Genomic DNA, 223,705 nt, shown 5'->3' with positions numbered 1-223,705 from the left:
ACCGCACGACCGAGAATCGGCAAGTCACGAACGGTACGCTCGCAATACTCATGAGTGCTTGAACAGGTTTTCTGGCACCCGCCGCAGGATGGGAATCGGGTGGGATGGGGAATCAGGTCGATCTGAAGCGCGTCGCCATCAGGCTTGATCGTAACGACAGAAAAGCCCTCCCAAAAAGGAAGGAAAGTATTAATATCGCGCATAAGAACGCCGGTTTGTTAGATGTGTTTGCTCGCACGAACATCATCAATCAAATCGGCGTTCTTGTTTCTGTGTTTCCCGGGATTCCGTGAAGAACCTTTTTTATTTCAGGACTGAATACCAGATCCCGTGGCTTCTCCTGGTTCCATCATCACTTCAGGTGCTGCTTGAGCTCTTCGGACACCTGCAACATCGCTGAACGCACCGCTGGCACCTGGCTGACCACGTTGAGCAAGCCATAGTCGTGGATCATGCCGTTGTAGCGCACGGCCGTGACGGGCACACCGGCCGCGTCCAGTTTGCGGGCATAGGCTTCGCCTTCATCGCGCAAGACATCGGCCTCGGCGGTCTGCACCAGCGCTGGCGGCAGGCCCTTGAGTTGCGCGGTGCTGGCCCGTAGCGGCGAGGCATAGATCTCGCCGCGTTGCCCGGCATCGGTGGTGTAGTTGTCCCAGAACCACTTCATCATGTTTTTACTGAGGAAGTGCCCTTCGGCGAACTGGTTGTAGGACGCCGTCTCGAAGCTGGCATCGGTCACCGGCCACAGCAATGCCTGGAAACGGATCGCCGGCGTGCCTTTGTCCTTCGCCATCAAGGCCACGACCGCCGCCATGTTGCCGCCGACGCTGTTGCCCACCACGGCCAGGCGCTTGCCATCGACGTTGATTTGCTTGCCGTGCTCGGCCACCCATTTCGTCGCGGCGTAAGCCTGGTTGATCGCCACCGGGTAATGCGCCTCGGGTGAAGGCGTGTAGTTGACGAACACCGCGACGGCACCGGACCCCGCCACCAGATCCCGGACCAGTCGCTCGTGGGTCGGGAAGTCGCCCAGTACCCAGCCACCGCCATGGAAGAACATGAACACCGGCAACTCACCCTTGACCCCGGCGGGGCGAACGATGGTCAGGCTGATCGGCTGGCCATCGACCTGGATGGTTTTCTCGCTGACGTCGGCCTTGGGCAAGGTCAACTTTACCCCCGCCTGGGCACCCACCAGGACGGCGCGGGCGTCCTTGGGCGACAGCTGCTCCAGTGGCTTGCCGGTGCCGGCATTGAGCACGTCGAGAAACGCTTGGGTGTTGTGTTCGACGATGCCGTCGGCGAAGGCACTGCTGACGCTGAGGGCGAGAAGGGTGCCGGTCAGGGCTTTGCTGAATGTGTTCATGTGCATCTCCTTGAGTTCGGGTCCAGGGTTGGTGGTCAGACGGTCACGTGCAGGCGCACATCCACGTTGCCGCGGGTGGCGTTGGAGTACGGGCAGACGTGGTGAGCCGCGTCCACCAGGCTTTGCGCGTCGGCCTGGTCCAGCCCTGGCAGGCTGATGTGCAGGTCGATGTCGAGGCCGAAACCGCCGGGGATCTGGCCGATGCCGACGTGGGCGGTAATCGAGGCGTCGTCCGGGATCTTGCGTTTGTTCTGGCTGGCCACGAATTTCAGGGCGCCGATGAAGCAGGCCGAGTAGCCGGCGGCGAACAATTGCTCAGGGTTGGTCGCCGCACCGCCCGCACCGCCGAGTTCCTTGGGCGTAGCGAGTTTGACGTCGAGGACGTTGTCACTGGAAATCGCACGACCGTCACGGCCGCCAGTGGAAGTTGCGATTGCGGTGTAGAGCGTTTGCATGATGGGAGCCTCGTTTCTGGGTTGCCTTGTCTGCGCTAAATGTTTGCGCGCTAAGTAGGTGTGAAGAGAATGTATAGCGCTAATATTTTGTGCGCAATATAAATTTTTGAGAAGGGTATGAAAATTCAAGCTGAAATGGCTTGTAACCCTTGAGTTAGAGGGGTTTGTTGGTGTTAAAAATTTTTTAGCTGGTAGGCAGGGAGGCCGCTATCGCGAGCAAGCTCGCTCCCACAGAGGGGAGCGCCGCAACTTCAATGTGGGAGCGAGCTTGCTCGCGAAAGCGGTGGTTCAGTTGGCGGGGGGATCGGATGTACCGGCGTCTTCGCGAGCAAGCCCGCTCCCACAGGGGGAGTCAGAGGCTGTCTTGCAAATGCCCGCGTAGCGCTTGCAGGTCATGTTGCAGCTTCTTCAACTGTTCCAGGGTCTGGCCGCTGGCGGCGAGGATGCATTGGGGGATGTCGAGGGCTTTTTCCCGCAGGGCACGGCCCTGTTCGGTGAGTTCGACAATGACCACCCGTTCGTCCTCCCGGCTGCGGGTGCGGCTCAACAGGCCTTCGGCCTCCAGGCGCTTGAGCAAGGGGGTCAGCGAGCCGGGGTCGGTAAGCAGGCGTGTGCTGATTTCACCGACGGTCAGTCCGTCCTGTTCCCACAGCACCATCATCGCCAGGTATTGCGGATAGGTCAGGCCCAGGGCCTGTAGCAGCGGCTTATAGACCTTGGTCATCAGCAGCGATGTGGAGTGCAGGGCGAAACAGACCTGGTTGTCGAGCAACAGGGCTTCGCAGGCTTCGGGGGTGTCGCGCAGGGTATTCATGGCAAAACCTTCAATCAATGATGCTTACGAATCTAGCGGGCGAATCTTTAATGCGCCAGATAATTCTGACATTTCGGATGGATGTTACGTTTCCCCGCTGGCGCCGACTGCGTAGGATATGCGCCTGAGGAAAAGGGGAGTCTTCTGTGTTCGAATTTGCACTGTTCTTGGTGTTTGGTGCCGTGTTGGGCACCTTGGGGGGATTGTTCGGGATCGGTGGCGGCCTGATTGCCATTCCGGTGCTGGGCGTCTGGTTCGGCCTCGACCAGCAACTGGCCCAAGGGACGGCGCTGGTCATGGTGGTGCCCAATGTCATGCTTGCGCTGTGGCGTTACCACCAGCGCAATCGCATCGAATTGCGTCATGTCCTGCCGTTGGCTTCCATGGGGTTCTGCTTTGCCTGGCTTGGCTCGATCTGGGCCGTGGGGATCGATGCCGATAGCATGCGGATCGGCTTCGTGGCGTTCCTGATCGCGCTGACGCTCTACAACCTGGTCCGCATGTTTGTCACTACCGCACCTGCTTCGGCGCAAATGCGTTATGGCTGGCCATGGCTCGGCGTGCTGGGCGCTGCATCCGGCACCATGGGCGGTCTGTTCGGTGTCGGCGGGGCCGTTGTCGCCACCCCGATCCTGACCAGCATTTTTGGCACCAGCCAGGTGGTTGCCCAAGGCTTGTCCCTGGCGCTGGCCTTGCCCAGCACCGGCGTGACCCTCGCCACGTATGCGTTCCACCACGAAGTGGACTGGAGCATCGGCCTGCCGCTGGCCGTCGGTGGCTTGCTGAGCATCAGTTGGGGAGTGAAAGTCGCCCACGCCTTGCCGGAGCGGCTGTTGCGCGGGCTGTTCTGCGGTTTCCTGGTGCTGTGCGCGGTGTTGCTCGCCTTTAAAGTTTGAAACCTTCGACGATGTGTTCGGCCAGGCACTCGGTGATCGGCGACGGGTTATGCAGGTTGCGGATCAGCATGATGCTGGCCTCGGGCAGTTCCGGCAGGTCTTCGGCCTCGCCCAGTACGCGCATGTCCGGGGTCAGCAGGCTTTCCAGTTGCGCCGTGATTGCCAGGCCGGCGCCCACCACCGCCATGAGCGCCGACAGGCTCGAGCTGTTGTACGCCACGCGATAATCACGGCCCATGGCATCCAGCGCATTGCAGGCCCATTGCCGGCAGAAACAATCGCTGTTGAACATTGCCAGCGGCAGCGGTGTTTGTTCATGGACGTTGAAGCAGGCGGCTTCGGCCCAGACAAAACGCTCCTTGCGCAGCAACTGGCCGATTTCGTCCCCCGGTTTACGGGTGACGATGGACAGGTCCAGGTCCTGGCGCAGCAGCAACTGCTTGGACGACTCGCAGTGCACTTCGATTTCGATCAGGGGATAGAACTGGGCGAAGCGTTGCAGGATGCCCGGCAGGAAGCGCATCACGTAATCGTCCGGCGTGCCGATGCGCACCGTGCCGACCATGTGCGGTTCGCGCAGGGTGTTGAACACCTCGCTGTGCAGCTTGAGGATCCGCCGGGCGTAACCCAGCAGCACCTGGCCTTCGGCGGTGAGCTTGACCTGACGCCCGTCGCGCTCGAACAGCCGTCGCTGCAAGACGTCTTCTTCCAGCCGTTTCATCTGCATGCTGACGGCAGACTGGGTGCGATTGACCAATTCCCCGGCGCGAGTGAAACCGCCCTGGTCGGCGATGGCGACAAAGGTACGCAGCACTTCCGTATCGATGCTCGGGTAACTCGACAATTGATCAATCTCCGAGATGTATTGCATAAGAAACATTCGTTGGATTGATCTTAGCGTTAGCGCGAGACTTGAGCCATCCCCAACGGAGGACATCACGATGAAAGGTCAAAAAGGTTATCTACTGATAGACAAACTCTCCCACGGCTTTTCCATCAGCGCCTTGCTGCACAAGTTTAGCCGCTGGTACGAATTGCACCACGAACGCGAACTGCTGGCCGGAATGAGCGACGAGGCGCTCAAGGACATCGGCGTGAGTCGTGCCGATGTGGAGCAGGAAGTGGTTCGGCCATTCTGGGATGACCCAATGCACAAATGAGCCATCCTTTCCTACACAAACCCCTTATTGGTGAGGTAGGTTGCGAGCAGACAAGGAGATCTCCATGCCCGCGACTGTGTCCTTTACCCTCAAACAGGCCCGGCGTCTGGCGTTGGCCGCCCAAGGATTCGATGGGCGGTCGTCGCCAGCTCCGGTGCAACCCTCGCGCCTCAACCGTCTGATCGAACGCCTCGGCGTCCTGCAGATCGACTCCGTCAATGCGCTGGTGCGCTCGCATTATCTCCCGTTGTTCTCCCGCCTCGGTCACTACCCTCGCGATTTGCTCGATCAAGCCGCCTGGAGCCAGGGCCGACGTCGTACGCTGTTCGAATATTGGGGCCATGAAGCGTCGCTGCTACCGATGTCCATGTATCCACTGATGCGCTGGCGCATGGATCGGGCGTCCCGTGGCGAGGGCATCTACCAGCAATTGGCGCGTTTCGGTCATGAACGCCAGGATGTCATCCGTCGCGTCCTGGCGTCGGTCCAGGAGCAGGGCGCCCTGGGCGCCGGCAGCTTATCCACGCGCCAGGACAAGGCCGGGCCGTGGTGGGACTGGAGCGCAGAGAAACATGCACTGGAATGGCTATTCGCGGCGGGCGAAGTCACCGTGGCGGGGCGGCGTGGGTTCGAGCGGCTCTACGACTTGCCGGAGCGGGTGTTCCCGGCCTCGGTCCTGCAACAGCCCCAGCCGGACGAGGCCCAGGCCCAGCGCGCCTTGTTGCTGCATACCGCCGAGGCCTTGGGCGTCGCTACCGAGAAGGACCTGCGCGACTACTTTCGTCTGGGGCCGGCCGACAGCCGCGGGCGACTGGCCGAGTTGGAAGAGGCCGGCGAACTGTTGCGCTGTGAGGTGCAAGGCTGGAAGCAACCAGCCTGGTGCCGACCCGCGGCGAAAATCCCTCGCAAAGTCGCGGCCAGTGCCTTGTTGTCGCCGTTCGATTCGCTGGTCTGGGAGCGTGGCCGTACCGAGCGACTGTTCGATTTCCGCTATCGGCTGGAGATCTACACCCCTGTCCACAAGCGGATGTACGGCTATTACGTGTTGCCGTTCTTGCACAATGAACGTATCGCGGCTCGGGTGGACCTGCGGGCGGAGCGAGCCCTGGGCCGGTTGGCGGTGCATGCGGTGCACGAGGAAGAGCCGGGGCTGGACGAGGAGGGCGTGCAGGCCTTGGCGGTTAACCTGCGGCGCATGGCCGATTGGCTGGGGTTGGAGCAGGTCCAGCTTAACTGCCAGCGGGTGGGTGGGGTGCGGTTGGCGGTGGCGTTGGCTCAGTTCGGTGGTGACTGAGCAGGCCCTATCGCGAGCAAGCTCGCTCCCACATTGGATCTGTTGTGAACACCAAACCTGTGGTCACCCGGGACCCCTTGTGGGAGCGAGCTTGCTCGCGATAGCCGTCTAACCGGCGAAGAAGAACCTACCGCCGAACCTGCTTCAACGTCTCCGCAATCAGGAACGCCAGCTCCAGCGACTGATCGGCGTTCATACGCGGGTCGCAATGGGTGTGGTAGCGGTCTGACAGCCCGTCCTCGGTAATCGGTCGTGCGCCGCCGATGCATTCGGTGACGTTTTGCCCGGTCATTTCGATGTGAATCCCGCCGGCATAGGTGCCTTCGGCTTCGTGGGCCTGGAAGAACTGCTTCACTTCACCGAGGATCTGCGCGAAGTCCCGGGTCTTGTAGCCGCTGCTGGCCTTGATGGTGTTGCCGTGCATCGGGTCGGAGCTCCACAGCACCTGCTTGCCTTCACGTTGCACGGCGCGCAACAGCGGCGGCAAGTGTTCGCCGACCTTGTTGGCGCCCATCCGGGCGATCAGGTTCAGCCGGCCAGGGTCGTTGTCCGGGTTGAGCACGTCGATCAGGCGGATCAGGTCGTCCGGGTCCATGGTCGGGCCGACCTTGACCCCGATCGGGTTGTTCACACCGCGCAGGAATTCGACATGGGCACCGTCCAGTTGACGGGTGCGGTCGCCGATCCAGAGCATGTGGGCCGAGCAGTCGTAATAGTCGTTGGTCAGGCTGTCGCGGCGCACGAAGGCCTCTTCGTAATTGAGCAGCAGCGCTTCGTGGGCGGTGAAGAAACTGGTTTCGCGCAACTGCGGCGAGCTGTCCATGCCGCAGGCACGCATGAACGCCAGGGTTTCGTCGATGCGGTCGGCCAGGTGGCTGTATTTTTCCGCCAGGGCCGAATTGGCGATGAAATCCAGGTTCCACTTGTGCACCTGGTGCAGGTCGGCGAATCCGCCCTGGGCGAAGGCCCGCAGCAGGTTCAAGGTGGCGGTGGACTGGTGGTAGGACTGCAACAGCCGCTCCGGGTCCGGGACGCGGCTTTTTTCGTCGAAGCCGATGCCGTTGACGATGTCGCCCCGGTAGGCCGGCAGGGTCACGCCATCGATGGTTTCATCATTGGCCGAACGCGGCTTGGCGAACTGCCCGGCCATGCGCCCGACCTTGACCACCGGACAGCCGGCGGCAAAAGTCATGACGATCGCCATTTGCAGCAACACCTTGAAGGTATCGCGAATCTTTGCCGCGGAGAACTCGGCAAAACTCTCGGCGCAGTCGCCGCCTTGCAGCAGGAACGCCCGGCCCTGGGTCACTTCGGCGAACTGACGGCGCAACTCCCGGGCTTCACCGGCAAACACCAAGGGCGGATAACTGGCCAGGGTCTGCTCCACCTGCGACAGGTGCGCGGCGTCGGGGTAACGGGGTTGTTGCTGGATCGGCAGGGCGCGCCAGCTGTCAGGGCTCCAGGGTTGGCTCATCATGATCTCTAGGTGATTTACGCTCGGACGGCCATGTTATCAGCAAATTAGCACGTGACCTGTTCCGCTTGCTTCGCGGACAATCGCGCCCTTGTCCCGTATCCGCAGGCTCATGCCGGCACGGTAACCATCAGGAGATGAAATGACAGAGGAGCGCGTCGAGCATTTGCTCGCCGAGGTGCACGACGAGTTCGGCATGATTCGCGTATTCGAAGTGGCCGATTACCGGTTTCTGGAGTTTGGCGATGCCATCGAGCAAAGCTGCGTGTTCACAGCCGATCCGAGCTGGCTCGAATATGACTACACCCGCGCCATGCTCATCGGTGCGTTGTGTCACGAGCAGCCGGAAAGCGCGCTGTTCCTGGGGCTGGGTGCCGGTACGCTGACCCAGGCCTGCCTCAAGTTCCTGCCACTGGAAGACGTCGAGGCCATCGAGCTGCGTCCCGACGTGCCGCGCCTGGCCATCGAATACCTGGGGCTGGACGACGATCCGCGACTGTACATCCGCGTTGGCGATGCCTTGCAACTGCTTGAAACGGCGGAGCCGGCAGACCTGATTTTCGTCGACCTCTATACCGATGTCGGCCCAGGCGTCGGGCACCTGGCCTGGGGGTTCCTGGAAAACTGCCAGAAACGCCTCAACCCGGGCGGTTGGCTGGTGATCAACCAATGGGCCACCGACGACGGCAAGCCATTGGGCGCGGCGCTCTTGCGCGGTTTGTACCACCGGCATTATTGGGAGCTGCCGGTGAAGGAGGGCAATGTGATCCTGATTGTGCCGGCGGACCTCGATCAGGAGCTGGACATGCAAGGACTGGTCGCCAGGGCCGAAGGGCTGGCGCCGCGGCTGGGCTATTCGTTGCAGTCGTTGATCAAGGCCATTCGCCCGGCGACATGACACAAACCCAGGGCACGACGAAGATCCTGTGGCGAGGGGATTTATCCCCGTCGGGCTGCGAAGCGGCCCCCCGACTTATCTGAGGCATTTGCGAATGACTGAACCTCGATAGGGCCGCTGCGCAGCCCAGCGGGGATAAATCCCCTCGCCACAATGAAGTTTGTGTCGTCGGGAGGTGAACCGTTTTAGCTGGCGGCCCCAAGGCCTTCTGGCGGCGAGCCCCATAACGGGGTTTGGCAATAAAAAAAGCTCCCTTTTCGGGCAAATTCCGGTATAGTGCGCGCCGGCCTTTAGCCGGGCCGCGTCAAGGTAGCGCAATTCTCCGAAGTCAGCTTCGGTTGCATGTCCGCACAACGGATGCTTCCACGACGTTCTTTTTCCATTCATTCGTTTTCGCAAATCCCCGCCGACAAAGCAGCCAGGGCGACTCTTGAGTCTCAACACGGCATGCGCAGCTTTGGAGCATGGGTCTTTGCGGATGCACTTAGAGGCAGACCCATGACCCAGGAAACCGGCGGCTTCGCCGCTTTTAATCTCAACCCGAACATTCTTGCTGCCGTCACCGCGACCGGCTACGAAGAACCTTCGGCGATTCAGCAGCAATCGATCCCGATCATCATGGCCGGCCACGACATGATTGGCCAGGCGCAAACCGGTACGGGTAAAACCGCTGCGTTCGCCCTGCCGATCCTGCATCGCATCGATCCTGCCAAGCGCGAACCGCAAGCCCTGATCCTGGCGCCAACTCGTGAGTTGGCGCTGCAAGTAGCCACCGCTTTCGAAACCTACTCCAAGCAAATGCCTGGCGTTACCGTTGTGGCCGTTTACGGCGGCGCCCCGATGGGCCCACAACTGAAAGCTATCCGTAATGGCGCGCAGATCGTTGTCGCCACTCCGGGTCGTCTGTGCGACCACCTGCGTCGTGACGAAAAAGTCCTGGCTACCGTGAACCACCTGGTTCTCGACGAAGCCGACGAGATGCTCAAGCTGGGCTTCATGGATGACCTGGAAGTCATCTTCAAGGCTCTGCCGGCGACCCGCCAGACTGTATTGTTCTCGGCCACCCTGCCGCAATCGATCCGTGCCATTGCCGAGCGCCACCTGCGCGATCCGCAACACGTGAAGATCCAGACCAAGACTCAGACCGTCACCGCGATCGAACAAGCTCACCTGCTGGTTCACGCCGACCAGAAGACTTCCGCCGTTCTCAGCTTGCTGGAAGTGGAAGACTTCGACGCCCTGATCATGTTCGTGCGCACCAAGCAAGCGACCCTGGACCTGGCCAGCGCCCTGGAAGCCAAAGGCTACAAAGCCGCCGCGCTGAACGGTGACATCGCCCAGAACCAGCGTGAGCGCGTGATCGACTCCCTCAAGGATGGCCGCCTGGACATCGTTGTGGCGACTGACGTCGCTGCCCGTGGCCTGGATGTTCCGCGCATCACCCACGTGTTCAACGTGGACATGCCGTACGATCCGGAATCCTACGTTCACCGTATCGGCCGTACCGGCCGTGCCGGTCGCGAAGGCCGCGCGCTGCTGCTGGTCACTCCCCGTGAGCGCCGCATGCTGCAAGTGATCGAGCGTGTGACTGGCCAGAAGGTGGCTGAAGTTCGCCTGCCGGACGCCCAGGCCGTTCTCGATGCCCGCATCAAGAAACTGACCAACAGCCTGTCGCCCCTCGTGGCTGACGCCGAATCGACCCACGGTGATCTGCTTGATCGCCTGACCGCCGACATCGGTTGCACCCCGCGTGCCCTGGCCGCTGCTCTGCTGCGCAAGGCCACCAATGGCCAGGCGCTGACCCTGGCTGCAATCGAGAAGGAACGTCCTCTGGTGCCGAACAGCGCACCGCGTGGCGATCGTCCCGAGCGTACCGGTGATCGTCCGGACCGTGGTGATCGCGAGCGTCGTGCACCGATTCCGCTGGCCGAAGGTCGTGCGCGCTGCCGTACTGCGCTGGGTGCCCGTGACGGCATCGCCGCCAAGAACCTGCTGGGTGCCATCCTCAACGAAGGCGGTCTGGCCCGCGAAGCGATCGGCCGCATCCAGGTGCGTGACAGCTTCAGCCTGGTCGAGCTGCCGGAAGATGGTTTGGAGAAGTTGCTGACCAAGCTGAAAGATACCCGCGTCGCTGGCAAGCAGCTCAAGCTGCGTCGCTACCGCGAGGATTGATCGGCTCTTGGGCTGATTGATCGAACATAAAAAATCCCCGACTGGTTCGGGGATTTTTTTTGCCTGTTGGTGGGGGGCATCAGGTTGGCCGGGGTTGTCCCATTCGCGAGCAAGCCCGCTCCCACATTGGACTTACGGTGCTCACAAACCCTGTGGGAGCGGGCTTGCTCGCGATCGAAGCGACGCGGTCCATCGGTCAATCGAACCGATAAATGTCCATCCCCAGCGCTCCCATCGTGAACCCCGCATGGGCAACGCTGAATGTCCCACCGGCACCCCGGGCAAAATACAGCGGCAGCAAGTGTTCATCGCTGGGGTGGCTGCGCACCGCGTTGGGTGCTTGGCGGCGGTAATCGTGCAGCGCGGGCTCGTCGTCGGCCGCCAGTTGCTCGACCATCCAATCGCGAAAGGCCTTGGCCCAGGGTTCGATGCTGTCAGGGCCGGCGTTCCAGTCCAGATCGCGCAGGTTATGGGTGATGCTGCCGGAGCCGATCAGCAAGACGCCCTCTTGGCGCAGGCTCGCCAGGGCCTGGCCGACCTGTGTCTGCAACATCGGTCCCTGATGGCTGGGCAGGGAAACCTGCACCACCGGAATGTCGGCCTCAGGGTACATCAACGACAATGGCACCCAGACGCCATGGTCGGACGGCCGTTGAGGGTCGAGGCGAGCTGGCAAGTGTGCGGCGTTGAGCATGTTCGCGACCTGCGTCGCCAGTCGCGGATCGCCAGGCGCGGGGTACTGTACTTCATACAGTGCCGGTGGAAAGCCGCCGAAGTCGTGCCAGGTGCGCGGCTGCGGATTGGCGCTGACCAGCAGTTCATTGCTTTCCCAATGGGCGGACACGATGACAATGGCCTTGGGCTTGGGCAACTGACCGGCCAGGCGAGCCAGTGCCGGGCCGCTGGCGCCGGGTTCCAGGGCGAGCATCGGTGAGCCATGGGAGATAAACAGGCTGGGCAGCATGAACGGACTCCTGAGCGTTAAGATGGGCTCATCTTCCGTCAGGTCTATGATCTAAATCTAATATAAGTTTTAGCGCGTTTTGATCGAATTTTTGGAGCGAATCATGGAGCCCGAGTTTTGGCACAAGCGCTGGTCATCGAACCAGATCGGTTTTCATTTGCCGGAGGTGAACCCCTACCTGCAACATTTCTGGCCGCAGCTGGGGTTGGCGCGGGGCAGTCGAGTGCTGGTGCCGTTGTGTGGCAAAAGCCTGGATCTGCTGTGGCTTGCCCATCAGGGGTATTCGGTGTTGGGCGTGGAATTGTCGGAAAAAGCCGCAACCGATTTTTTCCTTGAGCATCAGCTTGAGCCTCGCGTGAGCGAGGAGGGCGTATTCAAGGTCTTTCGTGCGGCTGATATCGAGATTCGCTGCGGTGACTTCTTTGCCCTGGACCGGGAGGATGTGGCCGATTGCACGGCGTTGTACGACCGCGCGGCGTTGATCGCCTTGCCGGCGCCGATGCGGGAACGGTACGCGGCTCATCTGCAAAGGATCTTGTCCAACGGCGTCGGGTTGTTGATTACCCTGGATTACAACCAGGATGAAATGCCTGGCCCGCCTTTCTCCGTGGGAAATGATGAGGTGCAGCGGCTGCTGGGGGATGTCTGGCGGCTGGAGGTCTTGCAGGAGCAGGACGTGTTGGGTGAAAGCTGGAAGTTCTTGCAGGCTGGGGTGACGCGGCTGGATGAGCGGGTGTATCGGATTTCCAGTCGTTGATGCTGTGCGTCTATGCCGGCGCCATCGCGAGCAAGCTCGCTCCCACAGTTGATCGGCAGTGAATAAAGAGTCTGCGTCCACCGAAGATTCCTGTGGGAGCGAGCTTGCTCGCGATGACGCCAGACCTGACAGCGCATAAACCTGCAGATAAAAAAAGCCCGCATCTCTGCGGGCTTTTCTTGACGCTCGAACCTGTCAGCCGCGACGACGCAGTGCGTCGATACGCTCTTCCAGCGGCGGGTGGCTCATGAACATGCGTGCCAGGCCCTGCTTGATGCCACCGTTGATACCAAAGGCATTCAGGGTATCGGGCATGTGCACCGGCAGGCCTTGCTCGGCGCGCAGGCGTTGCAGGGCGCCGATCATGGCGCTGGTGCCGGCCAGGCGTGCACCGGCGTCGTCGGCGCGGAACTCGCGTTTGCGCGAGAACCACATGACGATGGCGCTGGCGAGGATGCCCAGTACCAGCTCGGCGAAGATCGTCGCCACGTAGTAGGCGATACCCTGGCCTTCTTCGTTCTTGAAGATCACCTTGTCGACGAAATTACCGATGATCCGGGCGAAGAACATCACGAAGGTGTTCACCACGCCCTGGATCAACGCCAGGGTCACCATGTCGCCGTTGGCGACGTGGCCGATCTCGTGGGCCAGTACGGCCTTGACCTCATCGGGCGAGAACCGCTCGAGCAGACCCTGGCTGACGGCGACCAGGGCGTCGTTCTTGTTCCAGCCGGTGGCGAAGGCGTTGGCCTCGTAGGCCGGAAAGATACCGACTTCAGGCATCTTGATACCGGCTTCGCGGGACAACTGCTCGACGGTCTGCAGCAGCCATTGTTCGTGACGCGTGCGCGGCTGGCTGATGATCTGGGTGCCGGTGCTCATCTTCGCCATCCACTTGGAGATGAACAGCGAGAACAGGGAACCGGCGAAACCGAACACCGCACAGAAGATCAGCAGCTGATTGAGGTTGAGGTCAACCCCATTGGCCGCCATGAACCCGTTGAAGCCAAAGAGGCTCAGGGTGATGCTGGCAATCAGCACGACCGCCAGGTTAGTGGCCAAGAACAGCAGGATGCGCATCATGGTTGTGAAAATCTCCTCATGCTAAAGATGTAGCGTTATGCGGGGTATATAAGGTGCTGCCGCAGGCTATTCAACTCGCCGACTATTTCAAACTGTGTCCTACAGGCGTCCTAAATGTTTGAAAGACTTTTCTGAAAGTGACCAGGGAAAAGAAATGCGCTGCCTGCCCCCCGTGAACGTTGAGCCCAGATGCATGTTGACCATTCAATCCCCAGTGTAGAAGGCCCGACGGAGTCGGCGGAACGGATATGTTGCTGAATCAAACAGCGTGCGAGGTGAGGATGCCTCGCACGCTGCCCGGCTTATTGACGGTAGGACTTGAGGAAGTTGCCGATCCGGCCAATGGCCTGGTCGAGGTCATCGACCCGCGGCAGGGTCACGACGCGGAAATGGTCCGGCCATGGCCAGTTGAACGCCGTCCCCTGGACCACCAGCAGCTTCTCGGACAGCAGCAGGTCGAGGACGAACTTTTCATCGTTGTGGATCGGGCAGACCTTCGGGTCGATCCGTGGGAAGGCATACAGCGCGCCCATCGGCTTGACACAACTGACGCCGGGAATGTCGTTGAGCAATTCCCAAGTGCGATTGCGCTGTTCCAGCAGCCGGCCCTGGGGCAGGACCAGGTCGTTGATGCTTTGGTAGCCGCCCAGCGCCGTCTGGATCGCATGCTGGCTCGGCACGTTGGCACACAGGCGCATGTTGGCCAGCATATCGATGCCTTCGATGTAGCTCTGGGCATGGTGCTTGGGCCCGGAGATGGCGATCCAGCCGGAGCGGAAACCGGCGACCCGATAGGACTTGGACAGGCCGTTGAAGGTCAGGCACAGCAGGTCCGGCGCCAGGGAAGCGGTGCACACGTGCACGGCGTCGTCGTAGAGGATCTTGTCGTAGATCTCGTCGGAGAACACCACCAGGTTGTGCTGGCGGGCCAGCTCCAGCATGCCCAGCAGTACTTCCCGGGAATACACGGCGCCGGTCGGGTTGTTCGGGTTGATGATCACCAGTGCCTTGGTATTGGGCGTGATCTTGGCCTTGATGTCCGCCAGGTCGGGAAACCAGTTGGCCTGTTCGTCGCACAGGTAATGCACCGGGTTGCCGCCGGACAGGCTCACCGCGGCGGTCCACAACGGATAGTCCGGTGCCGGCACCAGCACTTCGTCACCGTTGTTGAGCAGGGCCTGCATCGACATCACGATCAACTCGGACACGCCATTGCCCAGGTAGATGTCCTCGATGCCGATCCCTTCGACCTGCTTCTGCTGGTAATACTGCATCACGGCCTTGCGCGCACTGAACAGGCCCTTGGAGTCACTGTAGCCCTGGGCGGTCGGCAGGTTGCGGATGACGTCCTGGAGGATTTCATCGGGCGCTTCGAAACCAAAGGGGGCCGGGTTGCCGATGTTCAGCTTGAGGATGCGATGACCTTCCTCTTCCAGGCGCTTGGCGTGCTTGAGCACCGGGCCGCGAATGTCGTAGCAGACGTTGGCGAGCTTGTTCGATTTGCTGACCTGCATGGCGATGTGTTCCCGAAAATGAACGATCCAGGCGGCGTATGAACTACCGTAACTGGGAATCCTGCGTCTGTGCCCAGGCCTGACGCGGTATAGGCGCCACAATCCGTTTGAATGCGCATGACGTGACTGCCAGACTGGCGTCTGACGAGGCGCAATCATACGTGCCGCCCGATCTGCGGAAAAGCGTCGGATCGGGCTTTTTCAATTGCCGAGGTAGGACGATGGAAAAGTTGGAAAAAACCCTTGAGGAATGGCGCGCCATGCTCGATCCGGAGCAGTACAACGTTTGTCGGTTGAAGGGCACCGAGCGGCCCTTCTCCGGCAAATACAACGCCACCAAGACCGACGGTGTGTATCACTGCATCTGCTGCAACGAGCCGTTGTTCGATTCGCAGACCAAATTCGATTCGGGCTGTGGCTGGCCGAGTTTCTACGCGCCGATCGAAGGCAGCGCGGTGGTGGAGGTGCGGGACGTCAGCCACGGCATGATTCGTACCGAGGTGGTCTGCGCCAAATGCGATGCCCACCTGGGCCACGTCTTCCCCGACGGCCCGCCGCCCACGGGGTTGCGGTACTGCATCAACTCGGTGTGTCTGGATCTCGTGCCCCGCGATTAAATTGGCCGCCGCCCTTGTGGCGAGGGGATTTATCCCCGCTGGGCTGCGCAGCAGCCCCAAGAACGGTAACTTCGGTGTCCCAGGTTGATCGCATTCAGCCTTTTGGGGTCGCTGCGCAACCCAGCGGGGATAAATCCCCTCGCCACAGGTCTGTTCGGCTGCAGCATTAGCGATGCCCATACCGATCTCTATAATTAAATTGCACACAATTCAATTGATCGCTATCTTCAGCCTCCAACCTTTAACCGGAGCCTTGCCATGAGCGACAACCTGCTGAGCATCCCGTGCACCACCATCAAGGGGGAGCAAAAGACCCTCGCCGACTTCGCCGGCAAGGCTGTGCTGGTGGTCAACACGGCCAGCCAGTGCGGGTTCACCCCGCAATACAAGGGACTTGAAACGTTGTGGCAGACCTACAAGGACCAGGGCTTGGTGGTTCTGGGCTTTCCCTGCAATCAGTTCGGCAAGCAGGAGCCGGGCAATGAAGGGGCGATCACCGAGTTCTGCGAACTGAACTTCGGCGTGAGCTTTCCGCTGTTCAAGAAAGTCGAAGTCAACGGCGCCAACGCCCATCCGCTGTTCGTCCAGCTCAAACAGCGTGCACCCGGCGTGCTGGGGTCCAAAGGCATCAAGTGGAATTTCACCAAGTTCCTGATCGGCAAGGACGGTCAGGTGGTCAAGCGGTTTGCCCCGACCACCAAGCCCCAGGACCTGACCGGCGAGATCGAAGCACTGCTCAAATGAATGACTTGTCAGCCGATTCGCTGAAGCTCGACAGCCAGTTGTGCTTCAAGCTGTACGCTGCTTCACGTGCGGTGATCCGTGGCTACAAGCCAATGCTCGATCAGCTTGGCCTGACCTATCCGCAATACTTGGCGATGCTGGTGTTGTGGGAATGGCAGGACACGGCACCGCCACAGCCGACGGTCAAGGCCCTGGGTGAACGTTTGCTGTTGGATTCCGGCACACTGACGCCGCTGCTCAAGCGCCTGGAGCAATTGGACCTGGTTCAACGCCAGCGTTCGGCCCGGGACGAGCGGGAGGTACACTTGAGCCTGTCGGCTGCGGGACGGGCTTTGCGCGAACAGGTCGGCCCGCTCAAGGCGCGCCTGTTATGCGACAGCGGGGTCGATCTGGACCGCCTGGGCGCGTTGCGAGAAGGTCTCGATCATCTGCTGGGCCAGATCAAAGCGCTGATGTAGTGCGCACCCACTGGTCCAGTACGGCTGCCAGCTCTTCGCGGCGGAACGGCTTGGACAGGTAATCATTCATGCCAGAGGCCCGGCAGCGCTCGCGTTCTTCGGGCATCGCGTTGGCTGTCAGCGCAACGATCGGCAGGTCCGACCAACGCCCGCTGCGGCGAATCTGCCGGCTGGCTTCGTAACCGTCCATCACTGGCATGTTGCAGTCCATCAACACCAGGTCGAACACCTGCTGTTCCAGTTGATCCAGGGCTTCGACGCCGTGGGCCGCGACGGTGACCTCGCAGCCCAGTTTCACCAGCATGCCCTTGGCCACCAGTTGGTTGACCGGATTGTCCTCCACCAGCAGCACCCGTCCACGCTTGGATGGCGTCGGGGTTTCGATCTGTGCGTCGTTGATGGTGGTCGCCTCGCTTTGCATGGAGCGTCGCACAATCTGGTACAGCGCATGGCGCGCCAGCGGTCGGGCCTGTTGTATCAGCGGGGCGAGGGCGGCGGCCTCTTCGCCGGGCATGAAACTGCCATAGGCGGTCACCAGCAGTATAGGTGCGTCAAAGGTCGGCCGCAGGTTGAACAGGCATTCCGGGCAGTCGGTGATCAGCATGTCAGGCTTGAGTCCCAGCAGCCCGTCATCGATGGAGCGCTGCACATAATCCAGGCCCCACCCCGGCAACAACATGCCCAGCAACTCGGCCAGGCCGCTGCTGCTGGCGGTGATGGCGACGACGTTGCCGCGCAACGGTTCGACCGGAGTTGCAGGCAGATGGCAGGGCAGGGGCAGGTCTGCGCAGAACTGGCTGCCGAAGCCGGCTTCGGAACTGATCGTCAGTCGGCCCTGCATGGCTTCGCAGAGGTTGTAGGTCAGTGCCAGGCCCAACCCGGTGCCGCCAAACTGGCGGGTAATCCCGGCGCCGGCCTGGGTGAACGGCTGCAGGATTCTCGCCTGGGCTTCCTGGGGAATGCCGATACCGGTGTCGCAGACTTCGATTCGCACGCCGCCTTCGTAATGGCTCAACTTCACGTCGACCCGGCCGAAGCGTGTGAACTTCAGCGCGTTGGACAGCAGGTTGCTGACGATCTGGCGTACCCGGGTCGGGTCGCCGAGCACCTGCGCCGGGAACCGGGGATCGATCAGGCAGGCCAGCTCGACACTGGGGGCCGCGTTCTGGGAGAGCAGGTTGGCGGTATCCTCCACCAGGGCGCCGAGGTCGAACGGGATGCGTTCGAGCTCCAGTTGCCCAGCGTCGAATTTCGACAGGTCGAGGATGTCGTTGAGCAACTCGACCAAGACCTTGCCCGAGTCATGGGCGATCGAGAGCTGTTGCTGTTGCTCGGCCGTCAGGGGGCCGTCCAGGGACAGGGCGATCATTCCCAGCAGGCCGTTGAGCGGCGTGCGGATCTCGTGGCTCATGTTGGCGAGGAACACGGAGCGGGCTTCGGCCATATCCAGGGCCGTGCGCCGGGCCACCTCCAGCTCTTCGTTGGACTGGCTGAGGCGGGCGTTGATGGCCTTGAGTTCGGCGGTGCGTGCCGAGACGATGTTTTCCAGTTGCGCCAGGTACTCGGTGAGGCGATTTTCGGCGGTGCGCCGCTGTTGGATTTCCATGGAGATATTTTCGAACTGCTGGTTGGCGACGGACACCAGCACGCCGATTTCATCGGACTGGTGGCCGGAAGGGCATTCCAGGCGGTTCTGTTCGTTGCTGCTCGGGTCTCGGCTGCTCAATTCACGGATGACCCGCACCAGGGGCTTGGTCAGCATCACGTAGAACAGTGCCAGCAGCAGGCCGGTCAGGATCAGGCTGCGGGCGAAGCCGTTGAGCAAAGTGACCTCGGCGCGGCGCAGGAAACGACTGCCGAAGGCATAGGTGTCGACGTCCAGTCGCAGCATGCCCAGGGATTCGCTGGGCAAGTGGTCCAGATAGAGCCGGTCCTCGAACTGGCGCTGGGCACCGAACAGGAAGTCGCTGATGAACCGGTAGCTGCTTTGCAGCTCGGGCCGCTTGACGCTGGCCAGCACGGTATTGTTGTTGTCGATCAGCTCGGCGCCGATGATGGCCGGTGAGCGCAACAGGCCCATGGCCAGTTCCTGGGCGAGTTCGGCGTCGATGTTGTAGGCGATGCGTGAGGCCGGGTTGTGGCTGATTTCCAGCAGCGACAGGATTTCACGGTTGATCGACGCGTCTTCGCTGGCATAATCGATGCCGATCTGCATCAGGCTGAGCAAGGTGCCCAACACGAAGCCTACCAGGACGGTCAGGCGGGCCTGCTTATAGGAAAGCCGTTGGGTGAATCTGATGTCCATTGAGTGATGAACCACTTACGTTTCCCTTCGCCGGTCAAGCATAGCTGATCATCTCTGAACTCCGGTGCGGCCGGTGTGTATTGTGTGAAGTAGACCCGCCATTGGATAAGGCGTTTCGTTGTTGGAGCGCCATCATTACTGTGAACCTGTCCGAGGAAAAGACGTGGACTCGCGATTGAATGCTTTTCTTGAGCGTGCCGATGCCGTGCTGGCCCGGATCGAGCCTTTGTTGCCCGCGCCCCGGCCCGCCATCGATTGGACCCAGACCCTGGCCGCCCGCTGGCAGCGTGACGGGCGCAGTGGCTACCTGTTGCCGCTGCAAGTCAGCCTCGACATGCGCCTGTCGGACCTGATCGGCGTGGATCGCCAGGTCGAACAGCTGGGCCGCAACACCCGGCAGTTCATCGATGGCATGCCCGCCAACCATGCTTTGCTCTGGGGCTCGCGTGGTACCGGCAAGTCGTCCCTGGTGCGTGCCCTGCTGGCCGAGCATGCCCCCCATGGCCTGCGGTTGATCGAGATCGAACGCGATCACCTGGCCGATCTGCCTCGGGTGGTCGAGCAGGTAGCGAAACTGCCGCAGCGCTTCGTGTTGTTCTGCGATGACTTGTCGTTCGAGTCCGGCGAAGGCGATTACCGCGTGCTCAAGAGTGTGTTGGATGGCTCCTTGGAGCAGGCGCCGGACAACGTGCTGCTGTATGCCACCTCCAACCGTCGCCACCTGGTGCCGGAAAAGGAGAGCGACAACGAGAATTGGAAACGGGTCGACGGCGAACTTCACCCCAGCGAAGCGGTGGAGGACAAGATCGCCTTGTCCGACCGCTTTGGCTTGTGGCTGTCGTTCTATCCGTTTACCCAGGAGCATTTCCTCAACGTCGTGGAGCACTGGATCGGCGAACTGGCGGCCAAGGCCGGGCTGGCCTGGCAGCGCGACGAAGCGCTGGATGTGCTGGCGGTGCGCTGGGCCACCGGTCGCGGCAACCGCAACGGACGTTGCGCTTATCAGTTTGCCCGTTATTGGGTAGGCCTGAAATTGTTGGAGCACAAGGCATGATCGATTTGAAGGGCACCGGTGCTGGCCTCGATGGCTACGACTTGTTATCGGCACAGTTGGAATCCTTGCTGGCCGATGAGCGTGACTTCATCGCCAACGCCGCGCAGTTCTCGGCCTTCCTGTCCAGTCAGCTGGACGACCTGAACTGGGCCGGCTTCTACCTCAATCGCAACGAAGAACTGGTCCTGGGACCGTTCCAGGGCCAGATCGCCTGTGTGCGGATTCCCTTTGGCCGTGGCGTGTGTGGCACGGCCGCAGCGACCCGGCAGACCCAGCGCGTCGAAGATGTCCATGCCTTCGCCGGGCACATCGCTTGCGACAGCGCGTCGAACAGTGAACTGGTGGTACCGCTGGTCAAGGGCGGGCGCCTGATCGGCGTGCTTGACCTGGACAGTCCGAAACTGGCGCGTTTTACCGAGCATGATCAAGCTGGCATTGAAGCATTGGCTGCGATATTCCTGCGTCTGACGGATTGCTGACTCGCTTTGCGTAGGAGCTGTCGAGCGAAGCGAGGCTGCGATCTTTCCCCAGACAGTTGAGCCTCGAGTGAATAACCAACAGGTCAAAAGATCGCAGGCTTCGCCAGCTCCTACAGGGATAACATTCATGCCTTCAGCCCGGCCTTGACCAGCAGGCTGTCGGGGGCGACCTCATCGATCTGGTGCGGGTCGAGGAACTGCTCGGCGTAGCTCAGGTAGATCTTTTCTTCGATGAACAGCCAGAACAGCTCGGGATCGATATGGGCGTCACGGCACATGGTGGCCATGATGCCCAAGGCCTCGCTCAGCGTCTTGGCCTTCTTGTAGGGGCGGTCGGCCGCCGTCAGTGCTTCGAAAATGTCGGCGATGGCCATCATCCGTGCCGGTAGGCTCATCTCCTCGCGCTTGAGGCGCTTGGGGTAACCGCTGCCATCCATTTTCTCGTGATGCCCGCCGGCGATCTCCGCCACGTTGTTCAGGTGGCTAGGGAAGGGCAACTGACTGAGCATCAGGATCGTCTGCACCATGTGATGATTGATGACATAGCGTTCCTCGCGCGTCAGCGTGCCTCGCGTGATGCTCAGGTTGTAGAGCTCGCCGCGGTTGTATTTCCAGGCCGGCACATCGAGCTGGAAGCCCCACGGGTTGTCCGCCGGGATCAGCTCGGCCGCGTTGCGCTCGAACAGGTGTTCGGGCTTGTCCGCCAACAGCGGCTCGGTGACCGGTAGTGTCGACTTGGGCGTGCGGGCCTGGCGCCGGTTTTCTTCCCAGGAAACCCCCAGGCGATCATCGAGGGTCCGGGTCCACGGGCGTTGTGCGATATGTCGCAGGCGTTGCAGATCGGCCTCGGCCATGGCTTCGGAGCCCAGGTTGCAGCGGGCGACGAAAGCAAAGTCGTCATCCAGTGCCGTCAATGTCGCATCACGCTGTCGTGCCAGGGATGACGCCTCGCCGCCGTTTGCCACGGCCTGCCAGTAATCGATCCAGGCGTCGCGCTTGAGTACTTCGAAACGGGTGCGTATCTCGTGGATCCGGTCGTTCAGGGTTTCCAGTTTGGTGGCTTTGTCGACGACGTATTCGGGGGTGGTGACCTTGCCGCAATCGTGCAGCCAGGCGGCGATGTGCAGGGCTTCCCATTCATCCTCCGTGGGCCGGTAGGCGATGAACGCCGGGGCTTGGCTGGCGGCAGCGGCCTGGGCGAGCATCAGGGTCAGGACCGGCACCCGCTGGCAATGGCCGCCGGTATAGGGACTCTTGGCATCGATCGCGCCGGCCAGCAGTTGGATGAAGGCGTCCAGCAGTTGCTTTTGCTTGGCTTGCAGGCGCTGGCCCTCGATGCTCACGGTGGCGGCGCCGGACACGGCTTGCAGGAAGGCGATGCGGTCCGGCTGGAGTTTTTCCAGGTCGGCTTCGGTGCCGCTGTCGTTGATCAGCAACACCAATACGCCGACGGTTTCCTGGTGGCGATTGCTCAGGCGGATGCCGATCAGGTGGACCCGAGGCGAGTCCAGTGCCTGCAGGATGCCTTGCAGGTCCGCCGCCTGCTCGAAGCCCAGGGAGGTCACGAGATTGTCCGAGACGGCCAGTTGCTGGAGCCATTGCGGGCTGTCGCCCGCCTGTAGCCCATGACTGCCCAGCTTGAAGGCGTCGAGGTTCCTGGGGGTTCCATCGATCACCAGCCCATAGGGCTTGAGCCGGTTTTCGTCGTTCTCGCGCAGGTAGATCAGGCCGGCCTGGGCCTGGCCGATTTTCACGGTTTCGAACAACACCCGCTCCAGCAACGGGGCGAAGCGGGTTTCGGCCCTCAGGCTGGCGGTGATTTCAAAGAAACTTGCCAGGGTCTCTTTCATGCGTGCCATCGAGACGCTCAATTGATCGACCTCCAGCACCGGGGAGCGGCGGGACACCGGGTAGTTGAAGTCAAAGCTGCGAATGGCGTCGGCTTCTCGCACCAGTTCGCGCAAGGGCTTGACCAGGATCCTGGATGTCAGCCAGCCCAGGGGCAGGCACAGCAACAGGGTGGCGAGGGTGATGAGCGCGCCTTGCCAGCGCATGCGATAAGCGTTGTCCAGCAGTTCGTCCTCAGGCACCAGCAACGCCAGTTCCAGGCCTTGGGGCCCGCCTTCCTGCATGTGGCTGCGCGAAACGATCCACTGGCGTCCGGCCGCTTCCAGACGGGTCGTGTCCGTGTTGTCATCGAGGACGGCGGCGATGGCCGGGTTGAGGTCGCGGGCCTTGATCAGGCGCGCCGACTGGGCGTCGGCGAGCAGCCGGTCGCTGTCGGGATAACCCACGGCGTTGCCCTTGGGATCGAGCAACACGATCTCGGTGCCGGTGGTCACCTTGTGCTTGGCCAGGGTCTGGGACAGGGCCGCCAGGGTCAGGTCGGCGCCGATGACCGCCTGCTCGCCACTGCGCCGGGCGAGGGTGGTGCCGACGTTATGCGTGGAGAAGAAAACGTAGGGCTCGGTGGTGATCTGCTCGGTGCTGCCGGCGGCGCTGCGAAACCAGCCGCGGCTGCGCGGATCGTAGGTTTCGTCGGCGATGTCGCGGTGATCGATGAGCGTCAGGGTTTCGTCGTAGAACAGCGATCGGGAATGGACCGGGCCTTGCTCGTTGGCCCGTTCCACGGTCCAGACTTGATAGGCCGCCTCGGTGGGTGCCTGCAGGGCGGTTTTCAGCGCCGTGGTGCGCAATGGCCGGACCATCAGGAAATTGCCGCGCTGATCGCCCAGGTACAACGACGCCAGGTTCGGGTTGTCCCGCAATGCCTGGCTGAAGGGCACGAGCAGGGCCAGGCGTTGCGCCATCTGGGGCGTGCGTGTCGCCGGGTAGTCGGCCAGCAGGCTCAGCAGGTGGCGGATGGGTTCGTAGGTGTCATACAAGTCCAGGCGCACCTCCTGTTCAATGCGGTTGAACAGTTTTTCACTGCTGGACAGGATGATTTGCGTGGTTTGCCGGTAGTTGAAAATACCCAGCACCACCCCGGTCAACAACAAAAGCAGGGTAAACATCACGCTGATGTGGACATGCAGGGGGAACCGGCGTTTGTCCGGACGCGGTGCGCTGGGCATTGCAGTCACTCCAAGTGTCAGGGGGGTGTTCTCGATGGGTGTTCCCGCGTGCAAGGGAAACCGATCGAGACCCCCCCAGGTACGCACAGCTGAGCGAATAGCATAGTAAACGCTGGATTATTTTGCCTTGGCGATCTCCGTTTGCAGAGCCTGCTCCAGTTCGGTCATGGCGCGGTCGAGGGCGTCGATGCAGGCGCTGATTCGTTCAGGTGCCTGTGCCAGATGGCACGCCTGCTCCAGCGCCTCGCACCGCTGGATCAGGGTGGTCGCCTGGACGATGCGGGCGACGCCTTTTATCTTGTGCGCCGTTTCGGTCAGCGCTTGGCGGTTTGCGCCCTGGGCAACGTCGAGCAACTCCTGGCGGTCCGTGCGGCTGCTGCTGAGTAACTCCGCCAGCAGGCGCCGGTTGGACGAAGGATCGCCGCCGGTCAGCGCCTGGAGACTGTGCACGCTGAAAACCGCTGGGTGAGCGACCGGTTTGACCGTCTTGATCCACTGGCTCAACGCGCTCAGGCTGATCGGTTTGAACAGGCAGTCATCCATGCCTGCGTCCTGGCAGCGTTGTTTTTCCTCCGGTTGAGCATTGGCGGTGAACCCCAGGAGGGTACAGGGCGACCGTCGCTGTTCGGACTCATCGCGACGAATCGAGCGGGCCAGTTCGTAACCGCTCATGATGGGCATGTTGCAATCGGCAATGACCAGGTCGAAATGGCCTTTGCGCCAGACCTCGAGCCCGTGGGCGCCATCGTGGGCGACCCGGTAGTGATGGCCGAGGTATTCCAATTGCTGGGACATCAGCAGGCGGTTGGCGGGATGATCGTCCACGATCAGGATGTTCAAGGCGACCTGGGCCGTTTCGATGACCGGTTCGAGTGGGATGCTCACCGGCGCCGTCGCCAGGACGGTCAGTTGCAGGTGGACCTGGACCTGGGTGCCGACGCCGGGTTGGCTACTCATATGCAGGTCGCCGCCCATCATCCGGCACAGGTTGCGACTGATCACCAGCCCCAATCCCGCGCCTTTGCGGGCCATTCGGCTGGTGTTATCGACCTGGGCAAACGGCGCGAACAAGCGTTGCAAGTCTGCCGGGCCGATGCCGATACCGCTGTCGTTGACCTCCAGATGCATGTGCAGGACGTCGTCCCGCTCGGTGGGCGATAGCCGGACCTTGACCACGACCTGGCCCTGCTCGGTAAATTTGAGGGCATTGCTGATCAGGTTCGACAGTACCTGCTTGAATCGCAAGGGGTCTATCAACACGTCAGGGTTGCCCTCGGTGGCATCGAACTGCAGCGACAACGCCAGGTTCTTCTGCCGGGCCACACCCTCGAAGACCCGTATGACCGATTGCAGCAGGGTCCTGAGATTGACGCGTTCGGGAGCCAGGGTCAGATGGCCGGACTCGATACGGGCGATGTCCAGGATATCGCCGATCAGTTCGAGCATGCCGGAGGCCGATTCGTAGGCGACTTCGATGGTCGAGCGGTCCACGTGGCCTTTGTCGGCGTGTTTCAGGGCCAGCTCGAGCATGCCGATCACCGCATTCATCGGGGTGCGTATTTCATGGCTCATGGTGGCCAGGAACGTGCTTTTGGCGCGGTTCGCATCATCGGCTCGTTGTTTGGAGGCGCGCAGTTCCTCGAACAGCTGCCGTCGTTCACTGATGTCGATCCAGCCGCCGATGATGCCTTGCACTTGCGCGGCGGAGTTTCGGTAGGGAAGGATCCAGTGATAGATCGTCAGCTTCCGGTCGCCGATGTGCAGGGGACGGTCCACGATCAGGGCATTACCTTCGGCCATGACGCGCTGGTAGTCCGCCTGGTACTCCTGCGCTTCGAAGGCGTTGCTCATGGAACCTGGCATCAAGTCCTTGCCGATGACGTCTTCGCGCCTGGCGTTGAACGCTTCCAGGTAACTGTCGTTGCAGCTCTGCAGGATACCGTTGCGATCCCTCACGTAGATGGGGTGGGGGGTGCCATTGAGCAGCGAATGCATGAATTCGAGTTGATCGTTGAGGGCCAGTTCCGCCCGTTGACGTTGCCTGATCTGGCGCTGCATGTAGGCGTTCCACGCCAGGGAAAGCAGCAGCAACAGGCCAACGCCCGCGACGACCTGGAAGAACAGGCGGTTATACGTGCGCCAGGTGTGTTCCGAGGGCGAGACGTAGCCGCGCCAGCGGTTGTTGATGATGCCCAGTTCGTCGGGGTCGATGCTGGTCAGGGCCTTGTCGAGGATGGCGTTCAACTCGCTGGCGTGTTTGGCCGTGGCCAGCGCGAACAGCGCCTGTTGGGTACCCACCGTGCTGCTGATCTGCAACCGGTCCCGCCACGCATGGGAGGAGATGAAGTAGTTGGCCATCACCTGCGAGTTCACGCTGCCGTCGACCTGGCCATGGGCGAGCATTTCCACGGCGCGCAAGGGGCCGTCCGTTTCGATGATCCGGATGCTCGGGTACTGGCTGCGTAGCCATTCAGTGAGCGGATTGCCCGTGGCGATCGCCAGGCTGGCGTGGCCGAACTGATCGAGGGTGGTGGGCGTGTCGGACGACTTGCGGGTCAGCAGGACGAACGAGCTGTCGACGTAGGGGCGGCTGAATTTCAACTGGCGTTGCCGTTCACTGCTGGGCAACAGCGCGGCGATCATGTCGGCTTGATCGTTGAGGACCGCGGCAATCATTTCACTGTCGTTCTGGCGGCGCTGGATGTCCAGGCGCAGGCCGGTGCGCAGCCGGATCAGCTCCAGCAGGTCGGCGCTGATGCCGCGAAAATCGCCGTCCGGATCGAAGAAGGTGAAGGGGGCGGAGGTTTCGTTCACCACCACCCTGACCACCGGGTGCCTGGCCAGCCAGCGTCGCTCGCGGTCGGTCAGTTGTACCCGGTGGTCCGTGAGGTACAGGTCGCTGCCCGCACTCCAGCGCTTGGCAATGGCCGTCTGTTCGGCGACGGGGACCTGGTTCAGCGTCGCGTTGATGATCTCCAGCAAGCGGGTATCGCCACGGCGTACGGCGAAACCGAATCCATAGGATTCATGTTTGCCGAAGCTGGCCATGCGGATATTGCTCAAGTAACCCTTGCTGATCATGTAGTGGGTGGACAGGGTATCGCCGAGAAATACATCGGCCTGGCCAAAGGCGACGGCATTGATGGCGTTCTGGTAGGACGGGTAGGTGGTGATGATTGCCTTGGGGTAGAGTTTTTCGATTTCCCGCAGCGGCAGGTAGTGATAGACCATGCTCAGCCGCAAACCCTTGAGGTCTTCATTCAGGGATCGGCTTTCATTCGTTCGGGTGACGAGAACGGGTTGGTCCACTGCATACGGCGTCGACAGCGCAATGTCGGGGTCGCGGGCCTCGAAACCGTTGGCGGTGCCAAGCATGTCGATTTGCCCGTCCTTGAGCGCCGCCACGGCTGCCTCACGGGAGGCGAAACGCAGCACTTTCATGGGCAAGCCAGTGGACTTGGCGAGGATGTCGGCATAGTCGGCGGTCAGGCCTTCGTAGTCGCGTCCGCTGGCGGAGAGATCGAAGGGCGGGTAATCCGGTGCGGAAGTGCCCAGGACCAGCTCCTGTCGGCTTTTTAGCCAGGCGCGGTGAACATCATCGAGCTTGATCTCGGCCTGGGCCATGGATGAGCGCCCCAGCAGCGTGTATTGCCCGGGCGCATCCGGTGTCGCCGCGAGCACTCCTGTATATAACACTGCGCTGATCAGCAGGAGACATTCGGTTATGCGTCTGAGCATCCTGTTTTCTCACACCAGCGCGTTGCGCTTCGCCATTTCAATCAGCTCGACCAAGGACTTGACCTTGAGTTTCTGCATCAGGCGTTTTTTATAAGTACTGACGGTTTTGTTACTGAGAAACATCCCCTTGGCTATTTCCTTGTTGGTTCGGCCTTGGGCAAAAAGTTGCAGTACCATCAGTTCCCGATCATTGACGCTTTTGAAAAGATCCAGCTCTATACTGCGTGGATCATCCGGGCGTACCGGGTTCAGCGCCTGGCTGGGGAAATAGTTATAGCCGGACAGTACCGCTTTGATCGCGCTGACAAGTTCGCTGAGGTCTTCCTGTTTGCAAACGTAACCGGAGGCACCGGATTGCATGCATCGGATACCGAAAAGCGTCGGCGACTGTGCCGTGAGCACCAGTGTCTTGAGCGGCGTGGTCATGGCGTTGAAGCGTGACAGAATTTCCAGCCCGTCAAGTTTGGGGATGCTGATGTCCAGGATAACCAGGTCCGGCATGCATTCGCGCACCATTTGCATCGCGTCGACGCCGTTGTCAGTTTCTCCTACGACCTTATAGCCCTCATGTTCCAGGAGCATGCGAACGGCGAGGCGGATGACCGGATGATCGTCGACAATGAAAACGGAGTTCATGAATAAATTACCCTGCGAACTTGAATAAAGCGCGCACCTTAGCCCACTTACAGCCAGGGTCGTACGAAGAGACGGGCATGCAACTTCAATTTCAGAAGTTTCCTACAAAAAAAGAGGCAAGATATTACGATGTAATCGGTTTTTTAGTAGGTGGATGACAATAAGAGGGGAAGATGTTGGCAGTGTGTGAAGGGATATTTCTCTGATTGTGTTGTTTATGCAAACAAAGGGAACGTTTTAATCAAGGTTTGTGTAAAGCCATACATTATTTATCTACTTCAAACGCCTTGTGGGATGGCGCTAAAAAACCACATGCACCGCCAATCCCCCTGCGGGAGCGAGCTTGCTCGCGATGGCGATGGATCTGTGCACATCGATGCTGGATGTACCTCCGTCATCGCGAGCAAGCTCGCTCCCACATTTTTTCGAGGTGCTGCAAAGGGGGCCTTTTATTGGCGCGTGCGGCCTGTCATTTCCTGGGCCATTTCGCTGGCGTAGCTGTCGGTCATGCCGGCGATGAAGTCGATCATCCGCAGGAACGCGCCATGCAAAGGGCCATTGGGATCCGGCGCATTGTTCCCCAGCAGGTCGAGAATGCGGCGATTCTTGAACGAAGGCGTACGGCCGCCGTGCTGTTCGAGGGCTGCGCCGCAAAAGCCGTTTAGCAGGATTTCCAACGTGGTGTAGGCGCCGATTTCATGCAGGGTCTTGCGCTTGTCCTGGAAGATTTTCCGGCGCGCCATGTCCTTGGCATTCAACACGCAGCGTTTGGCCGGGCCGTGCATGTGTTCCACCAGGTCCCCTGGCAGCGTGCCGGCAAGCAACGCTTCCTGCTGCTCGACAAACGCCCGGGCGGCGGCGTTGGTCAGGTGTTCGATGGCCTTGCCTCGCAGGATCGCCAGTTTGCGTCGCCGCGAGTCCAGCGGCCCCAGTTGCCGATAGGTGTCCGGAAGATCGTCGCCCACCAGGTCCAGGAGCAGCGACTCCACCTGTGGGTATTCCAGCAGATCCATCTCCACGCCGTCTTCCAGGTCGATCAGCGCGTAGCAGATGTCATCGGCGGCCTCCATCAGGTACACCAGTGGATGCCGTGCCCAACGTTGATCCTCGATCTGGGGCAGACCGAGCTTGTGGGCAATCTGCTCCAGCAGTGGCAGTTCGCTCTGGTAGCAACCGAACTTGTGCTTCTTGTAGCCCAGGGAGTCGGCGTGGCGGGCGGTCCAGGGGTATTTCAGATACGTACCGAGGGTGGCATAGGTCAGCCGGGTTCCGCCGTCGAACTGATGGTATTCAAGCTGGGTGAGGACGCGGAAGCCCTGGGCGTTGCCTTCGAAATTGAGGAAGTCGTTGCGCTCGGCTTCGCTCATCGCATCAAGCCACCCCCGCCCGGCGGCCTGCTGGAACCAATAGCGAATGGCGTCCTCGCCGGAATGGCCGAACGGCGGGTTGCCTATGTCGTGGGCCAGGCAAGCCGATTGCACCACCATGCCCAGGTCGCTGGGCTCGCACCAGTCGGGCAGGGCATTGCGGATGGTTTCTCCCACGCGCATGCCCAGGGAGCGCCCGACGCAACTGACTTCCAGGGAATGGGTCAGGCGCGTGTGGATGTGGTCGTTGCTGGAAACCGGATGCACTTGCGTCTTGCGCCCCAGGCGGCGGAAGGCCCCGGAAAAGATGATGCGGTCGTGGTCCTTGTGGAAGGGACTACGACCCAGCTCTTGCGGGCTGTGCAGCGGTTTTCCGAGACGTTCGCGAGTCAGCAGGGTATGCCAATCCAAGGCCGGTTGCTCCGTTCGATGATGTCGATGCCCTAGCTTCCCGGTTCGTGGGTCGCCCTGCAAGGCCTATGGGCCTGCACAAACCGGATACCTAACCCTGTGGCCCTCGCCACAGGGTATCGGTCGTCAGGGTTTGCGCAGGTCCTTGGCCAGCTTGACCAACGGCAGCAATGTCGTTGCCAGGCGGATCAGGCCTGTCAAGCCACCGCCACCGCCATGGCGGGTCCGTTTGCCGGTGAGGAAGCCGAGCAGGGACACTGCCGCCACGCCCCACAGTGGCGCGTGCTTGATGCCGAAACCTTCGTGCCAGCTTTGCGTCAAGCCGCGCACCCGATGCAGGGGTTGCAGCAATTGGCGTGTCTCCTGACGGATTTCCTGGCGATGCATTTCCATGCGCAGGCGCACCAGTGCCTTGCGCATTTCCTGTCGTGTCCGGGCTTGGGGAATATCAGGCAGGCTCATGGCAGCAGGCGCTCCCGGTCATTGGCCAGTTCTTCGAGGGTGGCGTTGAAAGGAGAGGACTCATCGTAGATCGCTGCCTTGAGTCGAAGACCGCAGAACAGGGCCGCCAGCAGGTAGAACAGGCACAGGCCGATAATGCCCGACAGGCGATAGGTGTCCCATACCAGGATCAGCACCAGCGCCGAAAGCCCGACCAACAGCAGCAGGCCGAACACCAGCGCAAGGCCGGCGAACAGCAGGAGGCTTACGGTGCGTGCCTTCTGTTCCTGCAACTCCATGCCGAACAATTCGACGTGGCTGTGCAGCAAGCCAAGAAATGCCGCGCCCAGGCGGCGCGCTGTCGGTTGTGTGCCCGCTTCGGACGAGCCGGATTCGTCGATACCCATGATCAGCGCCGTGTCGCCAGCAGACCGATCAGAAAACCAACGCCCGCGGCAATGCCTACCGATTGCCAAGGGTTGGCCTGTACGTATTCCTCGGTGGCGACTACAGCAGCCTGGCCGCGTTCGCGCATGGAGTCTTCGGTCAGCTTGAGCGTTTCCCGGGCGCGCAGGAGGGTTTCGTGGATCTGGCTGCGCAGCGCATCGGCCTGATCGCCTGCCAGCGTCGCGGTGTGATCGAGCAAGCGCTCCGTGTCGCTGACCAGCGTCTGAAAATCTTCCATCAGGATTTCTTGAGCAGTCTTTGCCTGGGTTCTGGCCATGGGTGAATCTCCGTAAGTGACGTCTGAAGCGTTCGAGTATGAGCCTTGCCGGAAGGTTCAGTGCAAGTGACTGGTACAACTTTTGCTCAGGCTTCTGCCATGTACTGGTGCGTCAGTCTGCGCCAGTGCGCTGAAGCTGGGCGAAAGCCCGTAAAACCTTAACCCAATAATCAAAACCCGCGAAGCACGTCGAAGCGGCACTTCGTTTTGCCTGATCTGACGCACCAAAGCAGTTCATCGGCCTGTTTGTGGCCAATGAGTCGTTTCAACTTGGTGCGCTCATGGGGTGAGTGAACCGGTTTGGTGCTTTTTTAAACTTTTTCAGGTCTGCCAACACCATGGAAAATATGCAAAGTGCCGTGGACAGTCTGGTCCACAGCTCCAACACGCTGTTCATCCTGCTCGGCGCGGTCATGGTCCTGGCCATGCATGCCGGCTTCGCGTTCCTTGAAGTGGGAACGGTCCGGCAGAAGAACCAGGTCAATGCGCTGTCGAAAATCCTCAGCGATTTCGCGGTCTCGACCCTGGCCTATTTCTTTGTCGGTTATTGGATTTCCTATGGTGTGACCTTCCTGCAGCCGGCGACGGTACTCAGCACCGATCATGGCTACAGCCTGGTGAAGTTCTTCTTCCTGCTGACCTTTGCCGCTGCGATCCCGGCCATCATTTCCGGCGGTATTGCCGAGCGTGCGCGGTTCGCGCCGCAATTGTGCGCCACGGTGTTGATCGTGGCGTTTGTCTACCCGTTTTTCGAAGGCTTGGTCTGGAACGGCAATTTTGGCGTGCAGGCTTGGTTGCAAGCTCGGTTCGGCGCCAGCTTCCATGACTTCGCCGGTTCCGTGGTGGTGCATGCCATGGGCGGCTGGCTGGCGTTGGCCGCGGTGCTTTTGCTCGGCCCGCGTAATGGCCGCTACCGGGACGGTCGCCTGGTGGCGTTCGCGCCTTCGAGCATTCCATTCCTGGCATTGGGCTCGTGGATCCTGATTGTCGGCTGGTTCGGTTTCAACGTGATGAGTGCCCAGACCCTGCCTGGGGTGAGCGGGCTGGTGGCGGTCAATTCGTTGATGGCCATGGTGGGCGGTACCGTGGCGGCATTGATTGTCGGGCGCAATGACCCAGGCTTCCTGCACAACGGCCCGCTGGCCGGGTTGGTGGCGGTCTGTGCCGGTTCCGACCTGATGCACCCGGTGGGTGCGTTGGCCACCGGTGCCATTGCCGGTGCCTTGTTTGTCTGGTGCTTCACGGCGGCCCAAGGCAAGTGGAAGATCGACGACGTGCTCGGCGTCTGGCCGCTGCACGGGTTGTGCGGAGTCTGGGGTGGCATTGCCTGTGGCGTCTTTGGCCAGGTTGCCTTGGGCGGCCTGGGTGGGGTCAGCCTGATCAGCCAGTTGATCGGCACGGCGCTGGGTGTCGTCGTCGCCCTGGCCGGTGGGTTCGCGGTCTATGGCGCAATCAAGGCCGTGCTGGGGCTGCGCTTGACCCAGGAAGAAGAGTATTACGGCGCAGACCTGTCGATTCACAAGATCGGCGCGGTCAGCCAGGACTGATCGTTGCACAGGACACTAGGGCTCCTTGTCCTGGTTGCCAGGGTAAAAACCGTGGAGCAGGCGATAACGGTCATGACGGACCTGATCCACATGATGCCGGACTTGTTGTTCCGGCAGGCCAAGCATGATCAGGGCGTGGGACGCCAGCATCAGGCTCGATTCCAACAGTTCCGGGACCACTTCGCTGGCCCCGGCTGCCTGCAACTCGGCCAATTGGCTGTCGTCGCGGGTGCGCACCAGGATCGGCACCTGTTGGTTGACCCGCCGGGCCGCCTTGAGCACGGTGATGGCGATGTCGGTCTTATCCACCGCGATCACCAATAGCCTGGCGCGGCTCAAGCCAACGGCGGCGAGCAGGTCACCCCGTCGCGAATCGCCGTAATGCACGCAGTTTTCCCCGACGGTGGCTTCCTGGATGATCACCGGGTCGTCATCCAGGGCGACGAACGCCTGGCCTTCGCGGCGCAGGAAGCGCCCGATGGACTGGCCGACGCGCCCGTAGCCGCAAATCACCACGTGATCCGACAAGCCGGCATTGAGTGCGCTGATCTGGTCCAGTTGCGCCTCTTCGTTGGGTTTGCGATGCAGGCGCGCGGCGATGCGCGGCGCCGCACGCAGCAACAGCGGCGTCAGCAGCATCGAGCAGAATGTCGCGGCCAGCAGCAGGCCGCTGATGTCGGCGGGCATGAGACTGTTCTGTTGCATCAGCGCCATCAAGGCAAAACAGAATTCGCCGCCCTGGGCCAGGGCCAGGCCACTGCGCCAGGCGGTTTCCCCATCACTGCCGCGCCATTTCACCAGGGCGGCGACCACGCAGCCCTTGAGGAGCATCAGGCCGAGGGTCAATCCCAGAATCAAAAGGCCATCATCGAGGAATAGTTGCAGATCGATCAGCATGCCGATGCTAACGAAAAACAGCCCCAGCAGGATGTCGCGGAACGGACGTATGTCGGCTTCGATCTGATGCCGGTAGTGGCTTTCCCCCAGCAACATACCCGCCAGGAAAGCCCCCAGGGCCGGCGACAAGCCGAGCAAGTGGGTCAGCCATGCCGTCAGCAGCACGATCACCAGGGCCAGCAGCACGAACAGTTCTGCGGACCGGGACGCCGCCACCTCATGAAACAGCCGGGGCAACAGCAGCCGGCTGGTCAGCAGCAGGCCACCAAACAACACCAGAGTCTTGCCCAGGGTCAGCGGTAGCGCCCAGTACCACGGGTGCTCGCTGCTGCCGGCGAAGACCGGCACCAGGGTCAACAGCAGCACCGCGACGACGTCCTGGAACAACAGGACGCCAATGGCGTTCTGGCCGTGGCTGCTGAAGATCTCGCCCAGGCTGGTCAACTCCTTGCTGACAATGGCGGTGGAGGACAAGGCCAGCCCCGCGCCGAGCAGCAGCGCGGCGATCACCGGCGCGCCGCACACGGCCAGCAATCCCGCCAGCAGCGCCCCCGAACACAGCACCTGCAGGCTGCCGAGGCCGAACACGACCCGACGCAGTTCGAGCATTTTCGACAGGGAAAACTCCAGCCCCAACGAGAACAACAGGAACACCACCCCGAGCTCGGCCAGATCCGGCAGTTCCTCGCTGTCGTTGACCCAGTCCAGCGCGGTAGGCCCGACCGCCAGCCCGACACAGAGATAACCCAGCACGGGCGGCAGGCGCAGCCGCCTGAAGAGGGCGATGACCACCAGGGACGAGGCAAGGATGATCAGCAGGTTGGCAAACAAGGGGAACTCCGTTTCAAGGCTACAAGGCAAAGCGTAGAGGGGAAAATGCGACCAGCGTCGCTGGAAAAGCATTCATGTTCAGTGATTTGCATCAGCGTTTTACCGAAACACCCGGAAGCGAGCCAGCGACTCGACGGTTTTCCGAGGCGGGCCTAGAATGATCGTCTATCTTTTTTGGGTCTACCCGCCATGCTTCCTGAATGCCAGTTGTTCGGCACCCTGGGGTGTCATCTTTGTGAAGTTGCCGAAGGGGTGCTGATGCCTTTCGTCGAACATGGATTGTTGGTGGAACTGGTGGATATCGCCGAGGACGAGACTTTTTTCGAAGCCTATGAGCTACGTATCCCGGTCCTGCGCAGAATCGATACTGGTGCGGAGCTGGACTGGCCTTTCGATGACTCCGACCGGGTTGCCGCCTTTCTGCGTTGACCCATTTCCCGGCGTGCCTTCATACGAGGCCATTGGCGAAAATCGCGTTCTTCGGTTACTGTATGTTCATACAGTTATCTGGAGTGCATACCCTTGGTCAATGTCGAACAACTGAAAAGCAGCGTAAACAGGATGTCCGCGGACGTTGTGCGTGAGGCGGTCCTGGAGCTACGCCTGGATGGCTTGGTGACCGAAGGCAAGACGCCCTTCAATAAACTGCATTTCAACACCTGTTTCGCCGAGATCGAAGCGTTGTTCCAGCGTGCCGGCTATCACAAACAGTTGGATGTGGTGGGTTACCAGGGTTTGCTGTACGCGCTGTACGATCCCGGTCGCTGGGAGGCGGTGGAAGTGCTGCGCTGGTTGAAGGAGTTCACCGAAGCGGCGGCCAAATCGACGTCAGTCACGGCGTAAAGCAATCATCGCTGGGCTGCGCGGTGCGACTGTCGGATAATGCCGCCCTGCAAAAACGCCTGAGAGTTTTCAATGCCCGGTTCATCGTTTTCCGCCGCTCATCATCAGGCCAGTACGCTGTATCTGCCGCCCGGTTCCTGGCCGACGGTGCTGGAGTGCCTGTGCGAGCATTTCAGTGCCATCAGTCGCGAGCAGTGGCTGGACCGGATCGCCCGGGGCCGGGTATTGGACGGGGAGGGCAAGGCCATCCATGTCGACTTGCCCTACCGCGAAGGCCTGCGCATCCACTACTTCCGTGAAGTACCCGACGAGAAGCCGATCCCGGTGGTGGAGTCGATCCTGTATGCCGACGAGCATCTGGTGGTGGCAGACAAACCGCATTTTCTGCCTGTCACTCCGGCGGGCGAATACGTTGAGCAAACCTTGTTACGACGGCTGATCCGGCGGCTGGACAACCCGCATCTGGTGCCCTTGCACCGCATTGACCGGCACACGGCCGGGCTGGTGTTGTTTTCAGCCAACCCGCACACCCGTTCGGCCTATCAGTCGTTGTTCCCGACGCGGCAGATCGAGAAACGCTACCAGGCCATTGCCCGCGCGTTGCCTGGGTTGACCTTTCCCCGGGTGCATAGAAGCCGGATGATCGACGGTGAGCCGTTCTTTCGGATGCAGGAAGGGCCGGGCGAGCCCAATACCGAAACGGCCATCGAAGTGCTGGAAAGACACGGTGACCTGTGGCGCTACGGGTTGTCTCCGGTCACGGGCAAGAAACACCAGTTGCGGGTGCATATGAATGCCCTGGGAGCGGGTATCTGCAACGATCCGTTTTACCCTGACGTGCTTCGGGACGCCGAGGATGACTACGCCAACCCGCTCAAGCTACTGGCACAAGGGCTGCGTTTCATCGATCCGGTCACCGGCCAGGAGCGTGTATTCCAGAGTGAGATTACATTGCAGTGGTAGTGCCCATGGTTTTCGACCAGGCATAAAAAGCCCGCAAATGTTGCGGGCTTTTCGTATCTGGCGGTAGCGCTGAAGATTACAGGTCTTTAACGGTACGAACCTGATCCTTGTTCACGCGAGTCTGCTTGCCATCCAGCTGCTCGAATTCGTAGAAGCCGCTTTCTTCATCGTAATGAGGGGTATCGACGGCCTGGATTTCGCGACCGTCATTCAAGGTGATCACTGTTGGCGAAGCGCACCCGGCAAGGGTGGCGAGGCCCAGAGCGAGCATGAACGTGGCGAGGGTCCGTTGTGTCATGGTGTTTCTCCGAAATGGATTCTTCAAGTTACTGACCTTCAGACGTATACATTGCGCGCAAGTTCCTGGCTAGTGTCAATCTGACACGCCTTTATGTCGGACCAGTAACTCCGGGGTGTTCAGATTGGCCAGCCGCGGATCGTCGGCAGGGCATTGCAAGGCAACGGCGTGCAACGCGCGCATAACCCGACCGGGGCTTCGTTCGCCTTCGCTCCAGGCTTTTTCGAAGCTCGCTGCCAGGGCCAGCGGGATGACACACAGCAGCGGTTCCCAATGCTCGCCGTGCCGCACCATCAATGGCTGATCGGGGTGCTGGCTGGCCGTCCTGCGCATGTTGTCGAGCAGGCTGGCGTCGACCTGCGGCACGTCGCACGGCAGCACCAGCAAATACGGGTGCCTCGCAGCCTTGAGACCTGCCCGGATGCCCGCCAGTGGCCCGGGAAAGTCACCTTCCTCGTCATGCACCAACTGATCGGCATACGGTGCGTAACGTTGTGCATTACGGTTGCAGGAAATGATCAGGTCATCGCTCAGGGCGCGGGTCTGGCGATGGATATGGGCAATCAGCGGTTCGCCTTGCCACTGCACCAGGCCTTTGTCCTGACCGCCCATGCGTTGCCCGCGACCACCCGCCAAGAGCAGAATGGAGCAGGGTGGCAGCGGCGTAATCGAGGTCATGGCGTGTCTCCGCACGGGCGAAAAAATGAAGCGCTGTGATATAACACCGGGCTGTTTCCTCCACAACTGGACGAGCCTATGAAAGCCAAGGCTGATGTACCTTTCGTGCCGCTCAATATCGCGGTGCTGACAGTCAGTGACACCCGTACCCTGGAAACCGATACGTCCGGGCAGGTCTTCGTCGATCGGCTCAAGGCGGCCGGCCACAACCTGGCGGCGCGGGTCCTGCTCAAAGATGATTTGTACAAGATCCGGGCGCAAGTCGCGACCTGGATTGCCGAAGACGTGGTGCAAGTGGTGCTGATCACCGGCGGCACCGGCTTCACGGGGCGTGACAGCACGCCGGAAGCCGTCACGTGTCTGCTGGACAAGCAGGTCGACGGGTTTGGCGAGTTGTTCCGGCAAATATCAGTGGCCGACATTGGCACTTCCACTGTGCAGTCCCGCGCGCTGGCGGGCCTGGCCAATGGCACGCTGGTATGTTGCCTGCCGGGGTCGACCAACGCGGTACGTACCGGATGGGATGGGATCCTGGCCGAACAATTGGATGTGCGGCATCGTCCGTGCAACTTCGTTGCCCATTTGAAACAGGCCGCGCCTTGTGAATCCCGTGGGTAAACCGGGCAAGGCCGGCGCCTTGATGGCCGTCGAAGTGGCGTTGGAGCGGCTGCTCGAGATGGCGGCGGCCACGCCGATCGTTCAGCGCGAACATTTGCCTTTGGCCGCGGCGTCAGGGCGAGTGCTCGCCGAGGATCTGGTCTCGACCCTTGATTTGCCGCCATGGCCCAACAGTGCCATGGATGGCTATGCCCTGCGGTTGGCGGACTGGAACGGCGAGCCGTTGGTGGTCAGCCAGCGGATTTTCGCCGGCCAGGCTCCGGAGCCGTTGGCCGTTGGTACCTGCGCGCGGATCTTCACGGGGGCGCCAGTCCCTGCCGGCGCCGATTGCGTCGAGATGCAGGAAAACGCCGTGGTTGAAAGCGACCAGCGGGTGCGGTTTACCGAGCCGATGGTCAGTGGGCAGAACATTCGTCCCCAGGGACAGGAGACCACTGTTGGCGAGCAAGTCCTTTCTGCCGGGACTCGCCTGGGGCCGATCGAGCTGGGCTTGGCGGCATCCTTGGGCTGTGCGTCGCTGGACGTGGTGCGCAAGGCCCGCGTCGCCGTCCTGTCCACGGGCGATGAACTGGTCGAGCCCGGTCAGGTGTTGGGTCCTGGCCAGATCTATAACAGCAACCGCGTGCTGCTGTGTGGCTGGCTGCAACGCATGGGCTGCGAGGTGGTTGACGCGGGTATCCTGCCCGACGATTTGTCGGCCACCCGTGAGCGCCTGGCACAGTTGTCGGATGTCGATCTGATCCTGTCCACCGGCGGGGTATCGGTGGGGGAGGCGGACTTCCTGGGTATCGCCTTGCGCGAGGATGGCGAGCTGGCGCTGTGGAAACTCGCCATCAAACCGGGTAAGCCGTTGACGTGCGGGCATTACCGTGGCGTGCCGGTCATAGGCCTGCCTGGAAACCCCGCTTCGACCCTCGTGACGTTCGCCTTGCTGGCAAGGCCTTACCTATTGAGACGCCAAGGCGTTCAGTCGGTGGCGCCGCTCAAGTTCAAGGTGCCGGCCGGTTTCGCCTGGCCAAAGGCGGGCAGTCGCCGAGAATACCTGCGAGGCCGTATGGAGAATGGTCGAGCGATCATCTACCGAAACCAGAGCTCGGGTGTCCTGCGCAGCGCGGCCTGGGCCGACGGGTTGGTCGAGGTGCTCGAAGGGCAGACGCTGGTGGAGGGCAACGAAGTGGGCTTCATTCCCTTGAGCGAAATCCTGGGCTAGCACATGGCAGGTGTTCTCCGGCCCGAGTTGGACGCTCGGGCCTTTTGTGCGCCTCACCTTTATCGCGTGAGCAGCATCACCAACTGATCGAATCGATTGTTGGCAATCCAGCCCAGCAGACCGAGTACCACCGCCGCGGCGCCAGCCGAATAGGCCAGCCTGTGGCGGATCACCTTGACGTCGGTGCGTATTTCATCCATGTCTTTGCGGATGTATTTGAGGTGGGTTTCCAGTTCAACGACGCGCGGTTCCAAATCAATTCCTCCAACGGGATTACTGCAACTTTTGCATTCGTTTCGAGTATCGGCGCGCCCGCTTCCAAAGGACGCGAGCTGCCGGGGCGACAGCTTGTATTCACGGTTATGCATGGGACGGTCCATCCCCTTGGCCATAACTGTTCGAGCGACTGATCCGGCCCCTGCGGGCCGTGACGTATCCATCCATGGGAGAATGCTTCCTTGTGTGATGAGGGTTTAAGCGATCCAGCAAAACATGAAGCCAAGGTGTCTCAATACCGCTAGAGGGTCAATTGAGCTGATTCGCCAGATCTTGTAAGAAAACTCTTCGAATCAGTGCGTGTCGATCGGACCAGTCGTCCTGTTCGTTGAATAAATTGAGACGCGCCGGGCTTTTTCGCGCCAATGAGCGGTCCCATGCCTGAACCTTCCAATGACGGAGACCACGATGAGCAAAGGCAAGGCGCTGTTGATTCTGCATGGCAAGCAAGCGCTCAACGAAGAGGTTCGCTCGGCAGTGATGCTCAAGCGCGAACAGGGCTGGGAGCTGGCGGTACGGTTGACCTGGGAAGCCGGTGATGCCCAGCGATGCGTCGATGAAGCCCTGGATGCCGGTTATACGCGACTGATCGCTGGCGGCGGTGATGGAACCTTGCGTGATATCGCCGAGGCGATCGTCCACAAGTCCAGCGATGCCAGCCTGGTATTGCTGCCGCTGGGCACGGCCAATGATTTCGCCCGGGCGGCGGGTGTTCCGTTGGAACCCGCGCAGGCCCTGGATCTATTGGACGTTGCGCCCCAGGCCGTTGATGTGGGGGAAGTCGGTGGGCGGATTTTCCTGAACATGGCCACCGGCGGTTTTGGCAGCCAGGTGACGGCGAACACCTCCGAGGATCTCAAGAAGGTCTTGGGCGGCGCCGCCTACCTGTTCACGGGCCTGTCTCGATTCAGTGAACTGAGTACCGCCTATGGTGAGTTGCAGGGTCCCGATTTTTACTGGCAGGGCGATTTGCTCGCGCTGGGCATCGGTAATGGCCGGCAGGCGGGGGGAGGCCATGTGCTGTGCCCGCAAGCGTTGGCTGATGATGGGTTGCTGGACATCAGCATCCTGCCGGCGCCCCAGGAAGTGGTCAGTACGTTGAAGGATTTGCTCGCAGGCGGCCTGGGCATCGACAACATGTTTGTCCGTGCGCGCTTGCCATGGGTGGAAATCAAGGTCGCGCAAGGCCTGGACATCAATCTCGATGGCGAACCGTTGCAGGTCGACACCCTGCGCTTCACTGTCCGTCCGAAGACGCTGCGGCTGCACCTGCCGTCCGATTCGTCGCTGTTGGGCGGTGCGACGGCGCTCAGTCATCCAGGCTGATGATTTGCTCACGCACCGCGAACAGCACAAGACCGGCCACGTCATGGATCTGCAAGCGCTTCATGACTTGCGCCCGGTGGGTTTCCACGGTCTTGACGCTCAGGTTCAGCCCATTGGCAATTTCCCGAGTGGATTTGCCGCGCACGATCAGTCGCAGAATTTCCAGCTGGCGTGCCGTCAGGTTATGGGCCTGGGCAGGGTCCGGCTGATGTTTCTGGACACGGGTCAGCGCCTGGTTGATCACCGTGTGGGCGATGGCCGGGCTCAGGTAGCGTTCGTCATTGCGCAGCGCTTCCAGGGCGTGTCTCAGCTCGGTGGCGGTGGTGTCCTTGAGCAGGTAGCCATGGGCGCCTGATTCCAGCGCCTGCATGATCAACGCAGGATCCGTATGCATCGACAGGATCAGCACCTTGCTGTGGGGGCGCACCCGCTTGAGTTGTTGCAAGGCATCCAGGCCGCTGGTGTCCTTCATGGAAATGTCCAGTAGCACGATGTCGGGGTTCAGTCGTTCTACCAGCTCCACCAATTGTGTGCCGTCATTGGCTTCGCCGATCACGGCATAGTCCGGGATATCCATGACCAGAGCTCGTACGCCGGCCCTGATCAGGGAATGGTCGTCTACCAGGAGCAAATTACAAATCAAAGGAAAACCTTATTCTTACTGGCTCGTTCCAGGGCACGCGGTGCCCAGGGAAAGCGTGCTTCGATGTGCGTGCCTTTGCCGGCCTCGCTCACGACCTTGAGGGTGCCGCCCAATTGTTCGACCCGCTCCGACATGCCGGCCATGCCCCGTTGGCCTTCGCGAGCGGGGTGGCTGGCCGGGACAAATCCCAGGCCGTCGTCGCTGATCAGCAGGGTCAGGCCGTCGGGCAGGCGTTGCAGGCGTACCAGCAGATTCGTCGCCCGGGCATGGCGCAAGATATTGGTGACTGCTTCCTGGGTGATCCGGAACACCGCGACCGACATCTCCTCCGGGATACCCGTCATGCGCTGCTGGCAATCGAGGCTCCACTTCACCGGGGCGTTGGCCAGCGTCTTGAGCAGGTGCGCCCGCAGGCTGGCCTCAAGCCCGAGGCTGGTCAGCTCCCTGGGGTTGAGGATCGCCGATACGTCGCGGACCTTGTTGAGGGTTTCGTCCAGGGTTTCGCACAGGAGCGCGCACTGACCTTGCAATTCTTCCGGCATCCGACGCTTGAGCCATTCGCCTTGCAGTTTCGCCGCGGTCAGCAATTGGCCAATGTCGTCATGCAATTCGCGGCTGAGCCGATGGCGCTCATTCTCCTGGACCTCGAGCAACCGGTCGGCCAGCTCCTGGGGCTGGAACTTGATGGACTTGCGCGACAATCGATGGTGGATCCAGACACAGCTCAAGGCCGCGACATTCAGGGCCAGCAGGCCCAGCGGCACCGTGTGGGCGTACAGGTAGGTCAGCAGGCAGCCGAGGGTCGAGCACACGCACAATAATAATGTGAAGCGACGGGCGTTTTCTCGGGAGGGAGGCCAGGTGATGAATGACTTGAGGCTGGCGTGCATAGCGGATGGAGCCAATGAATGTTCGCTGCGGGCAGGCCGGTCAGCTCATCTGACAGGCCGGGTCGGGTAAACGTTTCAGGTCGAAGGCTGCTTCGGTTGGCGGCTATTACGGCGCTGCCTGGAAGTGGCTGACGCGGGAGATAGTACCACTTCGCCTATCGTTGGTCGCGCTCGGCATGGTGCCGTGAAAGCACTGGGGAGCAGGCGCATTGCCATCGTGTCAGGCTTGTTTCTGGGGATAAGACACCAACGCCAGCGGACGTGACGCGGCCAATGCCTGGTCGGGACTCTGGCCGACCTGGAAAGCGAATGCCTCGATCAAGGACGTTTGTTCGCTGTTGTCCAGGCTCAACTGGCCGGTGGTGTGATCGACCAGTTCCAATTGCCAAGCCATCAGGGTGAAGCAATCCTTCAAGGCATCCAGGGCCTGGTCATGCAATTCCATGTGGTTTTGCGCATGGCTGAGCAAGCCATGGATATGCAGGGAAAACTCCGAAACGGCTTCCAGCGCCAGGGCATTGGTCTTGTTTGCCAGTTTCAGCAAGGTGCTGAGCATGCAATCGATGGCGTCCTTGTCATTGTTGATCAATTGCAGATGGCTCAGGCATTCCTCCGACTTGGCCAGCAGTGTCTCGGCCTCGATCAGAAGTTCGGGAAGACGTTGACTCCAGTTCCTACGATCGTTCGGCATGCTTATCTCCACAACATCATGTCAGGCGAAAGGAAACCGCGTATGGCGAACGGCTGGATCTCAAGGTCGACCGTGGACGGACGCGCGAATACACGCCCGTGCCGTTCAGCGAAGGTGAATTCGTAAACGATTACACGGGTGGGATCGGCCGAAAGGCTGCAGGTCCGATGTCCTGTGGTCGCGCACAAAAGCCTGACTCCGTTCAGCAATGAGAATGGCGTCACATTAATGGCTATTGGATAACGGGAATATCAGGTTGGACCTGATTGTGCCTAGGGGAATCCCTTAGACAGGGGAACTTAGTGCGCAAACCGGAGTCGCGCAGCGGGATTAAATGGCAGATGAAATCGTGAAGCCAGTAAAGCATGATGTTAATGTGATATCAATTCCCCGCGTGTATTTTAATCCGGGGTCAAGAATCGGTTCGTGCGGCCGATATCGGTTTTATTGGATTCATCCGAACAAGCCCAGGAGTCATCGATGGCCGGCATTCTCGACACAGTAGATCAACGAACCCAACTGGTGGGTGAGAATCGCCTGGAAATTCTCATGTTTCGCCTGGCGGGTCGGCAGTTGTTTGCCATTAACGTGTTCAAGGTCCAGGAAGTCCTGCAACTGCCGAAGTTGACCCTGATGCCGCAACGCCACCCGTTCGTGTGCGGCGTGGTCAATCTGCGAGGCCAGACGCTGCCGGTGATCGACCTGTCCCAGGCCATTGGCATGCGTCCACTGGTGCCGGGCGCCAACAGCACCATTATCGTGACCGAATACAACCGTTCGGTTCAGGCGTTCCTGGTGGGCGGTGTCGACCGCATCGTCAACATGAACTGGGAAGCCATCCTGCCGCCGCCGACCAGCGCCGGCCGCGAGCACTACCTGACCGCCATCAGCAAGGTGGACGATCAGTTGGTGGAAATCATCGACGTGGAAAAAGTCCTGGCCGAAATCGTGCCGTACAACGCCAAGGTCTCCCGGGACAAACTCGAAGACCCGGTGCTGGAGCGTGCCCGTGGCCGCGAAGTGCTGCTGGTGGACGACTCCAACGTCGCGCTCTCGCAATTGCGTGACACCCTGGGCCAACTGGGCGTGAAAATGCACATCGCCAGCGACGGCCTGAAGGCCCTGAACATGCTCAAGGCCTGGGCCGATACCGGCGAGGTCATGACCGACAAATTGCTGATGATCTTCACCGACGCGGAAATGCCGGAAATGGACGGCTACCGCTTGACCACCGAAATCCGTAACGACCCGCGTTTGCGTGGGCTCTATGTCGTACTGCACACCTCGCTGTCCGGCAGCTTCAACGATTCGATGGTCAAGAAGGTCGGTTGCGACAACTTCCTCTCCAAATTCCAGCCGGACAAGCTGGTCGACGTGGTGCGCCAGCGGCTGATGCTCGACTGAAACCGATGGTGGTTTGCTTCAATGGCCGGCTCGTATAAGGTGGCATTTTTTTGCCACCAGGGAAGTTGACCATGTTGCGGCTGAGCGCGCTGTATCGGTATCCGTTGAAGTCCGGCAAGGGTCAGCCCCTGCAGCAAATCGGCCTGGACAAGCTAGGGCTGGACGGTGATCGGCGCTGGATGCTGGTGGATGAGGGCACGGGGCGGTTCCTGACCCAGCGCGCCGTGGCGAAGATGAGCCAGCTTTCTGCCTTGTGGAACGAGGCGGGTGGCCTGACGCTCAGCGCGCCGGGCCATGGCGCCATCGACGTGCCGCTGCCACCCACCCAGCAAGAACGACGGCGCGGCGTGATCATCTGGCGTGACACCTTGCGTGTGCCGGATGCCGGTGATGAGGCTGCGGCCTGGGTCAGCGAATTCATCGGCAACCCCACGCGGCTGGTGCACGTGCCGGTGGAACTGGCGCGCACCACCGCCGCCGGTTATGGCAAGGATGACGACAAGGTCGCCTTTGCCGATGGTTTCCCCCTGCTGCTGATTGGCCAGGCCTCATTGCAGGACCTGTCGAGCCGTGTCGGCCGCTCGCTGGAGATGTTGCGCTTTCGTCCCAACCTGGTGGTGGAGGGCAGCGAGGCGTTTGCCGAGGACGGTTGGAAGCGTATTCGTATCGGCGAGGTGGAGTTCCGGCTGGTCAAGCCCTGCTCGCGTTGCATCATGACCACGGTCGATCCGCACACCGGCGAACGCGATCCTGGTCGCGAACCCTTCGCCACGTTGCAGCAATACCGTTCGACGCCGGACGGTGCGATGTTCGGCCAGAACCTGGTCAACGACAGCAACGGTCGGCTTGAAGTCGGCATGCCGGTTGAAGTGCTCGAATAAACAGAACCGTGAACAAAAATCTGTGGCGAGGGGATTTATCCTCGCCACAGATGAGCGGCGTATCTATGCCACAGAATCAGCCGCGGTATTCACACAGGTAAGCGGTGTCGACGGCCACTTTGAGCTGGAACTTGCTGTTGGCCGGTACATTGAACTGGCTGCCAGCCGCGAAGGTTTCCCAATCGGTGCTGTCGGGCAGCTTCACGGTCAGGGCGCCGGAGACGACGTGCATGATTTCCCGTTGGGCCGTGCCGAACTCATATTCGCCCGGTGCCATGACGCCGATGGTCGCGGGGCCTTCGGCAGTGCCAAAAGCGATCGACTTGACGGTGCCGTCGAAGTACTCGTTGACTTTAAACATGGGCGATTCCTCGAAAAAGGGGCTGAAAAAGGCCGGCCAGTATGCACAAGGCTGCAACATTCGTCATCTGCCGCGCCGGGAGGTAGATGCCGCTCAACCCGGAAGCACCAGAGGCAACAACCGCGCGGTATTGCGGGCATCTTCCAGGGCGCGGTGCTGCTGCCCGCAAAATTGCAGGCCGGCCAGTTGCAGCGCGCCATTGAGCCCCAGCGGTCGTTCCAGCCGACGGGCCTTGGCGAAGCGTTGCTTGAGGTTCATGTGCGGCACCTGGGCGAGGACGCTGTGTAACTGCTGGCGCTGCCATTCCTGAAGCAGTTGCTTGCGGTCGTAGTCGCCCCAACTGACCCAGCTTTCCAGCTTCGGATGATACGGCGCCAGCCAGCGCTCGAACGCCGGCCAGACCTCGGTCAAGGGCGCGGCGCCGTCGATACTGGCCTGGGTGATGTGGGTCAGTTCGCGACAGAAAGGCGTGAGCAGCGGTCGTCTCAGGGGCCGCACGAAGCGCTGGAAATGATCCACTTCGCGGCCGTCACGACTCACCAGCGTGGCGCCGATCTCGATAATTTCCATTTCGGTTACCGGCCAGCCACCTTCATCGGTGGTGGCCTCCAGATCAATCACCAGCCAGTGAGGCATTGCAGTGTTCCCGGTATCGGCGTGCTGATGGGTTTGAGCGTAGTCAAACCCCAGGCATCCGACTAGTGGGCTGTTTCAACGCGCAACAAAACCTGGCGTTTTCTCACCTGATCACCCGGCGTGACCTGCAATTGCCTGACCACCCCGTCGATGCCTGCCTTGAGTGGGTGTTCCATTTTCATCGCTTCCAGCACCATCAGCAGTTGGCCTTGGCGCACCGGACTGCCTTCGCTGACCAGTACCTCGACAATGGCACCGTCCATGGGCGCCAGGAGCGTACTGGCACCGGCACTGGCCTTGCTGGCGACAGGGGCCAGGGTCCGGTCTTGCAAGTGCAGGCCGCCGGGGCGGGTGGACAGCCAGAGATCGTGGCCTTCGAGGCGCCAGGCGTGGCGCTGGCGAATCCCGTCGATGACCAGCGTTGCGCCCTGCGCATCAACGTCGAGCAGCCTCAGTTCGACCAGGCGCCCGTCACTGCGGATGTTCAGTGTCCCGTCGGTTTCGGTTTCAAGGCTCAGCACCCAGTCACGTTCCCCGACGCCGATCCGATAAGTCAGCGCCGTGCCGATGCTGCTGCGCCATCCGCCCAGGCCGGGTGCATGCCGTGCCTGCGATGCCTGATAAAACGCCGCGGTGGCGATGGCCAGTTGTTCGGCCGAGGGCTCAAGGGGCAGAAGCGCCGCATGATTGGCAAAATGCTGGCCGATGAAGCCGGTGTTGAAGTCACCGTCGATGAACCTTGGATGCGCCAGCAAGCTGGCGAGCAAGCGCTGGTTGCTCTGGACCCCAAGCAGCACGCATTCCTCCACCGCTCGCAACAGTTTGCGGCGTGCTTCGTCACGGGTGGCGCCGTGGACGATGAGTTTGCCCAGCATCGAATCGTAGAACGGCGTGATGGCCTGGCCCTGCAGCAGGCCATGGTCGACTCGCACACCGTCGCGGATGGGGGGCTCCCAGCCAACCAAGCGCCCGGTCTGGGGCAGGAAATCCGCCGCTGGATCCTCGGCGTACAACCGCACTTGCAGGGCATGGCCGCTGAGCGTCACCTGCTCCTGGCGCAGGGGCAGCGGCCTGCCGGCGGCGACGTCCAATTGCCAGGCCACCAGGTCCAGGCCGGTGATCAACTCGGTGACCGGGTGTTCGACCTGCAGGCGCGTGTTCATCTCCAGGAAGTAAAACCGACCGTCCGCCGCGAGCAGGAATTCCACGGTCCCGGCACCGACGTAATTCACTGCGCGTCCCGCCTTGAGTGCCGCCTCGCCCATGGCCCGGCGCAGGTCGGCGGTCATGACCGGGCAGGGCGCTTCCTCGATGATTTTCTGGTGACGCCGCTGGATCGAGCAATCCCGTTCGCCCAGGTGGATCAACTGGCCGTGGTGGTCGCCGAAGATCTGCACTTCCACATGCCGCGGATCGATCAAGGCTTGTTCGAGGATCAACTCGTCGCTGCCGAAGCCGTGCAGGGCTTCCGAGCGTGCGCTGCGCAACTGCTCCAGCAGCCCCTCGGCGCGCTGGACCAGGCGCATGCCGCGGCCGCCGCCACCGGCACTGGCCTTGATCATCAGCGGGTAGCCGATGTGCCCGGCTTCGCGTTGCAGCGTGTCGTCGTCCTGGGCGGCGCCCTGGTAACCGGCAATGCAGGGAACACCGGCTTGGATCATGGCGATTTTTGCGCGACGCTTGCTGCCCATCAGCTCGATGGCCTCGGGGCTGGGGCCGATGAAAACCAGGCCGGCCTGCGCGCAGGCGTGGGCGAACCCTGCATTTTCCGAAAGGAAGCCGTAGCCAGGGTGGATCGCATCGGCGCCGCTGCGCCGGGCCGCCTCGAGAATGGCCAAGGGGTCGAGGTAGGACTGCTGCACCGGGGCCGGGCCGATCAGTACGGCTTCATCGGCCATGCGCACATGCAGCGCATCGGCGTCGGCCTCGCTGAACACCGCGACCGTGCGATAACCCAGGGCCTGGGCGGTGCGCTGGATGCGACAGGCGATTTCGCCGCGGTTGGCGATGAGGATTTTGCTGAAGGCGGGCATGGGGGCATTCCTGGGGTGTGGTGTTTGTTCGGGCCTCATCGCGAGCGAGCTCGCTCCCACAGTGAGTGGTGAAAATGTGGGAGCGAGCTTGCTCGCGATAGCAGCCTGTCAGGCAAACCGCTCACTTGTTCTTCCCCGGCAAAATGCCCATGAGCTTGCAGATGATGCCCAGCATGATTTCGTCCGCGCCGGCACCGATGGACACCAGCCGTACGTCGCGATAGGCGCGGGCGACCGGGTTGTCCCACATGAAGCCCATGCCGCCCCAGTATTGCAGGCAACTGTCGGTGGTTTCCCGGGCCAGGCGTCCGGCCTTGAGCTTGGCCATCGAGGCCAGTCGCGTGACATCCTGGCCATGGATGTACTGCTCGGTGGCCTGGTAGACCAGCGCCCGCAGGCATTCGATTTCGCTGGCCAGTTCCGCCAGGCGGAAGTGGATCACCTGGTTGTCGATCAGGGCCGTGCCGAAGGTCTTGCGCTCCTTGCAGTACTCGATGGTGCTGTCGATGCAATGCTCCAGGCCCTTGAGCATGTTGGCTGCGCCGAATAGGCGTTCTTCCTGGAATTGCAGCATCTGCATCATGAACCCGGCACCTTCCTGGCCGATGCGATTGCGTTGTGGCACCCGCACGTCGTCGAAAAACACCTGGGCGGTTTCCGAGCTGCGCATGCCGAGTTTGTCCAGGTGCTGGCCGAGGCTGATGCCGGCGCTGCGCATCGGCACCATGATCAGCGATTTGTTGACGTGGGGCTTGTCGTCCGAGGTATTCGCCAACAGGCAGATGAAGTCAGCGCTCGGCGCATTGGTGATCCACATCTTGCTGCCATTGATGACGTAGTCGTCGCCGTCCTTGCGCGCCGTGGTCTTGAGGCCGGCGACATCGGAGCCGGCACCGACTTCCGAGACGCCGATGCAGCCCACTTGTTCGCCGCGAATGGCCGGGCGCAGGAACGCTTCACGCAACTCGTCGGAGCCGAAACGGGCCAGGGCCGGGGTGCACATGTCGGTTTGCACGCCGATGGACATCGGCACGCCGCCGCAATGAATAGTGCCGAATTCCTCGGCCGCGACGATCGAATAGCTGTAGTCCAGGCCCATGCCGCCGAAGGCCTGCGGCTTGGAAATACCCAGCAGGCCCAGCTCGCCGGCCTTGCGGAAAATCTCGTGGATGGGGAAACGCCCGGCCCGTTCCCATTCGTCGACGTAGGGATTGATGTCGTGGTCGACAAACTGGCGGACGGTGCGCCGCAGTGCTTCGTGTTCCTGGGTGAAGATCATTTTTATTGTTCTCCTGGAGGTTGCGCTCAGAAGCGGGCCACGCCGAAGCTGTTGGCTTGCAAGGGGCGCTGCTCGGCCTCGTGACAGATGTCCAGCAGCACGCCCAGCAAAGTGCGAGTGTCGCGCGGGTCGATGAGCCCGTCGTCCCACAGGCTGGCGCTGCCGTAGAGGGCGGTGGATTGGCTGTCGAGTTGCTGCGCGGTGGTTTGCTCGAGCAGGTCCAGCATCTTCGGGTCGGGGCTCAGGCCGTTCTTGAGTTGCGTGGCCTCGGTGACCATCCGCAGGACCTTGCCGGCCTGGGCGCCGCCCATCACGGCGGTGTGGCTGTTGGGCCAGGCGAAGATGAAGCGCGGGTCAAGCCCGCGGCCGCACATGGCGTAGTTGCCGGCACCATAGGAGCCGCCCACCACGACGGTCAGCTTGGGCACCCGGGCATTGGCCACGGCCTGGATCATCTTGGCGCCATGCTTGATCACCCCTTGTCGCTCTGACTCGGTGCCGACCATGAACCCGGTGGTGTTGTGCAAGAACAGCAGCGGCGTGCGGCTCTGATCACACAACTGGATGAATTGCGCGGCCTTGGCCGCGCCCTGTGGCGTGATGGGGCCGTTGTTGCCGATCAGGCCGCAGGCATGGCCGCGGATGTGCAGGTGGCCGCAAATCGTCTGGGTGTCGAATTCGCTTTTGAAGGCCAGGAAATACGAGCCGTCGGCGATGCGGGCGATGATTTCCACCACGTCATAGGGCTTCTTCGGGTCGTCGGGCACCAGTCCCAATAATTCCTCGGTGGGGTAGAGCGGCTCCGTCCAGGTCCGTTCGGGCTGTGGCGGCAATTGTGCATTCCAGGGCAGCAAATCGAGGATTTCCCGGGCCAGGCGTATGCCATCGGCGTCGTTCTCCGCCAGGTATTCGGCAGTGCCGGCCACCTGCACGTGCATCAGCGCACCACCCAGTTCCTCTTCGCTGGCCACTTCGCCGGTCGCGGCCTTGAGCAACGGCGGCCCGGCCAGGAACAGCCGCGCCTTGTCGCGCACCACCACCACGTAATCCGACAAACCCGGCTGATAAGCGCCACCGGCCGTGGCCGAGCCATGCACGACGGTGATCTGCGGCAGGCCCATGGCCGACATGCGTGCCTGATTGGCGAAGCAGCGCGCGCCTTCGACGAAAATCTGCGCCGCGTAATTGAGATTGGCGCCGCCACTTTCGGCGAGGGTGATGACCGGCAGTTTGTTTTCCATGGCGATCTGTTGCAGGCGCAGGGTCTTGTGCAAACCGCTGGGGGAAATGGTGCCGCCCTTGATCGCGCTGTTGTTGGCCACCACCAGTGCCCGCACCCCGGACACATAGCCGATCCCGGCGATCAGGCCGCCGCCGGCCTGGCTGCCGTCCTTGTCGTCATGGAGTTTGTAGCCGGCCAGGCTCGCCAGCTCGAGGAACGGCGCGCCGGGGTCCAGCAGCAGGTTCAGGCGCTGGCGTGGCAACAGTTGGCCGCGCTGGTCGAACTTGTCCTGGGCCTGGGCGGCTTTCGCCAGCACGGCCCGTTCGAGTTGGCGCAGTTGTTCGACACCGGCCAGCATCGCCGCGTGGTTGCGTGCGAAGTCAGCGCTGTGGGGATCCAGGTACGATTCGATGACCGGCATGCAGACTCCTCGTGTTGGAACGGATTGGCGTAGAACCCTGTGGCGAGGGGATTTATCCCCGTTGGGCTGCGAAGCGGCCCCAAAATACGTGCGACCTGGTGTGTCAGGCAAAAATGAGTTGACTGTTTTGGGGCTGCTGCGCAGCCCAGCGGGGATAAATCCCCTCGCCACAGGTTCAATTCAACAGGTTGGTCATTTGTTCGACTGACTAGCATGGCGACCGCCCTTAGTTGACCTCATCGGCAATGTGTTGCGGCACCGGTATCTGAATCTCCAGCAACTGCTGGGCGAACGCCTTGCCCTGGGGATCGATGCGCAGGCTGGCGACACCGCCGCCACCGAGGGCGTTTTCCAACAGGAAATTCAAACTGTGGGTGCCCGGCAGGTACCAGCGTTCGACCCGGCCCAGCAGCGGGTCGAACACGTGGCTCATCCAGTCGACCATCACCTCCGGGGTCAGCGCCTCGGCGATCCAGGGCAGGTATTCGGGTTCCCGGGCGATCACACCAATGTTGCTGTGGTTGCCCTTGTCGCCGGAGCGCGCCACCGCCAGTTTGATCAGCGGCACGCTGGCGTCGGCCCGGCCCTGGGGTTTGGGCGGGGCCGGGGCGACCGGCAGATCGGTGGTGTGCAGCGGTTCGAAAGCGGGCAGGGAGCAAGGGTGGTGCTGGCCGTCGAGTTCGATGGCGAGCCGGCAGGTGGTTTTGTCGATCAGGAACGAGAACAGGCGAATCAACGGCGACACCGTCGGCCGGCCACCGACCAGGCCGGTCAGCCCCGGCGCCATGCCAGTGGCGGCCTGGGCGATTTCCCTGGAAAACAGCACCAGCGGCTGTTTATCCGGGTGCCGTACCGCCAGCTTGATCACCACCTCACGGCTGTCCCGGCGTCGGCCGTGCTGGCCATAGGTGGCTTCGCTGCCCAGCAGTTCGACGTTCACTTCGCTGTAGGGCGCCCAGCCACGCTGTTGCAACAGCTGCGAGGTCTTGGCGACGATCGACTGGCTGACCCGTTCAGCCTTGGCCACCGCATCGATGCCGGCGATCAGGCAGGTGGCGGTGCAGCGCCAGCCGTCCAGCCAGGTGGCGCAGACCTTGTACCGGTCGCCGGGCGGCAGGCCCCTGGCCCCGTAGACGCGCACGGCGTGCTTGCCCTGCTGGATCAACCTGACCTGGCTGAAATCGCAGATCACGTCGGGCAGCAGGTAGCCTTGCGGGTCGCCGATTTCGTAGAGCAACTGCTCGCCGACGGTCAGCGGCGTAACCAGCCCGCCGCTGCCTTCGGTCTTGGTGACAATGAACTGGCCATCGGCGCTGACTTCGACGATGGGAAAGCCGATGTGCTCGTAATCCGGCACTGCCTGCCAGTCGGTAAAATTACCGCCCGTGCACTGGGCGCCACACTCGATGAGATGGCCCGCGAGCGCGGCCTGGGCCAACCTGTCGTAGTCGTCCCAGGCCCAGCCGAACTCATGCACCAGGGCGGCGCTGACCACGGCACTGTCCACCACGCGGCCGGTGATCACCACATCGGCGCCCAGGCGCAGCGCCTCGACGATGCCGGGCGCGCCGAGGTAGGCGTTGATGGACACACACGCGGGAGGCAGGGGCTCGCCGCTGAACATCTCGCCGATGCCCTGGGCGGCGAGCCGTTCGTGTTGCGGTTGCAGGTCATCCCCCAGCAGCACGGCAATCTTCAACGCTACGCCGGCCTGGTCGCAGGCTGCTTGCAAAGCCCTTGCACAGGCCTGGGGATTGACCCCGCCGGCGTTGCTGATGACGCGGATCCCATCATCGTGCAAACGCTGAAGCAGCGGGGTGAGGACCTCGATGAAGTCCGTGGCATAGCCGCTCGAAGCGTCTTTCAGGCGCGCCCCGGCCATGATCGACATCGTGACTTCGGCCAGATAGTCGAACACCAGGTAATCCAGCGCACCGCCCTCGACCAGTTGCGCCGCCGCAGTGCAGGTATCGCCCCAAAAGGCGCTGGCGCAACCGATTCGGATCGTTTTGGGCATGGCGTTCCCTCCGGCAAAGGTGGCTCGAGACTACCAAGCAAGCGCTTGGTTTGTAAACGGCTGCCGGTTCTTCTGGCCGAGCGCTTGCTTGGTTGCTTCGCTCGGCTTAAATTGCCCGCGCCACCGATGGTTTGCTGTGCTGTGGCGGCGCGTTGGTTGATCGACTGTAGGAGAGAATGGGTGGACGAGCAAAAAGCCCTGGGCGTGATGCGTGAGCTGGTCGACAACGGGCAACTGACCGACCCGGACAGTGCGCGCGGCAAACTGCTCCAGACCGCCGCCCATCTGTTTCGCAACAAGGGCTTCGAGCGCACCACGGTGCGCGACCTGGCCAGTGCCGTGGGCATTCAGTCGGGCAGCATCTTTCACCATTTCAAGAGCAAGGACGACATCCTGCGGGCAGTGATGGAAGAAACCATCCGCTACAACACCGCCTTGATGCGTGCGGCCCTGGCCGAGGCCGACAGCGTGCGCGAGCAGGTGCTGGCGCTGATTCGCTGCGAATTGCAGTCGATCATGGGCGGCACTGGCGAGGCCATGGCGGTGCTGGTCTATGAATGGCGTTCGCTCTCGCCGGACGGACAGCGGCATGTGCTGGCCCTGCGTGATACTTATGAAGACTTGTGGCTCAAGGTCCTGGGCCGGGCCAAGGAGGCCGGGTATATTCGCGGGGACGTGTCCATTACCCGGCGGTTCCTCACAGGGGCGTTATCCTGGACCACCACCTGGTTTCGCGCCGAAGGCAGCCTGAGCCTCGATGAGCTGGCCGAGCAGGCCCTGGTCCTGGTGCTTGAAGAAAAACAATAATCGAGCGGCGCTTTAAATGGCCGCATGGCTGGCTAAGCGGCTGAAACCGCCTAGCTTGATTGTAGTGATGGGGACTTTTGGGGAGTGGGTTATCTTGACGTTTTCGCCGATGGGGATGACCTCCCGTGTGCTGCTGGCCACTCTGGCCGTTTTCCTGGCGTTACCGATCGAGGCAGCGCAACTGGTGCGAATTGGTGCGGCACATTTTCCACCCTATACCGTTCGTCCCGAGAACGGTGCCGACACCGGCCTGTTGCCGCAGATGGTGGAGGCCTTGAACCAGTCGCAAAGCGACTATCAGTTCGTCCTGGTGCCCACGTCGATCCCGCGCCGGTTCAATGATTTCAAGCAGGGCCGGGTCGACATGGCGATTTTCGAGAACCCCGAATGGGGTTGGCAGGATGTGCCGCACACGTCCGTGGACATGGGCCTGGAAGATGCGGAAGTCTTCGTCGCCCAGCGCCAGCCGGAGCGCCAGCAAGGTTATTTCGCCGACCTCAGGGGCAAGCGCCTGGCGCTGTTCAGCGGTTATCACTACGCCTTTGCCGAATTCAACGCCGACCCCAAGTTTCTCGCCGGTCAATACAACGCCACGCTGACGTATTCCCACGACAGCAATCTGCTGATGGTGCTGCGCGGGCGGGCGGACATCGCCCTGGTGACCCGTTCGTACCTCAACGACTACGTGTTGCGCAATCCCGAAGTCGGCCCGCAACTGCTGGTGTCTGACCGCATCGATCAGCTTTACCACCATTACGCGCTGATCCGGCCACAGGCGCCCATTTCCAGTGAAGCGTTTGCACAGTTGCTGCAAACCCTGCGGGATAACGGTCAGATGCTGAAGATTTTCCAGCCCTACCAGATCCAACTGGTCTCCACGCATGCCCATTGAAGGCGACCCTAAATTTCCCGCCCCGGCTCACGTCACACGTTGACTACCGACGAATACGCGAGCCGCTCCCATGTCCAACCTCAACCACCCGACGACGCTGCCCTTGCCCGGTGGCCGTCGTCTCGGCGCCGATGAAACCGAACGCCACCTGAGCCTGATGCTCGAAGGCGCGCCGCTGATCCGGCTGCGCCTTGTGCGCGGTCCCGAGTTGCATGTGCATTTGCAGGAAATCAACGACCGCCCGGTGGGACCGGCGCTGTGGGCGGCCTGCTATTGGCTGTTTGCCCGCGATCCCGAGTGTCAGCACCTGACCTGGCACCTTGACGAGCGTCCCGGCGAAGCCTTGCTCAGCGGATTATTGACGGTCACGGAGCGTGCCGGTGAATACCGTTGCGAGCGCACGATGTTCTGGCAATTGCCGCAGCCCTGGCTGGGGGAGTCGTTCAGCGGCAGTTACCCGCAACAGATGGTCATCACCGATGGTCGCCGCCATCCACGCCGGCCCATGAAACCGCGTGGCGAAGTGTATCGGCGTTTCGATGCGCGACTGGGGGCCTGGGTGTCCTTGCGCACCCTGGAAATCGAGCAGGACCTGGAGCGTTTCAACCGCTGGCAGAACAGCCCGCGAGTGGCGAGCTTCTGGCAGGAGGAGGGCAGCCTGGAACAGCATCGCGAGTACCTGGGCAAGCTGCAGGCCGATCCCCGGGTCTTGACCCTGATCGGTTGCTTCGATGACCAGCCGTTCGCTTACTTCGAAGCCTATTGGGCCAAGGAGGATCGGATCGCGCCGTTCTATGAAGCCGACCACTATGATCGCGGTATCCACATGCTGGTGGGCGAAGAGCAGCACCGCGGGCCGCACAAGGTGGCGAGCTGGTTGTCGGCGCTGGTGCATTACCTGTTCCTGGACGATCCGCGCACCCAGCGCGTGGTCGCCGAACCCCGGGCCGACAATGCGCGGATGATCGGGCACTTGCACAACCAGTGCTTCCATTGTGAAAAGGAATTCGATTTCCCCCACAAGCGCGCGGCGCTGATGATCCTGGGGCGTGAGCGGTTTTTTGATCGGTGTGGGTTGATGTAAGGCCTTATGGCCTCATCGCGAGCAAGCTCGCTCCCACATTTTGGGGTCACTGAAGATCCACTGTGGGAGCGAGCTTGCTCGCGATAAGGCCGGCAAAACCACCACAAGTCAGCGCCGGGCGAAAGTATCCCCCCGAACCCCCGACACCTTGCGGCAATGCACCAGTGCGTCGCGGATCATGAAGTTCACCAGGGTCGGCGAGACCCCCAGTTCCTTGGCGATGTCCTTTTGTGGCACGCCGTGCAGGCGGTACATTTCGAAGGCATAGCGGGTGCGGCTGGGCAGTTCGGTCAGTGCGTCGGCGATGTGCTCCAGCGTGGAGAAGTTGATATGGGAGGTTTCTGGCGAAGCACCCTGGATCACCACGTTCAACCCTTCCTCCTCCGGCCCCGAGTATTTCTGTTCCAGCGCCTGCTTGCGGTAGTGGTCGATCGCCAGGTTGCGCACGATCTGGAACAGATAACTGAGCTGCGCCTTGAACGAGGAGGTGATCTGTGGTGCCGATTGCAGCCGGAAAAAGGCGTCCTGCACCACATCTTCCGCGCGGGACCGGCAACCGGTAATGCGCGCCGCGATCTTGACCAGGATCAGTCGGTTATCGACGAACGCCTGGAGTAACGGTGAGTCGCACCTGCTTGTGGATACTTGTTCCGTCATGGAATTCACCTTGCTGCAAAAAGTTAGCGGGACGTCCGGATGCCGGACCCGTCCTACACATCGAGCGCCAAATTAGGCTTAATGATAATGATTGTCAATTGAGAAGAAGAATTATTGATGTAATAAAGTCCAGCCTCGGCGCCGCGACCCATTGCCGCGGTGCCTGGCCGCCGGCTCCTTCGCTGCATGCCTCGGTGAGTCGGCTGCCCGACTAATTATTTGCCGCGGCTATCCGTTCCATGGGGGACAACTTGCAAGCCGAATTCAGGCAGGAAACCCCCATGACCGACGCGTTCGAACTCCCCAGCACCCTGGCTCATGCCCTCCAGCGCCGCGCCGCGTTGACGCCGGACCGGGTGGCCCTGCGCTTCCTTGCCGACACCCCTGGGCAGGGTGTGGTGTTGAGTTATCGCGACCTGGACCTGCGCGCCCGGACCATCGCCGGCGCCTTGCAGGCCGAAGCGGTGCTGGGTGATCGCGCCGTGCTGTTGTTCCCCAGTGGTCCGGATTACGTCGCGGCGTTTTTTGGCTGCCTCTACGCCGGGGTGATTGCGGTGCCGGCCTATCCGCCGGAGTCCGCCCGTCGCCACCATCAGGAGCGCCTGCTGTCGATCATCGCCGACGCCGAACCGCGCCTGCTGCTCACCAGCAGCGATCTGCGCGAACCGTTGCAAGCCATCGAGTCGGCGCCGCCGGTGTTGTGCGTCGATACCCTCGACCCGGCCCACGCCGGGCAATGGCGGATGCCGACGCTGCAGGACGATGACATTGCCTTCCTGCAATACACCTCCGGTTCCACCGCGCTGCCCAAGGGTGTGCAGGTCAGCCACGGCAACCTGGTGGCCAACGAACTGCTGATCCGCCATGGCTTCGGCATCGACCTGAACCCCGACGACGTCATCGTCAGCTGGCTGCCGCTGTACCACGACATGGGTCTGATCGGCGGTCTGTTGCAGCCGGTGTTCAGCGGCGTTCCCTGCGTATTGATGTCCCCGGCTTATTTCCTGGCCCGACCCCTGCGTTGGCTCGAAGCGATCAGCGAGTACGGCGGCACCATCAGCGGCGGTCCGGATTTCGCCTATCGGTTGTGCAGCGAGCGGGTCAGTGATTCGGCCCTTGAACGTCTCGACCTGAGCGGCTGGCGCGTGGCCTATTCCGGCTCCGAGCCGATCCGCCTCGACACCCTGGAGCGTTTTGCCGAGAAGTTCGCCCCGTGCGGCTTCACGCCGGACAATTTCATGGCCTCCTATGGCCTGGCCGAAGCGACCTTGTTCGTCGCCGGCACGCCGCGCCGCCACGGCATTCCTTCGTTGCGAGTGGATGACGCGGCGTTGGCGCAAAACCGGGCCGAGCCGGGGCAGGGCAGCGCGGTGATGAGTTGCGGTGTCAGCCAGCCCGGGCACGCGGTGCTGATCGTCGAGCCCACCACGTTGCAGCCGTTGGCCGACAATCAGGTCGGTGAAGTCTGGGCCGCCGGACCGAGCATCGCCCTGGGTTACTGGCGCAACCCTGAAGCCAGCGCCAAAACCTTTGTCCAGCACGACGGCCAGACCTGGCTGCGCACCGGCGACCTGGGTTTCCGGCGCGGCGGCGAACTGTTCATCACCGGTCGCCTCAAAGACCTGTTGATCGTGCGCGGGCACAATCTCTATCCCCAGGACATCGAGCAAACCATCGAGCGCGAAGTGGAGGTGGTGCGCAAGGGCCGGGTGGCGGCGTTCGCGGTCAACGACAACAGCGAGGAGGGCATCGGCATCGCCGCGGAAATCAGCCGCAGCGTGCAGAAAATCCTGCCACCGGAAGCCTTGATCAACGCCATTCGCCAGGCCGTGGCCGAGGCCTGCCAGCAAGCCCCGAGCGTGGTGGTGCTGCTCAATCCCGGCGCGCTGCCCAAGACCTCCAGCGGCAAATTGCAACGCTCGGCCTGCCGCATCCGGTTGGCCGACGGCAGTTTGGACAGTTACGCACAGTTCCCGTCAACGGCAGCAGACGTGGCTGATGAACCCGCCCCGTCCTCCGAGTTGCAAGCCCTCATCGGTCAGGTCTGGCGGGAGCAACTGCAGGTCGAGCAGGTCCGGGCCGACGATCATTTCTTCCTGCTGGGCGGCAACTCCATCGCCGCCACCCAGGTGATCGCACGCCTGAGCGAAACCCTCGGGCTGGCGCTCAACCTGCGCCTGCTGTTCGAAGCGCCGACCCTGGCTGCGTTCGCGGCCGCAGTGGCGAACCTGCAGCAGGACGGCGGCCAGGCCCAGGGCGCTATCAGCTCATTGCCGCGCCATGCACCACTGCCGCAATCCCTGGCGCAGAACCGTTTGTGGATCACCTGGCAGCTCGACCCGGCGAGCCGTGCCTACAACATTCCCGGCGCCTTGCACCTGCGTGGCGAGCTGGACGAAGACGCGCTGCGTGCCAGTTTCCAGCAACTGATCGAGCGTCACGAGTCCTTGCGCACGCGGTTCCTGGAGCGGGATGGGGTGGCCTTGCAGCAGGTCGATCCGGCCGGCGAATTCAAGCTGCAGGTGATCGATCTCAGTGACGAACCTGCCAACCGGCGCGAAGCCCGGGCGCGGCAGGTTCGAGAAGACGAAGCGGCCACGCTGTTCGATCTGGAGAAGGGGCCGCTGCTGCGGGTCACCCTGTTGCGCCTCGACGAGGATCACCATCAACTGCTGGTGACGCTGCACCACATCATCGCCGACGGCTGGTCGATGAATGTATTGATCGAAGAGTTCTCCCGGGTGTACGCCGCCGCGTCCCAAGGCCAGGTTGCTGAACTGGCGCCATTGCCTTTGCAATACGCCGACTACGGCAGTTGGCAACGCCAGTGGCTCGCCCAGGGCGAGGCCGAGCGCCAACTGAGCTACTGGAAGCAACAACTGGGCGCTGAACAATCGGCCCTGGTGCTGGGCACGGATCATCCACGCAGCGCTCAACGCCAGCGTAGCGCCGCGCGGCACAGCCTGCGTCTGGACAAGGACCTCGGCGAGGCCCTGCGCCACATGGCCCAGGCCCATGACGCGACGCCGTTCATGCTGTTGCTGGCAGCCTTCCAGGCGCTGTTGCAGCGTTACACCGGGCAATCCGACATCCGCGTCGGTGTGCCCAACGCCAATCGTCCGCGCCTGGACACCCAGGGGTTGATCGGCTTCTTCATCAACACCCAGGTGCTGCGCGGGCAGGTCGATTCCCGTCAACCGTTCGCCGCGTTGCTGGCCCAGGCCCGGGAAGCCACGCTCGGGGCCCAGGCCCACCAGGACCTGCCATTCGAGCAACTGCTCGAAGCGTTTCCCGAGGCGCGCGAGCAAGGTCTGTTCCAGGTGATGTTCAACCACCAGCAGCGTGACCTGAGTGCCTTGCGCCGTCTGCCGGGGCTGCTGGCCGAGGAGTTGCCGTGGCACAGCCGCGAAGCCAAGTTCGACCTGCAATTGCACAGCGAAGAAGATCGCAACGGTCGGTTGACCCTGTCGTTCGACTACGCCGACGAACTGTTCGAGGCGGCGACCATCGAGCGGTTGGCAACGCATTACTGCAATCTGTTACGGGCGGTCTGTGCCGATCCGCAGCTAGCCATCGGCGATGTACCGTTATTGACCGCCGATGAACACAGCCAACAGCAGCAGTGGAGCGCGGCCCCGTGTGCGTCGGCCAGCCAATGGCTGCCGGAGCTGTTGAACGAGCAGGCCCGCCGCACGCCGCAACGGATCGCCCTGCGCTGGGACGGTGGTCAACTCGATTATGCCGAGCTGCACGCCCAGGCCAACCGCCTGGCCCATTACCTGCGGGACAAGGGCGTGGGCCCGGACGTGTGCGTGGCGATTGCCGCCGAGCGTTCGCCACAGTTGCTCATCGGTGTGCTGGCCATCATCAAGGCCGGCGGTGCCTATGTGCCGCTGGATGCGGACTACCCGGCCGAACGCCTGGCCTACATGCTCGACGACAGCGGCGTCGACCTGCTGCTGACCCAGACCGCGTTGCTGGAGCGTTTGCCAGCCTGCGACGGCGTCAGTGTCATCGCCATGGACGCCTTGCACCTGGAGCAATGGCCGAGCAACCCGCCGGGCCTGCACCTGCACGGCGATCACCTGGCCTACGTGATCTACACATCCGGCTCCACCGGCCAGCCCAAAGGCGTCGGCAACACCCACGCGGCCCTGGCCGAGCGCCTGCAATGGATGCAAGCGACCTATGGGCTGGATGCCACCGATGTGCTGATGCAAAAGGCCCCCATCAGTTTCGACGTGTCGGTCTGGGAGTGCTTCTGGCCGCTGATCACCGGCAGTCAACTGGTCCTGGCCGGGCCCGGCGAGCACCGTGACCCGCACCGCATCGCCCAGTTGGTGCAGCAGTTTGGCGTCACCACGCTGCACTTCGTGCCGCCGCTGCTCAGCCTGTTTGTCGAAGAGCCGCTGAGCGCCCACTGCACCAGCCTGCGCCGGCTGTTCTGCGGCGGCGAAGCCTTGCCGGCCGAGTTGCGCAACCGGGTGTTGGCGCAACTGCCGTCGGCGCAATTGCACAACCGCTACGGCCCGACCGAAACCGCGATCAACGTCACCCATTGGCATTGCACCGAAGCTGATGGCGAGCGCTCGCCCATCGGCCGTCCCCTGGGCAACGTGCTGTGCCGGGTGCTCGACAGCGACCTCAATCCTGTGCCGGCTGGTGTGCCGGGCGAGCTGTGCATTGGCGGTCTGGGCCTGGCCCGGGGTTACCTCGGGCGTCCGGGCCTGAGCGCTGAGCGTTTCGTCGCCGACCCGATGGGGCCGGCCGGTGCGCGGTTGTACCGCACCGGCGACCGGGCGCGTTGGGGCGCCGACGGCGTGATCGAATACCTCGGTCGCCTCGACCAGCAGGTCAAGCTGCGCGGCTTCCGGGTCGAACCGCAGGAAATCGAAGCGCGCCTGCTGGCCCAGGACGGCGTCGCCCAAGTGGCGGTGCTGGTGCGCGACACCTCGGCCGGCCCGCAGTTGATCGGTTATTACACCGCGCCGGAGCTCGCCCACGGCCAGGACGAATTGAACACCCGGCTCAAGGCCGCCCTGGCCGCCGAACTGCCGGACTACATGGTGCCAGCCCAACTGCTGCGCCTGGACGCCATGCCCTTGAGCCCGAGCGGCAAGCTCGATCGCCGCGCCTTGCCTGAACCGCAATGGCAGGTGCGTGAGCATGTCGAGCCGGTCAGCGCCCTCCAACAGCAAATCGCCGGCATCTGGCGCGACGTGCTGGGACTGGCGCGCATCGGCCTGCGGGACGATTTTTTTGCCCTCGGCGGTCATTCGCTGCTGGCGACCCAGATCATTTCCCGCACTCGCCAGGCCTGTGACGTGGAACTGCCATTACGGGCGCTGTTCGAGGCGAGCGAACTGGGGGCTTTCACCGAACAAGTACGCTTGATCCAGGCCAGCGGCCAGACCAACCGCCAGCCGCCCATCGAGAAGGTCGACCGCAGCCAACCGGTGCCGCTGTCGTATTCCCAGCAGCGCATGTGGTTCCTCTGGCAGATGGAGCCGGACAGCCCGGCCTACAACGTCGGCGGCATGGCGCGGTTGTGCGGGGTGCTGGATGTCGGGCGCTTCGAGGCGGCCTTGCAGGCGTTGATCCTGCGCCACGAAACCCTGCGCACCACGTTCCCGAGCGTCGACGGCGTGGCCTGCCAACAGGTGCACAGCGAGACGGGCCTGCGCATGGATTGGAAGGACTTCTCGATGCTGGCCGCTGACATTCGTCGGCAGCGGGTGCAGCAACTGGCCGACAGCGAGGCGCACCAGCCCTTCGACCTGGAAACCGGGCCGTTGCTGCGGGCCTGCCTGGTCAAGACCGCCGAGCATGAGCATTACTTTGTGCTGACGCTGCACCACATCGTCACCGAAGGCTGGGCGATGGACATTTTCGCCCGTGAACTGAGCGCACTGTACGAAGCCTTTGTCGACGACCGTGAATCCCCGCTGGAGCCGTTGCCGGTGCAGTACCTGGACTACAGCGTCTGGCAGCGCCAGTGGCTGGAGTCCGGCGAACGCCAACGGCAGCTGGACTACTGGACCGCGCAACTGGGCCGCGAGCATCCGCTGCTGGAGCTGCCCGGCGACCGTCCGCGTCCGTCGGTGCAGAGCCATCGCGGTGAACTGTTCCGTTTCGATCTCAGTGATGAGCTGGCGGCGCGGGTTCGCGCCTTCAATGCGCAACAGGGCCTGACCTTGTTCATGACCATGACCGCCGCCCTGGCCGTGCTGCTCTACCGTTACAGCGGCCAGACCGACCTGCGCATCGGCGCGCCGGTGGCCAACCGCATCCGCCCGGAAAGCGAAGGGCTGATCGGGGCGTTCCTCAACACCCAAGTGCTGCGTTGCCAGCTCGACGGACAGATGTCGGTGGGCGAACTGTTCGAACAGGTGCGTCACACTGTGATCGAAGGGCAGTCCCATCAGGACTTGCCGTTCGATCATCTGGTGGAAGCCCTGCAACCACCGCGCAGCGCGGCCTACAACCCGTTGTTCCAGGTGATGTGCAACGTGCAGCGCTGGGAGTTCCAGCAGAGCCGCACACTGGCCGGCATGACCGTCGAATACCTGGTCAACGACGCCCGGGCCACCAAGTTCGACCTCAACCTGGAAGTCACCGACCTGGATCAGCGCCTGGGTTGCTGTCTGACCTACAGCACCGACCTGTTCGACGAACCGCGCATCGCGCGTATGGCCGGGCATTGGCGCAATCTGTTGCAAGCGCTGCTGGACGATCCGGGCCGACGGCTGAGCGAGTTGCCGTTGCTCGATGCGGGTGAGCAGCAACACCTGCTCGACAGCCTGGGCGTCGAGCCCGGTGAGCATCGCCTGGACCAATGCATTCACCCACTGTTCGCCGAACAGGCCCGGGCGCGTCCCGACGCGCCGGCGCTGACGTTCGCCGGGCAGACCCTGACGTATGCGCAACTGGATTGCCGCGCCAATCGCCTGGCCTGGCGCCTGCGCGAGGCAGGCGTCGGGCCGCAGGTGCGGGTGGGCCTGGCCCTGGAGCGCTCGCTGGAAATGGTCATTGGCCTGCTGGCGATTCTCAAGGCCGGCGGTGCCTACGTGCCGCTGGATCCGGAATACCCGCTGGATCGCCTGCACTACATGATCGAAGACAGTGGCATCAGCCTGCTGCTCAGCGACCGGGCGATGCTCCAGGCTCTCAGTGCATTGCCCGACGGCGTGGGCTGCTGGTGCCTGGAAGATGATTCGCCGGCCTTGGCGCAGTACCCGGGTCACGCGCTGCCGCTGATCAACCTGCCGCAACACCAGGCCTACCTGATCTACACATCCGGTTCCACCGGCAAGCCCAAGGGCGTTGTGGTGTCCCACGGTGAAATCGCCATGCATTGCCAGGCAGTGATCCAGCGCTTTGGCATGCGCCCGGACGACTGCGAGCTGCATTTCTATTCCATCAACTTCGACGCGGCCACCGAACGCCTGTTGGTGCCGTTGCTCAGTGGTGCCCACGTGGTGTTGCGGGCCCAGGGCCAGTGGGACGCCGAGGAAATCTGCGGGCTGATTCGCCAGCACCGCATCAACATCCTGGGGTTCACCCCCAGCTACGGCAGCCAGTTGGCGCAGTGGTTGGCGACCCAGGGCCAGACCTTGCCGGTGCGCATGTGCATCACCGGCGGCGAAGCCCTGACGGGCGAGCATTTGCAGCGCATTCGCGCGGCATTCAGCCCGAGCCTGTTTTTCAATGCCTATGGCCCGACTGAAACCGTGGTCATGCCCCTGGCGAGCCTGGCCCCCGAGCAATTGGAGGAGGGCGCGGCCAGTGTGCCGATTGGCAGCGTGATCGGTGCCCGGGTGGCCTACATCCTCGACGCCGACCTGGCGTTGGTGCCGCCGGGTGCCACGGGCGAGTTGTATGTGGGCGGCGCCGGTCTGGCCCAGGGGTATCACCAGCGTCCGGGGATGACCGCCGAGCGTTTTGTCGCCGACCCGTTCGCCACCGAGGGCGGACGCCTCTATCGCACCGGCGACCTGGTGCGCCAGCGCGCCGACGGGCTGGTGGAGTACCTGGGACGGATCGACCATCAGGTGAAGATCCGTGGTTTCCGCATCGAACTGGGGGAAATCGAAACCCGCCTGCTGGAACATGAGGCGGTGCGCGAGGCCGTGGTCCTGGCCCTCGACACGCCTGGCGGCAAGCAGCTGGCCGGCTACCTGGTGAGCGACATCGCCAGCCAGGACGACGAGCGACAAGCGGCCCTGCGCGACGCCTTGAAAAACCACCTCAAGGCCCAGTTGCCGGACTACATGGTGCCCACGCACCTGATCCTGCTGGCGAGCATGCCGCTGACCGCCAACGGCAAGCTCGACCGCCGCGCCTTGCCGCTGCCCGATCCTGAACTCAATCGCCAACATTACGTGGCGCCGAGCAATGCCCTGGAACAGACCTTGGCGGCGATCTGGTGCGACGTGCTGAACGTGGCGCAGGTGGGCCTCAACGATAATTTCTTCGAGCTGGGCGGTGATTCGATCCTGTCCATCCAGGTGGTCAGCCGTGCCCGGCAACAGGGCATTCATTTCACGCCCCGGGACTTGTTCCAGCACCAGACCGTACAGACCCTGGCCGCCGTTGCCACGCGCAGCCAGCAAGTGCATGCCGAGCAGGGCCTGTTGCAGGGCGAGTCCGAGTTGACGCCGATCCAGCACTGGTTTTTCGATCGCCCGATCCCCAACCGCCATCACTGGAACCAGGCGTTGCTGCTGGAGCCGACCACGACCCTGGACCCGCAACGGCTGGAGCAGGCGCTGCGTAGCGTCTTCCAGCACCACGATGCCTTGCGCCTGGGCTTCGACGAAAGCGCCGGACATTGGCGCGCCGAGCACCAGTCGCCGGCTGACGCTGTGCTGCTGCAGCAGGTCTGCGTGGACACTGCCCAGGCGTGCGAAGCGTTGTTTGCCGAGGCGCAGAGCCGTTTCAATCTAGCCACCGGGCCGTTGCTGCGTGCCGTACTGGCGCAGTTGCCAGATGGCCGGCAACGGTTGTTGATCGTCATTCATCACCTGGTGGTGGACGGTGTGTCGTGGCGGGTGCTGATGGACGATTTGCAAACCGTCTACCGCCAGCTCGTCGCCGGGCAGGCGGCGCAACTGCCGGCCAAGACCAGCCCGTTGCGCGATTGGGCCGGGCGTTTGCAGGCCTACGCCGGCAGCGAATCCCTGCGCGAGGAACTGGGTTGGTGGCAAGCGCAACTGAGCGGTGCGCCAGTGCAACTGCCGTGCGCGAATCCTGACGGCGGGCTGCAGGAGCGTCACGGGCAAACCGTCAGCGTGCGCCTGGACGCCGAGCGTACCCGGCAACTGCTGCAACAGGCGCCAAGCGCCTACCGCACCCAGGTCAATGACCTGCTGCTCACGGCGTTGGCCCGGGTGCTGTGCCGTTGGAGCGGCCATGATTCGGCCTTGGTCCAGCTCGAAGGCCACGGCCGCGAAGCGCTGTTCGACGACCTCGACCTGACCCGCACCGTCGGCTGGTTCACCAGCGTCTATCCCGTGCGCCTGAGTCCAGCGCTTGAAGATTTCAGCGTCTCGATCAAGGCCATCAAGGAGCAATTGCGCGCGGTGCCCCACAAGGGCCTCGGTTATGGTGTGCTGCGTTACCTGGCGGACGCGCCGACACGCGAGGCGATGGCCGGCCTGCCGCACGCGGCGATCACCTTCAACTACCTGGGCCAGCTCGACCAGACCCTGGGCCAGGAGGCGCTGTTCCAGTCGCTGGATGCGCCCCTGGGGGCCATCCACGATCCCGATGCGCCGCTACCCAATGCACTGAGCGTCGACAGCCAGGTCAGCGGTGGTGAGCTGGTGCTGCGCTGGACCTTCAGTGCCCAGCGCCATGAGCGCGAGGCCATCGCCGCCCTGGCCGAGGCTTACCTCGATGAGTTGCAACGCCTCATCGAACACTGCCTGACGGACGAGGCGGGCGGGCTGACGCCATCGGACTTCCCCCTGGCGAAGCTGACCCAGGGCCAGCTCGACAGCCTGCCCGTGCCGGCCACACAGATCGACGACGTCTACCCGTTGACGCCCATGCAGGAAGGCATGCTGTTACATACCCTGCTGGAGCCGGGCACCGGCCTGTACTACATGCAGGATCGCTACCGCATCAACAGCGAACTGGACCCGCAGCGTTTTGCCCAGGCCTGGCAGGCGGTCATCGCCCGTCACGAAGCCTTGCGCGCGTCGTTCTGCTGGAACGTCGGCGAAGACATGCTGCAAATCATCCACAAGCCCGGCCGCACGCCGGTGGATTACCTCGACTGGTCCGAGGTGCCTGAAGACGTCCAGGAAGCCCAGCTCCAGGCCCTGCTCAAGAATGAACGCGAGGCCGGTTTCGATCTATTGAACCAGGCGCCATTCCATCTGCGGCTGATTCGGGTCGGCGCGGCACGCTACTGGTTCATGATGAGCAACCACCACATCCTCATCGATGCCTGGTGCCGTTCGCTGCTGATGGACGACTTCTTCGAGATCTACACCGCCCTGGGCGAGCAGCGCGAGCCGCAGTTGGCTGTGCCGCCGCGCTATCGCGACTACATCGGTTGGCTGCAACACCAGAGCCTGGACGCAGCCCGGCAGTGGTGGAAGCACAACCTGCAAGGCTTCGAGCGGACCACGCCGATCCCTGGCGACCGGCCGTTCCTGCGCGAGCACGCCGGTGACAGCGGCGGCATGATCGTCGGCGACTGCTACACCCGTCTCGATGTCCGGGACGGCGCACGGCTGCGGGAACTGGCCCAGGCCCATCAACTGACGGTCAACACCTTCGCCCAGGCGGCGTGGGCCCTGGTCCTGCGCCGGGTCAGCGGCGACCGCGACGTGCTGTTCGGCGTCACCGTGGCCGGGCGCCCGGTGGAACTGCCGCAGATGCAACGCACCGTCGGGCTGTTCATCAACAGTATCGCTTTGCGCGTGCAGATGCCCGAGGACCATCAGCGCTGTAGCGTACGGCAATGGCTCAGCGATTTGCTGGACAGCAACATGCAACTGCGCGAGTACGAATACCTGCCGCTGGTGAGCATCCAGGAAGTCAGCGAACTGCCCAAGGGCCAACCGCTGTTCGACAGTCTGTTCGTGTTCGAGAACGCGCCGGTGGAAGTCTCGGTGCTGGACCGTGCCCAAAGCCTCAATGCCACCTCCGACTCGGGCCGCACCCACACCAACTTCCCGCTGACGGCGGTCTGCTACCCGGGGGATGACCTGGGGCTGCACCTTTCCTACGACCAGCGTTACTTCGATGAAGCCACCGTCCAGGGTTTGCTGAGTGAGTTCAAGCGGCTGCTGCTGGCGCTGATGGAAGGCTTGCACGGTGACATGAGCGAGTTGCCGCTGATCGGTGCCCAAGAGCAGGACTTCCTGATCGAAGGCTGCAACCAGAGCGAGCATGGCTATCCGCTGGAGCAGAGCTACGTCGAGCTGTTCGAGGCGCGGGTCGCGGTTCATCCGCAACGTCTTGCGGTCAGTTGCCTGGACACGACCTACAGCTACGCCGAGTTGAATGCGCGCAGCAACCGCCTCGGCCACGCGCTGATCGCGGCCGGGGTCGGTCTGGATCAGCCGGTGGCGTTGCTGGCTGAACGGGATGCGCAACTGCTGGGCATGATCATCGGCAGCTTCAAGGCCGGTGCCGGCTACTTGCCGCTGGATCCCGGCCTGCCGAGCCAGCGCCTGAGTCGCATCATCGAATTGAGCCGCACGCCTTTGCTGGTCTGCACCCAGGCCTGCCAGGCCCAGGCCCAGGCGTTGCTGGACGAGTTCGCCTGCTCCGCACGGCCGAAGTTGCTGGTATGGGAAACCGTCCAGGCCGGCGACTTTTCGCCGCAAAACCCGGGCGTCTACAGCGGGCCGGACAACCTCGCCTACGTGATCTACACCTCCGGCTCCACCGGCCTGCCCAAAGGCGTGATGGTGGAACAGCGGGGTATGCTCAACAACCAACTGAGCAAAGTGCCGTACCTGGCGCTGAGCGAGGCGGATGTCATCGCCCAGACGGCCTCCCAAAGCTTCGATATTTCGGTCTGGCAGTTCCTGGCCGCACCGTTGTTCGGCGCCCGGGTCGACATCGTGCCCAACGCCATCGCCCACGACCCGCAAGGGCTGCTGGAGCATGTGCAGCAGCAGGGCATCACCGTGCTGGAAAGTGTGCCGTCGCTGATCCAGGGCATGCTCGCCCAGGAGCGTATCGGTCTGGACGGCCTGCGCTGGATGCTGCCCACTGGCGAGGCGATGCCGCCGGAGCTGGCCCATCAATGGTTGCTGCGCTATCCGGACATTGGCCTGGTGAATGCCTACGGGCCGGCGGAATGCTCCGATGACGTGGCGTTCTTCCGCGTCGACCAGGCGTCGACCCGTGGCACTTACCTGCCGATTGGTACGCCCACCGACAACAACCTTTTGTACCTGCTCGACGGCGCGCTGGACCTGGTGCCGCTGGGGGCGGTGGGTGAGTTGTGCGTGGCGGGCACCGGGGTCGGACGCGGGTATGTCAGCGATCCGTTGCGCACCGCCCCGGTTTTTGTGCCGAACCCGTTCGGGGCACCGGGAGAGCGGCTGTACCGCACCGGCGACCTGGCGCGGCGGCGCAGCGACGGGGTGTTGGAATACGTCGGACGCATCGACCATCAGGTGAAGATTCGTGGCTACCGCATCGAACTGGGGGAAATCGAAGCGCGCTTGCATGAACAGCCGGAAGTGCGCGATGGGGCGGTGGGCGTGCAGGAGGGCGCCAATGGCAAGCATCTGGTGGGCTACCTCGTGGCCACCGACTCGGCACTCAAACCCGCCGAACGCCTGGAGCGCATCAAGCAGCGCCTGCGGGCCGAACTGCCGGAATACATGGTGCCGCTGCACTGGCTGTGGCTCGATCGCCTGCCCCTCAACGCCAATGGCAAGCTCGACCGCAAGGCCTTGCCGGCCTTGGAGATTGGCCAGCTGCAAAGGCAGGACTATCAGGCGCCCGGTAATGAACTGGAGCAGACCCTGGCAGACATCTGGGCCCAGGTGCTGAAAGTCGAGCGGGTGGGGGTACGGGACAACTTCTTCGAACTGGGCGGTCATTCCTTGCTGGCGACGCAAATCGCCTCGCGGGTGCAAAAGGCCCTGCAACGCAACGTGCCGCTGCGGGCGATGTTCGAGTGCAGCACGGTGCTGGAACTGGCCGACTACATCGAGGGGCTGGCGGCCAGTGAAATCACCGAGGAGAAGGTGGATCGGTTGAATGATTTGATGGCGGAGTTGGAAGGGCTGTAGTTTTGCGGCGTCTATGAAGACCTCTTCGCGAGCAAGCTCGCTCCCACAGGGTTTTGTGAACGACGCAAATCCCATGTGGGAGCGAGCTTGCTCGCGATAGCGGCTGCACAAACAGCGCAAAACCCAAGGTTGACGCCTCGCGCTTCGCGGCTCAGTCTTCCCAAGTTTTTTTCCAGACTCAAACAAGGAGGTCACCCATGCCCTTTGCAACGATCGACGGACAACCGCTTCACTACCTGGACCAAGGCCAGGGCCCGGTAGTACTGCTGGGCGGCAGCTACCTGTGGGACCACAGCATGTGGGCGCCGCAGATCGAGGTGTTGTCCAGGCATTACCGGGTGATCGCTCCGGACCTTTGGGGCCATGGCCAGTCGGGGCAGATGCCGGAAGGTATGAGTTCGCTGAACGATCTGGCCCGCCAGATGATGGAGCTGCTGGATTATTTGAGCATCGACTGCTTCCACCTGGTGGGGCTTTCGGTGGGCGGGATGTGGGGGACGCGGCTGGCGCTGGCGGCACCCACGCGGATCCAGTCGCTGGTGCTGATGGACACTTACGTGGGCGTCGAGCCGGAACAGACCCGTCAGTACTACTTCTCACTGTTCGACAAGATCGAAGCCAGCGGCAGCGTCCCCGAGCCGTTGCTGGACATCATCGTGCCGATCTTCTTCCGGCCGGGTATCGACCCGCAATCGGCGCTCTACCAGCAGTTTCGCGCCACATTGGCCGCGCTGCCAAGCGATCGCCTGCGCGCCAGCATCGTGCCGCTGGGGCGGATCATTTTCGGTCGGGACGACATCCTGCCGCGCCTGCATGCGCTGGATGCCAAGGGCACAGTGGTGATGTGCGGCGACCAGGACAAACCGCGTCCGCCGTCCGAGTCGCTGGAAATGGCCGAACTGATCGGTTGCCCCCATGTGTCGATTCCGGAGGCGGGGCATATTTCCAATCTGGAGAATCCGGAATTCGTGACCGGGGCGTTGCTGGAGTTCCTGACGCGCAAGCACTGAAATTGTGGCGAGGGGATTTATCCCCGTTGGGCTGCGAAGCAGCCCTGAAACCTGACACCTCGGTGAACCTGACAAACCAAGTCGACAGCATTGGGGCCGCTTCGCGCCCCAGCGGGGATAAATCCCCTCGCCACAGGTGTTTGTCCAGGGCTTTACTTCGGCCCGAGAATTTTCACCAGCTTGTCCGGCGACGGCGCGCCTTGCTGCTGTTGCAGCTCGCCTTTTTCATCCAGATAGAAAATCGCCGGGGTGGCGGACAGTTCCAGTTCGTCCATCAACTGCTGGTTGGCGTCCAGTTTGGCCTGGATGGCGGGCGGTATATCCTTGAGCGGTTTGAGCGGGCTGCCCTTGCCGGCCTTTTCATGCTCGGCCAGGGCTTTTTCCGGGTCCTTGGCGGCCAGCAAGGCGGCGGATTTACCTGGGCTGTCTTCGCGGATGATGCCCACCATGATGTGGCGCAACTGCACCTTGCCGGCCTTGACCCAAGGCCGGGCCTGTTCCCAGAACATGTTGCAGTACGGGCAGTTCGGGTCGCTGAACAGGTACACCGTGCGCGGTGCGTCCTTGTTGCCGTCGGCGATCCAGTTGCTCGCTTCCATCTTCGCCCAGATGGCCTTGGCCATCGGTGCATAGACCAGTTTTTGCAGCGGCTCGGCGCTAAGGTCCTTGCCCTCGGCGTCGTACAGGTTGCCCAGCAGGACGTGCTGCCCATCCGGGGTCAGGTACAGCGCCATGCCGCGGTTCTGGTATTGCGCCGCGTAACCGCGCAGCCCGTCCGGGGCCTCGAAAGTGCCGATAATTTTCGCGCCCTTGGCTTCGATCTTCTTGATGGCCGCAGGCAATTCTTCGGCCTGCAGCAGCGGAGCCTGCGACAGGGCGGCGGCGACGGCCAGGGTCAGCAGGTGGCGGAGGCGGGGCATGGCGGTTTCCTTGTGGCGGAGTGGGGCGTCGTGGACGAATCCGGCGTTTCGAAGTTTTCCAGGGCGCGGGCCAGGCTCGCCTCTGACAATTCACCCAGGTGGCTGCCCAGCAGGCGACCGTCAGCACTGTAGAACAGGGTGGTCGGCAGGGCCATGGAGCCCACGGCCTGGCCGAGGCGGCCGCTGCCATCGAACAAAACGTTGGTCAGGCTCAGGCCCTGGGTGGCCAGGTAGGTGCTGACGCTTTGCATGCTTTCGGCCTGGTTGACGAACAGGAAGGTCAGGTCCGGACGCTGTTGCTGGGCTTCTTCGAGCACCGGCATTTCACGTCGGCAGGGCGGGCACCAGGTGGCCCAGAGGTTGATCACCAAGGGCCCGCCCTGGTAGTCGGTGAGTTTCACGGTCTGACCGTCGGCGGTGCGCAGGCTGATGTCCGGCAGCCGGGTGCCCTGTTCATAAATCGTCAGCGACAGGCTCGCCACCAGCCAGAACAGCAAGCCGCTGCCGACGCCGAAGCCCAACGGACGGCGCAGGGCGGGGCGGCGCCGGGCCCACAACAAGGCGCCCATCAGCAGCGCCAGGATCCCCGGCCAGGCGAGGAAACCGCCGTCCCGCAGGTCGACGATCTGCCACGGGTCGTCCCGGTAATGTTGCCAGTAGGCGACGACGAAGCCGATCCGTGCGGCCAAAAGCCCCAGTAGAAACAGCACGAACAGCACCGACTCAGGGTTCTCGCCACCGCGCCTGGCCACCCGCCAGCCGACGAAGGTCGCCAGGGCCAGGGCGCTGATCAGCAACAGATGGTTAAGGGCGATGGCGAAGGTGCCCAGGGTGAACGTCAGCATCAGCGCGCGTCCCGGGTGAGGTTCCAGCGCTCCAGGAACGCCTTGGCGTCGACTTCCCCGGTGATCCGCTGGCTGCGGCGCTCTTCACCGTCGGTGCCGATCCACAGCAGGCTCGGCGGCCCCGGTACCTGGTAACGGCTCAGCAACGCGCGGCTGGCGGGGCTGTCGGCGGTGACGTCGAGGCGCAGCAGGCGCACGCCTTGCAGGGCGTCCAGCACCTCGGCGCGGCCGAATACCTGTTTTTCCATGATCTTGCAGGACACGCACCAGTCGGCGTAATAGTCCAGCAGCACCCACTGGCCCTGGGCCTTGGCGGCGTCCAGTTCCCGTTGCAGGGCGGCGGGCTCGCTGACGGTGACGAATGTGTCGTGGGCTTTGACAGTCACGCTGCCCTCGCTGCCGGCGTAGACCTTCAGGGGTTGGAAGAGATCATCGCCACCGCCCGCTGCGCCAATCACCAGCAGGCTGCCCCACAGGCCGAACAGCACCGAAGCGCTGCCGCAGAGGTAGGCCATGCGGCCGAAGCCTTCGGTCTGGCGCCAGGCGCTGTAGGCGGCGATCAACAGCAGCACGCCCCACAGTCCGATCCACAGCGAGCTGTCGATGATCGGGCGAATCATCAGCAGCGCGGTGCCCAGGAACAGGAAGCCGAACACGCCCTTGAGCAGGTTCATCCAGGCCCCGGGCTTGGGCAGGAAGCGGTTGCCCACGGTCACCAGGAGCAGCAGTGGCAGGCCCATGCCGATGCCCATGGTGAACAGGATCAACCCGCCGTGCAGCGCATTGCCGCTCTGGGCGATATACAGCAGGGCGCCGGCCAGCGGGGCGGTCATGCACGGGCCTACCAACAGGCCGGACAGGGCGCCGAGCACGCCGGCGCCCACCAGGCTGCCACCGCGTCGCTGGCGTCCGGCGTTTTCCAGGCGGTCACGCAGCGCCGCCGGCAATTGCAATTCGAAGAAGCCGAACATCGGCAGCGCCAGCAACACGAATACGGCCGCGAAGCTGCCCAGCAGCCAGGGTTGTTGCAGCAGTGCCTGGAGGTTGGCCCCCAGCAGCGCGGCGAGCACGCCCATGGCGGCGTACACCAGGGCCATGCTGATCACGTAGCTGCCGGCCAAGGCCAGGCCGCGTCTCGGCCCGGCGCCGCTGCCCACCACCAGCCCGGCCAGGATCGGCAGCATCGGCAGCGAACAAGGGGTGAACGCCAGCAGCAGGCCCAGGCCGAAGAACACCAACAGGCTCCAGCCCAAGGCCCGTTGCTGCAGGCCGCTGGCCAGGGTCTGGTCCGGCGCCTCGCCGGTAACCGCTGCCGGTGCGCTGCCGCCCAGGTCAATCACCTGGGTCTGGGGTGGATAGCACAGGCCGGCGTCGGCACAGCCCTGGAAACCCACCTTGATCTTGCCCGTGGCACCGGCGGGGATCTTCAGTTCCAACGCCTGGCGATAGACTTGCTGGTCGCCGAAAAACTCGTCGCTGTGGGCCTCGCCCTCCGGCAACTTGGGTTTCTGCGCCTCGGCCAGGCCATCGAACTTGAGCCGCTGCTTATACAGGTAGTACCCATCGGCGATCTGCCAGAACAGCTGCGTTTCACCGGAGTCCAGGCGTTCGGAGGTCAACACGAACGCCTTTTCCACCGGCAGGAAATCGGGTTTGGTTTCGAAGGGATTGGCGGCCTGGGCCAGGCCCGAGATCAGAAACAGCCACAGCAAAAACAATCGACGCATGGATAAAGCCTTAGAACGAAGCGAGTGGAAAACACAATGGCGACTGGCGATTAACCGTCGATTAACCCGGCGGCGACCGGCAGGCCGTAATGATCGCCCATGTTTGCCGTACTCGTCGCATAATATCGGCTTAATCGGCCGGCGGCCTAATGTACCTTTTTCCACGGGGCTTACCATGCGCGTACTGGTCTGCGAAGACGATGAGTTGATTGCCAGCGGGATCGTTGCCGGCCTCACGGCGCAGGGCCTGACGGTCGAGCACGTGGCCACCGCATCGGCAGCGCGGGCGATGGTCGGCGTGGCGGAGTTCGATGTCATGGTGCTGGACCTGGGATTGCCCGATGAGGACGGTCTCAAGCTGCTGCGGCAACTGCGCCAGCAGGGGCTGGAGACGCCGGTTTTGATCCTCACCGCCCGTGACTCGGTGACCGACCGGGTCGATGGCTTGCAGGCCGGGGCTGACGACTATCTGCTCAAACCCTTCGATCTGCGCGAGCTTGCGGCGCGCCTGCACACGTTGCTGCGGCGCGTGGCGGGGCGCAGCGTCAACCTGATCGAGCACGGTCGCCTGACCTACGACCCCAGCAGCCGGGAAACCACCCTGGACGGCCAGCCGGTGGATCTGTCCCGGCGCGAACAATCGCTGTTGCAGGCGCTCTTGCACAGTCGCGGCCGGGTGCTGTCCACCGAGCAACTCAAGGACAGCGTCTACGGGTTCAACGACGAGCTGGAAAGCAATGCCCTCAACGTCCATATCCACCACCTGCGGCGCAAGCTGGGCAATGGCATTGTCGAGACCGTGCGCGGCCTGGGCTATCGCCTGGGGCCGGCCGACGGCGGGGAATCTTCCAAGTGATGAGCCTGCGACTGCGCCTGAGCCTGACCCTTGGCGCGGCCTTCGCCCTGATCTGGGCCCTGGCCGCGGCGTGGATGCTCAGCGACCTGCGCAACCAGATGATGTTCTCCCTCGACCAGCGTCTGGTGGCCTCGGCGCGCATGGTCGCCGGGCTGCTGGAACAGTTGCCAGCACTGCCCAGCAAGGGCGAGGGCACGCATTTCAGCGCTGAGCAATTGAGTATTCCCGGCGGCATGGCCTGTCAGGTCAGCTCCTTGCGCGGCGAGATTCTGGCCCGCAGCCACGGCACCCCGGAACAGGCCCTGGAAGCCGAGAAAATGGGCTTCCATGACCAGATGATCGACGGTGCGCCCTGGCGCAGCTTCACCCTGGCCCGGGGGGATCTGCGCATCACCACCGCCGACCGTCAGATTGAACGTGAAGCCTTGAACATGTCGATCCTGCTGGCCGCCTCGGTGCCGGTGGGCGTGGCGTTGCTCGGCTGCCTGTGCTTGCTTTGGCTGGGCATCGGCCAGGGCCTGGCGCCGCTCAATCGCATGCGCGATGCGCTGATGCGGCGCAATGCCGATTCCCTGGAGCCCTTGCAGATCCATCCACTGCCCAGCGAGTTGCGACCATTGCTGGAGACCCAGAACCAGCTGTTCCTGCGCATCGGCAAGACCATCGAGCGCGAGCGACGGCTGACCGGCGACGCCGCCCACGAGCTGCGCAGCCCGCTGACCGCCATCAAGACGCACCTGCAAGTGGCGCGCATGACCGAGGGCGCCGCCCGCGACCAATCCCTGGCCCGGGCCGAGGAGGGCGCCGACCGCATGCATCGCACACTCGAACAGTTGCTGCTGCTGGCTCGGGTCGAAGGCAGCCTGTCGTTCGACGATGGCGTGCACTGCAACGCCGAGCAGGTTGCGCGACTGGCGATCCAGGACGCGGCCAGCAGTGAGTCCCGGCGAATCAAATTGCACTTGGCCCCAGGGCTGTCCGACGCGCCGGTGCAAATGCCGGCGGTGCTCTCCATCGCCGCCTTGCGCAACTTGCTGGACAACGCCCTGCGCCATACCCCGGACGACACCGACGTGGAATTGAGCCTGGAAATGATCGGCCAGCGCGTGCGCTTCCAGGTCCGCGACCATGGCCCCGGCATCGCCGCCGACGACATCCAGCACTTGACCCAACGCTTCTGGCGCAACGGCCAGAGCACCGGCTGCGGGCTGGGGCTGGCGATCGTCCAGGCCATCGTCCAGCGTTGCGGTTGCGGCCTGCATTTCGACAGCCGCCCGGATGGATTGCGGGTCGAATTGACCATGCCGGTGCAGGTAGTGGTCGGCTAAGTGGATGAACCTGTGGTGAGGGGATTTATCCCCGCTGGACTGCGCAGCAGTCCCAAAAGCTGCGAACCCGTTGTGTCAGGTTGATTGAGTTGTCTTATCGAGGGGCTGCTGCGCAGCCCAGCGGGGATAAATCCCCTCGCCACACAGGTTCAGGCAAGTTCTAAGGACAGCGTTGTGCTCCCATACCAGGGATCTGTGTACATCTGCTGTAACGACCTGCCATTGGCGCCCCGGCCTTATCCGGGTCTATGTTTTTTTCAGCTCGACTCAAGGACTGAGGAAAACCGCGCCATGGACACCTTCATCGAAATTTGCACGGCCACGCCCAGCGATGCCGGCATCATCAGCCGGATCGCCGAACGCTCCATCCGGGTCGGGTGTGCCGCCGAACACCGCAACGACCCCACTGTCGTCGACGCCTGGGTACGCAACAACACCCTCGCGCATATCCGCCCCTGGCTGGTCGACCCTCGCTTGCGCCTGACCCTGGCTCGTTTGCAGGGGCGGCCGGCGGGTGTCGCCATGGCCTCTGCCAGTGGCCGGATCGCCTTCTGCTACGTACAGCCGGAGTCCTTCCGCCGCGGTGTCGGCCAGGCGCTGGTGCGGGACATCGAGGCCTGGCTGCGCGGGCGCGGGGTGGCCCGGGTGCGCCTCACCAGTACCCGTAGCAGCCAGGCGTTCTATCGACACCTGGGGTTCGAGCAAAGTGCTGATGCCTTTGCCATCGGCGAGGTCAAGGCCATAGCGATGCACAAGCCACTGATCGCGCCACAGGAGAAAGTGTTGCCCGCGAGTAAATCCCTCCGTGGCTGATGCGTTTCCACAACAGGAAACCTGCATGTGCGCCCCGACCGGATGCGCACCTGCCCGGTGTGTCGTTTTGGGTCACTACGTACTGCGGGGTCGAGAGATGTCAGTCGCCAACAGCCTTATCGAAGCACAGCCGGCCCGGGTCAGCCCCGTGCCGGCCGAGACGCTCTACCAGTTCAATGAGTCGCCGCTGCTGGCTCGCCAGAGTCGGCAGGAGTCCAATGCCCGCAGCTATCCACGGCGCATCCCCCTGGCGCTCAAGCGCGCCAAGGGGTTGTATGTCGAGGACGTCGAGGGCCGCACCTTCATCGATTGCCTGGCCGGTGCCGGCACGCTGGCGCTGGGGCATAACCACCCGGTGGTGATCGACGCGATCCAGCAGGTGCTGGCCGACGAGCTGCCGTTGCACACCCTGGACCTGACCACGCCGGTCAAGGACCGCTTCGTCCAGGACCTGTTCGGCCTGTTGCCGGTGGAGCTGGCCGCCGAGGCGAAGATCCAGTTCTGCGGCCCCACCGGCACCGACGCGGTGGAAGCCGCCCTCAAGCTGGTGCGTACCGCGACCGGACGCAGCACCGTGCTGTCGTTCCAGGGCGGTTATCACGGCATGAGCCAGGGGGCATTGAGCCTGATGGGCAGCCTGGGGCCGAAGAAACCCTTGGGCGCCTTGCTCAGCAGCGGCGTGCAGTTCATGCCATACCCCTACGATTATCGCTGCCCGTTCGGGCTGGGCGGTGTCGAGGGCGTGAAGGCCAACCTGCATTACCTGGAAAACCTGCTGAACGACCCGGAGGCCGGCGTGCAATTGCCGGCGGCGGTCATCGTCGAAGTGGTGCAGGGCGAGGGCGGAGTCATTCCCGCCGACCTGGACTGGCTGCGCGGCTTGCGGCGGATCACCGAGCAGGCAGGGGTGGCGTTGATCGTCGACGAAATCCAGAGCGGCTTCGGCCGTACCGGCAAAATGTTTGCCTTCGAGCATGCCGGAATCATCCCGGACGTGGTGGTGTTGTCCAAGGCCATTGGCGGCAGCCTGCCGCTGGCGGTGGTGGTTTACCGAGACTGGCTCGACACCTGGTTGCCGGGCGCTCACGCCGGGACCTTCCGTGGCAATCAGATGGCCATGGCCGCCGGCTCCGCGGTCATGCGCTACCTGCGTGAACACGACCTGCCGGCCCACGCCGCCGCCATGGGCGAACGCCTGAGCGAGCACCTGCGCATCCTGCAGCGGGACTACCCGCAACTGGGCGATATCCGCGGTCGCGGGCTGATGCTCGGTGTCGAGTTGGTGGATCCGGCGGGCAAGCCGGACGCCCAAGGCCATCCGCCGGTGCATGCCCAGCTGGCGCCACGGCTGCAACGCGAATGCCTCAAGCGCGGGCTGATCCTGGAACTGGGCGGTCGCCAGGGCGGCGTGGTGCGGTTCCTGCCACCGTTGATCATCACCCGCGCCGAAATCGACCGGGTCGCCGAGATTTTTGGGCGAGCCCTGCATGCGGCGGTCACCGAGAGCTAATTTTCAGCCGGCCCCGTACGTTCCTTTCATATCCTGGCTGCGCATGTGACGCAGCGAACCTCGAGCAAAGATGGAGAGACACCCATGACTTCAGTATTCGACCGCGAGGACATCGTCTTTCAGGTCGTGGTCAACCACGAAGAACAGTATTCGATCTGGCCAGACTACAAGGCCGTCCCCGAGGGCTGGCGTACCGTCGGTAAAAGCGGCTTCAAGAAGGAGTGCCTGGCCTACATCGAAGAAGTCTGGACCGACATGCGCCCGCTGAGCCTGCGCAAGAAAATGGACGAGCAGGCGGCTGCGGCCCACTGAGTGTAGAGCCTGTGGCAGCAAGAAAGCTTTCCACAGGAAGGCTGCGGGAAAATGCAAATCCTGCAGTCACATCAGAACCCCTGTGGGAGCGAGCTTGCTCGCGATAGCGGTGGATCGGCAACATTAATGCCGGCTGACACTCCGCAATCGCGAGCAAGCTCGCTCCCACAGAGGCCGGCCGGCGTTACCAACTATTGCTCGATCAAAAAATCAATCAACGCCCGCGCCGCCGCCGGCAATTGCCGATGGGGCGGGTAGATGATTGAAAAGGGTCGGCTGCGCCCGTCAAAGTCCTCCAGCAAAGCCACCAGTTCCCCACGCTCGATTCGCTCCCGGACAATGAATTCATAGGTCTGGCAGATCCCCATCCCGGCCTGTGCCAGGGACACGATGCCCAATACATCATCGGACACTTGCACATTGCCCACCGGCAGCCATTCCCGGTCTTCATGATTGTCGCGAAACAGCCAGGGTGCGATGCGTCCGCTGCTGGGCATTACGAAGGGCAGGCAGGCGTGGGCAGCCAGTTCATCGACGTGCCGGGGCGTTCCGGCGCGCTTCAGGTAATGCGGCGCGGCCACCAGGCAAAGGCGGGCGTCTTCGAGCTTGCGTCCGACCAGGCCGCTGTCCGGCAGCGGCCCAAGGCGGATCGCCAGGTCATACCCCTCGGCCACCAGATCGACATTGCGGTTGGTGATACTCAGCTCGACCCGAACTTGCGGGTAAGCCTCGGCGAAACGCGACAGCAGCGATGGCAGGCGGTAATGGCCGTAGGTGGTCGGCACGCTCAAGCGCACACGACCGGTCAAGACACCGTCCTGGCCCTGGATTCGCCGCTCGGCGTCGTCAATCAGGGCAAAGGCCGAGCGCGACTGCTCCAGGTACAAGGTGCCGGCGTCGGTCAGGTTCAGCCGCCGGGTCGTGCGTCGCAACAGTTGCACGCCGAGCCGGGCTTCGAGGCGGGAAATGGCGCGGCTCAGGACCGAAGGCGTAGTGCCCAGCGCCACGGCACCGGCGCTGAGCGTGCCTTTTTCCACGACCGTGACGAAGGCTTCCACGTCGGCCAGGTAATCGAATCGACGGGCCATTGTTGCCTCCAGGGGCCAAGTGATGTTCCGGTGCGCCAGTTTATCGCCGGTGAACGCATCAATACAGTGAGCGCATCTTTTATCGAAACAGCCTGGAGTCATCATGAAAAAGCTCACGACCTTGGCAACGTCTGTTGTTCTGGCGGGTATTGGCGTCGCGGCCCATGCCGATAACGTGCTGGTGGTCCTGTCGGATTCCGATCATCTGGATCTGAACAACGGCAAGGTTTTCTCCACCGGGTTTTACCTCAACGAATTGCTGCAACCGGTGAAGCTGTTGCTGGATGCCGGTCACCACGTGACGTTCGCCACCCCGCAGGGCAAGGCGCCGACGCTGGACCGGTCCTCGGTGGACAAGATGTACTTCAATAATGATCCGGCGCAGCTGCAGCGCTACCAGGCGTTGCTGGCGCAACTGAACATCACTTCGGCCACGGACTCACCGGTGATCAGCCTGGCCCGTGTCGAGCAGATCGGTCTGGAGAAGTACGATGCCCTGTACATTCCCGGCGGGCATGCGCCCATGCAGGATTTGCTCACGAGCGCACCGCTGGGGCGGGTGTTGACCCACTTTCATGACAAGGGCAAGACCACCGCGCTGGTTTGCCACGGGCCGATCGCGTTGCTGTCGACATTGCCTGATGCCCAAGGATTCGTTGGCCAGTTGGCTACCAAAGGCCAGGCCTCGGCGCCGTCGAATTGGATCTACGCCGGGTACAAAATGACAGTGATCAGCAATCAGGAAGAAGAACTGGCCAAGGGGCTGTTGGGTGGTGGGAGCATGAAATTCTACCCACAGACCGCGTTGCAGCAGGCTGGTGGGCAGTACAGCAGCAACACCTCGCCGTGGACGTCCCATGTAGTGACGGATCGGGAGCTGATTACCGGCCAGAACCCGGCGTCGGCGCTGGCGGTGGGGCAGGCGTTGGTTGAGCGGTTGAAACCATAGGCCGGAAGACTTCCTATCCCTGTGGGAGCGAGCTTGCTCGCGATTGCGGCGGGTCAGCAAGATCAATGTTGGCTGACACTCCGTCATCGCGAGCAAGCTCGCTCCCACAGGTTTTCCGGCACACCGTCCGGTTATTTGAACCGCCGCTCCACCCCTTTCTCCACCAGGATCTTCGCCGAAATCTCTTCCACGGAAAAATGCGTGGAGTTGATATGGGGAATGTTCTCCCGCCGGAACAGGTTTTCCACCTCGCGCACTTCGAACTCGCACTGGGCGTAGCTTGAGTAACGGCTGTTGGGCTTGCGCTCGTTGCGGATCGCCGTGAGGCGGTCCGGGTCGATGGTCAGGCCGAACAGCTTGTGCTGGTGGGCGCGCAGGGCGCTGGGCAGTTGCAGGCGCTCCATGTCGTCTTCGGTCAGCGGATAGTTGGCCGCGCGGATGCCGAATTGCATCGCCATGTACAGGCACGTCGGTGTCTTACCACAACGCGACACGCCCACTAGGATCAGGTCGGCCTTGTCGTAATAATGCGTGCGGGCGCCGTCATCGTTGTCCAGCGCGAAGTTCACCGCCTCGATCCGCTCCATGTAGTTGGAGTTGTGGCCAATGGAATGGGACTTGCCGACCGAGTAGGAGGAATGCTCGCTCAGTTCCTGTTCCAGGGGCGCCAGGAAGGTGGAAAAAATGTCGATCATGAAACCATTGGACGTTGCGAGAATCTCACGGATGTCCTGATTGACGATGGTATCGAAGATGATCGGGCGAAAACCGTCGGTTTCGGCGGCTTTATTGATTTGCTGTACCATGGCCCGCGCCTTGTCGACGCTGTCTATGTACGGACGTGTCATCTTGGCGAAGGTAATGTTTTCGAACTGTGCCAACAGGCTCTGGCCTAGCGTTTCGGCCGTGATGCCGGTGCCGTCGGAGATAAAGAAAGCAGATCGTTTCATTTGCGCCTTGGGCCTTAAGCTAGTGAGCTAGTGACGATTCTTGGATATGATAGGCGCGATTTGCCGGCCGCCAGTGGCCCGCATTCTCACTTATTTTCCAGGTCCAGGCCATATCGCTGGCAAGCGCTCCCCTGGAGCCGCCGGTGCCTTGAGCTTTTCCAACACAGTTAGTGGAGAGATCACCTTGGTAGAGTACGTAGTTTCCCTCGATAAGCTCGGCGTCCATGATGTGGAGCATGTGGGGGGCAAGAACGCATCCCTGGGCGAGATGATCAGCAACCTCGCCGGTGCCGGCGTATCGGTGCCAGGTGGCTTCGCCACGACCGCCCAGGCTTATCGTGATTTCCTGGAACTGAGCGGCCTGAACAAGCAGATCCACGATGCGCTCGATGCCCTGGACGTCGATGACGTCAACGCCTTGGCCAAGACCGGTGCCCAGATCCGTCAATGGATCATGGAAGCCGAGTTCCCCGAGAAACTGAACGCCGAGATCCGCACCGCTTTCGCCAAGCTGTCCGAAGGCAATCCCGATATCGCCGTCGCCGTGCGTTCCTCGGCCACCGCCGAAGACCTGCCGGATGCCTCCTTCGCGGGCCAGCAGGAAACCTTCCTGAACATCCGTGGCGTGGAAAACGTCATCCGTGCCGCCAAGGAAGTCTTCGCCTCCCTTTTCAACGACCGTGCCATTTCCTACCGCGTGCACCAGGGCTTCGACCACAAGCTGGTCGCCCTGTCCGCCGGTGTGCAGCGCATGGTCCGCTCCGAAACCGGCACCGCCGGCGTGATGTTCACCCTCGACACCGAGTCCGGCTTCCGTGACGTGGTGTTCATCACCGGCGCCTACGGCTTGGGTGAAACCGTCGTGCAGGGCGCGGTGAACCCGGATGAGTTCTACGTTCACAAGGGCACGCTGCAAGCCGGTCGTCCGGCCATCCTGCGCCGCAACCTGGGCAGCAAGGCCATCAAGATGATCTACGGCGACGAAGCCAAGGCCGGTCGCTCGGTGAAGACCGTCGACGTGGACAAGGCCGAGCGCGCGCGTTTCTGCCTGAGCGACGCCGAGGTCAGCGAGCTGGCCAAGCAGGCAATGATCATCGAGCAGCACTACAAGTGCCCGATGGACATCGAGTGGGCCAAGGACGGTGACGACGGCAAGCTGTATATCGTGCAGGCCCGTCCGGAAACCGTGAAAAGCCGCACCCAGGCCAACGTCATGGAGCGCTACCTGCTCAAGGAAACCGGCACCGTGCTGGTGGAAGGCCGGGCCATTGGCCAGCGCATCGGCGCGGGCAAGGTGCGGATCATCAAGGACGTCTCGGAGATGGACAAGGTCCAGGCCGGCGACGTACTGGTCTCCGACATGACCGACCCGGACTGGGAACCGGTGATGAAGCGCGCCAGCGCCATCGTCACCAACCGCGGCGGGCGTACCTGCCACGCGGCGATCATCGCCCGTGAACTGGGGATCCCGGCAGTGGTCGGTTGCGGCAACGCGACCCAACTGCTCAAGGACGGCCAGGGCGTGACCGTTTCCTGCGCCGAAGGCGACACCGGCTATATCTTCGAGGGCGAACTGGGCTTCGACATCAAGAAGAACTCCGTGGACGCCATGCCGGAGCTGCCGTTCAAGATCATGATGAACGTCGGCAACCCGGACCGTGCCTTCGACTTCGCACAGTTGCCGAACGCCGGTGTGGGCCTGGCCCGCCTGGAGTTCATCATCAACCGCATGATCGGCGTGCACCCCAAGGCCCTGCTGAACTACGACGGCCTGCCCCAGGACATCAAGGACAGCGTCGACAAGCGCATTGCCGGCTACAACGATCCGGTCGGTTTCTACGTCGAGAAGCTGGTGGAAGGCATCAGCACCCTGGCGGCGGCGTTCTGGCCGAAAAAGGTCATCGTGCGCCTGTCGGACTTCAAGTCCAACGAATACGCCAACCTGATCGGCGGCAAGCTCTACGAGCCGGAAGAAGAGAACCCGATGCTGGGCTTCCGTGGCGCGTCGCGCTACATCAGCGAATCGTTCCGCGACTGCTTCGAACTCGAGTGCCGCGCCCTCAAGCGCGTGCGCAACGAGATGGGCCTGACCAACGTCGAGATCATGGTGCCGTTCGTGCGGACCCTGGGCGAAGCGAGCCAGGTCGTCGACCTGCTGGCGGAAAACGGCCTGGCCCGTGGCGACAATGGCCTGCGCGTGATCATGATGTGCGAACTGCCGTCCAATGCCATCCTGGCTGAAGAGTTCCTCGAGTTCTTCGACGGTTTCTCCATCGGTTCCAACGACCTGACCCAGCTGACCCTGGGCCTGGACCGCGATTCCGGGATCATCGCCCACCTGTTCGACGAGCGGAACCCGGCGGTCAAGAAGCTGCTGGCCAATGCCATCGCCGCCTGCAACAAGGCTGGCAAGTACATCGGCATCTGCGGCCAGGGTCCTTCGGACCACCCGGACCTGGCCAAGTGGCTGATGGAACAGGGCATCGAAAGCGTTTCGTTGAACCCCGACTCGGTGCTGGAAACCTGGTTCTTCCTGGCTGAGGGGCAGGCTGCGGTCTGATCGAGTGAAGAGGCCTCACCGGTAATGTAAGCCGGGTAACCTTTGTGGGAGCGAGCTTGCTCGCGATAGCTGAGTGTCAGCCAAGATTTTTTTTGCTGATCCAACGCAATCGCGAGCAAGCTCGCTCCCACAGTCGTCTTTTTTTGTGCAAGAGCATTATGCAAAGCAGCAGCAATCTATTTCCTGTCGCCCTGATCAGCGCCGAGCGGCGCGGTGATCTGAGCGAAGATGTCTATCGCTTGAAACCCGGCAACAGCCCGGACTACAGCGTCGAACTGGCCGTGACCCGGCTGGGCATGGCCGATGCCGGCCAGACCCGCGGCGTCCCGGTGATCCTGTTGCACGGCAGTTTTTCCAACCGGCGCTTCTGGTATTCACCCAAGGGCCTGGGCCTGGGGGCGTACCTGGCACGCCAGGGGTTCGATGTCTGGATCCCCGAGATGCGCGGCCATGGGCTCTCCCAGCGCAACCAGGGCTATCGCCACAATCGAGTGGCCGACTACGCCCGCTACGACTTGCCGGCCATTGGCGCCTTCGTGCGTGAGCAGAGCGGGCAGGTTCCTCACTGGATCGGTCATTCCCTGGGGGGAATTACCCTGGCAGCAGCCTTGGGCGGCCACTACCTGGGCGAGCCTGCCGTGGCGTCGGCGGCATTTTTCGGCACCCAGGTCAGCCGCACCTACTGGCCGCTGAAAATTCCGCCGGTGGAATGGAGCGGTCGCTTCATTCTCAAGCGCTTTGCCCAATTGTCCGGCTCGAGGCTCAAGCGTGGCCCAGAGGACGAGCCCATCGGCCTGGCCCTGGAAAGCATGCGTTGGTACGGTTTGTTCGGGCGTTTCGGCGATGCCGAGAAGAACTGGTGGGCCGGGTTGGCCGATGTCCAGTTACCTGTACTGGCGGTGAGTGCCGCGGGTGATCACCAGGACCCGACCTGGGCTTGCCGCAAACTTTTCGATCAGATCGGCTCCGCGCGCAAGCAGTTTGTCTGCCTGGGCCGGGGACAGGGGTTCACTGACGATTTCGGCCATGTCGAGATGCTGGTCAGCAAGGCCGCTCACCTTGAGGTCTGGCCGTTGGTGGCGCGTTGGCTCGAGGATCAACAGGCCCCCTTGCTGGCAGAACAGCCCCAATTGGCCGAGGCGGTTTGAGGCGAAGGCTCTGACAAGGGCATTTCGCTCTGTTCGGCTTGCGGCTAAGATATGACGCTTCAAGCAGTTCCAGTCACAAACGGTTGCTCATTCAGTCTGACGTTCCAACCTTTCAGGAGTTGTTCGATGAACCATTACCTTACGCCCGACCTGTGCGACGCCTACCCGGAACTGGTGCAGGTGTTGGAACCGATGTTCAGCAATTTCGGTGGCCGCGATTCCTTCGGCGGCGAAATCGTGACCATCAAGTGCTTCGAGGACAACTCGCGGGTCAAGGAGCAGGTTGAACTCAAGGGCAACGGCAAGGTGCTGGTGGTCGACGGCGGCGGTTCCCTGCGCCGGGCACTGCTGGGGGACATGCTGGCGGAAAAAGCCGCGAAAAATGGCTGGGAAGGGCTGGTGATCTACGGTTGCATCCGCGACGTCGACGTTATCGCCCAGACCGACCTCGGGGTCCAGGCCCTGGCCAGCCATCCGATGAAGACCGACAAGCGCGGCATCGGCGATCTCAATGTGGCGGTGACCTTTGCCGGCGTGACGTTCCGCCCGGGCGAGTATGTCTATGCCGACAACAATGGCGTGATCGTTTCGCCAAGCCCGCTGAAAATGCCTGAATGAAGCGCCACAGCCATAAGGGATGAGGATGTTCGAGGAAGAAAACGCGCAATGGGGGCTGGTGCATGCCCTGGTGCTGGACGGTAAAGGCGGCGCGCGTTCCATAGCCCGGACCGAACTCGACGATTTGCAGCTGCAGGCCCACGAAAGCCTGTGGCTGCACTGGGATCGCAGTCATCCGCAAACCCACACCTGGCTGCGCAAATCCAGCGGTCTGAGCGAATTCAACTGCGACCTGCTGCTCGAAGAGAACACCCGGCCGCGCTTGTTGCCGTTGCCCAACGCCGAACTGCTGCTGTTCCTGCGGGGGATCAACCTCAACCCGGGTGCCGAGCCGGAAGACATGGTGTCGGTCCGGATCTTCGCGTCCGCCCAGCGGGTGATCTCCCTGCGCCTGCGTCCGTTGCGCGCCACCGATGAACTGTTGGCGCAACTGGCCGAGGGCAAGGGGCCGAAAACGGCCTCTGAACTCATCCTTTATATGGCGCAATACCTCACCAACAAGGTGCAGGACCTGGTCACTTGCCTGTCCGAAATCGTCGATGGCGAGGAAGAAAAGCTTGATACCGACGAACGGTACACCCCCGAGCACGACGCCATTTTGCACATCCGTCGCAGGGCCGCCGGACTCAAGCGATTCCTGGCGCCGCAGCGGGACATTTTCGGCCAGATGACGCGGCTCAAGCTGCCCTGGTTTTTCGATGACGACGGCGACTATTGGAACGAATTGAACAACAGCCTGACCCGTTACCTCGAGGAGCTGGAATTGACTCGAGAGCGCGTAGGGCTTGTGCTGGAGGCCGAGGACCGGCGCCTTTCGGTACGCATGAACCGCACCATGTACCGCTTCGGCATCGTCACCGGGATTTTCCTGCCAATGAGTTTTCTCACCGGCCTTTTGGGTATCAACGTCGGCGGCATTCCGTTTTCCGAAAGCCCCTACGGTTTTATGTTCGCGTGCCTGCTGATGATCTGCGTGGCACTGGGGCAGTGGTGGTTGTTCCGCCGTTTGCGCTGGGTATGACAGGGGTTTCATGTGACCCGACGAAATTTGATCGCGTCTTCCACAGACATCACGAGAGGTGCGTATGCACGATCCGTTTGAACAGTCTTTGCGCGACATGCTCAAGGCTTCGCCGTCCAGCCGGGACGACGATGCATGCCTGGGACGTGTACTGAAAACCGCCAACCGCCAGGTCGGCGCGGGCGATCTGTTCAGCCTGCTGGGCCGCTGGTTGCCCGCGCTGATGATCGCCTTGAATAACGGATCGGCCCATGTCTCGCCGGTTTCCCGCCGTAAACCTGTTACTCGCACCGCTGATAAGGCTGATTGAATATGGAACTTGATCTCTGGACCCAGAGCCTCGTCACGGCAATGACTGCGTTGTGGACCAAGGTAGCCAACTTCATCCCGAACCTCTTCGGGGCGCTGGTGGTGCTGTTGCTGGGTTTTGTCGTGGCCAAGCTGCTGGACACGCTGCTGTCCAAGCTGCTCGCCAAGCTGGGCCTCGATCGCCTGATGGGCGGCACCGGCCTGACCAAATTGCTGTCCCGTGGCGGCATCCAGGTGCCGATCTCGACCCTGGTCGGCAAGATCGTCTATTGGTTCGTATTGCTGATTTTTTTGGTTTCCGCAGCAGAATCCCTTGGCCTTGAGCGAGTTTCAGCTACGCTCGATATGCTTGCATTGTATTTGCCGAAGGTTTTTGGTGCCGCGCTGGTGTTGCTGGTGGGTGTCCTGCTGGCACAACTGGCCAATGGGCTGGTACGCGGTGCGGCCGAAGGCGTCGGGCTGGACTATGCCGCTGGCGTGGGGCGTATCGCCCAGGGCCTGGTGATTATCATCAGTATTTCGGTGGCGATCAGTCAGTTGGAGGTCAAGACCGACCTGCTCAACCACGTGATCGTGATCGTATTGATTACCGTTGGTCTGGCGGTTGCGCTGGCAATGGGATTGGGAAGCCGGGAAATCGCCGGTCAGATTCTTGCGGGAATCTATGTGCGTGAATTGTATGAGGTTGGGCAACAAGTGCGTGTTGGCGAGGTCGAAGGCCAGATCGAGGAGATCGGCACGGTGAAAACCACATTGCTGACCGAGGAGGGCGAGTTGGTGTCGCTTTCCAATCGGATCCTGCTGGAACAGCATGTGAGTAGCCGCTAACCCGGCAAATCCTGCTAATGTATGCCGCCGCGAAATGCCTGCTAGCACAGGCTGCGGCGCACATTGACCTAGACTGTCGGCCCGACTTGTTTTGAACAAACCCCAATCGCTATCCACGCGCTACGACCCCCGTGATCTCTCCGATGAGGAGTTGGTCGCGCGCGCGCATACGGAGCTGTTCCACGTAACACGCGCCTATGAAGAGTTGATGCGTCGCTACCAGAGAACTTTATTTAACGTTTGTGCGCGTTATCTCGGGAACGATCGTGATGCTGACGATGTCTGTCAGGAGGTGATGTTGAAGGTGCTGTATGGCCTGAAGAACTTCGAGGGGAAATCGAAGTTCAAGACCTGGCTCTACAGCATCACGTACAACGAATGCATCACGCAGTATCGCAAGGAACGGCGAAAGCGTCGCTTGATGGACGCGTTGAGCCTGGACCCTCTCGAGGAAGCGTCGGAAGATAAGGCGCCCAAGCCCGAGGAAAAGGGTGGGCTCGATCGCTGGCTGGTCTATGTAAACCCGATCGACCGGGAGATTCTGGTGCTACGATTTGTCGCAGAGCTGGAATTCCAGGAGATCGCAGACATCATGCACATGGGTTTGAGCGCGACAAAAATGCGTTACAAGCGCGCTCTCGACAAATTGCGTGAGAAATTTGCGGGCATTGCTGAAACTTAGTTCGGCGCAAATATCTCTTACGCGTAGGCAAGTTCTGATAGACTTGCCGCCGAGTTGTCCCCCGGTTTGCGGGACTGCTTCACAATCACCAGATGGGGATTTAACGGATGAAACTGAAAAACACCTTGGGCTTTGCCATTGGTTCTTTGATTGCTGCCACTTCGTTCGGCGCTCTGGCACAAGGCCAAGGCGCAGTTGAAATCGAAGGCTTCGCCAAGAAAGAACAATTCGACAGCGCTCGTAACTTCAAGAACAACGGCAACCTGTTCGGCGGTTCGGTTGGTTACTTTCTGACCGACGACGTTGAACTGCGTCTGGCCTACGACGAAGTGCACAACGCACGTACCGACGACGGCACTAACGTCAAGGGCGCCAACACCGCTCTGGACGCCCTGTACCACTTCAACAACCCAGGCGACATGCTGCGTCCTTATGTTTCGGCCGGTTTCTCCGACCAGAGCATCGACCAGAATGGCAGCAACGGTCGTAACCGTTCTACCTTCGCCAACGTTGGTGGCGGCGCCAAGCTGTATTTCACCGAGAACTTCTACGCCCGTGCCGGCGTTGAAGCTCAGTACAACATCGACCAGGGCGACACCGAGTGGGCGCCAAGCGTCGGTATCGGTGTGAACTTCGGTGGCGGCTCCAAGCCTGCTGCTGCTCCAGTTCCAGCTCCGGCTGAAGTCTGCTCCGACAGCGACAACGACGGCGTGTGCGACAACGTCGACAAGTGCCCTGACACCCCAGCCAACGTAACCGTTGACGCTGATGGCTGCCCAGCAGTTGCCGAAGTCGTTCGTGTTGAGCTGGACGTCAAGTTCGACTTCGACAAGTCGGTCGTCAAGCCTAACAGCTACGGCGACATCAAGAACCTGGCTGACTTCATGAAGCAGTACCCATCCACCACCACCACTGTTGAAGGTCACACTGACTCCGTCGGTCCTGACGCTTACAACCAGAAACTGTCCGAGCGTCGTGCAAACGCCGTTAAGCAAGTTCTGACCAACCAGTACGGTGTTGAATCGTCCCGCGTTCAGTCTGTTGGCTACGGCGAAACCCGCCCAGTTGCCGACAACGCCACTGAAGCTGGTCGTGCAGTTAACCGTCGCGTAGAAGCGCAGGTTGAAGCTCAAGCTAAGTAATTAGCCCACAGCTTTGGAAAAGCCCGGCCTAGGCCGGGCTTTTCTTTGCCTGGGATTTATGAAAATGAGGGGGGCGTTGCCGCAAGACAGTTGGTTAAACACAAAACCTGTGGGAGCGAGCTTGCTCGCGATAGCGGTGTGTCAGCCAGTATTGATGCTGCTGACCCGACGCTATCGCGAGCAAGCTCGCTCCCACATTAGGTTGGGTGTTGTTTGTTACAGCGCCGAAGCCTGAACCCACGCAGGCTGTGACGCGGTGAGTTCGACAGCACCGGCCACCGCGCCAATCACCAGGATCGCCGGGCTCTTGAGCTGGAAGGCGCAGGCATCGGCTTCCATCGAGGCCAGGTCGCTGCGGCAATCACGCTGGTGGGGCAGGGAGGCGTTTTCGATCATGACCACGGGCGTGTTCGCCGCCAGGCCACCGGCCAGCAACTGCTCGCGGATCTCGCTCAGCTTCGCCACGCCCATGTACACCACCAGCGTCGTGCCGCTTTGGGCCAGGGCTTGCCAGTTCAGGTGGCTGCCGTCCTGGGTGTGGGCCGTGACGAGGGTCACGCCCCGGGCAATCCCGCGCAGGGTCAGTGGAATATCGCACTGGGTCGCCCCCGCGAGGCCGGCGGTGATGCCGTTGACCAGCTCCACCTCGACGCCATGTTCGCGCAACCACTGCGCCTCTTCGCCGCCGCGGCCGAAGATGCACGGGTCGCCGCCCTTGAGGCGCACCACGCATTTGCCCTGGCGGGCATAGCGCAGCATCAGCCGATGAATGAAGGCCTGGGGGGTGGAACGGCAGCCGCCGCGCTTGCCCACGGCAATGATGCGCGCAGCGGGGCAGTGTTCCAGCACCGCGGCATTGACCAGGTCGTCGATCAACACCACGTCGGCCTCGCCCAAGGCGCGTACGGCTTTGAGGGTCAGCAATTCAGGGTCACCGGGACCTGCACCCACCAGCCAGACTTTTGCGTTCATAGTGTTTTCCTCACGAGATAGCCGCCAGCGGTTGCGCAGTGGCAACCAGCAGGCGTTTGATTTCCGGTACGCAGGAACCGCATTGCGTGCCACAGCCCAATTCCTGTTTAAGCCCCTGCAAGTCCAAGCCCCGTTCAATGCCTGCGCAGATCGCACGCTGGCTGACGTTCATGCAGTTGCACAGCGTTTTGCTGCCACCCGTTGCGGCGCCGACATTGCCCGGCGGCGCGCTCAAAGGCGCCAGCAGCCAGCGCCGCAGTTGTTCATCGGCACGGCCTTCGAGCCACAGGTTCTGCAGCCAGTGCCGAGCCAGGGTTTCGCCGGCCAGGCGAATGGCGGTGATGCGGCCGCTTTCGATGCGCACTCGTTTGCCGATGGCGCGACGCGGGTCGTCATAGGCCAGCACGGGCCCGTCGATCAGGCCCAATTGCTCGTCGATGGCCTGGAGCAGTTGCGGCTCGGGCGCGACGGCGCTGGCAGCGCGAATCAGCAACGCGGGACGCTCACGGCCGGTCAGGCTCAGGCTGACGTAGGAAAACGCCTCACACAGGGGACGCAGCGCCTCCAGATGCTGTTGAACATCGCCTTCGATCAAGGCAAAAAGCTGCCAAGGCAGGTTCACCGGTTCCAGGCGCACGCCGCTGTGCTTGAGTTCCGGTTGTTTCGACAAGGGGTCGAAAGCCGGTTGAGTCAGGGTATTCACACCGCCCTTGAGGAATCGATCACCCCAGTGCATGGGCAGGAACGCTTGGCCGGGGCGCACACTGTCGTCGCTGTCCACCGCCACGATCACGCTGCCGCGACGGCTCTTGAGGTTGACCAGATCGCCCGTTTGCAGGCGATGCCGCTGCAGTTCATCGGGATGCAGGCTGAGTACGGCTTCGTTCACATGACCAAACAGCTGCGCGGCGGTACCGGTACGGCTCATGCCGTGCCACTGGTCACGCAAGCGGCCCGTGTTGAGGGTCAATGGGTAGCGGGCGTCACGCAGTTCCTGGGCGGCGCGATAGGGATCGGCTACGAAACGCGCTCGGCCACTGTCGGTCGGGAAAATCCCGTCCACGTACAGACGCGTCGTCCCGACCGTGGCGCCATCCGGGAAGGGCCATTGCTGAGGGCCGAGCCGGTCGATCAGGGCATGGCTGATGCCGGACAAGTCCAGGTCGCGGCCACGGGTCAGCTGCTTGTATTCATCGAACAGTTGGGCCGGGGTATCGAAGGCGAACAGGCTGGGTTGGCCTGGGCGCAGACGTTTTTCCAGGCGTTGTGCGAAATCCACTGTGATTGCCCAGTCCGGCCGTGCTTCACCCGGTGCGCCGATGGCCCGACGGACGTGGGAAATACGCCGTTCGGAGTTGGTCACCGAGCCTTCTTTCTCGCCCCAGCTGGCTGCCGGCAGCAGCAGGTCGGCAAAGGCGGCGGTCTCGGTGGTCCGGAAGGCTTCCTGCAATACCACGAACGGACAGGCTTGCAGGGCCTCGCGTACCGCTGTCTGGTCCGGCATCGACTGGGCCGGGTTGGTGCAGGCGATCCACAAGGCCTTGATCTTGCCGCTGCGCACCTGCTCGAACAGCTCGATGGCGCTCAAGCCAGTGGTGGCGGGCAATTGCTCGACGCCCCAGTAACGGGCGACGTCGGCGCGGTGCTCCGGGTTGGCCGCTTCGCGGTGGCCCGGCAACAGGTTCGACAGGCTGCCGGTTTCCCGTCCGCCCATGGCATTGGGTTGGCCGGTCAGCGAGAAGGGCCCAGCACCCGGCCGGCCGATTTGCCCGGTGGCCAGGTGCAGGTTGATCAGTGCGCTGTTCTTGGCGCTGCCAGCGGTGGACTGGTTCAGGCCCATGCACCACAACGACAGGAAGCTTGGCGAGGTGCCGACCCATTCGGCGCACTGGTGCAGTTGTTCGACGCTGATGCCGCACAACTGGGCGACCATCGCCGGGGTGTAGTCGCGTACCAGGTTCTTCAAGTCCGCCAAACCTTCGGTATGGGCCTTGATGAAGTCGCGGTCGACCCAGTCTTCCCACAGCAGCAGGTGCAAAATCCCATGGAACAAGGCGACATCGGTGCCCGGCAGGATCGCCAGGTGCAGGTCCGCCAGGTCGCAGGTGTCGGTGCGCCGGGGATCGATGACGATGATTTTCATCTGCGGCCGGCGGGATTTGGCCTCTTCGAGGCGGCGAAAGAGGATGGGATGGGCGTAGGCCATGTTACTGCCGACGATCATCACGCAGTCGCTCAGTTCCAGGTCTTCGTAGCTGCAGGGCGGGGCGTCGGCGCCGAGGCTGCGCTTGTAGCCCACCACGGCAGAGGACATGCACAGCCGGGAATTGCTGTCGATGTTATTGGTGCCCACCAGCGCCCGGGCGAGTTTGTTGAAAGCGTAGTAATCCTCGGTCAGCAGTTGTCCGGAGATGTAGAACGCCACGCTGTCGGGACCGTGCTCGGCGATGGTCTCGGCGAAGACACTGGCGGCGTGATCCAGGGCGCTGTCCCAATCGGTGCGGGCCCGAGCCAGGCCTTTGCCCAGGCGCAGCTCCGGGTACAGGGCGCGGGCGGCGAGGTCGCCGGTCAGGTGCAGGGTGGAACCCTTGCTGCACAGTTTGCCGAAGTTGGCCGGGTGGGCAGGATCGCCGCTGACGCCGAGGATGCGCTCGCCGTCATGCTCGATCAGCACGCCGCAACCGACCCCGCAGTAACAGCAGGTCGAGGCAGTGATCTGGCGGTTCATCAGCTTGCGTCCCGCAGGGCCAACTGCACCCGGCCGTTTTCCACCCGGGCCGAATGATAATGGGCGCAGCCCACGTCGGGGGCCTGGGCCTGGCCGCTTTCCAGGTCGATCTGCCAGTTGTGCAGCGGGCAGGCCACGCGCTTGCCATACACCAAGCCTTGTGACAGCGGGCCGCCCTTGTGCGGGCAACGGTCATCCAGGGCGAATACTTCATCGTCGCTGGTGCGGAAAATCGCGATATCGCCTTTGGGGCCATTGATGATGCGCGAACCGAGGATATTGATCTCTTCCAGTGCGCAGATATCCAACCAGTTCATGCCGGCACCTCCAGGTTTTTCACAGGGATGACCTCGAACTCTTTCTTCAACTGAGGCTGTTCCAGGCGTTGCTTCCAAGGGTCCTGCTCCAGCGACAGGGAAAACTTCAGGCGTTCGTGGAGGGCCTTGCGCCGATCGGGGTCTTCCAGCACGGCTTTCTTGATGTGCTCCATGCCAACCCGCTGCATGTAGTGCACAGTGCGTTCGAGATAGAAGGCTTCCTCGCGGTACAACTGCAGGAAGGCGCCGTTGTATTCACGCACTTCCTCAGCGGTCTTGAGCTTGACGAAAAACTCGGCGACTTCGGTCTTAATCCCGCCGTTGCCCCCGATGTACATCTCCCAGCCGGAGTCGACGCCGATAATGCCGACGTCCTTGATGCCGGCTTCCGAACAGTTGCGTGGGCAACCGGAGACGGCCAGCTTCACCTTGTGGGGCGACCACATGTTGAACAGGTCGTGTTCCAGCTCGATGCCCAGTTGAGTGGAGTTCTGCGTGCCGAAGCGGCAGAACTCGCTGCCCACGCAAGTCTTCACGGTGCGGATGGATTTGCCGTAGGCGTGGCCGGACGGCATGTCGAGGTCTTTCCAGACGCCGGGCAGGTCCTGCTTCTTGATCCCCAGCAAATCGATACGCTGCCCGCCAGTGACCTTGACCATGGGCACGTTGTACTTGTCGGCCACGTCGGCGATACGCCGCAGTTCCGAAGGATTGGTCACGCCGCCCCACATCCGCGGGACGACCGAGTAGGTGCCGTCTTTCTGGATGTTGGCGTGGGCGCGTTCGTTGATCAGGCGCGACTGCGGGTCGTCCTGGGCTTCGCCGGGCCAGGTGGAGATCAGGTAGTAGTTCAGCGCCGGGCGGCAGGTGGCGCAGCCGTTCGGGGTGCGCCAGTTCAGGTAGCTCATGGCCCCGGCGATGGTCAGCAGGTGCTGGTCGCGGATCGCCTGGCGGATCTGGCCGTGGTTAAGGTCGCTGCAACCGCAGATGGCTTTTTCGCTTTTCGGTTTGACGTCCGCCGCGCCACCCACGGTGTTGATCAGGATCTGCTCCACCAGGCCGGCGCAGGAACCGCAGGAGCTGGCGGCTTTGGTGTGTTTTTTCACGTCATCGACGCTGAACAGCCCGTGTTCCTGGATCGCCTTGACAATGGTGCCCTTGCACACGCCGTTGCAGCCGCAGACTTCAGCGCTGTCGGCCATGCTCATGGCTTTATCCTGGCCTTGGTGGCCGACGTCGCCCAAAGCGTTCTCGCCAAACATCAGGTGATCGCGGATCTCGCTGATGCCGTGGTTTTCACGGATCTGGCGGAAGTACCAGCCGCCGTCCGCGGTATCGCCGTACAGGCAGGCACCGACCAGCACGTCGTCCTTGATCACCAGCTTTTTGTAGACGCCGCCGATGGGGTCGGAAAGGGTGATGGTCTCGGTGCCTTCACCGCCCATGAAGTCCCCGGCGGAGAACAGGTCGATGCCGGTGACTTTCAGCTTGGTCGACGTGACCGAGCCCTTGTAGGTGGCGAAACCCAGTTGCGCGAGGTGGTTGGCGCAGACCTTGGCCTGTTCGAACAGCGGTGCGACCAAACCGTAGGCGGTGCCGCGATGGTTGGCGCATTCACCGATGGCGTAGATGCGCGGGTCGTAGGTTTGCATGGTGTCGTTGACCAGGATCCCGCGGTTGCATGGGATGCCGGATTTTTCCGCCAGCTCGGTGTTGGGGCGGATGCCGGCGGCCATCACCACCAGGTCGGCGGGGATGATGTCGCCGTTCTTGAACTGCACCGAGCCGACCCGACCGTTGCCGGCGTCATGCAGGGCCTGGGTCTGCTCGCTGAGGCGGAATTTCAGGCCACGGTTTTCCAGGGCGGTCTGCAGCAATTGGCCGCTGGTCTTGTCCAGTTGCCGTTCCAGCAGCCATTCGCCCAGGTGCACCACGGTCACGTCCATGCCCCGCAGCTTCAAGCCGTTGGCGGCTTCCAGGCCCAGCAGGCCACCGCCGATGACCACGGCATGCTTGTGGGTCTTGGCGGTGTCGATCATCGCCTGGGTGTCGGCGATGTCGCGGTAGCCGATCACGCCCTCCAGGGTGTTGCCGGGAATCGGCAGGATGAACGGGGTGGAGCCGGTGGCGATGAGCAGGCGGTCGTATTCGGCTTCGCTGCCGTCTTCGGCGATGACCCGGCGCTTGACCCGGTCGATTTCCACCACTTTGCGGTTGAGCAGCAGCTTGATGTTGTTGTCCAGGTACCAGCTCAGGTCGTTGAGCACGATCTCTTCGAACGTCTGCTCACCGGCCAGCACCGGCGAGAGCAGGATGCGGTTGTAGTTGGTGTGGGGCTCGGCACCGAACACCGTGATGTCGTACAGCTCGTTGCTCAGCTTGAGCAGTTCCTCGAGGGTTCGAACCCCGGCCATGCCGTTGCCGATCATTACCAGTTTGAGTTTTTTCATCAGGGTTCTCCGCAAGCCAGGTCCGTTTCGTCACGGCGATCGGACTGGCTCGGCAATTTTTACGAAAACAAAAAAAGGCGTCCCGCTAGCAAGCTAGCGAGGACGCCTTTGTCCTGGTCCCGTTCTCTCGGGAAGCACCGCCTTCATCGTTGGAGGCGTTGCTTTATGTATGGTGAGAGAGGTTATGCAGTGGTTGTGCCAAGTGGCTGGAAGGCGCGGGTTTATTGAGGGGGCAGGTGGATGAATGGAGTTGAAGAGGGATTTATTGCACCGAATCAAAGCGGGTTGCCCGGTAATGGAGCGTCTTGCAGGAGCAGTTGTATGGACGATCAGGCCGCCATCGCGAGCAAGCTCGCTCCCACACTGGATCTGCGGTGGATGCAAAACCTGTGGGAGCGAGCTTGCTCGCGATAGGCGCGACCGGATCTCAGCTGTGAAACACCAAAAACAGCAGCACAACATTCACCACCGACGACACCAGCGCCAACGTCCGCCAGACCTTCAGCGGTTCGCGCTCCAGCAATGGCCTGGGCCTTACGCTCAAGCTACGGCGCTCGCCCTGTTCCAGCAGCAACAGCCATTCCTCGGCGGTTTCAAAGCGCTGGCCCGGGTCCGCCGCGACGGCGCGTTCCAGGCTTTGCCCAAGCCATTCGGGCAGGTCCGGCCGATAGCGGCTGGCACTGACCGGCACACCGAAACGCGGGCGCTGGAAGGCTTCGATCTCGCCGTAGGGATAATGCCCGGTCAGCAGGAAATACACGGTCACGCCGACGGCATACAGATCCTGTTGCGCCGTGGGCGCGGTGCCGCCGAAGGCTTCCGGGGCGATGTAGCTGGGGGTGCCGGGCAACACGTTGGCCTGGTCTTCGGACAGGCCCGGGCAGTACGCCAACCCAAAGTCCAGTAAGCGCAATTCCCCGTCGTCGCCCAGGTGCAGGTTTTCCGGCTTGATGTCGCGGTGGTAGATCTGCCTTCGATGCAACAGGCCCACGGCCCGCACCAGCCGTTGCGCCAGGTCCAGCCATTGGGCCAGGGGCAGCGGCCCGCCCTGGTTGAACAGCTCGGCCAGGGTCATGCCCGGATATTCGCGCATCACGTAGTACAAATGCTGCCGCTGGGGAACGCCATGGACCTCGGGAAACTGCCGCCCGGCGACCCGCTTGAGAAACCATTCTTCCGAGAGCAAGGCCTGTCCGGCCCGGCTGTCGTCCCGTAGCTGCACGGGCAGGGTTTTCAGTAGCCAGGGTTGGCCTTGGCCGTCGTGTACCCGGTAGAGCAACGATTGCTGGCTGTGGCCGAGCAGGCTTTCGATCTGCCAACCCTCGAAGACCTGGCCCGGTTTCAGCGCAGGCGGCAGGGGCCACTGCTGCAACTGGATCAGGGCATCGCCGATGCTGGCTTCGCCCAGTGCATCGACCCGTACCAGCAAGGCGCTGGCGTTGTCCTGGCTACCGGCCAGGTGCGCGGCATTGACCAGCGTCTGTGCGGCCAGGTCCAGGTCCGGCTGGTCGCGCAGGATGCCGGCGATGGCCGTGTCCCCGAGGACCGCCCAGACGCCGTCGCTGAGCAATACGAAAGTTTCGTCGGTGCGCAGTTCGCCGTCGAGAAAGTCGAGGATCAGGTGTTGATCCAGGCCCAGGGCCCGCTTGAGCACATGTTGCATGCCCTGCTGTTCCCAGACGTGATCCTCGCTGACCCGTTGCAGGTGGTCGGCGTGCCAGCGGTAGACCCGGCAATCGCCGACATGCGCGAGGGTGAAGCGCCGGCCTCGCAGGACCAGCGCACTGACGGTGGTGAGCAGCGGTTGCCCGCCACCGTTGGCCTGCAGCCAGCGATTCTGTGCCAGCAACAGTCGGTCCAGGGCCTGGGCCACGCCCCAGGTTTGCGGCGTGGAGTAGTAGTCCAGGGCCAGGGCCTGCAAGGTCGAACGGGCGGCCAGCCCGCCATCGGCGCATTGGCTCACGCCGTCGGCGATGGCGAACAGGTAACCCTTGCTGGCAGCCAGGGCTGGGGCGGGGGTGACCAGGCGCAGGGCGTCCTGGTTTTCTTCCCGCGGGCCGATGGCGCTGGCTTCGGCGAAGCTCAATTGCAGACTCATGGTTGCAGGTTATACCCGAGCAGCGGTGACGGCGGCCGAACCCCAAGTGGTCCTCCAGCGACGCTTGACGCCGTGCAGGCCGAACCAGGCCAGGACACCGAGGCTGGCGAACATCCACAGGGCCAGTTGATAGCTGCCGGTGCTCTGCTTGATCGCGCCCATGCCCGCCGCCAGGGCGAAGCCACCGATGCCGCCGGCCATGCCGATCAGCCCGGTCATCACGCCGATTTCGCGACGGAAGCGTTGGGGCACCAGTTGGAACACCGCGCCGTTGCCCGCACCCAAACCGAGCATGGTGCAGACGAACAGGGCCAGGGCCGCATAGGAACTTGGCAGGTTGAAGCCCACCGCCGCGATGCAGACTGCCGCTACGGTGTACATGCCCAGCAAGGTGCGGATGCCGCCGAAACGGTCCGCCAGGGCACCGCCCAAGGGCCGCATCAGGCTGCCACCGAAGACGCAGGCGGCGGTGTAATAGCCGGCGGTGACCGGGCTCAGGCCGTATTGGTCGTTGAAATAGCCGGGCAGGGCGCTGGCCAGGCCGATGAAACCACCGAAGGTCACGCTGTAGAAGAACATGAACCACCAGCTGTCACGATCGCCCAGGGCCTTGAGGTAGTCGGCCATGGATTTGGCTTTCGGTCGCTCGGGGGCGTTCTTGGCCAGCCAGGCGAAGAGCACCAGGGTCAGCACCAGGGGGATCAGCGCGAAGCCGAACACGTTGGTCCAGCCGAAGGCCACCGCCATCACCGGAGCGATCAACGCCGCGAGCACGGTGCCCGAGTTACCGGCGCCAGCGATGCCCATGGCCTTGCCCTGGTGTTGTGGGGGATACCACTGGGAGGCCAGCGGCAGGGCCACGGCGAACGACGCGCCGGCCACGCCCAAGAACAAGCCGAGCAGCAGGGCTTGTTCGTAGCTGTGGATACCCAGTTTCCAGGCGCAGAACAGCGCACCGATCACAATCACCTGGCCGACCATGCCGGCGGTCTTCGGCGAAATCCGATCGGCCAGCAGGCCCATGAACAGCCGCAGTACGGCACCGGCCAGGATCGGCGTCGCCACCATCAGGCCGCGTTGTTGGGTGGTCAGGTGCAGGTCGGCGGAGATCTGCACCGCCAGTGGGCCGAGCAGGTACCAGACCATGAAACTCAGGTCGAAATAAAGGAAGGCCGCGAACAGTGTCGGGGTGTGGCCGGATTTCCAGAAGCTTGAATTCATCGCGCACCTCAGCTGTAAAAGTCTCGAGAAATGAGTCAGTGCTTAGAGCAGTGCGCCGTCTGTGGTCGCACCACCGGCTCCGAAGAGCCAAAACAAAAAAACGCCGCAACCCGGATCGCCAGAGAGGCAAGGAGGGTGTGCGACGTCTTTGTCGTAGGTGGGGCAACCGCCGTTGGTTACCTGTGGGTTTGCTTAAGCGAGATCTGTGCCAACCCGCAAGATTGGAGGAGGTCTATCGCGAGTAGGCTCGCTCCCACAATAGTTTTTCAGAGGCCATGAAACCTGTGGGAGCGGGCTTGCTCGCGAAGACGGTGGGTCAGTTGACATTAATGCTGGATGGTAAACCGCTTTCGCGAGCAAGCCCGCTCCCACAATGGAACTTCAGTGGCTACAGAACCTTGTGGGAGCGAGCTTGCTCGCGATGGCGCCAAGCCAGGCGCTACAAGGCTTTCAGCCGAGCAGCTCGTTCATGGCAATGATCTGCTCCGCCACCTGGATCAGCTTCTGCTGGCGGCTCATGGCCTGGCGGCGCATCAAGGTGTAGGCCTGTTCTTCGTTGCAGTCCTTCATCTTCATCAGCATGCCCTTGGCCAGTTCGATGCGCTTGCGTTCGGCCAGTTGCTGGTCCCGGGCCAGGAGTTGGGCGCGCAGGGCCTGGTCGCTTTCGAAGCGGGCCATGGCCACGTCGAGGATCGGTTGCAGGCGCGCGGCGTGGATGCCTTCGACGATGTAGGCACTGACGCCCGACTTGATCGCCTGGCGCATCACATTGGGGTCGTGCTCGTCGGTAAACATGACGATCGGTCGTGGTTGGTCGCGACTGACCAGCACCACTTGCTCCATAACATCGCGTCCGGGTGACTCGGTATCGATCAGGATCACATCCGGACGCACCGTTTCGACGCGCGCCGGCAGGTCGATGGTCAGGCCGGATTCGTCGATCACTTCGAAGCCGGCTTCAATCAGGGCGGCCTTGAGGCGGCCGACTTTTTTCGCGGTGTCGTTGATCAGCAGGATACGCAGCATGGTCGTGGCTCCTGTCAGCGGCTGGCGAGAAGGGGAGCCGCATCGCTCAAGGCGTGCAGTTTGAAGCTGCGGGCGTACCCGGCCGGGTCCGAGCCGTCCCAGGTGATGCCGTCGATCAGTTGGCTGCTGCGCATGTCCTGGCCCGGGGACGCGATGCCCAGTGCGCCAGCGGCTTCACGGTACAGCTTGAGCTGCTGGACATCTTTGGCCACGGCCAGGTAATCCGGGTCTTCGCGCAGCAGGCCCCAGCGACGGAACTGGGTCATGAACCACATGCCGTCGGACAGGTATGGCAGGTTCACCTCGCCATTGCCGTGGAAGCGCATGGCGTGGGGATCCTGCCAACTGTTGCCCAAGCCATCGGCGTAGATCCCCAGCAAGCGGGGCTCGATGCAGTCCAGCGGGGCGTCGAGGTATTCGGGTGCACTCAACAGTTGCGCGGTGCTGCGACGGTTTTCGCTGTTTTGTTCGATGAAGCGGCTGGCTTCGAGGATCGCCATCACCAAGGCCCGGGCGGTATTGGGGTATTGCTCGACGAACGCCCGGGTGCAGCCCAGGACTTTTTCCGGATGGTCGGGCCAGATGGTCTGGGTGGTTGCCAGGGTAAAACCGAGGTTCTGTTTCACCGCGCTGGCGCACCAGGGTTCGCCGACACAAAAGCCGTCGATGCGCCCGGCTTGCAGGTGCGCAATCATTTGCGGCGGCGGCACCACCACGCTGTCGACGTCCGACAAGGGGTGGATGCCCTGGGCGGCGAGCCAGTAATAGAGCCACATGGCGTGGGTGCCGGTGGGGAAGGTCTGGGCGAAGGTCAGTTTCGGGCGAGTTTGGTGCACGTGCCGTTCCAGTGCCTCAGGACTGGTCACGCCCTGGGCCTGCAAGCCATGGGACAGGTTGATGCTCTGGCCGTTCTGGTTAAGCCCCATCAGCACCGCCATGTCGGTCGGTGCGACCCCGCCGATGCCCAGGTGCACGGCGTAGACCAGGCCATACAGGCTGTGGGCGGCATCGATTTCACCGCTGACCAGTTTGTCCCGCAGGTTGGCCCAGGATGCCTGGCGCTTGAGGTTCAGGGTCAGGCCGTAGGGTTGGGCGAAGCCCTGGGTGGCGGCGACCACCACCGGGGCGCAGTCGCTCAGGGCCATGAAACCGAGGTTGACCGCGCTCTTTTCCGGGGCATCGCTGCCATTGACCCAGGCCAGGGGGTTGGCTGGAACTTCATTCATCGCGCTTCACCTTTACACATAAAAAAAGCGCCGTGTCCGAGCCAAATGCCAGAGCCGGGCCGAAGACGCCGCCGTTGTCCCTTCAATCAGTCTGGCACTCATTTGGCCGTCGGCATGGGCGCCGATGAACAGTAATGGTGCAAGGCATATGCCAGCCCGGCCCTCATCACCTTTCCATCAAGATTCCCGGCGTCGGGTCTTTCATCCTGTCGTTCCTTCCAACGCCACGTCGCAAAGGAGACGGTATGCAGGACCCATCAATTCGCGCCACGGCCTTGCCTGATCTGGGGGAACGCGTGCTGCACCTGCGCGTGGCCCAGGCCCCGGTTCAGTTGAGCGCTGCGCGGTTGGGCCGCAGCCACTGCCTGCCCGTCGGTTGGGAGGGGGTGTTGGTACAGAGCGATTCCCTGCGCTTCAGTGGCGGCAAGCTGCAGGTCACGCCGGTTTGCGAAGCGACGCTGGTCAAGCTGCAGGCGTTCCTGGATATGAGCGATGCCCTGGTGGATGTCGGGCAACGGCTGGACGCGCTGCCATGGGCCTTGTTGCCGGTGGCCGGCGAAACCGTCCGCTCGCCCCAACGGCTCGAACGCTGGTACATAGGGCAAGCGATGGATGGCACCGAGGCCTATCACGCTGTCGCTCGCCTGTTGCGTCATCACGAGAGCTACGGGCTCGTGCGGTTTTTGCTGGAGCAAGGCACCCGTAGTGAAAAACTGACCACCCTGGCGCAGCGTTATGGCGTCTCGGTCTCGCATTTTCGCCGGCTCTGCCACCAGGCCCTGGGCAGCGCGGCCAAGCCGGCCTTGCGCGGTTGGCGCACGGCCCAGGCGTTGCTGAACATGAGCCTTGGAGACGGCTCGCTGACCGATGTCGCGCTGGAGTTCGGCTTTGCCTCTTCGTCACATTTCTCCAAGGAGATTCGCGAGCTGGTGGGTTTTACCCCCAGCAGCCTGGCCGATATCACCTACCTGCCAGGCAAGTGAATCGATGATCCCTCGTTCGTTATCCCGGGTTCTGTTATCCCTCTGCTTGAATGGCGCGTGGCTGTTCGCCCCCGTTGCCGCGGCCGCCAATGTCTATACCTTCGAGGCCCGGGAACAGAGCGCACGCACGTTTTTCAGCGAGTTGTCCGGGTCCTTGGGCAAACCGGTCATCGTCAGCAAGGCCGCAGCGGCCAAGCGCATTGGCGGGACGTTCGATCTGCGCACGCCGCAACGGACGTTCGAGCGGGTCAGCGCGCAGATGGGGTTGATCTGGTACAGCGATGGCCAGGCGATCTATCTGTATGACGCCTCGGAAATCAAGAGCGCGATGATGTCGCTGCAGACCTTGACCGTCGCCAAGCTCCAGGCGTTCCTCGGGCGTTCGGGCTTGCACGATGGGCGTTATCCGTTGCGCCACGACGGGCTGCGGACGTTCCATGTGTCGGGTCCGCCGATGTATGTCGACCTGGTGGTGCAGGCGGCCGGGTTGATGGACAACCAGCGCTCGGAACTGCTGCTGGGCAAGCAACAGATTGGCGTCATCCATGTGCGCAACACTTTCGTCAGCGACCGCCAATATGAGCTGCGCGACGACAAGGTGACCATCCCCGGGCTGGCCACCGTGATCGAAGCGTTGTTGCGCGGTGAGCAGCAACAGGTCGAGCCGTCGGTGGCGCAATCCCCCGAACCGCGACCGCGAGGGATGATGCCGGTGTTTCCCCTCGAAGGCCTGGCGAACACCTCTTCGGACCAGGACCCGACGGCCCCACGCATCATTGCGCGCGAGGTGGCCGCCGGCAACATTCGGGTGGTGGCCTACCCGGATACCAACAGCCTGCTGGTCAAGGGGCTGCCGGAGCAGGTGCGCTTCATCGAGAACCTGGTCAACGCCCTCGACACGCCGAAACGTCACGTCGAGTTGTCGCTGTGGATCATCGACCTGCACAAGGATGAGCTCAACCAGTTGGGCATCAACTGGCAGGGCGCGGTGAAGTCTGGCGGGCAGTTCAGCGCCTCGCTCAACGCCGGCTCGGCCACCACCCTCGACGGCGCCTCGTTCGTGACCCAGGTCATGGCGCTGGAACGTACCCACCGGGCGAACGTGGTCTCGCGACCGGTGATCCTGACGCAGGAAAACGTGCCGGCGATCTTCGACAACAACCGCACGTTCTACGCCCCACTGGTGGGGGAGCGCAGCGTCGATCTGCAGCACATCACCTACGGCACCCTGGTCAACGTGCTGCCGCGTTTCGCCCAGGCCGACGAGATCGAGATGTCGCTCAATATCGAGGATGGCAACGAAGTCGAGAATCCTGGCCGGGGTGAGCAGCCCAGTGCGTTGCCGACGGTCGGGCGCACCCGCATCAGTACCGTGGCGCGGGTGCCCCAGGGCAAGAGCCTGCTGGTGGGTGGCTTCACCCGTGACGATCACGGCGAGCAGATCGGCCGCGTGCCGGTGCTGGGGTCGATTCCGTGGATCGGCCGTTTGTTCAGCTATCGCCAGGGCCGCTCGGCCAACACGGTGCGGGTGTTTCTGATCCAGCCCAAGGAGATCCGCGACGCCCTTGAATCCGCCACGGTGGAGTTGGGCATGCCGTTGCTGACCCCTGAGCAGCACGAGCGCGTGCGGCGAATGTACTTCCGGATGTCCGAGCAATGATCCTGCCACCGGTTTCCATGGGCGGCCGGGCGGCCCAGGCCCGGTTGAATGCCGAGAAGGCCGCCGAGCATCCACAACCGCAAGTCGACGCCGAGGCGGTGCTGGACGACAGCGCAACGGCGGCCGTGGCGCAGCGCATCGTGCAGATCAGCGACGAGTTGTCGGCGGCGCTGACGCAGTTCCGTGCCCGACGGTTGTTCGAACTCAAGTCCGAAACCCTGACCGACACCTTCGAACGCGTGCTGGAGGACGACACCGTGCCCAAGGCCCGGCAGGTGCTGAGCCTGGCGCGGCTGGCGGACAAGCCCGTGGCCTGGTTGCTGCAGATGGCGCGCCGCCTGTTCCCCGATGACAGCGACCTGGCGCTGGTGCTGCGGGCGTTGCTGCGCCGCCGCAATCTGGAAACCCACACCCGCCAGCGCCTCGAAACGCTCTTGCAGACGGTGGTTGCCCAAGGCTCCCCCAAACGCATGAACGCCGGGATCAACGCCGCGCTCAAGGCCAGGATGTTCGGCAAGAGCATGGCGGTCAGGGCCGGGCTGTTGCGCGAGACCTACCGGGATTTCCTCGAGTCCGACGAAGGCCCGCTCGGTTGCTACCAGGACTGGATCGCCCTGTATGGCCCGGCACAGCGCATGAATGTGCTGGCCTTCATCGAAGCCGCGTTGCTCACCGACATCAGCGCCCAGGACCCCAGTTGCTCGCGCCTCGAGTTCGGCCAACTGTTGACCCGGGTGACCGACCTGAAGCGCTTGCGTTCGGCCGATGGGCTGTTTATCGGCGCCGTGCTCGGCGATGCACTGATCTGTCGGCACAACCCCCATGAGGCCGAATGGCTGGTGTTCCTGCTCGGCGTGTTGACCTACCCCGACGACCTCGACCAGCTGCTGCTCGGGGCGTTGGGCGAGCCGGTGCTGCTCAGTGCCCACCGCGAGCGTTCGACGTTGCTGCAAACCCTGCGGCGGCTCAGCCTGCAATTGCCGCCGCCACTGTTTGCCGATGAAGAGGCGCCACAACGCCTGGCCATTCAGTTCACCCGCCTGGCCGACGTCGCCTATGCCCACGAATGCATCGAACAGCGCCAGTGCGGCGGTCAACCATGATCTTGTCGCGGAGCCAGGCCTGAAATGCTCAATGTATTCCTGCGAAGTGTCGGCGCGCGTCCGGAGCTGCTGATCCTGACCTTGATGGTGATGATCATCGCCATGCTGATCATCCCCCTGCCGACGGTGCTGGTGGATTTTCTCATCGGCCTGAACATCGTCATCTCGTTGTTGGTGTTCATGGGCTCGTTCTACATCGAGCGCATCCTCAGTTATTCGACGTTCCCGGCGCTGCTGCTGTTGACGACCTTGTTTCGCCTGGCCCTGTCGATCAGCACCAGCCGGCTGATTCTCAGCCAGGCCGACGCCGGCGAGATCATCGCTTCCTTCGGTGACTTCGTGATCGGCGAAAGCCTGGTGGTGGGTTTCGTGATTTTTTCCATCGTCACCATTGTCCAGTTCATCGTGATTACCAAAGGCTCGGAGCGGGTGGCCGAAGTGGCGGCGCGCTTCTCCCTGGACGGTATGCCCGGCAAGCAAATGAGCATCGACGGCGACCTCAAGGCCGGCGCCATCGATGCGGCCCAGGCGCGGGAAAAACGCAGCGTGCTGGAGCGTGAAAGCCAGTTGTACGGTTCTTTCGACGGCGCGATGAAATTCATCAAGGGCGATGCCATCGCCGGCATCATCATTATCTTCGTCAACTTCATCGGCGGCATGGCCATCGGCGTCGGGCAACTGGGCATGGACCTGTCCACGGCCCTGTCGACCTACACCCTGTTGACCATCGGCGATGGCCTGGTCGCCCAGATTCCCGCGCTGCTGATCGCCATCGGCGCCGGTTTCATCGTCACCCGCGTCAACGGCGATGACAGCAACCTGGGGCGCAACATGCTCACCCAGATGCTCGGCAACCCATTCGTCCTGGGCGTCACCGCGTTGCTGGCGGTGGGCGTGGGCTTGCTGCCCGGTTTTCCACTGCTGACGTTTCTCTCGATCGCCGCGGTGCTGGGGCTGGTGGTGTTCGTGCGCCATCGCCGCGCCTCGCGCCCGGCTGGATCGGGGGAAAGCCGCAGCGAACCTGCCGAGGCCGGCGCGGGACCGGGAGAGTCGGGATTGATCGATGACGTCGACAACGTTGCGACCGAAACCATTGCCCTGATGCTGCTGGTGCCCCCGGCACGCCTGCAAGCGTTGGAGAAGGAGCGTTGGGCGGCGCGCTTTCGCAGCCAGTTTTTCGTCGATTACGGGCTGCGCATTCCCGAACCGCGGCTGCGGGCCAGCGAGGAGCTGCCGGTCCATCAAGTGGCGGTGCTGATCAATGAAGTGCGCGCCGAGCAGTTCGATATTCATTTCGAGCACTGGCGCCTGCTGGATTATTCCCCCGAGTTGGAACCGTTGGGCTTTGCCCTGGTGCGCGGCACCGACAGCAATCGCCTGGGCGGCGTCTGGGTTACGGCCGCCGACCGCGAGCGGGTGCAGCAGTTGGGTTATCACCTGCGGCCCGCCGACGAAGAATGTTATCGCTGCCTGGTCACGTTGCTGGCGCGCAACATCCAGGAGTTTTTCGGCGTGCAGGAAACCAAGCAGTTGCTCGACGAAATGGAAGCGCGGTACCCCGACCTGCTCAAGGAAGTCTATCGCCACGTCACGGTGCAGAAGATCGCCGAGGTGCTGCAACGCTTGATCGGTGAGCGCATCTCCGTGCGCAACATGAAGCTCATCCTCGAGTCCCTCGCCCATTGGGCCTCCCGGGAAAAAGATGTGCTGGCGCTGGTGGAGCACGTTCGCGGCGCGATGGCCCGCTACATCAGCAACAAGTTCGCCCAGGGCAACGACCTGCGGGTCTTGCTGTTGTCGGCGGAGTTCGAGGATGTGGTCCGCCGGGGTATCCGGCAAACCTCGGGCGGCAATTTCCTCAACCTGGAGCCGGCCGACTCGGAAGAGCTGATGGACCGTCTCAGTGTCGGCCTGGACAGCGTGCACATCGCCCACAAGGACATGGTGCTGCTGTGTTCGGTCGACGTGCGGCGCTACATCAAAAAACTGATCGAGGGACGTTTCCGGGAGCTGGACGTCATGTCGTTCGGCGAGGTTTCCGAGAATGTCTCGGTCAATGTCATCAAGACGCTTTGAGGAGATCTGCCCCATGTCGAACGCCTTTTTGCAGGCTGTTGAAACGCTGGATGAGCAGCCGTGACGATGCATGTCCACCTGGAAAGACGGGCGGCCCACCCCTTGCGTTTGAGCGGGCCATTGATCGAAGCGGCGCTGAGTGAGGTGGTGGTCGGCGAAATCTGTGAAGTGCGCCGGCATTGGCGTTCGCCCCAGGTCGCAGCCAGGGCGCAGGTCATCGGCTTCAAGCCCGGCGCGGTGCTGCTCAGTTTGCTGGGCGAGGCGAAAGGCTTGTCCCGGGAGTCGATGATCGTGCCCACCGGCTCGACTTTGCAGTTGACGTGCAGTGACGCCTTGCTCGGCAGCGTGGTTGATCCCCAGGGCGTTATCGTCGAGCGCCTGGCGCCGTCGACAGCGGTCGCCCAGCGCGATTGTGCGGTGGATGCCGACCCTCCGTCGTACCAGCAGCGGCGCCCGGTGGTGGAGCCGCTGCGCACCGGTATTCGTGTCATCGACGGCTTGCTGACCTGCGGCGTCGGCCAGCGTATCGGTATTTTCGCCGCCGCCGGTTCCGGCAAGACCACCTTGATCAACATGCTGATCGAACACTCGGACGCGGAGGTTTTTGTCATTGGCCTGATTGGCGAACGTGGGCGTGAAGTCACCGAGTTCATCGAGCATCTGCGCCAGTCGCCCAAGCATGCCCGTTGCGTGGTGGTGTTCGCCACGTCGGATTTTTCCTCGGTGGATCGCTGCAACTCGGCGCTGCAGGCCACCACCATCGCCGAGTATTTTCGCGACCAGGGCCGGCGCGTGGTGCTGTTGCTGGATTCGTTGACCCGCTACGCCCGTGCGCGCCGCGACCTGGCCTTGGCCGCCGGTGAAGCACCGGCGCGGCGGGGTTATCCGGCCTCGGTGTTCGATGCCTTGCCGCGCCTGCTGGAACGTCCGGGCGTGACCGCGTCGGGCAGTATCACGGCCTGGTACACGGTGCTGCTGGAAAGCGACGACGAGCCGGATCCGATCGCCGAGGAGATTCGCTCCATTCTCGACGGCCACGTCTACCTGAGCCGGGCCTTGGCCGCCAAGGGGCATTACCCGGCCATCGATGTCTTGCGCAGCGTCAGTCGGGTGGCGACGCAGGTCACCACGCCAGAGGTCCGGCAATTGGCGGCCGCGACTCGCGACACCCTGGCGCGCCTTGAACAGCTGCAGGTGTTTCTCGACATGGGCGAGTACAGCCCGGGCGCGGACGCGGCCAATGACCACGCACTGCAACGTCGCGAAGCCCTCGACCAATGGTTGCGCCAGCCGACGGATCAATCCAGTGAGCCAGATGAAACCCTGCGGAGCCTGCATGAAATCATTGCTTGATCGACGACGCCTGCTGGCCTTCAGTCTGTTCCGTCGGCAACGCGGCGAGCAGGCCGTGTTGCGTGTCCAGCGTCAATTGCAGCCGCTGCGCCAGGAACAGTCCGCTTTCGAGGAACAAGAGGCGGCGCTGCAACGTTTGTTGAGCAGCCATCAAGCCAATGATTGTGTGCTGGATCACGGCCAGTTGTTGGCGCTGTTGCGCACCCAGGCGGTCATCCGCCGACGCATCGATCTGCTGCGTGTCGAGCGTGATCGCGTGGATCAGCAGTACCGGCAGGTCGAGCACCAGTTGCAGGCGAAGCGCGAGCAATTGCGTGGGCTGCAACGCAAGCACGACAAGTATGCGCGCGGCGTCCAACAGCTGTTGCGTGAGCAACGGCTCGAGGCGGTGCGCCGCGAAGAACGGGAGCTGGAAGAGCTGATCGGAGTGCGGCGATGAACGAGGTCTTTGCAGCGCCCACGGGGCCGGTCCAGGCCCTGGAACCCGTCGACGAAGGTCCGCTGGATGAGCTGCTGGACCAGCTCGTCCCGGTGCAAGAGGATCAACTGCCACAAGGTGTGCTGGACCTGATGACGGCGCTGATTCTGCCTCGGCGCCCCCTGATGGAAGCCGCTCGGACGTTGGCCTGGCAGACGATGAAGGTGGGGCAGGAGGCGCTGGCGGTTGAGCGCGATGAAGCCCGGCCGTTTGGCCGTGATACGGAGGGAGCTGAGCCTGCTGGCAAACGGTGGGTCGCCCGGGAAACCCTGGCCTTTTCACCGACAGGCGCGCCGTTCGGCAAGTTGACCCCATACGCGTTGCCGCAACGCCTGGAGCTTGTGGCCTCTGGCGTCGATAAAGCTGCGGTGTCGGCATCGATTGAGCCGCTGGTGGTGGAGCCGTTCACGGCACCCCGTCTCGACGAACAACCGTTGCCCCAGGTGCCGATGAGCGCTCAAGGCCCGCGCCAGACGCCGGCCGTTGCCCCACCGCCCCTCCCTTCACCGGCGCTACCGCCGGCACCGCCAATGCTTGAGGTCATGGTCGAGGCGCTGCCGGACACGGGCCGGGGCGTGCTGCAAGTACCGTTCAATAAAGGCGCTGCCAGCGGACAGATAACGATTACCCGGGTGCCCGAAGAACCCACTCGGAACCTGACGCTCAACCCCAGTAATACCCTGGTGTTCGAGCAACTCAAGGCGCCTTTCGAGCTGGCCCGGGAACCGGCCTGGCGGCTGGCCGACAGTGGCGGCGAGCAGTCGCGCCAGGGCTCGCATCAGGCGCCGGATGAGGAGCAGGACGAGCAGGCCGGGGGGCCGGCATGAGCGCGTTGCCGCTACGACGGGTCGAGCCGTTGGCCCATGCCCAGGCCCAGGCGCTTCAACGTTGGCGACGGGCCGGTCGTGGTACGGGGTTGAGCCAGGTGCCAGGGCATGACGGCTATTTGCGATTTTGCGCCCACGGCGACGGCGGCCACTGGCAAGGGTTGGTCGCGGCCCATGACTGGCTGTATCGCGCGCTTCCACAGTTGCAATCCTGGCTGAGGGTAGAAACGTCGTTGATGAATATCGTCGAGCTGTTTCGGGCGTTGCCACGCCCCTTGCTGCTGGAGATGGAGGAGCTGCAGTACCGGGCGCTGTCCGACATCGAAGGCGTCGCCCCGGCGCAATTGCCCAGCCGCGAGCTGCCCTGGCTCGAAACCCCGCGGGGGCGCCTGTGGTTGCTGCAACTGCCGCCGACAGCCGTTGCCAGCGAGGGCTTGGGCGTCGATTCATGGCTGGACGATTTGCCGTTGCGCCTGGAGTTGATGCTCGGCATCAGCCACCTGAGCCGTGCCAGCCGGATGCGCCTGGAAGAGGGCGATGTCGTGCGCATCGTCCAGCATTCTCAGCGCTGTTGTCTGGCCGAGTACTGCCTTGGCACTTTCACATTTACCCAGGAGGGTCTACACATGCAACCGAGCGTGACCGATGCCAACGCGGATAACCCGCCAGAAACCGACGCGACGATCGACCTGGCAGCGCTCCCGGTGCGCCTGGAGTTCCTGCTCCCCAGTCATGAAACCGACCTGGCCACCTTGTCGCGCATCATCGACGGGCAACTGATTCCGTTGACCGAGGACGCGGCGCGGCACATCGAGGTGCGGGCCAACGGCAAGCCGGTGGCCCGCGGGGAGCTGGTGCGGTTGGACGGTCAGTTGGGTGTCGAATTGCTCCAGGTCTATCGGGCCAGCGCCGATGAATGATGTCTCGCTTATCGCGCTGCTGGCGTTCGCGTCGCTGCTGCCGTTCCTGGTGGCGGCGGGCACGTGCTACCTCAAGTTCTCCATCGTGTTCGTCATCGTGCGCAACGCGTTGGGCCTGCAGCAGGTGCCATCGAACATGGCGCTCAATGCGATTGCCCTGATGCTGGCAATTTTCGTCATGACACCGGTCATGAAGCAGGGCCATGACTACTACAAGCGCGAGGCGGTGGCCTTTACCGATGTCGAGTCGGTGGTGAACTTCGCCGAGAACGGCCTGGGCAGTTACAAGGATTACCTGCGCAGGTACACCGACCCGGAGCTGGCGCAGTTTTTCGAGCGGGCCCAGGCGCTCCAGGATGAAACCGACACGGGCCTGCCTGCCGATGAAGAACTTGTGCCCTCGCTGTTTGCGCTGCTGCCGGCCTATGCCCTGAGTGAAATCAAGAGTGCCTTCAAGATTGGCTTCTACCTGTATTTACCCTTCGTGATCGTCGACCTGGTGATCTCCAGCATCCTGCTGGCGCTGGGCATGATGATGATGAGCCCGGTGATCATTTCCGTGCCGATCAAACTGGTGCTGTTCGTCGCGCTGGACGGTTGGGCGCTGCTGTCGACCGGGCTGGTCAAGCAATACCTGACCTTGCTGGCCTAGGTGCACCGATGAACGATCTGGTCTATGCCGGCAACAAAACCCTGTACCTGATCCTGCTGATGGTGGCCTGGCCGATCATCGTCGCCACCGTGGTCGGCCTGGTGGTCGGGTTGATCCAGACCGTGACCCAGTTGCAGGAGCAGACGCTGCCGTTTGGTTTCAAACTGTTGGCAGTTGCCGCTTGCCTGTTTTTGCTCTCGGGCTGGTACGGCGAAACGCTGCTGGATTTCAGTCGTGAAGTCATCCGCCTGGCGTTGAGTTAGGTCTATGTCGGTGACGCTGTTCTTCGAGCTGTACGCTTGGTTCGCCGCCGCGTTGTTGGGCGTGGCGCGCCTGGCGCCGATTTTCTTCATGTTGCCGTTTCTCAACAGCGGCGTGCTCACCGGTGCCCCGCGTCAGGCGGTGATTGTGTTGGTGGCGCTGGGGTTCTGGCGTTATATCGGTGTGCCTACACCCGGCCTCGACAGCCTGGCGTTCCTCGGCCTGGTGCTGCGCGAGGCGAGTATCGGCGTGCTGTTGGGGATGCTGTTGGGCTGGCCGTTTTGGGTGTTGCACGCCATGGGCAACCTGATCGACAACCAGCGTGGGGCCATGCTCAGCAGCACCATGGATCCGGCCAACGGTGTCGACACCTCGGAGCTGGCGAATTTTCTCCAGTTGTTTGCGGCGGCGGTGTATCTCGCCGGTGGCGGGATGCTGTTGATGCTCGAAACCGTTGGCCACAGTTATCGCCTGTGTGCGCCGGCGGGTGGCTGCCAATTGCATTTGCCGGCGGTGCTGGGGTTGCTGGATGCGCTGGTGAGCAAGACGCTGGTGATCAGTGCGCCGGTGGTGGCGACCTTGCTGGTCAGCGAGGCGCTGCTGGGTTTGCTCTCGCGCTATGCGCCGCAAATGAATGCCTTCTCCGTGTCGCTGACGGTCAAGAGCCTGGTGGCGTTGGTGGTGCTGATGCTGTACTTCGGCGTGCATCTGCCGGACGAAGTCTTGCGCATGGGCACGATGGCCGATGGGCTGGCGCAGTCTCTGGGCGGCGGGGAGGGCGGCCATGTCATCCAGCGCCTCGAAGACTGAAAAACCCACCGCCAAGCGCTTGCGCGATGCCGCGCGCAAAGGGCAGACGTTCAAGGCCAAGGACCTGGTCATCACCTGCCTGACCCTGTGTGGCATCACCTACATGGTGTTCAACAGCTCGTTGATCGAGATTATGGAGGTCTACCGGCGGATCATTGCCAGCGATTTTGACGCTGACCTGCAAGCCTACTCGGTGATGCTGGTGCTGGTCGGGCTCAAGGCGTTGTTGCCGTTGCTGCTGGTGTGCGTGCTGACCAGTGCGCTGCCGGCGCTGTTGCAAAGCGGTTTTGCGTTGGCCAGCGAAGCGTTGAAACTGAATTTCGGTGCATTGAACCCGATCAATGGCTTCAAAAAACTGTTCAGCCTGCGCACGGTCAAGGACACGTTCAAGGCGCTGTTGTACCTGGGCTGCTTCGTCATGGCGCTGTGGATCGTCTGGGCCACGCAACGGCAATTGCTGTTCGCCCAGCTCTTCGCCCAGGCACCGGATCTGCTCGCGATCTGGGGGCATCTGTTGCTGGTGCTGGTGCTGGCGTTCCTGGCCTGCATCCTGTTGGTCGTGGTACTCGATGCCCTCAGCGAGTACTGGTTGTTCATGAAAGACCAGATGATGGACAAGGACTCGGTCAAGCGTGAACACAAGGAGCAGGACGGCAACCCGCAGATCAAGGGACGCCGTCGCGACCTGCACATGGAGCTGCTATCGGAGCAGGTCAAATCCGACGTGCGCAGCTCGCGCATGATCATCGCCAACCCGACCCACATTGCCATCGGCGTGTATTTCCGCCCGGAAATCACGGTGCTGCCGTTCATCTCTGTGATGGAAACCAACCAACGTGCCCTGGCCGTCCGGGCGTACGCCAAGGAGGTCGGTGTGCCGGTGATCAACGACATCGCCCTGGCCCGACGGATCTTCCAGACCCACCAGCGCTACAGCTTCCTCCAGGTTCAGGAGATCGAGGAGGTGCTGCGCCTGTTGATCTGGCTGGAGCAGGTCGAACAGGCCTGAGGCCGACGCTTCTTCGAGACAATTTCTATCAACTATGCCGCAGGGCAGCCTTGCCAGTCCAGGGGCGAACCCCACGCGGATGAGCGCAATTTGGCAGCGTGACCTATCGGTGTTTTGGCCCAATGCACCGGTCAGCGACGCTGACGTTTTTTCAGGAGTGTGGCTGATGAGTCGCAACAACAAACAAGACGAGCAGGTGGCCCTGGACGTCGTCGACGCGGTGCTCGGTGGCGCGGCGTTGAAAGACGTGCAAGGCCTCAGTGACGAGCACATGGACAGTCTCTATGCCTTCGCCTTCCAGTTCTATGAACAGGGGCGGCTGGACGATGCCGAGAAGTTCTTTCACTTCCTGTGCATCTACGACTTCTACAACAGCCATTACTGGATGGGACTGGCGGCGGTGCACCAGCTCAAGCAAAACCACCAAAAGGCAATCGACCTGTATGCCATCGCGTTCGCCCAAGGCAAGGAGGACTACCGGCCAATGCTGTACGCCGGCCAGTGTCATCTGGCCCTGGGCAAGGTTGGCAAGGCCCGATTGTGTTTCGAGTACGTGCTCGAGCAGGCCGCGCAAGAAGATCTGCGCGAGCAGGCCAAGGTCTACCTCGACACCCTGGCCAACATGGAACTGCATGGTTCGGAGGACTGAACATGACTGACATTGCAAGCACCCGTAGCGCTCTATTCCCAGGGGGGATGAGCCGCACCGAAGCCTTTGAAAAATATGGCCCGGCTGCCAGCAAGGCCGCCAGGACCACGGATTATCAGGAAGCCGGTCGCAAAGCACTGGCGGACCTGATGTCAGTGAAGTACGAGGGGCACGATGGCCCGTTCGCCGCCGGAACTGGCCGCCCCGTGTTGCACGCGCCGCCGCCGCGAGCCGATGGCAACAAACAGGAAACCAATGGCGACCTGTTCACGCTGTTGATGGCGATGATCAGCGAGCTGATCGGTGAGGTCGACGTCAACAAACTGAAAAACCGTCTGGCGATGCTGCAGAGCATGGCCAGCGCCAGGCAGCAGGGCCAGGCCAACCTCTCGGCGGAATACGCCGCCGCTGTCCAAGCGCTGGCCGATGCCGAAGGCCAGGTCGGGAGCAGTCAGGAACAGCTCGACCAATTGCACGAGCGCGTCCTGCATTTCCAGGGGCTGCTGGCCGACAGTGAGGCGCGACTGGCGCAGCTTGATCTCGAGTCGCCTGAGTACGCCCAGGAGCTGGCCCGCCGTGAGCAACTCCAGGGCGAGGTGGCGAGCCACACCCAGGCTTTCGACACGGCCGTGGATGCGCACTTGAAGCTGATCGAGGTCGCCAATGCCTTCGCCAGGACGTTGAGCGGGGTCGTCGCCAGAGTGGTGGTTTCCAGCGTCAGTGATCCGGCCAACAAGGAAACTGACGAGAAAGCCCTTAGCAGCAGTGCCCTGGCATTGCTCAATCGCTTGAAGATCATCGAGTTGCTCGGTGAGGCGGCGCAGAACAAGGAGGAGCTCAGCCAGGAGCTGTTCCAGGAGATGCAGTCCAGACTTCAGGAGCACATGAAGCGTGAATCGGATAAATACCTGGAACAGGTCCGCAAGGCCGAGGCCCTACAGAAAACCATGGGCTGCATCGGCAAGATCGTAGGCGCAGTATTGTCCGTCGTCGCCATCGTTGCCGGGGTCCTGACCGGCTGCGTGCCGCTGATCGTGGCAGGGGTGGTTGGCATTGCGATCATGTCTGCCGATGCGATAGTCGAGAAGGAAACCGGCAAGTCGTTCACGGCCGAAGCCATGAAACCGGTGACGATCGTCATGCAAGAAGCCATCAAGCGGTTCTCCGAGATCTACACCCAGCTGCTGATAGACGTGGGGGTCGACGAGGAAAAGGCCAAGGAAATCGGGCAGATCGGCGGCATGATCCAGGGCGTTGTCTCGACGCTGGCGGCAGTCGCCCTGGTGGCCGTCGCCGGGGCGCAGGTGGCCGGGCCGGCGGCCAGCGCCGTCGCCTCGAAACTGGCCTCGGTGGCCTCCCAGGCCACTCCTGCCGCGATGCAAGCCATGAGGCAGGTGGCGACGTCGGTCGGCAAGACCCTGACGCAAATGCTCACGCAACTGCGCGGGTTCATCACCAACGGCGCCGATGCAGCCAAGCTGGCCGGTTACGCCGCGAAGCTGGAAATCGCCCAGGCCGTCACCGAATTCGGTCATGTCGCCGCGCAAGGCGTAATGCAAATCAAAAGCGGCCACCACCAGGCCCAGGCGGCCGTGCACCTGGCGGATGTGCGCGTGCGCATGGCGATCAGCGAGGAAATCAGCGCCTACCTCACTCAGGTGGTCGAGAACTACGGCCAGGCGATGCAGGAACGAACCCGCCAGATCGAACAGGTATTCGCCGATCTGCAACGCAGCCATTCCGCCAGCCTGCAAATGGCTCGGCGTATTTGAAACCCACTGGTAACAGGTATCTATGATGATCTCTATTCATGCTCCAACCCTCAGCGGTGTGCTTAAACAAGATTCAGTCGACGACGCGAGGCTGAGCGAGCGGACCGCCCAGCAACAGCTCTCCAGCGATCTTGAAGGCAGTTTCTTTTCGAACCCGGTGGTGCTCAACCGGATCGTCGCAACGCAGATACTGCGTAGCGACCCTTTCACGGCACCCTCGGCGGCTCAGCTCAAGGATGCAATCGATGCCTACCAGCCCACTCAATCGGATTGGGAGGACTTGGGCGTTGCTTTGACGCTGCTCAACGATGAAGTACGCAACGACCTGATATTCGACCCGGGTGCCTGGGAAAAACACGCCAACGTACTGGTGGCCGCGATCATTGCGCTGAACGTAGCCCGCGTGACCAACGCGCAACTGCGCGGCCATTTCACGGTCATGGCTTCCGAGGCGGCCAAGGCCCAGGGCGCGGCGATTATCGAGTCAGGCCAGGCAGCGTTGTACAGCGCCATCACTGGGGCAGTCGTCTCCGGTGCCGTTGCCGGATTCGCCATGGTCAATACCTTGCACGGTCATAGCCTCAAGCATGCGGATATCAATCTGCACAAACGCAACGCGATGGAGGCCGGCAACCTTGAGCGCGATCTCAAGCGTGATCGCTATCGTGACGACTGGGATCCGCAAACCCAGTACAAGATCAACACGTTCGATGATTTCGGCCGCATCAAGACGGTCGATTTCCAACCCAAGGGCTCGTCACTGCCGACGGAGCAACAGGCTTGGTTCGACGCTGAAATCCTCAAGGCCCAGAAAGTCGGCCAGACCTCCGACTGGCTGAGCCAGATGGGCAGCAAAGGCATCGAAAAGAAGCTGGAAATAGGCCGCGCCCTCAGCGCCATGTCGATGAACCTGGGCCAAGTGCTGTCGAAGCTCGTTGGCTTGAGCGAGCACACCGCCCGTGAGAAGGACGCTCTGCAACAAAGCGCACAGAGCAGCCAGAAAGCCCTGAGCGACGAAGTCAGCCAGAAGGACGCAGCCGAAGCGGCGTTGCTGCAAAAACTGATGGACATTGTGATGCAGTTGTTCCAGTCCCGTGCCGACGTCATTCGTAGCCTGACGGCTTGAGAGGACCTGACCTGATGATCATTCACGGTTCCACATCCACCCACCCGCAACCCGTCGTCCTGGGCACTGCGAGCCCTGCACCGACACCGCCTGAAATGCCGGCTGCCAATCCAGTCGTCGCAAACCCTGCGGCGTCTTTGGAGCGCTCGCTCAAGACCCTCGATCGTCATCTGGAGCGTGCGCTGATCTGCTCGCAGGAAATCACCCGGGCCGCCGACCGCCTGGCAGCCGAGGGGCCGGAGAAAGGCGCCCTGGCGAGTTTCGTCGAACAGACCCACGCCAAGCGTATCCGCGCCGAAATGTGGACCCTGCAATTGCGCCAATGCTGCGCCGTGATAGCCCACACCCTGGAAACGGCGCCGCTGAATGAAACACAGCGCCAGCAACTCGATGACCAACAAAGCGAAATATTGCGCAGCCTCAAGCAGTCCATCGAGCAGAGCGCACCACCGGAAATCGCCGAGGCCCTGGATGCCACGATCAATTCCTCGAATGACTTCTTTGAAAAGCTCCTGGAACTGATCGACCTGATCAAGAACGGCTACCTGGCCGGCTACGAACACATCATCTCGGCCTATTCGGACTTCTTCTCCGACTTCAACACCGAAATCACCGCGATGATGAAGGATTGGGTCGAAGGGGTTAACGACGGTAAAGAGGTCGAGTTAAGTGCAGGCCCGTTGCGCGAGGCACTGGAAAAACTGATTGCGAAATATTCCCTGCCCAACCCTGCCGCCATGCTCTTTCCGGCACCCCCCGATACCGGCGCGAGCAAGGAAGAGGCGGAAAAATGGCTCAAGGCGCTGGGCCTGCCTGACAGTTGCCTTCAGCAGAATCCCAAGCCGAACGGTCCCTGGTGTGTGGTCATCGATCTCGGGCCTTTGAATGTGATGCACAACGGGCTGAAGGATTATGGCGACAAGGTAAAGCTCGATACGGCCGCATTCAACGCCTGGCAAACCGGCTTCAACGCCCAGGAGGAACTTCTGAAAAACAGATTGCAGTCCTTCACGCAGAAGTATTCGAACGCCAACGCTTATCACGATAACTTCAATAAGACTTTGTCGGCGCATTTGAATCAGTTTGGGGATATGTTGCGGGCGATGTTGAATTTTTAAAAGTATATAGAGTAATGGTCGATGTATTAATGGTTGAGGTTTGTGTTGAGTTTGAGGTAATCAAAGTACTGTCCGATTACTTTTTGATGGATCGAAAAAAGATAGGTTGTCAATCACGACTGGTCGAAGATTTGAATGTTGATTCGGTGGATATTGTGGAGATTATTATTCTTATGGATGAGGTGTTTGATGTAGAGCTAATTTCAGGTCGTATAGAGCGATGGAGTACAGTGGGAGATATTGTTGATTCAGTTCTAGAGGTGTATATGTGATAGTGCGTTAAAGAGTGGCGGTTGCGGTTGATATTTACTTGGGTCGAGGGAGTTGATGACCTACAAGAGCACTGATTTCTTCGTGCGCGGTTCCGTAATCAGGCGTATGGAGGGATGATATAAGGATGTGGGTGTATGATTGCTTTGATGGTTATTATTTATGCTAGTGCAACAAAGTTATTCTACAAGCTCCAAATCTTTGATTGATGATGTAGCGGCTTTAAATAAGGCTGAAAACCATGTTGGCAGCTTGAATGATAGTGAAATCCAAGAAATGCTTCAGGCGCGGATGAATAATGATCTGCTGAGGGAGCGAACCGGAAATAAGTTGATGTTGATAGCTCATAGAGGGCTAGGGCCTACAAGTGTATTTGGTCCTATTTTCCCTGAGAAGTTCTTGCCAGAGAATAGTCTTGAGAGCATAAAGGCTGCTATTTTGCAAGGGGCTGATGCTATTGAAGTTGATATATTCAAAACGGGGGACGGTGTAGTCGTTGTATCTCATGATTCTGAGATTTGGCGTAATGAATTCAATATGGATCGCAATGGGGATAAACTACCTCCAGGTGAGACGAAAGAAACTTATCTTATTGGAAGGAAAAATTTTGATGAACTAAAGCAACTATCTATAGGGCATAACGGCGAAACGATTCCGGCCCTGTCAGAGGTGATATCGCTAGTTAATTGTGCTAATCGCACGTTAGCGCAGTATGATAGGAGTCCAGTTGTTCTTAATATTGAGTTAAAAGATGCGAGTGCTGTCTCCGAGATGCTTGATTTGATCGATTTTGGGGCGGAAGGGGATAATAAAATATTGCTTGAGAATGTGATTTTTTGTTCTTTTAATCATGATGCTTTAAAAGAGCTTAAGGCTGAAGCTGAACGTCGTGGAATGTTGGGGATAAATATTGCTGCTGGAATTAAGACTGCGGATTTGTTTGGTAAGGAAAATATTAATAAAGATTTTTCCTTGAAGGAGGTTGGTCTTAAGTATCAGGCCGTAGCAATGGATAATCTTCGGGCCATTGTGGAGGGGAACGGGTTTCAAGGTTATGACGGGGTGTTGTGGGATTTGCGCGAGCCCATCGTGGACTTGGCTGTATCTGGCGGTAAGGCGATTCATGCATCCACTTCGGATTTTAGGCAGTACAATTCTAGTCGTGATTTTGCATTGATCCTATTGGAGTTGAGTAAGCGTGTGGATACATTTTTTAAATGTGATAATGTGGAGGATGCTAGGAAAGTATTGCTTGAGTCGAGTATTTTGTTGGATGGTATAGGGGTCCAGATGATGTATAAGCAAACCTCTGAAGGTGAAGATTGCTTTTACTTTTATAAGTCTTATGGTCAGCAGGATAATAGTGATGCTTTGATTGATGGGGTCGGTAAACCGCAACCCTACTCGCAGTTACAATATTACTAATGGTGGTATTTGTGTTTTTTTTGTTTGTTGGAAGTGAGTATCAATTGAAATTGATGCTTTGTGTGTAAGGTTAGACTTTGTTGGCTGCTGTATTAACCGTCGTAAGAAATCTTGCGACGGTTTTTTATGGTTTTGATTTTTTTGGTTTTTTGAAGGGGGTATTCAGTTTGTTTTGATGCTCAAATAACATGTCCATTCTGAGGTGTGCTTGCTAATTTATCGGTGCGAAGTGGCCTACGATTAGTGTCCGGATTTCCTACATTAAAAGATGGAAAATTCCTACGGAATCCCCCCGCACATCTTCCTATAGTCACGCAGCTCGTCATCCCGAGCCTGTCTACCCGACAGGCTCGATCGCGCTTCAGTAACTTTCTATAGAGAAGTTTCAAAGTATGGACAGTGCAACTGATCAACCGCTGGTCGAGTCATTCATTTTTGACCACTGGCTATTGCAAAGCGATGGAACGCTGATGCGAGATGGACAAGGAGTTCATGTTCCCCCCAAAGAGCTGCACGTACTGCGCCTGTTGTTGAAGTCGGCGGGTACGGTCGTCAGCAAGGATTATCTGCTGGACCATGTCTGGCCTCGGATGGATGCCGCAGAGGAGTCGCTGACGCGCTGTATCTACGCCTTGCGCAAGTTGCTCAAGGACAACAAGGACTACATTGCGACCGTCTACGGCCAGGGCTATCGGTTCACCGGGCCGGTGGTCGAGCTCGACGGGGCGAGCCAGGGGCAGGCGGTGGGGCCTTCGCTGGCGGTGTTGCCCTTTCGCCACTTGGACGAGACGGCGGCGCTGGATCTGCAGGATGTGCTCATCCGTCAGTTGAGCACAGCGTTCGGCGAGGCCTTGCATGTGATGCCCTCTGGGGTGATGGCGGCCTGTGGGGCTTCGCACGATGTGCGTTCGCTGGCCGGGCGGTTGTCGGCGGATTATTGCTTGAGCGGGCGGTTCATCGGTGTCGGCGGGCAGCGCCATTGGTCGGTCGAGTTGATCCGTGGCAGCGATCAGGCCCTGCTGCATGGGCAGACGCTGGATGCCAGCGACACCGGGGAGGCGCTTGGCGTCTTGACCTGTATGGTCGCCCAGCGCGTACCCGGCTTGCGTCCGGTGGGGGAGCGCTGTGGGTCTTATGCGGCGGCGGTGGCGTATCTCAATGGCTTGTGCAGCGTGCAGCAGCACACCGCGCAAAGCCTGCGCGATGCCGCTGTGCTGTTCAGGCAATGCCTGAAACTCGATGCTGGCTACGCGCCGCCCTGGTGCGGCCTGGCGGATGTGTGGTTAGGGCAGTTGCTGATGGGTCAAGGGGATCAGGGGCACGTCATCGAAGAGGCTCACTCGGCGGTTTCCAATGCCTTGGCGCTGGACCCGGGCAGCATCCCGGCATTGACGCGCCTGGCATTGCTCACCAGTTTGCGCGGCTGCGAGCAGGCGGCCGAGGTGCTGTTCCGTCGCTGCCTGTGGTCGGCCGATCAGGTTGACGTGCTGTATTTTCAGGCCTGGCATCACTGGTTCTGGCGGCGCAACGAGCAGGCGGCGCAGTTGATCGACCAGTGTCTGCGGCATGACCCCGGTTGTGTCCGGGCGCAGATCCTGCGGGTGCGCATTCATGAACAGCTGACGTGGATCAGCGAGCGGCGCCTGGCATGAAGCGGCGCGGGAACAAATGGCTATGCTTGCCGATGTGCCTTGGCCTGGGGCTGGGCATGACCCAGGCGCACGCCTGGTGCTGGAGCGAGGCAGGGCGGTTGCACGCCATCGAACCCGAGTTGCTGCAAGCGATTGCGGCAGTCGAGTCGGGCATGCTGCCGGATGCCGTTCACCACAACAGCAATGGCACCCGCGATATCGGCCTGATGCAGATCAACAGTATCCACCTGCCTCGATTGAAGGCCCAGGGCATTACCGAGCAGCGCCTGTTGCAGGAGCCTTGCCTGTCGGTGGAAGTCGGTGCGCAGGTACTGGCCGGATTCATCGCACGCTACGGCTATAACTGGACGGCGGTCGGCGCCTACAACGCCGGCAACTCACCCCATCGCCAGGTCGCGCGATTGCGCTATGCGCGCAAGGTCTGGCGGCGCTATCGAGTGCTGACCCAGGGCCAGCCAGAGCGATCATTGGTCGATGTGTCGGATCGATGAGCTGAACCGCAGCCCTCTCAAAATCACTTAACAGGTGGCCCTATTGTGTCGCCAGGTGCTGGGGCCGTTTCGCGCCCCGGCGGGAGCAAGCTCCCCCGCCACAATGTGCATGCCGCAGGGGCGTGATACTTCGTGAAACGATCGGTACGGGAATCTGATCCCCTGCAAGGCGCAACCGGCAGATTTCGATCAGGAAGCCTGTTTTCGGGGTGCCTACCATGGCGGCTCATTCCATTGCCCTGGAGCTTGGACGGTGACAGTCCCGACGGCCACCACGCTACAGCCTTGCGTTCTGCGGATACTCAATGGTCCGTTGCAAGGCTGTGAATTCCCGCTTGGCGAAGGCCCGACCCTGTTCGTGGTCGGGCCTGTGGATTGGCTCGGGAACGGCGCGCCTGGGGCCAGCGTTCCCGAGGAAGCCATCTTCGTTCCTCTGGAGGCGGGCGGCTGCAATTTCGAGGTGCTGGCCGACCAGGCCACGGCGGACGGCTTGCCGGTGCGGTTGCTCGGCGATTCAGTCGCGGTACGCCACTGCGGGTTTCAGACTCGGGTGCAGATCGGTGCCTTGCACATCGCCTTGCGCCCCGAGGATCAAGCTTGGCGTGCCGAGTGTCTCGACCCATCCCCTTTGTCGCCAACCGTTGCCACTGCGTTCATCGATGGCCGTGGTCACTGGTTGCGCTGGGCTGGCTGCGGGCTGGCGTTGGCGGCGTTGGTCGTAGTGGTCGGTTTCTGGACCATGCCGGGGACCGCGCCTGAAACCGATGTCCGTGCGTTGATTGGCGGCGCCAGTGCGCAGGTCCAGGTGCTGCCGGGGCGTGATCGTTCGGTCTACGTGTTCGTGGCTTCCGAGCGTGATGCCGGTTGGAGCCGACAGGTGCTGGCGCGCCACGGCACCCTGGACGGCAGGGTGTTGGTGAAGGATCAGGAACGCCGCCGACTGGAGCAGGTGTTGATCGACCACGATCCGCAATTGGCCTGGCATTTCCTCGACCTCAGGGATCCAGCGTTGCCGCGCCTGCTACTCAGCGGGCAGCGCAACCTGCTGACGCCCGACCGGCAGGCAAGCCTGATTGATACGTTGCTCGCGGCGGCGCCTTATGCCCGCGACGTCCTGCTGCAAGAACAGGATGACCAACTGCTGGCCGGTCTTGCACAGGCCGGTTTGCAGCGTCTTGCACTGGCCTTCAGTCGGGTGGAGCACGAGGACGGCGTCACGTTCGCCGTCGAGGGCAACCTGCAGGATTCCGAACTGGCCGCCGCTCGCCAGTATGTCGACAGTTTTTACCGGCAATGGGGTGATCGCTACGTGCATTTCACTGTCGCGCTCAAGGACGACTCGCTCAAGGGCAATTCGTTTCAAACCGGCCCCCAGGGCTACGTCAAGACGGGGTCCTCGTCCTGGCATTTTCTAAATCAGACAGAGTAGGTGACGCATGGCTGGTATCGGACTCCCCATCACATTTCCCGATGATTTTCTCGGCGAGCAGGCGCAGGCATTTGAAGTCGGCGCGCAGAAGCTCAAGGAGGCCCTGGACATTGCACTGGATAAGCTCAAAACCGATGCTTCGGACCCGGGGCTACTGGCGGCTTATCAGACGGCGTTTTCGTCGTACACGGTTTTCCGCAACGCCCAGACCAACACGATCAAGGGTTTCAAGGATATCGACATGGCGATCATCCAGGCGGCTCGTTGACGCGGGTTCCTTTTGACCGGCCATCGCCCGAGGCGATGGCCCTTTTCATGAGTGCATCGTATGTCTACCAATTTTTCTCCTGCCCTCGTCCACGGTGCGAGCCTCGTTGAACTGGACGGTCCCCAGGAAGGCCCAGTCGTTTCCCTTGAAGCGCGGTTGATCGGGGCGTTTGCCGCTTCGGCCGTGGACAGCGGGCGCGAGGTTGCGGCCATCAACCAGTTGCTGCAGCGTCCGGACATCGGCAACCCCGAGGTATTGGCGCAACTGCAGGAGCTGACGGGGCAATACAACGTGGATATCAATTTGCTCAACGTGCTGGTGCGCAAGGCGGTCGGCACGGCAGAAACCCTGTTGCGTGCGTCATGAGGCCGGTTGTCTTGCTGCTGTTGTCGTGTCTGCTGCTGTCGGGCTGTCGCCAGCCGACTCTGCTGGAAGGGCTGGACCAGCACCAGGCCAATGAAGTGCTGTCGGTCCTGCAACGCAACAACATCACGGCGGTGAAAATCGACACCGGCAAAGCCGGCTACGCGGTGAAGATCGACCCGTTGGATTTTTCCGCCGCCGTCGACCTGCTCAATCTCTATTCGCTACCGTCCCGGCCCCGCCTGCAGGTGGCCGAGATGTTCCCCAGCGACGCCCTGGTGGCCTCGCCCCGTGCGGAAAAAGCCCGGTTGTACTCGGCGTTGGAGCAGCGTATCGAACAGTCGCTGGCGATGCTCGAAGGTGTGGTTTCAGCCCGGGTTCATGTCAGTTACGACCTGGATGCGGGCGAAGGCGGGCGCAAGTCACCGCCTGTTCATCTCGCGGCGATGGTGGTGCATGAGCGGGATGTCGAACCGCAGTTGCTCATCACCGACATCAAGCGCTTTCTCAAGAACAGTTTTGCCGCCGTGGAATACGAGAACGTTTCGGTGGTGCTGTCCAGGCGCTCCCAGACCCAGCATGTGGCACCAACCGCGGTCGTCCCCCGGGGGCCATCGAGTTGGCCGTGGCTGCTGGCTGCGGCAAGTGGATTGTTGTTGGCTGGCGGCGGCGCCTGGGCTTATCGACAGGCCATGGGCAGGGCGGCGTGATGTCGGACATTGACCGCTTGCAAGGGATTCTCGCCGAGCCCCTGGGGTATCTGCACCCTCAGCGCCTGGTGCTGCCGGCGGGATTCGACGGGCCCCAGGCGCGCAGCGTGCTCAACCGGATCGTGCTCGAGGGGCTGCAACTGCAAGGGCCGTGGCCGTCGATTAGGTTAAGTGGCGTGGCGAAACAATGGGTTCGTCATTGGTGGCAATTGCCCTACATCGCTTTGCTGCTGGGCGCTTATCGCCTGCGGCACGGTTTGGCCCGGGGCGCGGCGTTGGCGTGCCTGCCGATGCCGGTCCGGCGATTCGCCAGTTACAGCCTGGGCCTTCGAGGCGACCTCGCCCTCCAGTGCCCCGCCGTTTCAATGGAGCAGGTCGAAGCGGCCGGTCTCAATGCCCTGTGGAGCTGGCACGAACAGGTCCCCGTCCCGTTGCTCGAACGCCTGGCCTTGCAATTCTCCGTGCCCGTCGTGCAATTGCAGCGGCACTGGCCGCTCATGCAACCCGATCCAACCCTTTTCTTTCTGGCGGTGCAGCATGCTCGACTCCATCCGCTCCCTGACTGACCTGCCTGTGGGCGAAGACGTGCGCCTGGCTCGCGAAGATATCGTCGCCGCCCGTCGTCGCCATGCCTTGCAACTCGAAGCCCGGCGTCGGGCGCGTGAGTGCATCGAGCAGGCCCAGCGCGATGCGCAAGCGCTGCATGCCGAGGCATTCCAACGGGGCTATGCCGAAGGCATTCTGCGCGCCACCGGGCATCTGGCCGAAGGCTTGCGGAACGGGCAATCGCTGGGCCTGCAATTGCGCAACGCGCTGGCCCAGGCCGCTCGGGACCTGCTCGCCCAAGCCCTGGAGCAACCCCAGTGGCTGGATGAAATGCTCCAGCGTTGGCTTACCGCGCAACCGGGCGAGACTGGCGCGGTACTGCATCTGCTATTGCCGCAGCATTGCCGGGAACGCGGCTATGAATGGCGCGAACGCCTGCGCCCGTTGTGGACCGGCGACCTGCTCGTGCACTACCACCCGCACAACCGCTACGTGCTGCGGCTTGGCGATCAACTGCTGGAGTTCGACGTCGAAGCCACCCGGCAACGCCTGGAGCCCCGCTTGATGGCGCGCATTGCGCAGTTGCCGGAGACGGTTCGCGTCCTGGACCAAAGGGCGACCCAGGCGCTTGAAGCGTTGTGCTCAAGCTTCACCGGGCAGGCAGCCGAGGCGATGCACGACCATGAAGATTGAATCGTCGATTGCTCCAATCGTCTTTGAGCGCGGCGCGGATGCTGCGGTGCAGAGCCTGGAGTCGCGCCTGTTGGCGGCCCATCAGGGGACGAGCCAAGGCAAACGCCCGGACCCTGAGTTCGAGCATCTGTATCAGGTGCTGCTGGCGATGGAAGGGCAGGGTGAGAAGGCCATCCATGAATTCCTCCGTGCACTGCGGGGAGCGGACGGAGAAACGGCGGCCTATCCCACCGCCCAGGCGCTGATGGCGGTCACGCTGCAGGTGCTGGTTCGGTTGAAGGAACAGGGGTTGGAAAAGTCGCAGCTTTACCGGGAGGTCAGCGGTGCCAATGGCCTGGCGTTTGCGGTGGACCTGTTTGTTAAAGGGTTTATGCGGGATGTGTTTGAGCCTATGGGGGATGAGGCTTGGGAGATGAGTGAGTGGTAGGTGGGATGCACTTGAGGAATATCGCCCGTGGCGAGGGAGCTTGCTCCCGCTGGGCTGCGTAGCAGCCCCAAAATAGGGCCGCTACGCGCTGGTGCGCCAGCCCGGCCCAGCGGGAGCAAGCTCCCTTGCCACGGTTGGCATCGGCTTGATTGACCAGCGTCAATTGAGATGCAAGCCTTTGGCAGCAGGCAACTTATCCAGCTTTAGGATCAGTGCGTGCGTTGACGTAGGCCGTGCCGGGGCGTACGGCGAACACAACGGCGGCGACACAGACATTGGCGATATGGTTAACCGTTTCTTTGGAAATCGGCAGCTTCGAAAGGTGACGGGACGTTCCGATGACCACAGCCATGATCATTTGGCCCACGGAGGTTCTTATCGCATCGGTGGACAGGAGTTGATTCGCTGCCTGCTCGGCGGTGGGAATTCGGAAGGAGGTGGGAGCGACCCGAAAACCATTTTCCGAGGGTTCTGCTTGTAACGCGTGCACCGCTTCGCCCATGAATACTTGGCCGAAGACGTCAGCCAGGCCGTTGAGGACGGCCCGCCATAGGTCATGTCCCAGCATTGGGGCCAGGGAGTCGACCATTTGGTTGACACGGTCTTCGACTGAAAGATCTGCAGATAGGGTACTGGCCTGTTGTTCCACCCAGGCCGAAAGTTGCGAGGCCAGGCCCTGTTCTTCAGGTGGTGATGACTGGTTACCCTGGGCCATGACATACCCGGGGCCGGAGTTTGGCGCGAGGTAGTTCATGCCGGTGAAGGACAGGAACTGGAGAATGCCATTGATCAGGCCAGCGGCTGCCGTACCGCCAGGGCTGGCTTTTGCATTGTCACCGGTAGGGCAGAATAGGGCCACCAGATCCTGGGCAACCGTGTAGAACGCCATTGGCGAGCCAAAGGAAGCCAAGGCAGAGAGCGCGGCGGGCGCGGTGGCGGCGACGGCGAAGGTCATGACCCATAATGCGAGCGTAAGGAGACGCGCCAGGCGCGTGTCCTGATTTGCGGTGCCGTTGTACTCGTCCCTGATCGCACCGAGGACATTTAGCAGTGGTCCGAACATCTGGACGACTGTGCCGATCACGCTGCGTGCCAGTGGGGAGGTGCCGTTGGATTGGAGCAGTTTTTCCAGGGCGAACCCGACCAGTTGTCTGATCACCGTGAGAGTGCCGGTGACTAGGCCGGAGCGCAGGCCGGAAATGGTCAGGTTGCTGGCCCAGCGTCCAAGATTGCCTTCGAATTCGTTGCGGCTCAGCTTGCCCAGCTGTTCGCCGAGGTATTCGAGAACCAGCTGGCCTCGGTGTAGGAACGAGTCGGGAGAGTCTTTGAGGTCTGGCAGGCCGGGAATGGTCACAGCGATTGTTGACGTATCGGCGCCGTCAGTCTCACCCTCCACCAATAGTAGGAATTCCCTGGCAAATCTCTCAATTTGAGTATCCTCGTTACGCTGCCGCTCATTAATGATTTCATGGAGTGCTTTGTCGACGCTCATCAGGGCGAACTTCAAGTCTGGCGCTGAAAGCTCGGTTCGCTGCTCGGCCGGAATATCTTCATTGAGCATTTCAATGATGATGTGGGACGAGCCATCAGTAGTGATGGAGGTGTCCGTTTCATCGCTGCGGATGGATTCATTTGAAAGGGGCCGAGGTATTGCTGATCCAAGGGACAAAACAGTCATTGAGTGATCCTCCGTAGAAAGGGCTAGCGGGTTGCTGCCGTGCAACTACGTGATCTTTTGAATGTTTTCTGCGGCCTCGACTATCAAATAACGCTCCTGGCTACGCGGCGCATCAAAGCTCAGGCGCAGGGTCGATGCCAGGTCCCTCGCCGCTGGCCCTCCTGCCCGGTATAATCCCCGCCACTTTTTATTGCCCAGAGTCAAACCCACCCATGTACACCCTGGCCCGTCAGCTGTTGTTCAAACTTTCCCCGGAAACCTCCCACGATCTGTCCCTGGACCTGATCGGCGCGGGCGGACGTTTGGGCCTCAACGGTTTGCTGTGCAAGGCACCGGCGAAATTGCCGGTGACGGTCATGGGCCTGGCGTTTCCCAACCCGGTCGGGTTGGCGGCGGGCCTGGACAAGAATGGCGCGGCCATCGACGGCTTCGCCCAGTTGGGTTTCGGTTTCGTCGAAATCGGCACCGTTACCCCACGACCACAGCCGGGCAACCCCAAGCCACGGATCTTCCGCCTGCCGCAAGCCGAGGCGATCATCAACCGCATGGGTTTCAATAACCTGGGTGTGGACAACCTGTTAGCCCGCGTCGCTGCGGCCAAATACCAGGGCGTGCTGGGGATCAATATCGGCAAGAACTTCGACACGCCAGTGGAGCGCGCCGTCGACGATTACCTGATCTGCCTGGACAAGGTCTACGCCCACGCCAGCTATGTCACCGTCAACGTCAGCTCGCCGAACACCCCTGGGCTGCGCAGCCTGCAATTCGGCGATTCCCTCAAGCAATTGCTGGCCGACCTGGCCCGGCGTCGCGCGGAACTGGCGTTGACCCATGGCCGGCATGTGCCACTGGCGATCAAGATCGCCCCGGACATGACCGACGAGGAGACCACCCAGGTGGCCCAGGCCCTGATCGAGACGGGCATGGACGCGGTGATCGCCACCAACACGACCCTGGGGCGCGAAGGTGTCGAAGGGCTGGAACACGGTGACGAGGCGGGTGGTTTGTCTGGCGCGCCGGTGCGTGACAAGAGCACCCACACCGTGAAGGTGCTGGCCGCTGAATTGGCGGGGCGCTTGCCGATCATCGCGGCGGGCGGGATCACCGAAGGCAAGCATGCCGCCGAGAAGATCACCGCTGGGGCGAGCCTGGTGCAGATCTATTCGGGGTTCATCTATAAAGGGCCGGCGCTGATCCGTGAGTCGGTGGATGCGATTGCGGCGTTGGGTGATCAGTCGCGCCTGTAAGGGGAGTGCAGTATCCCTGTGGCGAGGGGATTTATCCCCGCTGGCTGCGTAGCAGCCCCTAGGAACTGCCTCGGTATATCAGGTTATTGGGTGAGCATTTTTGGGGCTGCTTCGCAGCCCAGCGGGGATAAATCCCCTCGCCACAAGAATGTTTGCAGCTTGAGTCCTGCACTAATCACCCCCCGATTTTCACGAAACCCCAAGCATTAAAAAGGGCTCCTCGAAGGAGCCCCCTGGGCCGTAGCCCGCCGTCCGGATGGGACGTGCGTGGTTAAATCGATATGGGTGTCAAATTGTCGAGTTCTTGAGTATTAAGCCCTGTGTCAGCCGACGGCGTGAAGTTCGTTGAGTCTGTGGATACCCGCAGTGCCGGTCATACCGTCCCAGTTGTCGCCGCGTCCTTCTCGCCAGCCATTGATCCAGGCTTGACGTACCGACGGTAGAGTAAAGGGGCAAAGCTCACGGGATTTACCACCAACGCCATATTGGTAACCACGTAAAAATGCTCTTTCCAACGGATCACGCTTAAGTCTTCTCATAGGGTGTTGCCCTCACTTGTTGACTGTTACTTAGCGTCGACCTCTATCGAGGCCGGGGCAGAATCATTCTGCCGTTGGTGGCTCGTTGCCGGCGTGACGAGCCGAGGTGTTGACGCCGTTGCGACGTCAACCTGTGTTGAGTTCTAACCAAAGCGTCACAGGGATGGAATGATCGTTTTGTCATAAGCACGTAACAATAAAGATGTTAGGGCGATAAGTAACTTCATGTTCGTAGACCGCTTTTGAGCAAGACCCCTGTATGATCGGCCCTGCGCCAAAGGGGACTGGCTTTGCTTGAATGAGAATGTCCCCCTGTTGCACTCGGGTACTATTCGACGAAAGGGTCGAGTTTTCACAATTTGTTGCACAGAATTTTTTACCTGCCTTCGCATCAAAGCTCTTTTAACCTGAGCGGCGAGGGCGGCACGGCACACTTTCGTGCCACGCGGGTGCTCTTGAGAAAAGCACCTGACTGAACCCGGCCCGGCAATGCGTTGCCCGGCCCACTTAGCCAAAGGCTCTGGAAATCCCATGTCCGATCGTTTCGAACTCTTCCTCACCTGCCCCAAGGGCCTCGAAGGCCTGTTGATCGAGGAAGCCGTCGGGCTTGGCCTTGAAGAGGCGCGCGAGCACACCTCGGCCGTGCGCGGCATGGCCGACATGGAAACGGCCTATCGCCTGTGCCTGTGGTCGCGCCTGGCCAACCGCGTGTTGCTGGTGCTCAAGCGCTTCCCGATGAAGGACGCCGAAGACCTGTACCACGGTGTGCTGGATGTCGACTGGCAAGACCATATGCTGGCCGATGGCACCCTGGCGGTGGAGTTCAGCGGCCATGGCTCGGGCATCGACAACACCCACTTCGGCGCCTTGAAGGTCAAGGACGCCATCGTCGACAAGCTGCGCACCCCGACGGGCGAGCGGCCGTCCATCGACAAGCTCAACCCGGACCTGCGCATCCACCTGCGCCTGGACCGCGGCGAAGCGATCCTTTCCCTCGACCTTTCCGGCCACAGCCTGCACCAACGCGGTTATCGCCTGCAGCAAGGCGCCGCGCCGCTGAAGGAAAACCTCGCCGCCGCGATCCTGATCCGCGCCGGTTGGCCGCGCATTGCCGCTGAAGGCGGCGCGTTGGCCGACCCGATGTGCGGTGTCGGCACGTTCCTGGTGGAAGCAGGCATGATCGCCGCCGATATGGCGCCGAACCTGCGTCGCCAGCAGTGGGGCTTCACCGCCTGGCTCGGCCATGTGCCGGCGTTGTGGAAAAAGCTCCATGAAGAGGCCACCGCTCGTGCTGAGGCCGGGTTGGCCAAGCCACCGTTGTGGATCCGTGGCTACGAAGCCGACCCACGGCTGATCCAGCCGGGCCGCAACAACGTCGAGCGTGCGGGCCTGAGCGAGTGGATCAAGATCTATCAGGGCGAAGTCGCCACCTTCGAACCGCGTCCGGACCAGAACCAGAAAGGCCTGGTGATCTGCAACCCGCCGTACGGTGAGCGTCTGGGCGACGAAGCCAGCCTGCTTTACCTCTACCAGAACCTTGGCGAGCGTCTGCGCCAGGCCTGCCTGAACTGGGAGGCGGCGGTGTTCACCGGCGCCCCGGACCTGGGTAAGCGCATGGGCATTCGCAGCCACAAGCAGTATTCGTTCTGGAACGGCGCCTTGCCGTGCAAGCTGCTGCTGATCAAGGTCCTGCCGGATCAGTTCGTCACCGGCGAGCGTCGCACCCCGGAGCAACGCCAGGCCGAGCGCGAACAGGCCGCCTACGATCAGGCCCCTGAAGTACCGCAAGAGCGCCAGTACAACAAGAACGGCAACCCGATCAAACCGGCTCCGGCCCCGGCCCCTGTGGTCGAGCAGGCGCGGTTGAGCGAAGGCGGGCAGATGTTCGCCAATCGCCTGCAAAAGAACCTCAAGTTGCTGAGTAAATGGGCCAAGCGTGAAGGTGTGGACTGCTACCGGGTCTACGATGCCGACATGCCGGAATATTCCATGGCCATCGACCTGTACCATGACTGGGTTCACGTCCAGGAGTACGTCGCGCCGAAGTCCATCGACCCGGAAAAGGCCTCGGCCCGCTTGTTCGACGCCCTGGCGGCCATTCCCCAGGCACTGAACGTCGACAAGAGCCGTGTGGTGATCAAGCGCCGCGAGCGTCAGAGCGGCACCAAGCAGTACGAACGCCAGAGCGCCCAGGGCAAGTTCACCGAGGTCAACGAAGGCGGCGTGAAGCTGCTGGTCAACCTCACCGACTACCTGGACACCGGGCTGTTTCTGGATCATCGGCCGATGCGCCTGCGGATCCAGAAAGAAGCGGCCGGCAAGCGCTTCCTCAACCTGTTCTGCTACACCGCCACCGCCAGCGTCCACGCTGCCAAGGGTGGTGCTCGGAGCACCACCAGTGTCGACCTGTCGAAAACCTATCTGGACTGGGCGCGGCGCAACCTGTCGCTCAATGGTTTTTCCGACAAGAACCGCCTGGAACAGGGTGACGTGATGGCCTGGCTGGAAGCCAGTCGTGACGAGTACGACCTGATCTTCATCGACCCGCCGACCTTCTCCAACTCCAAGCGCATGGAAGGCGTGTTCGATGTGCAGCGCGACCACGTCCAGTTGCTGGACCTGGCCATGGCGCGCCTGGCGCCTGGCGGTGTGCTGTATTTCTCCAACAACTTCCGCAAGTTCCAGCTCGAGGACAACCTCGGCGAGCGCTACGCGGTGGAAGAGATCACCGCCAAGACCATTGATCCGGATTTTGCCCGCAACGGCAAGATCCACCGTGCCTGGAAGATCATGGCACGTTGATCGAAGTCTGATTGGATCCATGAAGCCTTGTACTTCAAGGCTTCCAGCCGCATTTGAGACTGGCTAAAGTGATGGCTAATAGCTATAACTTAGGCTGTGTCCAGGGCTGTGCCTATGCCTGGCTCCATTCTGAGTTGCGTTTATGGCTTTGCATCAGGTGCGCCCCAGGATCCTGGGCTTTATCAGCGAAGATGTGTCGGCCTGGCTGGTGGCTTTTCTGGTGCTGCTGGCCGGCATCTTCTTGACCGGCTTGCTGAGCTGGGCGATGACAAACCTGTTCAATCAGCAGTTGCGCCAGCGCTTCGAGTTGCAAGCCGAGGAGCGCTTCAGCCGCATCGAAGAACGCTTCCAGGACGAGGAAGAACGTCTCGATGGCTTGCGGCGGTTCTTTGTCAATTCGGCAGGGGTTTCCAACGCGGAATTTCACGGCTACGTCGAACCGCTGTTGCGGCGCACCCTGGCCTTCGCCTGGGCGCCACGGATATCTGGGCACCTGCGACAATCCTTCGAACAAGAGACGCGAGGCCGGGGGGACGACACCTTTGCCATCCGCGAGGTCGACGATGGCGGCGGCCTGCGGCGTGCCGCCGAGCGGGACGAGTATGTGCCGGTGTTGTACCTCCAGAGCCAGCCGCTCTCAATGTCCCCCCTGGGGTTCGATCTGCTTTCCCATCCATTGCGTCGGGCCGCGCTTGAGCGGGCGGGTTTGCTTGGTACGGTGGTGGTCTCGCAGCCGTTGGACCTGATGGGGGTCGGACCGGACTTCGCCCGGGGCGTGTTGCTGGTGGCGCCGGTCACCCGAGCGGCGGCCAAGGAACCGTTCGGTTACGTGGTGGCGGGTATCAACATGCGTCAGCTGGTGGGCGATGGCTTGCCGACCGCTGGTCATGACAACCTTTCGATGCGTGTTCTGGACCAGTCCACGGACGACCGGGGGGAAGTGCTGTTCGATTCCCTCGACGCGCCGGGTGACAGTGGTTTGTCGCAGACCCGCCTGTTACGCCTGGCTGATCGCGACTACCGCGTGGAGTTGCGGCCCAGCCGGGTGTTCCTGTCGACCAATCGCTCTTCGGTCACGGGCACGGTGGTACTCGGCGGCTTGCTCAGCCTGTTGCTCAGCGCCTTGCTCTATGTGCTGGTCAGCCAGCGGCAGCGGGCCTTGAAGCTGGTGGAGCAACGCACCCGTGAACTGCGCGCCCGGGAGCAGGAGCTACGCGGCACTCATGGCCAATTGCGCGGCGTGCTGGATGCCGCGACCCAGGTCGCGATCATCGCCACTGACCTGCGCGGAGTCATCACCACTTTCAATGTCGGCGCCGAACAGATGCTCGGTTACCCGAGTTGCGAGGTGTTGCAAAGCATGACCCTGGAGAGCCTGCATGTGCCGCGGGAACTCCAGGCCCGGGCCGCCCAGCTCGGCGCGCGTTTCGGCAAACCGATTCCCACCTGCCATGCGATGCTGCTCGAGGGCGGTGAAGAGGGGGGGCAACAGGCGCGGGAGTGGACCCTGGTACGCCGCGATGGCAGCCACCTGACCGTGAACATGCTCGCCACACCCATGCTCGATGAGCAGGGGCTGTGGGTCGGGCACCTGGCAATCTGCATCGACGTCACCGAACGCAAGCGCGTCCACGAAGCGCTGGCGGCCCGTGACTTGTTGTTGAAAAAGCTCAGCGCCCATGTGCCCGGGGGGATCTATCAGTTCAGGATGGACTTCAATGGTCGCTTCAGCGTGATCTATGCCAGCGACGGCATCCGCGACATCTATGAGTTGGAGCCCGATGTATTGGTGCAGAACGCCGAGGCGATTTTCTCGCGTATCCACCCCTTGGACAGTGCGCGCGTCCGCGCTTCGATCCGTGCTTCGGCCCACACCTTGAGCCCGTGGCGTGAAGAGTACCGGGTGCAATTGCCTTTGCGCGGCCTGCGTTGGGTGCGCGGCGAGGCTACGCCCGAGGAGCTGCCTGGCGGCGGGGTGTTGTGGCACGGCTACATCTCGGATATTTCCGACCTCAAGCGCGTGGAAGAAGAACTGCGGGCGTTGTCCGTGACCGACGCCCTGACCGGCATTCGCAATCGCCGCTATTTCCAGGAGCGCCTGACCTCGGAGATGGCGCGGGTCGAGCGCGGTTCCGGTGGGCTGGCGGTCATCATGCTCGACATCGACCACTTCAAGCGCATCAATGACCAACATGGCCATGCGGTGGGCGATCGGGTATTGCAGGCAGTCTGCCAGCGCATCGCCCAACGGATGCGTCGCACCGATGTGTTCTGCCGGTTGGGTGGGGAAGAGTTCGTGGTGCTGTGCCCGGACACTGACAGCGACAGCGCCTATTCCCTGGCCCTGGAGCTATGGGAAGGCTTGCGGGCTGCGCCCATCGAGGATGTGGGGGTGATCACTGCCAGTTTCGGCATCGCCACTTGGCGCGCCGGGGAGGGCGCCGATGCGTTGCTGCTCAGGGCCGACTCGGGTGTGTACGCGGCCAAGCAGGCCGGGCGGGATCGGGTCGAGACGCAGCTGGGTTAGCCGTTTTGGCGGGGTGTATCGGGCAAAATGTGGGAGCTGGCTTGCTCTCACACTTGACCTTCAGTGGACACAAATCCCCTGTGGGAGCGAGCTTGCTCGCGATAGCGCCAGGTCAGTCACATCCCTATCAACTGGCCGACCGAATCGCGAGCAAGCTCGCTCCCACATTGGGCTGTGCGCTGGGTCAGAGCACCGAAGCCGTCTGCGGCAGTTTCGGCTGGCGGTACAGGTCCAGCAGCACCTGGTCCAGCACCGATGAAGCGCCCCATGGCTTCGGATCGTTGAGGATCGCCACCACCGCCCAAGTGTTGCCATTGATGTCGCGGCTGTAGCCGGCGATGGCGCGGACGGTGTTCAGGGTCCCGGTCTTGACGTGGGCCTCGCCCGCCATGGCAGTGGTCTTCAGGCGTTTGCGCATGGTGCCGTCGGTGCCGGCAATCGGCATCGAGCTGATGAACTCCGCCGAATACGGGCTGCGCCAGGCGGCTTGCAGCATTGCCGCCATTTCCCGGGCGCTGACCCGTTCGGCGCGGGACAGGCCGGAGCCGTTCTCCATCACCAGGTGCGGCGCGGTGATGCCTTTCTTGGCCAGCCACTGGCGCACCACCCGTTGCGCCGCCTTGGCGTCATCACCATCGGCTTCGTTACGGAACTGCGCGCCGAGGCTCAGGAACAACTGCTGGGCCATGGTGTTGTTACTGTATTTGTTGATGTCGCGGATGATCTCCGCCAGGTCCGGGGAGAACGCCCGGGCCAGCACCTTGGCGTTGCTCGGGGTCGCGGCCAGGCGGTCCTTGCCCTGGATGCTGCCGCCCAGTTCCTTCCAGATCGCCCGCACGGCGCCAGCGGTGTAGGTGGCATGGTCCAGCAGCGACAGGTAGGTCTGGGAGCTGCAACCGTCACCGAGCTGGCCGCCGACGGTCACCGTCACGCTGCCGTCCGCCTGTGGCACCGGGTTGTAGCGCACGCCGCCGGCGCATTGCTTGGAATTGACCGCCTTGACCTGGTTTTCGATGCGAATGCTGGCAATCGGCGGTTCCACCGACACCAGCACCCGGCCGCCGTCATTGCGCGCGACGAAGCGCAGGGCCTTGAGGTTGACCAGCAGGGAGTCGGGCTTGACCAGGAACGGCTTGTTTTCGTCGTTGCCGTCGTCGTTGAACTCGGGCAGTTGCGGCTGGATGAAGAAGCTGCGGTCCAGGACCAGGTCGCCGGTGATCTGCTGCACGCCGTTGGCGCGCAGGTCGCGCATCAGCAGCCAGAGTTTTTCCATGTTCAGCTTGGGATCGCCGCCGCCCTTGAGGTACAGGTTGCCGTTGAGAATCCCGCCGCTGAGGGTGCCGTCGGTGTAGAACTCGGTTTTCCACTGGTGATTGGGGCCGAGCATTTCCAGGGCCGCGTAGGTGGTCACCAGTTTCATGGTGGAAGCGGGGTTGACCGAAACGTCGGCGTTGTACAGGGTCGGAGTGCCGGGGCCATTGAGCGGCACCATCACCAGGGACAGGGCGTCATCCTGCAGTTTGCTGGCCTTGAGGGCCTTTTGCACATTGGGTGACAGGGCAGTGTTGATCGTGGCGGCGTGGGCGGTGACAGGGAGGGCCAGGGGAAGAAGAAGGCTGGCCAGAAGCAGTGGACGCAAAGATTTGATCATTTGAAATAGAACCCTGCGGGCGAGGGGGGAAAAAACGAGGACATGAAAATGAACGTCCTCAACGGTCATGAAAGTGTCGGCATTATGCCCCAAGCCGCAACGGCTTGGGCCGTGCCTGAGCCCTTCGGCTGCTATTTTTTACCGACGGTAGGCCGATACGCCCGATCAGTCGGGCAATCGACGCATCAAACTGGTAAAGTGCCGGCCGTTATTACTTATGAGGATTGTTCCAATGGCGACTAACCGTTCCCAGCGTCTGCGCAAAAAACTGTGCGTGGATGAATTTCAAGAGCTGGGTTTCGAACTGAACCTGGATTTCAAAGAAGATCTGGCCGATGAGGCTATTGACGCTTTCCTCGACGCTTTCCTGAAAGAAGCCATGGAAGCCAACGGTCTGGGCTACGTCGGCGGCGACGACTACGGTCTGGTTTGCCTGCAGAAGCGTGGCTCGGTCACCGAAGCGCAGCGCGCTGCCGTTGAAGCCTGGCTCAAGGCCCGTCCTGAGCTGACCAGCGTGGAAGTCAGCCCGCTGATGGACGTCTGGTACCCGGAAAAGCCGATCAATCCGGTCGCTTGATGGTCTGAATCGGCAGCCCGTTCTTCGGGTTGCCGATCAAAAAGATCGCAGCCTTCGGCAGCTCCTGCAGGATGTACGCATTCCAATGTAGGAGCTGCCGAAGGCTGCGATCTTTTTTTAGGCGCTACGCCAGTTCAGAATCACCAGGGTCAACACCCCCGCCACAATCCCCCAGAACGCCGAACCGATGGAGAACAGCGTCAGCCCCGACGCCGTGACCATGAAGGTGATCAGCGCTGCTTCCCGTTCCTTCACTTCGCTCATGGCGACGCTCAAGCCATTGATGATCGAGCCGAACAGCGCCAAGGCCGCGATGGACAGCACCAGTTCCTTGGGCAGCGCCGCGAACAATGCGGCCAGCGTCGCGCCGAACACCCCGGCAATCCCGTAGAAAACCCCGCACCAGACCGCCGCCGTGTAGCGCTTGCTGCGATCTTCGTGGGCGTGGGGGCCGGTGCAGATGGCTGCGCTGATGGCGGCCAGGTTGATGCCATGGGAGCCGAACGGCGCCAGCAGCAGCGAGGCAATGCCGGTGCTGGTGATCAGTGGCGAGGCCGGCACGTTGTAGCCGTCGGCCCGCAGCACGGCGATGCCGGGCATGTTCTGCGAGGTCATCGCCACCACGAACAACGGAATGCCGATGCTGATGGTGGCCGCCAGGGAGAAGTTCGGCGTGGTCCACACCGGCGTTGCGATTTCCAGGGCAAAGCCGCTGAAGTCCAGCAGCCCCAGCAGGCCCGACAGTGCCGTGCCGATCACCAATGCCGCCAATACCGCGTAGCGAGGCGACAGGCGCTTGACGATCAAGTAGGTGAAAAACATCCCCAGCACCAGGCCGGTGCGATGCTGGGTGGCGACGAAGATCTCGCTGCCGATCTTGAACAGGATGCCCGCCAGCAACGCCGCCGCCAGCGAGGCCGGAATGCGCTTGACCAGGCGCTCGAAACTGCCGGTCAGGCCGCAGATCGTTACCAGGACTGCGCAGGTAATATAGGCGCCGATGGCCTCGCCATAACTCACGCCGCCCAGGCTGGTGATCAACAGCGCCGCGCCAGGGGTCGACCAGGCGATGGTGATCGGCGTGCGATAACGCAGCGACAGTCCGATGGAGCACACGGCCATGCCAATGGAAATCGCCCAGATCCACGAGGAAATCTGCCCGCTGGTCAGCCCCGCTGCCTGTCCGGCCTGGAACATCAGCACTAGGGAACTGGTGTAGCCGGTCATCATCGCGATGAACCCGGCGACGATGGCCGAAGGTGAGGTATCGGCTAATGGACGAAGTGGCTTGGTCGTGACTTCGGTCATGGTGGGTGATGTTCCTTGTTATAGGTTATGCGTGTGGGAGCAAGCCTTGCTCCCACAGGTGTCACAGAATGGTGGGTTTAAGCCTAAACTCAACCCAACTGCCGATTGCAATACAGCCATGCCCGCAAACAGCCGTACAGTCGTGTTGCCATCAGAGGTTGTGTACAATCGAGCTGTTTTTTACGTGATACTTGCCAGCGACCCGCTGTGCCGTATTACAGTCACGGTCAATTCGCCGCAGTTCTCCCGACTCGAGTGCCCATGAACGAACAGTTGCAGCCCCTCAAGAAACAACCGCGAGCTGGTAAAGCCGGCCGCAGCGGAACCCAGGACGATATTGTCTATGCGCATATCTTCGAGGCCATCCTCGAACAACGCCTGGCGCCCGGTACCAAGTTGAGCGAAGAGGCGCTGGGGGAGATTTTCGGGGTCAGCCGCACGATCATCCGCCGGGCATTGTCACGCCTGGCCCACGAAGGCGTGGTGTTGCTGCGGCCCAATCGCGGTGCCGTCGTGGCGAGCCCGAGTGTCGAGGAGGCCCGCCAGGTGTTCATGGCCCGGCGCCTGGTGGAGCGGGCGATCACCGAACTGGCGGTGCAGCATGCCACGGCCGAACAACTGGCTGAGCTGCGGCAGATGGTCAGCGATGAGCGCGACAGTTTTTCCCGTGGCGACCGCGGCGCCGGCATCCGTTTGTCTGGCGAGTTCCACCTCAAGCTGGCCGAAGCGGCGAAGAACGCCCCGCTGATCAGTTTCCAGCGCAGCCTCGTGTCCCAGACGTCGCTGATCATCGCCCAGTACGAAAGCGGCAACCGCTCCCACTGTTCCTACGACGAACACACTCAGTTGATCGACGCCATCGAGGCGCGCGATGCGACGTTGGCGGTGGACCTGATGATGCATCACATGGACCACATCGACAGCAAACTCAACCTCGACGAAGAAAGCGCGTCGGATGACTTGCATGCGGTGTTCTCGCATTTGTTGCAGAGCAAGAAACCGGGGCGGTCGACCGCTAAGCTTTGATGGGTTGAATCAGCCTGATCGTTCCCACGCTCTGCGTGGGAACGCAGCCCGGGACGCTCCGCGTCCCAAAAGCCGAACGCAGAGCGTCCGTTGAGGCATTCCCACGCAGAGCGTGGGAACGATCAACAGCCAATAAAAATCTACCGCTGATGCACCAACCTGCCGGCCGCATAAGTCTGCGCCACTGTCCGGTCATCCCCCAGCGTCATCAACACGAACAACCGCTCGGCAATGTCCTTGGCCTGCTTCAGGCGATAGCTCAGCAGCGGCGTGGCGTTGTAGTCCAAAACCAGGAAATCCGCGTCCGTCCCCGGCTGCAACGTGCCGATCTTGTCCTCCAGGCGCAGGGCCCGGGCGCCGCCGAGGGTGGCCAGGTACAGCGACTTGAACGGGCTCAGCCGCGCGCCCTGCAACTGCATCACCTTGTAGGCTTCGTTCAGGGTGTGCAGCAGCGAAAAACTGGTGCCGCCACCGACGTCTGTGCCCAACCCTACGTTCACCTTGTGCTTCTCGGCCATCGGCAGGTTGAACAGGCCGCTGCCGAGGAAAAAGTTCGAGGTCGGGCAGAAGGCGATGGCCGAGCCGGTCTCGGCCAGGCGCGCGCATTCGTCGTCGCACAGGTGCACGCCGTGGGCGAACACCGAGCGCTCGCCGAGCAGCTGGTAGTGATCGTATACGTCCAGGTAACCCTTGCGCTCCGGGAACAGTTCCTTGACCCATTGCACTTCCTGCAGGTTCTCACTGATGTGGGTCTGCATGTACAAGTCGGGGTATTCCCCCAGCAATTGACCGGCCAGGGCCAGTTGTTCCGGGGTGCTGGTGGGCGCAAAGCGTGGGGTCACGGCGTAGTGCAGGCGACCCTTGCCGTGCCAGCGCTCGATCAGCGCCTTGCTCTGGGTGTAACTGGATTCGGCGGTGTCGGTCAGGTAGTCCGGGGCGTTGCGGTCCATCATCACCTTGCCGGCGATCATCCGCAGGTCGAGCTTCTGGGCTACTTCGAAAAACGCGTTCACCGACTGCGGATGCACGCTGCCGAACACCAGCGCGGTGGTGGTGCCGTTGCGCAGCAATTCCTTGACGAAAATATCCGCCACCGCGTCGGCGTGGGCCTTGTCGGCGAACTGGCTTTCGCAGGGGAAGGTGTAGGTGTTGAGCCAGTCCAACAGTTGCTCGCCATAGGCGCCGACCATGCCGGTTTGCGGCAGGTGGATGTGGGTGTCGATCAAACCTGGGGTGATCAGCGCGTCCGGGTAATGGGCGATTTCGATATCCGCCGCCAGGGTCGGCAGCAGGTCATGGGCGTGGCCGATGGCGCTGATCTGGCCGTTCTCCACTACCAGCAAACCGTCTTCGAAATATTCGTAGGACGCTTCGATACCTACTTCGGCCGGATCGGCGAGGCTGTGGAGCAGGGCGGCGCGGTAGGCTTTGCGTGTCAGGGGCATGGGAATTCTCAAGGAGTGTTCAACGGTTCGCCTGGCTGCGGCGCGAGGCCGGCAGCAGCTTGGCAATCGGTTCGGCGCGCACGGTGTGCTGGCCGAAATCGGCGTTATAGGTGGCGATGATTTCGCCGGCGATGGAGATGGCGATTTCCACAGGCAACTTGCCTTTGACTTCGCCGATGCCCATCGGGCAACGCATGCGTTGCAAGGTGGTGCTGTTGAAACCACGATCGCGCAGGCGATGTTCGAACTTGACCCGTTTGGTCTTCGAGCCGATCAGGCCGAAGTAGGCGAAGTCGTTGCGCTTGAGGATCGCGGCGCTCAGTTCCAGGTCGAGCTGATGGTTGTGGGTCATGACGATGCAGTAGCTGCCGGCGGGCAATTCGTCGATTTCATCCAGGGGCTCTTCGGTGACGATCTTGCGTACGCCGTGGGGCAAGTGTTCGGGGAATTCCGCCTCCCGCGAATCGATCCAGCGTACCTTGCAGGGCAGGCTCGCCAGCAGTGGCACCAGGGCGCGGCCGACATGGCCGGCGCCGAATACGGCGATCTGCGCTTGCACCTGGCCCATGGGTTCGAATAGCAATACGGTCACGCCGCCGCAGCACTGGCCCAGGCTGGCACCAAGACTGAAGCGCTCCAGATGCGTGCCTTGCTGGCCGCTGGCAAGCATTTGCCGGGCGATCTCCATGGCTTTGTATTCCAAGTGCCCGCCACCGATGGTGTCGAAGATCTGGCTGGCGCTGATGACCATTTTCGAACCGGCGTTACGCGGCGTGGAGCCGAGTTCCTCGATGATCGTCACCAGAACGCAGGGTTCGCCGCGGGTTTGCAGGTCGGCGAGGGCGCTGATCCAGTTGTACATAATTCACCTCGACTGATCGTTCCCACGCTCTGCGTGGGAATGCATCTTTGGACGCTCTGCGTCCGCTCTTCAAACTTCGACGCAGAGCGTCGGGGGCTGCATTCCCACGCAGAGCGTGGGAACGATCATCAAACGGCTTCGGACTCAGCTTCCTCAGCTTTCACGGCCTTCAACCCCCGCATCTGCTCACACCCCCACAACACCCGCTCCGGTGTCGCCGGTGCATCGATTTTCGGTTGATGCCGGTAATCCCCCAGGCTCGCCACGGCGTCCTTGATGGCGCACCACGCGGCGATGCCGAGCATGAACGGTGGTTCGCCCACGGCCTTGGAATGGAACACCGTGTCTTCAGGGTTCTTGCGGTTTTCCACCAGCTTGACCCGCAGGTCCAGGGGCATGTCGGCCACGGCGGGAATCTTGTAGCTGGCCGGGCCATTGGTCATCAGCTTGCCCTTGTCGTTCCACACCAGTTCTTCCATGGTCAGCCAGCCCATGCCCTGGATGAAACCACCCTCGACCTGGCCGATGTCGATGGCCGGGTTCAGCGAGGCGCCGACGTCGTGGAGGATGTCGGTGCGCAACATCTTGTACTCGCCGGTGAGGGTATCGACGATCACCTCGGCACAGGCCGCGCCATAGGCGTAGTAGTAGAACGGCCGGCCACGGGCCTGGCTGCGGTCGTAGTAGATTTTCGGGGTCTTGTAGAAGCCGGTGCTCGACAGCGAGACCTGGGCGAAATACGCCTGCTGCACCAGCGCCTCGAAGCTCAGGATGTGATCGCGCACCCGCACATGGCCGTTGTGGAATGCCACGTCTTCTTCGCTGACCTTGTACTGCCGCGCGGCGAACTCCACCAGGCGTCGCTTGATGGTTTCGGCGGCATTCTGCGCGGCCTTGCCGTTCAGGTCGGCGCCGCTGGAGGCCGCGGTGGGCGAGGTGTTCGGCACTTTGTCGGTGTTGGTCGCGGTGATCTGCACGCGGTCCATTTCCACCTGGAACACCTCGGCCACCACCTGGGCGACCTTGGTGTTCAGGCCCTGGCCCATTTCGGTGCCGCCATGGTTGAGGTGGATGCTGCCGTCGGTATAGACGTGGATCAAGGCGCCGGCCTGGTTGAGGAAACTGGCGGTGAACGAAATGCCGAATTTCACCGGGGTCAGCGCCAGGCCTTTTTTCAGGATCGGGCTGTTGGCGTTGTAGCGGCGGATCGCCTCGCGGCGCTCGGCGTACTGGCTGCTTTCTTCAAGCTCGGCGGTCATTTCCTCGAGCATGTTGTGCTCGACGGTCTGGTAGTAGTGGGTGACGTTGCGTTCGGTCTTGCCATAGTAGTTGGCCTTGCGCACCGCCAGCGGATCCAGGCCCAGGTGCCGGGCGATGGCATCCATCACCTCTTCGATGGCGACCATGCCTTGGGGCCCGCCGAAACCACGGTAGGCGGTGTTCGACGCGGTGTTGGTCTTGCAGCGGTGGCCGTTGATGGTGGCATCGCCCAGGTAGTAGGCGTTGTCGGCATGGAACATCGCCCGGTCGACGATGGAGGCCGACAGGTCCGGCGAGCAACCGCAGTTGCCGGCCAGTTCCAGGGCGATGCCGTGCAAGCGCCCGCGGCTGTCGAAACCCACGTCGTATTCGATGTAGAAGGGGTGGCGCTTGCCGGTCATCAGCATGTCTTCGACCCGGGGCAGGCGCATCTTGGTCGGCTGCCCGGTGAGGTGCGCGACGACCGCGCACAGGCACGCCGGGCTGGCGGCCTGGGTTTCCTTGCCGCCAAAGCCGCCGCCCATGCGGCGCATGTCCACCACGACTTTGTTCATCGGCACGCCCAGTACTTCGGCCACCAGCTTCTGCACTTCGGTGGGGTTCTGGGTCGAGCAGTAGACGATCATGCCGCCGTCCTCGGTGGGCATCACCGAGGAAATCTGGGTTTCCAGGTAAAAGTGTTCCTGGCCGCCGATGTGCAGCGACCCCTGGAGGCGATGTTCGGCGCTCGCCAGAGCCGTGGCCGAATCGCCACGTTGGTGGGTGTGGCTGTCGAGTACGAAATGCCGCTTGCGCAGGGCTTCGACCACATCCAGCACCGGTTCCAGGTCTTCGTATTCGACGATGGCCGCCATCGCCGCCTTGCGGGCGGTTTCCAGGTCTTTGGCGGCGACGGCGAGCACCGGTTGGCCGACGAACTGCACGTCATCGATGGCCAGCAGCGGGTCGCCGGGCAGCAGCGGGCCGATGTCCTTCAGCCCCGGAATGTCGGCATGGGTAATGGCGATGCGCACGCCTTCGAAGGCGTAGCAGGGCGCGGTATCGATGCGGATGATCCGGGCGTGGGCGCGGTCCGACAGCCGGGCGTAGACGTGCAACTGGTTCGGGAATTCCAGGCGGTCATCAATGTACTGCGCTTCGCCGGACACATGCTTGGCGGCGCTGTCATGCTTGACGCTGCGGCCTACGCCAGTGGTCAGGTCGCGGGCGAACAGCTCGGCCAGTTCGGCTTGGGTCTTCTCTACGGCGTGATGGTTAGACATAAGCGGTCACCCGAGTCTCGATGTGCGGCGTTTGCAGTTCGATGAAGTATTTGCGCAACAGGTTGCGGGCGCTGAGCAGGCGGTATTCCTTGCTGGCGCGGAAATCCGACAGCGGCGTGAAGTCCTCGGCCAGGGCAGCGCAGGCGCGTTCGACGGTGCTGTCGGTCCACGGCGCACCGATCAATGCCGCTTCACAATGCTTGGCGCGCTTGGGTGTGGCGGCCATGCCGCCGAAGGCGACGCGGGCGTCGCGGACCACGCCGTTGTCGATGCGCAGGTTGAACGCCGCGCACACCGCGGAAATATCATCGTCCAGGCGCTTGGACACCTTATAGGCGCGGAACGCCTGTTCGGCACTGGCCCGGGGCACGATGATCTTCTCGATGAATTCGCTTTCCTGGCGCGCAGTGACCCGGTAGTCGATGAAATAGTCCTCCAGGGCCAGTGTGCGACGGGTCTGGCCCTTGCACAGCACGATTTGCGCGCCCAGGGCGATCAGCAGGGGCGGCGAGTCGCCAATCGGCGAGGCGTTGCCGATGTTGCCGCCCAGGGTGCCCTGGTTGCGGATCTGCAGCGAGGCGAAGCGTTGCAGCAGTTCGCCAAAGTCCGGGTATTCGGCTTTCAGGGCTTCGTAGCAATCGGAGAGGGCGGTGGCGGCGCCGATCTCCAGGCGATCGTCGAAACGCTCGATGCGCTTGAGTTCGGCGACGTTGCCCACGTAGATCATCACCGGCAGGGGGCGGTGAAATTGCGTGACCTCCAGGGCCAGGTCCGTGCCGCCGGCCAGCAGGCGCGCCTGGGGGTAGGCGTCGTAGAGATCGGCCAGGTCGGCCACGGTCAGCGGTACCAGGCAGCGTTTGTCGCCGCTGTTGAGCTCGCCTGTCTCGGTCGGTGCGATGGCTTTGAGGCGAGCGATGGTCTCGGCCTCACGGGCGTCGAACTGGTCCGGTTGCTGGCCGCAGCAGGCCTGCTCGGCGGCGGCCAGGATCGGCCGATAGCCGGTGCAGCGGCACAGGTTGCCGGCCAGGGCTTCGTGGGCTTTGTGGGCGTCGGGCTGCTCGCTGTTTTTTTGCAGGGCGAACAGCGACATGACGAAGCCTGGCGTGCAGAAACCGCACTGCGAACCGTGGCAATCGACCATCGCCTGCTGGACGCTGTGCAGTTGGCCCTGGTGCTTGAGGTCTTCGACGCTGATCAGTTGCTTGCCGTGCAGGGACGAGACGAAGGTCAGGCACGAATTGAGGCTGCGATAGCGAATACGTTCGCGGCCATTCGCGTCCGTTTCCAATTCGCCCACCACCACAGTGCATGCACCACAGTCGCCGCTGGCGCAGCCTTCTTTGGTGCCCGGTTTGCCAACATGTTCGCGCAAATAGTTGAGCACGGTCAGGTTCGGGTCCAGGGCGTGCTCGCTACGGAGTTCCTGGTTGAGTAAAAACTGGATCACGGAAGGCCTCGCAGACTCATTATTGTTGTATCGACATGGGCCTGAATTTATCAGGTCTGACTTTTCGGTCAATGATTTTCTGACTTAAAGGTCAGGAAAATTTGTTTAGTCGATCAACTGCCGTGTTTGGTCAGTATGGACCCATTGTGGGAGCGAGCTTGCTCGCGATAGCGCCGGGTCTGTCGATGCGTTCATCGGCTGGTGCGCCGCCATCGCGAGCAAGCTCGCTCCCACAGGTCTGGTTCAGGATGAAGAGCTCAAACTTTTTTGCTTATATCGTGCCAAAAACCCGCTGCAGGCCCTGCGCCATGACGTATCGAGTGCGCTACACTGCGCCGCTTGTGCAGATCGAAGAGTTTGAAGGACAACCATGACGTTCAAGGCCCCGGACAGCCTCGCCGAGCAAATCGCCCACCATCTCGCCGAACGCATCATTCGCGGCGAAATGAAGCCGGGAGAGCGCATCCAGGAACAGAAGGTCACGCTGGCGCTCAATGTCAGCCGCGGCTCGGTCCGCGAGGCCTTGCTGATCCTGGAACGACGCCACTTGATCGCGATCCTGCCGCGCCGTGGTGCCCACGTCACCGAACTCACCGAGCACAAGGTGCGCAGCCTCTGCGCGCTGATGAGCGAGCTGTACATCCTGCTGGGGAACGCCGTGGCCCATGGCTGGAAAGAACAGGCCGACATGGCGCCGTTCGTGGCCATCCAGCAGCGTCTCAAGGACGCGTTTGCACGCCAGGACATCCGCACCTTCGTCGATGAAAGCTTCAGCGTGATGCGCGCCGCGTATCCGTTCGCCAACAACCCTTACTTGCAGGAAACCGTCGAGAACCTGCAACCGGCCATGAGCCGTGCCTATTTTCTCGCCCTGGAACAACGCAAGGCTGAGATGGGCGAGTTCCTCGAACTGTTCCAGCGCCTGCTCGCCGCTGTGCTGGCCCGCGATCTGCCGCAGATCCGCATTGTGCTCACGGCCTACGCCCAGCGCAGTTGCGATCTGGTGGTTTCTGCCCTGACGGCGGCCTGACGTGCGGCTCAAGTGCATCAAGTTGGCGGGGTTCAAATCCTTCGTCGACCCGACCACGGTGAACTTCCCCAGTAACATGGCGGCGGTGGTCGGACCCAACGGTTGCGGCAAGTCGAACATCATCGACGCCGTGCGCTGGGTGATGGGCGAGAGCTCGGCCAAGAACCTGCGCGGCGAGTCGATGACCGACGTCATCTTCAACGGCTCCACCAGTCGCAAACCGGTTAGCCAGGCGAGCATCGAGCTGGTGTTCGACAACTCCGACGGCACCCTGGTTGGCGAATATGCGGCTTATGCGGAAATTTCCATTCGTCGCAAAGTGACCCGCGACAGCCAGAACAGCTATTTCCTCAACGGCACCAAGTGCCGGCGTCGCGACATCACCGATATTTTCCTCGGTACCGGCCTGGGCCCGCGCAGCTACTCGATCATCGAACAGGGCATGATCTCCAAGCTGATCGAAGCCAAGCCCGAGGACTTGCGCAACTTCATCGAAGAGGCTGCGGGGATCTCCAAATACAAGGAGCGGCGGCGCGAGACCGAAAACCGCATTCGTCGCACCCATGAAAACCTGGCGCGCCTGACCGACCTGCGCGAAGAGCTCGAACGCCAGCTCGAACGTCTGCACCGCCAGGCCGAGGCCGCCAAGAAGTACCAGGAATACAAGGGCGAGGAGCGCCAGCTCAAGGCCCAGCTTTCGGCCCTGCGCTGGCAGGCGTTGAACGAGCAGGTCGGCCAGCGTGAAGCGATCATCGGCAACCAGGAAGTCAGCTTCGAAGCCTTGGTGGCCGAGCAGCGTAATGCGGACGCCGCCATCGAGCGCTTGCGCGACGGTCATCATGACCTGTCCGAGCGCTTCAATCTGGTGCAAGGACGCTTCTATTCCGTGGGGGGCGACATCGCCCGGGTCGAGCAGAGCATCCAGCATGGGCAGCAACGGCTGCGGCAGTTGCAGGATGATTTGAAGGAAGCCGAGCGGGCGCGCCTGGAAACCGAATCGCACCTGGGCCACGACCGCACGCTGCTGTTGACCCTTGGCGAAGAGCTGGACAGGCTCACGCCGGAGCAGGAAATCACCAGTGCCGCCGCCGAAGAGGCCGCCGCGGCCCTGGAAGAAGCCGAACTGACCATGCATGGCTGGCAGGAGCAGTGGGACAGTTTCAACCTGGCCTCGGCCGAGCCGCGGCGCCAGGCTGAAGTCCAGCAGTCGCGCATCCAGCAGTTGGAAACCAGTATGGAGCGCCTGGCCGAACGCCAGCGCCGCCTGTCCGAAGAGCGCGCCTTGCTCGCGGCGGACCCGGAAGATGCAGCGATCCTGGAACTGAGCGAACAACTGGCGACCAGCGAAGCCACCCTCGAAGACTTGCAGGCCAGCGAAGACGCCCAGGTCGAACGCCTTGAGCAACTGCGCCAGGCCTTGCAATTGGCCTTGCAGAACCAGCAGCAGGGCCAGGGTGAGTTGCAGCGGCTCAATGGGCGCCTGGCTTCGCTGGAGGCCTTGCAGCAAGCGGCGCTGGACCCGGGCACCGGCACCGCCGAGTGGCTGCGCGAGCAGCATCTTGCCGAACGCCCGCGGTTGGCCGAGGGCCTGAAGGTCGATGCCGGTTGGGAGCTGGCGGTGGAAACCGTACTGGGGGCCGACCTGCAAGCGGTGCTGGTGGACGACTTCGGCGGCTTCGACCTGTCGGGCTTTACCCAGGGCGATCTGCGCCTGCTCAGCCCGGCCGGCGACGGGGTGCGAATTCCCGGCAGCTTGCTGGACAAGGTCGAGGCCCAGGTGGACCTGTCGCCCTGGCTGGGACAGGTCAAACCGGTGGACAGCCTTGATCAGGCCTTGGCCCTGCGCGGGCAATTGGCGGCCGGCGAAAGCCTGATCAGTCGTGACGGGTATTGGGTTGGCCGGCATTTCCTGCGGGTGCGCCGGGCCAGCGAAGCCGAGAGCGGCATGCTCGCCCGTGGCCAGGAAATCCAGCGCCTGGGCGCCGAACGCGAAGAGCGCGAAGCCAGTGTCGAAGCCCTGGAAAGCGAATTGCAAAACCTGCGGGCGCAACAGCGTCAACAGGAAAACGGCCGCGAACACCTGCGGCGACTGTTGCAGGATGAAGCGCGCCAGCAAGGCGAGCTCAAGGCGCAGTTGTCGGCCGGCAAGGCCAAGGTCGAGCAACTGGCGCTGCGTCGCACCCGCCTGGAAGAAGAAATCGCCGAACTGGGCGAGCAGCGGGCGCTGGAGCACGAACAGATCGGCGAGGCGCGCTTGCAACTGCAAGAAGCCCTCGATGCCATGGCAGTGGACACCGAGCAGCGTGAGCTGCTGCTGGCCCAGCGTGACAGCTTGCGTGAGCGCTTGGATCGGGTGCGCCAGGAAGCACGTCAGCACAAGGACCACGCCCATCAGTTGGCGGTGCGCCTGGGCTCGCTCAAGGCGCAATACGATTCCACGCGCCAGGCCTTGGAACGGTTGGAAATGCAGTCCGAGCGCCTGACCGAAAAACGCGAGCAGTTGAGCCTCAATCTGGAGGAGGGCGAGGCACCTTTGGAAGAGCTGCGTCTGAAGCTCGAAGAGTTGCTCGACAAGCGCATGAGCGTCGACGAGGAGCTCAAGACGGCACAGATCGCCCTGGAGGACGCCGACCGCGAACTGCGTGATGCCGAGAAGCGCCGCAGCCAGGCCGAGCAGCAATCCCAACTGATCCGCGGCCAGATGGAACAGCAGCGCATGGAGTGGCAAGCCCTGACGGTGCGGCGCAAGGCCTTGCAGGACCAATTGCTGGAAGACGGCTACGACCTCGACGGCGTGCTCGCCACCCTGGTGGCCGGGGCGAATGAAAAGGACGCCGAGGAAGAACTGGAGCGCATTGCCCAGCGTATCCAGCGCCTGGGGGCAATCAACCTGGCGGCCATCGACGAGTACCAGCAGCAGTCCGAGCGCAAGCGCTACCTGGACGCCCAGAACGATGACCTGGTGGAAGCCCTGGAGACCCTGGAAAACGTCATCCGCAAGATCGACAAGGAAACCCGCAACCGCTTCAAGGATACCTTTGATCAGATCAACGGCGGTTTGCAGGCCCTTTTTCCAAAAGTTTTCGGTGGCGGCAGCGCCTATTTGGAACTGACGGGCGAAGATTTACTCGATACAGGGGTGACAATCATGGCGCGTCCTCCTGGCAAGAAGAACAGCACCATCCATTTGCTCTCCGGTGGCGAAAAGGCGCTGACCGCGCTGGCCCTGGTCTTTGCCATTTTCAAATTGAACCCGGCGCCGTTCTGCATGCTCGACGAGGTCGACGCGCCACTGGACGACGCCAACGTAGGCCGTTACGCACGGCTGGTGAAGGAAATGTCTGAAACGGTGCAGTTCATCTACATCACCCACAACAAGATCGCTATGGAAATGGCCGATCAGTTGATGGGGGTGACCATGCATGAGCCGGGCTGTTCGCGACTGGTGGCGGTGGATGTGGAGGAGGCCATGGCCATGGTGGAAAGCTAGCGGCGAGCCTCAAGCGGCAAGCTGCAAGTGAGGGGGCTTGTGGCTTGCCGCTTGTAGCGTGTAGCTGCGGGTCATGCTAGTTTAATGTCAATTTTTCGTATGCGTGGGCAAAACGCCATTCAGAACATAGAGTTGGCGCCACGTTTTAAAGCGGTTTGCAAATAGCTAAGCCCCTTATTTTTCAGCATTTTTATAGAGGCACGGGATTACATGGAAATCGGTCTGCGCGAGTGGCTGATCGTCATCGGCATCATTGTCATTGCCGGTATTCTTTTCGACGGCTGGCGTCGCATGCGCGGCGGCAAGGGGAAATTGAAGTTTCGCCTGGATCGCAGCCTGTCGAACCTGCCCGATGAGGATGACAGCGCCGAACTGCTGGGCCCGCCGCGGGTGCTGGACACCCACAAGGAACCGCAACTGGACGAACACGACTTGCCGTCGATGAGCGCACCTGTCCGCGAGCCACGGGAGTCGGGTTCCAAGCGCGGCAAGCGCAACAGCGAGCCGTCCCAGGGTGATTTGAACCTGAACCTCGACCTGGATGGTGGGCCGAGCTTCAGCAGTCGCGACGGCGACTTTCCGGATGAGACCAAGACTCCGAGCGCCGACAAGGATCAGGCCCAGGCTGAAGAAGTGCTGGTGATCAGCGTGATCTGCCGCGACCCGGCCGGCTTCAAGGGCCCGGCGTTGCTGCAGAACATCCTGGAAAGCGGCCTGCGTTTCGGCGAGATGGACATTTTCCACCGCCACGAAAGCATGGCCGGTAACGGCGAGGTGCTGTTCTCCATGGCCAACGCGGTCAAGCCCGGTGTGTTCGACCTCGACGACATCGATCATTTCAGCACGCCGGCGGTGAGCTTCTTCCTCGGCCTGCCGGGCCCGCGTCATCCCAAGCAGGCCTTCGACGTGATGGTGGCCGCGGCTCGCAAGCTGTCCCAGGAACTCAATGGTGAACTGAAGGATGACCAGCGCAGTGTGCTGACCGCCCAGACCATCGAGCACTACCGCCAGCGCATCGTCGAATTCGAGCGCCGGGCGCTGACCCAGAAGCGCTGAGGCCAAGGATCGCTGGCCTGTAGGAGCTGCCGAAGGCTGCGATCTTGAGATTCAAGTGTCAGGGGAAAGATCGCAGCCTCGTTGCACTCGTCAGCTCCTACAGCTCCTACACGCGATCAAAGTATTGAGAATGAGCAGCCCAGGCTGCTCTTTTGCTTTATGAGAGAACACCCATGAACGCCGTCGAAACCCGCATCCAACAGCTGCGCACAGAGTTGGACCAGCACAACTACCGCTATCACGTCCTCGATGAGCCGAGCATCCCCGATGCCGAGTACGACCGCCTGTTCCACGAGCTCAAGGCCCTGGAAGAGCAGCATCCGGAACTGGTCACCAGCGACTCTCCGACCCAACGGGTCGGCAGCGTGGCGCTGTCGGCGTTCAGCCAGGTGCGCCACGAGATCCCGATGCTCAGCCTGGGCAACGCCTTCGACGAAACCACCATGCGTGAGTTCGACCGGCGGGTGACGGAAGGTCTCGACCTGCCCATGGGCGACTTGCTGGGCGGTGGCGCGGCGGTGGAGTACAGCTGCGAGCCGAAGCTCGATGGGCTGGCGGTCAGCCTGTTGTACGAGGACGGCATGCTGGTGCGCGGCGCCACGCGCGGTGACGGCACCACGGGCGAGGACATCAGTGTCAATGTGCGCACCGTGCGCAACATTCCCCTCAAGTTGCAGGGCACGGGCTGGCCACCGCTGCTGGAAGTGCGCGGCGAGGTGTACATGTCCAAGGCCGGCTTCGAGCGTCTCAACGCTACGCAGCTGGAGGTGGGCGGCAAGACGTTTGCCAACCCGCGCAACGCGGCGGCCGGCAGCCTGCGTCAGCTCGATTCCAGGATCACAGCCAATCGGCCCCTGGAGTTCTGTTGCTACGGCATCGGGCAGGTGGCGTCGGACATCGCCGACACCCACATTGGTAACCTCAAGCAGCTCAAGGCCTGGGGCCTGCCCATCAGCCGTGAGTTGAAGCTGGCCCACGGCATCGATGAATGCCTGGATTACTACCGTGACATCGGCGAGCGGCGCAACGCGTTGCCCTACGAGATCGACGGCGTGGTGTTCAAGGTCAACAGCATCGCCTCCCAGCGCGAGCTCGGTTTCCGCGCCCGGGAACCGCGTTGGGCCATCGCCCACAAGTTTCCCGCTACTGAAGAGCTCACCGAGTTGCTGGACGTCGAGTTCCAAGTCGGCCGCACGGGCGCGGTGACTCCGGTGGCCCGCCTCAAGCCGGTGAAAGTCGCCGGCGTGACCGTGGCCAACGCCACCCTGCATAACATGGACGAAGTGGCGCGCCTGGGGGTGATGATCGGTGACACCGTGATCATCCGCCGCGCCGGGGATGTGATCCCGCAGGTGGTGCAGGTCGTCACCGAGCGCCGTCCGGAAAACGCCCGCCCGGTGGAGGTGCCCCAGCAATGTCCCGTCTGTGGCTCCCACGTTGAGCGCACGCAATTGATCAAGCGCAGCAAGGGCCGTGAAACCATCAGTGAAGGTGCGGTGTACCGCTGCGTCGGTCGCCTGGCCTGTGGCGCGCAGCTCAAGCAGGCGATCATTCACTTCGTCTCGCGTCGGGCCATGGACATCGAGGGCCTGGGCGAGAAGAGCGTCGAGCAACTGGTGGATGAGGGGCTGGTGGGATCGCCTGCCGATCTGTATGCCTTGACCTTCGAGCAGGTGGTCGACCTGGAAGGCTTCGCCGAACTGTCGAGCAAGAACCTGTTGGCCGCCATCGTCGACAGCAAAAAGCCGAGCCTGGCGCGTTTCATCTATGCCCTTGGCATCCCGGACGTGGGCGAGGAGACCGCCAAGGTCCTGGCTCGCTCCCTCGGTTCGCTGGAGCGCGTGCAGGCGGCCTTGCCTCAGGTGCTCACGTACTTGCCGGACGTCGGCCTGGAAGTCGCCCACGAGATCCACAGCTTCTTTGAAGACCCGCACAACCGCCAGGTGATCAAGGATCTGCTGCGCCATGGCCTCGAGATCCAGGACCAGGGCGAGTTGGGTGCCGAGTTTTCCGCCAGCACCACCCTGGGTGGCTTTCTCGACAAGTTGCACATTCCTTCGGTAGGGCCGGGTGGGGCGCAGAAACTGGCGGACAAGTTCGGCTCGCTCGAAGGGGTGATGAACGCCGATTGGCTGGACATGCGCCAGGCGCTGCCGGAAAAGCAGGCCAACGCCGTACGGGAGTTCTTCGCCATCGCCGCCAACCGTCAGCAGGCCGAAGCGGCGCAACAGCAGTTGCGCGACTTCGGTATGCACTGGCAAAGCGAGAAGAAAGTCGTCGAAGGCTTGCCCGAGGCCGGGCACACCTGGGTGCTGACCGGTTCGCTGGAGCTGATGAGTCGTGACGTTGCCAAGGACAAGCTGGAGAGTCTGGGGGCCAAGGTCGCCGGTTCCGTGTCGGCGAAAACCCATTGCGTGGTGGCCGGGCCGGGGGCGGGTTCGAAATTGACCAAGGCCAATGAGCTGGGGCTCAAGGTGCTCGACGAAGCGGCGTTCGTGGCTTTTTTGAGTCAGCATGGCATCACGGTTCAATCGTGAAGGTTCCTCGCCACGGTTTATTCGGTGTTGTGACGCAGTGCGGGGGAACGATCCGACACGGAGCATGATCTAGTCTTGCAGGCTCCAGGGAGAGATCGCCATGTACCGCTTCTTCGAACAACTGAGTTCACGCATCGCCGCGCCGTTCCTGGGCGATCGGTCACGAAACAGCAAGGTCTGGCCGTGTCGTTGCGGCCAGTCGTTGTTCTTTCGCAACAGCCAATGCCTGGCCTGCCTGGCGGCCCTGGGGTATCAGCCCGAGCAGAGTCGCCTGTCGTCCTTGCAGCCCGCTGAGCAGCCCGACACCTGGACGCTGGATGCCGATCCGCAAGCCGGGCTGTTCCGCCGTTGCGCCAACCTCGACACCCCGGCGGCCTGCAATTGGCTACTGCCGGACAATGGGCGCGATACCCTGTGCATCGCCTGCAGCCTGAACCGCACTATCCCCGACCTGTCGATTCCGGAAAACCCTGAGCGCTGGTGCAAGGTCGAGATCGCCAAGCGTCGGCTGGTGGCGCAACTGATCACTCTCGGCTTGCCGGTCATCCCGAAAACCGTCGACGAAAACATCGGCCTGGCGTTCGATTTCATCGGCGTCGACCCCGATGGCACGCCTCCGACCACGGGGCATGCCAGCGGATTGATCACCCTCGATATCAAAGAAGCGGACGATGCCCATCGTGAGTACGTGCGCCAGCAGATGCGCGAGCCGTATCGCACTTTGCTCGGGCATTTTCGTCATGAGGTGGGGCATTACTACTGGGATCGGCTGATTGCCAACAGCCACTGGCTCGAGGCGTTTCGCGAGTTGTTTGGCGACGAGCGCGCCAGCTACGCCGATGCTCTGGAGCGTCACTACCAACAAGGCGCGCCGCAGGATTGGCAAACCCGCTACGTCAGCGCCTACGCCACCATGCACCCTTGGGAAGATTGGGCGGAAACCTGGGCCCATTACCTGCACATGATGGACGCGGTGGACACGGCCCTGGGCTTCGGCATGAGTGCCCGGGAGATGGATTTCGACTACCAGCCGTTCCTGCCCGAGACCTTGTACGACGCCGAACACGCAGGCGGCGCGGCTTTCCTCTCGTTCGTCAACGCCTGGATCGAACTGGCCGGCATGCTCAACGAGTTGTCCCGCAGCATGGGCCAGCCGGATTTCTACCCGTTCGTCGTACCGGCGGCGGTGATCACCAAACTGCATTTCATCCATCTGGTGATCCAGGAAGAGGGCGGTCGGGCGGATGAGGTGTTGTTGTAGTTTTCTGTGGAGGCAGCTTGCAACCCTGTTGAAGCGCAGATCCCCTGTGGGAGCGAGCTTGCTCGCGATAGCGACAGGTCAGCTTGCAATCATGCCGGATGTGTCGACTTCATCGCAGACACGCTTTGTTCCATAGCAAGTGCTTGAACATCTTCAGTTTTTTAATCCGCCGCGAACGGTTGTAACTTCTTGCCAGATAGGTACAATGGCGCGGCTCGCCGTCAGGCGGGCGTCGTTATGGTGACCCCATCGGTCCCCCCGCAACGATTACCCGTGAACCTGGTCAGATCCGGAAGGAAGCAGCCACAGCGGGAACATTGTGTGCCGGGGTGTGGCTGGTGGGGTTGCCTCCATAACGCCCAAGCCTTCATTCGCAAGGTTTGCCAAATTCAAAATTTCTGGTTGTTTTGCTGATCGATACCGATCGGTCCTTTCCGCTGCCCAGGCTTTGGCCGGACAGGGCTATCGGGCGTCAACGTCAACAAGCCGGCCGGTCCTGTGCATCGACAGGACCGGGCCCTGGGGTCAGTACTGAGCCTTCACGTACTCAGCAATCGGCTCTTGCAAAAGATCCTGTGGATGATCCCCGCCGAAAGTCGCCCATTTGCTTTTACCGGACAAGATCGCAGATCCCAGCGGCTGTGCGCCAGTCGGGCCGTAAATAGCGAGTTTCACTTCAATCTTGTCGGGGATGCCCGACCATTCCGTGGCGCGTTCTTCCCAATGCAGGATTTCCGGGATGACGTAATAGCCCGAGGGGCTGTTCTGTCTCAGGCAGCTCAATTCACGGCACGCGCCCACTACCGTCACACGGTTGGTGTAATAGGAGAAAGCCGTCTTGACAGCGGCGGCTGTCATATCGCCGGAGGCAGGGTAGGGTGTTGTTTCGTAGCGGCCGTCGACCGGTATGGCGATGGTGACGGGCATTTGTCGATCAAGTTTTCCCGGGTTGGGGAGTACGTCTTGTTGCGCGTATTTGGCGGTGCAGCCGGTGGCGAGTATCGAGACCAGAATGATCGAAAGTTTATGCACGGAATCCCCTGGGATTTTGTTGTCGACGAGTCGGTGAGCGTCATCGGGACGCAGGAATCAGCGCGTCGATAGTCCGGGTTCGTGGCAAGCGCTGTCAACGTGACATTATGTCGTGCGTCATCCTCGGAATAAGACAGGCGAGCAAAGAGAAGCCTGGCCTGTCTCGCCTCGACAGGCCAGGCTGCTCTTTCACTGTGTCAAGGCTTGGACAAGGCCTGGTCCACGGCTGCGATCAGCTTTCCCAGGTCCTTCGGGGTGGCTTTGTGTATGACACCGAACAGGTACGCCCGCTGTTCGTCCTCATCGGCCATGTCGGCAAAAAAGGCTTTCAGTTGCACATCCAGCACATTGGCAAGCAGGAACAAGGCTTCGACGCTGGGGGTGTAGGTGCCGGTTTCGAAGCGGCTGATGGTTTTAGGGTCAAAACCGGTTTTTTCGCCAAGTTCAGCCTGAGTAAGCCCCGCTACTTTGCGGTAGCGTCTGATGGCCGGACCCAAACTCGAAATTTGCATCGCTTAATTCCCATTTAGAATCAAGAACTTAACGATAGATTTTCGCATTAGGCAACCGCTTGATCCATCACCTTGCTTTGCAAAGTGTGATGTGTTTCGTAGAATCGGCCTTTGGCACGGGTATTTGGTGACCTGCTTTTCGAAGCCGAGGTGCGCGCGGGGGCCGGGCCTTGTGTTCTTGCCACGATACAAGGCAAGGGCTGAAGCGCTCCCTTGGCATCGCCAGGACCCGCGCTCCAGCTTCTCTCAGAGTGTTTGAGCCTAGTTGATTTTCGCCTGTCTTGAAGGCGGTGCAACCGCGCGCGACAAATGAGCCTGACTCATGGATGACTGCTTCGATGGATAAGAAGTACCGCAGGGCCGTTGACGCCGCCGCGATTTTTTCCGAGACCGATCTGAGCGGGCGCATCACCTACGTCAACGATCAATTCTGCAGTCTTTTCGGTTACCGGCGCGATGAGCTGCTGGGCGCGAACCATCGCCTGCTCAATTCCGGCCAGCACCCTGGCGAGTTCTTCAGCGCCATGTGGCGCACCATTGCCCTGGGCCAGGTCTGGAAAGGGGAAATCTGCAACCGGGCCAAGGACGGTACGCTGCACTGGGTCGACACCACCCTGGTGCCGGTGATCGACGACCAGACAGGCCAGATCGAGCGTTACCTGGCGATTCGCTTCGATGTCAGCGAAAAGCGTCGCCTGCTGCATTCATTGCAATGGCGGGTCGGTCACGATGTGCTGACCGGTCTGCCCAATCGTACTTATCTGTCGGATCTGCTGGACCAGGCCCTGGAGTTTTCCCGAGCGGAAAACTTGCCCCTGGCGGTGTGCATGCTCGACCTTGATGGCTTCAAGGCGGTCAATGACGGCTATGGTCACGCCAGCGGTGATCGATTGTTGGTGGAGGTCGCCAGGCGCCTGCGCAGCATTGTGCGTGGCGAGGACGTGGTGGCGCGGCTGGGCGGGGACGAGTTTGTGCTGGTGCTGCGCCATGTGCGTGGGATGGAAGAGCTGCATGCCGCGTTGAACCGGGTGTTGATCGCCGTCTCGATGCCGTATGCCATTGTCGGCAAGGACATCAAGGTTTTCGCCAGTATTGGCGTCACGTTGTTCCCGTGGGACAACGAAGACGCCGAGACCTTGTTGCGTCACGCCGACCAGGCGATGTACGTGGCTAAACAAAGCGGTCGCAATCGTTTCCACTTGTTCGATGTGTCCCGGGACAAGGAGGTGCGGGCCACTTACCAGACAGTCGAGCGGGTCCGCCAGGCACTGGCCGATAACGAACTGCGGCTGCATTTCCAGCCCAAGGTCAATATGCGTCATGGCACCGTGGTCGGCCTGGAGGCGTTGCTGCGCTGGAAGCATCCGCAACGTGGCCTGGTGCCGCCTCGGGAATTCTTGCCCCTGGTGGAGGAGACAGACCTGATCGTCGAGATCGGCGAGTGGGTCATGGAACAGGTCTTGACCCAGTTGCAACGGTGGCAGCAAGCGGGGCAGGGCTGGCCGGTGAGCATCAATATCTCGGCGCGGCATTTCCAGCGGGCGGATTTTGTCGAGCGGTTGCGACAGGTGTTGGAGCGGCATTCGGCGGTGCCGCCACGGCTGTTGGATCTGCAGATTGTCGAGTCCGTCGCCGTGGAGAACCTGGCCCACGTCAGCGCCTGCCTCCAGGCATGCCAGGCGCTGGGCGTGGGGTTTTCCCTGGGCGGTTTCGGCACTGGCTACTGTTCGCTCAATGACCTCAAGCACCTGCGCACGCAAACCATCAAGATCGACAAGACCTTCGTGCGCGACATTCTCGATGACCGTGACGACCTGGCGCTGACCGAAGCGGTGATCGGTCTGGCTCGGGCGTTTGGCCGCGAGGTGGTCGCCGAAGGGCTGGACAGCCTGGAGCATGGCCAACTACTGCTGAGCCTGGGCTGCGAGGTGGCACAAGGTTATTTCATCGCCCGGCCCATGCCGCCCGCACAGATACCCGGCTGGGTGCAGGGGTTCGTCCCGCCGTCGCAATGGCAGCAGCGGCCAGGCGATCAGGGCGAGGACGCCTCGCTTTCTGCCCGCGATGCTTCACTGCGACCGGTGTAGAGCTGGATGATCGCGTCGATTTCTCCGGACGTCTTCATGTTCAGCAATGTCCTCAGGATGCGTTGTGCGGGAATGTGCGGATCATTGCGCACATAACAGCTCAATAGTTGCTCCTGCAGGACACCCACCTCATGGACTTGGCGATCAGCGGTATGACGTTGATTGAACCAGTCCAGCGCCCATTGGTTACTGATCCCATAGCGATAACGCCCGGCCAGCAGTTTCGCCAGCACTTGTTCCTGGCTGCGGGCATCGTCGCGGCGCAGTTGGCCGGCGTCGAACAAGGGTTGTAAGGTCGGGTAGTTATAGCCGAGCACCGTGCCGATGGGTTGGGGGGGCAGCGTAGTCGGCGTTACCGTCGCTGATGCGCTTGTCGTGGCGACAAGCAGGTCACGTTGGAAAAACAACGGGATGCTCCACAGATAATCACTGTTGTCTTTCACCCAGTCAGGGCTGACATAGCAACGTATGTCGATCTCGCCGTGTTTCATGGCGCCGTCGAGCCGGGCGCGGGAGAGGACGTGGAATTGCGCGGGCCTTCCTACCTGGGTCGCCAGGCTGGTCATGATGTCGGGAATGATGCCCTGGGTCGGGCGGCCTCGTTCGATCTGCACCATGGGCATCGCCCAGCCGTCGGTAATGGCGAAACGCAAGGGGCCTTCCTCGGCAAGACAACCGGTACTCAACAACAGCAAAGCCCCCATGGCTGAGCGCATAAACTCTCCTGGCTGTGTAAAACCGTGTCGACAACGAGCCCCCTGGCCTAGCTTAGTCACATTAGACGAGCACACCGGATGCAATTTCGCCCCTGCTCCGCTAGCATTAGCCGCTTATGTTCCTTCGTTGCGACGGTTTTCGATGAGTTATCAGGTTCTTGCACGTAAATGGCGTCCGCGCTCGTTCCGCGAAATGGTCGGCCAGACCCATGTGCTCAAGGCTCTGATCAATGCCTTGGACAGCCAGCGGCTGCACCACGCCTACCTGTTCACCGGTACTCGGGGCGTGGGCAAGACCACCATCGCGCGGATCATTGCCAAATGCCTGAACTGTGAAACCGGTATCACTTCGACACCTTGTGGCGAGTGTTCGGTCTGCCGGGAAATCGATGAGGGCCGCTTCGTCGACCTGATCGAGATCGACGCCGCCAGCCGCACCAAGGTCGAAGACACCCGCGAACTGCTCGACAACGTGCAGTACGCCCCGAGCCGTGGGCGCTTCAAGGTCTACCTGATCGACGAAGTGCACATGCTCTCCAGCCATTCCTTCAATGCGCTGCTCAAGACCCTCGAAGAACCGCCGCCCTACGTCAAGTTCATCCTGGCGACCACCGACCCGCAGAAACTTCCTGCAACGATTCTGTCGCGGTGCCTGCAGTTCTCCCTGAAGAACATGACGCCGGAGCGGGTGGTCGAGCACCTGACCCACGTATTGGGCGTCGAGAACGTGCCATTCGAAGACGATGCGTTGTGGCTGCTGGGCCGTGCCGCCGATGGTTCGATGCGCGACGCCATGAGCCTGACCGACCAGGCCATCGCTTTCGGTGAAGGCAAGGTCATGGCCGCCGATGTCCGAGCCATGCTCGGCACCCTCGATCACGGCCAGGTCTATGACGTCTTGCATGCGCTGATCGAGGGCGATGCCAAGGCGCTGCTCGAGGCGGTGCGTCACCTGGCCGAGCAGGGGCCGGACTGGAATGGCGTACTTTCGGAAATCCTCAACGTGCTGCACCGTGTCGCCATTGCCCAGGCCCTGCCCGAAGGCGTCGACAACGGCCATGGCGACCGTGATCGCGTACTGGCCCTGGCCCAGGCACTGCCGGCCGAGGACGTGCAGTTCTATTACCAGATGGGCCTGATCGGCCGCCGTGACCTGCCCCTGGCACCGGATCCGCGAGGCGGCTTCGAAATGGTCCTGCTGCGAATGCTGGCGTTCCGGCCAGCCGACACGGTGGATGCCCCGAGGCAAACGCTAAAGCCAGTGGGGATCAGCCAGGCCACAGCTGATTCCGCCAAGCCAGTGGCTGCCGCGCCCGTCGTTGCGCCGGCAGTGGCTTCGGCTCCGGCAGCGGTGGCACCTGTAGCCCAGCCGGTGCCGGCGCCTGTTGTCGCGACGCCCGAGCCGGAACCCGAGCCGGTCGTCGAGGCGGTGCCCGAGCCCGTCGCCGAAGAAGTCGTCGACCTGCCTTGGAACGACCCGGTCGAGCCGCCAGTGGTCCAGCAGCCGGTCGTCGAGCCCGTCTTGGAAACCGTCGCCGAGCAGCCCGAGTTGCCGCCGATGCCCCTGCCGACGCCCGATAGCGTGGTGCCCGATGCGCCGGAATGGGTCGCAGCGCCCGTGCCCGAGCCGACGGTGGCCGACGTCGATATCGCCACGCCGGGCATCGACCTGGACGACGAGCCGCCGCTGGATGAGGATTACATCGAGCCGGACATGGACTCGGCGTACAGCTACCTGGACGACCTGGCCAGTGAGCACGCCGCTGAGCCGGCCCCGGAGCCCGAACCCGAACCGGCGGCGATGCCGGCCACCGGGCTGGCCCTGCAATGGCTGGAACTGTTTCCTAAACTGCCGATCAGCGGCATGACCGGCAGCATCGCCGCCAACTGCACGCTGATGGCCGTGGAGGGCGACCACTGGCTGCTGCACCTGGACCCGGCCCACAGCGCACTGTTCAACGCGACCCAGCAACGTCGCCTCAACGATGCACTGAACCAGTATCACGAGCGCACCCTGACGCTGACCATCGAGCTGATCAAGCCCGAGCAGGAGACTCCGGCCCAGGCCGCGTCTCGCCGCCGTGCCGACCGCCAGCGCGAAGCCGAGGAGTCGATCCACGGTGATCCATTCATCCAGCAGATGATGCAACAGTTCGGCGCCGTGGTCCGTCACGATACTATCGAACCTGTCGAGGCCCCGGTCACCCAGGGCTCATAACTGAAGGCGCCGGGCCGAACGGGTCGGGCGTGTTGTTTATCCAAGTACTTTCGAGGTGATTCCCATGATGAAAGGTGGCATGGCCGGCCTGATGAAGCAGGCGCAGCAGATGCAGGAAAAAATGGCCAAGATGCAGGAAGAACTGGCCAACGCCGAAGTCACCGGCAAATCCGGTGGCGACATGGTGACCGTGGTCATGACCGGTCGTCACGACATCAAGCGTGTCAGCATCGACCCAAGCGTGGTCGAAGGCCTGAGCGAAGATGACAAGGAAATGCTCGAAGCCCTGTTCGCTGCCGCCGTCAACGACGCGGTGCGCAAGATCGAAGCCAACAGCCAGGACAAGATGTCCGGCATGACCGCTGGCATGCAACTGCCACCGGGCATGAAACTGCCGTTCTGATTCGCCATCCCGGTCGGGATGGGCTACACACAATGCCAGGCATCGCGCCTGGCATTTTTATTTCTGGCCCAGATACAGCGTTGGACCGCAGTGGCCGCTATCGCGAGCTTGCTCGCGATAGCGGCCACTGCGGTCCAACCGAACAAACATCGAACGCTGCCCCCTCGGCAAGGGTCTGCTCCCTATACGTGCCACTCAACGATCAAGGAGACGCTTCCATGTCACAAGCATCGACCACCAGCCAGCGCATCGTCCTGGCCTCTCGCCCCCATGGCGCCCCGACCCCGGAGAATTTCCGCCTGGAGCAGGTGACCCTGCCGGACCTGGCACAGGGGCAGATCCTGCTCAAGACGCTGTTCCTGTCCCTGGACCCCTACATGCGTGGGCGCATGAGCGATGCACCTTCCTACGCCGCGCCGGTGGAAATCGATGAGGTGATGACCGGCGGCGCTGTCAGCCGTGTGGAGCGTTCGATGCACCCGAAATTCCAAGAGGGAGATCTGGTGGTGGGCGCCACGGGTTGGCAGAGCCACAGCATCAGCGATGGGCGCAATGTGATGCCCATCCCCTCCGGCCTGCCTAGCCCGTCGATGGCCTTGGGTGTACTGGGCATGCCAGGCATGACCGCTTACATGGGGCTGATGGACATTGGCCAGCCCAAGGCCGGGGAAACCCTGGTGGTTGCCGCCGCCTCGGGTGCCGTGGGCTCGGTGGTCGGCCAGGTGGCGAAAATCAAGGGCCTGCGTGTCGTCGGGGTCGCGGGCGGCAGCGAGAAATGCAAGTACGTGGTCGATGAGCTGGGCTTTGATGCCTGTGTCGATCACAAGAGCGCCAATTTTGCCGAGGAACTGGCGAGGGCCTGTGACACGGGCATCGATATCTATTACGAAAACGTTGGTGGCAAGGTCTTCGATGCCGTCGTGCCGTTGCTCAACGCCAAGGCGAGGATCCCGCTCTGTGGCTTGATCGCCTCCTACAATGATCATCAGGCTCCGAGCGGCCCGGATCGCTTGCCCCAACTGCAGCGCACCTTGCTGACCAAGCGCGTGCGGATCCAGGGGTTCATTGTGTTCGACGACTACGGTGACCGTCAGCCGGAGTTCATCAGTGCCATGGCCCCTTGGGTGCGCGACGGCAAGGTCAAGTTCCGTGAGGACGTGGTCGATGGCTTGGAAAATGCGCCACAGGCGTTTATCGGCCTGTTGGAAGGGCGCAACTTCGGCAAGTTGGTGGTTCGGGTCGCGCAGGATTGAGTATTTGACGCTAACCGGAGGCGCGGGTATAAACCGCGTCTCGTTGTTATGTCGGACATTTCCTCCATGAGCTTCAGCCCTTTGATTCGCCAACTGATCGATGCCCTGCGAACGTTGCCGGGTGTGGGTCAGAAAACTGCCCAGCGCATGGCGTTGCAATTGCTCGAGCGTGATCGCAGCGGCGGTTCGCGCCTGGCCCAGGCCCTGAGCCAAGCCATGGAAGGCGTAGGGCATTGCCGTTTATGCCGCACCCTCACCGAAGACGACCTCTGCCCGCAATGTGCCGACCCGCGCCGGGACGACACCTTGCTCTGCGTGGTGGAGGGGCCGATGGATGTGTATGCGGTGGAGCAGACCGGTTTTCGTGGCCGTTATTTCGTGCTCAAGGGCCATTTGTCCCCGCTCGACGGCTTGGGTCCGGAAGCCATCGGCATTCCACAGTTGATCGCGCGGATCGAAGAGGCGGGCACGTTCACGGAAGTCATCCTCGCCACCAACCCGACGGTCGAAGGCGAAGCCACCGCCCATTACATCGCCCAGATGCTGAACAACAAAGGCTTGGTCGCCTCCCGCATCGCCCACGGCGTGCCTTTGGGCGGCGAGCTGGAGTTGGTGGACGGCGGGACGCTGGCGCATTCGTTTGCGGGCCGTAAGCCGATCGCGTTGTAACCGCTACCCAATTCCTTGTGGGAGCGGGCTTGCTCGCGAAAGCGGGGTGTCAGCCAACATAAGGGCTAACTGATACTCCGCCTTCGCGAGCAAGCCCGCTCCCACATTAGGTTTCGTAGTGAGCGTTATTTTTCGCTGAGGGAGAACTGCGTCAGGCAGAACGTGGGGATCCCCATGTCTTCCAGGCGCTGGGAGCCGAGCAGCTCCGGCAAGTCAATGATCGCTGCGGCCTCGTGGACCTTGGCGCCCATGCGGCGGATCAGGTTGGCGGCGGCGATCAGCGTGCCACCGGTGGCGATCAGGTCATCGAACATCACCACCGAATCCCCCTCGCACAGGCTGTCGGCATGCACTTCAAGGAAGGCTTCGCCGTATTCGGTCTGGTATCCCTCGGCCAGTACGTCGGCCGGCAGTTTGCCTTGCTTGCGGAACAAGACCAGCGGTTTGTTCAACTGATAGGCCAGGATCGAACCGATCAGGAAACCGCGTGCATCCATCGCGCCAATGTGAGTGAACTCGGCCTCGACATAGCGGTGGGCGAAACTGTCCATGACCAGGCGCAGGGCGGTCGGGGATTGGAACAGTGGGGTTATGTCGCGAAAGATCACGCCGGGCTTGGGGAAATCGATCACGGGACGGATCAGGGATTTGATGTCGAAGGAGTCAAAGACCATCGTGGAGGTGTCCTGGCAGGGCTGCAAACGCGGCAGTATAGCGCGGCGGGGCAAATCCCTCAGCCGCGCTCGTCCATCAGCCGTCGATCGAGCCGCCGGCCAGGGCGCAGAGCTGGATCGGGTCGAGGATGTGAATTTCCTTGCCTTCGGCGGCAATCAATTCGTTCTGCTGGAAACGGGTGAACACCCGGGACACGGTTTCCACCGCCAGGCCCAGGTAATTGCCGATTTCGTTGCGCGACATGCTCAGGCGGAACTGGTTGGCCGAGAACCCGCGGGCACGGAAGCGTGCCGAGAGGTTGACCAGGAAGGTGGCGATGCGCTCGTCGGCGGTTTTTTTCGAGAGCAGCAGCATCATCTGCTGATCGTCACGGATTTCCCGGCTCATGACCCGCATCAACTGGCGACGCAGTTGCGGCAACTGTAGGGCCAGCTCGTCCAGGCGGTCGAAGGGGATTTCGCACACCGAAGTGGTTTCCAGCGCCTGGGCCGAGACCGGATGGGTCTCGGTGTCCATGCCGGACAGGCCCACCAGTTCGCTGGGCAGATGGAAACCGGTGAGCTGCTCTTCGCCGCCATCGCTCAGGTTAAAGGTTTTCAAGGCGCCCGAGCGCACCGCGTAGACGGAATCGAAGGTGTCGCCCTGGCGAAACAGGAATTCACCTTTTTTCAACGGACGGCCCCGTTTGACGATTTCGTCCAGCGCATCCATGTCCTCCAGATTCAATGAAAGTGGCAGGCACAGCGGGGCCAGGCTGCAATCCTTGCAGTGGGCCTGGTTGTGGGCGCGCAGTTTGACTGGCTCGGACATTTCTTCAATCCTTGTGGGAAAACACACATAGGCCGTAAGGGTACCCCAGCGTGGGCACTCCGGCCAGTGCGGTTTCGTCGTCAAATTGTCGCGCTCAGATTACCCGGGAGAAGCGCTGCCGATTGTGCTGCTCCAGATAGGCATCGAAGACCATGCACACGGATCGCACCAGCAGGCGCCCGGCGGGCAGGACTTTGATGTGCGTGTTGTCGAGTTCGATCAGGCCGTCCTTGGCCATGGCCTGCAATTGCGGCCATAGCGGCGCAAAATATCCTCCAAAATCGATATTGAAGGTTTGCTCGATCTCGGCGAAGGCCAGGTTGAAATGACAAATCAATTGCTGGATCACCGCACGCCGCAACCGGTCGTCGGCGTTGCATACCCAGCCGCGACTGGTCGCCAGTTGCCCGTCGGCGAGGGTGTTCTGGTAATGGTTCAGGTCGCTGCTGTTCTGGCAGTACAGGTCGCCGATCTGGCTGATGGCCGACACGCCGAGGCCGATCAGGTCGCAATGGCCATGGGTGGTGTAGCCCTGGAAGTTGCGCTGCAGCGTGGCCTCTTCCTGGGCGATGGCCAACTCGTCGTCGGGCAGGGCGAAGTGGTCCATGCCGACGTAGCGATAGCCGGCGGCGGTCAGTTGTTCGATGGTGCCCTGCAGCATCGCCAGTTTCTGCTCCGGGTTCGGCAAATCCTGGCTGTTGATGCGCCGCTGGGGCATGAAGCGTTCCGGCAGGTGGGCGTAGTTGAACACCGAGAGCCGGTCCGGTTGCAGGTGGATGACTTCCTCGACGGTGCGGGCGAAGTTGTCCGGGGTCTGCTTGGGCAGGCCGTAGATCAGGTCAATATTGATCGAACGGAATTGCAAGGTTCGGGCAGCCTCGACCACAGCGCGGGTTTCTTCCAGGCTTTGCGGGCGATTGACGGCGCGCTGCACTGCCGGGTCAAGGTCTTGCAGGCCGATGCTGACTCGGTTGAACCCCAGTTCACGCAATAGCCCCATGGTCGACCAGTCGGCCTCCCGGGGATCGATCTCGATGCCGTAGTCGCCGGAGTCGTCGTCCAGCAGGTTGAGGTGCTTGCGCAGCGTGGCCATCAGTTGGCGCAGTTCGTCGTGGCTGAGGAACGTCGGGGTGCCGCCGCCAAAATGCAACTGTTCCACACGCTGGGCGGGGTCCAGGTGGCAGCCTATCAGCTGGATTTCCTGTTCCAGGCGTTGCAGATAGGCGTGGGCACGGCCACGGTCCTTGGTGATGACCTTGTTGCAGGCGCAGTAGTAGCAGATGTTCGCGCAGAACGGCACGTGCACATACACCGACAATGGGCGCTGGGCCTTGCGGCTGTCCCGCAGGGCATGGAGCAGGTCGAAGGTGCCCACCTGGCCCCCGAACTGCGCCGCAGTCGGGTACGAGGTGTAGCGTGGTCCCGCCAGGTCGTAGTGGCGGATCAGGTCTGGGTCCCAACGGATGGCGTCGAGCATGCGGGTGTTCCCCGGGTAGGCTGGCATGGGGCGAGTCTAGGGGGGGATGCGCGGGGTGGTCTTGATTTGTGTCAACGAGCTCGCTGCGCAGAAAGGGTGTGCAAGGCTTTTGAAGACGATACATGACCTGTGGGAGCCGAGCTTGCTCGCGATAACGGCGGCACATCCAGCACGGATGTCAGCTGAACCACCGCCATCGCGAGCAAGTTCGGCTCCCACATTCAGTGGCCCATGAGCCAATGCTGGTGCGGCCCAGGCAGTGTCCAGATCCCGAAAACAATCACCAACAGCCCACCGGCCATGCGCACGCTGCGTTTGCGCAGCAGGGCGGTGATGCGCTCGGCGGCCAGGCCGGTGGCGAGCAGCACCGGCCAGGTGCCCAGGCCGAAGGCGAGCATCAGCAGGGCGCTGTCCAGGGCATTGCCCTGGCTGGCGGACCATAGCAGGGTGCTGTAGACCAATCCGCACGGCAGCCAGCCCCATAGGGCACCGAGCAGTAAGGCCCGGGGCAGGCTCGACACCGGCAGCAAGCGGTTGGCGACGGGTTGGATGTGCCGCCACAAGCCACGCCCCACGCTTTCGATACGGGTCAGGCCGCTCCACCAGCCCGCCAGATACAGACCCATGGCAATCAGCAGCAAACCGGCCAGTACCCGCATGATCATCGCTGCTGGACTGTTGGACACGGCCCAGCCGGCCAGGCCGATCAGCAACCCGGCGGCGGCATAGCTCAGGATTCGCCCCAGGTTGTACGCCAGCAGCAACCGAAAGCGGCGGCTGCGCTGTTCCTTGGGAATCGCCAGGGTCAGGGCGCCCATCAGGCCGCCGCACATGCCCAGGCAATGGCCGCCGCCCAGCAGACCGAGGATGACCGCCGAGACCAGCAGTGGCGCCAGGTCAAGCATGGGGCGGAGCCTTGTCGTCCGGCTCGTGGGCCTGGCCGCTGGCTTCGTCCACCGCCGCCTTGTGGTTCGGATCCTGGTCGTCGAACAGAATACTGTGGGCCGGACCGTCGAGGTCGTCGTACTGTCCGCTGTCCACGGCCCAGAAGAAAATGTACACGGCGATGGCCACGATCAGCAGCGCGGCCGGGATCATTACGTAAAGAGCTGGCATGTCAGGACTCCATGCCCGCGCGGCTCAGGCCGGCAGCGGGCGGGTATCGGGCGTGGCGTCGATCACCTGCGCCTTGGGCTGACGCGTCAGCCTCAGGGCATTCAACACCACGGTCAACGAACTGATGGACATGCCGACCGCGGCCCATACCGGTGTAATCCAGCCGAGGGCGGCGAACGGCAACATGAGGCCATTGTACAGCCCTGCCCACACCAGGTTCTCAATGATCACTCGGCGGGTGCGCCGGGCCAGATTGAAGGCGTGGATCAGGGCGTCGAGGCGGTTGGACAGCAGCACCGCGTCGGCGCTGGTCTTGGCCAGGTCGGTGGCCGAGCCCATGGCGACACTGATGTCCGCTGCCGCCAGCACGGGCACGTCGTTCACGCCATCGCCGAGCATCAGCACCTTGCGGCCCTGTTGGTGCAATTGCTGCAACACCGCCAGCTTGTCGTCCGGGCGCAGGCCGCCCCGGGCCTCATCGATGCCCAGCTCGGCGGCGACGCTGGCAACCATCGGCGAACTGTCGCCCGACAGCAGCAGCGTTCGCCAGCCCCGCGCCTTGCAGGCCGCCAACAGGGCCGGGGCGTCGGCACGCAAGCGGTCATCGAGGACGAACCAGGCCAGCGGCCCGATCTCATCGCCCAGCAACAGCCATTGCCCGGCTTCGTCCGGCATCTGCGGTATGGCCGCGCCACTCAGTTCGCAGACAAAACCGGGCTGGCCGATGCGCAGGCGTTGTTCGGCCACGAGCCCTTCCAGCCCCAGCCCCGGGGTGCTGTGCACCTGCTCGGCGGCCATTGGCGCGCGGCCAAAGGCGCGGGCGATGGGGTGTTCCGAGCGGTTTTCCAGGGCCGCGGCCAAGCCCAGGCAGTGATCGCTGTCGAGGGCCGCCAGTGGCCGAATGGCGCGCAACGCCAGGCGGCCTTCGGTGAGGGTGCCGGTCTTGTCGAAAATCACCGTGTCGATCTGGTTCAGGCCTTCCAGTACATGGCCGCGCGTCAGCAGCAGGCCAAGTTTATGCAAGGTGCCGGTAGCGGCGGTGAGGGCGGTCGGCGTGGCGAGGGACAATGCGCAGGGGCAAGTGGCGACCAGCATCGCCAGGACGATCCAGAAGGCCCGTGAGGCATCCAGTTGCCACCACAACAGGCCGATGGCCGCCGCCGCGACCAGGGAGAACAGCAGGAACCATTGGGCGGCGCGATCGGCGATCTCCGCCAATCGTGGTTTCTCGGCCTGGGCCCGTTCCAGCAGGCGAACGATGGCCGACAATCGGGTGTCTTGCCCGAGGGCCAGCACCTCGACCGTCAAGGCCCCTTCGACGTTCAGCGTGCCCGCGGTGACCGCATCCCCCACCTGCCTAGGTTGTGGCAGGTATTCACCGGTCAGCAACGACTCGTCGATGCTGGACTGTCCATCCAGGATCCTGCCATCGGCCGGCAGCACCGCGCCTGGATGCACCAATACCCGGTCGCCGGTGCGCAACTCGCTGAGCAGGATGCGTTCACTCTGGCCGTTATCCTCCAGGCGCAGGCACGAGGCCGGCAACAGATTGACCAGTTGAGCGGTGGCGGCAGCGGTACGCTCCCGGGCCCGGCGCTCCAGGTAACGGCCGGCCAGCAGGAAAAGGGCGAACATGCCCACGGCATCGAAGTACAACTCGCCAACGCCAGTGATCGACGTCCAGATCCCGGCAATGTAGGCGCTGCCGATGGCCAGGGACACCGAAACGTCCATGGTCAGGTGGCGGGTGCGCAGGTCGCGCATGGCACCTTTGAAGAACGGCGCGCAGCTGTAGAACACGATGGGCGTGGTGAGAAACAAGGCGACCCAGCGCAGGATGGTGTGCATCTCCGGGCTCAGGTCGATGTTGAATTCCGGCCAGGTGGCCATCGTCGCCATCATCGCCTGGAACCACAACAGACCGGCCACGCCCAATTGGCGCAAGGCCAGGCGGTTTTGTGCGGCGAGTTGCTCGCACGCCTGGTCGGCCTGGTACGGGTGGGCGACGTAGCCGATCTGGCGCAATTCGGCGAGCAGCGTGCTCAGCGGCAACTGGGCGTCGGCCCAGCGCACATGCAGGCGATGATTGGACAGGTTCAACCGCGCCTCGGCCACGGCTGGCAGGCTGCGTAGCTGTTTTTCGATCAACCAGCCACAGGCGGCGCAACTGATGCCTTCCATCAACAGGGTGGTTTCGGCCAGCTCGCCCTCATGGCGCACGAACGATTGCTGCACGTCAGGGCGATCGTACAGCGCCAGTTCATCGGTCAACTGGACGGGCAGGGTCTCGGGATTGGCCGACGCCTCACTGCGATGCAGGTAATAGCTCTCCAGGCCTCCGGCAACAATGGCCTCGGCCACCGCCTGGCAACCCGGGCAGCACAGCTCGCGGGTTTCACCGAGGACAACGGCGGTGAAGCGACTGCCAGGGGGGACGGGCAGGGCGCAGTGGTAGCAGGGCTGTGGAGTGGTCATTGCGTTTTCACAGAACGTTGTCCAATGATCGTTCCCATGCTCGGCGTGGGAACGCATCCTGTGACGCTCCGCGTCACGCTTGCGAGGGGACGCGGAGCGTCCCGGGCTGCGTTCCCACGCGGAGCATGGGAACAATCAGAACCACAGGAAAGCGGCTTATTTCTTCAGGTCTTCAGCACCTTGCAGCGGTTCATCGCCGAGCAGGATGTCCTGGTCGTGGTTGATCTGTTCCTCTTCGAACAGGCGCCAGGTCTTGTCGTTCTCCACCCCCAGCAATTCGACAAAGCGCCGGCCTTCGATCTTGTCCGTCAACTGGCCGACGTAGCGCCCCGGTTCGCTGTCGTTGCGGGTCAGGACGATCTTGCGGTCCTTCTCCGGCTGGGTTGGCGAGATCAGGCTCAGTTCCAGGGTCTGGGGGCGGCTGTTGCCGTTCAGGCGCAGGTTCACTTCGCCGGTCACGTCATCCAGTTGCACGTTGGCATGCAGTTGCAGGGTCTGGGCCAGCAGTTCGCGCTCCAGCGAGCGGTTGATTCCCTTGCCGGCTTCGTAATAGTTGTCGTTGACCAGGTTGTCCGGGTTTTTCACCGCAATGGTCACCATCGTCAGGCTCAGGGTTACCGAGCAGGTCAGGATGGCGATGATGATCCACGGCCAGAGGTGCTTGTACCAAGGGCTGGTGGCGGTTGCTGCAGGCATGTTCAGTTCTCTCAACGAGTTTGTGGGCCGATGAACCGGCTCTTGGCTTCGACATGTACGCTTTCGTCATCGGCGTCCTTGAGGATGAAGGTCACCTCGTTGGTGCTCGATGGCAGTTGCTCCGGTGCGCTGGACAGTTCAACCGGCTGGCTGTAGATCTCGCCGGCCGCGACCTTGATTTCCCGACGGCCTTGCAGCTTGAGGTCGGGCAGGCCTGCGGCTTCCAGGACGTACGTATGGTCGCGTTGGTCCTTGTTCATGATCTTCAGGCTGTAGACGTTCTCGATCCGGCCCTCGGCGTTTTCGCGATACAGCACGCGGTCCTTGCTGACATCGAAACCCACCAGTGAGCGCATGAAGAACGCCGTCACCAACAGGCTGATCATGGCCAGCAGCACCAGGGCATAGCCGATCAGGCGCGGGCGCAGTTTATGGGTTTTCTGCCCCGAGAGGTTGTGTTCGGTGGTGTAGCTGATCAGGCCGCGGGGATAGTCCATCTTGTCCATGATGTTGTCGCAGGCATCGATGCAGGCCGCGCAGCCAATGCACTCGATCTGCAAGCCGTCGCGGATGTCGATGCCGGTCGGGCAGACCTGGACGCACATGGTGCAGTCGATGCAGTCCCCAAGGCCCAGGGCCTTGTAGTCCACACCTTTCTTGCGCGGGCCACGGCTTTCGCCACGACGCGGGTCGTAGGACACGATCAAGGTGTCCTTGTCGAACATCACGCTTTGAAAGCGTGCGTAAGGGCACATGTAGATGCACACCTGCTCACGCAGCCAGCCGGCGTTGCCATAGGTGGCGAGGGTGAAGAAGCCGATCCAGAAATACGACCAGCCATCGGCCTGGCCGGTAAAGAACTCGAATACCAGTTCGCGGATCGGCGTGAAGTAACCGACAAAGGTCACGCCGGTGACGAAGCCGATCAGCAGCCACAGGCTGTGCTTGGCGAACTTGCGCAGGAATTTGTTGGCGCCCATGGGGGCCTTGTCGAGCTTGATGCGCTGGTTGCGATCGCCTTCGGTGACTTTTTCGCACCACATGAAGATCCAGGTCCACACGCTTTGTGGGCAGGTGTAGCCGCACCACACCCGTCCGGCATAGACCGTGATGAAGAACAGGCCAAATGCCGCAATGATCAGCATCCCCGACAGCAGGATGAAATCCTGGGGCCAGAACGTCGCACCGAAAATGAAGAACTTGCGTTCCGGCAGGTTCCACCAGACGGCCTGATGGCCGCCCCAGTTCAACCAGACCGTACCGAAATACAGCAGGAACAAGAACGCTCCGCCCAGCATCCGCAGGTTGCGGAACAGGCCGGTGAAGGCGCGGGTGTAGATTTTTTCCCGAGAGGCGTACAGGTCGACGCTTTTGTTCGCGTCCTTGGCAGGCGGGGTAACATCATGTACCGGAATCTGGTTGCTCATCAATTGCATCCCACGGCAGTGGAAAAGTGCCGGGGCCAGTGCGTGCCGACCTCGGTCAGAAAGGGTGTTGCAGTGGCGCAATGATACGCCTGTCGCTCTGGCTCAAGGGTGCGACCTTTGGTCGCGTTGGGCGCCTGCATAGAATGGTGTAGCGGATGTAACAAGTCATGACCCAGATCAATTGACTATTGTAGGAGCTGCCGTCTCAAGCGGGTGGATTGGATGACCAGGGGTTGAGCACCACCACGCCGCTGCTCTGGAAATCATTCACGTTGCGGGTGACCACGGTCAGTCCGTGAACCAGCGCAGTGGCGGCAATCAGTGCATCGCATTCATTGCTGCGATCCGGAACGTGCAGGCGAGCGCAGCGCAGCGCGACGGCGCGGTCGACCGCCAGGATTCTTCCGGCGAATGCGGGCATGACATGGTTGTCCAGCCATGCGCGCAGGCGACTGCCTTGCTCCGGGTCCTTGCGTTCGAAGCGCAACACGCCGGTTTCCAATTCCAATACGGTAATCGCCGAGAGGTAAAGGCTGGGGGCGGGCACGCCACGCGCCCAGGCCTGTACGTTCTTATCGGCTTGAGGCTTGCGCAGTTCCGAGATGACGTTAGTGTCCAGCAGGTACATCAGGACAGGTCCACCGGTCGAGGAGAGATGACGGCACGTTCGGTATCGAAATCAATATCCGGCGTGTCGGGCATGACGAGCAACTCGACAATGCTGGTGCCGATGCCGGTCAGTTTCTGGTACTCCTCAATGCTTAGCAGCACATGGGCCGGCTTGCCACGGTCGGTAATGATGACCGGCCCCTGGCGGCTGGCTTTTTTGGCACCACTTGTGTCGTGGTTGAATTCGCGGCTGGAAATAGTGGTGATGGACATGGCGGCGTCCTCGATAGAACTGAATGTAGGCACGTTACTACCACGGCTGTTTGCGGGCAAGATAAAACCATTTCGTCCTGTCGCAGCGGCAAACAAAAAGGCCCCGTCAACGTTGGTTGACGGGGCCTTTGGCACATCAGGCGTTGGCTTTACTGGGCGTCAGCCGCAGGTGCTTTCTCGCCGTGAGACAGGCTGTAGACATAGGCGGCCAGCAAGTGGACCTTGTCGTTGCCTTGCAGGTCGGCCTGGGCCGGCATCTGGCCCTGGCGACCGTAGCGGATGGTCTGCTGCAGTTGGGCGAAGCTCGAACCGTAGATGAAACCGGCCGGATGCGTCAGGTCAGGTGCGCCCATGGCGGGCGTGCCCTTGCCGGCAGGACCGTGGCAGGCCACGCAGTTGGCCGCGAACAGTTTCTGGCCGTTGGCCGGGTCGGCCTTGGCGCCTTCCGGCAGCTTGCGACCGTGCAGGCTGGTCACCAGGTAGGAAGCCACGTCGGCCACGCCTTGTTCGCCGACCACGGCAGCCCAGCCCGGCATCACGGCGTGACGTCCGCCCATGATGGTCGTCTTGATGGTTTCCGGCTCGCCGCCCCAGCGCCAGTCGGCGTCGGTCAGGTTGGGGAAACCATAGGCACCCTTGGCGTCGGAACCGTGGCAGACCGAGCAGTTGGAGGCGAACAGGCGGCCACCCATCTTCAGGGCTTGCGGGTCCTTGGCGACTTCTTCGATCGGCATGGAAGCGAACTTGGCGAAGATCGGACCGAACTTGGCGTCCGAGCGAGCCATTTCCTTTTCCCACTCGTGAACGCCTGTCCAGCCGGTCTGGCCGTTGGCGAAGGCGGTCTGCTTTTCGTTGTCCAGGTAGTTATAGCCTGGCAGCAGGCCTTTCCAGTTGCCCAGGCCAGGGTAGAGCACCAGGTAACCGAGGGCGAACACGATGGTGCCCACGAACAACATGAACCACCATTTCGGCAGCGGGTTGTCGTACTCCTCGATCCCGTCGAAGGAGTGGCCAACCGTCTCTTCGGTGGCTTCGCTGCGCTGGCCCTTGCGGGTCGACAGCAGCAGCCAGGTCAGGGCGAAGATCGTACCCAGACTGAGGACTGTGACGTACAGACTCCAGAACGTAGTCATTCTTTGTTACTCCTAGAAGCTTGCTCGACGTGCTTGATGGCCTCGGGATCATCCGCGAACGGCAGCAAGGTCGCGTCGTCAAACTCCGACTTGCGCTTGGGGCTGAACACCCACAAGGCCAGGCCGATAAAGGCCACCATCACGACGACGGTGCCCAGGCCACGAATCATCCCGATATCCATCCAGATCACCGTTTGCTTTTGATGATGGTGCCCAGGCCTTGCAGATAGGCCACCAGCGCGTCCATTTCAGTCTTGCCCTTGACGGCATCCTTGGCACCGGCGATGTCTTCGTCGGTGTAAGGCACGCCCAAGGCCCGCAGGACTTCCATTTTCTTGGCGGTGTCTTTGCCGTCGAGCTTGTTTTCTACGAGGAACGGGTAGGCCGGCATTTTCGACTCAGGCACAACGTTGCGCGGGTTGTACAAGTGCGCACGCTGCCAGTCGTCGGAGTAACGGCCGCCAACGCGGGCCAGATCCGGGCCGGTCCGCTTGGAACCCCACAGGAACGGGTGGTCCCAGACGCTTTCACCGGCAACCGAATAGTGGCCGTAGCGTTCGGTCTCGGCACGGAACGGACGGATCATCTGCGAGTGGCAGCCCACACAGCCGTTGGCGATGTAGATGTCGCGGCCTTCCAGTTCAAGGGCAGTACGCGGCTTCATGCCTTCGACCGGCTTGTTGGTCACGTCCTGGAAGAACAGCGGAACGATCTGGGTCAGACCGCCGATGCTCACGGCGATGACCATGAAGAAGGCCAGCAGGCCGATATTCTTCTCTACTGCTTCGTGCTTCATCAGTGAGCTCCAACTACGGCGATCTTGGCGGCGGCTTCAGCTTCAGCCGGGTCAGAGGCACGAACGGTGCGGTACACGTTGTAGGCCATCAACAGCATGCCGCTGGCGAAGAACGCGCCGCCCAGGGCACGTACGATGAAACCAGGATGGCTGGCTTGCAGCGCTTCGACGAACGAGTAGGTCAGGGTGCCGTCGTCGTTGATCGCACGCCACATCAGGCCTTGGGTGATGCCGTTGACCCACATCGAGGCGATGTAGAGCACGGTGCCGATGGTCGCGAGCCAGAAGTGCGCGTTGATCAGGCCGGTGCTGTGCATCTGCGCACGACCGAACAGTTTCGGGATCATGTGGTAGATGGCGCCGATGGAAATCATTGCCACCCAGCCGAGTGCGCCGGCGTGTACGTGGCCGATGGTCCAGTCGGTGTAGTGGCTCAGGGAGTTGACGGTCTTGATGGCCATCATCGGGCCTTCGAAGGTCGACATGCCGTAGAACGCCAGCGACACCACCAGAAAGCGCAGGATCGGGTCGGTGCGCAGCTTATGCCAGGCACCCGAGAGGGTCATCATGCCGTTGATCATGCCGCCCCAGCTTGGCGCCAGCAGGATGATCGACATCGCCATGCCCAGGGACTGCGCCCAATCCGGCAGTGCGGTGTAGTGCAGGTGGTGCGGACCGGCCCAGATGTACAGGGTGATCAACGCCCAGAAGTGGACGATGGACAGGCGATAGGAATAGATCGGACGCTCGGCCTGTTTCGGCACGAAGTAGTACATCATCCCCAAAAAGCCGGTGGTCAGGAAGAAGCCCACGGCGTTGTGGCCGTACCACCACTGGATCATCGCGTCGGTCGCGCCCGAATAGGCCGAGTACGACTTGAAGAAGCTGACCGGCAGGGAGGCGTGGTTGACGATGTGCAGCATGGCGGTCACGACGATGAAGGCACCGTAGAACCAGTTACCGACGTAGATGTGCTTGGTCTTGCGCTTGACGATGGTGCCAAAGAACACCAAACCGTAGGTCACCCAGACGATGGCCAGCAGGATAGCCAGGGGCCATTCCAGTTCCGCGTATTCCTTGGTGGTGGTGAAACCCATTGGCAAGGTCACGATCGCACCGACGATGACCGCTTGCCAGCCCCAGAAGGTGAAGGCGGCGAGGCTGTCGGAGATCAGTCGCGTTTGGCAGGTTCGCTGCACGACGTAGTAAGAAGTGGCAAACAATGCACAACCACCGAAGGCGAAGATCACCAGGTTGGTGTGCAGCGGGCGCAGGCGTCCAAATGTCGTCCATGGCAGATCGAAGTTCAACTCCGGCCAGACCAGTTGCGAGGCGATGAAGACACCGAGCCCCATGCCAAGGATCCCCCAGACCACCGTCATGATGGCGAACTGGCGGACTACCTTATAGTTATAAGCAGTCGGACTGATTGCTGTGCTCATTCTAAGGTTCCACGGTTTGGGTGTTTTATTAGGATAAAAATCGGTCGCAAGTATGGAGAAAGCGGGGGGTCATTGCAACGCGCCATGACCTGGGTCAATGCTTTCCAAAGCAGATTCTGCGGCCTTTCCATGTGCTGAGTAGGGACAAAATTGGCCCTCGGCAAAATGTCGCAACGAAGGAAAGAGGCGAGGGGGTCAGGTCGGTTGTAACGGGGTGTGTTCGAACACGGTGTTCGGGTGATGCCAGGCAATTATCGCAACAGCCGGTATTCACCTGCCTTTGCGGCCTTTTTATCGAACGATTGTCGAACGCATCGGGTCGGGTCGACCTGAAACCGGCAGTCGCCAGCGCACGCAGAGGCAAGCTTAGACCTGATTCCGGGGAACCGAAAGGAAGACGATGGGAGGGGTGCGACAAAAAGAAGCAGCTGCGAGCTGCGAGCTTCAAGCTGCAAGCGAGTGCGCGTCGCTTGCAGCTTTTGCTTTTGCTTTTGCTTTTGCTTTTACTTGAGGCTTGCAGCTTGCGGCTTGCCGCTCAACTGCTCATCAGTCTTTGAAAGACTGTAAACGTAAGCCGCGAGCAGTTGCACCTTGTCATTGCCCAGCAACTCATTCTGCGCTGGCATGTGGCCCTGGCGACCATGGCGAATGGTCTGCTGCAACTGGGCCAGGCTGGTGCCATAGATGAAGCCGGCCGGTTGCGTCAGGTTCGGCGCGCCCATGGCTTCGGTCCCCTGGCCGTTGGCGCCGTGGCAGGCCACGCAGGTGGTGTTGAAGGCCTGCTGGCCGGCTTGCAGATCGGCACCGCTGTCTGCCGGCAACGGCAGGCCGGCCAGGTCGTGGCGTACATAGGCGGCCACGTTCTTGACCCCCGCGTCCCCCAGCACTTCGCCCCAGGCCGGCATCGCCGCCATGCGGCCGCCCATGATGGTCGCCTTGATGGTGTCGGCAGCACCGCCCCAACGCCAGTTGCTGTCGGCCAGGTTCGGGAAGCCAAAGGCACCCTTGGCGTCCGAGCCATGGCAGACCGAGCAGTTGGAGGCGAACAGGCGACCGCCCATTTTCAGTGCCTGCGGGTCCTTGGCCACTTCTTCCACGGGCATGGCGGCGAATTTGGCGAAGATCGGTCCGAATTTGGCATCGGCCTTGGCCATTTCCTTTTCCCATTCATGGGCGCCGGTCCAGCCGTTCTCGTAGCCGGGCAGGATACCTTTCCAGTTGCCCAGGCCCGGATACAGGACCAGATAGCCGACGGAAAACACCAGGGTGCCGGCGAACAACAGGAACCACCACTGTGGCAGCGGGTTGTCGTACTCCTCGATGCCGTCGAAGCTGTGGCCCATGGTCTGGTCGACGCTGCCCTTGGTCTCGCCCTTGCGGGTGCCGATCAGCAGCCAGGTCAGGCCGATCAGGCTGCCGATGGTCAGTACGCAGATCCACGTACTCCAGAAGGTGGTCATGGCCGGGTACTCCTTGTCGCAGGGTCTTGGGGGGTGATGTCGGCGGGCGGTTCGTCGGCGAACGGCAGCAGGCGCGCCTGGGCGAATTCCGGGCCGCGCTTGCTGCTGAATACCCACAGGGTCAGGCCGATGAAGGCGATGAACACCACGACGGTGCCCAGGCCACGGATCATTCCAGTGCTCATTTCAAAGAACATCAGGCTCACCTCTTGCTCTTGATGGCAGTGCCGAGCACTTGCAGGTAGGCCACCAGCGCGTCCATTTCGGTCTTGCCCTTGAGCGAGGCCACGCTGCCGGCGATGTCGTCGTCGGTGTACGGCACGCCGAGGGTGCGCATGGCGCGCAGCTTGCCTTCGGTGTGGCTGCTGTCCACCGCCTGGGCTACCAGCCATGGGTAGGCCGGCATTTTTGACTCGGGCACGACGTTGCGCGGGTTGTACAGGTGGGCGCGGTGCCAGTCATCGGAGTAGCGCGCGCCGACCCGTGCCAGGTCCGGCCCGGTACGCTTGGAGCCCCACAGGAACGGGTGGTCCCAGACGCTTTCGCCAGCGACGGAGTAGTGGCCGTAGCGCTCGGTCTCGGCGCGGAACGGACGGATCATCTGCGAGTGGCAGCCCACGCAGCCTTCGCGGATATAGATGTCGCGGCCTTCCAGTTGCAGGGCGGTGTAGGGCTTCATGCCGTCCACCGGCTTGTTGGTCACGTCCTGGAAGAACAGCGGCACGATCTGGGTCAGGCCGCCAATGCTCACGGCCAGGACCATCAGCAGCATCAGCAGGCCGACGTTTTTTTCGATTGTTTCGTGTTTCATGGTGGACTCCTCAGGCCATCTGCGCGGCAGCGGCGGCTTCGGCAGGCTGGTAGGCCCGCACGGTGCGCCAGGTGTTGTAGGCCATCAGCAGCATGCCGAGAAGGAAGATCGACCCGCCCGCCAGCCGCACGACGAAGCCTGGGTGGCTGGCCACCAGGGTTTCGACGAAGGAGTAGGTGAGCGTGCCGTCCTCGTTCACCGCGCGCCACATCAGGCCCTGGGCGATGCCGTTGACCCACATCGAGGCGATGTACAACACGGTGCCGATGGTCGCGAGCCAGAAGTGCGCGTTGATCAGGCCGATGCTGTGCATCTGTGGCCGACCGAAGACTTTCGGGATCATGTGGTACAGCGCGCCGATGGAAATCATCGCTACCCAGCCGAGTGCACCGGCGTGTACGTGGCCGATGGTCCAGTCGGTGTAGTGGGAGAGGGCGTTGACCGTCTTGATCGCCATCATCGGACCTTCGAAGGTCGACATGCCGTAGAACGCCAGGGACACCACCAAGAAGCGCAGGATCGGGTCGCTGCGCAACTTATGCCAGGCACCCGACAGGGTCATCATGCCGTTGATCATGCCGCCCCAGCTGGGTGCCAGCAGGATCAGCGACATCACCATGCCCAGGGACTGCGCCCAGTCCGGCAGCGCGGTGTAGTGCAGGTGGTGCGGGCCGGCCCAGATATACAGGGTGATCAACGCCCAGAAGTGGACGATGGACAAGCGATAGGAATAAACCGGGCGCTCGGCCTGCTTGGGCACGAAGTAGTACATCATCCCCAGGAAGCCTGCGGTGAGGAAAAAGCCCACGGCGTTGTGGCCGTACCACCACTGCACCATCGCATCCGTGGCCCCGGCGTACACCGAGTAGGATTTGGTGAAGCTCACCGGCAGTTCCAGGTTGTTGACGATGTGCAGGATCGCCACGGTCAGGATGAATCCGCCGAAGAACCAGTTGCCGACGTAGATGTGCTTGGTATTGCGCTTGGCCACGGTGCCGAAGAACACGATGGCGTAGGCGACCCAGACGATGGTGATCAGGATGTCGATCGGCCATTCCAGCTCGGCGTATTCCTTGGAGCTGGTGTAGCCCAGGGGCAGGCTGATGGCCGCCAGCAGGATCACCAATTGCCAGCCCCAGAAGCAGAACGCGGCGATTTTCGGCGCGAACAGCTGTGTCTGGCAGGTGCGTTGCACCGAATAGAACGAACTGGCAAATAATGCGCAGCCGCCAAAGGCGAAGATCACCGCGTTGGTATGCAACGGGCGCAGGCGGCCGAAGCTGGTCCAGGGCAAATCGAAGTTGAGCTGTGGCCAGACCAATTGGGCGGCGAGAAAAACCCCGAGCCCCATGCCGACGATGCCCCACACCACCGTCATAATGGCGAATTGGCGGACCACCTTGTAGTTGTAGGCGGTACTGATAGAAGTGTTCATGGTTCCCCATCCACGGTTCAGCCGAAGTGAGCGCCTGCGCAAGGCAGTGCGGCGTTCTTCGCCTGGAGTTATAGGCAGACTAAAAGCGAGGCAAGCATGGACAAACAGCACAAGGCCAGTATTGACGGGGATCAATGGGCGCGGTGCGTGGCCGAACACGGTTGGCTATGGACCGCCGCGCAACCGGGTATCGTTGCCGAGCCCCCGACCCTCATCCTTGCCCATGGTGCCGGTGCACCGATGGACAGCGGCTTCATGGAAGAAATGGCCGCACGCCTTGCCGTACGGGGCGTCAACGTGTTGCGCTTCGAGTTTCCCTACATGGCCCAGCGGCGCCAGGATGGGGGCAGGCGTCCTCCCAACCCGGCACCCAAGCTGCTGGAATGCTGGCGTGAGGTGTACGCCACGGTGCGGCCTTTTGTCGCTGGGCGGCTGGCCATTGGCGGCAAGTCCATGGGCGGGCGCATGGCGAGCCTGCTGGTCGATGAGTTGGGTGCCGATGCGCTGGTGTGCCTGGGTTATCCCTTCTATGCGGTGGGCAAGCCGGAGAAGCCGCGGGTCGAGCACTTGGCAGGGTTAAAGACCCGGACCTTGATCGTCCAGGGCGAGCGTGATGCCTTGGGTAACCGGGAGGCGGTGCAGGGATATGAATTGTCCCCGAGCATCGAGGTGATGTGGCTGGTGGCGGGGGATCATGACCTCAAGCCGCTGAAGGCTTCAGGGTTCAGTCATGAGCAGCATCTGGAGGCGGCGGCGGGCAAGGTGGCGGCGTTTCTTCAATAAGCGCTTTTTTGATTGTCAGGGCCTCATCGCGAGCAAGCTCGCTCCCACACTGGATGTGTGGCGCTCACGAACCCCTTGTGGGAGCGAGCTTGCTCGCGATGGCGGCTGCCCAGGCAACAAGAAACCCGGAAGCGTTCGCTGTCCGGGTTTTTGGATTGCCAACTGAAATCAGCGGTTGAACCGCTCCACCAACGAATACTGCGAATTCGCCGTGCGGGTCAGCTCTTCGCTCAGCAGCGCCGAGCTGTGGGCCTGGCCGGAGGTCTGGTCGGCCAGTTCCGAGATGTTGCTGATGTTGCGGCTGATCTCCTCGGCCACTGAGCTTTGCTCCTCGGTGGCGGCGGCGATCTGGGTGGTCATGTCGGTGATGTTGGCCACCGCTTCGCTGATGCCCACCAATGCCTGGTCCGCTTCCATCACCCGCGCCACGCCTTCTTCGGCCTGGCGGTGGCCGGCCTCCATGGTTTGCACGGCATTGTTGGCGGTTTGCTGGAGCTTGGCGATCAGGCCATGGATCTGCCCGGTGGATTCGCTGGTGCGTTGCGCCAGTTGGCGTACTTCGTCGGCCACCACGGCAAAGCCGCGCCCCATCTCACCTGCACGGGCCGCTTCAATGGCGGCGTTGAGGGCCAGCAGGTTGGTCTGGTCGGCGATGCCTTTGATCACGTCGACCACGCCACCGATCTCGTCGCTGTCCTTGGCCAGCTGAGTCACGGTGTTACCGGTCTCACCGACCACCACCGACAGCCGCTCGATGGCTTCGCGGGTTTCCCCGGCGATGTCGCGGCCACGGCTGGTCAGGCGATTGGCTTCCTGGGTGGCATCGGCGGTGCGCTGCACGTGACTGGCGACTTCCTGGGTCGTTGCCGCCATCTGGTTGACGGCCGTGGCGACCTGTTCGGTTTCCACCCGCTGGCGCTCAAGGCCGCTGGAGCTGTCATGGGCCAACGTGTTGGACTGGCGAGCCTGGTCGTTAAGATGCTCGGCGGTGTCCTGCAGGCGCGTCAGGCAGGTTTTCAGGCGCGCTTGCTGACTGAGAATCGACATTTCCAGGCGTGCCTGGACGCCGCGGCTGTCGGTGTACATCCGGGCGATCAGCGGGTCGGAGGTGGTTTGCTCGGCCAGGCGCAGCAGGCGCTTGATCCCGCGTTGTTGCCATTGCAGGCCGATCAGCCCCAGTGGCACCGAAAGCACGGCGGCCAGGGCAAAACCCCAGTGGGAGTTCAAGAAGGCGCCCACGACGAAGCTCAACTGGCTGACCAGGATGAACGGCAGCCAGTCCTGCAGCATCGGCAGCCATTTGTCGCTGCCAGGCACCGCGGACTTGCCCTGGTTGATGCGCTGGTAAAGTGCTTCGGCCCGGCCGATCTGCTCGGCGGTGGGCTTGACCCGTACCGACTCGTAGCCGACCACCTGGTTACCTTCGAAGATGGGCGTGACGTAGGCGTTGACCCAGTAGTGGTCGCCGTTCTTGCTGCGGTTCTTGACGATGCCCATCCATGGCAAGCCTTGTTTCAGCGTGCCCCACATATGGGTGAACACGGCTGACGGAACATCGGGGTGACGGACGAGGTTGTGCGGCGAACGGATCAGTTCTTCCTTGGAAAACCCACTGATTTCAACGAACGCGTCGTTGCAGTAGGTGATGACACCCTTGGCGTCGGTGGTCGAAATCAATCGTTGCTGGGCCGGGAAGGTCCTTTCGCGTTGTGTGACGGGTTGGTTGTTACGCATGGTGTGTAGATCCGCAAGGCTTTGAAAGGTTGTCGGCGCCGTCAGGTTTTAGTTGAAGTTATTTTTGCCTGTCGCTATCACGCCAGCATCGGGTAGGTAAAGAGGGCGAAATGAAGCAGGTTGAGCAGAAAATGCGTGGCAATCGCCGCGCCCAGACCGCCAAAACGATACGCCAGGCCGTAACCGAGCCCCGCCAGCCCCGACAGCAGCACCCATTGCCAACCCGCGCCCGCATGCACTAGGCCGAACAGCAACGAAGCCAGGAGCAATGCCAGGTTGTCGCCCTGACGCAGGTGTTTGAAGCGTCGGCTCAAGCCACCCTGAATGTAGCCACGAAACAGCGCTTCCTCCACCAGCGTGACCAATAAAAGATTATTAAGTACCCACATCCAGGCATGGTCCGGCCATTTCGGCGCCCAGTGGATCATCCCCAGCAGCATCGCACCGCCAAGGGCCAGGACCGCGCTCAGGGCCAAACCCATGGCCGTGGCGTAGGACGACAACCGCAACGAGCGCCGGCCGACGATCCAGGGGCAGGCCAGCAACAGCCAGAAGCCGATGAGCGGCTTGTCCTGGTTCAGGTACATGGCAAACGGTGCGGCGTCATCGGTCAAACGTTGCGCCGGGATCACCCGCCCGTTGAAGAAGCCAGGCATCCAGTGCAGTGCCAGTGCCAGGGCCATGACCAGGAACAGGGTATGCCCGAGAAACCGGCCAACCGGCGTTTGTCGCTGGCGAACCGCATACCCGGCGAACAGCAGCAGCCCGATCGAGATGAGTGCAGTCCAGGCCAGATGGCCATAGACCAGCGCCAGACCATAGCCTGTGGAAAGAAGGGCCAGGTGAAGCCAGGGCAAAGCGGGCATACAACATCCTTTTAACGGGGACGCTCTGGGCGAGGGCGGCTGTCGGGGCTTCGACGCCACCGTGTCGCGCAAAGAGCACATTTGTGTCCGTGCAGATTCATGCGCAGGAGGGGCAGGCAGTTGGCTGACGCGGTTGCGTGAGTGCCGGCAGGATTATAGGCGGGCTCATACAAAACAGCGCCTGTTAAATAACTGTGGGGGCGAGCTGGCTCGCGATAGGGGCAAGTCAGCCAACACTGATGCTGGCTGATCCATCGCTATCGCGAGCAAACTCGCTCCCACAGGGGCGTGTTTTAACCTGCAATCAATTGTCGCAAGACGTAGTGAAGAATCCCGCCGGCCTTGAAGTATTCCACTTCATTCAAGGTATCGATCCGACACAACACTTCGATTCGCTCTTGGCTGCCATCCTCCCGGGTGATGACCAGGGGCAGGTTCATCCGTGGCGTCAGTTCGACGTCATTGAGCCCCAGGATGTCCAGGGTTTCCTTGCCCGTGAGGTTCAGGCGCTTGCGGTTCTGGTCGAGCTTGAACTGTAGCGGCAGCACGCCCATGCCCACCAGGTTGGAGCGATGGATGCGCTCGAAGCTTTCGGCGATCACCGCCTTGACCCCCAGCAGGTTGGTGCCCTTGGCCGCCCAGTCCCGGCTCGAGCCCGTGCCATATTCCTGGCCGGCGATCACCACCAGGGGCGTGCCCGTGGATTGGTAGAGCATGGCGGCATCGTAGATCGGCATTCGTTCGCCACTGGGGATGTAGATCGTGTTGCCGCCTTCTTCACCGTCGAGCATTTCGTTGCGGATGCGGATATTGGCGAAGGTGCCGCGCATCATGACTTGATGGTTGCCGCGCCTTGAACCGTAGGAGTTGAAGTCCCGTGGCTCCACGCCTTGTTCGCGCAGGTAGCGACCGGCCGGGCTGTCAGCCTTGATGTTACCGGCCGGGGAGATGTGGTCGGTGGTCACCGAGTCTCCCAGCAGGGCCAGGATCCGGGCGCCCTCGACGTTCCTGACGGCCGGTGGCGGCCCGCCGATGTCGTCGAAGAAGGGTGGGTGCTGGATGTAGGTCGAGTCATCCTGCCAGACGTAAGTCGCCGCTTGCGGCACTTCGATGGCCTGCCATTGCTCGTCACCGGCAAACACGGCGGCGTATTCCTTGTGGAACATGCTGGTGTTGACCTGGGCCACGGCGGCGGCCACTTCCTGGCTGCTGGGCCAGATGTCCCGCAGGTACACCGGCTTGCCGTCCCGGTCGTTGCCCAGCGGCTCGCTGCTGATGTCGATGCGCACTGTGCCGGCCAGGGCATAGGCGACCACCAGCGGCGGCGAGGCCAACCAGTTGGTCTTCACCAGCGGATGCACCCGGCCTTCGAAGTTGCGGTTGCCCGACAATACCGAGGCCACGGTCAGGTCGGCTTTCTGGATGGCTTTCTCGATGGGGTCCGGCAACGGCCCGGAGTTGCCGATACAGGTCGTGCAACCATAGCCCACCAAGTCGAAACCGAGTTTATCCAAGTACTCGGTCAGGCCGGCCGCGTTGTAGTAATCGGTGACCACCTTGGAGCCCGGCGCCAGGGAACTCTTGACCCAAGGCTTGCGGACCAGGCCTTTTTCCACGGCTTTTTTCGCCAGCAGCCCGGCGGCCATCATGACGCTGGGGTTGGAGGTGTTGGTGCACGAGGTGATGGCGGCAATCACCACCGCGCCGTTTTTCAGGCGATGGGTGTGGCCTTCGAATTCGTACTCGGCTTCGCCCACCTGGTCGGCATTGCCCACCGCGACGCCACCGCCGCCTTCACTTTCCAGGCGGCCTTCTTCTTTACTGGTGGGTTTGACCTGCAACCCCAGGAAGTCGCTGAAAGCCTGGCCGACATTCGGCAGCGAAACCCGGTCCTGAGGGCGTTTGGGCCCGGCGAGACTGGCCTCGACGCTGCCCATGTCCAGCTCCAGGGTGTCGGTGAACACCGGCTCTTGGCCGGGCAGGCGCCACAGGCCCTGGGCCTTGCAATAAGCCTCTACCAGCTTCACGGTCTCTGTCGGGCGCCCGGACAGGCGCAGGTAGTCCAGGGTCACCTCGTCCACCGGGAAGAAACCGCAGGTGGCGCCGTATTCCGGGGCCATGTTGGCGATGGTGGCGCGGTCGGCCAGGGGCAGGTCGGCCAGGCCGTCGCCATAGAACTCGACGAATTTGCCCACCACACCTTTCTTGCGCAGCATCTGCGTGACGGTCAGCACCAGGTCGGTGGCGGTAATGCCTTCGCGCAGCTTGCCGATGAGTTTGAAACCGATGACCTCGGGAATCAGCATCGACACCGGTTGGCCGAGCATGGCCGCTTCCGCCTCGATCCCGCCGACGCCCCAGCCCAGTACGCCGAGGCCGTTGATCATGGTGGTGTGGGAGTCGGTGCCCACCAGGGTATCGGGGAAGGCGTAGGTGCGGCCGTCTTCTTCTTTGGTCCACACGGTGCGGCCCAGGTATTCCAGATTGACCTGGTGGCAGATGCCGGTGCCCGGCGGTACTACGCTGAAATTGTCAAAGGCGCTCTGGCCCCAGCGCAGGAAGGCGTAGCGTTCGCCGTTGCGCTGCATTTCGATGTCGACGTTCTGCTCGAACGCCTGGCTGCTGGCGAACTTGTCTACCATCACCGAGTGGTCGATCACCAGGTCCACCGGTGACAGCGGGTTGATCCGCTGGGGATCGCCGCCGGCCTTTTCCATGGCGGCTCGCATGGCGGCCAGATCGACCACGGCGGGGACACCGGTGAAATCCTGCATCAGTACCCGTGCCGGGCGGTATTGAATCTCGCGGTCGGAGCGGCGCTCCTTGAGCCACCCGGCCAGGGCCTTGAGGTCGGCACCGGTGACGGTTTTTTCATCTTCCCAGCGCAACAGGTTTTCCAGCAGCACCTTCAAGGACATGGGCAGCTTGTCCAGGTCACCCAGGCTTCGGGCGGCATCCGGCAGGCTGAAGTAATGGTAGGTCCTGGCGTCGACTTGCAGTGTTTTAAGGGTTTTCAGGCTATCGAGGGACGGCATTGAAATCACTCCTTTGAGTCCGCACGGCTACGGACGGAGGGGGACGGACAGAGCCTTTAACCTAGCCCTGTTTTGAGCGTATGACTAATCACTGGACTCTATAGCAAGGTTCGCGGTTCCGAACTCCGCTATCATGCGGCGGTTTTCGTGACAGGCTTTGCTACGGAGTTTCAATGAACACGCTTTTTATGCACTGCCGGCCAGGCTTCGAAGGCGAGGTCTGTTCCGAGATCGCCGAGCACGCGGCCCGGCTCAACGTGGCCGGCTACGCCAAGGCCAAACCGGCCAGTGCCTGCGCCGAATTTGTCTGTACCGAAGAGGACGGCGCCGAGCGGCTGATGCGCGGGCAGCGTTTTGCCGAGCTGATTTTTCCACGCCAGTGGGCGCGGGGCACGTTCATTGAATTGCCGGAAACCGACCGTATCAGCGTCATCCTGGCTCACATGTCGGCGTTCCCGACCTGCGGCAGCCTGTGGCTGGAGGTGGTCGACACCAATGACGGCAAGGAACTGTCGAACTTCTGCAAGAAATTCGAAGGCCCGCTGCGCAAAGCACTGAGCGGGGCCGGCAAGCTGGTGGACGACCCCCGCAAGCCGCGTCTGCTGCTGACATTCAAAAGTGGCCGTGAAGTGTTCCTGGGCCTGGCGGACGCGGACAATTCGGCGATGTGGCCGATGGGCATCCCGCGCCTGAAGTTCCCCCGGGAAGCGCCGAGCCGCTCCACACTCAAGCTTGAAGAGGCCTGGCACCATTTCATCCCCCGGGACCAGTGGGATGAGCGCCTGCACAGTGACATGACCGGCGTGGACCTCGGCGCCGCGCCAGGCGGCTGGACCTGGCAACTGGTCAACCGTGGGATGCTGGTGACGGCCATCGACAACGGCCCCATGGCCGAAAGCCTGATGGACACCGGCCTGGTGCAGCACCTGATGGCGGACGGCTTCACGTTCAAGCCCAAGCAGCCGGTGGACTGGATGGTCTGCGACATCGTCGAAAAGCCTGCGCGCAACGCGGCGATGCTGGAAGAGTGGATTGGCGAGGGCCATTGCCGCGAGGCCGTGGTCAACCTCAAGCTGCCGATGAAGCAGCGTTATGCCGAGGTGAAGCGCCTGCTCGAGCGTATCGCTGATGGCTTCAAGGCCCGGGGCATCAAGGTCGAGATCGGTTGCAAGCAGCTGTACCACGACCGTGAGGAAGTGACCTGCCATTTGCGGCGGTTGGACACGAAGAAGCCGAAATCCCGCTAGCCCTCGGGATTGATGGAGACCCCTGTGGGATGCCAGGGGTGACCGAACGCCGACATTGCGCGACAATGCCGGCCAGTTTCAGGAGTAGAACATGAGTGAAATGAACGACACGCCGGTCGACGGCACGCTGGATGCCACCGGCCTCAATTGCCCGGAACCGGTGATGATGTTGCACCAGCACATCCGCGACCTGGCCCCCGGTGGCCTGCTGAAAGTCATCGCCACCGACCCCTCGACCCGCCGCGACATCCCCAAGTTTTGTGTGTTCCTGGACCACGAGCTGGTGGCCCAGCAGGAGGAGGCCGGCACCTACCTCTACTGGATCCGCAAGAAACTCGCTTAACCCGTCGAGCGGCTGAGGCGGATCTGCTTGCGCGCGCTACGTGCCAGACGGATCGACAACATCAGTGCCGCGCAGCTCAAGCCCACGATCAGGCCTTGCCACAAGCCGCTCGGGCCGCTGGCCGCGCCGAGCCAGTCGGTCAGGCCCAGGGCGTAACCCACCGGCAGGCCGATGCCCCAATAGGCGAACAGGGTCAGGATCATCGTCACCCGGGTGTCCTGGTAGCCGCGCAATGCGCCTGCCGCCGTGACCTGGATCGCATCGGAAAACTGAAACAGCGCCGCATAGACGATCAGCATCGATGCCACCTCGATGACCACCGGATCGGCGGTATAGATCGCCGCGATAGGCCCGCGCAGCGCGAACATCAGGCTCGCCGACAGGCAAGCGTAGGCCAGTGCGGTGCCCATGCCCACCCCGGCAGCGAAGCGCGCTTCGCGAGGCTGCTGCCGCCCCAGGGCTTGGCCGACGCGCACCGTGACGGCCATGCCCAGGGAGTAGGGGATCATGAACACCAGGGAGCTGAAGTTCAGCGCGATCTGGTGCCCGGCCACCACGGTGGCGCCGAGGCTGCCGATCAGCAGGGCGATCACCGCGAAAATACTCGACTCGGCGAACACCGCAATGCCGATCGGCAAGCCGATGCCCAGCAAGCGCTTGATGACCGCCCATTGCGGCCAGTCGAAACGGCTGAACAACCGACTCGACTGATAGGCCGGTGCCCACCGCGCCCAACCGGCCATGCCCAGGGCCATGACCCACATCACGATGGCCGTGGCCCAGCCGCAACCGACGCCGCCCATGGCGGGCACGCCCAGGTGCCCATAGATGAAGATGTAATTGAGCGGAATGTTCAGCGCCAGCCCGCACAGCCCCAGCACCATCGCCGGTCGCGTGCGACCCAGGCCGTCGCTGAAGCAGCGCAGTACGTGATACAGCGCCACGGCCGGCAGGCCCGTGCCGATGCCCCGCAGGTATTCCATGCACGGACCGATCAATTCGGGATCGACTTTCATGATGTGCAGGATCGGCTCGGCGCTGAACAGCGCCAGTGTCGCGATCAACCCCACCACCAGGGCCAGCCATAGCGCCTGGCGTACCAGCGGCCCGATCTCGTCGAACGTGCCGGCACCGAAGCGCTGGGCAACTTTCGGGGTGGTCGCCAGCAGGGTGCCAGTCATCAACAGGAACACCGGCACCCAGATCGAGTTGCCCAGGGCCACGGCCGCCAGGTCCCGTGGGCCGACCCGACCGGCCATCACCGCATCGACAAAGCCCATGGCCGTGGTCGCCAGTTGCGCCACCATGATCGGCAAGGCCAGGGCCAGCAAGGTCTTGAATTCCAGGCGCACCCGGGCCGGGCGGGAAAGGGGAGTGGAGGTGTCGATGACAGGATTCACAGGGCAAGCATCCGAAAGGGGTAAGCGCAAGGCGGAGAATTCTACGCTTTGACGTGGTGGTCAGGAAAAAACCTGTGTTGTGGATTTGTAATCGTTCACTCAGCTCGTGAATGCTGTTGTGGCGAGGGGATTTATCCCCGTTCGACTGCGCAGCAGTCGCAATAGTCATAGGGGGGGCTGGCGCACCCAACGGGGATAAATCCCCTCGCCACAACATCATTCGCTCCTGGTAATGCGTAGACCCACTGGAACGCCTACACTGCCTACCCCGCCAAAGGAGCTCCGCCATGCTGATCGTCGCCGACGAAAACATCCCCCTGCTTGATGCGTTTTTCCAAGGATTCGGCGAAATCCGCCGGGTACCGGGCCGGGGGATCGACCGGACGATGGTCGAGCACGCCGATGTATTGCTGGTGCGGTCGGTCAGCCAGGTCAATCGGGCCCTGCTGGAAGGCAGCAAGGTCCGCTTCGTCGGCACTTGCACCATCGGCACCGACCACTTGGACCTGGATTATCTTGCCGAGGCGGGGATCCGCTGGGCCAGCGCACCCGGCTGCAATGCCCGTGGCGTGGTGGACTACGTGCTGGGCAGCCTGATGACCCTGGCGGAAATCGAAGGTGCGGCGCTGGAGCAGCGGACTTTCGGCGTGGTCGGCGCGGGCCAGGTGGGCGGACGGTTGATCGAGGTGCTCAAGGGGTTGGGCTGGGTCGTGAAGGTCTGCGATCCACCGCGTCAGGCCGTCGAGGGCGGCGACTATGTGAGCCTGGAGCAGATCATCGAGCAGTGCGATGTGATCAGCCTGCACACCCCGTTGACCCGCGACGGCGAGCAACCGACCTGGCACCTGTTCGACGAAGCGCGCCTGAACCGGCTCAAGCCCGGGACCTGGCTGATCAATGCGGCTCGAGGGCCGGTGATCGATAACGCCGCGTTGCGCGCGGTGTTGCTGGAGCGCGAAGACCTGCAAGCGGTGCTGGATGTCTGGGAGCAGGAGCCCACCGTGGATGTGGACCTGGCCGATTTGTGCGTGATCGCCACCCCGCACATTGCCGGTTACAGCCTCGATGGTCGCCAGCGTGGCACGGCCCAGATCTACCAGGCCTTGTGCGCGTTCCTGGAACGACCGGTTGAAGTCAGCCTCAGTGACCTGTTGCCTCGGCCGTGGCTGGGTGGCATCACCCTGGATGCCGAAACCGACCCGGCCTGGGCTTTGGCGGCGCTGTGCCGGAGTGTGTACGACCCCCGTCGCGACGACGCGGATTTTCGCCGCAGCCTGGTGGGCACCGTCGACGAGCAACGCCGCGCCTTCGATGCCTTGCGCAAGCATTATCCGCCACGGCGGGAAATCGACAGTTTGAAGGTGCGTATCGACGGGCAGTCGGCGGCCTTGCAACAGATTGTCACGGCGTTGGGCGCCACCCTCGTCTAGACGCCGTCTTTTTGTGGCGAGGGGATTTATCCCCGCTGGGGCGCGAAGCGGCCCCGAAATCTGAAGATTGCGGTGTGTCAGTTTGAACCAATGGGGCTGCTGCGCAGCCCAGCGGGGATAAATCCCCTCGCCACAAGTGAGTGCCAAGCCAGAGATCAATGGCAGCCTTGTTCTTTCAGGCATAAAAAACCCGACATCAATGTCGGGTCCAATTGAAGACGGGCTGTATCACTTTTGTTCGGCAGGCTTGACCAGTCGTTTTTCCAGCTCGCTGCAGGCTTTCTGGATCATGTCTTCGGTGATCGGTACTTCGCGCCCTTGGGCATCGATGAACGAGCAGCCCAGAGACTGGTCCGGTTGCGTGCGGATTACTTGAATCTTGTCGTCGCTGCTGTGTTGCAAGGACATGGCCTGTCTCCTCATCAGGTTGTATGCCTACTTTAGTGTCGCCAGGTGACCGAGCCATGACACTCCTTGTAGGTTCATGGCGACACCTCCACTCAATCAGAAACACAGTTGCGTTTCCAGCCAGACTTTAGACCGATAACATCTAGCCGCTAGTCATAGTGGTCATATTTAACCTGACTCATTGCGATTCAACTTGGTTCCGCTGCGTTTCGGCGTCGCGAGCTGGCCTTTTTCCTGCTGCATTATCGGACGCCTTTGATGCTTTCTTCCCGACATCGCCGTGCCATACGCCTGGCCAGCGGCTTCATCGCCCCTTATCGCAAACAGGTCGCCGGCGCTTTGCTGGCGTTGATTGTCACTGCCGGCATTACCTTGTCCATGGGGCAAGGCATCCGCTTGCTGGTGGACCAGGGCTTCATGACCCGCTCGCCGCACCTGCTCAATCAATCCATCGGCCTGTTCATGGTGCTGGTGGTGGGGTTGGCGATCGGTACGTTTTCGCGTTTTTACCTGGTGTCCTGGATTGGTGAGCGGGTGGTGGCGGATATCAGGCGGAAGGTCTTCAACCATCTGGTGTACTTGCACCCGGGTTTCTACGAAAACAACCGCAGTTCGGAAATCCAGTCACGGCTGACCACTGATACGACCTTGCTGCAATCGGTGATCGGTTCGTCGCTGTCGTTGTTTTTGCGTAATGTCTTGATGGTGGTGGGTGGTATCGTGCTGCTGTTCATCACCAATCCCAAGCTGACCAGTATCGTGGTGATCGCCCTGCCGCTGGTATTGGTGCCGATCCTGCTCTTCGGGCGTCGCGTGCGCAGCTTGTCGCGCCAGAGCCAGGACCGCGTTGCCGACGTCGGCAGCTATGTTTCCGAAACCCTTGGCCAGATCAAGACCGTGCAGGCCTACAACCATCAGGTCCAGGACGAACACCGTTTTTCCGTGACGGTGGAGCAGGCCTTCGACACCGCTCGCAAGCGCATTGTCCAGCGGGCCTGGTTGATCACCCTGGTGATCGTGCTGGTGCTGGGGGCGGTGGGGGTGATGCTCTGGGTCGGAGGCATGGATGTGATCGCCGGGCGGATTTCCGGTGGCGAGCTGGCGGCGTTCGTGTTCTACAGCCTGATCGTCGGCAGTGCCTTCGGGACCCTGAGCGAAGTGATTGGCGAGTTGCAGCGGGCGGCCGGTGCGGCAGAGCGCATTGCCGAGCTGCTGCGTTCGGAAAACATCATCCAGCCGCCGGCTTCGGGGCTCGTGACCTTGCCAGCGCGGGTTCGCGGTGATTTGCGTCTCGAAGGCGTGCGCTTTTCCTACCCGTCCCGGCCGGACAGTTATGCAGTCGACGGACTCGACCTGAGCATCAAGGCCGGTGAGACCCTGGCCCTGGTCGGGCCTTCCGGCGCGGGCAAGTCGACGGTCTACGATTTGCTGCTGCGCTTCTATGATCCCGTGCAAGGGCAGATCCTGATCGACGATGTGCCGTTGACTCGACTCGATCCGCTGGACCTGCGCCGGCATTTCGCCCTGGTTTCACAAAGCCCGGCGCTGTTTTTCGGCACGGTTGAAGAGAATATCCGCTATGGCAACCCGGAGGCGACGTCGGAGCAGGTGCGCGAGGCCGCGCAGATCGCCCACGCCCACGACTTCATCGAAAAAATGCCCGACGGCTACCAGACGCACCTGGGCGACGGCGGCCTCGGGTTATCCGGCGGCCAGCGCCAACGCCTAGCCATCGCCCGAGCGTTGCTCGTGGATGCCCCGATCCTGCTGTTGGATGAAGCCACCAGCGCCCTCGATGCGCAAAGCGAGCACCTGATCCAGCAAGCCTTGCCCAGCCTGATGAAAAACCGCACGACGCTGGTGATCGCCCATCGGCTGGCCACGGTGAAAAACGCCGATCGGATCGCGGTGATGGACCAGGGCAAGGTGGTTGCCGTGGGCACTCACCAGGAGCTTGTCGCCAGCAATGCGCTGTATGCGCGATTGGCGGCGTTGCAGTTCAATGTGGGGGCGGAGGCGGCAACCGACTGATACCGCGTCCACAGGGGATGTTGTGTTTGATGCAGGCCCTGTGGGAGCGAGCTTGCTCGCGATAGCGGTGAGTCAGCTTGCATTCATGTTGCAGGTGCCGGCGCCATCGCGAGCAAGCTCGCTCCCACAAAGAAGAGGGCTTTGTGGGGGTGTTAATCACTGATCATCGAAATACCGCTCATGCCAGTCCACCAGCGGTTGCGGCGAATTGAGTTTCTGGCCGTAGATCACCGAGTATGACAACACGTTCTGCACGTATTGGCGGGTTTCGTCGAACGGGATGCTCTCGACCCAGACGTCGAAGCTCAAGTGGTCGGCGCCACGCAGCCATTGGCGCACGCGGCCGGGGCCGGCGTTGTAGGCCGCCGAGGCCAGGACGCGGTTGCCGTTGAACTGGCTATGAACCTGGCTCAGGTAGGCCGCACCCAACTGGATGTTCTTGTCCGGGTTCAGCACTTGCTGTGGCGAGGCCAGGGGAATGCTGAACTTGCGCGCGGTTTCCTTGGCGGTGCCAGGCATCAGTTGCATCAGGCCGGCGGCGCCGACGCTGGAGCGGGCATCATCCATGAACGCACTTTCCTGGCGGGTAATGGCGAACGCCCAACTTGGATGCAAGCCTCGGATCTTGGCTTCGCGCACCAGGGTCTCGCGGTGGGCCATCGGGAAACGGATGTCCAGGTCGTCCCAGTACTTGGCCTGGCTGATGGTGCGGATGGCCGGGAAATACCATTTCAGGTCGTAAGCCAGTTTTGCCTGGGCGACCATTTCGTCCCGGTTGAAATGACGGCTGACGTGATACCACTCGCGGCGTCCGTCGACGATATCCCCACGGGCATGAAACTCCAGCGCCCGGCGCACGCCAGGGGTATTGCGCACCTTGTTGGTCAGCGCCTGGCTCATCACCAGTGGCTTGTTGACGAGCGAGTAGGGGGACTGGGATCGGTCGGCGGCCAGGAAGCCATAGAAGTCCCGCTCACGGGCCAGGTGCTTGTAGAGCGTCAGGGCTTCCGGGTTCTGCGGCTGCGCCAGTTCCAGCGTGCGGGCTTGCCAGTACCGCCAGCGGTTGGTGCTGGACAGCGACTCGGGCAGGCGGCGGGTCAACTGATAGGCATCGTCCCAGCGAGCGAGGCGCAACAGCAGGCGCAAGCGCCATTCCGAAACGGTGTCATCGCGCAACTCAGGGTCGTATTTCGTCATCACGTCCAGGGCGCGGCTGTCGAAGCGCTTGGCCAGGGTCAGACCGATCTCGCGGGCGATCGCGACTTTTTCATCCCGGGAAAAATGCATGGTGCTGGCGTAGCCATCCAGCAGCGCCATGGCTTTTTCCGGGTCCTGGCGGGCCAGGCGACGCAGGCCGAGGCTGACGATATCGGACATCGGTTCATCGGCTGGAACGAAGCGCGAGGGCTGGTTGAGCAACTCGGGCTTTTGCGCCACGTCCACTAGCAATTTGCCACGGGGAGCGAGGGTGGTCAGGCCGCTGACCAGGCTGTTGGCCAGCGGGTAGTTGCGCGCCTGAGCTGCCAGCTTGGCGCGCTCCCAGCGTTTCTGCTCGGTCAACTGGCCCTGGGATGCCCACAGGCCGAACAACGCATCGCACGCCTGGGGCTGGGATTTGCCGGTAAGCCACAGCTTTTCGGTGTTGGCGTAGCCCTCGGCCTTCAGGCCATGGCTGAGTTGGTATTGAGCGTTGAGGCAATCCAGCTCGGTGAAATTGAGCTTGGGGTCGTAATACTTGACGAAGGTCTCCCAGTCGCCGCGCTCGGTCAGCCAACGCAGCCAGCGTAGCTTCATCCAGTTGGCCTGGGGCAGGTCACCGTGCTCGGCGAGGAATTTCTCGATTTCGGCGTTGCTGGCGCTCTTGAGGCGAGCGGTCAATTCGTCGTAGGCCAGGTACGGCTCCAGCGGGTAATCGCGCAGGGCCTGGCTGTAGCGGAAGTAGGGGCCGGAATCGCCCTTGGCCAATGCACGCTTGGCTTCGTCGTAGTATTGGCGCTGAGTGGAAATATCCACCGCCTGAGCGGATTGAACGGCAGTGGCACATACAAAAAGACACGATAAGACACTGAAAAGGCGACTGCGCATGAGACGTCCGGGCAGAAAAAAACATGACAAGCCCAAGGGTGAACCCAGGGTAACTGTCTGTAGCTTAGCCTTTTGCCAGCAGCCGGCGAAAGCTTTGCGGGGCTGTCGGTGCAAGTTCGCAACATTTGTTATGCAGAGTGCTTCAGTGGCGAAATTGGCGGACCCTTGAGGCCTCATCTCAGGTAGAATGCGCGCCCGGTTTTTGGAGAAGCTCATGACCCTGCTCAAATTCAGCGATGTGTCCCTTGCTTTCGGCGCTATGCCGTTGTTGGACAAGGTGTCCTGGCAGATCGCCCGTGGTGAGCGGGTGTGCATCATCGGCCGAAACGGCACTGGCAAGTCCAGCATGATGAAGCTGGTCAAGGGCGATCAAAAGCCCGACGACGGCTCGGTCTGGCGTGCGCCAGGCCTGAAAATCGGCGAATTGCCCCAGGAACTGCCGGTGGCCGACGAGCGGACCGTGTTCGATGTGGTCGCCGAAGGCCTGGACGGTGTCGGCGCGCTGTTGGCCGAGTATCACCACCTGAGCCAGAACATCGTCACCGATGCCGACCTGGACAAGTTGATGCACGTGCAGCACGACCTTGAGGCCCGAGACGGCTGGCGCCTGCAGCAGTTGGTCGACAGCACCCTGAGCCGCCTGCAATTGCCGGCCGACAAGACCCTCGCCGAGTTGTCCGGCGGTTGGCGTCGCCGCGTCCTGCTGGCCCAGGCCCTGGTCTCCGAGCCGGACCTGCTGCTGCTCGACGAACCGACCAACCACCTGGACATCGGCGCCATCGCCTGGCTTGAAGAAGCCCTGAAAGACTTCCAGGGGGCGGTGCTGTTCATCACCCACGACCGTTCCTTCCTGCAGAACCTGGCGACGCGCATCCTTGAATTGGACCGCGGCGGCCTGATCGACTGGAACGGCGACTACGCCAGCTTCTTGGTGCACAAGGAAGCGGCGCTGGCGGCGGAAGAAACCGCTAACGCACTGTTCGATAAGAAGCTGGCCCAGGAAGAAGTCTGGATTCGCCAGGGCATCAAGGCGCGTCGCACCCGCAACGAAGGCCGTGTGCGTGCGCTCAAGGCGTTGCGCGTGGAGCGCAGCGAGCGTCGCGAGCGCACCGGCAAGGCCAACATTCAGTTGGATACCGCTGACAAGTCCGGCAAGCAGGTGATGGTCCTGGAGAACGTGAGTTTCGCGCACCCTGGCGGCCCGTTCCTGATCAAGGACTTTTCCATGGTGCTGCAGCGTGGCGATCGCATCGGCCTGCTGGGCGCCAACGGCACTGGCAAGACCACTTTGCTCAAGCTGATGCTCGGCGGCCTGGTGCCCACCAGCGGCAAGGTGGAAGAGGGCACGAAGATCGACGTCGCCTACTTTGACCAGTTGCGTCATCAACTGGATCTGGAAAAGACCGTGATCGACAACGTCGCCGAAGGCCGCGATTTCATCGATATCGATGGCCAGAGCCGCCATGTGCTGAGCTACCTCGGCGATTTCCTGTTCAGCCCCCAGCGTGCCCGTACGCCGGTCAAGGCGTTGTCGGGTGGTGAGCGCGCCCGTCTGTTGCTGGCCAAGTTGTTCAGCAAGCCGGCGAACCTGCTGGTGCTCGACGAGCCCACCAACGACCTGGACGTGGAAACCCTCGAATTGCTGGAAGAGGTGCTGCTGACCTTCAACGGCACCGTTCTGATGGTCAGTCACGACCGGGCATTCCTCGACAACGTGGTCACCAGCACCCTGGTGTTCGAAGGCGAAGGCCTGGTTCGCGAATACGTCGGTGGCTATCAGGACTGGCTGCGCCAGGGTGGCTCGCCGCGTCTGCTGGGGGTCACCGAGAGCAAGTCCGGCAAGGCCGACCTGAACTCGGCCGTGGTCAAGGCCGAACCTGCGCCGGTTGCCGCAGCAGCCCCGGCCCCGGCAAAGAAAAAGCTCAGCTACAAGCTGCAGCGTGAACTGGAAGCCTTGCCGGGTGATATCGACGCGAAGGAGCAGCAGATCGCAGCGGTAGAAGCCGAAATGGCCGAGGCCGGGTTCTACCAGCGACCTGCTGCCGAAACCGCCAAGGTGATTGCGCACCTGGAGCAACTGCAAGCCGAGCTGGATGCATTGGTCGAGCGTTGGGCCGAGCTGGACGTGTGATCCACCGTCGAGAAAAATCCCGGCGTTCAGCAATGAGCGCCGGGATTGTTTACTTGAAACGCCATCCCCTTGTGGGAGCGAGCTTGCTCGCGATAGCGGTGTGACAGTCAGCATCAATGCTGCTGATCTACCGCGATCGCGAGCAAGCTCGCTCCCACAGGTTTAGGTTTATGTGCGCTTGACCAGATGCACCGCCAGCACATCGCAAGGCGCGCCATGCAGCACATCGTTGGCGGTCGAGCCCAGCAGCAGCGCCAAACCGTGGCGACCATGGCTGCCGACGACAATCAGGTCGCAACCCTGTTCCTTGGCCAGGTGATGGATCTCCTGGCGCGGCTGGCCGTACGTCAGGTGGCTGAATTCCTTCTTCAGGGCCGGGTATTTCACGATCAGTCGGTCAAGGCGTTCCTTGGCCTGGTCAAATTGCTGCTGCTGCAACTGGGAAAGGTCCATCGGCACGTCGCCGCCGAAGGCCATGGCCATCGGTTCGACGATATGCACCAGTGACAGCTGGGTGTCCCGGCCTTCGCAGAGGGCGAGGGCGCGCTTGACGACCGGATCGCATTCTTCAGTGAGGTCAACGGCGACCAGAACGTGGTTGTAGTACATGGAAGGCACTCCAGAGAATTGCGATACGGTAAGTATGGCTGGTTTCAAGCGCATTGACGCCACCTGGGTCAATGGGCTCATCAGAATCGGGGAGTACGAATATGACGGTCTGGATAGTGCTGTCAATCCTGTTGGTGGTGTTAAGTCCGCTGGCATGGTTGCGTCCGTCCCGTGTACAGAGCGGTCGCATGGCCTTGCGCATGGAGGCGCGGCGCCTGGGACTGGCCATGCAACTGGCGCCACAAGAGTGGCCGCACTGGCTTGGCCAGCAGCCGCCAAACCCCTGTGCCCAGTACTGTCGGCCCCGACGCGGCAGCCAGCCGGCCTGCTGGAGCTACTGGCAAACTGCGCCGGGCGTCTGGGTCAATCAGTGGCGGGAAGTCTGCCTGGATGAGTCCCTGCTCAATCATTTCGAAAAATTGCCGGCCAACGTCTACAAAGTCGAAGCCGACCGGCAAATGATCGCCTTGTATTGGGGCGAGAAAGGCGACGCCACTGTTTTGCAGGATATTGCCGAAGTCCTAAAGGCGCTGGCCTGATCCGCAGTAGGAGCTGTCGAGCCCAGCGAGGCTGCGATCTTTCCAGGCTCATTGAATCTTGAGAAAGATCAAAAGATCGCAGCCTTCGGCAGCTCCTACATTCGGGCATAAAAAAGCCCGACAGTCTCATCGGGCGGGTTGGCCAGGCAGGCCGGTAATCCATCTCGTGTCAGGGGTGCGTTCGCAGCGCCCTTCATTCCGCAAAATTCAATCGTACCCGGACAGCGTAGTCGGCTGGATCCGATCTGTCTGGAATTAGGGCGACTTTTCTAATTATTGATTCTATGAATGGCTTCTCATGCGGCGCCGTGTTGCGGATCCGTAGGGTACGGAAATGACCGTAAAGTCGCGTTCACGCCTGTGTTTAGGGCGATTGACAATTGTCGGAAATTCCGTGAAGGTGACGTACCCAAATCAAACGGGCGTATGAATTGAGCGTTTGTATTTTCAGACAGCTCCTACAGACCCCGACTATCGCGTTGACGGGTGTGCCTGGCGGATTGGCGTAGCATCGACGGTAACGTCAGTGTCGAACCAGTGGTCAGCGTCCAACGTGTACTGTTCAGCTTCCATATCGTGGAGATCAGTTGATGATTTACGAAGGTAAAGCCATCACGGTTAAGGCTCTTGAAAGTGGCATCGTCGAACTGAAATTCGACCTCAAGGGTGAGTCCGTCAACAAGTTCAACCGTCTAACCCTGAATGAATTGCGTCAGGCCGTAGACACTATCAAGGCAGATGCTTCGATCAAGGGTGTGATCGTCAGCAGCGGCAAGGACGTGTTCATCGTTGGTGCCGACATCACCGAATTCGTCGACAACTTCAAGCTGCCCGATGCCGAACTGATCGCTGGCAACCTCGAAGCCAACCGTATTTTCAGCGACTTCGAAGACCTCAACGTACCGACCGTCGCGGCCATCAACGGCATCGCCCTGGGTGGCGGCCTGGAAATGTGCCTGGCGGCGGATTACCGCGTCATGGCCACCACGGCCAAGATCGGCCTGCCGGAAGTCAAGCTGGGCATCTACCCGGGCTTTGGCGGCACCGTGCGCCTGCCGCGCCTGATCGGTGCCGACAACGCTATCGAGTGGATTGCCGCCGGCAAGGAAAACCGTGCCGAAGACGCGCTGAAAGTCGGTGCCGTGGATGCCGTGGTCGAACCTGGCAAGCTCCAGGAAGCGGCCCTTGAAACCATCAAGCGTGCCATCAGCGGCGAGTTCGACTACAAGGCCAAGCGCCAGCCGAAGCTGGAAAAGCTCAAGCTCAACGCCATCGAACAAATGATGGCCTTCGAAACCGCCAAGGGTTTCGTGGCCGGTCAGGCAGGCCCGAACTACCCGGCGCCGGTCGAAGCGATCAAGACCATCCAGAAAGCCGCGAACTTCGGTCGCGACAAAGCCCTGGAAGTCGAGGCCGCCGGCTTCGTCAAGCTGGCCAAGACCTCGGCTGCACAAAGCCTTATCGGCCTGTTCCTCAACGACCAGGAACTGAAGAAAAAGGCCAAGGCCTACGACGAAATCGCCCGTGACGTGAAGCAGGCCGCCGTGCTCGGCGCCGGTATCATGGGGGGCGGCATCGCCTACCAGTCGGCGTCCAAAGGCACGCCGATCCTGATGAAGGATATCAACGAACACGGGATCGAGCAGGGCCTGGCCGAAGCCGCCAAGCTGCTGGTGGGTCGTGTCGACAAAGGCCGCATGACCGCCGCGAAGATGGCCGAAGTGCTCAACGGCATTCGTCCGACCCTGTCCTATGGCGATTTCGGCCATGTCGACCTGGTGGTCGAAGCGGTTGTCGAGAACCCGAAGGTCAAGCAGGCGGTACTGGCTGAAGTCGAAGACAAAGTCAAAGAGGACACCATCCTCGCCTCGAACACCTCGACCATCTCCATTTCGCTGCTGGCCAAGGCCCTCAAGCGTCCGGAGAACTTCGTCGGCATGCACTTCTTCAACCCGGTGCACATGATGCCGCTGGTGGAAGTGATCCGTGGAGAGAAGTCCAGCGAACTGGCGGTGGCCACCACCGTGGCCTACGCCAAGAAAATGGGCAAGAACCCGATCGTCGTCAATGACTGCCCGGGCTTTTTGGTCAACCGCGTGCTGTTTCCGTACTTCGGTGGTTTCGCCAAGCTGGTCAGCGCCGGTGTGGACTTCGTGCGCATCGACAAGATCATGGAAAAATTCGGCTGGCCGATGGGCCCGGCGTACCTGATGGACGTGGTCGGCATCGACACCGGCCACCACGGTCGCGACGTCATGGCTGAAGGCTTCCCGGACCGCATGAAGGACGACCGTCGTTCGGCCGTCGACGTGCTCTACGAAGCCAAGCGCCTGGGCCAGAAGAATGGCAAGGGCTTCTACGCCTACGAGACCGACAAGCGCGGCAAGCAGAAGAAAGTCGCCGACTCGTCGGTGCTGGAAGTGCTCAAGCCGATCGTCTACGAGCAGCGGGAAGTCACCGACGAGGACATCATCAACTGGATGATGATCCCGCTGTGCCTCGAAACCGTGCGTTGCCTGGAAGACGGCATTGTCGAAACCGCCGCCGAAGCCGACATGGGGCTGGTCTACGGTATCGGTTTCCCTCCATTCCGTGGCGGTGCGCTGCGTTACATCGATTCGATCGGTGTGGCCGAGTTCGTTGCCCTGGCTGACCAGTACGCTGATCTGGGCGCGCTGTACCACCCGACCGCGAAGCTGCGTGAAATGGCCAAGAGCGGCCAGCGTTTCTTCGGTTAAGCGCCCAACGACTAGAGCGAGAGAACATTTATGAGCTTGAATCCTAGAGACGTCGTGATTGTCGACTTCGGTCGTACGCCGATGGGCCGCTCCAAGGGCGGCATGCACCGCAACACCCGCGCCGAAGACATGTCGGCGCACCTGATCAGCAAGCTGCTGGAGCGCAACGTCAAGGTCGACCCGAACGAAGTCGAAGACGTGATCTGGGGCTGTGTGAACCAGACCCTGGAGCAGGGCTGGAACATCGCCCGCATGGCCTCGCTGATGACCCAGATCCCTCACACCGCGGCGGGCCAGACCGTCAGCCGCCTGTGCGGTTCGTCCATGAGCGCACTGCACACCGCCGCCCAGGCGATCATGACCGGCAACGGTGATGTGTTCGTCGTCGGTGGTGTCGAACACATGGGCCACGTGAGCATGATGCACGGCGTCGATCCGAACCCGCACATGTCGCTGTACGCGGCAAAAGCGTCGGGCATGATGGGCCTGACTGCGGAAATGCTCGGCAAAATGCACGGCATCAGCCGCGAACAGCAGGATGCCTTCGGCGTGCGCTCCCACCAGCTCGCCCACAAGGCGACCGTGGAAGGCAAGTTCAAGGATGAGATCATCCCGATGCAGGGCTACGACGAGAATGGCTTCCTGAAGCTGTTCGACTACGACGAGACCATTCGTCCGGAAACCACCCTGGAAAGCCTGGCCGCCCTGAAGCCGGCCTTCAATCCGAAGGGCGGCACCGTGACAGCCGGTACTTCGTCGCAAATCACCGACGGCGCTTCGTGCATGATCGTGATGTCGGCCCAGCGTGCCCAGGACCTGGGTATCCAGCCGATGGCAGTGATCCGGTCGATGGCCGTGGCGGGTGTGGACCCGGCAATCATGGGCTATGGTCCAGTGCCGGCCACGCAGAAAGCCTTGAAGCGCGCAGGCTTGGGCATTGCCGATATCGACTTCTTCGAGCTCAACGAAGCTTTCGCCGCACAGGCCCTGCCCGTGCTGAAAGATTTGAAAGTGCTCGACAAGATGAACGAGAAGGTTAACCTGCACGGCGGCGCGATCGCCCTGGGTCACCCGTTCGGTTGCTCCGGTGCGCGTATCTCCGGCACGCTGCTCAACGTCATGAAGCAGAATGGCGGCACCTTCGGTGTGTCCACCATGTGCATTGGCCTCGGCCAGGGCATCGCCACCGTCTTCGAACGCGTCTAAGCGTTGCGTCGATGGAAGCCGGGGCCAAGTGCCCCGGTTTTTGTTTTTTCCGGGTTTAGTAGAAAAAATTTTGTTTTTATTTTGAAAAGATTTGAGTGAGGGCCAAGACATGCCGATACAACCTGGGCTCTACCAGCATTACAAAGGTCCGCAGTACCGCGTATTCAGCATCGCGCGGCATTCCGAGACCGAAGAGGAAGTGGTGTTCTATCAAGCCCTGTATGGCGATTACGGCTTTTGGGTACGCCCCTTGAGCATGTTCCAGGAGTCCGTCGAGGTTGACGGCGAGCAGGTGCCACGCTTTGCTTTGGTGCAGGCCGAGGAGAGCATTTTTACCACGCCTTGAGGCCGGCATGCGGGCAACCCTGCGCTTGACCTCACCTTGCAGCCACTATATATAGCGGTGCCGCGTCAGGCGCCAACCGCCTTTCACTTTTTAGAATTCAGGAATTTTCTGATCCATGGGCAAATCGCTGGTCATTGTGGAATCCCCGGCTAAGGCCAAGACCATCAACAAGTATCTGGGCAACCAATACGTGGTGAAGTCGAGTATCGGCCATATCCGAGACCTGCCCACCAGCGGTTCGGCTAGCGCCAGCAAGGAGCCTGCCGCCAAGCGCGGCAAGGCTGCTGCCGGTGAAGCGCCGGCGCTGTCGCCCAAGGACAAGGCGCGCAAGCAGCTGGTTTCGCGCATGGGGGTCGATCCGGAACACGGCTGGAAAGCCAAGTACGAGATCCTCCCGGGCAAGGAAAAGGTCATCGAAGAGCTGCGCCGGCTCGCCAAGGATGCCGACACCATCTATCTCGCGACGGACTTGGACCGCGAAGGGGAAGCCATTGCCTGGCACCTGCGCGAAGCCATCGGTGGGGATGACAGCCGCTACAAGCGCGTGGTGTTCAACGAAATTACCAAGAAGGCCATCCAGGAAGCCTTCTCCCAGCCAGGCGAGCTGGATATCGATCGGGTCAACGCCCAGCAGGCGCGTCGTTTCCTCGACCGCGTGGTGGGTTACATGGTCTCGCCGCTGCTGTGGGCCAAGATCGCCCGCGGCCTGTCGGCCGGGCGAGTGCAGTCGGTCGCCGTGAAGCTGGTGGTGGAGCGCGAGCGCGAGATCCGGGCGTTCATCCCTGAAGAGTACTGGGAAGTTCACGCCGACCTCGGCACCGCCAAGGGCGCGGCCGTGCGTTTCGACGTGGCCCGCGAGAAGGGCGAGGCCTTCAAGCCGCTCAACGAAGCCCAGGCCATGGCGGCACTGGAGAAGCTCAAGGCTTCCAGCTACAGCATCGTCAAGCGCGAAGACAAACCGACCAGCAGCAAGCCGTCGGCGCCGTTCATCACCTCCACGCTGCAACAGGCCGCAAGCAACCGCCTGGGCTTTGGCGTGAAAAAAACCATGATGATGGCCCAGCGTCTGTACGAAGCCGGCTACATCACCTATATGCGTACCGACTCGACCAACCTGTCGGCCGATGCCGTGGCGATGGCGCGCACTTATATAGAAAGCGAGTTCGGCAAGAAGTACCTGCCGGACACACCGAACGTCTACAGCAGCAAGGAAGGTGCGCAGGAGGCTCACGAAGCGATTCGTCCGTCCGATGCCAACACCGAGCCAAGCAAGCTGTCGGGCATGGAGCGCGATGCCGAGCGTCTCTACGAGCTGATCTGGCGCCAGTTCCTGGCTTGCCAGATGCTGCCGGCGCAATACCTGTCGACCACGGTCAGCGTCGGTGCCGGTGACTTCGAGTTGCGTGCCAAGGGCCGCATCCTGAAGTTCGACGGCTACACCCGCGTCATGCCGCAAATCACCAAGCCTGGGGATGACGACGTCCTGCCCGACATGGCCCAGGGCGACGTGATGAAGCTGATCAAGCTCGATCCGACCCAGCATTTCACCAAGCCGCCGGCCCGTTACTCCGAAGCCAGCCTGGTCAAGGAAATGGAAAAGCGCGGCATCGGTCGTCCTTCGACCTACGCCGCCATCATTTCCACCATCCAGGACCGCGGTTATGTAGCGCTGCACAACCGTCGTTTCTATTCGGAAAAGATGGGTGACATCGTCACCGAGCGTTTGTCCGAGAGCTTCTCGAACCTGATGGACTACGGCTTCACCGCCGGCATGGAAGAGAACCTCGACGATGTGGCCCAGGGCGAGCGGGACTGGAAAAACGTTCTCGACGAGTTCTACGGCGACTTCAAGAAAAAACTTGAAGTGGCGGAGAGTCCGGACAACGGCATGCGGGCCAACCAGCCGGTCATGACCGACATCCCGTGCCTGACCTGCGGCCGTCCGATGCAAATCCGTACCGCTTCGACCGGTGTCTTCCTCGGTTGCTCGGGCTACAGCCTGCCGCCCAAGGAGCGCTGCAAGGCGACGGTCAACCTGGTGCCGGGCGACGAAATCGCCGCGGACGACGAGGGCGAATCGGAATCCCTGGTGCTGCGTGGCAAGCATCGCTGCCCGATCTGCAGCACGGCGATGGATGCCTACCTGCTGGATGAGAAGCGCAAGCTGCACATCTGCGGCAACAATCCGGACTGTGCCGGCTACGAGATTGAAGAGGGCACTTATCGCATCAAGGGCTACGAAGGCCCGAGCCTGGAATGCGACAAGTGTGGCAGCGAGATGCAGCTCAAGACCGGCCGTTTCGGCAAGTTCTTCGGCTGCACCAACCCGACCTGCAAGAACACCCGCAAACTGCTCAAGAGCGGTGACGCGGCGCCGCCGAAGATGGATCCGGTGAAAATGCCGGAGCTCAAGTGCGAGAAGGTCAACGACACCTATATCTTGCGTGACGGCGCTTCCGGCCTGTTCCTGGCAGCCAGCCAGTTCCCGAAAAACCGTGAGACCCGTGCGCCATTGGTGATGGAGATCGTGCCGCACAAGGACGAAATCGATCCGAAGTACCATTTCCTCTGTGAGGCACCGCAGAAGGATCCGGACGGGCGCCCTGCGGTCATTCGCTACAGCCGCAAGACCAAGGAGCAGTACGTGCAGACCGAAGTCGACGGCAAGCCGACAGGCTGGAAGGCGTACTACGATGGCGGTAAATGGACCGTTGAAGACAAGCGCTGATCGCCAGGGCTTGTCTGGAGGGCGGGGTTGAGGCTCTTGTGGCGAGGGAGCTTGCTCCCGCTGGTGGCGTAGCCGCCCTCTACAATCGCTAAATCCGCATGGATCTAACAGAAAGGCCGCATGACAACCCACAGGTTTTCATGCGGCCTTTTTGTTTTTGGCTTGCAGTGGCCTCGGTTGATCCACGACACTGTCGCACTTGCGTGAAGCTTTCATTTCGTTGGGGAGATGCCGCCATGGCCCACGAACTCTATACCCGCACCAATCAGAAAATCTATTTCGCCGGCCTGTCGCTCGAAGCACTCACCAGGGCCGAGGACGGGCGTGCGATGAACTCCCCGGCACTGCTCCAGGCAGGACGTGAGTCCGCGCTGTTTCATCTGTACGGTGCGTTGTTGGGGTTGTGCCATGAAATCGCCGGTTTCTATCGCCTGCCACAAGCGAATGCCCCGCGGGCCGAGCTGCTGTTGACCCGCGAAGCGCTGGAAACCATCGCGATTCCGGAGCTGGCCGAAATGGTCGAGCTGGCGCATAACCCGGAAACCTGGCTTGCGAAGCTATTGGCGGCCCATGCGGCGCTATTCGAGCCGCCCCGGGCCCCGCGCAAGCCCAAGGGGGACGTGACCCAACCGTTGATCGTGGCGGTCAATCTGGATGAGCAAGACCCAGAGCAGGCGTTGAGCCGGGAGGAACTGGAGAGCTGGCGCCAGAACCTCAAGAGCCTGGCGATACGCTTTCGTGAAGGGTTGAACGAGTGCTGAGTTTCCACTCGGCCCGTTACGTTCGTTGATAACGCTTGGTCAAGATCCCGAGCGGAGCCTGGCCGATGACTATATAATCCTCGCCTTTGGTGGAGAACAGACTTTTATGCCTACGTCCTTTCTAGAAATTGTCGAACTTCCTGATGGCCGCATCGAGCTGCGCAGGGCCGAGGACGAAGGTTCTCTGGTGACCTTGAACTTCTCCGAAGATGCCAAGGTATTCCTCCAGGGCCAACACGTCGAAGTCGCCAAGGCGATGCTGAGCGTGGGCGTCCAGATGGCAGGTCGCCTGGTTGAAGGCGAATTCAACAAGGAAGAGGGGCCGCGGGTTCTTCACTGATCCCGTCTGTCGGCTTTTTTGAATCGTGTGGCTGGTCGGCTTCTCTACTTTGGAGAAGCCCCGCGTTTGTCTTAGCCCAATCGAATATTCAAGCTTTGTGCGTCCCCGGTGCGGGCGGCGCTGATCAACTGTTGCCGTGCGGCGGTGGTCAATGGGTTGAGCCAGCTGACCACGGTGTGGCTACGGCCCAGGCGCAAGGCCTCGCAAGTCAACTGTTGGGCGCTTTGGGTGCCTCGTGGTTGCAGCAACAGGATGCGCTCACGGTTCAGGCCGGCGTCCCGCAGCCAGGCTTGGGTAACGCTGGCCGGTGGAGCGATCAGCGTCAACCAGCGAGCATCCTGGTCCTGGCTGAGTTCTCGCAGAATCGGCGCCAGCAGGTTCAGGCAGTTTCCGGCCGCACCACGTAACGACAGTTCGCTGAAGGCCTCGGGTTCGACGCCCCAGGGCGATTCGATGACCTCTTTCAGGACTGGAACCAGCGGTTGGGCCATGAATGCCTCGAACAGCGGAAGTTGTGTGTGTTGTGGTGCGTGAGGGAACTGCATAAAGCCTCCTTTAGCGGCGAATGACGCCGACACTCAAGCCTTCGATGACCAGGTCCTGATCTTTCAGGTTCACTTCGATGGGGGCGAACTCCGGGTTCTCGGCAATGAGCCAGACCTTGCTGCCGTCGCGCTTGAAGCGTTTGACGGTCACCTCATCGCCGATTCGCGCCACCACGATCTGGCCATTGCGGGCTTCGCGGGTGGTGTGGACGGCCAGGAGGTCACCGTCGAAGATGCCGATGTCCTTCATGCTCATGCCGTGTACACGAAGCAGGTAGTCGGCCCGGGGATGAAAGAACGAAGGGTTGATGTTGCAGGATTCCTCGACGTGCTGCTGGGCAAGGATCGGCGCGCCCGCCGCGACCCGGCCGATGATCGGCAGGGTGGTTTCGTCGGCCTTGGCTTCGAAGCCGGGGATACGAATGCCACGGGATGCGCCCGGGGTCATTTCGATCGCGCCCTTGCGCGCCAGCGCCTTGAGGTGCTCTTCAGCCGCGTTGGGCGACTTGAAACCCAGTTCCTGGGCGATTTCCGCCCGGGTCGGCGGGTAGCCGTTGTCTTCGAGGCAGCGTTTGATGAAGGCCAGAATCTCTGCTTGGCGTGGCGTCAGCTTTAGCATATTGATCGCTCTGTCTTTTTATACAGTGACTGGGATTATATACAGTGAACGCCGCTTGGCAATCCTCCTTTTTCCACCGGCCGCTGGACGGTCGGTCGGGTTGTTGGATGGGGCAGGGCTACCGCCTGTGAAAAGGTGTGGTTAAATACGTGACCGGGCGTTCGCAAAACGCCCCGGCAGGCTTGACAACCCCTAGGCTGAAACGTATGTTTCAAACAAGTGTTTGTCAGGCGGAGTAACCATGGCCCAGTCGGAAACCGTTGAACGCATTCTCGATGCTGCCGAGCAGTTGTTCGCGGAAAAAGGTTTCGCCGAAACCTCATTGCGTCTGATCACCAGCAAGGCCGGCGTCAACCTGGCGGCGGTGAATTATCACTTCGGCTCGAAAAAGGCCTTGATCCAAGCAGTCTTCTCGCGCTTCCTCGGGCCTTTCTGCCTCAGCCTCGATCGTGAACTGGAGCGGCGCCAGGCCAAGCCTGACGTCAAGCCTACCCTGGAAGAGCTGCTGGAAATCCTGGTCGAGCAAGCCCTTGTCGTGCAACCGCGCAGCGGTAACGACCTGTCCATTTTCATGCGCCTGCTGGGCCTGGCCTTCAGCCAGAGCCAGGGCCACCTGCGGCGTTACCTGGAAGACATGTACGGCAAGGTGTTTCGTCGCTACATGCTGTTGGTCAACGAGGCTGCACCGCGCATCCCGCCCATCGAATTGTTCTGGCGAGTGCACTTCATGCTCGGCGCCGCCGCGTTCAGCATGTCCGGGATCAAGGCGCTGCGGGCCATCGCTGAAACCGATTTTGGCGTGAACACGTCGATCGAGCAGGTGATGCGCCTGATGGTGCCGTTCCTGGCGGCTGGCATGCGTGCCGAAAGCGGCGTCACCGATGAGGCCATGGCGGCCGCGCAACTGCGTCCACGCAGCAAGTCGACGCCGGCGCTGGCCAAGGCTTGAGTGCGCGGGTGGGCGCGGCTGCCCACATCCGCTAAGCTAGCCGCCCATGCCGACTCTCGTTTCGAACCCGTTCCATTCTTTAGTGCCTGACCACGACTTGCCGGGCCTTGCGCCTGGCAGTTTGCTCATGCCTGCGTCACCTCGCGGGTTCATCGTTATTAAGGAAATGCTATGACTGCTGGCCTGCAAGGCTCGTTGATGGTGGACGTCGCCGGTACCTGGCTGACGGCCGAAGATCGCCACCTGTTACGCCAGCCAGAGGTGGGCGGCCTGATCATTTTTGCCCGCAATATCGAGCATCCGCGGCAAGTGCGCGAGCTGAGCGCGTCGATCCGCGCCATTCGTCCCGACCTTCTATTGGCCGTGGACCAGGAAGGTGGCCGCGTTCAACGGCTGCGCCAGGGGTTTGTGCGGTTGCCGGCGATGCGGGCGATAGCCGACAACCCGAACGCCGAATACCTGGCCGAGCAGTGCGGCTGGATCATGGCCACCGAAGTGTTGGCGGTTGGTCTCGACTTGAGTTTTGCCCCGGTGCTGGATCTCGACTACCAGCGCAGCGCCGTCGTCGGCAGTCGTTCCTTCGAAGGCGACCCCGAGCGCGCGGCGTTGCTGGCCGGTGCCTTCATCCGTGGAATGAGCGCCGCCGGCATGGCCGCCACCGGCAAGCACTTCCCGGGGCATGGTTGGGCCGAGGCCGATTCCCATGTGGCGATTCCGACCGATGAGCGCAGCCTCGAACAGATTCGGGCCAACGACCTGGTACCGTTTGCCAGGTTGAGCAAGCAACTGGCCGCCGTGATGCCGGCCCATGTCATCTATCCGCAGGTTGACGCCAATCCAGCCGGGTTTTCCCGCCGCTGGTTGCAGGACATCCTGCGCGGCGATTTGCAGTTCGATGGCGTGATTTTCAGCGACGATTTGTCGATGGCCGGTGCCCATGTGGTCGGTGATGCCGCCAGTCGTATCGAGGCGGCGTTGACGGCGGGTTGCGACATGGGGCTGGTGTGCAATGATCGCGCCGCCGCGGAGTTGGCCTTGAGCGCTGCCCAACGCCTGAAGGTCAAGCCTTCGGCGCGGATCGCCCGTATGCGCGGCCAGGCCTATGCTTCCACGGAATACCGCCAGGACCCTCGTTGGCTGGCGGCGCTCGGCGCGCTGAGGGCTGCCCAGCTGATTGATTAGCGCTGAGCAATGTGGGAAGGCATACAGTCAACATCTACGCCCGCTGAACCACCGCTATCGCGAGCAAGCTAGGCTCCCACAAGAATTGAGGGGGTCAGCGCTTTTCCAGCTTGTCCGGCAGAGGGGCGAACAGCGCCTCGATATCGTCGCTCTGCAATTTCCAATCTCCGGCCACGCGTCCGTCCAGCACGCCGGCCGCGAGGTCGGACTTTTCCTTTTGCAGCAGCTGGATCTTCTCTTCCACCGTACCTCGGGCAATCAGCTTGTAGACGAACACCGGCTTTTCCTGGCCGATGCGGTAGGCACGGTCGGTCGCCTGGTTTTCGGTGGCCGGGTTCCACCATGGGTCGTAGTGAATCACCGTGTCGGCCTCGGTCAGGTTCAGGCCTACGCCACCGGCCTTCAGGCTGATCAGAAAGATCTGACGCTTGCCACTCTGGAACTCCTTGACGGGCGTACGACGGTCCCGGGTCTGGCCCGTCAGGATGGCGTAATCGACACCGCGTTTCTTCAACTCATCTTCAATCAGCGCCAACATGGACGTGAACTGGGAAAACAGCAGCACCCGACGGCCTTCTTCAAACAGCTCGTCGAGCATTTCCATCAGACTGTCGAGCTTGCCCGAGGTGCTGCCTCGGGCGGGCAGGGTGGCGTCGTTGATCAGGCGCAGGTCGCAACACACCTGGCGCAGCTTGAGCAGTGCCTCGAGAATGATGATCTGGCTGCGGGCCACGCCTTTGCGCGTGATCTCGTCGCGGACCTTCTTGTCCATCGCCAGGCGCATGGTTTCGTAGACGTCCCGCTGGGCATCGCTGAGTTCGACCCAATGGATGATCTCGGTCTTGGGCGGCAGCTCGGTCGCCACTTGTTCCTTGGTCCGCCGCAGCAGGAAGGGTTTTATCCGACCGTTGAGGTGCTGCAGTCGTACATCGCTGCCGCGCTTTTCGATCGGTACGCGGTAATCGCGGTTGAAACTCTTGACATCCCCGAGCCAGCCCGGCAGCAGGAAGTGAAACAACGACCACAGTTCGCCTAGGTGGTTTTCCAGGGGCGTACCGGACAGGCACAGCCGCTGGCGGGCGTTCAGCTCGCGGGCGGCCTGGGCGGCTTTGCTGGTGGGGTTCTTGATGTACTGGGCTTCATCGAGGATCAGCACGTGCAATGGCTGCGCGGCCAGGCGTTCGACATCCTTGGGTAGCAGGGCATAGGTGGTGAGGACCAGGTCGTAATCGGCCAGTCGTTCGAAATGCTTTTTGCGCCCGGCGCCATACAGGGCCAGTACCTTGAGTTGCGGTGTGAAGTGAGCGGCCTCGTCGAGCCAGTTGGGAATCAGGCTGGTGGGCATCACCACCATGCACGGGCGATCGAGACGCCCAGCGTTTTTTTCACTGAGAATATGCGCCAGGGTCTGTAGGGTTTTACCCAGGCCCATGTCGTCCGCGAGGATGCCGCCGACTTCCAGCTGTCGCAGTGATTGCATCCAGCTCAAGCCTTCGAGTTGATAAGGCCGTAGCGTCGCATTCAGGCCTTCAGGCGCGCTGGCGGTGTAATCCTTGATATCCCGCAGGCGTTGGGCCAGGCCGCGAATGTGTTCGCCACCTTCCCAGGTCAGGGGCATGTCTTGCAGCGGGTTCAGGCGCAAGGCGTCCGCGCTGTTGAGGCGCAGTTTGGTGGTGCCGGGTTCTTGCAGGTAGAACTCGCCCAGGGTCGCCAGCACCGGTTTCAGCCGGCCATAGGGCAGGGCCACCTGCTGCGGGCCGAACTCAGAGTTCGGGCGGTTGGGCAGGTTGACCAGAATCAGTTCATCGTCCCGGCGCCTGGCCAGGCGTTCCGGGTTGAACAACTCGATGTGCGAGCGCATCAGGTTCAACAGGATTGGCAGCAGGCTCAGGCGCTCGCCGTTGACGATGATCCCCAGTTCCAGGTCGAACCAATCCCGTTCCGGTGTTTCCTCGACCGTGGCGTACCACTCGTCCACGGCCGTCAGGTCGAAGCCGAAGTCCTCGTCGATCTGCAATTCCCAGCCCTGGGTGCGCAGTTTCGGCAGGTCGTTGAGGGTGAACGTCAGCCAGGCGCTGTCGTTGACCATTTCGTACAGTTCGCCAGCGCTTTCCGGCAGGGCCTTGCTTTGTCGGGTCGCAACCTTGAAGCCGAGGATTCGCAGCTGTTCGCGGTAGGACTGTTCCACATCGGTGTGGCGTTTTATCCGCAGCGTCTGGGTTTCCTGGCGAATCAGCACATCGGTGTTGCGCTGGCCGCTGACGTACTCGTCCAGATAACTGAAGGACAAGGCGGCGCGGTGCTGGATGTAGCGTTGCATCTTGCCGTTGCGTGGCTCGAAGGCGCTGAACTCGATACTGGCCAGCCACAGGCGCGGCACCGGTTGTACGTTGTCCACCAGCACTTGCGGTGGGGCCTTGGGGGTGCGGTTGTCCAGCACGGCCTGGAGTTTTTCCAGCAGTTGCGCGTCTTTTTCGGCGGCCGGGTAGGCCAGGGTTTCCTGGACTTGCAGCAGCACCGCCGCGCAATGCTTGCAGTTGATGCGCACCGGGCAGGAGCACGCGGCTTCGAGCAGAATCAACGCGCCCTTGGCTGACTCTTTAAGGCGAATGGTCTGACGGTAGACGTTACCGCCAGAGCCTTCGCAACTGGCGGTGATGGTGCTGTCGCCGGCCTCGACGATCCTGACGCGGTTTTCCAGCGCGTAACGGCGTCCGCGCTCCAGGCTCTGTTCCTTGAATCGATTGACCCAGGAAGGTGCCAGGGGTTTGCTCAGGGGCGAGGGCATAGGCGCGCCAATCAGTCCGGAATGACTTCAGGTGCCTGCCGTGGCGCGGGCGCGGTCAGCGAGGTGATCTTGATCAGCAGGCCGAGGTGACCGTTATCGAGGAAATTCAGTTGGCCATTCTTGGTATGGCTCTGCTGTTTGAGGCGCTCGCTGGCGGTGACCAGGCCATTGGCGTCGATCTGGTTGATCCAGAAATCGGCATCCACGTCGGTGAAACGGCCCAGTTTCAGTTCCAGGGTGCCCTCGATGGGGAATTGGCCGAACTGTTCGGCACCGTCGCTGATGGCGACTTTGCGGCCCTGTTCACCGAGCGTCTGCTGCCAGGCCTTGTGCATCAGTACCGTGTATTGGCCGCTGGCGGTGAGTTTCTCGACGATGTTGCCCAGGGCCGGCGTGCGCTGGCTTTCCGCACCCAGGCGTTGCGCGCCGGCGTCCCAGTCTTCCGGTGCGGCGCGGCTGACAATCGCCGGCTCGGCGTTCTGGCGGACCAGAATCATTTCAACCTGATACAGGTCATCGGCAAACGCCAGGGGAGCGACCAGGGTCAACAACAAGGTCAGTGAGCGAAACAGGCGCATGGGGCGTCCTTCAAGCAGTGGTCGGAGTGAGGCGCTCGAACAGCGCCTCTACGGTATTGAAACGCTCTTCCGCGCGTTCCATGGGCACCATGAATTTGAACATCGTGGCCCCTTCGAATTTGTAGCGTTTGGGCTGGCCTTGGATCAACTTGATCAGCACCAGCGGGTCGACCGGAGTCTGGGCTTCGAACTCGATCCGGCCGCCGTTGGGGCCGCCATCGACTTTCTTGATGCCCAGTTGCTCGGCCTTGAGCTTGAGCAGCGTGGTGCGCACCAGGTTCTTGGTCGGTTCCGGCAGCAGGCCGAAGCGGTCGATCATCTCCACCTGCAGGTCCTTGAGGCCCTCCTCGTCGCTGGCCGAGGCGATGCGTTTGTAGAGAATCAGCCGTGCGTGGACGTCCGGCAGGTAGTCTTCCGGGATCAACGCTGGCACGCGCAGATTGATTTCCGGCCCGCCGCCCAGGGGTTGATCGAGGTTCGGCTGTTCGCCCTTGCGGATCGACTTGACCGCCCGTTCGAGCATTTCCATGTACAGGGTGAAGCCGACGGCCTGGATCTGGCCACTCTGGCCGTCGCCGAGCAATTCGCCGGCGCCACGGATTTCCAGGTCGTTGGTGGCCAGCACGAAGCCGGCACCGAGGTCCTGGGTGTTGGCGATGGCTTCCAGGCGCTTTTCCGCATCCGGGGTGATTTGCTGGCGCGGTGGCGTCAACAGGTAGGCATAGGCCTGGTGGTGGCTACGACCGACCCGGCCGCGCAACTGGTGCAGTTGGGCCAGGCCGAATTTGTCGGCGCGCTCGATGATGATGGTGTTGGCGCTCGGTACGTCGATGCCGGTCTCGATGATGGTCGAGGCGATCAGCACGTTGAAGCGTTTGTGGTAGAAGTCGCTCATCACCTGTTCGAGTTCACGTTCGCGCATCTGCCCGTGGCCGATGCCGATGCGCGCTTCCGGCACCAGTTCGGCCAGGTCGGCGGCGCATTTCTCGATGGTCTTCACGTCGTTGTGCAGGTAATAGACCTGGCCACCACGCAGCAGCTCACGCAGCAAGGCTTCCTTGACCGTGCTTTTGTTCTGCTCCATGACAAAGGTGCGCACCGACAGGCGCCGGGCCGGCGGCGTGGCGATGATCGACAGGTCGCGCATGCCCGACACCGCCATGTTCAGCGTGCGGGGGATCGGCGTGGCGGTCAGGGTCAGGATGTCGACTTCGCTGCGCAGGGCCTTGAGCTGTTCTTTCTGGCGCACGCCAAAACGGTGTTCTTCGTCGATGATCACCAGCCCCAGGTTCTTGATCTTCACGTCGTCCTGCAGCAGCTTGTGCGTGCCGATGACGATGTCGATCTTGCCCTCGGCCAGTTCGGCCACGGCGGCGTTCACTTCCTTGGTGGATTTGAAGCGGCTCATCACTTCCACGGTCACCGGCCAGTCGGCGAAGCGGTCGCGGAAACTGTTGTAGTGCTGCTGGGCGAGCAGGGTGGTCGGGACCAGGATCGCCACCTGCTTGCCACCGTGCACGGCAATGAACGCGGCACGCATTGCCACTTCGGTCTTGCCGAAGCCCACGTCGCCGCACACCAGTCGGTCCATGGGCTTGGGCGCGAGCATGTCGGCGCGCACGGCTTCGATGGTGGTCTGCTGGTCGACGGTTTCTTCGAACGGGAAACCGGCGCTGAAGGTTTCGTAGTCGGCTTTCGGATCGGCGAAGGCGTAGCCCTCGCGGGCGGCGCGACGGGCGTAAATGTCCAGCAGTTCGGCGGCCACGTCGCGCACCTGTTCGGCCGCCTTGCGCTTGGCTTTCTGCCACGTTTCCGAGCCCAGGCGATGCAGTGGGGCGAGGGCGTCGTCGCTGCCGGTGTAGCGGGCGATCAGGTGCAGGTTCGCCACCGGCACGTAGAGCTTGGCGCCCTCGGCGTATTCCAGGGTCAGGAACTCGGCTGCCTGGTTGTCGATTTCCAGTGTCGCCAGGCCCAGGTAGCGGCCCACGCCGTGGTCGATGTGCACCACCGGCGCGCCTTCGCGCAGCTCGGTGAGGTTCTTGATGACGGCGTCGTTGGCGGCGTCGGCGCGTTTCTCGCGACGGCGGCGCTGCATGACGCGCTGGCCGAACAAAGGACTTTCCGCCACCAGTGCGAGGGCCGGGTCATCCAGGACCAAGCCGTCGTTCAACGGCGCGATGGTGATCGCCAGGCGATCCTTGCCGGCGACGAAGTCCGGCCAACTGTCCACTGTCTTCGGCCGCAGCTTCAGGCGTTCGAGCAGTTCCAACAGCACTTCGCGACGCCCCGCGGATTCAGCGGTGAACAGGACGCGACCGGGGAATGCGTCGAGAAAGCCCGCCAGTGCCGCCAATGGCTGCGTGGCCTTGGCTTCGATGGCCAGGTCCGGCAACGCCTTGGCCGGGAAGCGTTCACGGCCGACGCCGGTTTCCACGTCCTGCTGGCTTGCCACCACCCGCGGCCAGCTCTTGAGGCGGGCAAAGCAGTCTTCCACCGGCAGGAACAGTTCGGCCGGCGGTAATAAAGGCCGGGAAGGGTCGACGCGACGCTCTTCGTAGCGGTTGCGCACGTCGTTCCAGAAGTTTTCCGCTGCCTGCTCGATGCCCGGCAGGGAAAACACCTGGGTGTCCTGGGGCAGGTAATCGAACAGGGTGGAGGTTTCTTCGAAAAACAGCGGCAGGTAATACTCGATACCGGCGGGGGTGATCCCGCTGCTCAGGTCCTGGAAGATCGGGCAGCGGCGGAAATCCACATCGAAGCGCTCGCGAAAGCGCGCCTTGAAACGGGTCACGGCGTCTTTCTGCAGCGGGAACTCCTTGGCCGGCAACAGGCGGATCGACTGCACTTTGTCGATGGAGCGCTGGTTTTCCGGGTCGAAGGTGCGCAGGGTCTCGATTTCGTCATCGAACAGGTCGATGCGATAGGGCAGTTTGCTGCCCATCGGGAACAGGTCGATCAAGGCGCCACGCACCGCGAACTCGCCGTGCTCGTACACCGTGTCGACGCAACGATAGCCACTGGCCTCGAGGCGAGTGCGCATTTGCTCGACGTCGAGCTTCTGGCCGATGTCCAGCACCAGGCTGCTGCCGAGCAGGAATTGGGTCGGGGCCAGGCGATGTAGGGCCGTGGTGATCGGCACTACCAAAACGCCATGACTGAGCTCCGGCAGCCGATAAAGGCTGGCGATTCGCTGGGAAATGATGTCCTGGTGCGGTGAAAACAGATCGTAGGGCAGGGTTTCCCAGTCCGGGAAATGCAAGACCGGCAAATCCGGAGCGAAAAAACTCAGCTCCTGTTCCAACCGTTCGGCGCTTTGGCTGTCGGCGGTCAGTAGCAGGGTAAAACGCTTTGCAGCGCTGGCAGCCTCGGCGATGGCCAGGCTCAGGGCGGCACCGGGCAGATTGCCCCAGTGCTGTTTACCTGCCGCGGCAGGGAGAAGCGGAAGACGCAGAACGGGCACGGAAGATTGAGCTCCAGCATTGCGACAAAGTCGACAATTGTAGCGGGGGAAGGGGGCTGCTGTCAGTCGCAGACTACCCAGGCCGGCAGGAAAACCACGGCGCGACGGGCGCGCATTGCTCCGCCGAGGACTCGGCGGCATAATGTAGCCCCTTTTTTCAGCCCCTACATGTGGAAGGTTACCGTGACTCAGAAGCCCGACCAGTGTCTTGGTGAATGGATTGATCGTGAAGCGCTCGCCGAAGCGATGATCCCTCTCATCGGTCAGCTCTACCGCAATAACAACGTGGTGAGCTCGATCTATGGCCGCAGCCTGATCAACCAGTCTGTCATCGCGATCCTCAAAGCCCACCGCTTTGCTCGCCACCGTTCTTCCGACGACAGCGAACTCTCCGTCCACGAAACATTCCCACTGCTCAAGGCCATGAGCGAGCTCAAGCTCGGCGCGGCGTCGGTGGACCTGGGCAAGTTGGCGTTCAAGTTCCGCAACGAAGGCAATGGCCGTAGCGCCGAGCAGTTCGTTCGTGAAGAGATGGCTGATGTGGTTGGCCAGCAGAACGTTTCGGCTCGCAAAGGCACTGACGTGGTCCTGTACGGCTTCGGTCGTATCGGCCGTCTGCTGGCGCGCATCCTGATTGAAAAGACCGGTGGTGGCGACGGCCTGCGCCTGCGGGCCATCGTGGTGCGCAAGGGCGCCGAGAACGACCTGACCAAGCGTGCCAGCCTGCTGCGCCGTGACTCGGTCCATGGTTCGTTCAACGGCACTATCACCATCGACGAAGAAAACAACACCATCACCGCCAACGGCAACCTGATCCAGGTGATCTACGCGAAGAACCCGACCGAGGTTGACTACACCCAGTACGGTATCAAGGATGCGCTGCTGGTGGACAACACCGGTGTATGGCGTGACGCCGAAGGCCTGGGCCAGCACCTGGCTTGCCCGGGTGTCGACCGCGTTGTCCTGACCGCGCCAGGCAAGGGCAAGCTGAAGAACATCGTTCACGGCATCAACCACGGCGACATCACCGCTGACGACAAGATCGTTTCCGCCGCCTCTTGCACTACCAACGCCATCGTGCCGGTGCTCAAGGCCGTGAACGACAAGTTCGGCATCGTCAACGGTCACGTCGAAACGGTTCACTCGTACACCAACGACCAGAACCTGATCGACAACTTCCACAAGGGCGATCGCCGTGGCCGCAGTGCCGCGCTGAACATGGTCATCACCGAGACCGGTGCCGCCACCGCCGCCGCCAAGGCCCTGCCTGAACTGGCCGGCAAGCTGACCGGCAATGCGATCCGCGTGCCGACGCCGAACGTGTCGATGGCGATTCTCAACCTGAACCTTGAGAAAGCCGCCACCCGTGAAGAGATGAACGAGTACCTGCGCTACATGGCGCTGCACTCCGATCTGCACAAGCAGATCGACTTCGTCAATTCCCAGGAAGTGGTCTCCACCGACTTCGTGGGCTCGCGCCACGCCGGTGTCGTGGATGCCGAGGCCACCATCAGCCAAGACAACCGCGTTGTCCTGTACGTCTGGTACGACAATGAGTTCGGTTACAGCTGCCAGGTGGTTCGCGTGATGGAAGACATGGCCGGGGTAAACCCGCCAGCGTTCCCGCGCTAAGCCTTAGCCGCTTGTGAAAACGCCCCGACTTGTCGGGGCGTTTTTGTATCTGGAGGTTTTGTGTTGAGTGTCCCGGCCTCTTCGCGAGCAAGCCCGCTCCCACAGTTGACCGAGTTGTTGCCGATGTATGCGTTCCAATGTGGGAGCGGGCTTGCTCGCGAAGGAATCTATCAGGCGCCGCTCGCCATCGAAGCTTGCGCGGTCCGCAATTCATGCCGATTGCCCTTGAACAACACCAGGGTCGCAATCAAGCCCAGCACCGCCGCCCCACTGAGCCATATCCCCGGTGCAGCCTTGTTGTCGAGCACATGGATCAGGTAGGTACAGGCTGCCGGAGTAAATCCGCCGAACGTTGCCGTCGCCAGGCTGTAGGCCAGGGAGAAACCGGTGGTGCGCACTTCAACCGGCATGATTTCCGTCAAGGCCACCACCATCGCACCGTTGTAGGATCCGTACAGGAACGACAACCACAGCTCGACGATCAGCAAATGGCTGAAGCTGGGGTTGGCTACCAGCCAGGACAGCGCCGGATAGGCAGTCAGGATCGCCAGGATCGTCGCACCGAGCAGCAGGGGTTTGCGTCCGATCTTGTCGGAAAACGCCCCCATCACAGGCAGCCAGAAGAAATTCGACAAGCCGATGCACACGGTGACCAGCAGCGCATCCAGGTCCGACAGGTTCAACTCGGCCTTGCCAAAGGTCGGTGTGTAGGCGGTGATCAGGTAGAACGACACGGTGGTCATCACCACCAGCGCCATGCCGGCCAAGACAATTCCAAAGTTCTGACCGATGGAGCGGACAATTTCCGACAGGGTGGGGCGGTGTTTTCTTGCTTGGAATTCAGGTGTTTCTTCCAGCGAACGACGAATCATGAAGATGGCCGGGACAATCATGCACCCCACCAGGAACGGTACGCGCCAGCCCCAATCGCCCATCTCCTGGGGGCTCAGCCAGTGATTGAGGCCAACCCCCAGCAGGCCGGCAAACACCACGGCCGCCTGTTGGCTGGCGGATTGCCAACTGACAAAGAACCCCTTGCGCCCCGGCGTGGAGATTTCCGCCAGGTAGACCGACACACCGCCCAGCTCCACGCCCGCGGAGAAGCCTTGCAGCAATCGGCCCAGCAGCACCAGCAAGGGGGCCGTCACGCCGAGGACGGCGTAGCCTGGCACGCAGGCGATCAGTATGGTGCCCATGGCCATCATCGCCAGGGTGATGATCAAGCCTTTGCGGCGGCCGTGGCGGTCGATGTAGGCACCAAGGAAAATCGCCCCCAGGGGACGCATCAGGAACCCGGCACCGAACGTGGCCAGGGACAGCATCAGCGAGGCGAATGCACTGTCGGCGGGGAAGAACGTCTTGGCGATGGCCGTGGCGTAGAAGCCGTAGACCATGAAGTCGAACATCTCCAGGAAGTTGCCGCTGACAACGCGAAAAATCGCCTTGCCGTTGCTTGTGGTGGAAGGCATGGGTAGGTACTCACTCTGACAAATCTTGTATGAAAGCGCTGCACCCTGTGGGAGCGAGCTTGCTCGCGATAACGGTGGATCAACCAGCATCGATGTGGCTGACGCACCGCCATCGCGAGCAAGCTCGCTCCCACAGGTTCGCGCATGCACGCGCTGAAGCTCATAATGGCCGGCGCGGTTTTGAGGGGAGATGAAGATTTGTTAACTGGACGGTGGGGAAAGCTTGTGGTGCTGGCCGGCGTGTTGTCCGGTTGTGGCGGCGGCGACACCCTGGAACGTTTCGATGGCCCGACCATGGGCAGCCATTATTCCATTCAGTACGTCAGGCATTCGGCCGGGCCCGCGCTGAAAACGGTGCAGGTCGAGGTGGAAAACATCCTTGCCGAAGTGGATCGGCAATTCTCGACCTATCGCAGTGACTCGGACATTGAGCGTTTCAATGCATTACCGGCCAATAGCTGCCAGGTCATGCCGGGGCCGGTCCTCGAATTGATTCGGGTCGGTGAACAGTTATCCATTCAAAGCGACGGCTCGTTCGATTTGACAGTGGAGCCGCTGCTGAACCTGTGGGGCTTCGGTCCCCAATCCCGAGAAGAGAAAGTGCCGACCACGCAAGCCTTGGCCCAGGTGCGACAGCGCGTCGGGCATGGTCATTTGCGCATCGACGGCGACCGGTTGTGCAAGGACGCTGCGGTGGAAGTCGACTTCAACAGCATCGCCGCCGGTTATGCCGTCGACCGGATCGCCGCCAGGCTCCAGGCCCTGGGCATCGACAGTTACCTGGCCGAAGCCACCGGGGAGCTCAAGGCGGTTGGGCGCAAACCCGATGGTTCGGCCTGGCGCATCGCCCTGGAAGAGCCCCGGGATGACCGGCAAGTGGCGGAGCGTGTCATCGAGGTCAACGGCTACGGCGTTTCCACCTCGGGTGACTACCGTCATTATTTCGAGCAGGGCGGTCAGCGTTATTCCCACACCTTTGATGCACGTACTGGTGCGCCGGTCCTACATAACCTGGCGTCAGTCACGGTGATTCATCCTTCGGCGCTGATGGCCGATGGACTATCGACGCTGTTGCTGATTCTCGGCCCTGAACGGGGTTGGGACTATGCCCAGAAACAGGGCGTCGGGGTATTTTTCGTATTGCGGGACAATGACCGTTTCGTCGTTCGCACCAATGAAGCATTTGAACGGATGACGGGCGGAAAACCTCAATGATGACAGCGCCCTGAAAGGTCACCTGTGGCGAAATAGCGCAGGCAAAACTAGCCTACGACGCGACCAAGGGGTAATGTGCGCGGCGTTGACGCTTCTATAGACTGTGGCCGGGCTCGTGAACCGGCCCCAAATTGTTCCTTCATGCCGCAGGCCGGCATGATTTAGCCGTCGATGCCTAGTGAGGTGTCGCGGCCTGTTCTGAGGAGTACGCATGGCTGTCTACAACTACGACGTGGTGGTACTGGGCTCCGGCCCGGCGGGGGAAGGCGCGGCAATGAACGCGGCCAAGGCAGGGCGCAAGGTGGCGATGGTCGACAGCCGTCGGCAGGTCGGCGGCAACTGCACCCACTTGGGTACCATCCCGTCCAAGGCCTTGCGTCACTCGGTCCGGCAGATCATGCAGTTCAACACCAACCCGATGTTCCGGGCCATCGGCGAGCCGCGCTGGTTCTCCTTCCCGGACGTGCTCAAGAGCGCCGAGAAGGTGATCTCCAAGCAAGTGGCCTCGCGCACCGGCTACTACGCCCGCAACCGTGTGGACGTATTCTTCGGCACGGGCAGCTTTGCCGACGAGCAGACTGTGGAAGTGGTCTGCGGCAATGGCGTGGTCGAGAAGCTGGTGGCCAAGCACATCATCATCGCCACCGGTTCGCGCCCCTATCGCCCGGCCGACATCGATTTCAAC

184 protein-coding genes, 1 other RNA gene and 1 pseudogene (1 of these 186 running past the window's edge) are annotated in these 223,705 nt (G+C 62.0%); 100 read left to right on the top strand and 86 right to left on the bottom strand.

All coding sequences use genetic code 11. The features are described 5' to 3' along the window. From BLP82_RS31375 to BLP82_RS09165, 4 genes and pseudogenes are all read right to left on the bottom strand, one after another. Positions 1–203, bottom strand: a pseudogene (locus BLP82_RS31375) (ISL3 family transposase); the annotation flags it as partial. Positions 204–352: 149 nt separating this feature from the next. Then, positions 353–1,366 (bottom strand): alpha/beta hydrolase, encoded by a 1,014-nt coding sequence (locus BLP82_RS09175; RefSeq protein ID WP_092166855.1) that lies wholly within the window; start codon positions 1,364–1,366, stop codon positions 353–355. 35 nt (positions 1,367–1,401) lie between these two features. Next, positions 1,402–1,821, bottom strand: coding sequence for an organic hydroperoxide resistance protein (locus tag BLP82_RS09170; protein ID WP_092166853.1), 420 nt, complete (start codon positions 1,819–1,821; stop codon positions 1,402–1,404). A 352-nt stretch (positions 1,822–2,173) separates the two neighbouring features. Then, entirely contained in the window at positions 2,174–2,635 is a 462-nt protein-coding gene (locus BLP82_RS09165; protein ID WP_092166850.1) for a MarR family winged helix-turn-helix transcriptional regulator, read from the bottom strand. 146 nt (positions 2,636–2,781) lie between these two features. Between BLP82_RS09165 and BLP82_RS09160 the strand changes: the two genes are divergently transcribed. After that, a complete protein-coding gene (locus BLP82_RS09160) occupies positions 2,782–3,531 on the top strand; it encodes a sulfite exporter TauE/SafE family protein (RefSeq protein ID WP_092166847.1) in 750 nt (249 codons plus the stop codon). Here the strand turns inward: BLP82_RS09160 and BLP82_RS09155 are convergent. Continuing rightward, a complete protein-coding gene (locus BLP82_RS09155; RefSeq protein WP_027912697.1) occupies positions 3,521–4,375 on the bottom strand; it encodes a LysR substrate-binding domain-containing protein in 855 nt (284 codons plus the stop codon). The genes BLP82_RS09160 and BLP82_RS09155 overlap by 11 nt on opposite strands. 97 nt (positions 4,376–4,472) lie before the next feature. On the opposite strand from BLP82_RS09155, the gene BLP82_RS09150 reads away from it, so the two are divergent. Beyond that, positions 4,473–4,691, top strand: a complete 219-nt coding sequence (locus BLP82_RS09150; protein ID WP_053120494.1) for a DUF1127 domain-containing protein — start codon at positions 4,473–4,475, stop codon at positions 4,689–4,691. Between the two features lie 64 nt (positions 4,692–4,755). Continuing rightward, entirely contained in the window at positions 4,756–5,985 is a 1,230-nt protein-coding gene (locus tag BLP82_RS09145; protein ID WP_092166845.1) for a winged helix-turn-helix domain-containing protein, read from the top strand. Positions 5,986–6,112: 127 nt separating this feature from the next. Here BLP82_RS09145 and BLP82_RS09140 read toward each other — a convergent pair whose 3' ends face one another. Then, positions 6,113–7,459 carry a class II 3-deoxy-7-phosphoheptulonate synthase gene (locus BLP82_RS09140; protein WP_092166842.1) on the bottom strand — a complete coding sequence of 449 codons (1,347 nt, stop codon included), beginning with the start codon at positions 7,457–7,459 and terminating at the stop codon, positions 6,113–6,115. A 142-nt stretch (positions 7,460–7,601) separates the two neighbouring features. Between BLP82_RS09140 and BLP82_RS09135 the strand changes: the two genes are divergently transcribed. Beyond that, positions 7,602–8,357 (top strand): spermidine synthase, encoded by a 756-nt coding sequence (locus BLP82_RS09135; protein WP_092166839.1) that lies wholly within the window; start codon positions 7,602–7,604, stop codon positions 8,355–8,357. 498 nt (positions 8,358–8,855) lie between these two features. After that, positions 8,856–10,529: a DEAD/DEAH box helicase gene (locus BLP82_RS09125; protein ID WP_072408331.1), complete on the top strand. Its 1,674-nt coding sequence runs from the start codon at positions 8,856–8,858 to the stop codon at positions 10,527–10,529. A 196-nt stretch (positions 10,530–10,725) separates the two neighbouring features. Here the strand turns inward: BLP82_RS09125 and BLP82_RS09120 are convergent, their stop codons facing one another. Then, positions 10,726–11,493, bottom strand: coding sequence for a DODA-type extradiol aromatic ring-opening family dioxygenase (locus BLP82_RS09120; RefSeq protein WP_092166836.1), 768 nt, complete (start codon positions 11,491–11,493; stop codon positions 10,726–10,728). Positions 11,494–11,596: 103 nt separating this feature from the next. Here BLP82_RS09120 and BLP82_RS09115 point away from each other — a divergent pair, with 103 nt between their 5' ends. Then, entirely contained in the window at positions 11,597–12,250 is a 654-nt protein-coding gene (locus BLP82_RS09115) for a thiopurine S-methyltransferase (protein WP_092166833.1), read from the top strand. Between the two features lie 195 nt (positions 12,251–12,445). Here BLP82_RS09115 and htpX read toward each other — a convergent pair whose 3' ends face one another. Both htpX and BLP82_RS09105 read right to left on the bottom strand, forming a co-directional pair. Next, entirely contained in the window at positions 12,446–13,333 is an 888-nt protein-coding gene (gene htpX, locus BLP82_RS09110) for a protease HtpX (protein WP_003183732.1), read from the bottom strand. A gap of 302 nt (positions 13,334–13,635) precedes the next feature. Beyond that, the gene (locus BLP82_RS09105) at positions 13,636–14,847 is read right to left on the bottom strand and encodes a pyridoxal phosphate-dependent aminotransferase (protein ID WP_018603142.1); all 1,212 of its coding nucleotides are present in this window, start codon (positions 14,845–14,847) and stop codon (positions 13,636–13,638) included. Positions 14,848–15,068: 221 nt separating this feature from the next. Here BLP82_RS09105 and msrB point away from each other — a divergent pair, with 221 nt between their 5' ends. From msrB to BLP82_RS09090, 3 genes are all read left to right on the top strand, one after another. Then, entirely contained in the window at positions 15,069–15,464 is a 396-nt protein-coding gene (gene msrB / locus BLP82_RS09100) for a peptide-methionine (R)-S-oxide reductase MsrB (RefSeq protein WP_060738535.1), read from the top strand. Between the two features lie 258 nt (positions 15,465–15,722). Next, positions 15,723–16,208, top strand: a complete 486-nt coding sequence (locus tag BLP82_RS09095) for a glutathione peroxidase (protein ID WP_092166831.1) — start codon at positions 15,723–15,725, stop codon at positions 16,206–16,208. After that, the gene (locus tag BLP82_RS09090) at positions 16,205–16,666 is read left to right on the top strand and encodes a MarR family winged helix-turn-helix transcriptional regulator (protein WP_092166828.1); all 462 of its coding nucleotides are present in this window, start codon (positions 16,205–16,207) and stop codon (positions 16,664–16,666) included. Before BLP82_RS09095 ends, BLP82_RS09090 begins: the two co-directional genes overlap by 4 nt. On the opposite strand, the gene BLP82_RS09085 is transcribed toward BLP82_RS09090, so the two are convergent. Continuing rightward, positions 16,650–18,971 (bottom strand): hybrid sensor histidine kinase/response regulator, encoded by a 2,322-nt coding sequence (locus BLP82_RS09085; protein ID WP_092166826.1) that lies wholly within the window; start codon positions 18,969–18,971, stop codon positions 16,650–16,652. The two genes, BLP82_RS09090 and BLP82_RS09085, sit on opposite strands and share 17 nt — an antisense overlap. A gap of 163 nt (positions 18,972–19,134) precedes the next feature. Between BLP82_RS09085 and BLP82_RS09080 the strand changes: the two genes are divergently transcribed. Together BLP82_RS09080 and BLP82_RS09075 are read left to right on the top strand one after the other, a co-directional pair. Then, positions 19,135–20,025 (top strand): ATP-binding protein, encoded by an 891-nt coding sequence (locus BLP82_RS09080; RefSeq protein ID WP_058543216.1) that lies wholly within the window; start codon positions 19,135–19,137, stop codon positions 20,023–20,025. Next, positions 20,022–20,504, top strand: coding sequence for a GAF domain-containing protein (locus BLP82_RS09075; protein WP_092166824.1), 483 nt, complete (start codon positions 20,022–20,024; stop codon positions 20,502–20,504). Before BLP82_RS09080 ends, BLP82_RS09075 begins: the two co-directional genes overlap by 4 nt. A gap of 125 nt (positions 20,505–20,629) precedes the next feature. On the opposite strand, the gene BLP82_RS09070 is transcribed toward BLP82_RS09075, so the two are convergent. The 7 genes from BLP82_RS09070 to BLP82_RS09040 all read right to left on the bottom strand — a co-directional run bounded on the left by BLP82_RS09070 (position 20,630) and on the right by BLP82_RS09040 (position 30,895). Continuing rightward, positions 20,630–23,578 carry an HD domain-containing phosphohydrolase gene (locus BLP82_RS09070; RefSeq protein ID WP_092166822.1) on the bottom strand — a complete coding sequence of 983 codons (2,949 nt, stop codon included), beginning with the start codon at positions 23,576–23,578 and terminating at the stop codon, positions 20,630–20,632. Positions 23,579–23,695: 117 nt separating this feature from the next. Continuing rightward, positions 23,696–27,316 carry a transporter substrate-binding domain-containing protein gene (locus BLP82_RS09065; protein ID WP_092166821.1) on the bottom strand — a complete coding sequence of 1,207 codons (3,621 nt, stop codon included), beginning with the start codon at positions 27,314–27,316 and terminating at the stop codon, positions 23,696–23,698. A 9-nt stretch (positions 27,317–27,325) separates the two neighbouring features. After that, positions 27,326–27,952 carry a response regulator transcription factor gene (locus BLP82_RS09060; protein ID WP_014337291.1) on the bottom strand — a complete coding sequence of 209 codons (627 nt, stop codon included), beginning with the start codon at positions 27,950–27,952 and terminating at the stop codon, positions 27,326–27,328. A 449-nt stretch (positions 27,953–28,401) separates the two neighbouring features. Further along, a complete protein-coding gene (locus tag BLP82_RS09055; RefSeq protein ID WP_053183171.1) occupies positions 28,402–29,730 on the bottom strand; it encodes a deoxyguanosinetriphosphate triphosphohydrolase in 1,329 nt (442 codons plus the stop codon). 126 nt (positions 29,731–29,856) lie between these two features. Then, entirely contained in the window at positions 29,857–30,192 is a 336-nt protein-coding gene (locus BLP82_RS09050; protein WP_060738528.1) for a hypothetical protein, read from the bottom strand. Continuing rightward, on the bottom strand, positions 30,189–30,578 hold the full coding sequence (locus BLP82_RS09045; protein WP_060738527.1) for a phage holin family protein: 390 nt from the start codon (positions 30,576–30,578) through the stop codon (positions 30,189–30,191). Before BLP82_RS09045 ends, BLP82_RS09050 begins: the two co-directional genes overlap by 4 nt. A 2-nt stretch (positions 30,579–30,580) precedes the next feature. After that, positions 30,581–30,895: an ElaB/YgaM/YqjD family protein gene (locus BLP82_RS09040; RefSeq protein WP_092166820.1), complete on the bottom strand. Its 315-nt coding sequence runs from the start codon at positions 30,893–30,895 to the stop codon at positions 30,581–30,583. 338 nt (positions 30,896–31,233) lie between these two features. Here BLP82_RS09040 and BLP82_RS09035 point away from each other — a divergent pair, with 338 nt between their 5' ends. Further along, positions 31,234–32,442, top strand: coding sequence for an ammonium transporter (locus BLP82_RS09035; protein ID WP_092166819.1), 1,209 nt, complete (start codon positions 31,234–31,236; stop codon positions 32,440–32,442). A gap of 15 nt (positions 32,443–32,457) precedes the next feature. Here BLP82_RS09035 and BLP82_RS09030 read toward each other — a convergent pair whose 3' ends face one another. Beyond that, positions 32,458–34,170, bottom strand: a complete 1,713-nt coding sequence (locus tag BLP82_RS09030) for a cation:proton antiporter (protein WP_092166818.1) — start codon at positions 34,168–34,170, stop codon at positions 32,458–32,460. A 189-nt stretch (positions 34,171–34,359) separates the two neighbouring features. Here BLP82_RS09030 and BLP82_RS09025 point away from each other — a divergent pair, with 189 nt between their 5' ends. The 3 genes from BLP82_RS09025 to BLP82_RS09015 all read left to right on the top strand — a co-directional run bounded on the left by BLP82_RS09025 (position 34,360) and on the right by BLP82_RS09015 (position 35,976). Next, on the top strand, positions 34,360–34,599 hold the full coding sequence (locus BLP82_RS09025; RefSeq protein ID WP_092166817.1) for a glutaredoxin family protein: 240 nt from the start codon (positions 34,360–34,362) through the stop codon (positions 34,597–34,599). Positions 34,600–34,692: 93 nt separating this feature from the next. Then, positions 34,693–35,013, top strand: coding sequence for a hypothetical protein (locus tag BLP82_RS09020; protein WP_003199451.1), 321 nt, complete (start codon positions 34,693–34,695; stop codon positions 35,011–35,013). A gap of 72 nt (positions 35,014–35,085) precedes the next feature. Next, a complete protein-coding gene (locus BLP82_RS09015) occupies positions 35,086–35,976 on the top strand; it encodes a pseudouridine synthase (protein WP_092166816.1) in 891 nt (296 codons plus the stop codon). Between the two features lie 76 nt (positions 35,977–36,052). Here BLP82_RS09015 and BLP82_RS09010 read toward each other — a convergent pair whose 3' ends face one another. Both BLP82_RS09010 and mobA read right to left on the bottom strand, forming a co-directional pair. Then, positions 36,053–36,274: a YgdI/YgdR family lipoprotein gene (locus BLP82_RS09010; RefSeq protein WP_003199454.1), complete on the bottom strand. Its 222-nt coding sequence runs from the start codon at positions 36,272–36,274 to the stop codon at positions 36,053–36,055. Between the two features lie 75 nt (positions 36,275–36,349). After that, entirely contained in the window at positions 36,350–36,952 is a 603-nt protein-coding gene (gene mobA / locus BLP82_RS09005) for a molybdenum cofactor guanylyltransferase MobA (protein WP_092166815.1), read from the bottom strand. A gap of 78 nt (positions 36,953–37,030) precedes the next feature. On the opposite strand from mobA, the gene moaB reads away from it, so the two are divergent. Further along, positions 37,031–37,570, top strand: coding sequence for a molybdenum cofactor biosynthesis protein B (gene moaB, locus BLP82_RS09000; RefSeq protein ID WP_092166813.1), 540 nt, complete (start codon positions 37,031–37,033; stop codon positions 37,568–37,570). Positions 37,571–37,592: 22 nt separating this feature from the next. After that, positions 37,593–38,780: a molybdopterin molybdotransferase MoeA gene (gene glp / locus BLP82_RS08995; RefSeq protein ID WP_170842290.1), complete on the top strand. Its 1,188-nt coding sequence runs from the start codon at positions 37,593–37,595 to the stop codon at positions 38,778–38,780. A 59-nt stretch (positions 38,781–38,839) separates the two neighbouring features. Here glp and BLP82_RS31575 read toward each other — a convergent pair whose 3' ends face one another. After that, positions 38,840–39,148 carry a hypothetical protein gene (locus BLP82_RS31575; protein WP_256326538.1) on the bottom strand — a complete coding sequence of 103 codons (309 nt, stop codon included), beginning with the start codon at positions 39,146–39,148 and terminating at the stop codon, positions 38,840–38,842. Between the two features lie 316 nt (positions 39,149–39,464). Here BLP82_RS31575 and yegS point away from each other — a divergent pair, with 316 nt between their 5' ends. Further along, on the top strand, positions 39,465–40,382 hold the full coding sequence (yegS, locus tag BLP82_RS08985; protein WP_092166805.1) for a lipid kinase YegS: 918 nt from the start codon (positions 39,465–39,467) through the stop codon (positions 40,380–40,382). Here the strand turns inward: yegS and BLP82_RS08980 are convergent. The 3 genes from BLP82_RS08980 to BLP82_RS08970 form a co-directional block, all read right to left on the bottom strand. Next, complete coding sequence (locus tag BLP82_RS08980) at positions 40,366–41,025, bottom strand: response regulator (protein WP_092166804.1); 660 nt, start codon at positions 41,023–41,025, stop codon at positions 40,366–40,368. The two genes, yegS and BLP82_RS08980, sit on opposite strands and share 17 nt — an antisense overlap. Next, positions 41,022–41,915: a sensor histidine kinase gene (locus tag BLP82_RS08975; protein ID WP_092166803.1), complete on the bottom strand. Its 894-nt coding sequence runs from the start codon at positions 41,913–41,915 to the stop codon at positions 41,022–41,024. Before BLP82_RS08975 ends, BLP82_RS08980 begins: the two co-directional genes overlap by 4 nt. Positions 41,916–42,135: 220 nt before the next feature. Continuing rightward, complete coding sequence (locus BLP82_RS08970) at positions 42,136–42,606, bottom strand: hypothetical protein (protein ID WP_060738514.1); 471 nt, start codon at positions 42,604–42,606, stop codon at positions 42,136–42,138. A 480-nt stretch (positions 42,607–43,086) separates the two neighbouring features. Here BLP82_RS08970 and BLP82_RS08965 point away from each other — a divergent pair, with 480 nt between their 5' ends. Both BLP82_RS08965 and BLP82_RS08960 read left to right on the top strand, forming a co-directional pair. Beyond that, the gene (locus tag BLP82_RS08965; protein WP_053120553.1) at positions 43,087–44,010 is read left to right on the top strand and encodes a chemotaxis protein CheV; all 924 of its coding nucleotides are present in this window, start codon (positions 43,087–43,089) and stop codon (positions 44,008–44,010) included. A 71-nt stretch (positions 44,011–44,081) separates the two neighbouring features. Then, complete coding sequence (locus BLP82_RS08960) at positions 44,082–44,891, top strand: MOSC domain-containing protein (RefSeq protein ID WP_092166802.1); 810 nt, start codon at positions 44,082–44,084, stop codon at positions 44,889–44,891. Between the two features lie 76 nt (positions 44,892–44,967). On the opposite strand, the gene BLP82_RS08955 is transcribed toward BLP82_RS08960, so the two are convergent. From BLP82_RS08955 to BLP82_RS08930, 6 genes are all read right to left on the bottom strand, one after another. After that, positions 44,968–45,252 (bottom strand): pyrimidine/purine nucleoside phosphorylase, encoded by a 285-nt coding sequence (locus BLP82_RS08955; RefSeq protein ID WP_003183665.1) that lies wholly within the window; start codon positions 45,250–45,252, stop codon positions 44,968–44,970. 93 nt (positions 45,253–45,345) lie between these two features. Then, positions 45,346–45,888: a 3'-5' exonuclease gene (locus BLP82_RS08950; RefSeq protein WP_092166801.1), complete on the bottom strand. Its 543-nt coding sequence runs from the start codon at positions 45,886–45,888 to the stop codon at positions 45,346–45,348. 62 nt (positions 45,889–45,950) lie between these two features. Next, positions 45,951–47,921: an acetyl/propionyl/methylcrotonyl-CoA carboxylase subunit alpha gene (locus tag BLP82_RS08945; RefSeq protein ID WP_092166800.1), complete on the bottom strand. Its 1,971-nt coding sequence runs from the start codon at positions 47,919–47,921 to the stop codon at positions 45,951–45,953. A gap of 121 nt (positions 47,922–48,042) precedes the next feature. Beyond that, entirely contained in the window at positions 48,043–49,200 is a 1,158-nt protein-coding gene (gene atuD, locus BLP82_RS08940; RefSeq protein ID WP_092166799.1) for a citronellyl-CoA dehydrogenase, read from the bottom strand. Between the two features lie 26 nt (positions 49,201–49,226). Next, positions 49,227–50,843, bottom strand: a complete 1,617-nt coding sequence (gene atuC / locus BLP82_RS08935) for a geranyl-CoA carboxylase subunit beta (RefSeq protein WP_092166788.1) — start codon at positions 50,841–50,843, stop codon at positions 49,227–49,229. A gap of 226 nt (positions 50,844–51,069) precedes the next feature. Next, complete coding sequence (locus BLP82_RS08930; protein ID WP_092166787.1) at positions 51,070–52,860, bottom strand: acyclic terpene utilization AtuA family protein; 1,791 nt, start codon at positions 52,858–52,860, stop codon at positions 51,070–51,072. 180 nt (positions 52,861–53,040) lie between these two features. Between BLP82_RS08930 and BLP82_RS08925 the strand changes: the two genes are divergently transcribed. The 3 genes from BLP82_RS08925 (at position 53,041) to BLP82_RS08915 (ending at position 55,643) form a co-directional block, all read left to right on the top strand. Then, positions 53,041–53,667: a TetR/AcrR family transcriptional regulator gene (locus tag BLP82_RS08925; RefSeq protein WP_092166786.1), complete on the top strand. Its 627-nt coding sequence runs from the start codon at positions 53,041–53,043 to the stop codon at positions 53,665–53,667. A 115-nt stretch (positions 53,668–53,782) separates the two neighbouring features. Continuing rightward, a complete protein-coding gene (locus BLP82_RS08920; RefSeq protein WP_170842288.1) occupies positions 53,783–54,559 on the top strand; it encodes a substrate-binding periplasmic protein in 777 nt (258 codons plus the stop codon). A 70-nt stretch (positions 54,560–54,629) separates the two neighbouring features. Then, positions 54,630–55,643, top strand: coding sequence for a GNAT family N-acetyltransferase (locus tag BLP82_RS08915; protein ID WP_060738506.1), 1,014 nt, complete (start codon positions 54,630–54,632; stop codon positions 55,641–55,643). A 108-nt stretch (positions 55,644–55,751) separates the two neighbouring features. Here BLP82_RS08915 and BLP82_RS08910 read toward each other — a convergent pair whose 3' ends face one another. Next, complete coding sequence (locus BLP82_RS08910; protein ID WP_024619408.1) at positions 55,752–56,300, bottom strand: RNA polymerase factor sigma-70; 549 nt, start codon at positions 56,298–56,300, stop codon at positions 55,752–55,754. 281 nt (positions 56,301–56,581) lie between these two features. On the opposite strand from BLP82_RS08910, the gene BLP82_RS08905 reads away from it, so the two are divergent. Together BLP82_RS08905 and BLP82_RS08900 are read left to right on the top strand one after the other, a co-directional pair. Next, positions 56,582–69,568, top strand: coding sequence for a non-ribosomal peptide synthetase (locus BLP82_RS08905; RefSeq protein WP_092166784.1), 12,987 nt, complete (start codon positions 56,582–56,584; stop codon positions 69,566–69,568). 197 nt (positions 69,569–69,765) lie between these two features. Then, a complete protein-coding gene (locus BLP82_RS08900) occupies positions 69,766–70,578 on the top strand; it encodes an alpha/beta fold hydrolase (RefSeq protein ID WP_092166783.1) in 813 nt (270 codons plus the stop codon). A 152-nt stretch (positions 70,579–70,730) separates the two neighbouring features. On the opposite strand, the gene dsbG is transcribed toward BLP82_RS08900, so the two are convergent. Genes dsbG through dsbD form a run of 3 tightly spaced genes read right to left on the bottom strand, consistent with a single transcriptional unit; the run spans position 70,731 to position 74,070 of the window. Then, positions 70,731–71,498: a thiol:disulfide interchange protein DsbG gene (gene dsbG / locus BLP82_RS08895; RefSeq protein ID WP_092166782.1), complete on the bottom strand. Its 768-nt coding sequence runs from the start codon at positions 71,496–71,498 to the stop codon at positions 70,731–70,733. Next, positions 71,474–72,343 (bottom strand): TlpA family protein disulfide reductase, encoded by an 870-nt coding sequence (locus BLP82_RS08890; protein ID WP_092166781.1) that lies wholly within the window; start codon positions 72,341–72,343, stop codon positions 71,474–71,476. The genes dsbG and BLP82_RS08890 overlap by 25 nt, the downstream gene beginning before the upstream one ends. Beyond that, on the bottom strand, positions 72,343–74,070 hold the full coding sequence (gene dsbD / locus BLP82_RS08885; RefSeq protein WP_092166780.1) for a protein-disulfide reductase DsbD: 1,728 nt from the start codon (positions 74,068–74,070) through the stop codon (positions 72,343–72,345). The genes BLP82_RS08890 and dsbD overlap by 1 nt, the downstream gene beginning before the upstream one ends. A gap of 175 nt (positions 74,071–74,245) precedes the next feature. Between dsbD and BLP82_RS08880 the strand changes: the two genes are divergently transcribed. The 5 genes from BLP82_RS08880 to BLP82_RS08860 all read left to right on the top strand — a co-directional run bounded on the left by BLP82_RS08880 (position 74,246) and on the right by BLP82_RS08860 (position 78,889). Next, a complete protein-coding gene (locus tag BLP82_RS08880) occupies positions 74,246–74,926 on the top strand; it encodes a response regulator (RefSeq protein WP_092166779.1) in 681 nt (226 codons plus the stop codon). After that, positions 74,923–76,254 carry an ATP-binding protein gene (locus BLP82_RS08875; RefSeq protein ID WP_092166778.1) on the top strand — a complete coding sequence of 444 codons (1,332 nt, stop codon included), beginning with the start codon at positions 74,923–74,925 and terminating at the stop codon, positions 76,252–76,254. The genes BLP82_RS08880 and BLP82_RS08875 overlap by 4 nt, the downstream gene beginning before the upstream one ends. 291 nt (positions 76,255–76,545) lie before the next feature. Next, positions 76,546–77,067, top strand: coding sequence for a GNAT family N-acetyltransferase (locus BLP82_RS08870; RefSeq protein ID WP_092166777.1), 522 nt, complete (start codon positions 76,546–76,548; stop codon positions 77,065–77,067). Positions 77,068–77,164: 97 nt separating this feature from the next. Continuing rightward, entirely contained in the window at positions 77,165–78,577 is a 1,413-nt protein-coding gene (locus BLP82_RS08865) for an aspartate aminotransferase family protein (RefSeq protein WP_092166776.1), read from the top strand. An 84-nt stretch (positions 78,578–78,661) separates the two neighbouring features. Next, positions 78,662–78,889 (top strand): MbtH family protein, encoded by a 228-nt coding sequence (locus tag BLP82_RS08860; protein ID WP_092166770.1) that lies wholly within the window; start codon positions 78,662–78,664, stop codon positions 78,887–78,889. Between the two features lie 191 nt (positions 78,890–79,080). On the opposite strand, the gene BLP82_RS08855 is transcribed toward BLP82_RS08860, so the two are convergent. Then, positions 79,081–79,977 (bottom strand): LysR family transcriptional regulator, encoded by an 897-nt coding sequence (locus tag BLP82_RS08855; RefSeq protein WP_092166769.1) that lies wholly within the window; start codon positions 79,975–79,977, stop codon positions 79,081–79,083. A 103-nt stretch (positions 79,978–80,080) separates the two neighbouring features. Here BLP82_RS08855 and BLP82_RS08850 point away from each other — a divergent pair, with 103 nt between their 5' ends. Further along, a complete protein-coding gene (locus BLP82_RS08850) occupies positions 80,081–80,926 on the top strand; it encodes a type 1 glutamine amidotransferase domain-containing protein (protein ID WP_092166768.1) in 846 nt (281 codons plus the stop codon). A gap of 131 nt (positions 80,927–81,057) precedes the next feature. On the opposite strand, the gene BLP82_RS08845 is transcribed toward BLP82_RS08850, so the two are convergent. Next, positions 81,058–81,876, bottom strand: coding sequence for a posphoenolpyruvate synthetase regulatory kinase/phosphorylase PpsR (locus BLP82_RS08845; RefSeq protein ID WP_072407939.1), 819 nt, complete (start codon positions 81,874–81,876; stop codon positions 81,058–81,060). Positions 81,877–82,060: 184 nt separating this feature from the next. On the opposite strand from BLP82_RS08845, the gene ppsA reads away from it, so the two are divergent. The 8 genes from ppsA (at position 82,061) to BLP82_RS08800 (ending at position 90,184) form a co-directional block, all read left to right on the top strand. Next, positions 82,061–84,436 carry a phosphoenolpyruvate synthase gene (gene ppsA / locus BLP82_RS08835; protein ID WP_072407937.1) on the top strand — a complete coding sequence of 792 codons (2,376 nt, stop codon included), beginning with the start codon at positions 82,061–82,063 and terminating at the stop codon, positions 84,434–84,436. Between the two features lie 158 nt (positions 84,437–84,594). Continuing rightward, complete coding sequence (locus BLP82_RS08830; protein ID WP_092166766.1) at positions 84,595–85,584, top strand: alpha/beta fold hydrolase; 990 nt, start codon at positions 84,595–84,597, stop codon at positions 85,582–85,584. A 126-nt stretch (positions 85,585–85,710) separates the two neighbouring features. Further along, the gene (rraA, locus tag BLP82_RS08825) at positions 85,711–86,202 is read left to right on the top strand and encodes a ribonuclease E activity regulator RraA (RefSeq protein WP_092166765.1); all 492 of its coding nucleotides are present in this window, start codon (positions 85,711–85,713) and stop codon (positions 86,200–86,202) included. A 25-nt stretch (positions 86,203–86,227) separates the two neighbouring features. Then, positions 86,228–87,223: a zinc transporter ZntB gene (locus BLP82_RS08820; RefSeq protein ID WP_092166764.1), complete on the top strand. Its 996-nt coding sequence runs from the start codon at positions 86,228–86,230 to the stop codon at positions 87,221–87,223. Between the two features lie 64 nt (positions 87,224–87,287). Then, positions 87,288–87,533 (top strand): hypothetical protein, encoded by a 246-nt coding sequence (locus tag BLP82_RS08815; protein WP_014337331.1) that lies wholly within the window; start codon positions 87,288–87,290, stop codon positions 87,531–87,533. 2 nt (positions 87,534–87,535) lie between these two features. Beyond that, on the top strand, positions 87,536–88,360 hold the full coding sequence (locus BLP82_RS08810; protein WP_003199523.1) for a mechanosensitive ion channel family protein: 825 nt from the start codon (positions 87,536–87,538) through the stop codon (positions 88,358–88,360). Positions 88,361–88,451: 91 nt separating this feature from the next. Beyond that, entirely contained in the window at positions 88,452–89,042 is a 591-nt protein-coding gene (gene sigX, locus BLP82_RS08805; RefSeq protein WP_003183614.1) for an RNA polymerase sigma factor SigX, read from the top strand. 107 nt (positions 89,043–89,149) lie between these two features. Continuing rightward, positions 89,150–90,184, top strand: coding sequence for an OmpA family protein (locus tag BLP82_RS08800; protein ID WP_092166763.1), 1,035 nt, complete (start codon positions 89,150–89,152; stop codon positions 90,182–90,184). 216 nt (positions 90,185–90,400) lie between these two features. On the opposite strand, the gene cobA is transcribed toward BLP82_RS08800, so the two are convergent. The 8 genes from cobA to BLP82_RS08755 form a co-directional block, all read right to left on the bottom strand. After that, positions 90,401–91,156, bottom strand: a complete 756-nt coding sequence (gene cobA / locus BLP82_RS08795) for a uroporphyrinogen-III C-methyltransferase (RefSeq protein ID WP_092166759.1) — start codon at positions 91,154–91,156, stop codon at positions 90,401–90,403. Positions 91,157–91,166: 10 nt separating this feature from the next. Further along, positions 91,167–93,884 (bottom strand): nitrate reductase, encoded by a 2,718-nt coding sequence (locus BLP82_RS08790; protein ID WP_092166757.1) that lies wholly within the window; start codon positions 93,882–93,884, stop codon positions 91,167–91,169. Continuing rightward, entirely contained in the window at positions 93,884–94,201 is a 318-nt protein-coding gene (gene nirD / locus BLP82_RS08785; protein ID WP_092166754.1) for a nitrite reductase small subunit NirD, read from the bottom strand. The genes BLP82_RS08790 and nirD overlap by 1 nt, the downstream gene beginning before the upstream one ends. Next, a complete protein-coding gene (gene nirB, locus BLP82_RS08780) occupies positions 94,198–96,651 on the bottom strand; it encodes a nitrite reductase large subunit NirB (RefSeq protein WP_092166752.1) in 2,454 nt (817 codons plus the stop codon). Before nirB ends, nirD begins: the two co-directional genes overlap by 4 nt. A 427-nt stretch (positions 96,652–97,078) precedes the next feature. Beyond that, positions 97,079–98,749: a bifunctional protein-serine/threonine kinase/phosphatase gene (locus BLP82_RS08775; RefSeq protein WP_092166750.1), complete on the bottom strand. Its 1,671-nt coding sequence runs from the start codon at positions 98,747–98,749 to the stop codon at positions 97,079–97,081. Positions 98,750–98,758: 9 nt separating this feature from the next. Then, entirely contained in the window at positions 98,759–99,970 is a 1,212-nt protein-coding gene (locus tag BLP82_RS08770) for a nitrate/nitrite transporter (protein WP_092166748.1), read from the bottom strand. A gap of 450 nt (positions 99,971–100,420) precedes the next feature. After that, on the bottom strand, positions 100,421–100,996 hold the full coding sequence (locus BLP82_RS08760; RefSeq protein ID WP_060738484.1) for an ANTAR domain-containing response regulator: 576 nt from the start codon (positions 100,994–100,996) through the stop codon (positions 100,421–100,423). Between the two features lie 14 nt (positions 100,997–101,010). Then, complete coding sequence (locus BLP82_RS08755; RefSeq protein WP_092166744.1) at positions 101,011–102,222, bottom strand: CmpA/NrtA family ABC transporter substrate-binding protein; 1,212 nt, start codon at positions 102,220–102,222, stop codon at positions 101,011–101,013. A 245-nt stretch (positions 102,223–102,467) separates the two neighbouring features. Here BLP82_RS08755 and BLP82_RS08750 point away from each other — a divergent pair, with 245 nt between their 5' ends. The 27 genes from BLP82_RS08750 to BLP82_RS08620 all read left to right on the top strand — a co-directional run bounded on the left by BLP82_RS08750 (position 102,468) and on the right by BLP82_RS08620 (position 127,293). Next, the gene (locus BLP82_RS08750; protein ID WP_092166742.1) at positions 102,468–103,205 is read left to right on the top strand and encodes a helix-turn-helix domain-containing protein; all 738 of its coding nucleotides are present in this window, start codon (positions 102,468–102,470) and stop codon (positions 103,203–103,205) included. 4 nt (positions 103,206–103,209) lie between these two features. Continuing rightward, entirely contained in the window at positions 103,210–104,865 is a 1,656-nt protein-coding gene (gene sctC / locus BLP82_RS08745; protein ID WP_092166740.1) for a type III secretion system outer membrane ring subunit SctC, read from the top strand. Further along, on the top strand, positions 104,862–105,968 hold the full coding sequence (sctW, locus tag BLP82_RS08740) for a type III secretion system gatekeeper subunit SctW (protein ID WP_092166738.1): 1,107 nt from the start codon (positions 104,862–104,864) through the stop codon (positions 105,966–105,968). The genes sctC and sctW overlap by 4 nt, the downstream gene beginning before the upstream one ends. A 24-nt stretch (positions 105,969–105,992) precedes the next feature. Beyond that, complete coding sequence (locus BLP82_RS08735; RefSeq protein ID WP_092166736.1) at positions 105,993–108,044, top strand: EscV/YscV/HrcV family type III secretion system export apparatus protein; 2,052 nt, start codon at positions 105,993–105,995, stop codon at positions 108,042–108,044. A gap of 66 nt (positions 108,045–108,110) precedes the next feature. Further along, positions 108,111–109,397 carry a type III secretion system ATPase SctN gene (gene sctN / locus BLP82_RS08730; RefSeq protein WP_092166733.1) on the top strand — a complete coding sequence of 429 codons (1,287 nt, stop codon included), beginning with the start codon at positions 108,111–108,113 and terminating at the stop codon, positions 109,395–109,397. Beyond that, the gene (locus BLP82_RS08725; RefSeq protein ID WP_092166731.1) at positions 109,381–109,836 is read left to right on the top strand and encodes a type III secretion protein; all 456 of its coding nucleotides are present in this window, start codon (positions 109,381–109,383) and stop codon (positions 109,834–109,836) included. The genes sctN and BLP82_RS08725 overlap by 17 nt, the downstream gene beginning before the upstream one ends. Continuing rightward, positions 109,833–110,702, top strand: a complete 870-nt coding sequence (locus BLP82_RS08720; RefSeq protein WP_092166729.1) for a SpaN/EivJ family type III secretion system needle length determinant — start codon at positions 109,833–109,835, stop codon at positions 110,700–110,702. The genes BLP82_RS08725 and BLP82_RS08720 overlap by 4 nt, the downstream gene beginning before the upstream one ends. Next, entirely contained in the window at positions 110,699–111,622 is a 924-nt protein-coding gene (locus BLP82_RS08715) for a FliM/FliN family flagellar motor switch protein (RefSeq protein ID WP_092166726.1), read from the top strand. Before BLP82_RS08720 ends, BLP82_RS08715 begins: the two co-directional genes overlap by 4 nt. Then, positions 111,615–112,274, top strand: coding sequence for an EscR/YscR/HrcR family type III secretion system export apparatus protein (locus BLP82_RS08710; protein ID WP_092166724.1), 660 nt, complete (start codon positions 111,615–111,617; stop codon positions 112,272–112,274). Before BLP82_RS08715 ends, BLP82_RS08710 begins: the two co-directional genes overlap by 8 nt. 8 nt (positions 112,275–112,282) lie before the next feature. Further along, positions 112,283–112,537, top strand: coding sequence for an EscS/YscS/HrcS family type III secretion system export apparatus protein (locus BLP82_RS08705; RefSeq protein WP_014337351.1), 255 nt, complete (start codon positions 112,283–112,285; stop codon positions 112,535–112,537). Positions 112,538–112,541: 4 nt separating this feature from the next. Continuing rightward, positions 112,542–113,345, top strand: coding sequence for a type III secretion system export apparatus subunit SctT (sctT, locus tag BLP82_RS08700; protein WP_092166722.1), 804 nt, complete (start codon positions 112,542–112,544; stop codon positions 113,343–113,345). Continuing rightward, positions 113,320–114,354, top strand: a complete 1,035-nt coding sequence (locus BLP82_RS08695) for an EscU/YscU/HrcU family type III secretion system export apparatus switch protein (protein ID WP_092166720.1) — start codon at positions 113,320–113,322, stop codon at positions 114,352–114,354. The genes sctT and BLP82_RS08695 overlap by 26 nt, the downstream gene beginning before the upstream one ends. Positions 114,355–114,520: 166 nt before the next feature. Continuing rightward, the gene (gene sicA, locus BLP82_RS08690) at positions 114,521–115,003 is read left to right on the top strand and encodes a type III secretion system translocator chaperone SicA (protein ID WP_092166718.1); all 483 of its coding nucleotides are present in this window, start codon (positions 114,521–114,523) and stop codon (positions 115,001–115,003) included. A gap of 2 nt (positions 115,004–115,005) precedes the next feature. Next, positions 115,006–116,775, top strand: a complete 1,770-nt coding sequence (gene sctE / locus BLP82_RS08685) for a type III secretion system translocon subunit SseC family protein (RefSeq protein WP_092166715.1) — start codon at positions 115,006–115,008, stop codon at positions 116,773–116,775. 25 nt (positions 116,776–116,800) lie between these two features. Further along, complete coding sequence (locus BLP82_RS08680) at positions 116,801–117,901, top strand: cell invasion protein (RefSeq protein WP_256576570.1); 1,101 nt, start codon at positions 116,801–116,803, stop codon at positions 117,899–117,901. A 14-nt stretch (positions 117,902–117,915) separates the two neighbouring features. After that, complete coding sequence (locus BLP82_RS08675) at positions 117,916–119,019, top strand: IpaD/SipD/SspD family type III secretion system needle tip protein (protein WP_092166703.1); 1,104 nt, start codon at positions 117,916–117,918, stop codon at positions 119,017–119,019. 14 nt (positions 119,020–119,033) lie between these two features. Beyond that, the gene (locus tag BLP82_RS08670; protein ID WP_092166701.1) at positions 119,034–119,291 is read left to right on the top strand and encodes an acyl carrier protein; all 258 of its coding nucleotides are present in this window, start codon (positions 119,034–119,036) and stop codon (positions 119,289–119,291) included. A 160-nt stretch (positions 119,292–119,451) separates the two neighbouring features. Further along, complete coding sequence (locus BLP82_RS08665) at positions 119,452–120,714, top strand: glycerophosphodiester phosphodiesterase (RefSeq protein ID WP_092166698.1); 1,263 nt, start codon at positions 119,452–119,454, stop codon at positions 120,712–120,714. 470 nt (positions 120,715–121,184) lie between these two features. Beyond that, positions 121,185–122,366, top strand: coding sequence for a winged helix-turn-helix domain-containing protein (locus BLP82_RS08660; protein ID WP_256574015.1), 1,182 nt, complete (start codon positions 121,185–121,187; stop codon positions 122,364–122,366). After that, a complete protein-coding gene (locus BLP82_RS08655) occupies positions 122,363–122,857 on the top strand; it encodes a transglycosylase SLT domain-containing protein (protein ID WP_092166695.1) in 495 nt (164 codons plus the stop codon). Before BLP82_RS08660 ends, BLP82_RS08655 begins: the two co-directional genes overlap by 4 nt. Before the next feature lie 253 nt (positions 122,858–123,110). Further along, positions 123,111–124,286 (top strand): PrgH/EprH family type III secretion apparatus protein, encoded by a 1,176-nt coding sequence (locus BLP82_RS08650; protein ID WP_092166694.1) that lies wholly within the window; start codon positions 123,111–123,113, stop codon positions 124,284–124,286. Between the two features lie 7 nt (positions 124,287–124,293). Further along, entirely contained in the window at positions 124,294–124,554 is a 261-nt protein-coding gene (gene sctF, locus BLP82_RS08645; RefSeq protein WP_092166693.1) for a type III secretion system needle filament subunit SctF, read from the top strand. A gap of 60 nt (positions 124,555–124,614) precedes the next feature. Beyond that, a complete protein-coding gene (gene sctI / locus BLP82_RS08640; protein ID WP_092166692.1) occupies positions 124,615–124,920 on the top strand; it encodes a type III secretion system inner rod subunit SctI in 306 nt (101 codons plus the stop codon). Continuing rightward, positions 124,917–125,627: an EscJ/YscJ/HrcJ family type III secretion inner membrane ring protein gene (locus tag BLP82_RS08635; protein WP_092166690.1), complete on the top strand. Its 711-nt coding sequence runs from the start codon at positions 124,917–124,919 to the stop codon at positions 125,625–125,627. Before sctI ends, BLP82_RS08635 begins: the two co-directional genes overlap by 4 nt. Next, positions 125,627–126,193 carry a secretion system protein gene (locus BLP82_RS08630; protein ID WP_092166689.1) on the top strand — a complete coding sequence of 189 codons (567 nt, stop codon included), beginning with the start codon at positions 125,627–125,629 and terminating at the stop codon, positions 126,191–126,193. The genes BLP82_RS08635 and BLP82_RS08630 overlap by 1 nt, the downstream gene beginning before the upstream one ends. Further along, the gene (locus BLP82_RS08625; RefSeq protein ID WP_092166688.1) at positions 126,165–126,866 is read left to right on the top strand and encodes an oxygen-regulated invasion protein OrgB; all 702 of its coding nucleotides are present in this window, start codon (positions 126,165–126,167) and stop codon (positions 126,864–126,866) included. Before BLP82_RS08630 ends, BLP82_RS08625 begins: the two co-directional genes overlap by 29 nt. Continuing rightward, positions 126,856–127,293 carry a hypothetical protein gene (locus BLP82_RS08620; RefSeq protein WP_092166687.1) on the top strand — a complete coding sequence of 146 codons (438 nt, stop codon included), beginning with the start codon at positions 126,856–126,858 and terminating at the stop codon, positions 127,291–127,293. Before BLP82_RS08625 ends, BLP82_RS08620 begins: the two co-directional genes overlap by 11 nt. Positions 127,294–127,486: 193 nt before the next feature. Here the strand turns inward: BLP82_RS08620 and BLP82_RS08615 are convergent, their stop codons facing one another. Continuing rightward, positions 127,487–128,971, bottom strand: coding sequence for a hypothetical protein (locus BLP82_RS08615; RefSeq protein WP_256574013.1), 1,485 nt, complete (start codon positions 128,969–128,971; stop codon positions 127,487–127,489). Between the two features lie 212 nt (positions 128,972–129,183). Between BLP82_RS08615 and BLP82_RS08610 the strand changes: the two genes are divergently transcribed. Then, a complete protein-coding gene (locus BLP82_RS08610; RefSeq protein WP_092166686.1) occupies positions 129,184–130,218 on the top strand; it encodes a quinone-dependent dihydroorotate dehydrogenase in 1,035 nt (344 codons plus the stop codon). 323 nt (positions 130,219–130,541) lie between these two features. Here BLP82_RS08610 and rmf read toward each other — a convergent pair whose 3' ends face one another. Next, a complete protein-coding gene (rmf, locus tag BLP82_RS08605; protein ID WP_003223300.1) occupies positions 130,542–130,757 on the bottom strand; it encodes a ribosome modulation factor in 216 nt (71 codons plus the stop codon). 531 nt (positions 130,758–131,288) lie between these two features. Between rmf and rlmKL the strand changes: the two genes are divergently transcribed. After that, positions 131,289–133,559: a bifunctional 23S rRNA (guanine(2069)-N(7))-methyltransferase RlmK/23S rRNA (guanine(2445)-N(2))-methyltransferase RlmL gene (gene rlmKL / locus BLP82_RS08600; protein WP_092166685.1), complete on the top strand. Its 2,271-nt coding sequence runs from the start codon at positions 131,289–131,291 to the stop codon at positions 133,557–133,559. A 142-nt stretch (positions 133,560–133,701) separates the two neighbouring features. Further along, entirely contained in the window at positions 133,702–136,086 is a 2,385-nt protein-coding gene (locus tag BLP82_RS08595; protein ID WP_092166684.1) for a sensor domain-containing diguanylate cyclase, read from the top strand. Between the two features lie 184 nt (positions 136,087–136,270). Here BLP82_RS08595 and dacB read toward each other — a convergent pair whose 3' ends face one another. After that, entirely contained in the window at positions 136,271–137,737 is a 1,467-nt protein-coding gene (dacB, locus tag BLP82_RS08590; RefSeq protein ID WP_060738454.1) for a D-alanyl-D-alanine carboxypeptidase/D-alanyl-D-alanine endopeptidase, read from the bottom strand. Between the two features lie 232 nt (positions 137,738–137,969). Here dacB and BLP82_RS08585 point away from each other — a divergent pair, with 232 nt between their 5' ends. Beyond that, a complete protein-coding gene (locus BLP82_RS08585; protein WP_060738453.1) occupies positions 137,970–138,314 on the top strand; it encodes a YggL family protein in 345 nt (114 codons plus the stop codon). Positions 138,315–138,431: 117 nt separating this feature from the next. Here BLP82_RS08585 and BLP82_RS08580 read toward each other — a convergent pair whose 3' ends face one another. Further along, positions 138,432–139,622, bottom strand: coding sequence for a benzoate/H(+) symporter BenE family transporter (locus tag BLP82_RS08580; RefSeq protein ID WP_092166683.1), 1,191 nt, complete (start codon positions 139,620–139,622; stop codon positions 138,432–138,434). A 261-nt stretch (positions 139,623–139,883) separates the two neighbouring features. Between BLP82_RS08580 and BLP82_RS08575 the strand changes: the two genes are divergently transcribed. Then, entirely contained in the window at positions 139,884–140,648 is a 765-nt protein-coding gene (locus tag BLP82_RS08575; protein ID WP_003183531.1) for a GntR family transcriptional regulator, read from the top strand. A gap of 140 nt (positions 140,649–140,788) precedes the next feature. On the opposite strand, the gene guaD is transcribed toward BLP82_RS08575, so the two are convergent. From guaD to xdhA, 4 genes are all read right to left on the bottom strand, one after another. After that, on the bottom strand, positions 140,789–142,093 hold the full coding sequence (guaD, locus tag BLP82_RS08570; RefSeq protein WP_092166682.1) for a guanine deaminase: 1,305 nt from the start codon (positions 142,091–142,093) through the stop codon (positions 140,789–140,791). Between the two features lie 19 nt (positions 142,094–142,112). Next, positions 142,113–142,955 carry a xanthine dehydrogenase accessory protein XdhC gene (gene xdhC / locus BLP82_RS08565; RefSeq protein WP_092166681.1) on the bottom strand — a complete coding sequence of 281 codons (843 nt, stop codon included), beginning with the start codon at positions 142,953–142,955 and terminating at the stop codon, positions 142,113–142,115. Between the two features lie 128 nt (positions 142,956–143,083). Beyond that, positions 143,084–145,477 carry a xanthine dehydrogenase molybdopterin binding subunit gene (xdhB, locus tag BLP82_RS08560; protein WP_092166680.1) on the bottom strand — a complete coding sequence of 798 codons (2,394 nt, stop codon included), beginning with the start codon at positions 145,475–145,477 and terminating at the stop codon, positions 143,084–143,086. Further along, positions 145,470–146,924: a xanthine dehydrogenase small subunit gene (gene xdhA / locus BLP82_RS08555; RefSeq protein WP_092166679.1), complete on the bottom strand. Its 1,455-nt coding sequence runs from the start codon at positions 146,922–146,924 to the stop codon at positions 145,470–145,472. Before xdhA ends, xdhB begins: the two co-directional genes overlap by 8 nt. A 370-nt stretch (positions 146,925–147,294) precedes the next feature. Here xdhA and BLP82_RS08550 point away from each other — a divergent pair, with 370 nt between their 5' ends. The 6 genes from BLP82_RS08550 (at position 147,295) to ffs (ending at position 156,642) form a co-directional block, all read left to right on the top strand. Then, a complete protein-coding gene (locus BLP82_RS08550) occupies positions 147,295–147,954 on the top strand; it encodes a GntR family transcriptional regulator (protein ID WP_092166678.1) in 660 nt (219 codons plus the stop codon). 1 nt (position 147,955) lies between these two features. Next, a complete protein-coding gene (gene smc / locus BLP82_RS08545; protein ID WP_092166677.1) occupies positions 147,956–151,444 on the top strand; it encodes a chromosome segregation protein SMC in 3,489 nt (1,162 codons plus the stop codon). Positions 151,445–151,654: 210 nt separating this feature from the next. Then, positions 151,655–152,500 (top strand): cell division protein ZipA, encoded by an 846-nt coding sequence (gene zipA, locus BLP82_RS08540; protein ID WP_092166671.1) that lies wholly within the window; start codon positions 151,655–151,657, stop codon positions 152,498–152,500. Between the two features lie 173 nt (positions 152,501–152,673). Beyond that, positions 152,674–155,037 carry an NAD-dependent DNA ligase LigA gene (ligA, locus tag BLP82_RS08535; RefSeq protein ID WP_092166670.1) on the top strand — a complete coding sequence of 788 codons (2,364 nt, stop codon included), beginning with the start codon at positions 152,674–152,676 and terminating at the stop codon, positions 155,035–155,037. A 100-nt stretch (positions 155,038–155,137) separates the two neighbouring features. Continuing rightward, positions 155,138–156,298 carry a zinc-binding metallopeptidase family protein gene (locus BLP82_RS08530; protein WP_092166669.1) on the top strand — a complete coding sequence of 387 codons (1,161 nt, stop codon included), beginning with the start codon at positions 155,138–155,140 and terminating at the stop codon, positions 156,296–156,298. A 247-nt stretch (positions 156,299–156,545) separates the two neighbouring features. Next, an RNA gene (gene ffs, locus BLP82_RS08525) (signal recognition particle sRNA small type) lies at positions 156,546–156,642 on the top strand. A 181-nt stretch (positions 156,643–156,823) separates the two neighbouring features. On the opposite strand, the gene BLP82_RS08520 is transcribed toward ffs, so the two are convergent. Together BLP82_RS08520 and BLP82_RS08515 are read right to left on the bottom strand one after the other, a co-directional pair. Further along, positions 156,824–157,330, bottom strand: coding sequence for a DUF4823 domain-containing protein (locus tag BLP82_RS08520; protein WP_092166668.1), 507 nt, complete (start codon positions 157,328–157,330; stop codon positions 156,824–156,826). Positions 157,331–157,527: 197 nt separating this feature from the next. Continuing rightward, positions 157,528–157,842: a helix-turn-helix domain-containing protein gene (locus BLP82_RS08515; protein WP_053120652.1), complete on the bottom strand. Its 315-nt coding sequence runs from the start codon at positions 157,840–157,842 to the stop codon at positions 157,528–157,530. A gap of 338 nt (positions 157,843–158,180) precedes the next feature. On the opposite strand from BLP82_RS08515, the gene BLP82_RS08510 reads away from it, so the two are divergent. After that, a complete protein-coding gene (locus BLP82_RS08510; protein WP_092166667.1) occupies positions 158,181–159,929 on the top strand; it encodes a putative bifunctional diguanylate cyclase/phosphodiesterase in 1,749 nt (582 codons plus the stop codon). On the opposite strand, the gene BLP82_RS08505 is transcribed toward BLP82_RS08510, so the two are convergent. After that, positions 159,875–160,645 (bottom strand): substrate-binding periplasmic protein, encoded by a 771-nt coding sequence (locus BLP82_RS08505; protein ID WP_092166666.1) that lies wholly within the window; start codon positions 160,643–160,645, stop codon positions 159,875–159,877. The genes BLP82_RS08510 and BLP82_RS08505 overlap by 55 nt on opposite strands. Positions 160,646–160,787: 142 nt before the next feature. Here BLP82_RS08505 and dnaX point away from each other — a divergent pair, with 142 nt between their 5' ends. The 4 genes from dnaX (at position 160,788) to recR (ending at position 165,188) form a co-directional block, all read left to right on the top strand. Then, positions 160,788–162,863 carry a DNA polymerase III subunit gamma/tau gene (dnaX, locus tag BLP82_RS08500; protein WP_092166665.1) on the top strand — a complete coding sequence of 692 codons (2,076 nt, stop codon included), beginning with the start codon at positions 160,788–160,790 and terminating at the stop codon, positions 162,861–162,863. Positions 162,864–162,927: 64 nt separating this feature from the next. Next, entirely contained in the window at positions 162,928–163,266 is a 339-nt protein-coding gene (locus BLP82_RS08495; RefSeq protein ID WP_003183512.1) for a YbaB/EbfC family nucleoid-associated protein, read from the top strand. A 218-nt stretch (positions 163,267–163,484) separates the two neighbouring features. Beyond that, a complete protein-coding gene (locus BLP82_RS08490) occupies positions 163,485–164,519 on the top strand; it encodes an NADP-dependent oxidoreductase (RefSeq protein ID WP_092166657.1) in 1,035 nt (344 codons plus the stop codon). Positions 164,520–164,585: 66 nt separating this feature from the next. Then, positions 164,586–165,188: a recombination mediator RecR gene (gene recR / locus BLP82_RS08485; protein WP_092166861.1), complete on the top strand. Its 603-nt coding sequence runs from the start codon at positions 164,586–164,588 to the stop codon at positions 165,186–165,188. A 125-nt stretch (positions 165,189–165,313) separates the two neighbouring features. On the opposite strand, the gene BLP82_RS08480 is transcribed toward recR, so the two are convergent. The 18 genes from BLP82_RS08480 to ccoN (BLP82_RS08395) all read right to left on the bottom strand — a co-directional run bounded on the left by BLP82_RS08480 (position 165,314) and on the right by ccoN (BLP82_RS08395) (position 181,823). Then, positions 165,314–165,862 carry an adenine phosphoribosyltransferase gene (locus tag BLP82_RS08480; RefSeq protein ID WP_003183509.1) on the bottom strand — a complete coding sequence of 183 codons (549 nt, stop codon included), beginning with the start codon at positions 165,860–165,862 and terminating at the stop codon, positions 165,314–165,316. A 76-nt stretch (positions 165,863–165,938) separates the two neighbouring features. After that, positions 165,939–166,673: a fumarate/nitrate reduction transcriptional regulator Fnr gene (gene fnr / locus BLP82_RS08475; protein ID WP_092166655.1), complete on the bottom strand. Its 735-nt coding sequence runs from the start codon at positions 166,671–166,673 to the stop codon at positions 165,939–165,941. Between the two features lie 94 nt (positions 166,674–166,767). Next, on the bottom strand, positions 166,768–168,150 hold the full coding sequence (gene hemN / locus BLP82_RS08470; RefSeq protein ID WP_092166653.1) for an oxygen-independent coproporphyrinogen III oxidase: 1,383 nt from the start codon (positions 168,148–168,150) through the stop codon (positions 166,768–166,770). A gap of 221 nt (positions 168,151–168,371) precedes the next feature. After that, positions 168,372–169,055, bottom strand: coding sequence for a sulfite exporter TauE/SafE family protein (locus BLP82_RS08465; protein ID WP_092166651.1), 684 nt, complete (start codon positions 169,053–169,055; stop codon positions 168,372–168,374). After that, positions 169,048–169,266, bottom strand: coding sequence for a cbb3-type cytochrome oxidase assembly protein CcoS (gene ccoS / locus BLP82_RS08460; RefSeq protein ID WP_092166649.1), 219 nt, complete (start codon positions 169,264–169,266; stop codon positions 169,048–169,050). The genes BLP82_RS08465 and ccoS overlap by 8 nt, the downstream gene beginning before the upstream one ends. A gap of 24 nt (positions 169,267–169,290) precedes the next feature. Continuing rightward, positions 169,291–171,741 carry a heavy metal translocating P-type ATPase gene (locus BLP82_RS08455; RefSeq protein WP_092166647.1) on the bottom strand — a complete coding sequence of 817 codons (2,451 nt, stop codon included), beginning with the start codon at positions 171,739–171,741 and terminating at the stop codon, positions 169,291–169,293. 156 nt (positions 171,742–171,897) lie between these two features. Then, positions 171,898–172,437 (bottom strand): FixH family protein, encoded by a 540-nt coding sequence (locus BLP82_RS08450; protein ID WP_014339383.1) that lies wholly within the window; start codon positions 172,435–172,437, stop codon positions 171,898–171,900. Between the two features lie 11 nt (positions 172,438–172,448). Continuing rightward, complete coding sequence (gene ccoG, locus BLP82_RS08445; RefSeq protein ID WP_092166644.1) at positions 172,449–173,864, bottom strand: cytochrome c oxidase accessory protein CcoG; 1,416 nt, start codon at positions 173,862–173,864, stop codon at positions 172,449–172,451. A gap of 205 nt (positions 173,865–174,069) precedes the next feature. After that, a complete protein-coding gene (locus tag BLP82_RS08440) occupies positions 174,070–174,492 on the bottom strand; it encodes a type II toxin-antitoxin system VapC family toxin (RefSeq protein WP_092166642.1) in 423 nt (140 codons plus the stop codon). Continuing rightward, entirely contained in the window at positions 174,492–174,746 is a 255-nt protein-coding gene (locus tag BLP82_RS08435) for a type II toxin-antitoxin system Phd/YefM family antitoxin (protein WP_092166640.1), read from the bottom strand. Before BLP82_RS08435 ends, BLP82_RS08440 begins: the two co-directional genes overlap by 1 nt. 149 nt (positions 174,747–174,895) lie before the next feature. After that, entirely contained in the window at positions 174,896–175,879 is a 984-nt protein-coding gene (gene ccoP / locus BLP82_RS08430) for a cytochrome-c oxidase, cbb3-type subunit III (protein ID WP_060738428.1), read from the bottom strand. Beyond that, entirely contained in the window at positions 175,876–176,061 is a 186-nt protein-coding gene (locus BLP82_RS08425) for a CcoQ/FixQ family Cbb3-type cytochrome c oxidase assembly chaperone (protein ID WP_003183474.1), read from the bottom strand. The genes ccoP (BLP82_RS08430) and BLP82_RS08425 overlap by 4 nt, the downstream gene beginning before the upstream one ends. A gap of 5 nt (positions 176,062–176,066) precedes the next feature. Further along, positions 176,067–176,675, bottom strand: a complete 609-nt coding sequence (gene ccoO / locus BLP82_RS08420) for a cytochrome-c oxidase, cbb3-type subunit II (RefSeq protein ID WP_053120680.1) — start codon at positions 176,673–176,675, stop codon at positions 176,067–176,069. After that, positions 176,675–178,117, bottom strand: coding sequence for a cytochrome-c oxidase, cbb3-type subunit I (ccoN, locus tag BLP82_RS08415; RefSeq protein WP_030140905.1), 1,443 nt, complete (start codon positions 178,115–178,117; stop codon positions 176,675–176,677). Before ccoN (BLP82_RS08415) ends, ccoO (BLP82_RS08420) begins: the two co-directional genes overlap by 1 nt. A gap of 503 nt (positions 178,118–178,620) precedes the next feature. Further along, entirely contained in the window at positions 178,621–179,577 is a 957-nt protein-coding gene (gene ccoP / locus BLP82_RS08410; RefSeq protein ID WP_092166638.1) for a cytochrome-c oxidase, cbb3-type subunit III, read from the bottom strand. Further along, on the bottom strand, positions 179,574–179,774 hold the full coding sequence (locus BLP82_RS08405) for a cbb3-type cytochrome oxidase subunit 3 (RefSeq protein WP_060743060.1): 201 nt from the start codon (positions 179,772–179,774) through the stop codon (positions 179,574–179,576). Before BLP82_RS08405 ends, ccoP (BLP82_RS08410) begins: the two co-directional genes overlap by 4 nt. Before the next feature lie 5 nt (positions 179,775–179,779). Next, on the bottom strand, positions 179,780–180,388 hold the full coding sequence (gene ccoO, locus BLP82_RS08400) for a cytochrome-c oxidase, cbb3-type subunit II (RefSeq protein ID WP_053120686.1): 609 nt from the start codon (positions 180,386–180,388) through the stop codon (positions 179,780–179,782). 10 nt (positions 180,389–180,398) lie between these two features. Further along, complete coding sequence (gene ccoN / locus BLP82_RS08395) at positions 180,399–181,823, bottom strand: cytochrome-c oxidase, cbb3-type subunit I (RefSeq protein ID WP_003199614.1); 1,425 nt, start codon at positions 181,821–181,823, stop codon at positions 180,399–180,401. Between the two features lie 96 nt (positions 181,824–181,919). Here ccoN (BLP82_RS08395) and BLP82_RS08390 point away from each other — a divergent pair, with 96 nt between their 5' ends. After that, entirely contained in the window at positions 181,920–182,606 is a 687-nt protein-coding gene (locus BLP82_RS08390) for an alpha/beta family hydrolase (RefSeq protein WP_092166636.1), read from the top strand. Between the two features lie 168 nt (positions 182,607–182,774). On the opposite strand, the gene BLP82_RS08385 is transcribed toward BLP82_RS08390, so the two are convergent. The 3 genes from BLP82_RS08385 to acnA all read right to left on the bottom strand — a co-directional run bounded on the left by BLP82_RS08385 (position 182,775) and on the right by acnA (position 188,241). Next, positions 182,775–184,340, bottom strand: coding sequence for a methyl-accepting chemotaxis protein (locus tag BLP82_RS08385; RefSeq protein ID WP_092166633.1), 1,566 nt, complete (start codon positions 184,338–184,340; stop codon positions 182,775–182,777). Positions 184,341–184,417: 77 nt separating this feature from the next. Continuing rightward, positions 184,418–185,206 carry a CPBP family intramembrane glutamic endopeptidase gene (locus BLP82_RS08380; RefSeq protein ID WP_092166631.1) on the bottom strand — a complete coding sequence of 263 codons (789 nt, stop codon included), beginning with the start codon at positions 185,204–185,206 and terminating at the stop codon, positions 184,418–184,420. Positions 185,207–185,499: 293 nt separating this feature from the next. Beyond that, positions 185,500–188,241, bottom strand: a complete 2,742-nt coding sequence (gene acnA, locus BLP82_RS08375; protein WP_092166628.1) for an aconitate hydratase AcnA — start codon at positions 188,239–188,241, stop codon at positions 185,500–185,502. A 173-nt stretch (positions 188,242–188,414) separates the two neighbouring features. On the opposite strand from acnA, the gene rlmM reads away from it, so the two are divergent. After that, positions 188,415–189,488 (top strand): 23S rRNA (cytidine(2498)-2'-O)-methyltransferase RlmM, encoded by a 1,074-nt coding sequence (gene rlmM, locus BLP82_RS08370; RefSeq protein WP_092166626.1) that lies wholly within the window; start codon positions 188,415–188,417, stop codon positions 189,486–189,488. 91 nt (positions 189,489–189,579) lie between these two features. Beyond that, positions 189,580–189,831, top strand: a complete 252-nt coding sequence (gene tusA, locus BLP82_RS08365; protein ID WP_003183455.1) for a sulfurtransferase TusA — start codon at positions 189,580–189,582, stop codon at positions 189,829–189,831. On the opposite strand, the gene BLP82_RS08360 is transcribed toward tusA, so the two are convergent. Next, the gene (locus BLP82_RS08360) at positions 189,828–191,231 is read right to left on the bottom strand and encodes an MATE family efflux transporter (protein WP_072407836.1); all 1,404 of its coding nucleotides are present in this window, start codon (positions 191,229–191,231) and stop codon (positions 189,828–189,830) included. The genes tusA and BLP82_RS08360 overlap by 4 nt on opposite strands. 287 nt (positions 191,232–191,518) lie before the next feature. On the opposite strand from BLP82_RS08360, the gene pdxB reads away from it, so the two are divergent. Then, complete coding sequence (gene pdxB / locus BLP82_RS08355; protein ID WP_092166625.1) at positions 191,519–192,661, top strand: 4-phosphoerythronate dehydrogenase PdxB; 1,143 nt, start codon at positions 191,519–191,521, stop codon at positions 192,659–192,661. A gap of 228 nt (positions 192,662–192,889) precedes the next feature. On the opposite strand, the gene BLP82_RS08350 is transcribed toward pdxB, so the two are convergent. Next, positions 192,890–193,069 carry a PA1571 family protein gene (locus BLP82_RS08350; protein ID WP_003199629.1) on the bottom strand — a complete coding sequence of 60 codons (180 nt, stop codon included), beginning with the start codon at positions 193,067–193,069 and terminating at the stop codon, positions 192,890–192,892. A gap of 258 nt (positions 193,070–193,327) precedes the next feature. Here BLP82_RS08350 and BLP82_RS08345 point away from each other — a divergent pair, with 258 nt between their 5' ends. Beyond that, a complete protein-coding gene (locus BLP82_RS08345) occupies positions 193,328–195,100 on the top strand; it encodes an ABC transporter transmembrane domain-containing protein (RefSeq protein ID WP_092166624.1) in 1,773 nt (590 codons plus the stop codon). 156 nt (positions 195,101–195,256) lie between these two features. Here the strand turns inward: BLP82_RS08345 and BLP82_RS08340 are convergent, their stop codons facing one another. Beyond that, a complete protein-coding gene (locus tag BLP82_RS08340) occupies positions 195,257–197,185 on the bottom strand; it encodes a transglycosylase SLT domain-containing protein (protein ID WP_092166623.1) in 1,929 nt (642 codons plus the stop codon). 214 nt (positions 197,186–197,399) lie between these two features. On the opposite strand from BLP82_RS08340, the gene BLP82_RS08335 reads away from it, so the two are divergent. Further along, complete coding sequence (locus BLP82_RS08335) at positions 197,400–199,316, top strand: ATP-binding cassette domain-containing protein (RefSeq protein WP_092166622.1); 1,917 nt, start codon at positions 197,400–197,402, stop codon at positions 199,314–199,316. A gap of 168 nt (positions 199,317–199,484) precedes the next feature. Here BLP82_RS08335 and BLP82_RS08330 read toward each other — a convergent pair whose 3' ends face one another. Continuing rightward, positions 199,485–199,925, bottom strand: a complete 441-nt coding sequence (locus BLP82_RS08330; RefSeq protein ID WP_060738415.1) for a universal stress protein — start codon at positions 199,923–199,925, stop codon at positions 199,485–199,487. A gap of 101 nt (positions 199,926–200,026) precedes the next feature. Between BLP82_RS08330 and BLP82_RS08325 the strand changes: the two genes are divergently transcribed. The 7 genes from BLP82_RS08325 to BLP82_RS08295 all read left to right on the top strand — a co-directional run bounded on the left by BLP82_RS08325 (position 200,027) and on the right by BLP82_RS08295 (position 208,583). Then, positions 200,027–200,464 carry a hypothetical protein gene (locus BLP82_RS08325; protein ID WP_092166621.1) on the top strand — a complete coding sequence of 146 codons (438 nt, stop codon included), beginning with the start codon at positions 200,027–200,029 and terminating at the stop codon, positions 200,462–200,464. 590 nt (positions 200,465–201,054) lie between these two features. After that, the gene (gene fadB, locus BLP82_RS08320; protein ID WP_092166618.1) at positions 201,055–203,202 is read left to right on the top strand and encodes a fatty acid oxidation complex subunit alpha FadB; all 2,148 of its coding nucleotides are present in this window, start codon (positions 201,055–201,057) and stop codon (positions 203,200–203,202) included. A gap of 30 nt (positions 203,203–203,232) precedes the next feature. Further along, on the top strand, positions 203,233–204,408 hold the full coding sequence (fadA, locus tag BLP82_RS08315; protein ID WP_060738412.1) for an acetyl-CoA C-acyltransferase FadA: 1,176 nt from the start codon (positions 203,233–203,235) through the stop codon (positions 204,406–204,408). A gap of 109 nt (positions 204,409–204,517) precedes the next feature. Continuing rightward, on the top strand, positions 204,518–204,754 hold the full coding sequence (locus tag BLP82_RS08310; protein WP_092166615.1) for a DUF1653 domain-containing protein: 237 nt from the start codon (positions 204,518–204,520) through the stop codon (positions 204,752–204,754). A gap of 115 nt (positions 204,755–204,869) precedes the next feature. Beyond that, the gene (gene topA / locus BLP82_RS08305) at positions 204,870–207,482 is read left to right on the top strand and encodes a type I DNA topoisomerase (protein ID WP_092166613.1); all 2,613 of its coding nucleotides are present in this window, start codon (positions 204,870–204,872) and stop codon (positions 207,480–207,482) included. Positions 207,483–207,718: 236 nt separating this feature from the next. Further along, complete coding sequence (locus BLP82_RS08300) at positions 207,719–208,243, top strand: DUF6586 family protein (RefSeq protein WP_092166610.1); 525 nt, start codon at positions 207,719–207,721, stop codon at positions 208,241–208,243. Between the two features lie 106 nt (positions 208,244–208,349). After that, on the top strand, positions 208,350–208,583 hold the full coding sequence (locus BLP82_RS08295) for a hypothetical protein (protein WP_003183419.1): 234 nt from the start codon (positions 208,350–208,352) through the stop codon (positions 208,581–208,583). A 71-nt stretch (positions 208,584–208,654) separates the two neighbouring features. Here the strand turns inward: BLP82_RS08295 and sulA are convergent, their stop codons facing one another. Further along, positions 208,655–209,128: an SOS-induced cell division inhibitor SulA gene (gene sulA, locus BLP82_RS08290; RefSeq protein WP_092166607.1), complete on the bottom strand. Its 474-nt coding sequence runs from the start codon at positions 209,126–209,128 to the stop codon at positions 208,655–208,657. A 10-nt stretch (positions 209,129–209,138) separates the two neighbouring features. Beyond that, the gene (gene lexA, locus BLP82_RS08285) at positions 209,139–209,747 is read right to left on the bottom strand and encodes a transcriptional repressor LexA (protein ID WP_003199651.1); all 609 of its coding nucleotides are present in this window, start codon (positions 209,745–209,747) and stop codon (positions 209,139–209,141) included. Between the two features lie 241 nt (positions 209,748–209,988). On the opposite strand from lexA, the gene BLP82_RS08280 reads away from it, so the two are divergent. Then, positions 209,989–210,696, top strand: coding sequence for a TetR/AcrR family transcriptional regulator (locus BLP82_RS08280; protein WP_013692622.1), 708 nt, complete (start codon positions 209,989–209,991; stop codon positions 210,694–210,696). Positions 210,697–210,879: 183 nt separating this feature from the next. Continuing rightward, entirely contained in the window at positions 210,880–211,878 is a 999-nt protein-coding gene (nagZ, locus tag BLP82_RS08275) for a beta-N-acetylhexosaminidase (RefSeq protein WP_170842287.1), read from the top strand. A 94-nt stretch (positions 211,879–211,972) separates the two neighbouring features. On the opposite strand, the gene BLP82_RS08270 is transcribed toward nagZ, so the two are convergent. The 3 genes from BLP82_RS08270 to mfd are packed head-to-tail and all read right to left on the bottom strand — an operon-like array spanning position 211,973 to position 218,704. Next, positions 211,973–214,666, bottom strand: coding sequence for a DEAD/DEAH box helicase (locus BLP82_RS08270; RefSeq protein ID WP_092166603.1), 2,694 nt, complete (start codon positions 214,664–214,666; stop codon positions 211,973–211,975). A gap of 11 nt (positions 214,667–214,677) precedes the next feature. After that, positions 214,678–215,244 carry a CsiV family protein gene (locus BLP82_RS08265; RefSeq protein WP_092166600.1) on the bottom strand — a complete coding sequence of 189 codons (567 nt, stop codon included), beginning with the start codon at positions 215,242–215,244 and terminating at the stop codon, positions 214,678–214,680. A 10-nt stretch (positions 215,245–215,254) separates the two neighbouring features. Further along, a complete protein-coding gene (gene mfd / locus BLP82_RS08260; protein WP_092166598.1) occupies positions 215,255–218,704 on the bottom strand; it encodes a transcription-repair coupling factor in 3,450 nt (1,149 codons plus the stop codon). A gap of 168 nt (positions 218,705–218,872) precedes the next feature. Here mfd and BLP82_RS08255 point away from each other — a divergent pair, with 168 nt between their 5' ends. Then, positions 218,873–220,336 carry a glyceraldehyde-3-phosphate dehydrogenase gene (locus BLP82_RS08255; protein ID WP_060738403.1) on the top strand — a complete coding sequence of 488 codons (1,464 nt, stop codon included), beginning with the start codon at positions 218,873–218,875 and terminating at the stop codon, positions 220,334–220,336. 170 nt (positions 220,337–220,506) lie between these two features. Here the strand turns inward: BLP82_RS08255 and BLP82_RS08250 are convergent, their stop codons facing one another. Next, complete coding sequence (locus BLP82_RS08250; RefSeq protein ID WP_092166595.1) at positions 220,507–221,805, bottom strand: MFS transporter; 1,299 nt, start codon at positions 221,803–221,805, stop codon at positions 220,507–220,509. A 165-nt stretch (positions 221,806–221,970) separates the two neighbouring features. Between BLP82_RS08250 and BLP82_RS08245 the strand changes: the two genes are divergently transcribed. Both BLP82_RS08245 and sthA read left to right on the top strand, forming a co-directional pair. Then, on the top strand, positions 221,971–223,020 hold the full coding sequence (locus BLP82_RS08245) for an FAD:protein FMN transferase (RefSeq protein WP_371914125.1): 1,050 nt from the start codon (positions 221,971–221,973) through the stop codon (positions 223,018–223,020). Positions 223,021–223,231: 211 nt separating this feature from the next. Beyond that, positions 223,232–223,705, top strand: partial view of a Si-specific NAD(P)(+) transhydrogenase gene (sthA, locus tag BLP82_RS08240; RefSeq protein WP_003183399.1) — the start only. Its footprint extends 921 nt past the window's final position; only the first 474 of its 1,395 coding nucleotides appear in the window; it begins with the start codon at positions 223,232–223,234; the stop codon falls past the right edge of the window.

This window comes from Pseudomonas sp. NFACC37-1 (assembly GCF_900101575.1).
Lineage (GTDB): Bacteria > Pseudomonadota > Gammaproteobacteria > Pseudomonadales > Pseudomonadaceae > Aquipseudomonas > Aquipseudomonas fluorescens_AA.
This window is presented reverse-complemented; position numbering and strand designations above follow the sequence as displayed.

Excerpts from the sequence above, each read along its gene's own strand:
- BLP82_RS09175 (WP_092166855.1), bottom strand. The coding sequence starts at position 1,366 with ATGAACACATTCAGCAAAGCCCTGACCGGCACCCTTCTCGCCCTCAGC.
- BLP82_RS09170 (WP_092166853.1), bottom strand. The coding sequence starts at position 1,821 with ATGCAAACGCTCTACACCGCAATCGCAACTTCCACTGGCGGCCGTGAC.
- BLP82_RS09165 (WP_092166850.1), bottom strand. The coding sequence starts at position 2,635 with ATGAATACCCTGCGCGACACCCCCGAAGCCTGCGAAGCCCTGTTGCTC.
- BLP82_RS09150 (WP_053120494.1), top strand. The coding sequence starts at position 4,473 with ATGAAAGGTCAAAAAGGTTATCTACTGATAGACAAACTCTCCCACGGC.
- BLP82_RS09145 (WP_092166845.1), top strand. The coding sequence starts at position 4,756 with ATGCCCGCGACTGTGTCCTTTACCCTCAAACAGGCCCGGCGTCTGGCG.
- BLP82_RS09140 (WP_092166842.1), bottom strand. The coding sequence starts at position 7,459 with ATGAGCCAACCCTGGAGCCCTGACAGCTGGCGCGCCCTGCCGATCCAG.
- BLP82_RS09135 (WP_092166839.1), top strand. The coding sequence starts at position 7,602 with ATGACAGAGGAGCGCGTCGAGCATTTGCTCGCCGAGGTGCACGACGAG.
- BLP82_RS09125 (WP_072408331.1), top strand. The coding sequence starts at position 8,856 with ATGACCCAGGAAACCGGCGGCTTCGCCGCTTTTAATCTCAACCCGAAC.
- BLP82_RS09120 (WP_092166836.1), bottom strand. The coding sequence starts at position 11,493 with ATGCTGCCCAGCCTGTTTATCTCCCATGGCTCACCGATGCTCGCCCTG.
- BLP82_RS09115 (WP_092166833.1), top strand. The coding sequence starts at position 11,597 with ATGGAGCCCGAGTTTTGGCACAAGCGCTGGTCATCGAACCAGATCGGT.
- htpX (WP_003183732.1), bottom strand. The coding sequence starts at position 13,333 with ATGATGCGCATCCTGCTGTTCTTGGCCACTAACCTGGCGGTCGTGCTG.
- BLP82_RS09105 (WP_018603142.1), bottom strand. The coding sequence starts at position 14,847 with ATGCAGGTCAGCAAATCGAACAAGCTCGCCAACGTCTGCTACGACATT.
- msrB (WP_060738535.1), top strand. The coding sequence starts at position 15,069 with ATGGAAAAGTTGGAAAAAACCCTTGAGGAATGGCGCGCCATGCTCGAT.
- BLP82_RS09095 (WP_092166831.1), top strand. The coding sequence starts at position 15,723 with ATGAGCGACAACCTGCTGAGCATCCCGTGCACCACCATCAAGGGGGAG.
- BLP82_RS09090 (WP_092166828.1), top strand. The coding sequence starts at position 16,205 with ATGAATGACTTGTCAGCCGATTCGCTGAAGCTCGACAGCCAGTTGTGC.
- BLP82_RS09085 (WP_092166826.1), bottom strand. The coding sequence starts at position 18,971 with ATGGACATCAGATTCACCCAACGGCTTTCCTATAAGCAGGCCCGCCTG.
- BLP82_RS09075 (WP_092166824.1), top strand. The coding sequence starts at position 20,022 with ATGATCGATTTGAAGGGCACCGGTGCTGGCCTCGATGGCTACGACTTG.
- BLP82_RS09070 (WP_092166822.1), bottom strand. The coding sequence starts at position 23,578 with ATGCCCAGCGCACCGCGTCCGGACAAACGCCGGTTCCCCCTGCATGTC.
- BLP82_RS09065 (WP_092166821.1), bottom strand. The coding sequence starts at position 27,316 with ATGCTCAGACGCATAACCGAATGTCTCCTGCTGATCAGCGCAGTGTTA.
- BLP82_RS09060 (WP_014337291.1), bottom strand. The coding sequence starts at position 27,952 with ATGAACTCCGTTTTCATTGTCGACGATCATCCGGTCATCCGCCTCGCC.
- BLP82_RS09050 (WP_060738528.1), bottom strand. The coding sequence starts at position 30,192 with ATGAGCCTGCCTGATATTCCCCAAGCCCGGACACGACAGGAAATGCGC.
- BLP82_RS09045 (WP_060738527.1), bottom strand. The coding sequence starts at position 30,578 with ATGGGTATCGACGAATCCGGCTCGTCCGAAGCGGGCACACAACCGACA.
- BLP82_RS09040 (WP_092166820.1), bottom strand. The coding sequence starts at position 30,895 with ATGGCCAGAACCCAGGCAAAGACTGCTCAAGAAATCCTGATGGAAGAT.
- BLP82_RS09035 (WP_092166819.1), top strand. The coding sequence starts at position 31,234 with ATGGAAAATATGCAAAGTGCCGTGGACAGTCTGGTCCACAGCTCCAAC.
- BLP82_RS09025 (WP_092166817.1), top strand. The coding sequence starts at position 34,360 with ATGCTTCCTGAATGCCAGTTGTTCGGCACCCTGGGGTGTCATCTTTGT.
- BLP82_RS09015 (WP_092166816.1), top strand. The coding sequence starts at position 35,086 with ATGCCCGGTTCATCGTTTTCCGCCGCTCATCATCAGGCCAGTACGCTG.
- BLP82_RS09010 (WP_003199454.1), bottom strand. The coding sequence starts at position 36,274 with ATGACACAACGGACCCTCGCCACGTTCATGCTCGCTCTGGGCCTCGCC.
- mobA (WP_092166815.1), bottom strand. The coding sequence starts at position 36,952 with ATGACCTCGATTACGCCGCTGCCACCCTGCTCCATTCTGCTCTTGGCG.
- moaB (WP_092166813.1), top strand. The coding sequence starts at position 37,031 with ATGAAAGCCAAGGCTGATGTACCTTTCGTGCCGCTCAATATCGCGGTG.
- glp (WP_170842290.1), top strand. The coding sequence starts at position 37,593 with ATGGCCGTCGAAGTGGCGTTGGAGCGGCTGCTCGAGATGGCGGCGGCC.
- BLP82_RS31575 (WP_256326538.1), bottom strand. The coding sequence starts at position 39,148 with ATGCATAACCGTGAATACAAGCTGTCGCCCCGGCAGCTCGCGTCCTTT.
- yegS (WP_092166805.1), top strand. The coding sequence starts at position 39,465 with ATGAGCAAAGGCAAGGCGCTGTTGATTCTGCATGGCAAGCAAGCGCTC.
- BLP82_RS08975 (WP_092166803.1), bottom strand. The coding sequence starts at position 41,915 with ATGCACGCCAGCCTCAAGTCATTCATCACCTGGCCTCCCTCCCGAGAA.
- BLP82_RS08970 (WP_060738514.1), bottom strand. The coding sequence starts at position 42,606 with ATGCCGAACGATCGTAGGAACTGGAGTCAACGTCTTCCCGAACTTCTG.
- BLP82_RS08965 (WP_053120553.1), top strand. The coding sequence starts at position 43,087 with ATGGCCGGCATTCTCGACACAGTAGATCAACGAACCCAACTGGTGGGT.
- BLP82_RS08960 (WP_092166802.1), top strand. The coding sequence starts at position 44,082 with ATGTTGCGGCTGAGCGCGCTGTATCGGTATCCGTTGAAGTCCGGCAAG.
- BLP82_RS08955 (WP_003183665.1), bottom strand. The coding sequence starts at position 45,252 with ATGTTTAAAGTCAACGAGTACTTCGACGGCACCGTCAAGTCGATCGCT.
- BLP82_RS08950 (WP_092166801.1), bottom strand. The coding sequence starts at position 45,888 with ATGCCTCACTGGCTGGTGATTGATCTGGAGGCCACCACCGATGAAGGT.
- BLP82_RS08945 (WP_092166800.1), bottom strand. The coding sequence starts at position 47,921 with ATGCCCGCCTTCAGCAAAATCCTCATCGCCAACCGCGGCGAAATCGCC.
- atuD (WP_092166799.1), bottom strand. The coding sequence starts at position 49,200 with ATGATCTTCACCCAGGAACACGAAGCACTGCGGCGCACCGTCCGCCAG.
- atuC (WP_092166788.1), bottom strand. The coding sequence starts at position 50,843 with ATGCCGGTCATCGAATCGTACCTGGATCCCCACAGCGCTGACTTCGCA.
- BLP82_RS08930 (WP_092166787.1), bottom strand. The coding sequence starts at position 52,860 with ATGCCCAAAACGATCCGAATCGGTTGCGCCAGCGCCTTTTGGGGCGAT.
- BLP82_RS08920 (WP_170842288.1), top strand. The coding sequence starts at position 53,783 with ATGACCTCCCGTGTGCTGCTGGCCACTCTGGCCGTTTTCCTGGCGTTA.
- BLP82_RS08915 (WP_060738506.1), top strand. The coding sequence starts at position 54,630 with ATGTCCAACCTCAACCACCCGACGACGCTGCCCTTGCCCGGTGGCCGT.
- BLP82_RS08910 (WP_024619408.1), bottom strand. The coding sequence starts at position 56,300 with ATGACGGAACAAGTATCCACAAGCAGGTGCGACTCACCGTTACTCCAG.
- BLP82_RS08905 (WP_092166784.1), top strand. The coding sequence starts at position 56,582 with ATGACCGACGCGTTCGAACTCCCCAGCACCCTGGCTCATGCCCTCCAG.
- BLP82_RS08900 (WP_092166783.1), top strand. The coding sequence starts at position 69,766 with ATGCCCTTTGCAACGATCGACGGACAACCGCTTCACTACCTGGACCAA.
- dsbG (WP_092166782.1), bottom strand. The coding sequence starts at position 71,498 with ATGCCCCGCCTCCGCCACCTGCTGACCCTGGCCGTCGCCGCCGCCCTG.
- BLP82_RS08890 (WP_092166781.1), bottom strand. The coding sequence starts at position 72,343 with ATGCTGACGTTCACCCTGGGCACCTTCGCCATCGCCCTTAACCATCTG.
- dsbD (WP_092166780.1), bottom strand. The coding sequence starts at position 74,070 with ATGCGTCGATTGTTTTTGCTGTGGCTGTTTCTGATCTCGGGCCTGGCC.
- BLP82_RS08880 (WP_092166779.1), top strand. The coding sequence starts at position 74,246 with ATGCGCGTACTGGTCTGCGAAGACGATGAGTTGATTGCCAGCGGGATC.
- BLP82_RS08870 (WP_092166777.1), top strand. The coding sequence starts at position 76,546 with ATGGACACCTTCATCGAAATTTGCACGGCCACGCCCAGCGATGCCGGC.
- BLP82_RS08865 (WP_092166776.1), top strand. The coding sequence starts at position 77,165 with ATGTCAGTCGCCAACAGCCTTATCGAAGCACAGCCGGCCCGGGTCAGC.
- BLP82_RS08860 (WP_092166770.1), top strand. The coding sequence starts at position 78,662 with ATGACTTCAGTATTCGACCGCGAGGACATCGTCTTTCAGGTCGTGGTC.
- BLP82_RS08855 (WP_092166769.1), bottom strand. The coding sequence starts at position 79,977 with ATGGCCCGTCGATTCGATTACCTGGCCGACGTGGAAGCCTTCGTCACG.
- BLP82_RS08850 (WP_092166768.1), top strand. The coding sequence starts at position 80,081 with ATGAAAAAGCTCACGACCTTGGCAACGTCTGTTGTTCTGGCGGGTATT.
- BLP82_RS08845 (WP_072407939.1), bottom strand. The coding sequence starts at position 81,876 with ATGAAACGATCTGCTTTCTTTATCTCCGACGGCACCGGCATCACGGCC.
- BLP82_RS08830 (WP_092166766.1), top strand. The coding sequence starts at position 84,595 with ATGCAAAGCAGCAGCAATCTATTTCCTGTCGCCCTGATCAGCGCCGAG.
- rraA (WP_092166765.1), top strand. The coding sequence starts at position 85,711 with ATGAACCATTACCTTACGCCCGACCTGTGCGACGCCTACCCGGAACTG.
- BLP82_RS08820 (WP_092166764.1), top strand. The coding sequence starts at position 86,228 with ATGTTCGAGGAAGAAAACGCGCAATGGGGGCTGGTGCATGCCCTGGTG.
- BLP82_RS08815 (WP_014337331.1), top strand. The coding sequence starts at position 87,288 with ATGCACGATCCGTTTGAACAGTCTTTGCGCGACATGCTCAAGGCTTCG.
- BLP82_RS08810 (WP_003199523.1), top strand. The coding sequence starts at position 87,536 with ATGGAACTTGATCTCTGGACCCAGAGCCTCGTCACGGCAATGACTGCG.
- BLP82_RS08800 (WP_092166763.1), top strand. The coding sequence starts at position 89,150 with ATGAAACTGAAAAACACCTTGGGCTTTGCCATTGGTTCTTTGATTGCT.
- cobA (WP_092166759.1), bottom strand. The coding sequence starts at position 91,156 with ATGAACGCAAAAGTCTGGCTGGTGGGTGCAGGTCCCGGTGACCCTGAA.
- BLP82_RS08790 (WP_092166757.1), bottom strand. The coding sequence starts at position 93,884 with ATGAACCGCCAGATCACTGCCTCGACCTGCTGTTACTGCGGGGTCGGT.
- nirD (WP_092166754.1), bottom strand. The coding sequence starts at position 94,201 with ATGAACTGGTTGGATATCTGCGCACTGGAAGAGATCAATATCCTCGGT.
- nirB (WP_092166752.1), bottom strand. The coding sequence starts at position 96,651 with ATGAAAAAACTCAAACTGGTAATGATCGGCAACGGCATGGCCGGGGTT.
- BLP82_RS08775 (WP_092166750.1), bottom strand. The coding sequence starts at position 98,749 with ATGAGTCTGCAATTGAGCTTCGCCGAAGCCAGCGCCATCGGCCCGCGG.
- BLP82_RS08770 (WP_092166748.1), bottom strand. The coding sequence starts at position 99,970 with ATGAATTCAAGCTTCTGGAAATCCGGCCACACCCCGACACTGTTCGCG.
- BLP82_RS08760 (WP_060738484.1), bottom strand. The coding sequence starts at position 100,996 with ATGCTGCGTATCCTGCTGATCAACGACACCGCGAAAAAAGTCGGCCGC.
- BLP82_RS08755 (WP_092166744.1), bottom strand. The coding sequence starts at position 102,222 with ATGAATGAAGTTCCAGCCAACCCCCTGGCCTGGGTCAATGGCAGCGAT.
- BLP82_RS08750 (WP_092166742.1), top strand. The coding sequence starts at position 102,468 with ATGCAGGACCCATCAATTCGCGCCACGGCCTTGCCTGATCTGGGGGAA.
- sctC (WP_092166740.1), top strand. The coding sequence starts at position 103,210 with ATGATCCCTCGTTCGTTATCCCGGGTTCTGTTATCCCTCTGCTTGAAT.
- sctW (WP_092166738.1), top strand. The coding sequence starts at position 104,862 with ATGATCCTGCCACCGGTTTCCATGGGCGGCCGGGCGGCCCAGGCCCGG.
- BLP82_RS08735 (WP_092166736.1), top strand. The coding sequence starts at position 105,993 with ATGCTCAATGTATTCCTGCGAAGTGTCGGCGCGCGTCCGGAGCTGCTG.
- sctN (WP_092166733.1), top strand. The coding sequence starts at position 108,111 with ATGCATGTCCACCTGGAAAGACGGGCGGCCCACCCCTTGCGTTTGAGC.
- BLP82_RS08725 (WP_092166731.1), top strand. The coding sequence starts at position 109,381 with ATGAAATCATTGCTTGATCGACGACGCCTGCTGGCCTTCAGTCTGTTC.
- BLP82_RS08720 (WP_092166729.1), top strand. The coding sequence starts at position 109,833 with ATGAACGAGGTCTTTGCAGCGCCCACGGGGCCGGTCCAGGCCCTGGAA.
- BLP82_RS08715 (WP_092166726.1), top strand. The coding sequence starts at position 110,699 with ATGAGCGCGTTGCCGCTACGACGGGTCGAGCCGTTGGCCCATGCCCAG.
- BLP82_RS08710 (WP_092166724.1), top strand. The coding sequence starts at position 111,615 with ATGAATGATGTCTCGCTTATCGCGCTGCTGGCGTTCGCGTCGCTGCTG.
- BLP82_RS08705 (WP_014337351.1), top strand. The coding sequence starts at position 112,283 with ATGAACGATCTGGTCTATGCCGGCAACAAAACCCTGTACCTGATCCTG.
- sctT (WP_092166722.1), top strand. The coding sequence starts at position 112,542 with ATGTCGGTGACGCTGTTCTTCGAGCTGTACGCTTGGTTCGCCGCCGCG.
- BLP82_RS08695 (WP_092166720.1), top strand. The coding sequence starts at position 113,320 with ATGTCATCCAGCGCCTCGAAGACTGAAAAACCCACCGCCAAGCGCTTG.
- sicA (WP_092166718.1), top strand. The coding sequence starts at position 114,521 with ATGAGTCGCAACAACAAACAAGACGAGCAGGTGGCCCTGGACGTCGTC.
- sctE (WP_092166715.1), top strand. The coding sequence starts at position 115,006 with ATGACTGACATTGCAAGCACCCGTAGCGCTCTATTCCCAGGGGGGATG.
- BLP82_RS08680 (WP_256576570.1), top strand. The coding sequence starts at position 116,801 with ATGATCTCTATTCATGCTCCAACCCTCAGCGGTGTGCTTAAACAAGAT.
- BLP82_RS08675 (WP_092166703.1), top strand. The coding sequence starts at position 117,916 with ATGATCATTCACGGTTCCACATCCACCCACCCGCAACCCGTCGTCCTG.
- BLP82_RS08670 (WP_092166701.1), top strand. The coding sequence starts at position 119,034 with ATGGTCGATGTATTAATGGTTGAGGTTTGTGTTGAGTTTGAGGTAATC.
- BLP82_RS08665 (WP_092166698.1), top strand. The coding sequence starts at position 119,452 with ATGCTAGTGCAACAAAGTTATTCTACAAGCTCCAAATCTTTGATTGAT.
- BLP82_RS08660 (WP_256574015.1), top strand. The coding sequence starts at position 121,185 with ATGCGAGATGGACAAGGAGTTCATGTTCCCCCCAAAGAGCTGCACGTA.
- BLP82_RS08655 (WP_092166695.1), top strand. The coding sequence starts at position 122,363 with ATGAAGCGGCGCGGGAACAAATGGCTATGCTTGCCGATGTGCCTTGGC.
- sctF (WP_092166693.1), top strand. The coding sequence starts at position 124,294 with ATGGCTGGTATCGGACTCCCCATCACATTTCCCGATGATTTTCTCGGC.
- sctI (WP_092166692.1), top strand. The coding sequence starts at position 124,615 with ATGTCTACCAATTTTTCTCCTGCCCTCGTCCACGGTGCGAGCCTCGTT.
- BLP82_RS08635 (WP_092166690.1), top strand. The coding sequence starts at position 124,917 with ATGAGGCCGGTTGTCTTGCTGCTGTTGTCGTGTCTGCTGCTGTCGGGC.
- BLP82_RS08630 (WP_092166689.1), top strand. The coding sequence starts at position 125,627 with ATGTCGGACATTGACCGCTTGCAAGGGATTCTCGCCGAGCCCCTGGGG.
- BLP82_RS08625 (WP_092166688.1), top strand. The coding sequence starts at position 126,165 with ATGCTCGACTCCATCCGCTCCCTGACTGACCTGCCTGTGGGCGAAGAC.
- BLP82_RS08620 (WP_092166687.1), top strand. The coding sequence starts at position 126,856 with ATGAAGATTGAATCGTCGATTGCTCCAATCGTCTTTGAGCGCGGCGCG.
- BLP82_RS08615 (WP_256574013.1), bottom strand. The coding sequence starts at position 128,971 with ATGACTGTTTTGTCCCTTGGATCAGCAATACCTCGGCCCCTTTCAAAT.
- BLP82_RS08610 (WP_092166686.1), top strand. The coding sequence starts at position 129,184 with ATGTACACCCTGGCCCGTCAGCTGTTGTTCAAACTTTCCCCGGAAACC.
- rmf (WP_003223300.1), bottom strand. The coding sequence starts at position 130,757 with ATGAGAAGACTTAAGCGTGATCCGTTGGAAAGAGCATTTTTACGTGGT.
- rlmKL (WP_092166685.1), top strand. The coding sequence starts at position 131,289 with ATGTCCGATCGTTTCGAACTCTTCCTCACCTGCCCCAAGGGCCTCGAA.
- BLP82_RS08595 (WP_092166684.1), top strand. The coding sequence starts at position 133,702 with ATGGCTTTGCATCAGGTGCGCCCCAGGATCCTGGGCTTTATCAGCGAA.
- dacB (WP_060738454.1), bottom strand. The coding sequence starts at position 137,737 with ATGATCAAATCTTTGCGTCCACTGCTTCTGGCCAGCCTTCTTCTTCCC.
- BLP82_RS08585 (WP_060738453.1), top strand. The coding sequence starts at position 137,970 with ATGGCGACTAACCGTTCCCAGCGTCTGCGCAAAAAACTGTGCGTGGAT.
- BLP82_RS08580 (WP_092166683.1), bottom strand. The coding sequence starts at position 139,622 with ATGACCGAAGTCACGACCAAGCCACTTCGTCCATTAGCCGATACCTCA.
- BLP82_RS08575 (WP_003183531.1), top strand. The coding sequence starts at position 139,884 with ATGAACGAACAGTTGCAGCCCCTCAAGAAACAACCGCGAGCTGGTAAA.
- guaD (WP_092166682.1), bottom strand. The coding sequence starts at position 142,093 with ATGCCCCTGACACGCAAAGCCTACCGCGCCGCCCTGCTCCACAGCCTC.
- xdhC (WP_092166681.1), bottom strand. The coding sequence starts at position 142,955 with ATGTACAACTGGATCAGCGCCCTCGCCGACCTGCAAACCCGCGGCGAA.
- xdhB (WP_092166680.1), bottom strand. The coding sequence starts at position 145,477 with ATGTCTAACCATCACGCCGTAGAGAAGACCCAAGCCGAACTGGCCGAG.
- BLP82_RS08550 (WP_092166678.1), top strand. The coding sequence starts at position 147,295 with ATGACGTTCAAGGCCCCGGACAGCCTCGCCGAGCAAATCGCCCACCAT.
- zipA (WP_092166671.1), top strand. The coding sequence starts at position 151,655 with ATGGAAATCGGTCTGCGCGAGTGGCTGATCGTCATCGGCATCATTGTC.
- ligA (WP_092166670.1), top strand. The coding sequence starts at position 152,674 with ATGAACGCCGTCGAAACCCGCATCCAACAGCTGCGCACAGAGTTGGAC.
- BLP82_RS08530 (WP_092166669.1), top strand. The coding sequence starts at position 155,138 with ATGTACCGCTTCTTCGAACAACTGAGTTCACGCATCGCCGCGCCGTTC.
- BLP82_RS08515 (WP_053120652.1), bottom strand. The coding sequence starts at position 157,842 with ATGCAAATTTCGAGTTTGGGTCCGGCCATCAGACGCTACCGCAAAGTA.
- BLP82_RS08510 (WP_092166667.1), top strand. The coding sequence starts at position 158,181 with ATGGATAAGAAGTACCGCAGGGCCGTTGACGCCGCCGCGATTTTTTCC.
- BLP82_RS08505 (WP_092166666.1), bottom strand. The coding sequence starts at position 160,645 with ATGCGCTCAGCCATGGGGGCTTTGCTGTTGTTGAGTACCGGTTGTCTT.
- dnaX (WP_092166665.1), top strand. The coding sequence starts at position 160,788 with ATGAGTTATCAGGTTCTTGCACGTAAATGGCGTCCGCGCTCGTTCCGC.
- BLP82_RS08495 (WP_003183512.1), top strand. The coding sequence starts at position 162,928 with ATGATGAAAGGTGGCATGGCCGGCCTGATGAAGCAGGCGCAGCAGATG.
- BLP82_RS08490 (WP_092166657.1), top strand. The coding sequence starts at position 163,485 with ATGTCACAAGCATCGACCACCAGCCAGCGCATCGTCCTGGCCTCTCGC.
- recR (WP_092166861.1), top strand. The coding sequence starts at position 164,586 with ATGAGCTTCAGCCCTTTGATTCGCCAACTGATCGATGCCCTGCGAACG.
- BLP82_RS08480 (WP_003183509.1), bottom strand. The coding sequence starts at position 165,862 with ATGGTCTTTGACTCCTTCGACATCAAATCCCTGATCCGTCCCGTGATC.
- fnr (WP_092166655.1), bottom strand. The coding sequence starts at position 166,673 with ATGTCCGAGCCAGTCAAACTGCGCGCCCACAACCAGGCCCACTGCAAG.
- hemN (WP_092166653.1), bottom strand. The coding sequence starts at position 168,150 with ATGCTCGACGCCATCCGTTGGGACCCAGACCTGATCCGCCACTACGAC.
- BLP82_RS08465 (WP_092166651.1), bottom strand. The coding sequence starts at position 169,055 with ATGCTTGACCTGGCGCCACTGCTGGTCTCGGCGGTCATCCTCGGTCTG.
- ccoS (WP_092166649.1), bottom strand. The coding sequence starts at position 169,266 with ATGCCAGCTCTTTACGTAATGATCCCGGCCGCGCTGCTGATCGTGGCC.
- BLP82_RS08455 (WP_092166647.1), bottom strand. The coding sequence starts at position 171,741 with ATGACCACTCCACAGCCCTGCTACCACTGCGCCCTGCCCGTCCCCCCT.
- BLP82_RS08450 (WP_014339383.1), bottom strand. The coding sequence starts at position 172,437 with ATGCCTGCAGCAACCGCCACCAGCCCTTGGTACAAGCACCTCTGGCCG.
- ccoG (WP_092166644.1), bottom strand. The coding sequence starts at position 173,864 with ATGAGCAACCAGATTCCGGTACATGATGTTACCCCGCCTGCCAAGGAC.
- BLP82_RS08440 (WP_092166642.1), bottom strand. The coding sequence starts at position 174,492 with ATGTACCTGCTGGACACTAACGTCATCTCGGAACTGCGCAAGCCTCAA.
- BLP82_RS08435 (WP_092166640.1), bottom strand. The coding sequence starts at position 174,746 with ATGTCCATCACCACTATTTCCAGCCGCGAATTCAACCACGACACAAGT.
- ccoP (WP_060738428.1), bottom strand. The coding sequence starts at position 175,879 with ATGACTACGTTCTGGAGTCTGTACGTCACAGTCCTCAGTCTGGGTACG.
- BLP82_RS08425 (WP_003183474.1), bottom strand. The coding sequence starts at position 176,061 with ATGGATATCGGGATGATTCGTGGCCTGGGCACCGTCGTCGTGATGGTG.
- ccoO (WP_053120680.1), bottom strand. The coding sequence starts at position 176,675 with ATGAAGCACGAAGCAGTAGAGAAGAATATCGGCCTGCTGGCCTTCTTC.
- ccoN (WP_030140905.1), bottom strand. The coding sequence starts at position 178,117 with ATGAGCACAGCAATCAGTCCGACTGCTTATAACTATAAGGTAGTCCGC.
- ccoP (WP_092166638.1), bottom strand. The coding sequence starts at position 179,577 with ATGACCACCTTCTGGAGTACGTGGATCTGCGTACTGACCATCGGCAGC.
- BLP82_RS08405 (WP_060743060.1), bottom strand. The coding sequence starts at position 179,774 with ATGTTCTTTGAAATGAGCACTGGAATGATCCGTGGCCTGGGCACCGTC.
- ccoO (WP_053120686.1), bottom strand. The coding sequence starts at position 180,388 with ATGAAACACGAAACAATCGAAAAAAACGTCGGCCTGCTGATGCTGCTG.
- ccoN (WP_003199614.1), bottom strand. The coding sequence starts at position 181,823 with ATGAACACTTCTATCAGTACCGCCTACAACTACAAGGTGGTCCGCCAA.
- BLP82_RS08390 (WP_092166636.1), top strand. The coding sequence starts at position 181,920 with ATGGACAAACAGCACAAGGCCAGTATTGACGGGGATCAATGGGCGCGG.
- BLP82_RS08385 (WP_092166633.1), bottom strand. The coding sequence starts at position 184,340 with ATGCGTAACAACCAACCCGTCACACAACGCGAAAGGACCTTCCCGGCC.
- BLP82_RS08380 (WP_092166631.1), bottom strand. The coding sequence starts at position 185,206 with ATGCCCGCTTTGCCCTGGCTTCACCTGGCCCTTCTTTCCACAGGCTAT.
- acnA (WP_092166628.1), bottom strand. The coding sequence starts at position 188,241 with ATGCCGTCCCTCGATAGCCTGAAAACCCTTAAAACACTGCAAGTCGAC.
- rlmM (WP_092166626.1), top strand. The coding sequence starts at position 188,415 with ATGAACACGCTTTTTATGCACTGCCGGCCAGGCTTCGAAGGCGAGGTC.
- tusA (WP_003183455.1), top strand. The coding sequence starts at position 189,580 with ATGAGTGAAATGAACGACACGCCGGTCGACGGCACGCTGGATGCCACC.
- pdxB (WP_092166625.1), top strand. The coding sequence starts at position 191,519 with ATGCTGATCGTCGCCGACGAAAACATCCCCCTGCTTGATGCGTTTTTC.
- BLP82_RS08350 (WP_003199629.1), bottom strand. The coding sequence starts at position 193,069 with ATGTCCTTGCAACACAGCAGCGACGACAAGATTCAAGTAATCCGCACG.
- BLP82_RS08345 (WP_092166624.1), top strand. The coding sequence starts at position 193,328 with ATGCTTTCTTCCCGACATCGCCGTGCCATACGCCTGGCCAGCGGCTTC.
- BLP82_RS08340 (WP_092166623.1), bottom strand. The coding sequence starts at position 197,185 with ATGCGCAGTCGCCTTTTCAGTGTCTTATCGTGTCTTTTTGTATGTGCC.
- BLP82_RS08335 (WP_092166622.1), top strand. The coding sequence starts at position 197,400 with ATGACCCTGCTCAAATTCAGCGATGTGTCCCTTGCTTTCGGCGCTATG.
- BLP82_RS08330 (WP_060738415.1), bottom strand. The coding sequence starts at position 199,925 with ATGTACTACAACCACGTTCTGGTCGCCGTTGACCTCACTGAAGAATGC.
- BLP82_RS08325 (WP_092166621.1), top strand. The coding sequence starts at position 200,027 with ATGACGGTCTGGATAGTGCTGTCAATCCTGTTGGTGGTGTTAAGTCCG.
- fadB (WP_092166618.1), top strand. The coding sequence starts at position 201,055 with ATGATTTACGAAGGTAAAGCCATCACGGTTAAGGCTCTTGAAAGTGGC.
- fadA (WP_060738412.1), top strand. The coding sequence starts at position 203,233 with ATGAGCTTGAATCCTAGAGACGTCGTGATTGTCGACTTCGGTCGTACG.
- BLP82_RS08310 (WP_092166615.1), top strand. The coding sequence starts at position 204,518 with ATGCCGATACAACCTGGGCTCTACCAGCATTACAAAGGTCCGCAGTAC.
- topA (WP_092166613.1), top strand. The coding sequence starts at position 204,870 with ATGGGCAAATCGCTGGTCATTGTGGAATCCCCGGCTAAGGCCAAGACC.
- BLP82_RS08300 (WP_092166610.1), top strand. The coding sequence starts at position 207,719 with ATGGCCCACGAACTCTATACCCGCACCAATCAGAAAATCTATTTCGCC.
- BLP82_RS08295 (WP_003183419.1), top strand. The coding sequence starts at position 208,350 with ATGCCTACGTCCTTTCTAGAAATTGTCGAACTTCCTGATGGCCGCATC.
- sulA (WP_092166607.1), bottom strand. The coding sequence starts at position 209,128 with ATGCAGTTCCCTCACGCACCACAACACACACAACTTCCGCTGTTCGAG.
- lexA (WP_003199651.1), bottom strand. The coding sequence starts at position 209,747 with ATGCTAAAGCTGACGCCACGCCAAGCAGAGATTCTGGCCTTCATCAAA.
- BLP82_RS08280 (WP_013692622.1), top strand. The coding sequence starts at position 209,989 with ATGGCCCAGTCGGAAACCGTTGAACGCATTCTCGATGCTGCCGAGCAG.
- BLP82_RS08270 (WP_092166603.1), bottom strand. The coding sequence starts at position 214,666 with ATGCCCTCGCCCCTGAGCAAACCCCTGGCACCTTCCTGGGTCAATCGA.
- BLP82_RS08265 (WP_092166600.1), bottom strand. The coding sequence starts at position 215,244 with ATGCGCCTGTTTCGCTCACTGACCTTGTTGTTGACCCTGGTCGCTCCC.
- BLP82_RS08255 (WP_060738403.1), top strand. The coding sequence starts at position 218,873 with ATGTGGAAGGTTACCGTGACTCAGAAGCCCGACCAGTGTCTTGGTGAA.
- BLP82_RS08250 (WP_092166595.1), bottom strand. The coding sequence starts at position 221,805 with ATGCCTTCCACCACAAGCAACGGCAAGGCGATTTTTCGCGTTGTCAGC.
- BLP82_RS08245 (WP_371914125.1), top strand. The coding sequence starts at position 221,971 with ATGGCCGGCGCGGTTTTGAGGGGAGATGAAGATTTGTTAACTGGACGG.